Source organism: Streptomyces physcomitrii, assembly GCF_012273655.1.
GTDB classification, from domain to species: Bacteria; Actinomycetota; Actinomycetes; order Streptomycetales; family Streptomycetaceae; genus Streptomyces; species Streptomyces physcomitrii.
Genome location: NZ_JAAWWP010000007.1, coordinates 57215 through 282871 on the forward strand (window position 1 = coordinate 57215; position 225657 = coordinate 282871).

Annotated in this window: 206 protein-coding genes, 5 tRNA genes and 4 pseudogenes (2 of these 215 only partly in view); 120 read left to right on the forward strand and 95 right to left on the reverse strand. The window is 72.1% G+C overall.

Features of this window, described 5'->3' with window-relative positions; translation table 11 throughout:
- On the forward strand, positions 1 to 485 hold the final stretch of the coding sequence (gene ftsY / locus HFV08_RS13460; protein WP_168539206.1) for a signal recognition particle-docking protein FtsY. 721 nt of this gene lie to the left of the window's left edge; 485 of the gene's 1206 nt are visible here — the last part of the coding sequence; the start codon falls outside the window, past its left edge; the stop codon is at positions 483 to 485.
- Positions 486 to 595: 110 nt separating this feature from the next.
- Here the strand turns inward: ftsY and HFV08_RS13465 are convergent, their stop codons facing one another.
- On the reverse strand, positions 596 to 1264 hold the full coding sequence (locus tag HFV08_RS13465) for a bifunctional DNA primase/polymerase (RefSeq protein WP_168539208.1): 669 nt from the start codon (positions 1262 to 1264) through the stop codon (positions 596 to 598).
- A 516-nt stretch (positions 1265 to 1780) separates the two neighbouring features.
- Between HFV08_RS13465 and nsdA the strand changes: the two genes are divergently transcribed.
- The 5 genes from nsdA to ffh all read left to right on the forward strand — a co-directional run bounded on the left by nsdA (position 1781) and on the right by ffh (position 9844).
- Entirely contained in the window at positions 1781 to 3262 is a 1482-nt protein-coding gene (gene nsdA / locus HFV08_RS13470; RefSeq protein WP_168539210.1) for a transcriptional repressor NsdA, read from the forward strand.
- 360 nt (positions 3263 to 3622) lie between these two features.
- Positions 3623 to 4969: an ammonium transporter gene (locus tag HFV08_RS13475; RefSeq protein WP_168539212.1), complete on the forward strand. Its 1347-nt coding sequence runs from the start codon at positions 3623 to 3625 to the stop codon at positions 4967 to 4969.
- A complete protein-coding gene (locus HFV08_RS13480) occupies positions 4966 to 5304 on the forward strand; it encodes a P-II family nitrogen regulator (RefSeq protein ID WP_040247787.1) in 339 nt (112 codons plus the stop codon). The genes HFV08_RS13475 and HFV08_RS13480 overlap by 4 nt, the downstream gene beginning before the upstream one ends.
- Before the next feature lie 25 nt (positions 5305 to 5329).
- Positions 5330 to 7960 (forward strand): [protein-PII] uridylyltransferase, encoded by a 2631-nt coding sequence (locus HFV08_RS13485; protein WP_376770622.1) that lies wholly within the window; start codon positions 5330 to 5332, stop codon positions 7958 to 7960.
- 327 nt (positions 7961 to 8287) lie between these two features.
- Positions 8288 to 9844, forward strand: coding sequence for a signal recognition particle protein (ffh, locus tag HFV08_RS13490; RefSeq protein WP_168539214.1), 1557 nt, complete (start codon positions 8288 to 8290; stop codon positions 9842 to 9844).
- 314 nt (positions 9845 to 10158) lie between these two features.
- Here ffh and HFV08_RS13495 read toward each other — a convergent pair whose 3' ends face one another.
- Positions 10159 to 11091 carry a class I SAM-dependent methyltransferase gene (locus HFV08_RS13495; protein WP_168539216.1) on the reverse strand — a complete coding sequence of 311 codons (933 nt, stop codon included), beginning with the start codon at positions 11089 to 11091 and terminating at the stop codon, positions 10159 to 10161.
- 464 nt (positions 11092 to 11555) lie between these two features.
- Between HFV08_RS13495 and HFV08_RS13500 the strand changes: the two genes are divergently transcribed.
- The 15 genes and pseudogenes from HFV08_RS13500 to HFV08_RS13570 all read left to right on the forward strand — a co-directional run bounded on the left by HFV08_RS13500 (position 11556) and on the right by HFV08_RS13570 (position 21864).
- Entirely contained in the window at positions 11556 to 12200 is a 645-nt protein-coding gene (locus tag HFV08_RS13500; protein ID WP_052482164.1) for a hypothetical protein, read from the forward strand.
- Between the two features lie 250 nt (positions 12201 to 12450).
- A complete protein-coding gene (gene rpsP / locus HFV08_RS13505; RefSeq protein ID WP_168539218.1) occupies positions 12451 to 12879 on the forward strand; it encodes a 30S ribosomal protein S16 in 429 nt (142 codons plus the stop codon).
- A gap of 2 nt (positions 12880 to 12881) precedes the next feature.
- Positions 12882 to 13118, forward strand: coding sequence for an RNA-binding protein (locus HFV08_RS13510; protein WP_040247777.1), 237 nt, complete (start codon positions 12882 to 12884; stop codon positions 13116 to 13118).
- Between the two features lie 169 nt (positions 13119 to 13287).
- Positions 13288 to 13896 carry a ribosome maturation factor RimM gene (rimM, locus tag HFV08_RS13515; protein ID WP_168539220.1) on the forward strand — a complete coding sequence of 203 codons (609 nt, stop codon included), beginning with the start codon at positions 13288 to 13290 and terminating at the stop codon, positions 13894 to 13896.
- Positions 13896 to 14717, forward strand: coding sequence for a tRNA (guanosine(37)-N1)-methyltransferase TrmD (trmD, locus tag HFV08_RS13520; protein WP_168539222.1), 822 nt, complete (start codon positions 13896 to 13898; stop codon positions 14715 to 14717). Before rimM ends, trmD begins: the two co-directional genes overlap by 1 nt.
- A 132-nt stretch (positions 14718 to 14849) precedes the next feature.
- A complete protein-coding gene (rplS, locus tag HFV08_RS13525) occupies positions 14850 to 15200 on the forward strand; it encodes a 50S ribosomal protein L19 (protein WP_161326019.1) in 351 nt (116 codons plus the stop codon).
- Between the two features lie 46 nt (positions 15201 to 15246).
- Complete coding sequence (gene lepB / locus HFV08_RS13530) at positions 15247 to 16107, forward strand: signal peptidase I (RefSeq protein WP_168539224.1); 861 nt, start codon at positions 15247 to 15249, stop codon at positions 16105 to 16107.
- Complete coding sequence (gene lepB / locus HFV08_RS13535; RefSeq protein WP_168539226.1) at positions 16100 to 17173, forward strand: signal peptidase I; 1074 nt, start codon at positions 16100 to 16102, stop codon at positions 17171 to 17173. The genes lepB (HFV08_RS13530) and lepB (HFV08_RS13535) overlap by 8 nt, the downstream gene beginning before the upstream one ends.
- Positions 17058 to 18026 carry a signal peptidase I gene (gene lepB / locus HFV08_RS13540; protein WP_210430288.1) on the forward strand — a complete coding sequence of 323 codons (969 nt, stop codon included), beginning with the start codon at positions 17058 to 17060 and terminating at the stop codon, positions 18024 to 18026. Before lepB (HFV08_RS13535) ends, lepB (HFV08_RS13540) begins: the two co-directional genes overlap by 116 nt.
- Positions 18027 to 18097: 71 nt before the next feature.
- Positions 18098 to 18841 (forward strand): signal peptidase I, encoded by a 744-nt coding sequence (gene lepB, locus HFV08_RS13545; RefSeq protein ID WP_168539228.1) that lies wholly within the window; start codon positions 18098 to 18100, stop codon positions 18839 to 18841.
- On the forward strand, positions 18831 to 19373 hold the full coding sequence (locus tag HFV08_RS13550; protein WP_376770623.1) for an NUDIX hydrolase: 543 nt from the start codon (positions 18831 to 18833) through the stop codon (positions 19371 to 19373). Before lepB (HFV08_RS13545) ends, HFV08_RS13550 begins: the two co-directional genes overlap by 11 nt.
- 55 nt (positions 19374 to 19428) lie before the next feature.
- Positions 19429 to 19737, forward strand: coding sequence for a DUF2469 domain-containing protein (locus HFV08_RS13555; RefSeq protein WP_005311352.1), 309 nt, complete (start codon positions 19429 to 19431; stop codon positions 19735 to 19737).
- 423 nt (positions 19738 to 20160) lie between these two features.
- Positions 20161 to 20598, forward strand: coding sequence for a YraN family protein (locus HFV08_RS13560; protein ID WP_168539230.1), 438 nt, complete (start codon positions 20161 to 20163; stop codon positions 20596 to 20598).
- Positions 20598 to 20759, forward strand: a pseudogene (locus HFV08_RS13565) (magnesium chelatase domain-containing protein); the annotation flags it as partial. The gene HFV08_RS13560 and the pseudogene HFV08_RS13565, both read left to right, overlap by 1 nt.
- A 487-nt stretch (positions 20760 to 21246) precedes the next feature.
- On the forward strand, positions 21247 to 21864 hold the full coding sequence (locus tag HFV08_RS13570) for a hypothetical protein (protein ID WP_168539234.1): 618 nt from the start codon (positions 21247 to 21249) through the stop codon (positions 21862 to 21864).
- A gap of 54 nt (positions 21865 to 21918) precedes the next feature.
- Here the strand turns inward: HFV08_RS13570 and HFV08_RS13575 are convergent, their stop codons facing one another.
- Both HFV08_RS13575 and HFV08_RS13580 read right to left on the reverse strand, forming a co-directional pair.
- Complete coding sequence (locus HFV08_RS13575) at positions 21919 to 23070, reverse strand: hypothetical protein (protein WP_168539236.1); 1152 nt, start codon at positions 23068 to 23070, stop codon at positions 21919 to 21921.
- A 9-nt stretch (positions 23071 to 23079) separates the two neighbouring features.
- Complete coding sequence (locus HFV08_RS13580; RefSeq protein WP_246341720.1) at positions 23080 to 24189, reverse strand: ImmA/IrrE family metallo-endopeptidase; 1110 nt, start codon at positions 24187 to 24189, stop codon at positions 23080 to 23082.
- 207 nt (positions 24190 to 24396) lie between these two features.
- Here HFV08_RS13580 and HFV08_RS13585 point away from each other — a divergent pair, with 207 nt between their 5' ends.
- From HFV08_RS13585 to HFV08_RS13595, 3 genes are all read left to right on the forward strand, one after another.
- Positions 24397 to 24801: a helicase associated domain-containing protein gene (locus HFV08_RS13585; protein ID WP_210430257.1), complete on the forward strand. Its 405-nt coding sequence runs from the start codon at positions 24397 to 24399 to the stop codon at positions 24799 to 24801.
- Positions 24802 to 25171: 370 nt separating this feature from the next.
- A complete protein-coding gene (locus HFV08_RS13590; protein WP_168539238.1) occupies positions 25172 to 25684 on the forward strand; it encodes a hypothetical protein in 513 nt (170 codons plus the stop codon).
- Positions 25681 to 26226 (forward strand): RNA polymerase sigma factor, encoded by a 546-nt coding sequence (locus HFV08_RS13595; protein ID WP_168539240.1) that lies wholly within the window; start codon positions 25681 to 25683, stop codon positions 26224 to 26226. Before HFV08_RS13590 ends, HFV08_RS13595 begins: the two co-directional genes overlap by 4 nt.
- Before the next feature lie 144 nt (positions 26227 to 26370).
- Here the strand turns inward: HFV08_RS13595 and HFV08_RS13600 are convergent, their stop codons facing one another.
- Positions 26371 to 27054: an HNH endonuclease family protein gene (locus tag HFV08_RS13600; protein WP_168539242.1), complete on the reverse strand. Its 684-nt coding sequence runs from the start codon at positions 27052 to 27054 to the stop codon at positions 26371 to 26373.
- Positions 27055 to 27724: 670 nt separating this feature from the next.
- Here HFV08_RS13600 and HFV08_RS13605 point away from each other — a divergent pair.
- Together HFV08_RS13605 and HFV08_RS13610 are read left to right on the forward strand one after the other, a co-directional pair.
- Positions 27725 to 29653: an ATP-dependent nuclease gene (locus HFV08_RS13605; protein ID WP_168539244.1), complete on the forward strand. Its 1929-nt coding sequence runs from the start codon at positions 27725 to 27727 to the stop codon at positions 29651 to 29653.
- On the forward strand, positions 29650 to 31308 hold the full coding sequence (locus HFV08_RS13610; RefSeq protein WP_168539246.1) for an ATP-dependent helicase: 1659 nt from the start codon (positions 29650 to 29652) through the stop codon (positions 31306 to 31308). The genes HFV08_RS13605 and HFV08_RS13610 overlap by 4 nt, the downstream gene beginning before the upstream one ends.
- Positions 31309 to 31529: 221 nt before the next feature.
- On the opposite strand, the gene HFV08_RS13615 is transcribed toward HFV08_RS13610, so the two are convergent.
- The 3 genes from HFV08_RS13615 to HFV08_RS13625 all read right to left on the reverse strand — a co-directional run bounded on the left by HFV08_RS13615 (position 31530) and on the right by HFV08_RS13625 (position 33803).
- Positions 31530 to 32999, reverse strand: coding sequence for a UvrD-helicase domain-containing protein (locus tag HFV08_RS13615; protein WP_168539248.1), 1470 nt, complete (start codon positions 32997 to 32999; stop codon positions 31530 to 31532).
- Positions 33000 to 33229: 230 nt separating this feature from the next.
- Positions 33230 to 33460, reverse strand: coding sequence for a helix-turn-helix transcriptional regulator (locus tag HFV08_RS13620; RefSeq protein WP_210430290.1), 231 nt, complete (start codon positions 33458 to 33460; stop codon positions 33230 to 33232).
- 181 nt (positions 33461 to 33641) lie between these two features.
- Complete coding sequence (locus tag HFV08_RS13625; RefSeq protein WP_168539252.1) at positions 33642 to 33803, reverse strand: hypothetical protein; 162 nt, start codon at positions 33801 to 33803, stop codon at positions 33642 to 33644.
- Positions 33804 to 34700: 897 nt separating this feature from the next.
- Here HFV08_RS13625 and HFV08_RS13630 point away from each other — a divergent pair.
- Together HFV08_RS13630 and HFV08_RS13635 are read left to right on the forward strand one after the other, a co-directional pair.
- Positions 34701 to 35507, forward strand: a complete 807-nt coding sequence (locus tag HFV08_RS13630; RefSeq protein WP_168539254.1) for a DUF4145 domain-containing protein — start codon at positions 34701 to 34703, stop codon at positions 35505 to 35507.
- Positions 35508 to 35833: 326 nt separating this feature from the next.
- Positions 35834 to 35937 (forward strand): annotated as a pseudogene (locus HFV08_RS13635) (IS5/IS1182 family transposase); the annotation flags it as partial.
- A gap of 149 nt (positions 35938 to 36086) precedes the next feature.
- Here HFV08_RS13635 and HFV08_RS13640 read toward each other — a convergent pair.
- The 4 genes from HFV08_RS13640 to HFV08_RS13655 form a co-directional block, all read right to left on the reverse strand.
- Positions 36087 to 36503, reverse strand: a complete 417-nt coding sequence (locus HFV08_RS13640) for a hypothetical protein (RefSeq protein WP_168539256.1) — start codon at positions 36501 to 36503, stop codon at positions 36087 to 36089.
- Positions 36500 to 38638 carry an integrase gene (locus HFV08_RS13645; RefSeq protein ID WP_168539258.1) on the reverse strand — a complete coding sequence of 713 codons (2139 nt, stop codon included), beginning with the start codon at positions 38636 to 38638 and terminating at the stop codon, positions 36500 to 36502. The genes HFV08_RS13640 and HFV08_RS13645 overlap by 4 nt, the downstream gene beginning before the upstream one ends.
- Positions 38635 to 40287, reverse strand: coding sequence for a hypothetical protein (locus tag HFV08_RS13650; protein WP_312885594.1), 1653 nt, complete (start codon positions 40285 to 40287; stop codon positions 38635 to 38637). The genes HFV08_RS13645 and HFV08_RS13650 overlap by 4 nt, the downstream gene beginning before the upstream one ends.
- 77 nt (positions 40288 to 40364) lie before the next feature.
- Complete coding sequence (locus HFV08_RS13655) at positions 40365 to 41894, reverse strand: site-specific integrase (RefSeq protein ID WP_168539262.1); 1530 nt, start codon at positions 41892 to 41894, stop codon at positions 40365 to 40367.
- Between the two features lie 28 nt (positions 41895 to 41922).
- On the opposite strand from HFV08_RS13655, the pseudogene HFV08_RS13660 reads away from it, so the two are divergent.
- From HFV08_RS13660 to HFV08_RS13690, 7 genes and pseudogenes are all read left to right on the forward strand, one after another.
- Positions 41923 to 42780, forward strand: a pseudogene (locus HFV08_RS13660) (ATP-binding protein); the annotation flags it as partial.
- Between the two features lie 107 nt (positions 42781 to 42887).
- Complete coding sequence (locus HFV08_RS13665; RefSeq protein ID WP_107047648.1) at positions 42888 to 44081, forward strand: tyrosine-type recombinase/integrase; 1194 nt, start codon at positions 42888 to 42890, stop codon at positions 44079 to 44081.
- Positions 44078 to 46684, forward strand: coding sequence for a tyrosine-type recombinase/integrase (locus HFV08_RS13670; protein WP_168539264.1), 2607 nt, complete (start codon positions 44078 to 44080; stop codon positions 46682 to 46684). Before HFV08_RS13665 ends, HFV08_RS13670 begins: the two co-directional genes overlap by 4 nt.
- Positions 46681 to 47283 carry a DUF6262 family protein gene (locus tag HFV08_RS13675; protein ID WP_030298381.1) on the forward strand — a complete coding sequence of 201 codons (603 nt, stop codon included), beginning with the start codon at positions 46681 to 46683 and terminating at the stop codon, positions 47281 to 47283. Before HFV08_RS13670 ends, HFV08_RS13675 begins: the two co-directional genes overlap by 4 nt.
- Positions 47284 to 47520: 237 nt before the next feature.
- The gene (locus HFV08_RS13680) at positions 47521 to 48618 is read left to right on the forward strand and encodes an ABC-three component system protein (protein WP_312885595.1); all 1098 of its coding nucleotides are present in this window, start codon (positions 47521 to 47523) and stop codon (positions 48616 to 48618) included.
- Positions 48615 to 49076, forward strand: a complete 462-nt coding sequence (locus HFV08_RS13685; RefSeq protein ID WP_030298377.1) for an ABC-three component system middle component 2 — start codon at positions 48615 to 48617, stop codon at positions 49074 to 49076. The genes HFV08_RS13680 and HFV08_RS13685 overlap by 4 nt, the downstream gene beginning before the upstream one ends.
- Entirely contained in the window at positions 49069 to 50904 is a 1836-nt protein-coding gene (locus tag HFV08_RS13690; protein ID WP_168539266.1) for a hypothetical protein, read from the forward strand. The genes HFV08_RS13685 and HFV08_RS13690 overlap by 8 nt, the downstream gene beginning before the upstream one ends.
- A gap of 267 nt (positions 50905 to 51171) precedes the next feature.
- Here HFV08_RS13690 and HFV08_RS32345 read toward each other — a convergent pair whose 3' ends face one another.
- Positions 51172 to 51471, reverse strand: coding sequence for a UDP binding domain-containing protein (locus HFV08_RS32345; RefSeq protein WP_312885622.1), 300 nt, complete (start codon positions 51469 to 51471; stop codon positions 51172 to 51174).
- 29 nt (positions 51472 to 51500) lie between these two features.
- Here HFV08_RS32345 and HFV08_RS13700 point away from each other — a divergent pair, with 29 nt between their 5' ends.
- Positions 51501 to 51953 (forward strand): hypothetical protein, encoded by a 453-nt coding sequence (locus HFV08_RS13700; protein WP_168539268.1) that lies wholly within the window; start codon positions 51501 to 51503, stop codon positions 51951 to 51953.
- Positions 51954 to 52180: 227 nt separating this feature from the next.
- Here HFV08_RS13700 and HFV08_RS13705 read toward each other — a convergent pair whose 3' ends face one another.
- Together HFV08_RS13705 and HFV08_RS13710 are read right to left on the reverse strand one after the other, a co-directional pair.
- Entirely contained in the window at positions 52181 to 53146 is a 966-nt protein-coding gene (locus HFV08_RS13705; RefSeq protein WP_168539270.1) for a restriction endonuclease, read from the reverse strand.
- A 168-nt stretch (positions 53147 to 53314) separates the two neighbouring features.
- Positions 53315 to 53593 (reverse strand): hypothetical protein, encoded by a 279-nt coding sequence (locus tag HFV08_RS13710; protein ID WP_246341721.1) that lies wholly within the window; start codon positions 53591 to 53593, stop codon positions 53315 to 53317.
- Between the two features lie 1645 nt (positions 53594 to 55238).
- On the opposite strand from HFV08_RS13710, the gene HFV08_RS31150 reads away from it, so the two are divergent.
- The 5 genes and pseudogenes from HFV08_RS31150 to HFV08_RS13730 all read left to right on the forward strand — a co-directional run bounded on the left by HFV08_RS31150 (position 55239) and on the right by HFV08_RS13730 (position 59815).
- Positions 55239 to 55583 (forward strand): hypothetical protein, encoded by a 345-nt coding sequence (locus tag HFV08_RS31150; RefSeq protein ID WP_210430259.1) that lies wholly within the window; start codon positions 55239 to 55241, stop codon positions 55581 to 55583.
- Between the two features lie 148 nt (positions 55584 to 55731).
- Positions 55732 to 56376, forward strand: a pseudogene (locus HFV08_RS13715) (ATP-binding protein); the annotation flags it as partial.
- Positions 56373 to 57569, forward strand: a complete 1197-nt coding sequence (gene dprA / locus HFV08_RS13720; RefSeq protein WP_168539277.1) for a DNA-processing protein DprA — start codon at positions 56373 to 56375, stop codon at positions 57567 to 57569. The pseudogene HFV08_RS13715 and the gene dprA, both read left to right, overlap by 4 nt.
- Before the next feature lie 594 nt (positions 57570 to 58163).
- Positions 58164 to 59000 (forward strand): RNA polymerase sigma factor WhiG, encoded by an 837-nt coding sequence (gene whiG / locus HFV08_RS13725; protein WP_168539279.1) that lies wholly within the window; start codon positions 58164 to 58166, stop codon positions 58998 to 59000.
- 257 nt (positions 59001 to 59257) lie between these two features.
- Positions 59258 to 59815, forward strand: coding sequence for a TetR/AcrR family transcriptional regulator (locus HFV08_RS13730; RefSeq protein WP_168539281.1), 558 nt, complete (start codon positions 59258 to 59260; stop codon positions 59813 to 59815).
- 228 nt (positions 59816 to 60043) lie between these two features.
- Here HFV08_RS13730 and HFV08_RS13740 read toward each other — a convergent pair whose 3' ends face one another.
- Entirely contained in the window at positions 60044 to 61189 is a 1146-nt protein-coding gene (locus tag HFV08_RS13740) for a glycoside hydrolase family 113 protein (RefSeq protein ID WP_168539283.1), read from the reverse strand.
- 421 nt (positions 61190 to 61610) lie between these two features.
- Positions 61611 to 62117 (reverse strand): DinB family protein, encoded by a 507-nt coding sequence (locus HFV08_RS13745; RefSeq protein WP_168539285.1) that lies wholly within the window; start codon positions 62115 to 62117, stop codon positions 61611 to 61613.
- A 413-nt stretch (positions 62118 to 62530) separates the two neighbouring features.
- Between HFV08_RS13745 and HFV08_RS13750 the strand changes: the two genes are divergently transcribed.
- Positions 62531 to 63994 carry a serine hydrolase domain-containing protein gene (locus tag HFV08_RS13750; protein WP_168539287.1) on the forward strand — a complete coding sequence of 488 codons (1464 nt, stop codon included), beginning with the start codon at positions 62531 to 62533 and terminating at the stop codon, positions 63992 to 63994.
- Between the two features lie 197 nt (positions 63995 to 64191).
- Here the strand turns inward: HFV08_RS13750 and HFV08_RS13755 are convergent, their stop codons facing one another.
- Positions 64192 to 64641 carry a GNAT family N-acetyltransferase gene (locus HFV08_RS13755; RefSeq protein WP_168539289.1) on the reverse strand — a complete coding sequence of 150 codons (450 nt, stop codon included), beginning with the start codon at positions 64639 to 64641 and terminating at the stop codon, positions 64192 to 64194.
- A gap of 10 nt (positions 64642 to 64651) precedes the next feature.
- Entirely contained in the window at positions 64652 to 65146 is a 495-nt protein-coding gene (locus tag HFV08_RS13760) for a MarR family winged helix-turn-helix transcriptional regulator (RefSeq protein WP_168539291.1), read from the reverse strand.
- 187 nt (positions 65147 to 65333) lie between these two features.
- On the opposite strand from HFV08_RS13760, the gene HFV08_RS13765 reads away from it, so the two are divergent.
- Positions 65334 to 66542 carry an MFS transporter gene (locus tag HFV08_RS13765; RefSeq protein WP_168539293.1) on the forward strand — a complete coding sequence of 403 codons (1209 nt, stop codon included), beginning with the start codon at positions 65334 to 65336 and terminating at the stop codon, positions 66540 to 66542.
- Between the two features lie 26 nt (positions 66543 to 66568).
- Here HFV08_RS13765 and HFV08_RS13770 read toward each other — a convergent pair whose 3' ends face one another.
- From HFV08_RS13770 to HFV08_RS13795, 6 genes are all read right to left on the reverse strand, one after another.
- Positions 66569 to 67438, reverse strand: coding sequence for a GNAT family N-acetyltransferase (locus tag HFV08_RS13770; RefSeq protein WP_168539295.1), 870 nt, complete (start codon positions 67436 to 67438; stop codon positions 66569 to 66571).
- 5 nt (positions 67439 to 67443) lie between these two features.
- Positions 67444 to 67974 (reverse strand): DUF2269 domain-containing protein, encoded by a 531-nt coding sequence (locus tag HFV08_RS13775; RefSeq protein ID WP_168539297.1) that lies wholly within the window; start codon positions 67972 to 67974, stop codon positions 67444 to 67446.
- Positions 67975 to 68107: 133 nt separating this feature from the next.
- Entirely contained in the window at positions 68108 to 68590 is a 483-nt protein-coding gene (locus HFV08_RS13780; protein WP_168539299.1) for an NUDIX domain-containing protein, read from the reverse strand.
- 85 nt (positions 68591 to 68675) lie between these two features.
- Positions 68676 to 69824, reverse strand: a complete 1149-nt coding sequence (locus HFV08_RS13785) for a cystathionine gamma-lyase (protein WP_376770632.1) — start codon at positions 69822 to 69824, stop codon at positions 68676 to 68678.
- A 47-nt stretch (positions 69825 to 69871) separates the two neighbouring features.
- Entirely contained in the window at positions 69872 to 70360 is a 489-nt protein-coding gene (locus HFV08_RS13790; protein WP_168539301.1) for a low molecular weight protein-tyrosine-phosphatase, read from the reverse strand.
- Positions 70361 to 70366: 6 nt separating this feature from the next.
- Positions 70367 to 70744, reverse strand: coding sequence for a phage holin family protein (locus tag HFV08_RS13795; RefSeq protein ID WP_168539302.1), 378 nt, complete (start codon positions 70742 to 70744; stop codon positions 70367 to 70369).
- Between the two features lie 127 nt (positions 70745 to 70871).
- Here HFV08_RS13795 and HFV08_RS13800 point away from each other — a divergent pair, with 127 nt between their 5' ends.
- The 4 genes from HFV08_RS13800 to HFV08_RS13815 all read left to right on the forward strand — a co-directional run bounded on the left by HFV08_RS13800 (position 70872) and on the right by HFV08_RS13815 (position 73370).
- On the forward strand, positions 70872 to 71189 hold the full coding sequence (locus HFV08_RS13800) for a cupin domain-containing protein (RefSeq protein ID WP_040251363.1): 318 nt from the start codon (positions 70872 to 70874) through the stop codon (positions 71187 to 71189).
- Positions 71190 to 71442: 253 nt separating this feature from the next.
- Positions 71443 to 71661 carry a DUF5326 family protein gene (locus HFV08_RS13805; protein ID WP_040251365.1) on the forward strand — a complete coding sequence of 73 codons (219 nt, stop codon included), beginning with the start codon at positions 71443 to 71445 and terminating at the stop codon, positions 71659 to 71661.
- A gap of 300 nt (positions 71662 to 71961) precedes the next feature.
- On the forward strand, positions 71962 to 72795 hold the full coding sequence (locus HFV08_RS13810; RefSeq protein ID WP_246341722.1) for an IclR family transcriptional regulator: 834 nt from the start codon (positions 71962 to 71964) through the stop codon (positions 72793 to 72795).
- A gap of 137 nt (positions 72796 to 72932) precedes the next feature.
- The gene (locus tag HFV08_RS13815; protein WP_040251369.1) at positions 72933 to 73370 is read left to right on the forward strand and encodes an SsgA family sporulation/cell division regulator; all 438 of its coding nucleotides are present in this window, start codon (positions 72933 to 72935) and stop codon (positions 73368 to 73370) included.
- A gap of 77 nt (positions 73371 to 73447) precedes the next feature.
- Here the strand turns inward: HFV08_RS13815 and HFV08_RS13820 are convergent, their stop codons facing one another.
- Positions 73448 to 74890 (reverse strand): YibE/F family protein, encoded by a 1443-nt coding sequence (locus HFV08_RS13820; protein ID WP_168539303.1) that lies wholly within the window; start codon positions 74888 to 74890, stop codon positions 73448 to 73450.
- Between the two features lie 226 nt (positions 74891 to 75116).
- Here HFV08_RS13820 and thiC point away from each other — a divergent pair, with 226 nt between their 5' ends.
- The 10 genes from thiC to HFV08_RS13870 all read left to right on the forward strand — a co-directional run bounded on the left by thiC (position 75117) and on the right by HFV08_RS13870 (position 81702).
- Positions 75117 to 76883, forward strand: coding sequence for a phosphomethylpyrimidine synthase ThiC (gene thiC / locus HFV08_RS13825; protein WP_168539304.1), 1767 nt, complete (start codon positions 75117 to 75119; stop codon positions 76881 to 76883).
- 123 nt (positions 76884 to 77006) lie between these two features.
- Positions 77007 to 77435, forward strand: coding sequence for an Asp23/Gls24 family envelope stress response protein (locus tag HFV08_RS13830; protein ID WP_168539306.1), 429 nt, complete (start codon positions 77007 to 77009; stop codon positions 77433 to 77435).
- A gap of 240 nt (positions 77436 to 77675) precedes the next feature.
- A complete protein-coding gene (gvpO, locus tag HFV08_RS13835) occupies positions 77676 to 77999 on the forward strand; it encodes a gas vesicle protein GvpO (protein WP_168539308.1) in 324 nt (107 codons plus the stop codon).
- 118 nt (positions 78000 to 78117) lie between these two features.
- A complete protein-coding gene (gene gvpJ, locus HFV08_RS13840; RefSeq protein ID WP_168539310.1) occupies positions 78118 to 78648 on the forward strand; it encodes a gas vesicle protein GvpJ in 531 nt (176 codons plus the stop codon).
- Between the two features lie 2 nt (positions 78649 to 78650).
- Positions 78651 to 79415 carry a GvpL/GvpF family gas vesicle protein gene (locus HFV08_RS13845; RefSeq protein WP_168539312.1) on the forward strand — a complete coding sequence of 255 codons (765 nt, stop codon included), beginning with the start codon at positions 78651 to 78653 and terminating at the stop codon, positions 79413 to 79415.
- Positions 79406 to 79630: a gas vesicle protein GvpG gene (locus tag HFV08_RS13850; protein WP_168539314.1), complete on the forward strand. Its 225-nt coding sequence runs from the start codon at positions 79406 to 79408 to the stop codon at positions 79628 to 79630. The genes HFV08_RS13845 and HFV08_RS13850 overlap by 10 nt, the downstream gene beginning before the upstream one ends.
- Positions 79631 to 79733: 103 nt before the next feature.
- The gene (locus HFV08_RS13855) at positions 79734 to 80144 is read left to right on the forward strand and encodes a gas vesicle protein (protein WP_168539574.1); all 411 of its coding nucleotides are present in this window, start codon (positions 79734 to 79736) and stop codon (positions 80142 to 80144) included.
- Positions 80141 to 81190, forward strand: a complete 1050-nt coding sequence (locus HFV08_RS13860) for a GvpL/GvpF family gas vesicle protein (RefSeq protein ID WP_168539316.1) — start codon at positions 80141 to 80143, stop codon at positions 81188 to 81190. The genes HFV08_RS13855 and HFV08_RS13860 overlap by 4 nt, the downstream gene beginning before the upstream one ends.
- 6 nt (positions 81191 to 81196) lie before the next feature.
- Positions 81197 to 81427: a gas vesicle protein gene (locus HFV08_RS13865; RefSeq protein ID WP_040251390.1), complete on the forward strand. Its 231-nt coding sequence runs from the start codon at positions 81197 to 81199 to the stop codon at positions 81425 to 81427.
- A complete protein-coding gene (locus HFV08_RS13870; RefSeq protein WP_168539318.1) occupies positions 81424 to 81702 on the forward strand; it encodes a gas vesicle protein K in 279 nt (92 codons plus the stop codon). Before HFV08_RS13865 ends, HFV08_RS13870 begins: the two co-directional genes overlap by 4 nt.
- Positions 81703 to 81736: 34 nt before the next feature.
- On the opposite strand, the gene HFV08_RS13875 is transcribed toward HFV08_RS13870, so the two are convergent.
- The 5 genes from HFV08_RS13875 to HFV08_RS13895 all read right to left on the reverse strand — a co-directional run bounded on the left by HFV08_RS13875 (position 81737) and on the right by HFV08_RS13895 (position 87557).
- Entirely contained in the window at positions 81737 to 82723 is a 987-nt protein-coding gene (locus HFV08_RS13875) for an SRPBCC family protein (protein ID WP_168539320.1), read from the reverse strand.
- Between the two features lie 5 nt (positions 82724 to 82728).
- Positions 82729 to 83430, reverse strand: coding sequence for a hypothetical protein (locus tag HFV08_RS13880; protein ID WP_168539322.1), 702 nt, complete (start codon positions 83428 to 83430; stop codon positions 82729 to 82731).
- Positions 83431 to 83591: 161 nt separating this feature from the next.
- On the reverse strand, positions 83592 to 84482 hold the full coding sequence (locus HFV08_RS13885) for a hypothetical protein (RefSeq protein WP_168539324.1): 891 nt from the start codon (positions 84480 to 84482) through the stop codon (positions 83592 to 83594).
- Between the two features lie 231 nt (positions 84483 to 84713).
- Positions 84714 to 85760, reverse strand: coding sequence for a metallophosphoesterase (locus HFV08_RS13890; protein ID WP_168539576.1), 1047 nt, complete (start codon positions 85758 to 85760; stop codon positions 84714 to 84716).
- Positions 85761 to 86444: 684 nt separating this feature from the next.
- Positions 86445 to 87557 (reverse strand): LacI family DNA-binding transcriptional regulator, encoded by a 1113-nt coding sequence (locus HFV08_RS13895; protein ID WP_078845016.1) that lies wholly within the window; start codon positions 87555 to 87557, stop codon positions 86445 to 86447.
- Between the two features lie 463 nt (positions 87558 to 88020).
- Between HFV08_RS13895 and hisC the strand changes: the two genes are divergently transcribed.
- Positions 88021 to 89100, forward strand: coding sequence for a histidinol-phosphate transaminase (hisC, locus tag HFV08_RS13900; protein WP_168539326.1), 1080 nt, complete (start codon positions 88021 to 88023; stop codon positions 89098 to 89100).
- A 49-nt stretch (positions 89101 to 89149) separates the two neighbouring features.
- Here hisC and HFV08_RS13905 read toward each other — a convergent pair whose 3' ends face one another.
- A complete protein-coding gene (locus tag HFV08_RS13905) occupies positions 89150 to 90943 on the reverse strand; it encodes an acyl-CoA dehydrogenase (RefSeq protein ID WP_168539328.1) in 1794 nt (597 codons plus the stop codon).
- 305 nt (positions 90944 to 91248) lie between these two features.
- On the opposite strand from HFV08_RS13905, the gene HFV08_RS13910 reads away from it, so the two are divergent.
- The 5 genes from HFV08_RS13910 (at position 91249) to HFV08_RS13930 (ending at position 100840) form a co-directional block, all read left to right on the forward strand.
- Complete coding sequence (locus HFV08_RS13910) at positions 91249 to 92772, forward strand: cytochrome ubiquinol oxidase subunit I (protein WP_168539330.1); 1524 nt, start codon at positions 91249 to 91251, stop codon at positions 92770 to 92772.
- A gap of 54 nt (positions 92773 to 92826) precedes the next feature.
- Positions 92827 to 93831, forward strand: a complete 1005-nt coding sequence (gene cydB / locus HFV08_RS13915) for a cytochrome d ubiquinol oxidase subunit II (protein WP_168539332.1) — start codon at positions 92827 to 92829, stop codon at positions 93829 to 93831.
- Between the two features lie 37 nt (positions 93832 to 93868).
- Positions 93869 to 97816 carry a thiol reductant ABC exporter subunit CydD gene (gene cydD, locus HFV08_RS13920; RefSeq protein ID WP_312885596.1) on the forward strand — a complete coding sequence of 1316 codons (3948 nt, stop codon included), beginning with the start codon at positions 93869 to 93871 and terminating at the stop codon, positions 97814 to 97816.
- 191 nt (positions 97817 to 98007) lie between these two features.
- Positions 98008 to 99576 (forward strand): sensor histidine kinase, encoded by a 1569-nt coding sequence (locus HFV08_RS13925; protein WP_168539583.1) that lies wholly within the window; start codon positions 98008 to 98010, stop codon positions 99574 to 99576.
- Positions 99577 to 99706: 130 nt separating this feature from the next.
- Entirely contained in the window at positions 99707 to 100840 is a 1134-nt protein-coding gene (locus HFV08_RS13930) for a M23 family metallopeptidase (protein WP_168539334.1), read from the forward strand.
- An 89-nt stretch (positions 100841 to 100929) separates the two neighbouring features.
- Here HFV08_RS13930 and HFV08_RS13935 read toward each other — a convergent pair whose 3' ends face one another.
- Positions 100930 to 101799, reverse strand: coding sequence for an HAD family hydrolase (locus HFV08_RS13935; RefSeq protein ID WP_168539336.1), 870 nt, complete (start codon positions 101797 to 101799; stop codon positions 100930 to 100932).
- A gap of 130 nt (positions 101800 to 101929) precedes the next feature.
- On the opposite strand from HFV08_RS13935, the gene HFV08_RS13940 reads away from it, so the two are divergent.
- Entirely contained in the window at positions 101930 to 102826 is an 897-nt protein-coding gene (locus HFV08_RS13940) for an LLM class flavin-dependent oxidoreductase (RefSeq protein WP_168539338.1), read from the forward strand.
- A gap of 283 nt (positions 102827 to 103109) precedes the next feature.
- On the opposite strand, the gene HFV08_RS13945 is transcribed toward HFV08_RS13940, so the two are convergent.
- The gene (locus HFV08_RS13945; RefSeq protein ID WP_168539340.1) at positions 103110 to 103658 is read right to left on the reverse strand and encodes an RNA 2'-phosphotransferase; all 549 of its coding nucleotides are present in this window, start codon (positions 103656 to 103658) and stop codon (positions 103110 to 103112) included.
- Positions 103659 to 104174: 516 nt separating this feature from the next.
- Here HFV08_RS13945 and HFV08_RS13950 point away from each other — a divergent pair.
- The 4 genes from HFV08_RS13950 to HFV08_RS13965 all read left to right on the forward strand — a co-directional run bounded on the left by HFV08_RS13950 (position 104175) and on the right by HFV08_RS13965 (position 107998).
- Positions 104175 to 105191 carry an ABC transporter ATP-binding protein gene (locus tag HFV08_RS13950; RefSeq protein WP_052482391.1) on the forward strand — a complete coding sequence of 339 codons (1017 nt, stop codon included), beginning with the start codon at positions 104175 to 104177 and terminating at the stop codon, positions 105189 to 105191.
- Positions 105181 to 106137, forward strand: coding sequence for an ABC transporter permease subunit (locus HFV08_RS13955; RefSeq protein WP_246341723.1), 957 nt, complete (start codon positions 105181 to 105183; stop codon positions 106135 to 106137). Before HFV08_RS13950 ends, HFV08_RS13955 begins: the two co-directional genes overlap by 11 nt.
- Before the next feature lie 220 nt (positions 106138 to 106357).
- A complete protein-coding gene (locus HFV08_RS13960; protein ID WP_168539342.1) occupies positions 106358 to 107269 on the forward strand; it encodes an ABC transporter ATP-binding protein in 912 nt (303 codons plus the stop codon).
- A gap of 9 nt (positions 107270 to 107278) precedes the next feature.
- Positions 107279 to 107998 carry an ABC transporter permease subunit gene (locus HFV08_RS13965; RefSeq protein WP_168539344.1) on the forward strand — a complete coding sequence of 240 codons (720 nt, stop codon included), beginning with the start codon at positions 107279 to 107281 and terminating at the stop codon, positions 107996 to 107998.
- A 703-nt stretch (positions 107999 to 108701) separates the two neighbouring features.
- Here the strand turns inward: HFV08_RS13965 and HFV08_RS13970 are convergent.
- The 9 genes from HFV08_RS13970 to HFV08_RS14010 form a co-directional block, all read right to left on the reverse strand.
- Complete coding sequence (locus HFV08_RS13970; protein WP_168539346.1) at positions 108702 to 109544, reverse strand: HAD family hydrolase; 843 nt, start codon at positions 109542 to 109544, stop codon at positions 108702 to 108704.
- A 7-nt stretch (positions 109545 to 109551) separates the two neighbouring features.
- Positions 109552 to 110823 carry a serine--tRNA ligase gene (serS, locus tag HFV08_RS13975; protein WP_168539348.1) on the reverse strand — a complete coding sequence of 424 codons (1272 nt, stop codon included), beginning with the start codon at positions 110821 to 110823 and terminating at the stop codon, positions 109552 to 109554.
- Between the two features lie 693 nt (positions 110824 to 111516).
- Positions 111517 to 112452 (reverse strand): prephenate dehydratase, encoded by a 936-nt coding sequence (pheA, locus tag HFV08_RS13980; protein ID WP_168539350.1) that lies wholly within the window; start codon positions 112450 to 112452, stop codon positions 111517 to 111519.
- A 66-nt stretch (positions 112453 to 112518) separates the two neighbouring features.
- Positions 112519 to 113937 (reverse strand): iron uptake transporter deferrochelatase/peroxidase subunit, encoded by a 1419-nt coding sequence (gene efeB, locus HFV08_RS13985; protein WP_168539352.1) that lies wholly within the window; start codon positions 113935 to 113937, stop codon positions 112519 to 112521.
- Positions 113938 to 113940: 3 nt separating this feature from the next.
- The gene (locus HFV08_RS13990; protein WP_168539354.1) at positions 113941 to 115992 is read right to left on the reverse strand and encodes a copper resistance CopC/CopD family protein; all 2052 of its coding nucleotides are present in this window, start codon (positions 115990 to 115992) and stop codon (positions 113941 to 113943) included.
- Positions 115993 to 115996: 4 nt separating this feature from the next.
- Positions 115997 to 116485, reverse strand: coding sequence for a copper chaperone PCu(A)C (locus HFV08_RS13995; protein WP_168539356.1), 489 nt, complete (start codon positions 116483 to 116485; stop codon positions 115997 to 115999).
- Complete coding sequence (locus HFV08_RS14000) at positions 116482 to 117144, reverse strand: SCO family protein (RefSeq protein ID WP_168539358.1); 663 nt, start codon at positions 117142 to 117144, stop codon at positions 116482 to 116484. The genes HFV08_RS13995 and HFV08_RS14000 overlap by 4 nt, the downstream gene beginning before the upstream one ends.
- A 60-nt stretch (positions 117145 to 117204) precedes the next feature.
- Positions 117205 to 117948 carry a YcnI family copper-binding membrane protein gene (locus HFV08_RS14005; protein WP_168539587.1) on the reverse strand — a complete coding sequence of 248 codons (744 nt, stop codon included), beginning with the start codon at positions 117946 to 117948 and terminating at the stop codon, positions 117205 to 117207.
- A 289-nt stretch (positions 117949 to 118237) separates the two neighbouring features.
- Positions 118238 to 119107 carry a hypothetical protein gene (locus HFV08_RS14010; protein WP_168539360.1) on the reverse strand — a complete coding sequence of 290 codons (870 nt, stop codon included), beginning with the start codon at positions 119105 to 119107 and terminating at the stop codon, positions 118238 to 118240.
- A 433-nt stretch (positions 119108 to 119540) separates the two neighbouring features.
- Here HFV08_RS14010 and HFV08_RS14015 point away from each other — a divergent pair, with 433 nt between their 5' ends.
- Complete coding sequence (locus HFV08_RS14015) at positions 119541 to 119984, forward strand: ATP-binding protein (RefSeq protein WP_168539362.1); 444 nt, start codon at positions 119541 to 119543, stop codon at positions 119982 to 119984.
- A 34-nt stretch (positions 119985 to 120018) separates the two neighbouring features.
- Here the strand turns inward: HFV08_RS14015 and HFV08_RS14020 are convergent, their stop codons facing one another.
- Both HFV08_RS14020 and HFV08_RS14025 read right to left on the reverse strand, forming a co-directional pair.
- Positions 120019 to 120534 (reverse strand): SRPBCC family protein, encoded by a 516-nt coding sequence (locus HFV08_RS14020; protein ID WP_312885598.1) that lies wholly within the window; start codon positions 120532 to 120534, stop codon positions 120019 to 120021.
- A 153-nt stretch (positions 120535 to 120687) separates the two neighbouring features.
- Entirely contained in the window at positions 120688 to 121254 is a 567-nt protein-coding gene (locus HFV08_RS14025; protein ID WP_168539366.1) for a TetR/AcrR family transcriptional regulator, read from the reverse strand.
- Between the two features lie 122 nt (positions 121255 to 121376).
- On the opposite strand from HFV08_RS14025, the gene HFV08_RS14030 reads away from it, so the two are divergent.
- Together HFV08_RS14030 and HFV08_RS14035 are read left to right on the forward strand one after the other, a co-directional pair.
- A complete protein-coding gene (locus tag HFV08_RS14030) occupies positions 121377 to 122795 on the forward strand; it encodes an NADH:flavin oxidoreductase/NADH oxidase family protein (protein ID WP_210430261.1) in 1419 nt (472 codons plus the stop codon).
- A 145-nt stretch (positions 122796 to 122940) separates the two neighbouring features.
- A complete protein-coding gene (locus tag HFV08_RS14035) occupies positions 122941 to 123729 on the forward strand; it encodes a crotonase/enoyl-CoA hydratase family protein (RefSeq protein ID WP_210430262.1) in 789 nt (262 codons plus the stop codon).
- A gap of 223 nt (positions 123730 to 123952) precedes the next feature.
- Here the strand turns inward: HFV08_RS14035 and HFV08_RS14040 are convergent, their stop codons facing one another.
- On the reverse strand, positions 123953 to 125407 hold the full coding sequence (locus HFV08_RS14040; RefSeq protein WP_168539370.1) for an aminopeptidase P family protein: 1455 nt from the start codon (positions 125405 to 125407) through the stop codon (positions 123953 to 123955).
- Between the two features lie 111 nt (positions 125408 to 125518).
- Positions 125519 to 126913 (reverse strand): PP2C family protein-serine/threonine phosphatase, encoded by a 1395-nt coding sequence (locus HFV08_RS14045; protein ID WP_168539372.1) that lies wholly within the window; start codon positions 126911 to 126913, stop codon positions 125519 to 125521.
- A gap of 651 nt (positions 126914 to 127564) precedes the next feature.
- Between HFV08_RS14045 and HFV08_RS14050 the strand changes: the two genes are divergently transcribed.
- Positions 127565 to 128230: a bifunctional DNA primase/polymerase gene (locus tag HFV08_RS14050; protein WP_168539591.1), complete on the forward strand. Its 666-nt coding sequence runs from the start codon at positions 127565 to 127567 to the stop codon at positions 128228 to 128230.
- 713 nt (positions 128231 to 128943) lie between these two features.
- Here the strand turns inward: HFV08_RS14050 and HFV08_RS14055 are convergent.
- The 3 genes from HFV08_RS14055 to HFV08_RS14065 all read right to left on the reverse strand — a co-directional run bounded on the left by HFV08_RS14055 (position 128944) and on the right by HFV08_RS14065 (position 131625).
- Positions 128944 to 129912 (reverse strand): DUF5926 family protein, encoded by a 969-nt coding sequence (locus tag HFV08_RS14055; RefSeq protein ID WP_168539374.1) that lies wholly within the window; start codon positions 129910 to 129912, stop codon positions 128944 to 128946.
- A gap of 169 nt (positions 129913 to 130081) precedes the next feature.
- Positions 130082 to 130723 (reverse strand): ATP-binding protein, encoded by a 642-nt coding sequence (locus HFV08_RS14060; protein WP_312885600.1) that lies wholly within the window; start codon positions 130721 to 130723, stop codon positions 130082 to 130084.
- Between the two features lie 101 nt (positions 130724 to 130824).
- On the reverse strand, positions 130825 to 131625 hold the full coding sequence (locus HFV08_RS14065; protein WP_168539378.1) for a glycerophosphodiester phosphodiesterase: 801 nt from the start codon (positions 131623 to 131625) through the stop codon (positions 130825 to 130827).
- A gap of 248 nt (positions 131626 to 131873) precedes the next feature.
- Between HFV08_RS14065 and HFV08_RS14070 the strand changes: the two genes are divergently transcribed.
- The 3 genes from HFV08_RS14070 to HFV08_RS14080 all read left to right on the forward strand — a co-directional run bounded on the left by HFV08_RS14070 (position 131874) and on the right by HFV08_RS14080 (position 134340).
- Positions 131874 to 133523: a S1C family serine protease gene (locus tag HFV08_RS14070; RefSeq protein WP_312885601.1), complete on the forward strand. Its 1650-nt coding sequence runs from the start codon at positions 131874 to 131876 to the stop codon at positions 133521 to 133523.
- A 42-nt stretch (positions 133524 to 133565) separates the two neighbouring features.
- A tRNA-Ser gene (locus tag HFV08_RS14075) sits at positions 133566 to 133653 on the forward strand.
- 204 nt (positions 133654 to 133857) lie between these two features.
- Positions 133858 to 134340: a hypothetical protein gene (locus tag HFV08_RS14080; RefSeq protein ID WP_168539380.1), complete on the forward strand. Its 483-nt coding sequence runs from the start codon at positions 133858 to 133860 to the stop codon at positions 134338 to 134340.
- A gap of 192 nt (positions 134341 to 134532) precedes the next feature.
- On the opposite strand, the gene HFV08_RS14085 is transcribed toward HFV08_RS14080, so the two are convergent.
- From HFV08_RS14085 to HFV08_RS32100, 4 genes are all read right to left on the reverse strand, one after another.
- A complete protein-coding gene (locus HFV08_RS14085) occupies positions 134533 to 134934 on the reverse strand; it encodes a DNA-binding protein (RefSeq protein WP_168539382.1) in 402 nt (133 codons plus the stop codon).
- On the reverse strand, positions 134931 to 135179 hold the full coding sequence (locus HFV08_RS14090; RefSeq protein ID WP_168539384.1) for a type II toxin-antitoxin system CcdA family antitoxin: 249 nt from the start codon (positions 135177 to 135179) through the stop codon (positions 134931 to 134933). The genes HFV08_RS14085 and HFV08_RS14090 overlap by 4 nt, the downstream gene beginning before the upstream one ends.
- A gap of 194 nt (positions 135180 to 135373) precedes the next feature.
- A tRNA-Gly gene (locus HFV08_RS14095) sits at positions 135374 to 135491 on the reverse strand.
- Entirely contained in the window at positions 135470 to 135598 is a 129-nt protein-coding gene (locus HFV08_RS32100) for a hypothetical protein (protein WP_281373476.1), read from the reverse strand. Before HFV08_RS32100 ends, HFV08_RS14095 begins: the two co-directional genes overlap by 22 nt.
- Positions 135599 to 136152: 554 nt before the next feature.
- Here HFV08_RS32100 and HFV08_RS14100 point away from each other — a divergent pair.
- Entirely contained in the window at positions 136153 to 137268 is a 1116-nt protein-coding gene (locus HFV08_RS14100) for an FUSC family protein (protein WP_168539386.1), read from the forward strand.
- A 142-nt stretch (positions 137269 to 137410) separates the two neighbouring features.
- Here the strand turns inward: HFV08_RS14100 and HFV08_RS14105 are convergent, their stop codons facing one another.
- Positions 137411 to 138289, reverse strand: a complete 879-nt coding sequence (locus tag HFV08_RS14105; RefSeq protein WP_168539388.1) for a bifunctional DNA primase/polymerase — start codon at positions 138287 to 138289, stop codon at positions 137411 to 137413.
- 382 nt (positions 138290 to 138671) lie between these two features.
- Here HFV08_RS14105 and HFV08_RS14110 point away from each other — a divergent pair, with 382 nt between their 5' ends.
- From HFV08_RS14110 to HFV08_RS14125, 4 genes are all read left to right on the forward strand, one after another.
- Positions 138672 to 138974 carry a hypothetical protein gene (locus HFV08_RS14110; protein WP_168539390.1) on the forward strand — a complete coding sequence of 101 codons (303 nt, stop codon included), beginning with the start codon at positions 138672 to 138674 and terminating at the stop codon, positions 138972 to 138974.
- An 854-nt stretch (positions 138975 to 139828) separates the two neighbouring features.
- Positions 139829 to 140365, forward strand: a complete 537-nt coding sequence (locus HFV08_RS14115; protein ID WP_168539595.1) for a SigE family RNA polymerase sigma factor — start codon at positions 139829 to 139831, stop codon at positions 140363 to 140365.
- A gap of 168 nt (positions 140366 to 140533) precedes the next feature.
- Positions 140534 to 140689, forward strand: a complete 156-nt coding sequence (locus HFV08_RS14120) for a hypothetical protein (RefSeq protein ID WP_168539392.1) — start codon at positions 140534 to 140536, stop codon at positions 140687 to 140689.
- 165 nt (positions 140690 to 140854) lie between these two features.
- A complete protein-coding gene (locus HFV08_RS14125) occupies positions 140855 to 142504 on the forward strand; it encodes a long-chain fatty acid--CoA ligase (protein ID WP_168539394.1) in 1650 nt (549 codons plus the stop codon).
- Positions 142505 to 142741: 237 nt separating this feature from the next.
- Here the strand turns inward: HFV08_RS14125 and HFV08_RS14130 are convergent, their stop codons facing one another.
- The 3 genes from HFV08_RS14130 to HFV08_RS14140 all read right to left on the reverse strand — a co-directional run bounded on the left by HFV08_RS14130 (position 142742) and on the right by HFV08_RS14140 (position 149340).
- On the reverse strand, positions 142742 to 143827 hold the full coding sequence (locus tag HFV08_RS14130) for a pentapeptide repeat-containing protein (protein WP_312885603.1): 1086 nt from the start codon (positions 143825 to 143827) through the stop codon (positions 142742 to 142744).
- 269 nt (positions 143828 to 144096) lie between these two features.
- The gene (locus HFV08_RS14135; protein WP_168539402.1) at positions 144097 to 148635 is read right to left on the reverse strand and encodes a PAS domain-containing protein; all 4539 of its coding nucleotides are present in this window, start codon (positions 148633 to 148635) and stop codon (positions 144097 to 144099) included.
- Between the two features lie 231 nt (positions 148636 to 148866).
- Entirely contained in the window at positions 148867 to 149340 is a 474-nt protein-coding gene (locus tag HFV08_RS14140) for an SSI family serine proteinase inhibitor (RefSeq protein WP_168539404.1), read from the reverse strand.
- A 500-nt stretch (positions 149341 to 149840) separates the two neighbouring features.
- On the opposite strand from HFV08_RS14140, the gene HFV08_RS14145 reads away from it, so the two are divergent.
- The 5 genes from HFV08_RS14145 to HFV08_RS31590 all read left to right on the forward strand — a co-directional run bounded on the left by HFV08_RS14145 (position 149841) and on the right by HFV08_RS31590 (position 152803).
- Positions 149841 to 149931 (forward strand) — tRNA-Ser (locus HFV08_RS14145).
- Positions 149932 to 150218: 287 nt separating this feature from the next.
- Positions 150219 to 150291 (forward strand) — tRNA-Arg (locus tag HFV08_RS14150).
- 169 nt (positions 150292 to 150460) lie between these two features.
- Complete coding sequence (locus HFV08_RS14155; protein ID WP_168539406.1) at positions 150461 to 150931, forward strand: NUDIX domain-containing protein; 471 nt, start codon at positions 150461 to 150463, stop codon at positions 150929 to 150931.
- A 480-nt stretch (positions 150932 to 151411) separates the two neighbouring features.
- On the forward strand, positions 151412 to 151594 hold the full coding sequence (locus tag HFV08_RS14160) for a hypothetical protein (RefSeq protein ID WP_168539408.1): 183 nt from the start codon (positions 151412 to 151414) through the stop codon (positions 151592 to 151594).
- Between the two features lie 135 nt (positions 151595 to 151729).
- The gene (locus HFV08_RS31590) at positions 151730 to 152803 is read left to right on the forward strand and encodes a class I SAM-dependent methyltransferase (protein WP_246341724.1); all 1074 of its coding nucleotides are present in this window, start codon (positions 151730 to 151732) and stop codon (positions 152801 to 152803) included.
- Positions 152804 to 152925: 122 nt separating this feature from the next.
- Here HFV08_RS31590 and HFV08_RS14175 read toward each other — a convergent pair whose 3' ends face one another.
- Positions 152926 to 153393 (reverse strand): VOC family protein, encoded by a 468-nt coding sequence (locus HFV08_RS14175; protein ID WP_246341725.1) that lies wholly within the window; start codon positions 153391 to 153393, stop codon positions 152926 to 152928.
- A gap of 553 nt (positions 153394 to 153946) precedes the next feature.
- Between HFV08_RS14175 and HFV08_RS14180 the strand changes: the two genes are divergently transcribed.
- The 5 genes from HFV08_RS14180 (at position 153947) to HFV08_RS14200 (ending at position 161642) form a co-directional block, all read left to right on the forward strand.
- Positions 153947 to 154849, forward strand: coding sequence for a DUF2797 domain-containing protein (locus HFV08_RS14180; RefSeq protein ID WP_312885604.1), 903 nt, complete (start codon positions 153947 to 153949; stop codon positions 154847 to 154849).
- Positions 154850 to 154934: 85 nt separating this feature from the next.
- Positions 154935 to 155678 (forward strand): response regulator transcription factor, encoded by a 744-nt coding sequence (locus tag HFV08_RS14185; protein ID WP_040251576.1) that lies wholly within the window; start codon positions 154935 to 154937, stop codon positions 155676 to 155678.
- Positions 155679 to 155761: 83 nt separating this feature from the next.
- Positions 155762 to 157747: a sensor histidine kinase gene (locus HFV08_RS14190; protein WP_246341754.1), complete on the forward strand. Its 1986-nt coding sequence runs from the start codon at positions 155762 to 155764 to the stop codon at positions 157745 to 157747.
- Positions 157748 to 157773: 26 nt separating this feature from the next.
- Positions 157774 to 159315: a bifunctional glycosyltransferase family 2/GtrA family protein gene (locus HFV08_RS14195; RefSeq protein WP_246341726.1), complete on the forward strand. Its 1542-nt coding sequence runs from the start codon at positions 157774 to 157776 to the stop codon at positions 159313 to 159315.
- Positions 159312 to 161642 carry an ArnT family glycosyltransferase gene (locus HFV08_RS14200; RefSeq protein ID WP_168539410.1) on the forward strand — a complete coding sequence of 777 codons (2331 nt, stop codon included), beginning with the start codon at positions 159312 to 159314 and terminating at the stop codon, positions 161640 to 161642. The genes HFV08_RS14195 and HFV08_RS14200 overlap by 4 nt, the downstream gene beginning before the upstream one ends.
- A 106-nt stretch (positions 161643 to 161748) precedes the next feature.
- On the opposite strand, the gene HFV08_RS14205 is transcribed toward HFV08_RS14200, so the two are convergent.
- The 4 genes from HFV08_RS14205 to HFV08_RS14220 all read right to left on the reverse strand — a co-directional run bounded on the left by HFV08_RS14205 (position 161749) and on the right by HFV08_RS14220 (position 167069).
- Positions 161749 to 162612, reverse strand: coding sequence for an endonuclease/exonuclease/phosphatase family protein (locus tag HFV08_RS14205; RefSeq protein ID WP_210430265.1), 864 nt, complete (start codon positions 162610 to 162612; stop codon positions 161749 to 161751).
- A 314-nt stretch (positions 162613 to 162926) separates the two neighbouring features.
- Complete coding sequence (locus HFV08_RS14210) at positions 162927 to 163754, reverse strand: YceI family protein (RefSeq protein ID WP_168539412.1); 828 nt, start codon at positions 163752 to 163754, stop codon at positions 162927 to 162929.
- A gap of 219 nt (positions 163755 to 163973) precedes the next feature.
- Positions 163974 to 166388, reverse strand: coding sequence for an MFS transporter (locus HFV08_RS14215; protein WP_512700957.1), 2415 nt, complete (start codon positions 166386 to 166388; stop codon positions 163974 to 163976).
- Positions 166389 to 166508: 120 nt separating this feature from the next.
- Positions 166509 to 167069 carry a MarR family winged helix-turn-helix transcriptional regulator gene (locus HFV08_RS14220; protein WP_168539416.1) on the reverse strand — a complete coding sequence of 187 codons (561 nt, stop codon included), beginning with the start codon at positions 167067 to 167069 and terminating at the stop codon, positions 166509 to 166511.
- Positions 167070 to 167361: 292 nt separating this feature from the next.
- Here HFV08_RS14220 and HFV08_RS14225 point away from each other — a divergent pair, with 292 nt between their 5' ends.
- Positions 167362 to 167574, forward strand: a complete 213-nt coding sequence (locus HFV08_RS14225; RefSeq protein WP_168539418.1) for a hypothetical protein — start codon at positions 167362 to 167364, stop codon at positions 167572 to 167574.
- Positions 167575 to 167698: 124 nt separating this feature from the next.
- Here HFV08_RS14225 and HFV08_RS14230 read toward each other — a convergent pair whose 3' ends face one another.
- The 8 genes from HFV08_RS14230 to HFV08_RS14265 all read right to left on the reverse strand — a co-directional run bounded on the left by HFV08_RS14230 (position 167699) and on the right by HFV08_RS14265 (position 172840).
- Positions 167699 to 168541 (reverse strand): RNA polymerase sigma factor SigF, encoded by an 843-nt coding sequence (locus tag HFV08_RS14230; protein WP_040251589.1) that lies wholly within the window; start codon positions 168539 to 168541, stop codon positions 167699 to 167701.
- A 247-nt stretch (positions 168542 to 168788) separates the two neighbouring features.
- Entirely contained in the window at positions 168789 to 169733 is a 945-nt protein-coding gene (locus HFV08_RS14235) for an RNA polymerase sigma factor SigF (protein WP_376770626.1), read from the reverse strand.
- Positions 169734 to 170127: 394 nt separating this feature from the next.
- Entirely contained in the window at positions 170128 to 170421 is a 294-nt protein-coding gene (locus tag HFV08_RS14240) for a Dabb family protein (RefSeq protein ID WP_168539422.1), read from the reverse strand.
- Positions 170422 to 170519: 98 nt separating this feature from the next.
- Positions 170520 to 170702, reverse strand: coding sequence for a hypothetical protein (locus tag HFV08_RS31595; RefSeq protein WP_168539424.1), 183 nt, complete (start codon positions 170700 to 170702; stop codon positions 170520 to 170522).
- 304 nt (positions 170703 to 171006) lie between these two features.
- Positions 171007 to 171091 (reverse strand) — tRNA-Ser (locus HFV08_RS14250).
- A gap of 78 nt (positions 171092 to 171169) precedes the next feature.
- Positions 171170 to 171703 (reverse strand): tRNA adenosine(34) deaminase TadA, encoded by a 534-nt coding sequence (tadA, locus tag HFV08_RS14255; RefSeq protein WP_168539426.1) that lies wholly within the window; start codon positions 171701 to 171703, stop codon positions 171170 to 171172.
- Between the two features lie 128 nt (positions 171704 to 171831).
- Entirely contained in the window at positions 171832 to 172386 is a 555-nt protein-coding gene (locus HFV08_RS14260; RefSeq protein ID WP_168539428.1) for a tRNA adenosine deaminase-associated protein, read from the reverse strand.
- 217 nt (positions 172387 to 172603) lie between these two features.
- Positions 172604 to 172840, reverse strand: a complete 237-nt coding sequence (locus tag HFV08_RS14265) for a hypothetical protein (protein WP_063778659.1) — start codon at positions 172838 to 172840, stop codon at positions 172604 to 172606.
- 97 nt (positions 172841 to 172937) lie between these two features.
- On the opposite strand from HFV08_RS14265, the gene upp reads away from it, so the two are divergent.
- Positions 172938 to 173573 (forward strand): uracil phosphoribosyltransferase, encoded by a 636-nt coding sequence (upp, locus tag HFV08_RS14270; RefSeq protein WP_040251603.1) that lies wholly within the window; start codon positions 172938 to 172940, stop codon positions 173571 to 173573.
- Between the two features lie 422 nt (positions 173574 to 173995).
- On the opposite strand, the gene HFV08_RS14275 is transcribed toward upp, so the two are convergent.
- From HFV08_RS14275 to HFV08_RS32530, 10 genes are all read right to left on the reverse strand, one after another.
- Positions 173996 to 174661, reverse strand: coding sequence for a LytR C-terminal domain-containing protein (locus HFV08_RS14275; RefSeq protein ID WP_246341727.1), 666 nt, complete (start codon positions 174659 to 174661; stop codon positions 173996 to 173998).
- A 298-nt stretch (positions 174662 to 174959) separates the two neighbouring features.
- A complete protein-coding gene (locus tag HFV08_RS14280; RefSeq protein ID WP_040251609.1) occupies positions 174960 to 175256 on the reverse strand; it encodes a type II toxin-antitoxin system VapB family antitoxin in 297 nt (98 codons plus the stop codon).
- Positions 175257 to 175617: 361 nt separating this feature from the next.
- Complete coding sequence (locus HFV08_RS14285; protein ID WP_168539430.1) at positions 175618 to 176226, reverse strand: HhH-GPD-type base excision DNA repair protein; 609 nt, start codon at positions 176224 to 176226, stop codon at positions 175618 to 175620.
- 123 nt (positions 176227 to 176349) lie between these two features.
- Complete coding sequence (locus HFV08_RS14290; protein WP_168539607.1) at positions 176350 to 177198, reverse strand: isocitrate lyase/PEP mutase family protein; 849 nt, start codon at positions 177196 to 177198, stop codon at positions 176350 to 176352.
- Positions 177199 to 177356: 158 nt separating this feature from the next.
- Positions 177357 to 177752, reverse strand: a complete 396-nt coding sequence (locus tag HFV08_RS14295; protein WP_168539432.1) for a TOBE domain-containing protein — start codon at positions 177750 to 177752, stop codon at positions 177357 to 177359.
- A 155-nt stretch (positions 177753 to 177907) separates the two neighbouring features.
- A complete protein-coding gene (locus HFV08_RS14300) occupies positions 177908 to 179053 on the reverse strand; it encodes an LLM class flavin-dependent oxidoreductase (protein ID WP_168539434.1) in 1146 nt (381 codons plus the stop codon).
- Positions 179054 to 179138: 85 nt separating this feature from the next.
- Entirely contained in the window at positions 179139 to 180407 is a 1269-nt protein-coding gene (locus tag HFV08_RS14305) for an SfnB family sulfur acquisition oxidoreductase (protein WP_168539436.1), read from the reverse strand.
- Between the two features lie 15 nt (positions 180408 to 180422).
- Positions 180423 to 180983, reverse strand: coding sequence for an NADPH-dependent FMN reductase (gene ssuE / locus HFV08_RS14310; protein WP_168539438.1), 561 nt, complete (start codon positions 180981 to 180983; stop codon positions 180423 to 180425).
- 167 nt (positions 180984 to 181150) lie between these two features.
- Complete coding sequence (gene sfnG / locus HFV08_RS14315; RefSeq protein ID WP_168539440.1) at positions 181151 to 182293, reverse strand: dimethylsulfone monooxygenase SfnG; 1143 nt, start codon at positions 182291 to 182293, stop codon at positions 181151 to 181153.
- Between the two features lie 332 nt (positions 182294 to 182625).
- Entirely contained in the window at positions 182626 to 182757 is a 132-nt protein-coding gene (locus HFV08_RS32530) for a putative leader peptide (protein WP_376770628.1), read from the reverse strand.
- Between the two features lie 90 nt (positions 182758 to 182847).
- Here HFV08_RS32530 and HFV08_RS14320 point away from each other — a divergent pair, with 90 nt between their 5' ends.
- From HFV08_RS14320 to HFV08_RS14330, 3 genes are all read left to right on the forward strand, one after another.
- Complete coding sequence (locus HFV08_RS14320) at positions 182848 to 183792, forward strand: LysR family transcriptional regulator (protein ID WP_168539442.1); 945 nt, start codon at positions 182848 to 182850, stop codon at positions 183790 to 183792.
- Positions 183793 to 183880: 88 nt separating this feature from the next.
- Positions 183881 to 184339, forward strand: a complete 459-nt coding sequence (locus HFV08_RS14325) for a MarR family winged helix-turn-helix transcriptional regulator (RefSeq protein ID WP_312885610.1) — start codon at positions 183881 to 183883, stop codon at positions 184337 to 184339.
- Positions 184340 to 184401: 62 nt separating this feature from the next.
- Entirely contained in the window at positions 184402 to 184695 is a 294-nt protein-coding gene (locus HFV08_RS14330; protein WP_168539444.1) for a DUF1330 domain-containing protein, read from the forward strand.
- A 287-nt stretch (positions 184696 to 184982) separates the two neighbouring features.
- On the opposite strand, the gene HFV08_RS14335 is transcribed toward HFV08_RS14330, so the two are convergent.
- Positions 184983 to 186551, reverse strand: a complete 1569-nt coding sequence (locus HFV08_RS14335; protein WP_312885612.1) for an alpha/beta fold hydrolase — start codon at positions 186549 to 186551, stop codon at positions 184983 to 184985.
- 387 nt (positions 186552 to 186938) lie between these two features.
- Here HFV08_RS14335 and HFV08_RS14340 point away from each other — a divergent pair, with 387 nt between their 5' ends.
- The 11 genes from HFV08_RS14340 to HFV08_RS14390 all read left to right on the forward strand — a co-directional run bounded on the left by HFV08_RS14340 (position 186939) and on the right by HFV08_RS14390 (position 199317).
- Positions 186939 to 188234: an ATP-grasp domain-containing protein gene (locus HFV08_RS14340; protein WP_168539609.1), complete on the forward strand. Its 1296-nt coding sequence runs from the start codon at positions 186939 to 186941 to the stop codon at positions 188232 to 188234.
- A 98-nt stretch (positions 188235 to 188332) separates the two neighbouring features.
- Positions 188333 to 189226, forward strand: coding sequence for a Rossmann-like domain-containing protein (locus HFV08_RS14345; RefSeq protein WP_168539611.1), 894 nt, complete (start codon positions 188333 to 188335; stop codon positions 189224 to 189226).
- Positions 189223 to 190416 carry a PLP-dependent cysteine synthase family protein gene (locus HFV08_RS14350; protein ID WP_168539448.1) on the forward strand — a complete coding sequence of 398 codons (1194 nt, stop codon included), beginning with the start codon at positions 189223 to 189225 and terminating at the stop codon, positions 190414 to 190416. Before HFV08_RS14345 ends, HFV08_RS14350 begins: the two co-directional genes overlap by 4 nt.
- The gene (locus HFV08_RS14355) at positions 190413 to 191564 is read left to right on the forward strand and encodes an enolase C-terminal domain-like protein (protein ID WP_168539449.1); all 1152 of its coding nucleotides are present in this window, start codon (positions 190413 to 190415) and stop codon (positions 191562 to 191564) included. Before HFV08_RS14350 ends, HFV08_RS14355 begins: the two co-directional genes overlap by 4 nt.
- Complete coding sequence (locus HFV08_RS14360; protein ID WP_168539450.1) at positions 191561 to 191731, forward strand: hypothetical protein; 171 nt, start codon at positions 191561 to 191563, stop codon at positions 191729 to 191731. Before HFV08_RS14355 ends, HFV08_RS14360 begins: the two co-directional genes overlap by 4 nt.
- Positions 191728 to 192990 carry an MFS transporter gene (locus HFV08_RS14365; protein WP_168539451.1) on the forward strand — a complete coding sequence of 421 codons (1263 nt, stop codon included), beginning with the start codon at positions 191728 to 191730 and terminating at the stop codon, positions 192988 to 192990. The genes HFV08_RS14360 and HFV08_RS14365 overlap by 4 nt, the downstream gene beginning before the upstream one ends.
- A gap of 11 nt (positions 192991 to 193001) precedes the next feature.
- Positions 193002 to 193907 carry a class I SAM-dependent DNA methyltransferase gene (locus HFV08_RS14370; protein ID WP_168539452.1) on the forward strand — a complete coding sequence of 302 codons (906 nt, stop codon included), beginning with the start codon at positions 193002 to 193004 and terminating at the stop codon, positions 193905 to 193907.
- A gap of 103 nt (positions 193908 to 194010) precedes the next feature.
- The gene (locus HFV08_RS14375) at positions 194011 to 195606 is read left to right on the forward strand and encodes an ABC transporter substrate-binding protein (RefSeq protein WP_168539453.1); all 1596 of its coding nucleotides are present in this window, start codon (positions 194011 to 194013) and stop codon (positions 195604 to 195606) included.
- Complete coding sequence (locus HFV08_RS14380) at positions 195603 to 196556, forward strand: ABC transporter permease (RefSeq protein ID WP_168539455.1); 954 nt, start codon at positions 195603 to 195605, stop codon at positions 196554 to 196556. Before HFV08_RS14375 ends, HFV08_RS14380 begins: the two co-directional genes overlap by 4 nt.
- A complete protein-coding gene (locus tag HFV08_RS14385; RefSeq protein WP_376770630.1) occupies positions 196553 to 197722 on the forward strand; it encodes an ABC transporter permease in 1170 nt (389 codons plus the stop codon). The genes HFV08_RS14380 and HFV08_RS14385 overlap by 4 nt, the downstream gene beginning before the upstream one ends.
- On the forward strand, positions 197701 to 199317 hold the full coding sequence (locus HFV08_RS14390; RefSeq protein ID WP_168539457.1) for an ABC transporter ATP-binding protein: 1617 nt from the start codon (positions 197701 to 197703) through the stop codon (positions 199315 to 199317). Before HFV08_RS14385 ends, HFV08_RS14390 begins: the two co-directional genes overlap by 22 nt.
- 247 nt (positions 199318 to 199564) lie before the next feature.
- Here HFV08_RS14390 and HFV08_RS14395 read toward each other — a convergent pair whose 3' ends face one another.
- Positions 199565 to 200311: an ankyrin repeat domain-containing protein gene (locus HFV08_RS14395; RefSeq protein ID WP_168539459.1), complete on the reverse strand. Its 747-nt coding sequence runs from the start codon at positions 200309 to 200311 to the stop codon at positions 199565 to 199567.
- 344 nt (positions 200312 to 200655) lie between these two features.
- On the opposite strand from HFV08_RS14395, the gene HFV08_RS14400 reads away from it, so the two are divergent.
- From HFV08_RS14400 to HFV08_RS14415, 4 genes are all read left to right on the forward strand, one after another.
- On the forward strand, positions 200656 to 200994 hold the full coding sequence (locus HFV08_RS14400; RefSeq protein WP_168539461.1) for a hypothetical protein: 339 nt from the start codon (positions 200656 to 200658) through the stop codon (positions 200992 to 200994).
- A 94-nt stretch (positions 200995 to 201088) separates the two neighbouring features.
- Positions 201089 to 202369, forward strand: coding sequence for a hypothetical protein (locus HFV08_RS14405; RefSeq protein WP_168539463.1), 1281 nt, complete (start codon positions 201089 to 201091; stop codon positions 202367 to 202369).
- The gene (locus HFV08_RS14410) at positions 202366 to 202992 is read left to right on the forward strand and encodes a hypothetical protein (protein WP_168539465.1); all 627 of its coding nucleotides are present in this window, start codon (positions 202366 to 202368) and stop codon (positions 202990 to 202992) included. The genes HFV08_RS14405 and HFV08_RS14410 overlap by 4 nt, the downstream gene beginning before the upstream one ends.
- Complete coding sequence (locus HFV08_RS14415) at positions 202989 to 203579, forward strand: hypothetical protein (protein ID WP_168539467.1); 591 nt, start codon at positions 202989 to 202991, stop codon at positions 203577 to 203579. Before HFV08_RS14410 ends, HFV08_RS14415 begins: the two co-directional genes overlap by 4 nt.
- A gap of 101 nt (positions 203580 to 203680) precedes the next feature.
- Here HFV08_RS14415 and HFV08_RS14420 read toward each other — a convergent pair whose 3' ends face one another.
- Both HFV08_RS14420 and HFV08_RS14425 read right to left on the reverse strand, forming a co-directional pair.
- Complete coding sequence (locus tag HFV08_RS14420; RefSeq protein WP_168539469.1) at positions 203681 to 205018, reverse strand: ABC transporter permease; 1338 nt, start codon at positions 205016 to 205018, stop codon at positions 203681 to 203683.
- 5 nt (positions 205019 to 205023) lie between these two features.
- Positions 205024 to 205905, reverse strand: a complete 882-nt coding sequence (locus tag HFV08_RS14425; RefSeq protein WP_052482403.1) for an ABC transporter ATP-binding protein — start codon at positions 205903 to 205905, stop codon at positions 205024 to 205026.
- 327 nt (positions 205906 to 206232) lie between these two features.
- On the opposite strand from HFV08_RS14425, the gene HFV08_RS14430 reads away from it, so the two are divergent.
- Positions 206233 to 206880 carry a hypothetical protein gene (locus HFV08_RS14430; RefSeq protein ID WP_168539471.1) on the forward strand — a complete coding sequence of 216 codons (648 nt, stop codon included), beginning with the start codon at positions 206233 to 206235 and terminating at the stop codon, positions 206878 to 206880.
- Positions 206868 to 207863 carry a hypothetical protein gene (locus HFV08_RS14435; protein ID WP_168539473.1) on the forward strand — a complete coding sequence of 332 codons (996 nt, stop codon included), beginning with the start codon at positions 206868 to 206870 and terminating at the stop codon, positions 207861 to 207863. The genes HFV08_RS14430 and HFV08_RS14435 overlap by 13 nt, the downstream gene beginning before the upstream one ends.
- Positions 207864 to 208015: 152 nt before the next feature.
- Here the strand turns inward: HFV08_RS14435 and HFV08_RS14440 are convergent, their stop codons facing one another.
- The 5 genes from HFV08_RS14440 to HFV08_RS14460 all read right to left on the reverse strand — a co-directional run bounded on the left by HFV08_RS14440 (position 208016) and on the right by HFV08_RS14460 (position 215170).
- The gene (locus HFV08_RS14440; protein WP_168539475.1) at positions 208016 to 208573 is read right to left on the reverse strand and encodes a DinB family protein; all 558 of its coding nucleotides are present in this window, start codon (positions 208571 to 208573) and stop codon (positions 208016 to 208018) included.
- Between the two features lie 337 nt (positions 208574 to 208910).
- Entirely contained in the window at positions 208911 to 210362 is a 1452-nt protein-coding gene (locus tag HFV08_RS14445; RefSeq protein ID WP_168539477.1) for a M28 family peptidase, read from the reverse strand.
- A gap of 217 nt (positions 210363 to 210579) precedes the next feature.
- Complete coding sequence (locus tag HFV08_RS14450; RefSeq protein ID WP_168539479.1) at positions 210580 to 212262, reverse strand: helix-turn-helix domain-containing protein; 1683 nt, start codon at positions 212260 to 212262, stop codon at positions 210580 to 210582.
- Between the two features lie 343 nt (positions 212263 to 212605).
- On the reverse strand, positions 212606 to 213358 hold the full coding sequence (locus tag HFV08_RS14455; protein ID WP_168539481.1) for a type 1 glutamine amidotransferase: 753 nt from the start codon (positions 213356 to 213358) through the stop codon (positions 212606 to 212608).
- A 237-nt stretch (positions 213359 to 213595) separates the two neighbouring features.
- Positions 213596 to 215170, reverse strand: a complete 1575-nt coding sequence (locus HFV08_RS14460) for an outer membrane protein assembly factor BamB family protein (RefSeq protein WP_168539483.1) — start codon at positions 215168 to 215170, stop codon at positions 213596 to 213598.
- A gap of 184 nt (positions 215171 to 215354) precedes the next feature.
- Here HFV08_RS14460 and HFV08_RS14465 point away from each other — a divergent pair, with 184 nt between their 5' ends.
- Together HFV08_RS14465 and HFV08_RS14470 are read left to right on the forward strand one after the other, a co-directional pair.
- A complete protein-coding gene (locus HFV08_RS14465; protein WP_168539485.1) occupies positions 215355 to 215951 on the forward strand; it encodes a TetR/AcrR family transcriptional regulator in 597 nt (198 codons plus the stop codon).
- Between the two features lie 72 nt (positions 215952 to 216023).
- Positions 216024 to 216647 (forward strand): helix-turn-helix domain-containing protein, encoded by a 624-nt coding sequence (locus tag HFV08_RS14470; protein ID WP_168539487.1) that lies wholly within the window; start codon positions 216024 to 216026, stop codon positions 216645 to 216647.
- Between the two features lie 40 nt (positions 216648 to 216687).
- Here the strand turns inward: HFV08_RS14470 and HFV08_RS14475 are convergent, their stop codons facing one another.
- The 3 genes from HFV08_RS14475 to HFV08_RS14485 all read right to left on the reverse strand — a co-directional run bounded on the left by HFV08_RS14475 (position 216688) and on the right by HFV08_RS14485 (position 218557).
- Positions 216688 to 216990, reverse strand: coding sequence for a DoxX-related protein (locus tag HFV08_RS14475; RefSeq protein WP_168539489.1), 303 nt, complete (start codon positions 216988 to 216990; stop codon positions 216688 to 216690).
- A 142-nt stretch (positions 216991 to 217132) separates the two neighbouring features.
- Positions 217133 to 218164 carry a M56 family metallopeptidase gene (locus HFV08_RS14480; protein WP_168539492.1) on the reverse strand — a complete coding sequence of 344 codons (1032 nt, stop codon included), beginning with the start codon at positions 218162 to 218164 and terminating at the stop codon, positions 217133 to 217135.
- A gap of 6 nt (positions 218165 to 218170) precedes the next feature.
- On the reverse strand, positions 218171 to 218557 hold the full coding sequence (locus HFV08_RS14485; protein ID WP_168539494.1) for a BlaI/MecI/CopY family transcriptional regulator: 387 nt from the start codon (positions 218555 to 218557) through the stop codon (positions 218171 to 218173).
- A 359-nt stretch (positions 218558 to 218916) separates the two neighbouring features.
- Between HFV08_RS14485 and HFV08_RS14490 the strand changes: the two genes are divergently transcribed.
- From HFV08_RS14490 to HFV08_RS14515, 6 genes are all read left to right on the forward strand, one after another.
- A complete protein-coding gene (locus tag HFV08_RS14490; RefSeq protein ID WP_168539496.1) occupies positions 218917 to 220551 on the forward strand; it encodes a PP2C family protein-serine/threonine phosphatase in 1635 nt (544 codons plus the stop codon).
- Entirely contained in the window at positions 220548 to 221717 is a 1170-nt protein-coding gene (locus tag HFV08_RS14495; RefSeq protein ID WP_168539498.1) for a cobalamin B12-binding domain-containing protein, read from the forward strand. Before HFV08_RS14490 ends, HFV08_RS14495 begins: the two co-directional genes overlap by 4 nt.
- Positions 221714 to 222070: an STAS domain-containing protein gene (locus tag HFV08_RS14500; protein ID WP_168539500.1), complete on the forward strand. Its 357-nt coding sequence runs from the start codon at positions 221714 to 221716 to the stop codon at positions 222068 to 222070. The genes HFV08_RS14495 and HFV08_RS14500 overlap by 4 nt, the downstream gene beginning before the upstream one ends.
- 198 nt (positions 222071 to 222268) lie before the next feature.
- Positions 222269 to 223150, forward strand: a complete 882-nt coding sequence (locus tag HFV08_RS14505; RefSeq protein WP_168539502.1) for a SigB/SigF/SigG family RNA polymerase sigma factor — start codon at positions 222269 to 222271, stop codon at positions 223148 to 223150.
- A gap of 99 nt (positions 223151 to 223249) precedes the next feature.
- Positions 223250 to 223621 (forward strand): STAS domain-containing protein, encoded by a 372-nt coding sequence (locus HFV08_RS14510; protein WP_168539504.1) that lies wholly within the window; start codon positions 223250 to 223252, stop codon positions 223619 to 223621.
- Positions 223622 to 223803: 182 nt separating this feature from the next.
- Positions 223804 to 224190, forward strand: a complete 387-nt coding sequence (locus HFV08_RS14515; protein WP_168539506.1) for an ATP-binding protein — start codon at positions 223804 to 223806, stop codon at positions 224188 to 224190.
- Positions 224191 to 224325: 135 nt separating this feature from the next.
- Here the strand turns inward: HFV08_RS14515 and HFV08_RS14520 are convergent, their stop codons facing one another.
- Positions 224326 to 225024, reverse strand: a complete 699-nt coding sequence (locus HFV08_RS14520) for a hypothetical protein (protein ID WP_168539508.1) — start codon at positions 225022 to 225024, stop codon at positions 224326 to 224328.
- 161 nt (positions 225025 to 225185) lie between these two features.
- On the reverse strand, positions 225186 to 225657 hold the 3' portion of the coding sequence (locus tag HFV08_RS14525; RefSeq protein ID WP_168539510.1) for a phospholipase D-like domain-containing protein. Its footprint extends 698 nt past the window's final position; the window shows 472 of its 1170 coding nt (coding positions 699–1170); its start codon lies off the right edge, out of view — the gene reads right to left on this strand; it ends in the stop codon at positions 225186 to 225188.

Sequence of the window (225657 nt, forward strand, 5' to 3'; positions counted from 1 at the left end):
GGGCCGCCGCCGCCGACCAGTTGGAGACCTGGGGCGAGCGGGTCGGCGCCCTGACCGTCCGCGGCCCGGAGGCGGGCGACCCGGCCTCGGTCGCCTTCGACGCGGTCAAGGAAGGCGCCGAGACCGGTGCGGACGTCGTCCTCATCGACACCGCGGGGCGCCTGCACACCAAGACCGGCCTCATGGACGAGCTGGGCAAGGTCAAGCGCGTCGTCGAGAAGCACGCCCCGCTCGACGAGGTGCTGCTCGTCCTGGACGCCACCACCGGCCAGAACGGCCTGGTGCAGGCACGGGTCTTCGCGGAGGTCGTGGACATCACCGGCATCGTGCTGACGAAGCTGGACGGTACGGCCAAGGGCGGCATCGTCGTCGCCGTCCAGCGCGAACTGGGCGTCCCCGTCAAGCTCGTCGGCCTCGGCGAGGGCGCCGACGACCTCGCCCCCTTCGAGCCGGAGGCCTTCGTCGACGCCCTGATCGGCGACTGACACCCCGGCCGGACTGACACCCCGTCCGGCCCGCCCGGTGCTTTCCGGCCACCCCACGGCCCGGCCCCCGCGATCCTCCGCGGGGGCCGGGCCGTTTCGTACGACGAGCCTCAGCCCGCCGCCTCCTGGGCGGCGAGGCGGTGGGCGACGTAGGCGAGGGTGCCGAGCAGGAGGCGGGCCTCGGGCGGGCGGCGGGCGGCGTCGGCGAGGGCGGGGGAGCGCAGCCAGCGCACCGGGCCCGCACCGCCGCGGTCCGAGGGCGGGGCGGTGATGTGGCTGCCGGGCCCGAGGCCGCGCAGGTCGAGGGCGGCGTCGTCCCAGCCCGTGCGGTAGAGCAGGGTGGGGAGCTGGGCCGCGGCGCCGGGGGCGACGAGGAACTGCGCCCGGCCCTGCGGGGTGAGCGCGACCGGGCCGAGCGGCAGCCCCATGCGCTCCAGGCGGGCCAGCGCGCGGCGGCCCGCGGTCTCGGCGACCTCGATCACGTCGAAGCTCCGGCCGACCGGCAGCATCACCGCGGCGCCCGGGAAGGCGCCCCAGACCTCGGTGACCTCACCGAGGCCGGCGCCCGCGGGCACCAGCGGCGCGAAGTCGAGGGGATGCGCGCCGGGGGAGGGGCAGTCGGGGGTGCCGCAGGAGCACCGGCCCTCGGCCGCGCGCGCCCCGGGGACCGTGTCCCAGCCCCACAGGCCGGTCAGTTCGGCCACGCCGGTGACGTCCGGAGTGCGGCCGCGGCGGCGGGAGTTGGCGCGCCGCTCCCGGATGCCGATCGTGAAGCCCATGCCTCCTCCAACGTGCCCGCCGCGCCGGGGGTTACGCGGCAGGGCGGCTCGTGACCGGCTGCGGCGGCGCGTGTCCCGTGCGCGGGTGGACCGTCCCGTGTGCCGTCGCGACGACGGCGCGTTGTCGCACAAGGGGTGGTGCGTGGCGCGGTGCGCGCCCCGGTGTGCACCGCTCCGCAGCCTTTCGTCTGTCCTATGTCAAGTGAATCGCGCGTGGACACAGGGGAGTTCTTCTGCGGGGGTGGCGAATGGTGGCGTTTGCCGGATCGACCTCACGGGAGGGGTGATCGTAGGATTACTTTGAGTACACGGGCCCGGGGATTGCGCGTGTTCGCGGGTATGCCAACGGCAAGTCGGTCCCCTGTTCGACGGGTGGCGTCCCCTCGGACCGGGAGCCGCGGCGCTGCGCACTCTGGTAGGGCTTGGCACTGACAACGGACCGCGGTGGCATCGCGCCGGGCATAAGTGCGCGAGTGGCGGGCGGCCTTGAGGAACCCGAGGGATGGGGGCATCGCAGTGAGCGGCAACGGCGCGGGCGGTACGGCTGCGGACAAGCGTCCCAACGAACTGCTCGGCTCATGGTTCCTGCGCAGCGGCTGGTCGAAGGGCGAGCTGGCCCGCCAGGTGAACCGCAGGGCACGGCAGTTGGGCGCCAACCACATCTCCACCGACACCTCCCGGGTGCGCCGCTGGCTGGACGGGGAGAACCCGCGCGAGCCCATCCCGAAGATCCTCGCCGAGCTGTTCTCCGAGCGCTTCGGCTGCGTGGTCGCCGTGGAGGACCTCGGGCTGCGCCCCACCCACCAGGCGCCCTCGGTCGCCGGGGTGGACCTGCCGTGGACCGGGCCGCAGACCGTCGCCCTGCTGAGCGAGTTCTCCCGCAGCGATCTGATGCTCGCCCGCCGCGGCTTCCTCGGCAGCTCGCTCGCGCTGGCCGCGGGACCCGCCCTGATCGAGCCGATGCAGCGCTGGCTGGTGCCCGCCCCCGGCAGCTCGCTCGCCCCGGCCGCCGAGCAGCCCCCCGGCGGCTCCCGGCGCGGCGGCCGGCTCTCCGCGCCCGAGCTGGAGTTGCTGGAGTCCACCACCGTGATGTTCCGGCAGTGGGACGCCCAGTGCGGTGGCGGACTGCGCCGCAAGGCCGTCGTCGGCCAGCTCCACGAGGTCACCGACCTGCTCCAGGAGTCGCAGCCCGCCGCCACCGCGCGCCGCCTGTTCAAGGTGGCGGCCGAACTCGCCGAGCTCGCCGGGTGGATGAGCTACGACGTGGGCCTGCAGCCCACCGCGCAGAAGTACTTCGTGCTCGCCCTGCACGCCGCGAAGGAGGCCGGCGACAGACCGCTCGGCTCGTACGTCCTGTCCAGCATGAGCCGGCAGATGATCCACCTCGGCCGGCCCGAGGACGCCCTGGAGCTGGTCCACCTCGCCCAGTACGGCAGCCGCGACTGCGCGAGCCCGCGCACCCAGGCCATGCTCTACGCGATGGAGGCCCGCGCCTACGCCGGGATGGGGCAGCCCGGCAAGTGCAAGCGGGCGGTGCGGATGTCCGAGGACACCTTCGAGGACGTACTCGACCTCAGCGAGCCGGAGCCGGACTGGATCCGCTTCTTCTCCCGCGCCGAACTGCACGGCGAGAACGCCCACTCCTACCGCGACCTCGCCTATGTCGCGGGCCGCAGCCCCACCTACGCCTCGCTCGCCGAACCGGTCATGGCCACCGCCGTGGAACTCTTCGGGCAGGACCCGGAGCACCAGCGCTCGTACGCGCTGAACCTCGTCGGCATGGCCACCGTGCACCTGCTGCGGCGCGAGCCCGAGCAGGGGGCGCGGCTCGCGGGCGAGGCCCTCACGCTCGCGGGCAAGATCCGCTCCGAGCGGGTCAACACCCGGATCCGCAGGACCGTCGACACCGCGCTCCGGGACTTCGGCGAGGTCGCCGAGGTCGCCGAGCTCACCGAGCGCCTCGCGCTCCACCTGCCCGAGACCGCCGCGGCGCTCTGAGGGCCGCACCCCCCTCCACCCGCTCCCGCCCGGCCGCACTCCGCGTGCGCGCCGGGCGCGGGTATGCGAGGTTTCGTCACATGGCGGCCGCGGGCGGCGTTCGTATGCGGTCCGCCCGGGGCGCGGTGGCGCGGGCACCCGCTGCGGTCCGGGCGGCGAAGGTTGCGCCGCGATAACGATCGCCGCGGCCCCCGGCGTGAGTTCATCCACGTGTAACACCCGTGGCGCCTTCGTGACCGCGGGGAAACATCGAGCGGCATCGGCGGAAACGGCGCCGCGCGACTCTCTGACGTCATAACCGGCCCGCTCCCATCCGCTCCGGCATCCCCGCACGGGCCGTACGACGACGAGGAGACGCCGATGCCCCCAGGCATCACGCTTGCCGCAGACACTCCGCAACTGTCTGCCGCCAACACCGGATTCATGCTGCTCTGCTCCGCCCTGGTGATGCTCATGACACCGGGTCTCGCCTTCTTCTACGGAGGCATGGTCCGCGTCAAGAGCACCCTCAACATGCTGATGATGAGCTTCATCAGCCTGGGCATCATCACCATCCTCTGGGTGCTCTACGGCTTCTCGGTGGCCTTCGGCACCGACAAGGCCAGCCTCTTCGGCTGGGACTCCGACTACGTGGGCCTCAGCGGCATCGGCCTCACCCAGCTCTGGGACGGCTACACCATCCCGGTGTACGTCTTCGCGGTCTTCCAGCTGATGTTCGCGATCATCACCCCCGCCCTGATCAGCGGCGCCCTCGCGGACCGGGTGAAGTTCACCGCCTGGGCCCTGTTCATCGCCCTGTGGGCCACGGTCGTCTACTTCCCGGTCGCGCACTGGGTCTGGGGCACCGGCGGCTGGGCCTTCGACCTCGGCGTCATCGACTTCGCGGGCGGCACCGCGGTGCACATCAACGCCGGTGCCGCGGCCCTCGGCGTGATCCTCGTCATCGGCAAGCGCGTCGGCTTCAAGAAGGACCCGATGCGCCCGCACAGCCTGCCGCTGGTGATGCTCGGCGCCGGTCTGCTGTGGTTCGGCTGGTTCGGCTTCAACGCGGGCTCCTGGCTCGGCAACGACGACGGCGTCGGCGCGCTGATGTTCCTCAACACCCAGGTCGCCACCGCCGCCGCCATGCTCGCCTGGCTGCTCTACGAGAAGGTCCGCCACGGCGCCTGCACCACCCTCGGCGCCGCCTCCGGCGCGGTCGCCGGACTGGTCGCGGTCACCCCCTCCGGCGGCTCGGTCTCCCCGCTCGGCGCGATCGCCGTCGGCGCCATCGCCGGTCTGCTGTGCGCCATGGCCGTCGGCCTGAAGTACAGGTTCGGCTACGACGACTCCCTCGACGTGGTCGGCGTCCACCTGGTCGGCGGCATCGTCGGCTCCGTCCTCATCGGCTTCTTCGCCACCGGCGGCGGCCAGTCCGACGCGGCCGGCGTCTTCTACGGCGACCACACCTTCGACCAGCTGTGGAAGCAGCTCGCCGGAGTCGGCGGCGTCCTCGCCTACTCGCTGATCGCCTCCGCGATCCTCGCCTTCCTCGTCGACAGGACGATCGGCATGCGGGTCAGCGAGGACGACGAGGTCCTCGGCATCGACCAGGTCGAGCACGCCGAGACCGCCTACGACTTCAGCGGCGCGGGCGGCGGCAGCTCCGCCCGCAACACCGCGGCGCCCGCGGCCCCGGCCGCACCGAACAGGAAGGTGGACGCATGAAGCTCATCACCGCCGTCGTCAAGCCGCACCGGCTCGACGAGATCAAGGAAGCCCTCCAGGCCTTCGGCGTCCACGGGCTCACCGTCACCGAGGCCAGCGGCTACGGACGCCAGCGCGGCCACACCGAGGTCTACCGCGGTGCCGAGTACACCGTCGACCTCGTACCCAAGATCCGTATCGAGGTCCTCGCCGAGGACGACGACGCCGAGCAGCTGATCGAGGTCGTCGTCAAGGCCGCCCGCACCGGCAAGATCGGCGACGGCAAGGTCTGGTCCGTCCCCGTCGAGGAAGCCGTACGGGTACGCACCGGCGAGCGCGGCCCCGACGCGCTCTGAGAACACAACCGACAGGAGTCGCCGGGTGACGAGTGTGCACGAAGGTACGGAAGACACCGGCAGGACGGCGGACGACGTGACCGGCGACGACACCCCACCCGGCGGCTACGCGGCGGCCCGGCTGCACCTCCTCAACGCGGAGGGACAGCAGGGGCCGCCGCGCCGCGCCGCCCTCGCGAAGCTCACCGACGCCTGGCTGGAGCAGCTCTTCACCTCCGCCGCCGGGCCGCTGCGCGGGGTCAGCCTGCTCGCCGTCGGCGGCTACGGCCGCGGCGAACTCTCCCCGCGCAGCGACCTCGACCTGGTCCTGCTGCACGACGGCAAGGCCGACCAGGGCGCCCTCGCCGCCCTCGCCGACCGCATCTGGTACCCGGTCTGGGACCTCGGCCTCGACCTCGACCACTCGGTGCGCACCCCCGCCGAGGCCCGCAGGACCGCCGGCGAGGACCTCAAGGTCCAGCTCGGCCTGCTCGACGCCCGCCACCTCGCGGGCGACCTCGGACTCACCGCCTCGCTGCGCACCACCGTCCTCGCGGACTGGCGCAACCAGGCCCCCAAACGCCTGCCCGAACTCCAGGAGCTGTGCGCCGAACGCGCCGCCCGCCAGGGCGAGTTGCAGTACCTCCTCGAAGGCGACCTCAAGGAGGCCCGCGGCGGACTGCGCGACGCCACCGCGCTGCGCGCCGTCGCCGCCTCCTGGCTCGCCGACGCCCCCCGCGAAGGACTCGACAACGCCCGGCGCCGCCTGCTCGACGTACGCGACGCCCTCCACCTGGCCACCGGCCGCGCCACCGACCGGCTCGCCCTCCAGGAACAGGACCAGGTCGCCGAGGCCCTCGGCCTGCTCGACGCCGACGCCCTGCTCCGCCAGGTCTACGAGGCCGCCCGCACCATCTCCTACGCCAGCGACGTCACCTGGCGCGAGGTCGGCCGGGTGCTGCGGGCCCGCTCGGTGCGGCCCCGGCTGCGCGCCCTGATCGGCGGCGGCAAGGCGGTGCCCGAGCGCACCCCGCTCGCCGAGGGCGTCGTCGAACAGGACGGCGAGGTCGTCCTCGCCCGCGCCGCCCGCCCCGAACGCGACCCGGTGCTGCCGCTGCGCGCCGCGGCCGCCGCCGCCCAGGCCGGTCTTCCGCTCTCCCTGCACGCGGTACGCCGCCTGGCCGCCGCCACCAAGGCGCTGCCCGCGCCCTGGCCCGCCGAGGCCCGCGAACAGCTGGTGACCCTGCTCGGCGCGGGCCGCCCCACCGTCGAGGTCTGGGAGGCCCTGGAGGCGGAGGGTCTGATCACCCGGCTGCTGCCCGACTGGGAGCGGGTGCGCTGCCGCCCGCAGCGCAACGCCGTCCACACCTGGACCGTCGACCGCCACCTGGTGGAGACCGCCGTCCAGGCCGCCGAGCTGACCCGCCGGGTGCACCGGCCCGACCTGCTCCTGGTCGCCGCCCTGCTGCACGACATCGGCAAGGGCTGGCCCGGCGACCACAGCGAGGCCGGCGAGATCATCGCCCGCGACACCGCCGCCCGGATCGGCTTCGACCGCGCCGACGCCGCCGTCCTCGCCACCCTGGTCCGCCACCACCTCCTCCTCGTCGAGACGGCCACCCGCCGCGACCTCGACGACCCGGCCACCGTGGCGGCCGTCGCCGAGGCCGTCGGGAGCACCTCCACCCTGGAACTGCTGCACGCCCTCACCGAGGCCGACGCCCTCGCCACCGGGCCCGCCGCCTGGTCCGCCTGGCGCTCCTCCCTCGTCACCGACCTGGCCGGCCGGGTCGCCGCCGTCCTCAGCGGCCGGGCCCCCGCCGCGAGTGCCGACCCCGAGCCCACCGCCGAGGAGGAGCGCCTCGCCGTCGAGGCCCACCGCACCCGGGCCCCCGTACTGGCCCTGCACGCCCGGCCCGAGACCGAGGAGGAGGAACTCGGCGGCGCCGAGGCCGCCGAGTCCGCGGAGCCGGCCGACCCCGAGCCCCTCGGCGTGGAACTGCTCATCGCCCTGCCCGAACAGCCCGGCGTACTCCCCGCGGTCGCCGGGGTCCTCGCCCTGCACCGCCTGACCGTGCGCACCGCGGAACTGCGCGCGCTGGATCTGGCGGGGGAGCTGGACGGCGGGCGGGCCGGGGCGGCGGCGGGTGCTGATGTCGCCGGCGCCGAGGGGATTTCCGGGGCGGAGACGAGCACCGCGGCCGACGCGAGCGCCGAGGCCGCTGCGGCGCCGGACGCCGAGGCGGGCCCGGTGCTCCTGCTGAACTGGCGGGTCGCCGCCGAGTACGGCTCGCTGCCGCAGGCGGCCCGGCTCCGCGCCGACCTGGTCCGCGCCCTGGACGGCTCCCTCAACATCGCCGGACGGCTCGCCGAACGCGACGCCGCCTACCCGCGCCGCCGGGGGACCGTGGCCCCGCCGCCCCGGGTCAGCGTCGCCTCGGACAGCTCGCACCGGGCCACCGTCCTGGAGGTCCGCGCCCAGGACGCCCCCGGCCTGCTGCACCGCATCGGCCGCGCCCTGGAGGACTCCGCGGTACGGGTTCGCAGCGCCCATGTCTCCACCCTCGGCGCCAACGCCGTGGACGCCTTCTACGTCACCGGGCTCGACGAGCGTCCCCTGGCCGACGACCAGGCCGAGTCCCTGGCCAGGGACCTGGAGAAGACCTTGCGCGCCTGAGGCCGGACGGGGGCGGGCGGGGCGGCCGCGCGGTACCGGGCCGGGGCCGGGGCACCCGCACGGCCGGGGCCGGGGCACCCGCACGCGGCCTCGGCCCGGACACCCGCACGCGGCGCCGTCCTCGCGCACGGCCCGCGCCCCCGGGGCCCGGACCGCCCCGCGCCGGATCCGGTGCCGGATCCGCCGGTGCCCGGGGTGCAGACCGCTTGCCGGGCGGCCGGATACCCTGGAGGACGACCTGTACGACCCGTACGCCCTGTCCGCCTGCCCGGGGCCCTGCCAAGGGGCCGGGGCGGCACGCCACCGACCCGAGGATTCGCGACCGCCGTGTTCGACACTCTTTCCGACCGCCTCGCAGCGACATTCAAGAGCCTCCGCGGCAAGGGGCGCCTCAGCGAGGCGGACATCGACGCCACGGCGCGCGAGATCCGTATCGCCCTGCTCGAAGCGGACGTCGCCCTGCCCGTGGTGCGGGCCTTCATCAAGCAGGTCAAGGAGCGCGCGCTCGGCGCCGAGGTCTCCCAGGCGCTGAACCCGGCCCAGCAGGTCATCAAGATCGTCAACGAGGAGCTCATCGGCATCCTCGGCGGCGAGACCCGGCGGCTGCGCTTCGCCAAGCAGCCGCCCACGGTGATCATGCTCGCCGGTCTCCAGGGCGCCGGTAAGACCACCCTCGCCGGAAAGCTCGGCCGCTGGCTCAAGGGCCAGGGCCACACCCCGCTGCTCGTCGCCTGCGACCTCCAGCGCCCCAACGCCGTCAACCAGCTCGCCGTCGTCGCCGAGCGCGCGGGCGTCGGCGTCTACGCCCCCGAGCCGGGCAACGGCGTCGGTGACCCGGTGCAGGTGGCCCGCGACTCCCTCGAGTACGCCCGCTCCAAGCAGCACGACATCGTCATCGTCGACACCGCGGGCCGCCTCGGCATCGACCAGGAGCTGATGCGGCAGGCCGCGGACATCCGCGACGCGGTCAGCCCCGACGAGGTCCTCTTCGTCGTCGACGCGATGATCGGCCAGGACGCGGTCAACACCGCCGAGGCCTTCCGGGACGGCGTCGGCTTCGACGGAGTGGTGCTCTCCAAGCTCGACGGCGACGCCCGCGGCGGTGCGGCCCTGTCCGTCGCGCATGTCACCGGCCGCCAGATCATGTTCGCCTCCAACGGCGAGAAGCTGGACGACTTCGACGCCTTCCACCCGGACCGGATGGCCTCCCGCATCCTCGGCATGGGCGACATGCTCACGCTGATCGAGAAGGCGGAGCAGACCTTCAGCCAGCAAGAGGCCGAGAAGATGGCCTCCAAGCTGGCGAGCAGCAAGGGCAAGGACTTCACCCTCGACGACTTCCTGGCCCAGATGGAACAGGTCCGCAAGATGGGCAGCATCAGCAAGCTGCTCGGCATGCTCCCCGGCATGGCCCAGGTCAAGGACCAGATCAACAACCTCGACGAGCGCGATGTCGACCGCACCGCCGCCATCATCAAGTCGATGACCCCGGCCGAGCGCCAGGAACCGACGATCATCAACGGCTCCCGCCGCGCCCGTATCGCCCGCGGTTCGGGCGTCGAGGTCAGCGCGGTCAAGAGCCTCGTCGAGCGCTTCTTCGAGGCCCGCAAGATGATGTCGCGGATGGCGCAGGGCGGCGGTATGCCGGGCATGCCCGGGATGCCCGGCATGGGCGGCGGCCCCGGCCGCCAGAAGAAGAAGCAGAAGCAGGCCAAGGGCAAGCAGCGCTCCGGCAACCCGATGAAGCGCAAGCAGCAGGAGCAGGAGGCGGCCCTGCGCCGCCAGCAGGCCGAGGAGAACGGCGGCGGCGCCTTCGGCCTGCCCGCCGGCGAGCCCGGCAAGGACTTCGAACTCCCCGACGAGTTCAAGAAGTTCATGGGCTGAGGCCCGTCGCGGGCACACAGGCCCCGCGTACGCGCAAGGGGGCGCCCTCCCGTCCAGGAAGGCGCCCCCTTCGCGCGTATGCGCCCTCGGGGCCTGCGGCTCTGCGCTCTCGCGGCCCGGTGCTCCTGCGGCCCGGGGCCCCGCGGCTCGGGGCCCCGCGGCTCGGGTCTGCGAGCGGAGGGGACCCGGGGCTCAGCGCCGGGACCCGGGCTCAGGTCGGGACCCGGACGCCGGACGCAGACAGCGACCCGGACCCAGGCCCGGGTGTACCGGCTCGGGGTCGGGGATGCCGGGCTCGATCAGGCAAGCCGGGCTCAGGGGATACGGGCCAGCAGGTACCGGAAGACGTTCGGCAGCCAGACCGTGCCGTCGGGGCGGCGGTAGGAGTGCAGGGCCTCCTGGAGCTCCTTGTCGGTCTGCGCGGGGTCGGTGCCCGCGGGCGCGTCGGACGCGTCGAAGAGGCCCGTCGCGCGCAGCCCGCGCAGCGCGCTCTCCGGGTCCGGATAGCCGAAGGGGCAGGACACCCGGCCCGAGCCGTCCGGCCGCAGCCCGGCCCGCTCGGCCGCGTACTCCAGGTCGTCACGGCCCGCGGCCCGCAACCCGGCGCCCTCCGCGGCGACGCCGCCCGGGCCGCCCCCGGGACCGCCGCCCGGGGAACCGTCCCGACCACCGCCCGGGGCACCCTCCGGACCGCCGGGCCCGCCGAGGACCGCGTCCCGCAGCGCCGTCACCGCGCAGCGCTCCGGCGGGCCCCAGCCGGTGAGCACCACCCGCGCCCCGCGCCGCGCGTACGGCGCCGCCTCGCGCAGCCGCCGGACCAGCCGCGCGGTGTCGCCCCGCGCGCAGCCGACCGGCTCCAGGGCCGTCACCACGGTGAACGGCTCGGCGGGGGCGGGGAGTCGACCGGGCTCGCCCTCGTACAGGACCGCGGGCGGCCCGGACCGCCCCGGCTCCGGCTCCCGCGGCGTCAGGCGCTCGCGGGCCAGCGCGAGGCGCTCGGGGTGCGCGGACTCCACGCCGGTGACCGCGGCCCCGCGCACCGAGGCGAGGAGCAGGGCGAGCCCGGCCCCGCAGTCCAGGCCGAGCAGGCGGGTGCCCTCGCCGACGCCGAGCCGCTCGTGCACCGTCACATGGAGCGGGACGAGCATCCGCTCCTGGATCTCCGCCCAGTCGCGTGCGCGTACCGCCGGATCGTGGGCGGGCGGTGCCGCCGCGTCCGGGTGCTGCCGCACGGGCATAGGTGTCATGGATTCGCGCCCCAATCAGCCGAGAGATCTCCTCCGCCGCGCTGTGCCGTGCGCCCCCGTGCCGTACCCGCACGAACCCGCGTGCTCCTCTCAGCCAGGGAACTGCGCAACCGGCGCCGCGTCCAGGGGGAGTGGGCCAATGGACGTGCGCCCCCTGCACGCCCCGACGCGCGGGCGCCGCCGACCCCGGTTGGCCACGCGGCGGGTACGCCCGGTAACGTCACCGCGGACATCCCATGAGGTCCCGGGCACTTCTCCCGGCTCCCGGGCGGGCATCGGATGCCGCGCGGCCGCCTCGAACGAAGGTCCCGAGGCCCTGATCGTTGACGGCCGCGGCGGGTCGAAGGGTACGTACGCATACGTACGGCAATGCCCTGACCTGCGCTGATATCGGACCGATCGAGGCAGGAACGGCCTCTCGGTGCTTAGGCGGCCAACTGACTGGTAGGGGCAAAATATTTGGGATGCCCCGGAATAGGAACACCGTGGCCCTCCCGCTCGTTGTGCACGACGTGAGCACGACACCACCTGTACTGGCAGCGGAGCTGGCGGAGGCGTGGGCCGAGATTCAGCGGCACCACCCCGAGCTTCCGGACCTCGCCGCCCCCGAGTCCTTGATCGGAGAGTCCTCGTCCGCCTGCGGCGCCGAGCTTTCCTTCGAAAGGCTGCTCCACGAAGCAGTCCACGGCATCGCCGCCGCCCGAGGAGTACGCGACACCTCGCGGGCCGGCCGGTATCACAACCGCAGATTCCTGGCCATCGCCGAGGAGCTCGGCCTCGACCACCCCGAGGAGCCCCACCCCAGCAGCGGGTTCTCCCTGGTCACCCTCAACCCGGAGGCGCGCAGGCGCTACCGCTCCACCACCGAGCGGCTCCAGCGCGCCCTGCGGGCACACAGCGCGGCCACCGCCGCCGACAGTGCCGGGGGCTTCCGCGGTCCGGCCGCCCGGCACGGCTCCTCCGGCGGGGGAGTGCGCGTCAAGGCGGTCTGCGACTGCGGGCGCAATGTGCGCGTCGTCCCCTCCGTCCTCGCCCAGGCGCCGATCGTCTGCGGCGGCTGCGGCAAACCCTTCCGGATCCCGGAGGTGGTGGGCGCCGGCGCCCGCTGACCGCGCGACGCCGCGGGCGGTCCCGGTCCACCGGTCACGAACCGGCAGGCTGGGGCCCGCGGCGATGCGTGCCGTCATCGGCCGGTGACGGCCGGGCCCCGGGGGTGTGGCACAATGGGCAGCTGTACTCGACAGTCGCACAGGACCCCTCTCTCCTCCGGCTGACGCGTCCATCGGGCCATCGGGTACCGCAACCCCACGCGGCACCTCCCTGTGTCCCACCACGTCAAATCCAGGAGAATCCACTCCCGTGGCAGTCAAGATCAAGCTGAAGCGTCTGGGCAAGATCCGTTCGCCTCACTACCGCATCGTCGTCGCCGACTCCCGTACCCGCCGTGACGGCCGGGCCATCGAGGAGATCGGCCTGTACCACCCGGTGCAGAACCCCTCGCGCATCGAGGTCGACGCCGAGCGCGTCGCGTACTGGCTCTCCGTCGGCGCGCAGCCGACCGAGCCCGTGCTCGCCATCCTCAAGAAGACCGGCGACTGGCAGAAGTACAAGGGCGAGGCCGCCCCGCCCCCGCTGCTCCAGCCCGAGGAGAAGACCGCGCGTCCGGTCTTCGAGTCCCTCAGCAGCGAGGACGAGCCCAAGGGTGAGGCCATCACCCAGAAGGCGAAGAAGGCCGACAAGAAGGCGGACGAGGCTCCGGCCGAGGCCGCCGCGTCCACCGAGGCCTGAGCATGCTCGAGGAGGCTCTTGAGCACCTCGTGAAGGGCATCGTCGACAACCCCGACGACGTGCAGGTCGCCTCCCGCAACCTGCGCCGTGGCCGCGTGCTGGAGGTCCGGGTCCACCCCGACGACCTCGGCAAGGTGATCGGCCGCAACGGCCGCACCGCGCGCGCCTTGCGTACCGTCGTCGGCGCCATCGGTGGCCGGGGTATCCGCGTCGACCTCGTGGACGTCGACCAGGTCTGAGGCGCCCGCGCGGCCTGGTCCGCGCGGTTCCCACCTCGTACAAGGGCTGATGTTCGGGGCCGGAGGCAGTCCAGACTGCCTCCGGCCCCTTTCCCGTTCTTTGGATTCCTTCGGTTTCTTTCGGATTCCTCCGGATTCTTCGGATCTCTGTGGACCAGGAGCAACACAGGTGCAGCTTGTAGTCGCGCGGATCGGGCGCGCCCACGGCATCAAGGGTGAGGTCACCGTCGAGGTGCGCACCGACGAGCCCGAACTGCGGCTCGCGCCCGGCGCCGTCCTCGCCACCGACCCCGCCTCGGTGGGGCCGCTGACCATCGAGACGGGCCGGGTGCACAGCGGACGGCTGCTGCTGCGCTTCGCCGGATCCGGGGACCGCACCGCCGCCGAGGCCCTGCGCGGCACCCTCCTCATCGCCGAGGTCGACCCGGAGCAGCAGCCTGAGGACCCCGAGGAGTTCTACGACCACCAGCTCCTCGACCTCGACGTGGTCACCGCCGACGGCACCGAGGTCGGCCGGATCACCGAGATCTCGCACCTGCCCTCCCAGGACCTGTTCATCGTCGAGCGGCCCGACGGCAGCGAGGTGATGATCCCCTTCGTCGAGGAGATCGTCACCGCGATCGACCTCGACGCCCAGCGCGCCGTCGTCGACCCGCCGCCCGGCCTCATCGACGACCGCGCCGAGATCGCCTCCGCCCGCGAGGACGGCGAGCAGGACGCCGATCAGGGCAGCGCCCGGCAGGGCGGCCAGGACGCCGCGGACGAGGACGGGAACTGATGCGGCTCGATGTCGTCACGCTCTTCCCCGAGTACCTCGAACCGCTCCACCTCTCTCTCGTCGGCAAGGCCCGCGCCCGCGGACAGCTCGGCGTGCACGTCCACGACCTGCGGCAGTGGGCGTACGACAAGCACCACACCGTCGACGACACCCCCTACGGCGGCGGCCCCGGCATGGTCATGAAGACCGAACCCTGGGGCGAGGCCCTCGACGAGGTGATCGCCACGGGCTACGAACACGGCGCCGCCGAGCCCGTCCTCGTCGTCCCCACCCCCAGCGGGCGGCCCTTCACCCAGGAACTCGCCGTCGCCCTGTCCGCGCGGCCCTGGCTGATCTTCACCCCGGCCCGCTACGAGGGCATCGACCGCCGCGTCACCGAGGAGTACGCCGCGCGCCTGCCGGTCTGCGAGGTGTCCATCGGCGACTACGTCCTCGCCGGGGGAGAGGCCGCCGTCCTCGTCATCACCGAGGCCGTGGCCCGGCTCCTCCCCGGTGTCCTCGGCAACGCCGAATCGCACCGCGACGACTCCTTCGCCCCCGGCGCCATGGCCAACCTCCTCGAAGGCCCCGTCTACACCAAGCCGCCCGAGTGGCGCGGCCGCGGCATCCCCGAGGTGCTGCTCAGCGGCCACCACGGCAGGATCGCCCGCTGGCGCCGCGACGAGGCCCTGCGCCGGACCGCCGTGCACCGACCCGAGCTGATCGAGCGCTGCGAGGCCACCGCCTTCGACAAGAAGGACCGCGAGACCCTCAGCATCCTCGGCTGGGCCCCCGGCCCCGACGGCCGATTTTGGCTCCGGCCACCCGCCGTGGAAGAATGACCAGCTGCTGTACGTCGTCCGGCGTGCGCCCCTGCCACAGGGGGACACGACGCCCGCCCCGACGCCGGCAGCTCCACACCCACCACTTCGCCCGTTGATGACCTGTGGCATCAGCGAAGAAAGCAGACACACATGTCCCACCTGCTCGACTCCGTCGACGCCGCCTCGCTGCGCACCGACGTCCCGGCCTTCCGCCCGGGTGACACCGTCAACGTCCACGTGCGCGTCATCGAGGGCAACCGCTCCCGTGTGCAGCAGTTCAAGGGTGTCGTCATCCGCCGCCAGGGCGCCGGTGTCCGCGAGACCTTCACGGTCCGCAAGGTCTCCTTCTCCGTCGGCGTCGAGCGCACCTTCCCGGTGCACACCCCGATCGTGGAGAAGATCGAGCTCGTCACCCGCGGTGACGTCCGCCGTGCCAAGCTCTACTACCTGCGCGAGCTGCGCGGCAAGGCCGCGAAGATCAAGGAGAAGCGCGAGAGCTGATCTCGCGCACCGGTGTCACAGGGAGGCCGGATAGCATCTCGCCCCGATGGACACCGATGCACAGCACACGGAGCGCGACCGCTCGTGCCGAGCCTCCGCCCCCGGCGGCAGCGGGGACACCACCCCGCCGCCCCCGGTGACGGAGCAGGCAGCCGAACGGTCGCGCTCCGCGCGTGTACCCGGGGCCGACAGGGCCCCTGAACCCCCGGACACCGCTGCGGGCGCCCCGGACACGGAGTCTTCCGGCCCCGACCGCGCCGCCGGGGCCGAGGACACCACCGCCGGAGCCGAGCCCCGGCGGACCCGCGGCGGGCTGCTCGGCAGGATCCCCGGCGGGCGGCTGACCGTGGCCTTCCTCGGCGGACTCGTCCTGCTGCTGCTCGCCGCCCTGTTCGTGGTGCAGCCCTTCCTCATCCCCAGCGACTCGATGGAACCGGCCTACCGGGACGGAGATCGCGTACTCGTCAACAAGTTGGCGTACCGTTTCGGAGCGAAGCCCGCGCGTGGCGAGGTCGTCGTCTTCGACGGCACCGGCTACTTCGGGGACGGGGACTACATCAAGCGCGTCGTGGGCGTGGGCGGCGATCGCGTCACATGCGACGGACGGGGGAGGATCGCGGTGAACGGCCGACCGCTCGACGAGCCCTATCTCCACCCGGGAGACACCCCCTCCACGGTGGCCTTCGACGTGGTGGTGCCCGAGGACACCCTCTTCGTGCTCGGCGATCACCGCAGCGCCTCCCGCGACAGCCGGGACCATCTCGGCTCACCCGGCGGCGGCATGATCCCGCTGGACGCGGTCGTCGGCCGCGCCGACTGGACGGTGTGGCCGCCCTCGCGCTGGACCTCCCACGAGCGTCCCGGCGGCTACGACGGCATACCCGCACCCGGCGCCCACCATGGGTAAGCGCGGCATCCCCCGCGGCGAGCACCGCGCGGGCGACGACCAGGAGGAGCGTCCCGCCACCGGCGGCCGCGCCGAACGCCGCAAACTCGCGCGCAAGGTCAGAAGACGCCGCCGGCGCTCGGCGATCAAGGAGATCCCGCTCCTCGTCGGCGTCGCCCTGATCATCGCGCTCGTCCTCAAGACCTTCCTCGTCCAGGCCTTCGTCATCCCCTCCGGCTCGATGGAGCAGACGATCAAGGTCGGCGACCGGGTACTCGTCGACAAACTCACCCCCTGGTTCGGATCCAAGCCCGAACGCGGCGACGTCGTCGTCTTCAAGGACCCCGGCGACTGGCTGGAAGCCGAACGCAAGAAGAAGAAGGACCCGCCGGTCGGCGTCAAGCAGATCAAATGGGCCCTCACCAACATCGGCCTGCTGCCCTCCGATGACGAACGCGACCTGATCAAGCGGGTCGTCGGCGTCGGCGGGGACACCGTGAAGTGCTGCGACAAGCAGGGCCGCGTCACGGTCAACGGCACCCCACTGAACGAGCCCTACCTGCACCCCGGCAACAAGCCCTCCGACTTCTCCTTCACGGTCAAGGTCCCCGAGGGCCGCCTCTTCGTCCTCGGCGACCACCGCGCCGATTCGGCCGATTCCCGCTATCACCGCACCGAGGCGTTCAACGGTACGGTCTCCGAGGACAGCGTCGTCGGCCGTGCCCTCGTCATCGCCTGGCCCTTCGGCCACTGGCGCGGGCTGACGGAGACGAAGACCTACGCCTCCGTGCCCGATGCGGCCGCCGTCGCGGCAGGCGCCCCCGCGGTGTCGCATAGGGTGGATGCAGCGGAACGAAACGGAATGATCCCGCTCCCGATCCCTGCGGAACTCCCGCTCGTTATGGGAGTGGTGGGCCTTCGTCTCACCTGGAACAGACATCGGCACGGACTGAGGAGTGGATGTGGGGGATTTGGCGGTCGGCGCACGATCCGGACACGAGGGCCCCGAGGAGCGGCCCGAGAACCGGCAGGACCCATCCGTCACACCCCCTCCGACCGAGCCGGACGAGCAGAACCGGACCGCTGAGGACGGCGAGCCCGCCGCGGAGACCGGCGGCCGGGCCCAGGCCCGCCAGGACCGGAAGAAACCGCGTTCCTTCTGGAAGGAGCTCCCGCTCCTCATCGTCATCGCGCTGGTGCTCGCCCTGGTCATCAAGACCTTCCTGGTCCAGGCCTTCTCCATCCCCTCCGACTCCATGCAGAACACCCTGCAGCAGGGCGACCGGGTCCTTGTCGACAAGCTCACTCCCTGGTTCGGCTCGGAGCCCGAGCGCGGCGAGGTCGTCGTCTTCCACGACCCGGACAACTGGCTGGCGGGCGAGCCCACCACCACCCCCAACGCCCTGCAGACCGGCCTCAGCAAGATCGGCCTGATGCCGTCCGCGGACGAGAAGGACCTCATCAAGCGGGTCGTCGGCGTCGCCGGGGACACCGTGGAGTGCAAGGGCACCGGCCCGCTCAAGGTCAACGGCAAGCCGCTCGACGAGCCGCACATCTACGCCGGCAACACCCCCTGCACGGTCGACGACCTCGGTGGGCAGTTCAAGGTCATCGTTCCCAACGGCAAAATCTGGGTCATGGGCGATCACCGCCAGAACTCCCTCGACTCCCGCTACCACCAGCAGGACAAGGACCGCGGCATGGTCCCCGTCGACGAGGTCGTGGGCCGCGCCGTCGTCGTCGCCTGGCCGCCCACCCGCTGGAACACCCTGCCGGTGCCCGACACCTTCGACCAGCCCGGCCTGAACGCCGCCCTCGGTGCCGCGCCCTCCGCCCTCGGCCTCGCCGGAGCGCTGCCGCTGGTCCTGTGGCGCCGGCGCCGCCTGCTCGCCCAGGACAGCCGCGACAGCAGGGTTACTGGTACGAGTACCGCCGGGTAGGGTGCGATCCCAGATCGCCGATCTCCCGCGCCGGGCCGCGGGTCGTATCCCCGACCTGGGAGCGCACCACCATGAGCAGTGCCCCACCCATCGCACAGGAACGCGGGCGGCTCGGCAGCAAGCTGTCCGGAGCCGCCGTGGCCCTCGGCTGCGTGCTCTTCCTCGGCGGCTTCGTCTGGGGCGCCATCGTCTACCAGCCCTACACCGTGCCCACCGAGTCCATGTCCCCGACCATCGGCGCCGGTGACCGGGTACTCGCCGAACGCATCGACGGCTCCGAGGTACGCCGCGGCGACGTCGTCGTCTTCAAGGACAAGGCCTGGGGTGACCTGCCCATGGTCAAGCGGGTCGTCGCCGTCGGCGGCGACAAGGTCGCCTGCTGCACCGACGGCAAGCTCACCGTCAACGGCAAGCAGATCGACGAGCCCTACCTCAAGCCCGGCACCTCCGCCTCACCCAGCGGCATACCCGCCACCACCGTCCCCGAAGGCCGCCTCTTCCTGCTCGGCGATGAACGCAGCGGCTCCCTGGACTCCAGCGTCCACCTGGAGGACGTCGGCCACGGCTCCGTCGCCCGGGGCAACGTCGACGCCCGGGTGGACGCGGTGGCCTGGCCCATGGACGGCATGCTCGCCGGCCCCGAGGGCTTCGAACAGCTGCCCGGCGGCATCTCCCAGCCCGGCCCCCTTCCCCTGGTGCTCGGCGCCATCGTCGTCGGCGCGGTGCTCGTGCTCGGCGGCGCCGCCTACGGCCCCCTCGCCCGCCGCCTGCACCAGCGCCGCGACGGCAGCCGGGAGCTCGCCGGTGTCGGCTGAGGCCGAAGGCCACCCGCCGACCGGGACCGCCCCACTCGGCAGCCCCGGACGGCCCCTGCGCAAGGTGTCACGGCTCATCCTCCTCGACCCCGGGGAACGCATCCTCCTGCTCCACGGGCACGAGGTGGACGATCCCTCCCACGACTGGTGGTTCACCCCCGGCGGCGGCCTCGAAGGCACCGAGACCAGAGAGCAGGCCGCCCTGCGCGAGCTGGCCGAGGAGACCGGCATCACAGACGTACAGCTCGGCCCCGTCCTCTGGCGCCGCCAGTGCTCCTTCCCCTTCGCCGGACAGCGCTGGGACCAGGACGAGTGGTACTTCCTGGCCCGCACCACAGAGACCGAGGTCACCGCCCGCGCCCTCACCGACCTGGAACGACGCAGTATGGCCGGGGCCCGCTGGTGGAGCTGCGAGGAACTGTCAGGGACACATGAGACGGTGTATCCGACCAGACTCGCCGGGCTGCTGCGCAGGCTGCTCGACGAAGGCCCCCCGGCGGAGCCCGAGGACCTCGACACGGAAATCGTCTAGAGGTGTCCCCGGCTGACGCACAATGGGGGGACGCACGGCTGAAGGGGAACATGCCATGAGCGCCGAGGACCTCGAGAAGTACGAGACCGAGATGGAGCTGAAGCTCTACCGGGAGTACCGCGATGTCGTCGGGCTGTTCAAGTACGTGATCGAGACCGAACGGCGCTTCTACCTCACCAACGACTACGAGATGCAGGTGCACTCCGTCCAGGGCGAGGTCTTCTTCGAGGTCTCCATGGCCGACGCCTGGGTCTGGGACATGTACCGCCCCGCCCGGTTCGTCAAGCAGGTACGCGTCCTCACGTTCAAGGACGTGAACATCGAGGAGCTCAACAAGAGCGACCTGGAACTGCCCGGCAGCTGACCCCCGGCGACCGGACGGTCGCGAGAACGAGAAGACGACCGAGCACCTCCCGCCGCCCCTTCGGCGCTCCACCCGCTGGGCGCTCCCCTCCCCGCAGCGCTCCCGCTCCCTCCCGCGGTGCCTTCCGGCGCCGCTTGTTTCACGCTGGTGTCCCCGCGTACCGCCGCTTGTGCGACTGCTCCCCGTCTGCGACATCCTCAGCCCCCGTGTGATCCCCGTGCTGCCGAAGCGCCGGTGACATCGACGTCCCGGTGCTCGCCGGCAGACCCGACTCCGGTCTGCCGAGAACCGTTATAGGCCGTGACGGGCAGTGAGCGACAGCACTCGCAAGGGTGAGAGAGTTATCCACAATCCAGGGGTTATCCACCAAGATCCACAAAGTTTCCGGGACGGGCCCAAGGTGCTCCCCGGAGGTGGTTCGACATGACCACGCACTACAGCACCCCGCACGCCCCCGGCGCGGCCCGCCGGGCATCCGCCGCGAACCGGTGGCCCACCGGCACGGCCCGCCGGCACCTCGGCTCCTACGGCGAGGACCTGGCTGCCGAGTATCTGAAGGAATCGGGGATGACCATCCTCGAACGCAACTGGCGCAGCGGCCGCACCGGCGAGATCGACATCATCGCCCGCGACAAGGACGCCCTCGTCATCTGCGAGGTCAAGACCCGCAGCGCTCACGGATTCCAGCACCCCATGGCCGCCGTCACCCCCGCCAAGGCCCAGCGGCTGCGGCAACTCACCGAACTCTGGCTGCACGGGAACGGCGGCCCACCACCCGGCGGCGTCCGGATCGACCTGATCGGGGTGTGCGTGGGCCGCAACCTCGCCCCCGTCATCGAGCACGCCAAGGGAGCAGCCTGATGGGATTCGCCCGCGCCTGCTCCGTCGCACTCGTCGGCGTCGAAGGCGTCGTCATCGAAGTACAGGCCGACCTCGAACCAGGAGTCGCCGCCTTCACCCTCGTCGGCCTGCCCGACAAGAGCCTCAGCGAAAGCCGGGACCGGGTACGCGCCGCCGTCGTGTTCCCTGTCAAGTTCATCTGTTCAGGCGTGCCCGCCTTCTGAGGGCTGGTGCGCCAGCGTGGCGCGAGGCTTCTGGAGGGTGGGTCGGGATAGCGACCGGCGGAAGGGTGAGTGGAGGTTCCTTCGGCCCAATCGAACATGTGCGTGAATCTCGACGAGATGCCATACGATCGGATGCGACGCCACCGGGTCGGCAACCCCATCGAGCCCGAGCATTGCGGTGCTGCTCCCGGCCGCACTAGGGTCGTTGCGGCGATCTTGGTCTGGTGGGAGTCACTCGGTGCTAGCCCAATCGTGAGGGCTGCTGCGTGATTTTCCGTGTCCTCGCACAGGGTGGCTCGGTTAGGACCTATGTTGCCGAACGGCCTAGATGGGCCTCTGGGGGGACGGGGAGGGCGCAGTCGGGCCTGAGGATGGTGACGTGCCTCTGGCGCGAGTTAGGGCCCCTCGCGGGGGGCAGGTCTACGGGTGAGGACGGGATTGAGTCATGACGGTTGCGGCGCGAGGACCAGTCGATGTGCTCTCGAAGTCGGTCCCGTCGGGCACGCTGATTCCGCAAGAGTCAAAGTTGCAGGCTGTGAACGCCTTCGGCGTGCAGGCCGTCGTTGCCTATCGATGCGATGCGGTCGAGTGCAAGAGGCGGGCAGCTGCAGGTATGGCGCCGTTGACCCGGCCGGACGTGCTGGATCTACTTATGGGCCTGCCTGAGGGTGAAGCGGTGCCCGTCAGCGCCTTGAGCGGGCCCGAACGGCGAGCACTCAAAGCGACGCCAAAGGGTGCGGTTATCCAAAGCAACCGAACCGTAACCAGGCAGGCTGTCCAGCCCTTGCGTGTTGATCTTGCCATCGTGCCTGGTAGGGGGTGGGAGTCGGCAATGGAGAAGGCTGAGCTCTTCACCCCGTTCTGCGCGCGAGCGATACTTGTCGAGCGCCCCTTGCGCCGCAAGGATGACGCATTGCTGCAGGCTGACTTCTATGGCATCGGCCTCTTGGCTCTGGTTGGCAATGAGCTGGACGTGCTGGTTCCACCGCGGCCCTTCGTGAAGCGCCGCCACACTGTTGCTGGCTGGAAGTTCCTCGAAGACATGTACACCCAGCTGGCGTAGTGAAGCGTGGCGGTCGCGTGAACAGCCTCTGGTAGGTGGGCCGGAGCGGCCACGCTAGGAAGCAGGCAGCGTCGCCCATGCTGACAGGGGTGGCGGAGGCTGGAAGCCCCTCTTTGCTGACAGCCCGATGCGCTGGTTCTCGAGCGGGTAGCGGTTGATGGCAGCTGCACACTTTTCCTGCCACCAGATCTTCCGTTTTGGACCGACTTCGTAGCCGGCCATTTCGCCGACCCACGTGCTCCAGATGAGGATGTTGTGGTCCTCGGCGTCGACACGTGTCTCGCTATCAGTCTTGTAGAAGCGGTCGAGCCCACGTCCGTTGCAGACCTCGCAGGGGCACGTCGCAGGCTCCGCGTTTGCGTAGCGGTTGGCGAGCGACTCGGCACCCTTGAAGCACATGAGCTCCGGCATCAAGATACTCGGGTACACGGGGCCGTTTGGCTTGCTGACCTTGGCTCGCTCGCCGGGTGCCACGCTGTGTCGCACGGAGCTGGTGACGCCGATGCCGGCGCAGAGGGCACCGTGGACCATCGCATCGAGGGCTGCCAGGTCTGTCCGCAGCAGCATCATGCCCTCGACCTCGGAGATCACGCGGCGGAGGTTTGCGGGGATGACCTTGGCGTGCTGCAGCGGATCGAACTGGCCGACTAGTACGAGGGCCTTTGGCTGGTTGATGCGCTCGCACGCGGCGATGAGCTGGCCGACGCGCTCATTGCTGAGCCACGTGACGTCGACAGGTACGGTCACGACCGTGTCGACCCGCTCGATGCGCTGTGCGGCGCGGATCACCGCTTTCAGCGGCTTGGAGGCTCCGGGTGCGATGTAGCCAGTGGGGGTCAGGGCTGCGCTTGCCCCTGCTGCCTTCTGGAAGCCGAGCGTGTCATCGAGGGTCGCGAACATCTGGTCTTGCGGCAGAAGGAACGGCTCGTTCTCCGTCGCCGTGTGGGTCGTGTACGGGGCGCTGTCGATCAGCATGGTGCCGGTGAAGCCCGCTTCGGTCCGAAGCTTGAAGGCGCGGGTCTCGGCGTTGTCTCCAGTCATCACTACGCCACCGAGGTCGCTGTCGATTGAGTTGCGCTGGCGCGGGATGAAGCGTGAGTGCTCGTGCAGCAACACGCGCCCCGCCAGGATCGGAGTTGCAGGGACGCTGGCATCGAGTACCCGCAGAGCAGGCGGGCGCTGTCCGAAGGGTGCGGGGTTGCTCAAGAGTTCACCTCACAGGTGGGCCGGAGTCGCAACGGCCCCGGACGAAGAGGAAGCGCACAAGTAGATCTCGTGGAACTCCTCGTGACCCAGGCCTGCCAGTTGGGCTGCATGGGTCGGATCGAGGTGGTGCTGTTGCTCAAGACGGGTTACGACCTGAGCGATGTGGTGCGGGGTCTCTCGCTGAACAGTGACTGGTTCGACGGTGCGGTAGCCGAGCGCCGACATTTCGACCATAAGGTTGCGGTACTGCCACTCGCTGACGACTCCGAGAGAGAGTGCCCGCCTGATGAGCGCGGCCATGGAAACGCCCCACCTGGCCTTGAGCTCCATCAGTCTCTGCAAGTCAATGCCTGGCTTCAGCTCGGGGAGGATCGCGTCATGCGGCATGAGGAACTCGGCCGCAAAGCGGTCGGCCTGCTGTTCCTGGAGGCGCCCCTCTCCGGGTTCCCTGTGCATCGCGACGTGCCCAAGCTCGTGCGCCAGGCTGAAGCGGAAACGGTCACCGGGTGCTGTCGAGTTGAGCAGGAAAAGCGGTGGGCTGTCGTCCGGCCACTGGCTGACGGCGTCCAATTCTGCTGTTCCTAGGTCCCGGACGACCACTGAGGCGCCGGCGCCCTCTATGACTGAGACCAGGTCGTCGATCGGTCCGTGGTTGACGCCCCACTCTTCCCGCAACGTGGCAGCCGCATCCTCGGGTGTGTCGAGGTCGTCAACCTCGATGTGGCGGAAGCCGTGGTCCTGGAGGTCGGTCAACGGTGCGGTGAGTGCCTCAACTTGTAGCCGAGTCAAGGTCAGAGTGGCATGGATGCGGCGGAGGCTCGTGGCCCCCATCGAGGCCCGCTTCCGGTGGTGGACCAGGCCAACGCCGACACCGTGAGTGTCAGTGGTGCGGCATAGCATCTCAGGTGTGTATCCGAGAGCTTCCGCGTACAGCTCAAGGCGATCGTCCCTCACCTGCAAACGGCCGGCTTCGGCACGGCTCACGTACCCCTGGGAGACCCGGTTGGCGCCGTCGAGTTGCGACATCGTGACTGCCAGGTCCGCTTGCGTCATCCCGCGGGACTCTCTAGCCAGCGCGAGCATGGCGGGCACCGCGATCTGGCCCTCGCCAGTCTTCATCGTCCACCCCTCCCATCCTCAGGCTCGGCACCAAGTATACACAGGATCATCCCTCGGTCTAGCGCTCTAAAATATTCCGCGCTGGTTCGTGATGGTGGATGTGGTGCGTGGAGGAGCGTGTCCTGCGGACGCGTATCGCCCCAGTTCTCCGTGGGTCGGCCTCCGGCGGGCCGTTGCGTCCCTGGTGAGAGGGATTCGCAAGCCTCGGTGTGCGAGCCGGGCGAGGTGCTTTGTTGGGCGCGAGGCATCGACGTCGGCACCTGGAACACCCGGCAGACCAGCCCGGCCGTCTGGGACACCCTGAGCCCCGAGCAGCGCGAGCGCCTGGAGGCCCTCGGACTCACGCGCCGGACCGACACCGCTCCCGCCACGACGGCGGCCGGGAAGAGCGGGAAGGGCACGGCGTTCGAGCGGGGCATCGCCGCGCTCGCTCAGTTTGTCCAGCGCGAGGGGCACCTGAAGGTCTCCCGCCAGCACATCGAAACCGTCGTCATCGACGGCCAGGAGCACGCGGTGAAGGCGGGGGTGTTTCTCTCCAACCACAAGAGCAGGCGTGCCCGACTGAGCGCCGAGCAGCGCGCCGCGCTCTGCATCGACTGGGCCACCACCTGACACCCCGACCAGGAACCCATCGTTCCGCGCCCCTGGGCCACCGGCGGCCGGGCGGCCGGGCGGCCGGGCGGCCGGGTAAGTAGATCGGGAACCCGCCGCTTTCTCTTGCCGGAGGACGGCGGGCTCCCGGGACAGACGTAGGCGATACGTCTGACCGTTCTGCCGAAGCCATCGGCGATTTCGTGCAACGAGGGTTCCTGTGAGTACTCCCACACTCCCCGCAACTACATGAAGTGGACAGAGCGATACAGGAGGAGAACTATGTGTGACCAGATCGTGCCGTGATGCTTAAGCCACTTTTCTTGCCGGAGGGGTGGCCAACCCGCCGAGCGGCACCTGGACAGATAGGCGATCCATGCGTAAGAAGCGCATGGGAGACGACGCGACGGTCTCCGTCGCGTCTCCTCCCGCATCACCGTTCGGCAAGATCCGGACGACGCTGTTCACCGCCGAGTTCGGCGTACTCGCGACCCCCTACGTGAGCGGTGACGCTATCCCGTACGTCGAGCCCGCAGCCCCGTACGCCTTGGGCGCCATGGCGGTGACGGTCGCTTGGCCACACATCACGTGGCTGGCCAGGCTCACCGCCCGTGGTTGCGGGGTCCTCTGCGGCAAGGCCGTCGACACCGTGCTCAAGGGGGTACAGAACCGGTGGGACAAGGTCCGCGACGAAAAGCGGCCGGAGGAGAAGGACGACAAGACCCCGGCCGACGGACCGGATGCCCAGGCGAGCGGACCGCAGGATCGCGGGCACCTTCCGGTGTCCGCGCCCGAGACGCCTGCAGCCGCCCCGCCCCGCCCGTTGTACGGAATTCCCCAGCAGACGGCCCCCACGGAGACCCCCGTCGGCAGTCTGCCCACGGGAGGGGCGGATGAAGAATGATCGAGGCGAGCCAGAAGCAGCACGACTTCACCACCTTCATCCGCGAGGAGAAGGTCGAGAAGCAGCTACGCCTGTACCTCGTCAAGAGGGGTGTCAGCGAGCACGAGGAAGGTGACATCTCCCAGTACGCCCTGATGAAGCTGTGGGAGAAGTGGTCCGACACCAAGGAGCCGTTGGCGTTCGCCTTCACCGTCGCCAAGGGGCGCTGGATCGACCTCCTTCGGTACAAGCAGCGCCACGCGACCGCTGTCGACTTCCTGGCCGACTGGATGACCGAGGTCGCGGATCCAGAGTGTGATCCAGCCCAGTTCGCCATGGAGAAGCAACTCGTCAGCGGCTTGGTCAAGAAACTGCCCACGATGCAGCGGCACGTATTCGTCTGTGCGATGCACGGCATGCCGCCGCGGCATATCGCCAAGGAGCTGCACCTCGGCGAGGCAACCGTCCGCTCGCACCTGCGTCACAGCCGCCAGCGGCTGCGGAACCTCCTTGAGGAAGACCCAGAACTCTGCCAGCAGTACCGATCGCGCTGCAAAACATAGGACGCGGGGCGGAGTATGAGTGAGGCCGGGCAGGATCATCCTGCCCGGCCTCACTGGCGTCCTGCCAGCCGGAAGTCGGAGTCAAGCGCCGTGCGCGAAGCCGGCCGGGGCCAGCCTGCGCTACCGGACCGTCGCCGAGCAGCGTCAGACAGCCGGTGTGTAGCGGACGACGGTGTCCTCGCACGGACCCTCGGCATACACCTTCAGCGCTGCGAGTTCACGGTCGTCCGCGGTGAGGTCCCAGCGGAGCTTGGTGGCCACCCACTCTCCCACGTACCGGCACTGCGCCTCCAGGGAGGGCGGCATCCAGTCCGCCGGATCCTGGTCGGACTTCTGCCGGTTGGAGCGTGCCGTCACCGCGACCAGGGAGACGTCCGCACCCTGGTCGTTCGCGTACGCCTCCCGCCGCGCCGCCGGCCAGGACGAGGCCCCGCTGTCCCAGGCTTCGGCGAGCGGGACCATGTGGTCGATGTCCAGGGAGCCGGCGGAGGTAACCTCCTGGCCGTCGTAATACGACCTCCAGGTACCGCCGGTCAGCTTGCACCCGGCCGCCACCGTCGGCGCCACCACCGCCTCGGCCAGGAGCACCTCGGCGCGCGTGTTGCACCCGTCGCCCGCGTCGTCGCCGGAGTTCCAGTGCTTGAACTTGCTGCGGGTGTAGCCGGTGCGGTCCTCCTCGGTCACCTTCACCAGACCGACCGCGTCGGCCAGCTTCGTCACCTCCGCCACCGGAGCAGCCGGGGCAGCCGCGTGCGCGGCCGGGGAGGAGAGAAGGGGGACAAGGGCGAGGGAGAGCGCGCCGAAGGTGCGCGCAAGGTTCTTGATCACCAAGGTGTTCTACCGGCCCCACCCCACCCCCGGTGAGGCCCTGCGCCTGCTGCTCACCCGCCCGGGGGAAAGGGTTCACCGGAGAAACGCTCCGCCAGGAGTCGCCGCCCCACAAGACCCGTGGCGCGGGGCCCGGCACCGGCGGCAGGGCCGCCACCGGCACCAAGAGCCCGAGCCGCTCCAGAAGACCCGGGCCTGTCCCACACCCAAACGGCGCTCTCGGGCCAGTCGGCCACCGGTTGTTGTAGCCGTCGTCGTCCGAGCCGATCCACGACCTCGCCACGGACCGCGACGTCCCCCCGCCTGTGAAAAGCTGCCGGAGTCCGGGGGCGGGTGGCGTGTGGTGTCGGTGACGGAACGTCCGCCCTGAACAGCATCGCGAGCGGAGGGGCCTGTCATGGGGCGCAACAAGTGCACGGGTATGTGGCACGCGAAGGGTGCCCGGTACGCGGTTACCGTCCGACGGCTGCCTTAAGGCGGGTTCGGCGAGTAGTCGCAGCTGACGCGACAACGACACAGTGTGACCCAAGCTGCTCTGTGTCGCCGATCGTTTCGTCCGGGTGCCGGGGTGCGTGTGCTGAAGTACGCATGGATTTCCCTCTTTGCGTGGTGCAGGTGGTCACCCCTGCGTAAAGTGATACGCAGGAGTCGACGGGGGAGGGCGGAACCGGTGAAGATTACGACGTTGCGGCTGAGTAACTTCCAGTCATTTGGCCCGGCGCCGACGGAAATCGATCTGGATGACCTGATGTACGTCCTCGGTCCCAACGGCTCAGGTAAAACCACCGTCCTCGAGGCATTGTCGCGGCTATTCAGCCCGTTGGAGGCGCAGCGTAAGATTCGCCACGAGGATTTTCATGTGCCCGCAGGTCAATCCACAGGAGATCTGCAAGCCGGGGAGCTGTGGCTGGAGGTGGATGTTGAATTCCCGGAAGCAGGAGTCGACGGGGATCACGCATCGGTTCCACCGAATTTCTCGCATATGGCAATCGCTTCCGCCGACGGGCTTCCGAGAACCCGTGTCCGATTGACGGCGTCGCTGGCGGCAGACGGTGTCATCGATGAGAAGATCGAGTACGTGCTGGAGTCGGATGATTCGGGTGATCCGACTCGCCGATCAGACATGTCTCGGTATGACCGTGGGCATATTGAGGTGCACTACCTTCCGGCCCGTCGGGACCCCGCCGATCATGTCTCGTACACGACGGCATCGCTTATCGGACGTGTCCTGCGAGCCACTGACTGGACTGCCGAGCGCGAGACGCTGAGCGGCCTTACTGCTCAGATCACCTCATCGCTGGGCGAGAACGCCACAGTAGCGAGCATTGGTGCTCGACTAGCCGACGAGTGGCACGGACTGCACCGCGGCGCGTACTTCAGGGAGCCGTCGATTGCTTTCGGGCGAGGCGAACTAGAGAGTGTATTGCGCCTACTCACCGTGACCTTCTCGCCAACGCCCAACGGGTCACCACTGCCTTACGAGCGGCTAAGCGACGGACAGAAGTCCTTGCTGTATATCTCGCTCGTGCTTGCGTGGCAGTCCCTTGCCCGGCGCGTTCTCAACGGCGAGGAGCCCTCCATTGACGCTGACCGTCTGCGCCCGCCCGTGCACACCGTCATTGCGCTGGAGGAGCCCGAGAACAGCCTCGCGCCGCAGTACCTCGGTCGAATCATCCGTCAACTACGGGGCGCCTGCACGCACGGAGACATGCAGGCCCTCATTGCCACGCATGCGCCCACGCTCCTCCGTCGCGTCGATCCCCGCACGATCTGCTTTCTCAGGTTGAACGCTGCCCGGGAGACGACGATCCACCGCATCGTCCTGCCTGAGGGGCAGGAGGCAGCCGCTAAGTACGTACGGGAGGCAGTGGAGGCCTACCCCGAGCTGTACTTCTCTCGATTGGTCGTGCTCGGTGAAGGCGACAGCGAGCAGGTCGTTTTGCCTCGCGTCCTAGCGGCCTTCGGGCTCATGGAGGACGACGCATCCGTTTCGGTGGTCCCCCTGGGCGGTCGGCACGTGAATCACTTTTGGCGCCTTCTCAACGAACTGCAGATTCCGCACGTGACGCTACTCGACCTAGACGCTGGCCGCTATCAGGCCGGCTGGGGGCGGGTGCGCTACGCGCTGAAACAAATCAACGCAGTTCGCCCTAAGACCTACACAGAAGACCAGATCGACAAGCTCCCAAAGTGGAATGATAACTGCGATTTCCCAACCCTGGTCGACTCTCGCTTCAATGGGCGCAGCCCTGTTGAGGCATTGGAGGAGCAAGGGGTCTTCTTCTCTCACCCAGTCGACCTCGACCTGATGTTGATGGCGGCCTACCCCGACGCCTACGGCGTCAGTCCTACCGAGCCGGACGGGACCACCATCGTGGCTGTACTCGGTAAGAGCCACGCGAATGAAGGCCGCCTACCCTCGGACATCAGCGCGCTCTTCGCTGATTACCACCGAATCTTCGATCTCGGAAGCAAGCCCGCTGCCCACCTGTCCGCTCTCGCCGACCTGAATGACCAGCAGTTGCTGAGGAACCTCCCCGACGTGCTCGTTCGGCTGGTCGAGCAGGTGCGCACGAAACTAGCGGAGCTACCGGAATGATCCGCCCCGATCAGTGGCGTCCCGTCGACGGTCTGGTCCTCGAACCCAACGCATTGTCGGCCGTCACCACGTCGGATAGGAACGTGGTTGTTTCCGCGGGGCCGGGCGCCGGGAAGACCGAGCTGCTTGCCCAACGGGCCGACTTTCTCCTGGGCACCGGAAGGTGCCCATACCCGCGTAGGATCCTGGCGGTTTCGTTCAAGGTCGACGCCGCCCGCAATTTGCGAGAGCGTGTTCGCCGTCGCTCTGGAGCGCGGCTCGCAGCCAGGTTTGACAGCTTCACCTTCCATGCCTTCGCCAAGCGCCTGATCGACAATTACCGTCCCGCATTGACCGGATACAACGAGCTCAACCCGGACTACCGGATTGATCGTTCCACCCGGATCATGGGCGAGCAGATCACCTTCAGCGACCTCGTCCCCCTTGCGCTGGAGATTATCGAGACCAACACGTACGCCCGAGGAGGCATCCGCCAGACGTACAGCCACGTCTTCCTCGACGAGTTTCAAGACTGCACCGACCAACAGTATCGACTGATCAAGGCGGCATTCGGTCCGACCACGGCCGTCCTGACCGCAGTTGGTGACACCAAGCAGCGAATCATGGCCTGGGCTGGCGCACTGGACGGAGTGCTGCAAACCTTCGCCGACGACTTTTCGGCTCGACCACTGCCGCTGTACCAGAACTTCCGCTCAGACCCCCGGCTGCGGCGGATGCAGAACCGAATGATCGCTCAGATGGACCCGGGAGCGGTCAGCCCCGACGAGGAGCTGACCGGAGACGAGGGCGCCATCGAAGTGCTGCCCTTCAGAACCGGGCAGGACGAGGCGCAAGCCGTCGCGCAGCTCGTTGACAGCTGGCTCCACGGAGGGACGCCACCAAGCGAGATCGCCATCCTCGTGCGCCAGCAGCCGCACCTGGTCGCTGCAGTCCTCGGCCTTGAACTTGCGGCCCGCGGCATCCCTTTCCGTAACGAACAAGACAGCCAGGACCTCACCGCGGAACCAGCAGCTGCGCTCGTTTTCAACTTTATTCGAGTGATCGCCGGCGGCAAGCAACCCGAGGCGTACGCCGAACTTATGTGGATCACTAACCGATCGAGCAGGTCCGACGACGAGGCATCTCGCTTCGACGGCCAGTTGAAGCGGATGCTCAGCGAGGCCCGAGCGGCCGTACGTGACCCTGCGTTTAAGGGGGCAGAGCCCGCGGCGTGGAGGACCCTTGTCTACGAGTTCCTGCGCCTGGTGTCGCGGTCGACGCTGACCGCGTTGTCAACCGGGTACCAGCAGGGCACCTGGCTCGACGATGTGATCGAGCAGGCGCTTGACGCGTTCGACCGGGAGCTTGCCGTTGACGGGGATGCTATCCAAGCACTCCGGCGCCTTTCGGAGATGGACGCCATCCGGTTCTTGACCATCCACAAGTGCAAGGGCCTTGAGTTCGAGAAGGTCGTTGTGCTCGGGGTCGAGGAGCAGCTCTTTTGGGGTGATGCCACTGCAGCTATATCTGCATTCTTCGTTGCAATCTCTCGCGCTAAGCAACATCTGGTGTTGACCCATGTCAGGCATCGCGATAGGCCAGAAGAGCCTGTCAAATTTTGGAGCGAGTCGCGTACGCCTCATCAGGAGTTCTTGGACTTCGCCTACGAAGGCTAAGGTTAGACCTTGTGCTTGTTGAGGTAGTGCGGCCAAGGCTGCCCGACTCGGCGAGCTGCAAGCAGGTGCTTCATTCCTTCAATCCTCGGGCCCGGCTGGAAAGGCTCGATCGTGTAGCGACCCAGTTCGGAGCGGCCTGTCTGGAACGTCAGGCCCGGAGTCAAGTGCCATGGTCCAGGAGCAAGTGGGTGAGGCTGCGGCGAGTATCGGGGCGTTCGGGTTCAGGCAGGGTTGTCGGGGTGCTGGCTGATCCAGGCCAGACCGGTGGTGTCCAGGTGGTGGCGCGCCCGGGTGACGGCGACGTAGGCCAGGCGGGCCTCTGCCTCATCGACGGGCTGGGGAACGGGGTGGCCCTGGGCGCTGACCCCATCCGTGTAGACAGGCGGCGTGAAATCAGGTGCGATGCGCACCCGGGCCCATTCCCGGCCCTTGGCCTTGTGAGCGGTGGAGACGGTGACCGCGGCCGCGTCTTCGGGAACGAGTTGGTCGACGGCCTGAAGGATGATCTCGGGGCCGTGCTCGTCGACGAGGTTGGCGAATGGCTGCAGATCGCTTCCGGCGGGGTCGTGCTCGGCAAAGTCGCGCAGTGCCGGCCAGGTGGTGAACAGCACGAGTTCGGGGTGATGGGTGCGGCGTCCCTGGATGAGGTCGCGGGCGGCTCGTGCCAGGACGCGCAGAGAGTCACCGCCGCCGACTAGCGCCGTTGCGGTCCCAGCGGCGACGAGTGCGAGAACCTCAGTCATCGCGCCGATGTTGGTCCGGCACAGGATCGCATCCGGGTGCCCGGCACGAGATCCGATCGTGGTGGGAATTTCAGGTGTCCCGGTTAGCCGGATGGGAGCGTTGCTGAGGGTGAGCCAGCGGTTGGCCTCGGTGGCGAGCGCGGGGCCGAAGCGGAAGGAGCGCGTGAGCGTGAGGTGGCGGCCGGTGAACCGTGCCATCACATCCCGAGCGCCGCGCCAGCCATAGATGGCCTGTGCCGAGTCACCGACCATGACGATCTGAGTGCGCTCCTGCTGGGCCAGAATGATTTGCTCAAGGACGGGGTTAGTGTCCTGGGCCTCGTCCAGCAAGAGGAAGTCGCCGTGCAGCACCGGCTCGGTCAAAGCCCACATCTTCAGGTAATGGTCGTGCTCGAAACGGATCGCGCCGCCGTAGGGGTCCTGCAGATCGGCCCACGCCTTCGCCGCGTACGGCAGGATCAGGTCTGCCAGTTCCGCATGATCTTCGTCCGCCAGGCCCCGCAGTCGCGGAACGTGATGGTGGGCCAGTTGCATGTCGGCCGACTGGCAAAATCGAGTCACCGTCCGCAGCGTGGCGTTGGACAGCGTGGCCGGCATCAACCCCGCCGGGCCGATGTCGGCTGGAGTGCTAAGGCCTAGGTCCTGCCCAATCTGCCAGCCGGGCCGCCTAGGAGCATTCAGGCGGCCGCGGAAGCGGTGGCCGAGCGCGGCGTAGGCCAGTGAGTGGGCCGTCTTGCACTGGACCGCCGAGGGAAAGCGGGCGGCGGCGTCCAGGGCGATGGCCCGGTTGAAGGCGAGGTATCGCCCACGCCGCAGCGGCATTTGTTCCGTGAGGAAGACGAGCGTGGACGTCTTTCCTGTGCCTGCACCTGCCTGGATGGCGAGATGGCCACCGCTGCGGAACGCCTCCAGGGCGGCAGCCTGTTCGTCGGTCGGGGAAAAGGGCATGGAACAGATCTCTCCGAAAGCTCGAAGCCCGCGCCACAGACACGTGGGCGCAGGGAAATGGCCGCACCCTGGCAGGTGCCGGAGTCAAAAGGTGCCAACGCATCCGCCCGTGTCTTGTGTACGCGCCGCCCGGTCCGCCCGATGTGGTGACAAGGTGGCGACAAGAATCCGAATCCAGCACGCGCGTACGAGAGCGTCACCACGTTCGGGTGGCCGACGGGTGGCTGTGCTCAGGCGCCGGACATCGGAGGTTCGTGCCCCGCGCACAGTGGATCCAGGAGCTCGCCCAGCGGGATGGAAAAGGCGTGGGCGAGAGCGTGCCAAGTGGCTAGCGTGCCGATCGTGCGGCCCTGCTCGATCTCGATCAGTGTCCGGCGAGAGAGACCGCTGCGCGCGGCCAGCTCGTCATAGCTCCACCCGCGCTGCGCACGCAGGCGAGCGAGCGAGTGCCTGAGGGCCATCGGGTCGGGCTCCGGCGGCGGGATGATCGTCACGAATCCATCCGACGGTGCAGACCCCTGCCCTGACAGTGCAGACCTCTGCCCTATTTATGTCGGTACGGGCCGGCTCCGATAGGGCAGAGGTCTGCACTACGGTGTCCACGTCCGGAGCCGCCCGGACGCAGGGTCGGCGGCTGATTGCTCACGGCTTGGAGGGACCGATGTCCATGGCCATGTCCGCACGTGCCTGGACCGTCACGATCAGCAGTTCGACGGGGCGGCCCGTGCTGACGTGCAGTGCCTGCCCGCAGCCGATCGTGGCCGTGGGTGCTGAGAGGGTCGTGCAGGTCCGCCGGCATCTCATGAGGCACCTCGTCGAGTCCCGGCTGCCGGCGTACCTGCGTATCTGCCAGTGCCGAGAAAGGGCTTGTGGGTGGCACAGGCGCCAGGGTCCCTGTTCTGGTTCACTGAGGCTCCTGCTGATCCGAGCGGACCGCGGCCTCACCTGGCACCTTGCGGATACCTGCGCCTCATGCGCCGTCGCCATCCCCTGCGCCGCCGCCGTTCCCGAACCTCTGCAGGAGGCGGCCGTGCACCATGTGGGGGCGCCCGTGGGTGAGGCGGTTGCGGACCTCACGTGTGAGCCCGTCGAGTGGGTAGAGGCGCTGTGAGGCCGCCCTCGAAGCCGAGCTGCTGGAAGCTTCGGTCTTTCCTTGACCGTCAGAGTTGCTCAGGAGGATCCCTCTACGGCAACCAGAACCGACCTGGCGCTTGTTAGTGCGGACGAGCAGGTTCTGGCTCGAGCCGGGTGGCCCTGTGTCCGGCGGGGTTAACCCTGTTCTCGCACAACTAAGGCAAGGCGGCGCCAATGGGTGAATGCCCTGTTCAGAAGCCAGGGCTGCCATGTACGTGGACGTCCGGCGACGTTCCGTTGTGCGCGATAGTGCAAGCCGAGCAGGCGCAAGGACTCCCCTCTACTCCTCGCTAACCGCTACGGCCGCAAGGCGCCCTGACGCTCGCAGTTGGCGAAGTTGAAGCACTGGTACAGCTGGTTACAACGAGGCGTCCGACGTGTCGGCGGTGCGGTGCCGAGCGCGTGGCGCTGATGGTTGGACTGCTCGTGGTCAAGCGCACGGCCACGGTCTCGGCACTGCCGCTGCTTGGTTACTGCCACGGCCTCGGGGGCAAAGCGGAGCCGCCATCTGCTGATGGCTTGGGGAAAGTCTGGGTGAGGTGAACCCCGCGGTGAGACACTACGCGGATGGCGATGAAGCACCTGGCAGATCTGCGGCAGTTGGAAGACGGGTTCACCGAGACAGATGGTTGGCCGAATCTTCCCTGCCCCGCTTGCCTGGCAGGCACGCTTGCCCCCAAGGACAGCGATGCCATGATCACAGAGCAGTCACGACTTAGCCGCGAGATGCGCGAGATTCCTGATGCAGAGCCCGACTGGATCAGTGGCTATTTCCATGGCTCACTGCAGTGTCGTCTGCCATCGTGCGGCGAGATCGTTGCAGTCGCGGGAGAGTACCAGGTAAAGGTGGGGGCTGGACCTCATGAGTACCAGGGCGAATTCTACGGGAATTCCTATAAGGTGCAGTGTTTCGTTCCAGCCCTCTCGCTCATCCGCGAGGACCAGGCTTTTCCGCAACGTGTAAATGATCTGATCGTCGCAGCTTCGGCGGTGCTCTGGATGGATCCCAGCTCTGCCGCGAACCGCGTCCGAGCAGCGATCGAGGAGCTCCTGACTCTGCAAGGCGTACCTAAATCACACATATCAAAGAGCCGCAAGCGCATCAGATACACAGCGCACAAGCGCATTGAACTGTTGAAAGAGAGGAAGCCGAGGTTCACTGAGGCCGCGGGCCTGCTAATGGCTGTCAAGTGGATCGGGAACGACGGCAGCCACGGTGGTGAACTCACTGTCGGTGAGGTGCTGGACGGTGTGGAGTTGCTGAACCACGCGCTGGAGCTGATGTACGACACGAGTGCGGCTGACCTTAAGCGTAGGGCGGCTGAGATCAACAAACGCAGGGGCATCCCACGCAAGCGGGCGGCGAAAATCTAGGGCCTGGAGTTGCGGTCACTTGGCCGGAAAAAGGAATTACCCGGCATGATGCCGGGGCTTGTAGGTTTCAGGCTGCTGTGACGGCGTCGAGGAGGTGAGGCCCATGAACGTTGTATCGACGTGCGGGCTCCTCCCTTTCTGTTGTGGTCGGCGATTGTCATAGATGTCGCCGCTGCCCTCGAAAACAAGGCACGCCTGTAATTCGCCGCCGATTCATCTTCGAACGGCATGGTCGAGCGCGACTTCACTGAACCTCTTTCATCCTGGGCTGCCGGGTGAACCGTGCTGGTCAGGGGTGGTGACATGGCGAAGCCCCTCGTCGCGGTGTGGTGATCTCGCTCAACACGCCGACGGGCGGGGGGCTTCGTTGGTTCCGTATCCTTCCACGCTCGATGTCCCGCATGAGCTGGTCGAGCATGTCTCGTGGCTCACCTACGCTCGAAAGGGCGCCGAGCTGGGCGAGCGTGTCGTTCTTCCGCAGGTGGGCGAGCGCGAGCTAGGGCCTGCCGAAGCAATTCAACTTCCGTCAACGGGTGCCTTGCACGCGCAACGCATTCGTACGCCGCGGCGGATGGAGCGTCAGGAGTCGAGCGGGCGAAACGGGATGACGTTGTCCGCAGCCAGGAGGCCCGGCGACGGCTGTGGTGCGTGCTGCTGATGGGTGAGGACGGCATTGGCCAGCGTCAGATTGGTCACCAGCTGACGCAGTTCCTTGAGTTCCTTCTCCTTGTTGTCGAGGGTTTTCCGGAGCTTGGCGACCGTCTCCCGAAGCCGCTGCTCCGGCTCCGGCACCTGCTGGGTCTCGGCGCGGACCCGCTGGTAGAACTCGTTCTTCAGGTCGACATGGCGCTTGAGCAGTGCCATGCGGTGGACGCCGGCCTCTACCGCGAGCGCGGTGGCGGTGAGGCCGCCATTGGAAACGGTGGCCTGTCCAGCAAGGAGTCGGTTCATTGCCTCGCGAATGCGGGTGCGTTCGTCGTGGTGCTGTGGGTTCATACGAGGTCCTCGGCGCTCTGGGCGGCGGCGTCGTGCGCGTCGGCGGCGACGCGGAGGTTGTTGGCGTTGCGCCGAAGACGCCTGGCGATCTTCTCGGGTGAAGCGGACGCCAACTGGTCAATCTCATCGGCCCGTTCCCGCATGCCACGGGCGTGGCCATCGGTGCGGGCGGTGTTCCCGCAGCCTGTCTGACAGGCGTACTGCCTCGGTGCAGTGGCGTCCGGTTCGGGCTCGCAGAGCGCATTGTCATGCTTAAATGCGCAGATCAGGAACGCGTCCGGGTTGTCGTAGAGCACGACACCGTCACGGGCCAGGAACTTGGCCGCTTTCTTCACGAACGTGCGAGGGACGATCCGCCCTTCGAACCGGGGGGTCGACGCAGCAGCGGTGATCGCCCGGCGGGCGGCAGGGCCAGAGATCTTCTCTCCGTCGGCGAGACGGTCGCGTAGGCGAGCGGCGGTGTCTGCGGCAGCCAGCGCAGTTTCGACGTCGAGGACGCTGTGGACGCCGCCCCGGCTACGGGAACCGTAGGCACTGGACGTGCGGGCGTCCAGGACGGTGCGCATGTGCCCGTACTGAATCGCCAGCGCGATCAACCCGCCCGGGCGGCGTGCGATGTGCCAGGCCAGAGTCCTTCTGAACCGCGCCATCCCGATGGCTCCGTGCGGATCTTCGGGGATGACCTGGTCGGGCAGGTGATGGACGTGCGCCTCGTGGTTCGCCCACGCCACGAAGTCTTCAGTCCGGTCCCTCAGGGACGAGCCTTTCAGCGCTCCGTGAAGGCGGCGCCGGTAGAGGTAGTCGTGGTGGGAGGCGCTCAGCAGCAGTTCCCCCGGGGGCACCATGCGTTCGAGGACACGGATGGAGTGCACGACGGGTGTGATGGCAACCCACGGAACCTCACGTTCCTCACCGGCTGATATGTGGTTGCCGTCAGTGTCGGTGACGTTCTTGTAGTGATGGCTGCGGATCAGGTGACGACCAGGTGTGCCGTCGTCGGCAGGCTCCGGGTCAGGACAGCAGCCGGACCGCAGACCCTGCACTTCCTGCGGACGCATACCTGTCAGGTAGAGGCAGATGATCACTGCTGCGGTGCCGAGGTGCCGCATGAGCTCGCCGGCCTCGTCGAAGTCCATGTGCTCGCGCCAGGGATTCCCGTTGATCCGCCCGGTGACCGGCACCGCCAAAGGACAGGGGCCCGGCCGTGCGTTGGCCACGTCCGAGAGGCGATGCCGCTCGTTGAACCGGTCGACCTGGGAGAGGCTCGCCCCGGTGAGGGCGGCCACGTATGTGCGCGCCAAAGTTCGCCGGCCGTGCATCTGCACGGAGGGAAGCGGGTCGCCTGACCGGGCCGCAGGAAGCAGGAGACTGGCGAGGGCTGCCAAGCCCTCTGGGCCGGCCTCGTTGTTCGCAGCCGTGGCGAGCAGGCGCTCACGCGCCTGCCAGGACGCGAGGATGTCGTCGGCGAAGTCGTCAACAAACCGGATCGCCCAAACCAGCAGGGGACCGAGGACCCGCGGGTCGAGCGGTTCCATGCTGTTCTCTCCGCGCGAGCCATCGGCCGAGGGAAGGTAGTCGTCAACCCCCTCCTCCTCCCAGGGAGGCCGGGTGATGCCCGCAGGGCGGGCACTGAGCTGATCGAATGCCCACAGATCCGTCAAGCGCGAGCAGATCTTCTCCCCGCTGCCACGATTCACACCGTCGGCCAGGCGCTCGGATATATAGGCGCGCCACACATCCTGGGTGCAGGCATCGAGGCTCGTGATGCGGCGTACGTGCAGCCAGCGCGCCAGCCTCAGCCACTCGTAGCAGGTGTCCCGCATATCCGCAGCGGATGTCCTGGCTCGGGCACGCGCCCCTCGGTCCTGGAGATAGGTCGGCCGGAGCCTGCCGTTGATCATCGTCCAAGTAGCGAGTTTGACTTGATCGAGGAAGGGGGCCGGGCAGCCCCTCCAGTAGATCGTGAACAGCCCGGTGCCGGGATTGTCGATGAGCGGGGCCAGGGGCCAGATGGCTGCGCTGTAGCGGGCATTGGCGTGCACATTGCCGGGCTTGATCCACTGCGGCAGGATCGCTGGGCTTTCCGGTCCGGGAAGGGACAGGATGTAGGGGTCGGCTTCGGCAAGGCTGGTCATGGCGCGAGGTCTTCCTTCAGCAGAAGCCGAACAATCGTGCGGTCGTTGTCGCTGACCCGGCCAGGGTCCGCCGTCCAGGCGGTCAGACCGATCGTGTCGCGCAGGCTCTCAAGCCTCAGCACGTGATCGCCCCAGCGCTCACGGAACCTGCGATCGTCCGTAACGGACCGCAGACTCAGGATCTGCTGGTATAGGTACGCGAGCCGCGGGTGATGGCCGGGGTGGACATGGGCGTTGGGACAGGCGAGACAGAGCAGGAAATCTGCCCCGCAACCCCCCTCGGGAGCTGGCCAAGGACTGGAGCTTTCGTCCTCGCAGTCCGCTGTTACCGTCTCTTGATGGCTCGGGTCCGGCGAATGCGCGATCTTCCCGCCGAAGACGGTGGAGCGGGCGTGATCCCAAGCCTCCAGAGCACCAGCTTCGAAGACACCACGAGAGGCCTTTTGAACCTGCGGGTCGGGCAGAACGTAGATGCTCTCGTGGGTGCCCTGCGTGTGCTGCAAAGGACGGCCCAGATGAGTCACCGTGGTCCGGCGAGCCCGCTGGAACGGCGAACCGCCCAGTCCCTGGCCGCGCGCCCACCACGACGCCAGATCGTCCGGGATTCCGAAATCGAGAGGGCCAATCGAGGCGGGCCGGTCCAAGTCCCCATGCTTCTTCTCGGGTCGGTGGCTGCGAGCGACCATCAGCAGGTCAGTCCCCGGCACCAGCGCGTTGGCGAGTACACGGCCGTGAGCCGTGGCTGCCAGAGCCTGGGTAACCAGCCTCCCGGGGGAGTCGGCCCCTGAATCGGTTACATTTTCGGTGGAGAACCACCGCCCCTTACCTGCGCGGTGCTTTTCGACCTGAATCTGGTAGGTCACCGAGGTCGTCTCGCCGGCCGACGGCGCCGCGGTCGGCACCGGCATGAAGTCGTACTGGGACAGATTCCATCCGAACTGGTCGGTCAGCAGTACTGCTAGCGCCGTGAGCTCCGAGCGGTCCAGGAACAACCGGCCCCAGGTCTCCTCCGAACGGCTGCCCCCCAGCAGCCCGCGATGTGTCACGTGGACCTGCCCGCCCGGATAGGTCGTGCGCGACACGTCCCCCGTGCGGGCGGTGTGATCGAGAATTTTCCCGATCTTCCACTCTCGGCTGCCCGCAACAAGATGGCCCGCCCGCCACTCCTCCAGCAGTCGAGTGTTCTCGCTGATCCGGAGAAGGGCCGCGCGGAACTGGCGCCGAGCGGTTAGCACCACCCGATCCCGCTCGGCCTGCTTATAGGACTGCTTACTGGGTGCCGGCGATGGAATCCGGCGGGCCAGTTCTTCCGCCACAGGCCCGGCACTGAGCCGCGGATCCTGCCGCAGCAGGGTACGCACCATGCCGAGCTTGCCTCTGCCGCTGTTCGTGTCAATGTGCTTATCCCGCCAGCTCTGCAGCGCGGCGACCGTCAGACCGTCAAGGTCATCGGGCGGGCACTCCAACGAGGCGACAAACTGAGCGAACAGCCCGATCTTGCTCCAGCAGGTGTTTGCCGTCCGGTGACTGGTCCAGTTGCGCGACTGGGCGGCGAACGCTGCGGCCAGCGAGCGCTGCATCGGTGCAGCCACCTCAAGGTCGCCGAAGTCGTACTCCGCCTTGCGGCCGGCCTTGTTGGTGACCGTCACGACGACAGACCCTGGGACCAGCGCCGGCTCGACACGATGGTCGGGAGGCGGTGGGCTGGCCCTGTGCCCCCGCCGGCTCACGACACTGTCCCGAGGAGCAGGTCGATGTCCTGGATGCCCGCCGTCTCCCGGGCCAGCCGGGCGAACACGCCGTCCAGATCCTCGACATCCTCGCCCTCATCAGTTGTCTCTGCAGCGGCGAGGATCGACTCAAGTTGCAGATGCGCGACCGGCGCGAGGTAGTGCCGCTTCGTCGTCTCCACGTCCGCATGCCCCAGCAACGTCTTCACCAGCCACCATGGGTCGCCGAACAGCAGGGCGAAGTCCCGTCGGTCCTTCTTAGTCAACCCGTAGCGCTCCTCGAACAGCTCGTTCAGCAAGATCAGCATGTAGAGCGCCATCGAGTGCCGGCAAGAATGCGGCGTCATGTACGGGGTCTTGCCCTGCACCTCCGCCAGCCTGAACTGCCGCCGGATCGTTCGTTCTTCCTCTGCCAGGAGGGCCGTCTCGCAGCGCAGATTGGCCATCCGGAACACGCCGTTCCATCGGTCCGGGGCCATCGGCAGACCCTGTTCCGTCAGCCACAACCACGCTGGCTCCGGCCCCTCTGGTCCATCAACGAACAACCACTGCCGCTCACGCCAGCCCAGACGGCTGAGCTCCTGGCCACCGACAACGCCGTCCGAATCCACCCACTCGACCTTCGGTTTCAGGCCATGCGTCACCCCGGTGACCAGCCGTATCATCGGCAGACGCTTGTAGCGGCCTGCCTCTTGGGCCCGTTGCACCACCCACGCCCGCTCCGATTCGACGTACGCCTCGACCTGGCCGACGGAATCCACTGACGCGTAATACGTCCGGCTGTTCTTCGACCTGGTCACCGCGCCAGCGATGCGGGCATGCATATAGCGGCCATGGCGCAGGCGCTGAGTCGGTAGCTCGAAGACGAGCAACGATCCGCCTTCTTGCCGCCGCAGGCCCGAGCTCAACAGCAGCTGCACGAAGCTCGTGTTCCGCAGCTCAGTCCGTGATTCCCACGTCGGCGCCGCAAGACCGGCGAGGGTGTGACCACGCAACCCGATGTCTGACCACAAGCCCCAGGTCCGCGGGGTCCCCCATGACACTCGTGAGCTGACCGAGTCCGTCGCCCGGTCCTCGCTTCGCGAGACATCCACCGGCAAGGGATAGACCTTGCCCCACTTGAACAGTTTCGTGAACGCCGCAGCCTCGCGGTTCCACTTTGTACCGCTGATCCGGACTGGATTCTCAGGGGCATCGCAACGCCAGTCCCGGTAGTCCTCCAAATCCCGCGGTGTCGCTTCCCTCCACGTCAGCCCACGCGAGGACAGATAATTCAGCAGCAGGCGGTAGTCCGTCCCATAATTCCTCTTCGTCTCCCGTTCCAGGTTTCGGAAGACCGTGGACATTACGAGATCCAAGAAATCCCGGTCCACCGTGCCGTCCGGCCTGACATACACAGGATCGCCCGGCCTCAGGCCTATACGGGCCACCGCCTCCGGCAGATCATGCACCCCGAAGCTACCGTCCGAGGGCGGCGTCCCCCACTGCCCCGGACCTGGAACCCACACCACGTGCCACTCGCTCAACTCAGTTTCCTCCCTGCGCGCTTGAACAGATCGCATCATCAGGGAAGTAACGAACTCCGGCGCCGAATGGCCGCAGAAGAAACTCACCATCGGCCTCAGCCCCGCCTCGGTACCCAAGAGCGGCAGTGGCTTCGACCTCGCCGTGGCCAGCGCAATCCTCGCCGCCGCGGGCCGCCTCGACCCGCGCGCCCTCGCCGACATCGTCATGATCGGCGAACTCGGACTCGACGGACGGGTACGCCCCGTGCGCGGCATCCTGCCCGCCGTCCTCGCCGCCGCCGACGCGGGCTGCCGCCAGGTCGTCGTCCCCGAGAGCGCCGCCGCCGAGGCCGCACTCGTCCCCGGCGTCTCCGTACTCGGCGTACGCAGCCTGCGCCAGCTCATCGCCGTGCTCAACGACGAACCCGTACCGGAGGAAACCCAGGCCCCCGAAGCCCTGCCCGCCACCACGCTCACCGGCGGCACAGGACTCGCCGCCCTCGGCACCGGACTCGGCAACACCGCCCACGGACGCCGCGGCCACGACCTCGCCGACATCGTCGGACAGCACACCGCCCGGCTCGCCATGGAAGTCGCCGCGGCGGGCGGCCACCACGTCCTGTGGACCGGACCACCGGGCGCCGGCAAGACCATGCTCGCCGAACGCATGCCGACCCTCATGCCCCCGCTCACCCGCGAGGAGTCCCTGGAAGTCACCGCCGTCCACTCCATCGCCGGCATCCTGCCGCCCGGCAAACCCCTCATCGACACCGCGCCCTACTGCGCACCCCACCACTCCGCGACCATGCAGTCCCTGGTCGGCGGCGGCCACGGAGTCGCCCGCCCCGGCGCGGTCTCCCTCGCCCACCGCGGCCTGCTCTTCCTCGACTTTAGCGACCACCGGCTGCGCGTCCGTGTCACCCGTTTTGGTGAAGGGCGACTGCTTCGCGTCAATCTTTAGCTACGGGTCTGCTTCTCTTCGTGCTGTACGGGACGACTCGGAGGGAAGCCCTGGTGAGAAGCAATCTGGTGCTGGAGGACCTGCGTGTTCAGAGGATCAGACGGGCTGGCGGCAGCTGGTCGTTCTCGATCCTCTGGCCGGACTACACGCCTGACGAGGAAGCCGAGAGCTACCTGCGTCTCTACGAGGGCTCGGGGTCCCAGGAGCCGTACGCGTACTACCTCGTCGATCACTTGAGGTGGCGCCTCCGCGAGAGTCTGACCACGGAGACGATCACGTTCCAGGATCTCCAGCGGTACCAGGGGGCTGTGGGTGCACTGGTGTCGATGCCGTACGGGCAGCCGTGGCGGTTGCCCCCGAAGCGTCCGTACGGCACTTCTGCCCTGTCGATCTCGGCGACGGTCCTGAAGAACTTTTACCTGCATCAGTGCGTGAAGCGAGACGTCAATCAGACCCTGCGCGAGGCTCTGGACGTTACTCGGCTGGCCACCAGGGCGGACCGCCGGAGGGCCTTCCTGGGGCATACGACGGCCTCTATGCCAGCGAATCCGCTGGCACCGGGGAAGGGCCCGGGGCGTCGGCATCCGAAGATGTTGCCTGACGGGGCCCGGTCGGACCTGCTGGCCTCGGTGAACACGGCTCGCGATGCGATGGTCGTGACCTGGCTCTCCGACTCGACCTTGAGGATCGGGGGTCTGACCGGCTTTCACTTGGTCGATTTGCACCTGCGTGAGGATGCGGCTTGCGGCGAGTGTAAGGGCCCGCACGTCCACGTCTGCCACCGCCACAACAACCCCAACCGGGCCAGGGCAAAGCGGAAGGAAGACTGGCGCCTGACCGAGGGGGTGATCTGCGGCGGTGAGATCTACCGGGCGAGCCCGGCCATGGTCAGCTCCTACTTCAAGTACATGACCACCGAGTACACAAAGCACGCTACGGGGCATGGCATGCTCCTCATCCAGCTGGCCGGCCCGGCCATCGGCGAGCCGTGGACCGCTGACGCTGCCCGCGGCATGCTGCGGAGGGCGGGACGGCGGGCCGAACTGCCGGGCCGCATCAAGCCGCACGCGTTCCGGCACACGACCACGTCGAAGGTCCTGGAAGCGGCGAAAGGCGACCCGCTCGTGGCCAAGGCCGTCGGCAACTGGTCATCCGCCGCCATGGTCGATGAGGTCTACGGCCACCCGGACCTGCACTCCCCGGAGTTCTCCGCGGCCCTGGCCGAGGTCTGGGGGGACACCGAATGAGGACCACGACGCACTCAGTCCTCTCGCTGCTGGTCACCCAACACGCGGCCACCCGCACGGTGACCGACCGCCTGGAGATCCTCCACGCGCTCATTGCCGGCCCCACCGTCGATCCCGTCTTTCGCGGAGACGTGCTTCAGATCCCCGCGGACCACCCCGCCTATGGATGGCGATGCAAGGTCGAGGACTGCCAGCGGAGCAAGGAAGGCAACTGGGACCTCTGCCACAGCCACCAGGACCAGTGGGCGGCCCACCGCGCGGACGGCTCCACCTACACCTCGTTTCTCGACATTGCAGAACCGCTCCAGACCCGGAGCTGGTCCGACCCCCGCCCCTGCCTGGTATGCCCGGACCTGCCAGCCGTCGGCCACATGGGTTTCTGCACCGTCCACGCGAAACGGTGGACCGGCTGGGAACGCTATGAACGCAAGAAAGGACGGCAACCGCACCTCGAGGACTGGCTACCCCGCCAGAGAGCGCTGCCCGGCATGGGCAAGTGCAGGGTGCTGGCCTGCAGCGAACTCGCCGACCCACACCCGCTCCGACTGTGTTTCCGGCACAGCACCTTCTACAACCGCCAGGGTCGGCCGGGTGACGCCAGGGTCCCTGACCGCAGGCATGGCGCCCAGCATGCTGGGCCGCACGGCCACGGATCGATCACCTACGGCAACGAGGCCGCGTTCAACCAGTGGTGCAGAACCGCTCCGGTCATCGTTCGCATGACGGGCACACTCTCCCTGCTCGGCTTGAGGCCGCTGGTGAAGGCCGAGCTCCAGTGGATCTTGTCTCACCATTCCCAGACCGTGATCGAAGGCGCCTACTGGCCGCTGCGGTTCATCCAGAGCATCGCGCAGTACTGCCGGGACCACGATGCGAGTTCCCTCACCGATCTCGACCTCGACGGCCTCGCGGACCACCACCAGAAGATTGTCAAGGCGATGCTCGGTGAACTGCGACTCGTCTACTTCAGCCGCCAGGACACCAAGCAGTCCGGGTTCTTCGAGACCGCCCACTACGGTGTGATCTTCCCCAACTGCAGCAGTCACTTCGACCTGACCGGCATCTCCCAGGCCTGGCTACGGGACATCCTCTGGGACTTCTACGACAACCTGATGCGGAACAAGCCGCCTAAGTCCCAGACCACGTTCAAGGCTATCCGGCGAGCCTGCACCGAACTCAGTGCCTACCTGAATGCGCAGGCACCGGCGGGGGGCAACGACCCCCGGCGGCTGACCGAGCAGCACATGCTGGACTTCGTCGCGGACCAGCGCCATCGGGCCCGCAACGGCCTGAAGCCCCTTGGTCTGCACACGGACCCCGGAGGTCGCGGCCGCACGCAGCCCCGTGTGACCCCGGATGCGGTCGGTCGGATCTTCACAGGGGTCCGTCGACTGCTCAGGTTCGGCATGGACGAGGGCCTCACCACCACAGTCAGCCTCGACCGCCGCTTCGTCACCGCCGTCCCGAACGGCGGAACCTCGCGCGGTGGCCGGCGCCAGCCGTTCTCCGACGAGGTCGCCCGCGCACTCGCCACCGACGACAACCTCAAACTCCTCGACCAGCACGATGTCGAAGACCGCGGCCTGCGAGACATCTGGGAGGCCTTGGTCTTCACCGGCCGCCGTGCGAACGAAATCATCAAACTCCGGCACGAGTGCCTCGGGCGGATCAACGGCCTGCCCGTGCTCTGGCACGACCAGACCAAAGTCGGGAATCTCGACGAGGGAATCCGCATCCCCGAACGGCTCGTCGAACGACTCCAAGTCCGCCAGGCCAAAACCGTCGAACGGTTCGTCGAACGGTTCGGCCGCAAGCCCACCCCGGAAGAGCGGACCCAAATCGCGCTCTTTCCCCGCCGCTCGACCAACCGCGCTGCCCTGCGCAGCGTCAGTTACGGCTTCTTCCAGACCGGCTTCTCCACCTGGGTCACCGAACTCGACATCCAAGGCGTCCCCCACCAAGCCCGCCACACCCTGGCCACCAAACTCCTCAAGGCTGGCGCGAACCTCTCCCACGTCAAGCGCTACCTCGGGCAGGTCTCCGAGGCCATGGCCGAGCATTACGCCCACATCGCCAACACCGACCCCAGATTGAACGAAGCCCTCAACACGCTCTGGGTCGCCGGACCCGGAGCCGCCGAGCCAGGCCTCCTCCTGTCGTCCGGCGAACCCATGACCCGTGAGCAGGCCGAAGCCCTGGCCGTCGACCTCACCCGCCGCTCCACCCCGGCCGAGGGCGGCTTCTGCACCTTCCAGCCCGTCGTCGACGGCAACGCCTGCCCCTGGAACATGGACTGCCACAACTGCGACAAGTTCGTCCTCTCTGGCGCCGACCTCGTCTACTGGCACCGCAAGCGAGAGCAATGGCGCATGATCGCCGAGGGGGCGCCTGACACGAAGACCGCGGACTACCTCCACGACCTCTTCGAGCCCACAGCCCTCGCGATCAGCGGCCTGGAGAAGGCTCTAGCAGCCGTCGGTCTCCTCGACGAGGCCCTCGAGCTGGACCTCCGCCGGCCGCAGGACTACTTCGGTCGGGTCTGGGCCACAGCGTTCCGAGCACAGGAACTCGCCCTTCACCAAGACGAAGGAGAGCCCGCATGAGGCCCTCGAACACGGCGGCGGCCATCGCCGCCCGCCGCACACAGACCAAAGAGAAGCTGGACCGCGTTGCCACCGCCATTGGCCAGCTTCGACGCGACTGCGGCCGGCTGACCGTCCGCGCCATCGCTGAGCGCGCCGGCGTGTCCTCCACGTTCCTGTACGAGAACCCGGACGCTCGCGCACTCGTCCAAAACGCCGTCACCGACAGCCGCAGCCGACGTGCCGCCGCTGGCCACGCCGAACACGAACGCATCGAAGCAACCTGGCGCGAGCGGGCCCTGAACGCCGAAGCCGAACTCACCCGCACCCAGAAAGAGGTCCTGGCCCAGCGGCAACGGATCGGCGAGCTCATGGGGCAGATCCGCGACTTCGACCAGATGGTCCCCGGTGAGTCGGTTCAGCACCTGATCAGCGAGAACACCACCTTCAAGCACCGAGTTCAGCAACTGACCCAGGAACATCGCAAGCTCCAGGAACGACTCGAAGGCGCACGTTCCAACCTTCGATTCTCGGACAAGCGCATCGCCGCCCTCGAAGCAGAGCTGTTGGAAGTGCGCCCTCCCTCACCTGGGGGAGCGGAGGTTCAGCAGTTGCGCTGATGTGGACTGTCGGTTGCGGGGGCCAGAATGCTCCGTATGGGTGAAGAGGTTGGACCGTCGGTTCGCTGCGGCGGTGCCGCCTCTCTCGACTTGCTCAGCACCTGGGCCTGCGGGTTGGGCGCTCTGCATCGTCACCTTCGGTATCTCGAAGGTCGCTCTTCTGTGAGCGATCAATCGGTGATATTTCTAGTCGCAGCCGCTGTGACGGACACCGACCGGGCTGCACGAGGGGGGAACGTGTCGGATCAGACACTGACGCCACAAAACGGTCCCGCTGAACCGTCGCTGGTGCTCAAGGGCCCGGGTATGCAGTTTCCGTACATGCCGAGCCCCAAGGCGCTCGTTTTCGGGTACGACCCGAACGAGTTTGAGGAGTTCGTCAAGGAGTGGGTGCCGGCTCTTCGAGCGGAGTATGTGCGGGTTGAGCGGCAAGGCGGCAGCGGAGACCACGGCATCGACGTGGCCGCGTTCCGCAGCACGCAGGGTCTGGAGGGGCCGTGGGACAACTACCAGTGCAAGCGCTACAAGAACGCCTTGAACTGGAGCACAGCCGCGGGTGAGATCCGCAAGATGTTCGCCGGTGTGGTGCTTGGGCATTTCGTCCTGCCCACCCAGTACGTCTTCGTCGCGCCGGCGTTCGCCCGCGGTCTGCGCGATGCCCTGGCGAAGCCCGCTCAGACTCGTGCGAAATTCCTTACGGAACTGACCAACACGAACGATGAGATCATCACCCGGCTCACGGCCGATCAGCAGGGTGAAGTGGCCCGGATGGCCGAGCAGACAGACTTCGCGATGTTCGTGCCTGTCGACATGGATCAGATGCTTGAGCAGCACAAGACCACCCCGCATTGGGTTACGCGGTTCCCTGACGTACAGCGCGAGCGCCCCGCCGTCATGCTGCCTCCGGACGACCATGGTCCCGAGGAGGCCCGCTACGTTCAGCAGCTTGTGCGGGTCTACGCCGAGCGGTGGAAGGCCGACGCCGACTCTCTGGAACTGATCGCACAGCACCCCACGGCCGGCGATCACATGCGTCGACAGCGCGAGGCGTTCTACAGCGCCGAGTCGTTGCGCCGCTTCGCCCGGGATGCATACCCCGACGGACACTTCAATGCGGTCATGGACGACGTCCACACGATTGCGGTAGAGGTGGGCGACAAGCGCTTCGAACTCGGCTGGGACCGCCTGCAGGCGGTCCTGGAGGCCGCCGGTGTCATGGCGCTGACGGAGACAGTTCTTGCCCGGTACGTGAGGCCCCTGGACCGCAAGGGGGTATGCCATCACCTGGCGAACGAAGGCCGACTGAACTGGTGTGAGGAAGGAGGGGCCGCATGAACCCGCTCAATAGCCCGCTGGAGATCAGCGTGCGAGCCCTGGTGCTCCTGGCAGAGATCCACCCCGAGCCCCTCGACCTGGCACAGCTGGCCCTCCTTGACCACGCCGTCCTCCACAGCGGCGACCTCGACGGCCCTCCCTCCCTGCACCCTTCCTTGCCCGGGCACTCCGGTGAGCTGGGCATGAAGCGCACCGTGCTGGAACAAGCGCTGCTGGTCCTCATTCGTGCCGGGCTCGCCGGCGTCGAGGCCGACGAGACGGGATTGGTGTACCGAGCCACCGAACGCGGGCCCGCTTTCGTCGACATCCTTGAGGCCCCCTACGTGGGGCGGCTGCGCGAGCGCGCCGAGTGGGTCGTGCACCACTGGGCTCCCGACACCGACGTAAGACAGGCCACTGCAGAACTCATCAGTGGCTCCCTGTCCGCATCCGCGACATTCGAGGGCCGCCGTGAGTGAACTGCAGCTGACCCATCTCACCTACTGCGGACCCAACCTCCCCCCGGCGCAGATCGTCTTCGGCCCGGAGCTGACCGTCATCTATGGCACCTCCGACACCGGCAAGTCGTTCATCGTGAAATCGATCGAATACATGCTGGGTGGCACCGACCTGGCGATGGTCCCCGAAGGCGACGGCTACACACAGATCCTTTTGGGTCTGCTCATGCCGGATGGCAGCCCGCTGACGCTACTGCGAGCCCCTGACAGCAACAGCATCTTCCTCTACCGCGCGGATCTACGTGATCTTGTGATGGCCACGCCGGATGCGTCGGTTACAGCGGTCCACAACGCTCGCAGCCGCAACAGCCTCTCCATCCATCTTCTGCGCGCGCTCGGCTTGGACGAGGTCCTGATCCGCAAGAATGAAGCTGGCGGTACCCGCCCCCTCGCGCTGTCCGACTTGCTGCACCTGTCGCTAGTCACCGAGAAGCGCATGATCGGTGACGTCCCGCCGGTGCTACGTACCGGGACCGCCAGCACTCGGACCGCGGAGCTGTCCGTCATGCGATTCCTGATCACCGGAGAAGGCGACCCGGCCGTGGACACCGGCCTGAATGCCGGGCAACGCCGTGTCCACAAGGGCCAGGTACAACTGTTGGATCAGCTTGTCCTCGACCTGTCGGCCAAGCTCGTTACGCAGGAGAACGAGCGCCAGCTCCGCGACCGGCTCATCCGGATCCGCACCGCGCTGGACCAGCAGTCCGCACCACTGCGCCAGGTCAACGAATCCCACCGCGAAGCGGTCGACTCCCGCATGGAAACCGCCCGGGAACTGGCTGCCCTAGATGAGCGGCTGACCGAGGTCAGTGACCTGCTGGGCCGCTTCAAGCTGTTGGAGGCCCAGTACCGCTCAGACCTGGAACGGCTGGCCATGGTCAACGAAGCCGGCAGCATCCTCGGATACTTCAAGGTCGGCACTTGCCCGTTCTGCGGCGCCGAACGCGAGCACCAGCAGGCCAACCACCGGGTGGAGGAAACCACCCAGCTTCACATTGCCGTCCAGGCAGAGGCAGCTAAGACGACCGCGCTACTTGCCGACCTACTGCCCACCATCGCCGACCTTGACGGCGAGCAGACAGCTCTGATCAGCCGCCGGGTGGAGGCGCAGTCCGACATCGGCGTGTGGGACCAGATCATCGCCGACCTGGAAGGCGGCATCGCCGCGCTGCGCTCCAATGTCGAAGAGCTGGTCGAGGAGCGCTCCGTCGTCGAGCGGGAACTGGAGCTGCAGACTCGCATCGCGGAGCTCGACGACAAGAAATCCCGCCTGGTCGGTGAGGGGGCCGTTGCCACCACACGCCCGACCCAGCACATCCCGACCGCGACAGTGGGAGCCTTCGACTCCATCCTCCAGCAGACCCTCAACGCCTGGCAGGTACCGGCGGCTGACCACGCCGAATACGACCAGTACTACGCAGAGATCCGTGCGGGCGGCCGCAAGCGGATAGAACGCGGCAAGGGGATGCGCTCGGTCCTGCACTCGGCGTTCACCACCGCGCTGGCTCGCTTCTGCATGGACCGGGACTTGCACCATCTCGGCTTCGTCGTCTTGGACTCACCTGTGGTCACCTTCCGCGACCCGGAACCCGACGACATCGACGATGTGGAGCTGACCTCCACCGTCGTGGACCGGTTCTACAAGGACATGCTGTCCTTCCCCGGCCAGGCCATCATCATGGAAAACGGCGACCCTCCCACCAAGGTGCTCTCCGAAGCCGTCACCTACCACTTCACTGGAACGGCGAGCGGCGGCAGAGCGGGCTTCTTCCCCGCGTCCATGCGTTAGCAGCGAGCCAGAGGGGGTCTAACCAGGACATGGTCAGGTTCAGGGGCGGCCGAGAATTTGGGGCGCCCGGCCAGTCGGTAGGGGACGTCTTGTCTGCGAGTTGCCTGAGATGGCCGTAGGCGGGCACCTTCTCGGTCCTTGCCGCGCCGGTTTCTCGGCTTTACCTGGAATTCAGCCCCTTCCGCCCCTGTCGGCCTGCGGCGAATGACGAACACTGGGCCGTGACCAGCGCGAATGCCTGGTCACGGCCCCGTGGTGGTGAGGGGCTCAGGGGCGGCCGAGCGTTCGGGACATCCAGCCGGCTTCGCGCCACTGGTCGGTGTCGAGGGTGCCGCGGGCATCGATGATCTTGGGAGTGGTGGTGCGGGTGGCGAGTCGCTCCGGGTCGATGGTGGCGAAGTGGTGCCACTCGGTGAGGTGGAGGAGGAGGTCCGCGTCATCGACGGCGGCGATGGGGTCTTCGACGTAGTCGAGTTCGGGGTGGAGCTTGCGGGCGTTGTCGAGGGCCTTGGGGTCGGCAGGTCGCCTTCCTCGGCGAGGTGCGATATCGGGTAATCGCCTGACAATCGAGGGTCAGGTCCGGTAGGTCTAGGCGGGTGAGCACCTCCGCCGATCCCCCTGGGGACAACGACCAGGCCACCCCCGAGGACGGCGGGCCCGCCTCCTTCGCCGAAACCACGAGGAACTGGTACGAAAAGCACAAGCCGAAGATCCGCGCCGTCGGCGCCGTGGGCCTTGCCGTCGTCATAGGGGTCGCGGTCGTGATTGCTAATCTCCCCGACGGGGAGGACAACGAGGTCATTGAGGATTCCGAGCCAGCATCCGCCCTTGAAACCATAGACGAGCCTCGTCGATCCCCCAGCGCCTATGACGTTGACGGCTTTCTTCGGAAGCTCCCCGAGGGTCAGCGTGCTAGCGAGGCCAAGCAGGCCAGGTACCAGGAGGAGATGGGGGAAGAGCTTCCTCCTGGCTACACCTTCGTCGATCCGTGGTCCTTCTCGGGCGACTCCGCCGAGCAAGATGGAGAACCCGATCAATCCGCGGCCTGACTTCCCGGGCAGGTGCTGTCGCGCGGTGATCATCCTGTGCAGCGCCGACGGATGCCTTGCCGGTCGTTCGGGTCGCCACTGATCTGCGCGTGTTGTGAGCGCAAACCGTAGCGCCCCGCACCTCCGGGAGCGGGGAACACGGGCCCGATAATCGCAGCAGCCAGCTTTGGCTAACGGACGTGTCTCACGCGACGGCAGCGAGCGTGACGGTCTCCGTGACTTCCGGTTCAGAAGTCAGTTCCCAAAAGCGCCAAAGGGAGCCGCTCGATGGTTGCTTGCCGGGCCTTCTCCCGAACCCAGTTGGCGATTTCCTCTTCCCGCTCGAGCAGGAGGGCGACTTCCCGGAGTTCACCCAGCATCACGACGCGATGGGTCAAGAAGTCCCTACAGGCCGCTACTGCTGGCTTCGTGAAACCTGAAGCTGAGATGAACAGGCCACGTGCCTCAGCTCGACTCATGATGCGAACAAGCTGGCGGCTCATCGGTTCGATGTCTACGGGCTTGCCCCACCACTTCACTTCCACGATGTATTGCTTGCCGTCGATCTCGATCACGCCGTCGATCTGCTCATGGGTCACGCCCTCCTCGTCCCTGATCGCGAACGCGTCTCGGATCGAAACCCCGTCGGTCTTGAACAGGTCGTTCAGGAGTACTTCGAGTCCGGCACCTCGGGCGTACGGGTCTTCCTCCTTGAAGAGGGCAGCGAGCCGATTCCTTAGGTCGCTGAACCGTTCGCGCCGGGCCGCGGCCTTATTTCGTGCGGCTTGCTGTGTCGCCAACCGGTCCTGGCGCTCTGTGTCGCGCTCGTGCTGCATCCTCGTGAAGGAGTCTTTGGTGTTCACCACCCTGCGGATTTGCGCTACCAGGCCTTCCGCCTTCAGCTGGTCTTCGGGCCAACAGGATGAGAAGTTCTCGAACTCCGTCACGCGCTTCAGGAGAGCCCGGCGAACCCCAAGTGCGGTGTCACCCTGCTCGTTGAGATGCCCGAGCACCGATCGAACAATCTTGAACTTATTGACCTTGGCTGGCTCGCTCGCCAGCAGTGCCTGGTGCGGTGCCAGCAACTGCTCGCTGACGCCTGCTCCTCGGAGGAAGGTGATCACGCCTTCCTTGCTCCGAATGAGGCGAGGCACGGTTTCGATCATGAGTTCCAGCAGCTCCGGCGGCCAGTGGTAGGCGTCGTCATGCCTCATTCAGCACCCCCTGCAGTGTCTACGTCTGCTCGTCGCCCCGAACGCCGGCACCCAGAGTCCACGGCTGAGGGCAATTCTCTGCGTTCACATAGCCTGAGGCGGCGTTTTCCCTCAACTGATCGTCCTGTGCAGTACGCGGAACGCTGCCTGCCTGTAAGGACAGGGTGATCAGGAGGGCATGGCGGCCAGATGGCGATAGATCCCGTTCCGGATGAACGGCGGGATCGTGAGGATGTGGAGGTAGTCGGGGGCGAAGAACTGGAGCTTGACGCCCTCCGCGAGAAGGAGGTCGCTCTCGTCTCCATCCCATGAGGCCGCGAAGAAGGTCACGATCTGCCCGGAGCCGCGATGGTCGGTGATCTCAAACAGCTCGGTCAGGTTCTCGAGGATCAGCCCCACTACACCCACCTTGCCAAGACTGACCCGGGCTTCGAAGACGCCCTGCAAGCGGTGTGGGTAGGCGGACCCGGGACAACCGAACCCGGCATCCTTCTCTCCGGCCGCGAGCCGACGACCCGCGAGCAAGCCCTGGCCCTAGCCATCGACACATCCCGCAGGTCCACCCCCGCTGAGGGCGGATTCTGCACTTGCCAGCCCGTCGTCGATGGAGATGCCTGCCCCTGGAACCTCAACTGCCACGACTGCGGCAAGTTCGTTCTGTCAGGCGTCGAACTTGTCTATTGGCACCGCAAGCGGGAACAGTGGCGAAGGTTCGCTGAGCGAGCCCCCGACAGCAATACTGCCGGCTACCTCCACGAAGGCTGCGAACCCACCGCTCGCGCCATCGATGGACTGGAGAAGCCATGGAAGCACTGGGCTTGCCTGACCAGGCTCTGGCCCTCGACCTAAGCCGGCCACAGGACTACTTCGGACTGGTCTGGAGCACGGCGTTCCGGGCCCGGGAACTTGCCTTGCATGAGACTGGAGGGGGGCCGTCATGAGACCCGACTCCACCGCGGCAGCGATCGCCGCTCGGCAACGTCAGACCACGCAGAAGCTTACGCAGGTCGAGACAACCATTGGGCAGCTGTGACGCGAGCGTGGACGTCTGGCAGTCAGGGCGATCGCCGAGCGGGCTGCAGTCTCCGCAACGTTTCTCTGCGACAACGCCGATGCTCGCGCACTCGTGAAGCCCGCTGTTGCCGACAGCCAGAGCCGACACAACCGCGAAAGCAGGCAGAAGCACGATCAAGTCGAAGCGAGCTGGCGCGAGCGCGCATTGAATGCTGAGGAAGAGCTGGGTCGAATGCAGAAGGAGGTCTACAGCCAACGTCAGCGGGTTGGCGAGCTGATGGGCCGGCTCCGGATCTCAACCAGATGGTGCCTGGCGAGGCTGTCCAGGCTCCGACCAGCGAGGACACCACTTTCAAGCATCGGCTTCATCAGCTCACCCAGGAGCATCACAAGCTCTAGGAGCGGCTCGAGGGGCCCGTTCAAACAGCCGGTTCGCTGATCGCAGGCTTGCCGACTTAGAGACCCAACTGCTGGCTCACTCTGCCTCACGCAATCAGAACTCAAGAGAAGCTGCGGCCGAGCCAAGCTCACCGGCCAGAGGACAGTGAGGGAAACGTGCAGGTCAGAGGCTTGGCGGTCAGGCGGTGAGTGCGTATCACGCGTACTTCTGGCTGCGCCTCGGATGGGCACTGAAGAACGCGCATACTGGGCGCTCAGCCCGCAGGCGTCGTGCCTGGTCAGATGGCTGCCAGAGCGGACATTCGAGACATTGCTTGCGTGCAATATCTCGTTGGTCTTAGACTCTTGGCCAACGCGTAAAGAGGGTCTCTCTGCGTTGGAGTCAAAGAGATTCGCGATGCCTGTCTCAAAGCCTGAACGCTGGTCACCCGGGGCAAGGGAAAGTCCCAGCGGTCAGGCTGAAAACTGAAGATGCAGAACCCTGCAGCGCCCTACCGGAGATTCATGGAGGGCGCTACAGTCTTTGCCCAATCTTGACCAGCGTTCACGTGTGGCGGACGCGCTTGATTTCCGCCCCGCGAGCCCCTCTAAATTTCCTGTGACCGCCCGGTGACTGCATGTGCCCCGGGTGACCGTGCGGTCGTGCAATACGCAACAGGTGAACGCGAAAGGCTTCAACGTGAAACTCTTCGATGCGGGTGGAACCACCCGGATCCCTCCCGCCTACATCGCCGGGAGCGTGCTCGTCACCACCGCCGGTGTCGTGTCGCTCATGGAGGCCGGGACCAGCTCGGCCGTCGCGGCGGGCGCGACGATCGTGACCGTGGGCGCCATCGGCGTGACCCACGCGGCGATCCGTGGTGCCAAGACCGCGGCCCGCACGATCAAGGCCCGGATCACCTCTTGGATCCGGGCCGTGGCGAACTCGAAGGACCGCTCCGCCCCGTCCGGTCTCGGGGGTGAGGTCGTCGAGCTGCTTCGGCAGGGCCCGGAGATCGCCCCCGAGCCTGGGCACGAGGGCTGACTCAGACGTGTCGGTGGGGCGGGGTGTGGTCCCCGTCCCACCGGCGCGCCGGTATGCGTGGACGCGGCCACAGCCCCGTCACGGACATGTCCGTGACGCAAACCCGCAGGCCAACTACCTGAATGAAGCTGGAGTGGTCGGAAAAGACGATGAGGCACCCGAATTCAGCGGACACGCCCTCGACGCCCTGCGCCAGCCCCTCGAATCCGGCCATGTGGTCATCGCCCGGGCCGCCGGAGTCGTCCGCCTCCCCGCCAAATTCCTGATGATGCTCGCCGCCAACCCCTGCCCCTGCGGCCGCCGCAGCAGCGGACCCCACTCCGCCTGCGAATGCCCGGCCGCCGCGGTACGCCGCTACCAGGCACGCCTGTCCGGGCCCCTCCTCGACCGCGTCGACCTCAGAGTCGAGGTACGGCCCGTCACCCGCGCCGAACTCGTGGGCACCGGCACCCGCGGCGAGACCAGCGCCACCGTCGCCGCCCGCGTCCTGGCCGCCCGCGAACGCGCCGCCGCCCGGCTCGCCCACACTCCCTGGCGCACCAACAGCGACGTACCGGGCCATGAGATGCGCACCCACTGGCCACCCGCCACCGGCGCCATGCACCGAGCCGAGGCCCAACTGGAGAGCGGCACTCTCACCGCCCGCGGACTCGACCGCGTCCTGCGCGTCGCCTGGACCGTGGCCGACCTCGCCGGACACGACCGGCCGACCGAGCAGGACGTGGCCCTCGCCCTCCACCTGCGCACCGGCATTCCGCAGGGCGTCCCCATGGCGATCGGAGCGGACGCATGACCACCCCCGAGCCGGAGCGCGAGGCCCGCGCCCTGCTCACCCGCGTCATCGAACCGGGCGACGAGACCGGCGGCCGGTGGATCCGCCGCTTCGGCCCCTGCGAGGTCGCCGAACGCCTCAGCAGACGCGCCCACCCCCTCCCCGGAGTCACCGGGACCCGCTGGGAAGGGCTCTGCAGACGCGCCGTCCACGCGAACCCGCGCCAGGACCTCGCCGCCGCCCACCGGGCCGGGGCCCGGCTGGTCTGCCCCGGCGACAGCGAATGGCCCGCCCAGCTCGACGATCTCGGCGACACCCGCCCCCTCGCGCTCTGGGTCCGCGGCAGCCCCTTCCTACGGCTGTGGGCCCTGAAATCCGTCGCCCTCGTCGGTGCCCGGGCCTGCACCGAATACGGCGCCCACCTCGCCGCCGGACTGGCGAGCGGGCTCACCGAACGCGGCTGGGTCGTCGTCTCCGGCGGCGCCTACGGCATCGACGGCGCCGCCCACCGCGGAGCCCTCGCCGCACGGGGCGCCACCGCCGCCGTCCTCGCCGGCGGCGTCGACCAGGCCTACCCCCGCGGCCACGCCGAACTCCTCAGCCGCATCGCCGAGCAAGGACTCCTCCTCAGCGAACTCCCACCCGGTGACCATCCCACCGCCAGCCGCTTCATCCTGCGCAACAGAGTCATCGCCGCCCTCACCCGGGGCACCGTCGTCGTCGAAGCGGCCCACCGCAGCGGCGCTCTGGCGACCGCCCGCAGCGCACAGCGCCTGGGCCGCGCGACCATAGGAGTGCCCGGCCCGGTCACCAGTGCCCTCAGCGCCGGAGTGCACGAACTCCTGCGCGGCGAGGCCACCCTGGTCACCGACGCCGCGGAGATCATCGAACTCGTCGGCGGCATCGGCGAACTGGCACCGGAGCGCCGGGGGCCCGTCGTCCCCCGCGATCTGCTCGCCCCGCAGACAGCCCGGGTACTCGCGGCCCTGCCCGGCCGCGGAACCGCCACCGTCGAGCACATCGCCCACGGCGCGGCCACCACCAACGACGAGGCCACCACCCGGCTTTACGAACTCCGCTCGCTCGGCTTCGCCGAACGGACCGCCGACGGATGGCAGTTGACCGGTCCGACGCGCACCGGCCATCTCGCCCCCACTCTGCCGGGGAGCGAGACGGTGACTTCGGGCACCGGCATAGCCGATCCGGCCGGGTAGACGTACGAGTTGGGCCCGATTGGGCGCCGGGGTCGACGTATTGGTGGGGGCAGGGCGAAGAGGGCAACCACCGAGTGGATCAAGGCCTCGTACGTGCGCACCTCCACGAGTGGGAGGCGCCGTCAGCGGACGTCATCGGTGCCGCCCGAACAGTGCCGACGTCGCGGGCAGTTGACACGCCGAGCGGAGTCGGAGCCCTCCGGGGCGGCGAACTGCCCATGACGGAGTGTGATCCGCCATCCGGATGAACACCGACTCCCTTGGAAATCCGGGCAGTTGATCCACCCTGATGATCACCCATGGTGACCGGCGTCGCTCCGGAGGGCCCACAGAGGAACGTATCTGCGTACCCCGAGCTGCTCCCACCTCGCACAAAGCAACCTCCCAGTCACGCTACGCTCACGACCATTCGGCACGACAATCAGGCAAGACGCCATCCGACCGGCGGCACCTAGGGGGTGTCTGCACAGTCCCGCACGGCGCCCATGGCGCCCGGCGCGCACGCACCGAATACCGCGGACACCACGCAGGACTGTGCAGACACCCCCAGCACCCACATCAGCGAGTTCACGGCAGAACGGCACAAGGCGAGGAATGCCCCAGCACACCTCCGGCTCCGAACGGGCGGCAGCCCCACCCGCTGCCCGCTCCGGCGTGCAGCCCCCGGGCCCCGCCACGCTCGACGAACTGTGGCGGACATACAAGGCTACGGGTGACGGACGGCTGCGCGAACAGCTGATCCTGCACTACTCGCCGCTGGTCAAGTACGTCGCCGGACGGGTCAGTGTGGGGCTGCCGTCCAATGTCGAACAGGCCGACTTCGTCTCCTCCGGGGTCTTCGGTCTCATCGACGCCATCGAGAAGTTCGACCTGGACCGGTCCATCAAGTTCGAGACGTACGCGATCACCCGGATCCGCGGAGCCATGATCGACGAACTCCGCGCTCTCGACTGGATCCCCCGATCCGTACGGCAGAAGGCGCGCAACGTCGAACGCGCCTACGCCACCCTCGAAGCCCAGCTCCGGCGCACCCCCTCCGAGAGCGAAGTCGCCGAGGAGATGGACGTCACCCTCGACGAACTCCACTCCGTGTTCAGCCAGCTCTCGCTCGCGAACGTCGTCGCACTCGAGGAACTCCTCAATGTCGGCGCCGAAGGCGGTGGGCGGCTCAGCCTGATGGACACCTTGGAGGACACGACCGCCGACAACCCCGTCGAAGTCGCCGAGGACCGCGAACTGCGCCAACTGCTCGCGCGCGCCATCAACACGCTCCCCGAACGCGAGAAGACCGTGGTCACCCTCTACTACTACGAGGGCCTCACCCTCGCCGACATCGGCACCGTCCTCGGCGTCACGGAGAGCCGGGTGAGCCAGATCCACAGCAAGTCGGTACTCCAGTTGCGCGCCAAGTTGGCGAGCTTCGGGCGCTGATCGGGTCCAGGTGTCGGTTGCCGGTCTGCCAGGCTGCGGGTGCCGGGCCGTTGGATGCTGAAGTGCCGGATTCATTAGGGTTCTGGTCAGTCGGACAGGCGGTCCGTGAGTGGGGGAAGGCAGTCGACTGCTTCCGGATTCGCTCTGTTCGGATGCTCTGCCGAGGCACGGGGATGTGCTGTTTGCCCGGTCGTGGTCTCCCGAAGAGCAGCCCCGATCCGTAAGGTGGACGGGTGCCAAGGATTCGAGCGGCCTCCGTGGCCGAGCACCGGACCATGCAGCGCGACGCCCTGCTGGACGCCGCCCGCTCCCTGCTGTCCGAGGGCGGTACCGACGCGCTGACGTTCCCCGCCCTTGCCGAGCGCACCGGACTGGCCCGTTCCTCCGTCTACGAATACTTCCGGTCCCGGGCGGCCGTGGTCGAAGAGCTGTGCGCGGTCGATTTTCCCGTGTGGGCCGCCGAGGTCGAGAGCGCCATGCAGCAGGCGACCACCCCCGAGGGCAAGGTCGAGGCCTATGTGCGACGTCAGCTGGCCCTGGTCGGCGACCGGCGGCACCGGGCCGTCGTCGCCATCTCCGCCAGTGAACTCGACGAAGGCGCCAGGGAGAAGATCCGAGCGGCCCACGGCGGACTCGTGACCATGATCGGCGAGGCCCTGGGCGCGATGGGGCACAGCCAGCCGCGGCTGGCGGCCATGCTGTTGCAGGGGGTCGTGGACGCGGCCGTACGCCGCATCGAGCTCGGGGTCGCCGAGGATCCGGCGGCGATCACGGAGGCGGCTGTGGGGATGGCGCTGCGGGGGGTACGGGGCTGAATCGCGCGGCTTGGGGGGCGGGGGGGGGGGGGGGGGGGGGGGGGGGGGGGGGGGGGGGGGGGGGGGGGGGGGGGGGGGGGGGGGGGGGGGGGGGGGGGGGGGGGGGGGGGGGGGGGGGCGGGGGCCGGGGCCCCTCCCCCAGTGGTCCACCCTCACTGCCTCACCCCACCTCCAGCCTTACCCCCACCGCCCCACCCCACCTCCAGCCTCACCCCCACCGCCCCACCCTCAAGCCCTCCCGAAGTGCCCCGCCACAGCCCGGAACGACTCCTTGGGTTCCCAGTGCCACTCCCGCCCCGGCTCGTCCTTGCTCTGCCACAGGGGCTTGACCAGGCTGTAGCTGGCCATGTCCAGGTCGTAGCGCCGCTCGGTGCGGTGTGGGGCGTCCGGGGTGACGAACTGGTAGGCGAGGGCGGCGTACAGGTTCATCGACTCGAAGATGTCGAGCAGGTCGGCGAGGTAGGCGGCCTGGGTGCGTTCGCTGCGGACCAGGCCGCTGATGATCTCCGGTGGCTCCTTCTCGTAGTCGACGGCGTCCCAGCCCATGCCGCCCTTCTCCGGCGCACCGCGGTAGGTGCAGGTGCCGAACTCGGAGACCACGACCGGCTTGCCCCACCGCTGGTATGTGCGCAGTTCGCGGACGTGGTCGGCGCGATGCGGGAAGTAGGCGTAGTAGTTGACGCTGACCAGGTCGAAGAGGCTCCAATCGACCTCGTCGCCCTCGGCCGCACCGTAGGTGATCCTGCCGCCGAAGACGGAACGGGCCGTTTTCGCGGACTTGGCTATGAAGGCGCGTAGCCGCTTCCGCATCATGACGGGGTCGAAGTTGCCCTGGGTGAGGTTCTCGATGCGTTCGAGGGCGTTGGCGCCGGGCACGATGCCGGGGACGAAGAGGACGAACTCGCAGCCCACGCTGAGGTGTACGGCAGCGCCCTGCTTACGCAGTCGTTCGGCGTGCCTTCCGGTCTCCGCCAGGTGTTCCAGGATCTCCTTGTGCGGGCGGTCCGCGAGCCGGGGCTGCAGCCAGACGTGGAGGCCTTCCTCGGCCGCCTGTGTGGAGGTGGCTTTCAGCCGGTCGACCCCGTCGCCGAAGACCGAGACGGAGTTGGCGCCCAGATCCCTCCGGATCACCCGCAGGTCCTTGCGCATCCGGGCCGCGTTCCAGCCGGTGTGCGGGGTCTCGCCGTCCGCGACCTCGTAGCCGACGCCTCGGTAGGTGAGGCCGCGGTGGCCGCGTCGCGCCGCCTGGCCCGGCTCCGTGGCCTCGGCGCGGTGGGTGCCGCGGCCCGTCAGGATTCCTCCTGCCGTGCCCGCGATCCCGACCGCCGCCGCCCCCGTCAGGAACTGCCCTCGGCTGATCTTCCTGCCTCGCATCGTGCGCCTCCGTCCGCCCGTGGATCCTGCCGCCGCGCCTCGGCAACCGCGCGACCGGTTCCTCAGTCTCGGGAGGCTGGTTGGCCGTGGTCGTCAGCCGATGGTCTACGGCGCATCGACCTTGGTCGGCGGCGGCGAGCGGAGCAGTCGGCCATGAGCAGCGAGCAGCAGACCCCTCGGCGACGAGAAACGGCGGGTCACCGACGCATGCCCGACGCCGTGCCATCATCCAGCGGCACACGGCACACGGCACACGGCACACGGCACACGGCACACGGCACACGGCACACGGCACACGGCACACGGCCCCGGTGCCCACCGCCCCCGCATCTCCCGGCAGCCAACGTCATCCGTGAGACGGCGAGTTCGCGCCGATCGCCTCCGATCGCTTCCGACCGCGCCCCTCCAGGCCCGGGATGGTTCAGGCGCCCACGCTGCCGTCGATGGCCTCGCGTAGGAAGTCGGCGTGGCCGTTGTGCCGCGCGTACTCGTGGATGAGGTGCAGCATGACGAGGCGGAGGGAGACATGCTCGCCCCAGCGCTTCTGGTAGCCCGTGACGTCGAGGGAGGCGGCGGACTCCTCGATGCGCCGGGCGTGGGCGACCTCGGTCTCCCAGGCTTCGAAGGCCTCGGCGGCACTGGCCTCGCGGGCGTCGTAGGCGACCTGGTAGTCGCCGGTGGGGGACCAGACGAGCTCGATGTCCTCGGCGTCGATGACCCGGCGGAACCAGGTGCGTTCGACCTCGGCCATATGCCGTACGAGGCCGAGGAGGGACAGCGTGGACGGCGGCATCGACTGGCGGCGCAGCTGTTCCTCGGTGAGGCCCTCGCACTTCATGGCGAGGGTGGCGCGGTGGAAGTCGAGATAGGCGCGCAGGGTCTCGCGTTCGCCGCCCTGGAGTGGTGGACCGGTGCGCTCGATGGTCATGTCCCTGTTCTCCCTTGCCTTCGTCAACTCGCCTTGCGCTCCCGGGGGCGAGAGCGGACGGGCTCTGCCGGACGGACCCCGAATTCCGTTCCGCCCAGCCATCTCCGCATGAGGTGCGACCGCCCGACGCTATCCGAGGCACCGCGAGGCCTCACCCCGCCCCCGGTGGACCCCGCTTCCGCAGCCCCCGCCCCGGCACCCACACCCAGACCCCACCGCTCGGCACCACCCCCCCCGCCTACTGCCGGCAACTCCACCACAGCGCTAGCGAAGTGCACCGGACCCGACCCAACTGGCCACCTCGCAGGCACAGTGGAGTCGACCCGACCCAAGTGCACACCACGCAAGCGAAGCGGACGCGGCACGGCGGAAATCAGCTCGACCTGTGGGGCATACGAGAGTGAACTGACCCCATGACGACGACATCGCAGCCAGAGCCGCCCGCGCACCAGGAGCAGCCCTCCCGGCAAGAGACCGCCCCTCACCAAGAGCCGCCCGCGCAGGACGAGTTGCTCCCCGCCACCCGCCGGGCCCTGCTCCACCGCGTGGCCGTGGCGCAGGTCGAGGGGAGGGCGCCGTCGCTGGTCGCCGCAGTGGTGCGCGGGGGCGAACTGGTGTGGAGCGGGGCCCGTTCCGGTCCCGGGGGCCGGCAGCCGGGCACCGACGTCCAGTACCGCATCGGGTCGATCACCAAGACCTTCACCGCGGTGCTGGTGATGCGGTTGCGGGACGAGGGATTGCTCGACCTCACCGACCCCCTGGAGAAGCATCTGCCCGGCACCGGAGTGGGCGAGGCGACCGTCGCCGAACTGCTCGCGCACACCGGCGGGCTCGCGGCCGAGTCCCCGGCACCGTGGTGGGAGCGCACCCCCGGCTCGCTGCGCCCGGAGCTGGCCGACGTCCTGGGGGAGGAACCGCTGCGTCACCCCGTGGGCCGCCGTCACCACTACTCGAACCCCGGGTTCACCCTCCTCGGCGCGCTCGTGGAGGAGGTCCGCGGTGCGCCCTGGGAGGAGGTGCTGCGGCGGGAGGTGCTCGTACCGCTGGGGCTGGAGCGCACCTCGGGGTCTCCGCAGGCGCCGTACATGGAGGGCTGGGCGGTGCATCCCTGGGCGGATGTGCTGCTCCCGGAGCCGAGCGAGGACCTGGGAAGGATGGCGCCCGCGGGTCAGCTCTGGTCGACGGCGGAGGATCTGGCGCGGTTCGCCTCCTTCCTCGCGCGCGGGGACGAGCGGGTGCTCAGCGCCGAGTCGGTGCGCGAGATGCGGACGCCCGCCGCGCCCCCGGAGGCGGCGGAGGTGAGGACCGGGACCTCGTACGGGCTCGGGATGCAGCTGCAGTCGCACTCCGGGCGGCTGCTCGCGGGGCACTCGGGTTCGCTGCCGGGGTTTCTCGCCTCTCTGATGTTCAGTGCCGAGGACGATCTCGGCGCGATCGTGCTCAGCAACTGCACCTCGGGGCCGCTCTGTTCGACGGTCGCCGCCGACCTGGTACGGATCGTCGCCGAGGCGGAGCCGCGGATTCCCGAGCCCTGGCGTCCCCTGGCGCAGGCGGCGGACTCCGTGCTGGCGCTCGCCGGGCCCTGGTACTGGGGCACGCAGGTGATGGCGCTCCGGATCACCCGCGAGGGCGGGCTGTCGCTGGGCCCTCTGGCCGGTGGCGGTCGGCGCTCGCATTTCCGGAGCAACGGCGACGGCACCTGGACGGGGCTGGAGGGGTACTACGCGGGCGAGTTGCTCCAGGCGGTGCGCCGCGCGGACGGTTCGGTGAGCCATCTCGACCTCGGCTCCTTCGTCTTCACACGCGAGCCCTACGAGCAGGGGGCGCCGGTCCCGGGAGGCGTCGACCCGCAGGGCTGGAGGCCCGTGCCGGAGTGAGCGGTCCGCCACATCCGAGTCGCCAACTGCCGTGCGTGACCGACTGTTTCACGTGAAACCATGAGGATCCGCGTGAAACGGAACGAACTCGCCTGAGGGCAACCGGACTTCCCGCTCCCCAGGCCCTCAACACCCAGGCCCGGGCGCCGTTTCACGTGAAACAGCGCCCGGGCCTGACGCGCCCCGCCTGAGCCTGCTCAGAGCTGCTTCTTGAACCCCACATGCGAGGCCGTGAAGCCGAGTCGTTCGTAGAAGCGGTGGGCCTCGGTGCGGGTGGCGTCCGAGGTGAGCTGGACCAACTGGCAGCCCTCGTCGCGGGAGGTGTCCACCGCCCAGGCGATGAGCCGGCCGCCGAGGCCGCTGCCACGGACATCGGCGTGGATACGGACCCCTTCGATGAGCGAGCGGGCCGCTCCCTTGCGGGAGAGCCCCGGGATGATCGTGAGCTGAAGGGTGCCGACGACCTGCTCGCCCTGGACGGCGACCACCAGATGCTGGTGCGGATCGGCGGCGCAGCGCGCGAAGGCGGTCCGGTACGGGGTGAGGTCGTCCGGCGACTCGCGCTGGGCGCCCAGGGCGTCATCGGCGAGCATGTTCACGATCGCCTGAAGGTCGTTCTCGGTTGCCGGTCTGATCTCGATGTCCATGAACCGCAGCCTAGGCGGGGGAGGACGCGCCCCCGACGGGGGTGGAGGCCAGCGGCACCCCGGCGGTCTCGACGGCCCGGACCAGCGGGGCGAGCTGCGGGTCCCTGGCCGCCTCGTCGAGGGCTTCGCGCAGTGCGCCGTCATTGGTGGGCCGGGCCTCGGTGAGCAGCCGGTTGCCCTCCTCGGTGACGTCCGTATAGATGCCGCGGCGGTCGGTCGGACACAGATAGCGGCTGAGCAGCCCGCGGTCTTCGAGCCGGGTGACCAGGCGGGTGGTGGCGCTCTGGCTGAGCACCACGGCGTCGGCGACCTGCTTCATCTGCAGATGGCCGCCCTCGCCGTTGTGCTGCCTGCTGAGCGAGTTGAGCAGGGAGTATTCGCGGACGCTGAGCCCGTGCCGGGACTGGAGGGCCTTCTCGATGTGGGCCTCGATCCTGCCGTGCAGCAGCGACAGGGCGCACCAGCCCTGGGCGAGTGCGGTCAGCGCGGGGTCGGTGGCGGCCATCTTCGGGGGACCTCCTCTGCTGGCTCCGGTCTGCCGGCGCCGGACGGCTGTGACCCAGGATACGGCAGCGCTGCAATAGCCCGCGCTTGCAATTAAACCGCGTATGCAACTACCGTCGTACGCGTCATACAAGCTTGCGCGGATTATTTTTGGGTCTGCCGCGCGCCCGCTCTCTGGAAGGTGGCTCATGCCCCTCGCGCTCCTCGCCCTGGCGGTCGGGGCTTTCGGTATCGGCACCACGGAGTTCGTGATCATGGGCCTGCTGCCCGAGGTCGCGGAGGACTTCGGCGTCTCCATCCCCTCGGCCGGGCTCCTGGTCACCGGCTACGCCCTCGGGGTGGTGATCGGCGCCCCGCTGATGACCGCCCTGGGCACCAAGATCTCCCGTAAGCGGATGCTGATGCTCCTGATGGGGCTGTTCATCGCCGGGAACACCCTCTCCGCGCTCGCCCCGAGCTTCGAGCTGATGCTCGCGGGCCGCATCGTCGCCTCGCTCGCCCACGGCGCCTTCTTCGGCATCGGTGCCGTGGTGGCCGCCGAACTCGTCGCACCCGAGAAGCGGGCCGGAGCCATCGCGCTGATGTTCACCGGGCTGACCGTCGCCAATGTGCTCGGCGTCCCGCTCGGCACCCTGGTCGGGCAGCACGCGGGCTGGCGGGTCACCTTCGGCCTGGTCGCCGGACTCGGCGTGCTCGGTCTCGCCGGGGTGGCCGCCCTGGTCCCCGAGACCGCCCGGCCCGAAGGGGTGCGGCTGCGCCATGAGATCGCCGTCTTCCGCAATGTGCAGGTCCTGCTCGCCCTGGCGATGACCGTGCTCGGCTTCGGCGGTGTCTTCGCGGCGATCACCTATATCGCCCCGATGATGCGCGAGACCGCGGGCTACGCCGACTCCTCGGTGACCTGGCTGCTGATCCTGCTCGGCCTCGGCATGGTCGCGGGCAACCTCCTCGGCGGCCGGTTCGCCGACCGGGCCCTGATGCGGATGCTCTACGTCTCGCTCGGCGGCCTCACCGTGGTCCTCGCCCTGTTCACGGTCACCGCGCACCACAAGGTCACCGCGGCCGTCAGCCTCGCGCTGATCGGCGCCCTCGGCTTCGCCACCGTGCCCCCGCTGCAGAAGCGGGTGCTCGACCAGGCGGCCGGTGCCCCCACCCTCGCCTCGGCCATGAACATCGGCGCCTTCAACCTGGGCAACGCCCTTGCCGCCTGGCTCGGCGGACTCGTCATCGCCGGAGGCCTCGGCTACACCGCGCCGAACTGGGTGGGCGCCCTCCTCGCCGGATCCGCCCTGCTGCTCGCCGTCCTCGCGGCCGCCCTGGAGCGCCGCTCACCCGCAGCGGGCCGTACCGTCGCCCGCTCCGCGCCGGACCGGCCGACGGAGTCCGTCCGCGCCTGAGCCCACGCCTGCCTGCCGCCGACCCGTCAGGCCGCGGCGACGGTCAGCGGAGCGAAGCGGCGCCGCCAGTCGCCGGGCAGCTGCGGGGCGCCGCACACCATCACGGTCTGGTGGAAGGCCCCGGCCAGGCCCTGGGTCTTCGCCCAGTCGAGGAGTTCCTCGTGGCGTACGTCGATGTCGGTACGGAGTTCGCGCGCGGTCCCGGCGGCGAGCGCGGCGATCAGTGCCTGGGCGGTGGCGGTGTCCTCGGCGACCAGCGGGCCGATGACGTCATGGTGCGTATTGGGCCAGGCCGCGGCGAAGCCGGTCAGCCGGCCGCCCGATTCGGCCACCCGGAACTGGTCGGCGAAGGCCGGAAGGCGGGTCAGCAGATGGGTCCGGTCCAGGCCGAAGACCTCGGCGTCCAGCCGCAGGATCGCCGGCAGATCCTCGGCGGTGGCCGGGCGGGTGGCGCGCTCGGGGACCGGGGCGGCCTCCCGGTAGCGGCCCTTCACCGTCTCCACCTCGCCGGTGGCGGTGAAGCCCAGCCGTTCGTACAGGGGCCGGCCGAGCGGGGTGGCGTGCAGGGTGAGGGCGGGCGTGCCCGCCGCGGCGAGGGCGTGCTCCATCAGCCGCCGTCCGAGCCCGCGGCGCTCGTGCCGCTCGGCGACCAGGACCATGCCGATCGCGGCCAGTTCCGGCTTCTCGCCGGGGCCGAACCAGGTGAGGGTGCAGGCGCCGATCAGCCCCTCGCCCTCCGGGTCGTCGATCCCGTAACCGGCCCCCGCGGTGAGCAGGAGCCCCCATTTGTGCTCCTCGCGCGCCCACCCCCGGGACTCCGAGAGATCGGCACAGGCGTAGAGATCGCGCCGGGTGAGCCGGCGAATGGGCAGAAGGGAGAGCTGAGGTGTCGACACGCAGGTCAGGCTGTCTGACGTACCGCCCCGGCGTCCACCTTTTTGCTCGCCCGCGACCTCTGCTTTCGGCCACGGCGGGTCAGGCCCCAGGGCTTGAGCAGAGACAGCGCTGTCATGAACAGATACGTGGCGAGAGAGACCGAGGGCGGCACGAGCATAGTGCCCGCATCCGAGAGGGTTTCGCCCGCAATCGCCTCTGCCGCGGCTGTGTTGATGCCCGGCCGCAAAGAGAAGATCGTCAGACCTGTGGTGATCAGTGTCAGCCAGAACTTGACCGAGACCCACCGGTGCCGCAGCAGCCCCCAGGACGTACCGAGGGAGAGCACCAGCCCGCTCGCCAGTGTGAGGAAGGCCACCGGGATCAGCAGCCAGTCCGCGAACATCTTCATCGAGCGGTACGAGGCCTCGGCCGCCTCCGGGGTGGTCGTCGCGGTGATCGCCAGCGCGAGCAGCCCCAGCGACAGGCCCAGCCAGCTGACCGAGGCGGAGACATGCAGGACGAGGAAGGCCCGGCGTGCGGGACGGCGAAGTTTCACGTGAAACACCGTGCCGCCGCCGAGCGGTCCGAGTCGTCTGACAGCGGGAGTAACCGCGCCTACTAGCCTCGGCGTATCCGAGCGGCCCCCCGCGAGTCCGGCGCGAGCCCGGCCTGATCCGAAGGAAAGGCCTCTAGCCCAAGTCCCCGGCGTGCAGCGCGTGGACGCCCTCCACATTGCCGTCCAGGTAGTGCCGCAGCGAGAGCGGCACCAGGTGCACCGTGGCGATGCCGACGCGGGTGAAGGGCACCCGCACGATCTCGTACTCCCCGCAGGGCTCCTCGACCTCGGGTCCGTGCCGCTGCGAGAGGTCCATGGACTCCAGGCGGCAGACGAAGAAGTGCTGGACCTTCACCCCGGTCGTGGCGGCGTCCGGGCCGATGTGCTCCACCGTGTCCACGAAACAGGGCACCACATGGGAGATCTTGGCGCCGAGTTCCTCGTGCACCTCGCGGTGGAGGGCATCGACGACGGTGGCGTCCTCGGGCTCGACTCCCCCGCCCGGGGTGACCCAGTACGGATCGACCCCGGGTTTGGTGCGCTTGATCAGGACGAGGTCGGCGCCGTCGAGCAGGACGGCACGGGCGGTGCGCTTGACCACGGGTCGGACGGTCATGGGAGAAATGTGGCCCCGGTACCCGCCGGTGAAACCTCTCGGTTCCGCCCGGACAGGAGTGCCCCGGCGCGGTCTCCGGTGCCGCTCACGCCGCCGTCTCCCGCGCGGTGTCCAGGGCGCGCAGCACGTCGCCGACAAGGTCATCGGTGTTCTCCGCGCCCGCCGAGAAGCGCACGAAGCCCTCGGGTACGGCGTCCCCGCCCCACCGGCCGCGCCGCTCGGCGGTGGAGCGGACCCCGCCGAAGCTGGTCGCCTCCTCCACCAGGTGCAGCGAGGTGAGGAAGCGCTCGGCGTACGCCTTCGAGGGCAGCGTGAAGGAGACCACACAGCCGAAGCGCCGCATCTGCCGGGCGGCGACGGGATACGAGGGGTCCCCGGGCAGCCCGGGGTAGCGCAGCGCGCTGATCTCGGGCCGGTCCCGCAGCGCCTCGGCGAGGGCGAGCGCGTTGGCGTTCTGCCGCTCTGCGCGCAGCTCGACCGTGGCCAGCGAACGGTGTGCGAGCCAGGACTCCATCGGTCCCTGCACCGCCCCGACGATCTTGCGCCAGCGCCGCACCGAGGCGGCCAGCGCGGCGTCCCGGCAGACGACATAGCCGAGCAGTACGTCACCGTGCCCGGTGAGCTGCTTGGTCCCGCTGGCCACCGCGAAGTCGGCGCCGAGCGCGAGGGGGCGCTGCCCGAGCGGGGTGGCCAGGGTGTTGTCCACGGCGACCAGGGCGCCGCCCGCGTGGGCGGCTTCCGTCAGCCGCCGGATGTCGCAGACGTCGAGGCCGGGGTTGGACGGCGACTCGATCCACAGCAGCCGGGCCCCGTCGAGCACCTCCAGCTGGCCGTCGCCGCCGGTGGGCGCGGTCCGTACCTCGATGCCGAAGGAGGTGAGCTGCTCCCGTACCAGCGGCAGCGCCTGGTAGCCGTCGTCGGGCAGGACGACCGCGTCGCCCGCGCGCAGCTGGGAGAAGAGCACGGCGGAGATCGCGGCCATGCCGGAGGCGAAGACCAGGGCCTCGATCCCGTCCTCGCCGGGGGCCTCCAACTCGCCGAGGGCCCGCTCCAGATGGGTCCAGGTCGGGTTCTCGTCGCGGCCGTAGGTGTACGCGCCGGTGGGCTCGCCCGGCAGGTGGTAGTGGGCGGCGAAGACGGGACCCGGCAGGGTCGGCTCGTGCTTCACGGGGGCGGGCAGCCCGGCCCGCACCGCCCGGGTGCCCTCGCCCCGGGTCTCCCCCGCCTGCTCCACCGGAACCGCCTGCTCCACCGGCCCCGCCGACTCCGTCCGCTCCTCGCTCACGACCGCTCCTTCACCTCTGTGCGTACCGCTTCCAGCAGCCCGTCGACCGCCCGCTCCACCGAGTCGAGGCACTCCTCGAAGTCCTCGATGCCGCCGTAATAAGGGTCCGCCACGTCCAGGTCGGCGCCCGCGGCGGGGTCGTAGGAGCGCAGCAGGCGGACCTTCGCGGCGTCCGACGGGTCCGGGGCGAGGGCGCGCAGCTCCCGCAGGTGGCCGCGGTCGAGGGCGAGCACCAGGTCGAGCCGGGAGAACCACTCGGCCCGGAACTGCCGGGCGAGGTGAGCGCCCGGATATCCGGCGGCCCGGAGGACCTCGACCGTGCGCGGGTCGGCGCCGTCGCCCTCGTGCCAGCCGCCGGTGCCGGCGCTGTCGGTCTCGACGAGGGTGTCCAGCCCCTCGTCGGCCAGGCGGGCGCGGAAGACGATCTCGGCCATCGGGGAGCGGCAGATGTTGCCGGTGCAGACGAAGCAGACGCGGTAGGGCACGGGCGTTCAGTCCTCGTCGGGCAGTACGACGTGCAGGGCCCAGGAGACGACCGAGATGATCAGGCCGCCGAGGACCGCGGTCCAGAAGCCCTCCACATGGAAGCTGACGTCGAGCTTCCCGGCGATCCAGGAGGTCAGCAGCAGCATCAGGGCGTTGACGACGAGGGTGATCAGCCCGAGCGTGAGGATGAACAGCGGGAAGGTCAGGACCTGCACCACCGGCTTGACGAGGAAGTTCACCAGGCCGAAGAGGAGCGCGACCACGATCAGCGTGAGCACCTTGCTGCCGGTGCTGTGCCCGGTGAGGGTGATGTCGCCGAGGACCGCGACCGCGACGAGCAGGGCTGCCGCGTTGGCCAGCGTCTTGACTACGAAATTCTTCATGTGTCTGATCGTGGCAGACACGGCCGGAAGACGATCGGGCCGACCGCCATCCGAGCAGGCCGGCCCCGCGCCACCGGTTCGGCGCGGGCAGCAGCGGACACCACAGGGCAAGGGGCACAGGGCGGCGATGAAGGCTTTCCGGCTGGAAGAGCTAGAGGTGGAGCGGGCCGCGAACGACGGCGCCTATCTGCAGTTCCTGCGCGAGCGGAACATGTCGGTCGGCCTCTACGCCCTCGACGCGGGGCAGAGCGACCCGCAGCGCCCGCACCGGCAGGACGAGGTCTACTTCGTGGTCAGCGGCCGGGCCGCGCTCACCGTCGGCACCGAGACCACCCAGGTCGCCCGCGGCAGCGTCGTCTACGTACCGGCCGGGGTGCCGCACAAGTTCCACCACATCAGCGAGGACCTGCGGGTGATGGTGGTCTTCTCGCCACCGGAGGCCTGAGCCCTCCGGGCTGGAACGACGAGGAGGGCCTGCCCTGCGAGGCGGGGTGGCCCGGCCGAGGAGGGGCGGGCCCGGCGCCGGAGCGGAACGCGCCTCAGGGCTGCCCGGCGATCGGGCCCCGGCACCCCTAGGGGGCGGTTCAGGGAGAGGCAAGGGGCCGGGGAGCCCCGCGGCCGTCCGGCGCGTCCTAGCATCGGAGACACGAAAATGATCCGAGGTGCGCGCGGGAGCGGCCTCGAGAAGGGCGAGGGCCATGGCTGAGCGAGGATTCTTCACGGGACTGCCGTGGTGGGTGAAGTGGGTCGCGGTGCCGCTCATCGCGCTCCTCGTCTTCGGCGGCCTGATCGGCGGGGTGCTGTCCTTCCTGTTCGGACTGCTGTTCAAGGTGCTGCTGTTCGTGGCCCTGGTCAGCGCGCTGATCTACGTGGTGCGCAAGGTCTCCCGCTCGGGTTCGCGCGGCGGCGGCTGGTAGCGGCTTCCGGCCAGTCGGGCCTGGCGGAAGGGGAGTTGGGGAACCCGCGGGCGCCGGGCGCGGGCAGGGGATCGAGGCAGCCCCGGGGCGGAGCGCGCCCGTGGGCGGTCCGGGGGCCCGGCGGTGACCCATATCAGGCATTCCCTCGGCAGGGGGAAGTTTCGCCGCAGGGGATCGCGGGCCGCCGGCTGGACGTTAAAGTCCAAGACCCCATGAGGGCGGAGCCCCTGGTCGGCCGAGCCCCTCCCGTGTTCCCCTCTCCGGCACGGCCGGAGCCCCCACGCGCTTCGGGAGTGACCTTTGACGAGGACCGACTCCAGCCCCGCCGGGACCCCGCTCGCCCAGCCCACCGCCCGTACCCTTCCGGCGCCCGCGGCCCAGCCCGGCGCCCCCACCCTCATCGGCTCCGTCCAGCGGGCCATGCGGCTGCTCGAAACCGCCGCCCGGCACACCGGCGGGGCCCCGGCCAAGCAGCTCGCCCGGGAGGCGGGCCTCGCCCTGCCCACCGCGTACCACCTGCTGCGGACCCTGGTGCACGAGGGCTATCTCCGGCGCGAGCAGGGCGTGTTCGTGCTCGGCTCGGCCGCCGAGCGGCTCGGCAGCGGGGCCGCGGCGCAGAGTCGTCGCGCCAGGATCGGCAAGACACTCGACGACTGCTGCGAACTCCTCGGCGTACCGCTGTACTTCGCGGTCTACCGGCAGGGCGAGATCGAGGTGGTCTCGGTCGCGGAGCGGCCCGGGTATCGGGCGGTCGAGGAGTGGGCCGACTTCCGGGCGACCGCGCACGCCCACGCGCTCGGGCAGTGCCTGCTCTCGCAGCTGGATCCGGACGCCCGCCGGGACCACCTGGACCGCTACCCCGTCCAGGCCCTCACCCCGTACACGGTCCGTGACGAGCGGACGCTGCTCGCGCGACTCGAAAGAGTGCCGCGCATGCAACCGGTGACGGAACGTCAAGAATATGCGGTGGGGACGGTTTGCGCCGCGATCCCCATCACGGCCGGGGCGACGGCGGCCGCTGTCGCCCTCTCCCTCCCCGCTCACCAGGCACGACGCCTGGCCGCGGTCTCCTTCCGGCTGGGTACCGAGATCGGCCGCGTGGTGGGCTCGCTCTCGTTCTCTATCAGCATCTGAAAACTCACTCCTTGTGATTCGTTGGATACGTAGAGCAAGATTCTCTTCAGTCGGACAGAGTGGGGACATCGGCCGAGCCGGAGTTCCGCGCCGGTCCGGCGATCGCACACGACGGCACACGAGGCGACGGGGTAGGCATGCGCGAGTCGGTACAGGCAGAGGTCATGATGAGCTTCCTCGTCTCGGAGGAGCTCTCCTTCCGCATCCCGGTGGAGCTCCGGTACGAGACCGCCGACCCCTATGCCGTACGGCTGACCTTCCACTTGCCCGGTGACGCCCCCGTCACCTGGGCCTTCGGCAGGGAACTGCTGATCGACGGAGTGGGCGGCCCGTGCGGCGACGGGGACGTGCGGATCGCACCCGCGGATCCCGAGCTGCTCAACGAGGTCCTGATCAAGCTTCAGGTCGGCAGCGACCAGGCGGTGTTCCGGGCGGGCGTCGCCCCCCTGGTCGCCTTCCTGGACCGTACGGACAAGCTGGTGCCGCTCGGTCAGGAGCGGGCGCTCGCCGACTTCGAGTCCCACCTCGACGAGGCGCTGGACCGCATCCTCACCGAGGAGCAGAGCGCGGGCTGAGCCGGACCCCCGCCCCGCTCACCGCCTTGCCGTAACGCTTTTGCCCCTGTGCCGCCCGGGCTCCCCGGGCGGCCGCCTCAGCGCTTGCGGCGCCGCCCGCGCCCCCCGAGTACCGCCGCGCGCCCCGGGGCGCTGCTGCCGCCGGGTGCCGCGCCGCCCGCCGCGGGGGAGCCCGGACCGCCGGGACGGTCGGCCGAGACCACCAGGGCGGCCAGCGCCGTGGTCACCGGCACCGAGGCGACCAGCCCGATCGAGCCGATGAGGGTGCGCACGATCTCCTCGGCGACCAGCTCGCTGGTGGCCACCGTGCCCACGCTCGACTGCGCGATCGAGAAGAGCAGCAGCAGCGGCAGCGCGGCACCGGCGTAGGCGAGGACGAGGGTGTTGACCACGGAGGCGATGTGGTCGCGGCCGATCCGGATGCCGGCGCGGTACAGCTTCCGGCGGCCCATCTCCGGGTCCGCCTGGTGCAGTTCCCAGACCGCCGAGGTCTGGGTGACGGTGACGTCGTCGAGGACGCCGAGCGAGCCGATGATGACCCCCGCGAGCAGCAGGCCGCTCATGTCGAGGTCCGGGTAGAGGCCGTGGATCAGGCCGGTGTTGTCGTCGGTGTTGCCGGTCAGCGCGGCCCAGCCGATGAACAGCGAGCCGAGCAGCCCGATCAGCAGCAGCGAGACCAGGGTGCCGAGCACCGCCACCGAGGTCCGCGCGGTCAGCCCGTGGCACAGATAGAGCGCCACCAGCATGATCGCGCTCGCCCCGACCACCGCCACCAGCAGGGGATTCGAGCCCTGCAGGATCGCCGGGAGGATGAACAGGGTGAGCACCGCGAAGCTGACCGCGAGCGCGATCAGCGCCATCACCCCGCGCAGCCGCCCCACCACGACCACCGCGAGCGCGAAGAGCGCCGCGAGCACCCACATCGGCGGCTCGCGGTCGACATCCGTGACGGAGTACTGGAGTTCACGGGGCGCGTCCGGGGCGTAGGCGACGACGACCTTCTGCCCTTCGTGCAACTGCCGCGGCGAGTCCGGCTGCACGATCTCGGTGAAGGTGCGCCCGCTGTCCTTGCCGCTGGTGACCTTGACGGTCGCCTTGCCGCAACGGCCCTTCGCCTGCTGCTGGGCCGAGGCGCCCTCGGCGGTGGAGGTGTCGCCGTTCGGGGTGTCCGCGGAGGGGTTCACCGAGGAGCAGTCGACCTTCTCCAGGCGGGTGACCTCGGCGGACTGCGTCTGCCGGTCGAAGCCGACGCCGGTGCGCTTGTGGTCGGGGGTACTCCCCGGCCACAGCACGAGCAGGCCGACGGCGACCGCGGCGGTGAAGGGGATCAGCACCGCGGCGATCACCCGGCGCAGATGGCGCGAGACCGGGGCGGCGGGCCCGTGGCCGTGGCTGTGGCCGTGCGCGTGCGGGGGGCCGCCGTGGCCGCCCGGGCCGTCCGCGTCGTCGCCGGGCCCGCCCGGACCCCGCCCGGGCGGCGGTCCGGAGGGCGGATTCGGGGGCTGCTGCGTCGTCGTCACCCGCCGATCATCGCAAGAAGCCGGGGGCGCACTGTTCAGCACGCCCGCGGGGGCGTTAGCGTGGAGGCACTTTGCACAACGCGGGAGCTCGGAGCACCGGGCTGAGAGGGCGCTGAACCTCCGTACCCGGCAGGCACGTCGGACACGTGCCGGAAGCCGGAGGGGACTTGGCTGCGTCGACCGCCGAACCTGTTACCGGGTAATGCCGGCGTAGGGAGTAGGTCTGATGACCGTTCAGGATGCACACACGCCTGCCCAGAACACCGGGGGCGGCACCACCACCGCGGGCTGGCACAAGGCGTACGTCGAGGGCTCCCGCCCCGATCTGCGCGTACCGGTCCGTCAGGTGCACCTCACCAACGGATCCGCCGTCACGCTGTACGACACCTCCGGCCCGTACACCGACCCCGCCGCGGAGACCGACGTGCGGCGCGGGCTGCCGCCGCTGCGGGCGGCCTGGATCGCCGAGCGCGGGGACACCGAGGAGTACCGGGGCCGCCCGGTGCGCCCCGAGGACGACGGGCTCAAGCCGCACGCCGCGGGCCTGCGCAACCTCGACGCCCTCTTCCCGGGCGGCAGCCGGAACCCGCGCCGCAGCCGCACCGGCGCCCCGGTGACCCAGCTCGCGTACGCGCGGCGCGGGGAGATCACCCCGGAGATGGAGTACATCGCGCTGCGGGAGAACGTGGCCCCGGAGGTGGTGCGGGCCGAACTCGCCGCCGGGCGGGCGGTGTTGCCCGCCAACATCAACCATCCCGAGATCGAGCCGATGATCATCGGCAAGCGGTTCCTGGTGAAGGTCAACGCCAACATCGGCAATTCGGCGGTCACTTCCTCCATCGAGGAGGAGGTCGAGAAGATGACCTGGGCGACCCGCTGGGGCGCCGACACGGTCATGGACCTGTCCACCGGCCGCAATATCCACACCACCCGCGAGTGGGTGCTGCGCAACTCCCCCGTGCCCATCGGCACGGTGCCGCTCTACCAGGCGCTGGAGAAGGTGGACGGCCGCGCCGAGGAGCTGACCTGGGAGATCTACAAGGACACCGTCCTCGAACAGGCCGAGCAGGGCGTGGACTACATGACGGTCCACGCGGGCGTACGCCTGGCCCACGTCCCGCTGACCGCGAACCGCAAGACCGGCATCGTCTCCCGCGGCGGCTCGATCATGGCCGCCTGGTGCCTGGCGCACCACCAGGAGAGCTTCCTCTACACGCACTTCGAGGAGCTCTGCGAGATCCTCGCCGCCTACGACGTCACGTACTCCCTCGGCGACGGGCTGCGCCCCGGCTCCATCGCGGACGCCAACGACGAGGCGCAGTTCGCCGAGCTGCACACCCTCGGCGAGCTGAACCGCATCGCCCGGCGGCACGAGGTGCAGACCATGATCGAGGGCCCGGGCCATGTCCCGATGCACAAGATCAAGGAGAACATCGACCTCCAGCAGGAGATCTGCGAGGAGGCCCCCTTCTACACCCTCGGCCCGCTGACCACCGATGTCGCCCCGGCCTACGACCACATCACCTCCGGCATCGGCGCCGCGATGATCGGCTGGTGGGGCACGGCCATGCTCTGCTACGTCACCCCCAAGGAACACCTGGGCCTGCCCAACCGGGACGATGTGAAGACCGGCGTCATCACCTACAAGATCGCCGCCCACGCCGCGGACCTCGCCAAGGGCCACCCCGGCGCCCAGGAATGGGACGACGCCCTGTCCGACGCGCGGTTCGAGTTCCGCTGGGAGGACCAGTTCAACCTGGCACTCGACCCGGACACGGCCCGCGAGTTCCACGACGAGACGCTGCCCGCCGAGCCCGCGAAGACGGCGCACTTCTGCTCGATGTGCGGGCCGAAGTTCTGCTCGATGAAGATCTCCCACGACATCCGGCGCGAGCACGGCAGCAGCGCGAGCGAGATCCAGGCCGGGATGGAGCAGAAGGCGAGGGAGTTCGCCGAGACGGGGAACCGGGTGTATCTGCCGCTCGCCGACTGAGCGCCGCTGCGGGCCGGTGCCGCCCGCCCCGGTCCTCCCGACAGGCGTTCCTCACCCGGAAGGCCTAGCGTGAGGGGTGTGGGCGGGCGGTGTCCCCCACAGACGACAGAGGTGATCTGGCGCATGGCTGACACACAGAACATTCGTGAAGAGGCCGCCCGGCGGGGTCGTACCACCGTCGCGGACGGCGCCGTCCGGAAGATCGCGTACCTGGCGGCCCGGGACGTCGACGGCGTCCACGCGCTGGGCAGCGGGCCCTCACGTTCGGTCGGGGCCCTGCGCGAGCGCGCACCCGGCGGCTCGAAGACCGTGACCCGCGGAGTCGGCGTGGAGGTGGGCGAGAAGCAGGCGGCGATCGACCTGAACCTGGTGGTCGACTACGGAGTGTCGATCACGGAGGTGGCGGGAGACGTACGCGAGAGCGTGATCTCCGCCGTCGAGCGGATGGCGGGCCTCGACGTGGTCGAGGTCAACATCGACGTCAGCGACGTCAAGCTGCCCGACGAGGAGGACGACGAGGACGAGGACAAGCCCAAGGGGCGGGTCCAGTAAGTAGTCGTCCGGGGCCGGTAGTCCAGGTCCGGTAGGCCGATAGGCCGATAGGTCGGTAGGTCGGCGGACCCAGCAGGCCGCCAGGCAAACCGGCAGGCAAGCAAGCCGGTCGGCGAGTACGTACATACGGCGGCGCGGGTGCGTCGGGCGCAGGGGAGCTGTGTCCGGTGCACCCGCGCCGCCGTACCCGTTTGCCCCGTTGAGGATGCCGTCGCCGGGGGCCGGTGGTCGGCTGGGCCCATGGCACAGAAGAGCAGGACGCGGGAGGAGTCCGCGCGCCCGCCCGCGCGGAAGCGCCCCGGCACGGCGGCGCCCGGGCCCGGCGAGGTCGCGCGGGAGGCGGCCGCCGCGCTGGAGGAGCTGATCAGCCACAGCACCGAGGGGGTCTCCGCCGTCCGGCGCACCGAGGAGGGCTGGGACGTCGCGGTCGACGTCCTCGAAGTGGCGCGCATCCCGGACACCACCAGCCTGCTCGCCACCTACGAGGTGAAGGCGGGCCCGCGAGGCGAACTCCTGGAGTACCGCAGGGTCCGCCGCTACCGCAGAGGCGCGGCCGACGAGTAGCGGCCGAGGAGCAGGAGTCGACGCGCGGGAGTCGATGCGCAGTGGTCGACGCGATGTGCCCGACGCGAAGTGGCCGAGGACCGGAAGCGGCCGCCCCACCACCGGAAAGGCCCGACTGATGACGACGACCCGCTATGCCGACGAGGTCCTGCCCTGCCCGCCCCGCGCCGGAACGCTCTACGACGTACTGGAACTCATCCTGGACCGCGGGATGGTCATCGACGTCTTCATCCGGGTCTCCCTGGTCGGGATCGAGATCCTCAAGATCGACGCCCGGATCGTCGTCGCCAGCGTCGACACCTATCTGCGCTTCGCGGAGGCCTGCAACCGGCTCGACCTGGAGCGGGACTCCGGGAGCGTCACCGTCCCCGAGCTCTTCGGCGGCCAGGCCGCCCGCAAGATCGGCAAGAGCAAGGCGAAGAAGAAGGCGAAGTCCGTGGGGGACTCGCTGCGCGAGGCGGTGGGCGGCTCGGGCGACTCCGGTGACGAGGACGAGGACGAGAACGAGAACGATCACGCGTACGAGGACGACGACGAGAACGACGACGCGTACGAGGAAGAGGAGCGGGAGAAGGTTCCGGCCGGTCGGCGCCGGCGCGCTCCGGTGCGGTCCGGGTCCGCCTCCCGCCGCCGCTCGGGAAGGGACTGACCGTGGCCGGGACCGGGCTCTACGTGTACGGGATCCTCCGGGCCGGGCACCCGCTGCCCGCGGGCCTGCGCGGGGTGGGCAAGGAACCGGGCCCGCCGCGGAGCCTCACCGAGGGCCCGCTCGCCGCGGTGGCCGGAGCCGCGCCCGCGGATCTGCGGGCCCGGCGCCGCGATCTGCTGGCCCACCAGGAGCTGCTGCTCACCCTCGCCGGGTCCGGGCCCGTGCTGCCGATGCGGTTCGGCATGGTGGCCGCCGACGAGGCCGCGCTCCGGCGCCATCTGCGCGAGGCGCGGGAGAGCCACCTGCGGACCCTGGAACTGCTCGACGGGCGGGTCGAGGTCAACGTCAAGGTGCTGCCCGCCGAGGACGAGGAGGCCCTCGCCCGGCTGCTCGGCGAGGACACCGGGCTGCGGCGGCTGAGCGCCGAGGCGCGGACCCGCCCGAGCTACCAGGCCAAGGTCCGCCTCGGCGAGGCGGTCACCACCGCGCTGACCCGGCGGGCGACCGAGGCGGCCGGGCTCGTCCGGCGGGAACTGGAGCCCGCGGCGCACGCGGTGGCCCCCGGACCCGCCGTCACCGGCTGCGTACTGAACGCCTCCTTCCTGGTGGCGCGCGAGGACAGCGAGGCCTTCCTCGCCGCGGCCCGGGGCCTCGGCGAGCGGCACCACGACCGCCTGCGCCTGCGGGCGGCCGGACCCCTGCCCTGCTACAGCTTCAGCGACGGCGGCTCGCCCGTCCCGCCGGACCGGGTGGCGGCATGGGCCTGATCACCGGACTGCTCACGCTGCCCCTGGCCCCCGTACGCGGGGTGACCTGGGTCGCCGACCAGCTCGCGCGGGCGGCCGACCGCGAACTGCACGACCCCGCGGTGGTACGGGCCAAGCTCGCCGCACTGAACGAGGACTACGACAACGGCCTGCTCAGCGAGGAGGAGTTCGAGCGGGAGGAAGAGCAGCTGCTCGACCTCCTGCGGGGGTACTGACGAGCCGCCGGGCCGCGGGACCGGGCCGGGGCGGCGGGGCGGGGAGCCGGGCGCACCACACCGTAGGGAAGAGGGCGGAACAGCCGTGAGGGATGTCGACTACATGCCGGAGGCCATCGCCTCCCAGGGACCCACCACCAGCAACCTCGCCGACATCCTGGAGCGCGTCCTCGACAAGGGCATCGTGATCGCCGGGGACATCAAGATCGACCTCCTGGACATCGAACTCCTCACCATCAGGCTGCGGCTCTTCGTCGCCTCGGTGGAGACCGCCAGGAAGGCCGGTATCGACTGGTGGGAGACGGACCCGGCGCTCAGCACCCGCGCCGCCCGCGACGAGATGGAGCAGGAGAACCGGATGCTGCGGGAGCGCCTGGAGGCACTGGAGTCCGGCGACCGGGACCGGGAGCGGGAGTCCGCCGGGGAGCGGAACCGGGACCGGGAACCCGCCGGCGAGCGGAACCGGGGCCGGAAGACCGCCGGGCAGCGCGGCACGAGCGGGGCGGGAGCATGACGCGCCCCGCCGCCGCATCGGACGGGCGCCTTGCGGCTGTCCCGCCGGAGGAGCGTCTCGCCGTCGTCTCGCCGGAGCAGCACCTGGCGAACGTCTCGCCGGAGGAGCATCTCGCCACCGCCCCGCCGGGCGAGGAGCTCGCCACGTATGTGTTCGCGGTGTGCCGCCGCCGGGTGCGGGAGGCCGCGTTCGCGGGGCTGCCGGGGCTGGCCGAGGGCGCCCCCGACCGTCCGGAGCACCCCGTGCGCACCCTGCGCTTCGGCGCGCTGACCGCGGTCGTCCAGCACGTCCCGGCGGCCCGCTTCACCGAGGAGGCCTGGCAGCAGCGCCTCGCCGACATCCGGGAGCTCGAACGCTGCGCCCGGGCCCACCACGCCGTGGTCACCGTGGCCGCCGCCGGGGGCCCGGCCGCCCCGCTGGCCCTGGGCACCCTCTACCACGGCGACGACCGCGCCCGCGCGGCCCTGGAATCCGACGCGGAGCGCTTCCACGCCGCGCTGGACCGCATCGACGGCCATGTGGAGTGGGGCGTGAAGGCCTACGTCGCGGCGGGGTCCTCCTCCGCCACCGCGACGGCGGGGACGAGTACGGGCGGGGAAGCGGGCGCGGGCGCCAGTCCGCGTACGGGCACGGGTACGGATGTCAGTCCGCGTACGGGTACGGGTGCGGGTACGGGTGCGGACGCCCGTGGCGGATCCCGGACCGGGACCCGGACCGGGACCGGCGGCGGAGCGGGCCGTGCCTATCTGGAGCGGAAGCGGGGGGCGCACCGGGACCGCGCCCAACGCCATGAGCGGGCGCTGCGCCTGGGTGAGGAGGTGGACGCCGAGTTGACCGGCCTGGCCAGGGCGGGCCGCCGACTGCGGGCGCACAGCCAGGAGTTCACCGGCCGGGAGCGGCTCCAGGTCCTCAACGCCACCTATCTGGTCGCCGCGGAACGGGAGGCCGAACTGCGTGCCCGGGTCGAGTCCCTGCGCCATCGGACCGGGGCGCGGATCGAGGTCTCCGGGCCCTGGGTGCCGTACTCCTTCGCCGGGGAGGTGTGACCGGCGGTGCACGGACGCGAACCCGTCCCCTGGGAGACACCGGAACCCCTGTCCGGCCCGCTCGGCGTGCCCCTGGTGGACCTGCTCGACCGGGTCCTCGCCACCGGGGTCGTGGTCAGCGGTGACCTGGTGATCGCCATCGCCGATGTGCCGCTGGTACGGCTCTCGCTGCACGCCCTGCTGTCCTCGGTCAGCGAGCGGGTACCGGCGCCGTGGGCGGACGGGGGCCCGCTGTGAGCGAGCGCAGACTGGATGTCGACCGGGAGCAGATGGGCCGTGACCTGGTCTCCCTGGTGCTGACCGTCGTCGAACTGCTGCGGCAGCTGATGGAGCGGCAGGCGCTGCGCCGGGTCGAGCAGGGGGACCTCAGCGAGGAGCAGGTGGAGCAGATCGGGGAGACCCTCATGCACCTCGACGCGCGGATGACCGAACTCTGCGAACAGCACGGCCTCCGGCTGGAGGACCTCAACCTGGACCTCGGCCCCCTGGGCTCCCTGCTCCCGCGCGACTGAACCCCGGCACCGGCCCTGCCCCCACCGGCCACCGTCACTCCTCCTCTTCCTCTTCGTCCTCCTCCCCTTCCTCCTCGTACTCGTCCTCGCCGCCGTCCCCTTCTTCTTCCTCTTCTTCTTCCTCTTCGCCCTCGTAGCCCTCTTCGTCTTCGTTCTCGTACTCGTCCTCTTCGTCCGGGGCTTCCGCCTCGTCCCGTTCCTCGTCGTCCTTCAGGCCTTCCTCGTGGCTGCGGACGACCTCGCCTTCGCGGATCTCGCCCCGCCATCCTTCGAGGTCCTCGTCGTCGGTGAAGGTGACGTAGCGCTGGAAGTGCTTGAGGTCCAGGCGGAGGCGGCGGCCCTGGGCCCGCCAGATGTTGCCGGTCTTCTCGAAGAAGCCCGCGGGGGTGTACTCGACCACGGCGACGATGCGGGTGAGATTGGGTCCCAGTTCGTGGAAGCTGAGGGCTCCGCGGGTCGTGCCCTTGGCGCCTTCCGAGGTCCAGACGATGCGGTCGTCGGGGATCTGCTCCTGGACGGTCGCCTTCCAACTCCGGTTGGAGAAGGCGATCTTGAGTTTCCAGTCGCTCTCGATCTCGTCCGACTTCGTGACGCTGGTGACACCCTTGGTGAAGTCGCTGAATTCCTCGAACTCGGTCCAGCGGTCGTACACCGTACGCAGGGGCATGCCGATGTCGATGTGCTCGATGATGTTCGTGACCTTGACGGTGCCCGCTTTCCCGCCGCCGCCCCCGAAGGCGCTCTTGACGGAGTCCACGGCCTTGTCTTTCAGCTCGCCGCCCTTTTCACCGGCGAAGGCCTTCAGCGGATTCTCGCCGCCCATCACGCGCTTTCCGGCGTTGAGGAGGGTGCTGCCGCCCTCGGAGGAGCCGCCGACGCCCTCCGCCAGGTCGCTGATCCTGCTGCCGACGGAATCCACCAGCTTCTGGCCGCGCGCCTGCGCGTAGGAGGTGAGCTGCTCCTTGAGCTGGTCGAGGCCCGAGGACTTCTCCGGTGCCGCGGCTTCCTTCTTCTCGGTCATGGCGGTCACCGCCTCCGGGTGCTGGTGCTCTTCTTCGCAGCGGATTTCTTCGCGGCGGACTTCTTGGCAGGCGCCTTCTTGGCAGCGGTCTTCTTGGCTGCGGTCTTCTTCGCGGGCGCCTTCTTCGCGGCGGATTTCTTCGCCGGAGCCTTCTTCGCGGCGGTCTTCCTGGGCGGGGCCTTCTTCGGCGGGGCCTTCTTCGCCCTGGGCCGAGGCGCCGGTTCTTCTTCCTCCGCCTCTTCTTCCTCGTCCTCGTCCTCTTCCTCCTCGTCCTCGCCCTCTTCTTCGCCTTCCTCGTCTTCTTCGTCTTCCTCGGGTTCCTCGTCCTCGTACTCGTCCTCCGCTTCCTCGTCCGCTTCCTCGTCCGGCTCCTCGTCCTCGGAGCCTTCGAGGGGCTCCTGCAGGGCGGCCGTGCGCTCCTTGAGGGCGTCGGCGAGGGAGAGGAGGCGGCGGTCGGCGGTGGACGAGAGCGCGGCGCGTCCCGAGGTCAGCAGTTCGCCTCTGACCTGCTCGATCAGCGGCTCGAACTGGGGGTTCTTGGCGAGCTCGCGCAGCGCGAGGCTCAGCAGCTCCCGGGGGTTGGAGGGCACCGCGGCGCCTCCCACCAGGGAAGCGACGGCGAGGGCGAACTTGGCCTTGCGGGTACGACCGAGGAAGTAGCCTGCGGCCAGCGCGCTGACCAGAGAGATTTTCGCCTTGTCATCCATGAGCGGGTCCTCACGGCGGTCGACGTGGCGGCCGGCCCGGCGGACCCGGGCGGCCCTGGCTGCCGCGCCGAGGGCTCGGTCGGCAGCACCCCCCACCACTACCCACCCTCCTCCCCGTACCGCCGTCGCGCATCTCCCGGCGGTACGGGACCTCCTCGGGCCTACTCGGGCTGCCGGTCCGCCCCGCTGAAGTCCGGGCTGCTGTAGTCGGGGCTGGAGTAGCTGGGCCCCGTCCCGGTGCGGTGCTCGCCCTCGCCGGGGCTGGAGAACCCGGGCCGGTGGTAGCCGAGTTGGGGCATCCGGTGGCCGCTCGCGGGGTCCGGCGCCGGGGCGGGACCCGCGGCGGCGGGCCGGGCGGCGGCCTCGGCGAGGAAGGGCAGGATCCCGCGGTGGGTGAGGGCGTCGAGCCAGTCCTGGCGGGCGCGTTCGACCTCCGCCAGCTTCAGGCGCTCGGCCTGGGCCGCGGGCCGCCCGTCGGCGGAGTTGCGCAGCGCGGCGAAGAGCAGTCCGGCCCCGGCGACCAGGATGGCCAGGGCGGTGAGCCCGGCGAAGGTCCACCCGGTGGTGAGCATCGACTTCGCGAAGCCGTCCTGCGGGCTGACGGCCTTGAGGAGGTAGCCGACGAGCAGGAAGATCACCGCGGCGGCGCCCGCGAGCATCGGCGTGAGCACGGCGACCACGGCGAGCACTCCCGCGCTCGCGCTCTCCACCACCTCGGCGGCACCGGCGGCGAGACCGGTGGCCCCGCCCTCGCCCGCGGCGCCGCCCGGACCCTCCCGGGCCGCCGCGGAGCCGGCCGGAGCCTCCTCGGCCGGGGCGGGACGGCGCAGGTCCTCACGTGCCTGAACGTATCTTCGGTACTCGTCCGAGGCGGCGGCGGTGATCAGGGCGGTGGCGCTCAGCGCCATGGTGCGCAGTTGTTCCGGGTTGAGTCCGCGGGCGGCGGCCGGTCCGGCGTCGTACGAAGCGGAGTGCAGCGCCTCGTCGAGGGCCCGCTCGTAGGCGAGCCGGTCCTCGTTCATCAGGTGCTGCGGAACGCTGTTCATGTGCATCCCCCGATGCTCCGTAGGGCATGTGGCCCGCACGGATTGCGGGCCGTAGGGCAGGAAACGGAGGGGAGCCTGCTACGGATAGGGCGATGGTAGAGGGGTCACCGCGCAAGGTGACAGGGGATGAGCGGAATTCGGTGCGTCGGAATCCCGGTGTGATAAGAGTCCGGGCGGGGCCGCCAGGGGTGGTGAGGGGTGCCGCGGGGCGGGTCCCGTCCCGCGGCGGAAGGCGGTTCAGCCTCGCAGCGGAAGCCTGCGGACCAGGAGTTTTCCGGCCATGGTGACGCCGCCGTCCATGGCGATGGCCAGGCCCTCCGCGTAGACGTGCGGCCCTTCGACGGTGGGGCCCGCGCTGTCCTCGCCGTCCTCCGAGCCGACCTCGCCGAGCAGGTACGGGATGGGGCTGTGGCCGTGCACGACCCGCACGCCGCCGTAGGTGCCGAGGAGTTCGCGTACCGCGCCGGCGCCGGAGTCGTCGCGGAAGGCGAAGCGCTTGGTGAACTTGCGGAACAGGTCCCAGCACTCGTCGGCGTCGTTGCGGGTCAGCGCCTCGCGGACGGTGTCGTTGACCTCCTCGATCGAGCTGCCGAAGTCGAGGTAGGCGGTGGTGTCGGAGTGCAGCAGCAGATGGCCGTCCTCCTCCTCCATCGCGTCGAGGCGGGACATCCACTGCAGATGGTGGTCCTGGAGGCGGTCCATGTCGGTCTTCTGGCCGCCGTTGAGCAGCCAGGCCGCCTGGAAAGTGGCCGTGCCCGCACCGGAGTTGACGGGGGTGTCGCCGAAGCGCTTGGCGCCGATGAGCAGCAGTTCGTGGTTGCCCATCAGGGCCTTGCAGTAGCCGCCCGCGGCGGCGGCCTGCGCGGACAGGCGCATCACCAGGTCGATGACGCCGATGCCGTCCGGGCCGCGGTCGGTGAAGTCGCCGAGGAACCACAGCCGGGTGTTGCCCGCGGCCCAGTCGCCCTCGGTGTCGATCAGGCCCTGTTCGCCGAGCGCGGCGAGGAGTTCGTCGAGGTAGCCGTGGACGTCGCCGACCACGTACAGCGGGCCGAGCCCCTCGGGGTCGTCCGCCGCGGGCGCGGGCGCGGGTTCGGCGGCCACCGGGACCTGGAGCGTGTCCCCGCGGTTGATGACCGGCAGGTCGCGCTGGGTCGGGGTGTACCCCTCGGGCTCCTCCTCGTCCGCGAAGGCGGCGGCGAAGGCACCGCCCCGCGAAGGCGCGGGGATCCGGCCGCCCTCGGCGGGCGCCCCGTCCGGATCGGGCACGCCCCTCGGCGGCAGCGGTACGGCCGGTGGCGCGACCGGCGGCGCGGGCGGGGCGGGGGGCGCGGGCTGCTGCGGCTCCCGCCGTCCCTGGACGGGGACTTGGGGCTGACCGGGATACGGCGCGGCGGGACCCTGGGCGTACGGCTCCGGTGCCGGGGCGGCGGCCGGGGGCGTGCGCGGGGGTACGGCGGGCCTTCCCGGTTCCGGTACGGGCGGCGGGCTCCCCGGCTGGTGCGCGGGCGGCTGCTGCGGCTGGAGCCCGGCCTGTTCCTGCGCCTGGCGGACATCGCCCGGCGGGCGGACGGGCTCCGGCGGGGGCACCTGCCCGGGGGCGGTGCCGGGCGGCTGCGGGGCGCCCTCGCGGACGTAGGCAGGCACCCGGAAGTCGCGCAGCGTCGCTGTCCGGACCACGGGTTCCTGACCGGCCCCCTGAGTCATCGACCCCTCCACCATTGCGCCGCAACTGCACCGGAGGGGACTGCCTGGTCGCAGCTTGCCCGCGGTGTCGTGGGCCCATCATAGGAATGCGGCTCGCGCTGTGTGATGACCCAGGGGTGCTGAATCCTGGCCCGTCCCTGGTTCCTTGTGCTTTTCGCCCGAATTGGGACCCCAGTTTTTTTCCGGGCCCCGCCGCGCGAGCCCCTTTGACGGCGGGCCCGGCCCCGCTCCGCACGGACGGACCGCCGTGCGGAAGGGGCCTCAGTCCGGTGCCGGGGCGCGCGGCGGGCTCACCGTGGTCCGCGGCGGCCTGCGCTGCGAGGAGGCGCGCACGATCAGCTCCGTCGGTATCACCTGCTCGACCGGCTGCTCCGATTCCACGCCCTCGATGGCGTCGATGAGCAGCTGCACCACGGCGGTGCCGATCCGGCGCGGCATCAACGACAGCGTGGTGACCGGCGGTTCGGTGTTGGAGTACACCGCGGACTCGCTGCAGCAGACGAGCAGCAGGTCGTCGGGGACCCGCAGTCCGTAGCGGCGGGCGGCGGCGAGCAGGTCGGTGCCGTTGGGGTCGAAGAGCCCGTAGACCGCGTCCGGCCGGTCGGGGCGCGCGAGCAGCCGGTCGGCCGCCCCGGCGCCCGCGCAGGGGTCGTGCGCCGGGTAGGCCTCGTACACCGGGTCCTGGCCGACGCGTTCGCACCAGCGCAGATAGGCGGTGGTGGACAGATGGGTGTACGTGTCCGTGGTGGTGCCGGTGAGCAGGCCGATGCGGCGGGCCCCGGCGGCGGAGAGGTGGTCCAGGATCCCGGCCACCGCCGCCTCGTGGTCGTTGTCCACCCAGGCGGTGACCGGCAGCGAGCCCGCCGGGCGCCCGTCGGAGACCACCGGCAGCCCCTGCCGGACGAGTTCGCTGACCACGGGGTCCTGGTCGGAGGGGTCGATGACGACGGTGCCGTCCAGGGCGACGTTCGACCAGACGTCGTGCCGCGAGGTGGCGGGCAGGATCACCAGGGCGTAGCCGCGGGCGAGCGCGGCCGAGGTGGCGGCCCGCGCCATCTCCGCGAAGTAGGCGAACTCGGTGAAGGTGAAAGGTTCATCCCCGTAGGTCGTCACCGTGAGGCCGATGAGACCCGATTTGCCGGTACGCAGGGTGCGGGCCGCCGCGGAGGGGCGGTAGCCAAGCCGGTCCGCGACCTCGCGGACGTGGCGGCGGGTGGCATCAGGGAGCCTGCCCTTGCCGTTGAGGGCGTCGGAGACCGTGGTGATGGAGACGCCGGCGGCGGCGGCCACGTCTCTGATGCCCGCTCTGCCCGGCCGGTTGCCCCGGCGTGTTGTGTCCGTGCGGCCCACCTGATGCTTACCTGCTGCTGTCATGGCGAGCCGATAGTAGGGCTCTTGGGGTGGGGTGGTGCGTACGCATATTCACCCATTGACAGTCACGTTTCTGCATGGCCCTGAAGGGTCAATTGCCTTGGAATATAAGGTAGTTGACGGTACGACAGATGATTACGGTTGTGCAAAGCGTGCTGTGCCTGCCAATGCCGTGATGTTGCGAAGAGGTCTCAACTCACCTTCACGGGGGATGCGCGCCACGGCGCGAGCCACCGGCGCGCGAAAACCGGCCACGCGCCCCTTGCGGCCGGTTCCGGAAGGGCGGGCCCGGGAGCCTTAGCGGACCCCCGCCGGCAGATGCGTTGTCCCCAGCCCATTCGCAGCGGCGCGCAATCCTCATAGGGTGAGCAGTATTGGGCTCGGCGGGTGTCGAGCGCCCGGCCGTCCGCGGAGGCGGAGGAGCCGGGAGTCGCTGATCACGAGTGGTGTGACGAGGAGGACTGCGGTGAGTGAGACGAGCCCCAGGCTGCGTGCCGAGCTGGACGGCGTCCCGGCCTACAAGCCGGGCAAGCCCGCTGCTGCCGGTGGACCCAAGGCGTACAAGCTGTCCTCCAACGAGAACCCCTACCCGCCGCTGCCCGGGGTCCTGGAGACCGCGCTCGCGGCGGCCGGTTCCTTCAACCGCTACCCGGACCTGGCCTGCACCGCGCTGGTGGCCGAGATCGCCTCCCGCTTCGGGGTGCCCGCGAGCCATGTGGCCACCGGCACCGGCTCGGTCGGCGTCGCCCAGCAGCTGCTGCAGTCCACCGCGGGCCCCGGCGACGAGGTGATCTACGCCTGGCGGTCCTTCGAGGCGTACCCGATCATCACCCGGATCAGCGGCGCCCGGCCGGTCGAGGTCCCGCTGACCGCGGACGAGGGCCACGACCTGGACGCGATGGCCGAGGCGATCACCGAGCGCACCCGGCTGATCTTCGTCTGCAACCCCAACAACCCCACCGGCACCGTGATCCGCCGCGCCGAGCTGGAGCGCTTCCTCGACCGGGTGCCGCCCGAGGTCCTGGTGGTGCTCGACGAGGCCTACCGCGAGTTCATCCGGGACACCGAGGTGCCCGACGGCGTGGAGCTCTACCGCGAGCGCCCCAACGTCTGCGTGCTGCGCACCTTCTCCAAGGCCTACGGACTCGCGGGCCTGAGGGTCGGCTTCGCGATCGCGCACGAGCCGGTCGCCGCGGCGCTGCGCAAGACCGCCGTGCCCTTCGGGGTCAGCCAGCTCGCCCAGGACGCCGCGGTGGCCTCGCTGCGCGCCGAGGACGAACTGCTCGGCCGGGTCGGCTCCCTGGTCGCCGAGCGCGAGCGCGTCCTCGCCACCCTGACCGGGCAGGGCTGGACGGTGGCCGAGACGCACGCCAACTTCGTCTGGCTGCGGCTCGGCGAGCGCACCCTCGACTTCGCCGCGGCCTGCGAGGCGGCGGGCGTGGTGATCCGGCCCTTCGCGGGCGAGGGCGTGCGCGTCACCATCGGCGAGAGCGAGGGCAACGACCTCTTCCTCCAGACCGCGGCCGCCTTCCGCAAGGAGCTGTAGAACCCCCGGTTGGGGGCCGGGCGCCGGGCGCCCGGCCCCCGCTGCTGCCTCAGAAGGCCTCGTCCGGCACGTCGAGCGCGGTCCGGTCCAGGCTCTCCAGGAGGGCGAACTGCGCGTCGGTACGGGGGAGTTCGTGCCGGTAGAAGAAGCGGCAGGCGGCCCGCTTGCCCTCGTAGAAGGCGCCCTCCCGGTCGCCGGTCGCGAGCAGCTGCTCCAGCCAGATCCAGGCGAGCACCACATGGCCGACCGCCTCCAGATAGGCGGTGGCGTTGGCCAGCGCGGTCGCCGGGTCGCCGGTGCCCCACAGCCGCGCGGTCACCTCGCCGATCCGCGCCAGCCGCCCGCCCAGCGCCTCCGCGTACCCGGCGGCCTCCCCGCCCGCCTTCGCGGCCCGCGCCACGCTCGCGCCGATCTGCTCGCCGAGCAGGGCGAGCCCGGCGCCGCCCTCCTGCACCGCCTTGCGGCCGAGCAGGTCGAGACCGTGGATGCCGTGGGTGCCCTCGTGGATGGGGTTGAGCCGGTTGTCGCGGTAGAACTGCTCGACGTTGTACTCCCGGGTGTAGCCGTAGCCGCCGTGCACCTGGATCGCCAGGTCGTTGGCCTCCAGGCACCACTGCGAGGGCCAGCTCTTGGCGATCGGGGTGAGCACGTCGAGCAGCAGCCGCGCCCGGTCCCGGGCCTCCTCGGTGGCGGCGGTGCGCTGCTCGTCGACCAGCCGCCCGCAGTACAGATTGAGCGCCAGCGCCCCCTCCACGTACGACTTCTGGGCGAGCAGCATCCGGCGTACGTCCGCGTGCGCGAGGATCGGGACCTGCGGTGAGGCGGGGTCCTTGGCGCCGAGCGGGCGGCCCTGCGGGCGGTTGCGGGCGTAGTCCAGGGCGTGCAGATAGCCGGTGTAGCCGAGCGCGGTGGCGCCGAGGCCGACCCCGATCCGCGCCTCGTTCATCATGTGGAACATGTACGCGAGGCCGCGGTGCTCCTCGCCGACGAGATGGCCGACGGCGCCCGGCGCGCCCTCCGGCCGGTGCGCGCCCTCGCCGAAGTTGAGCAGGGTGTTGGTGGTGCCGCGGTAGCCCATCTTGTGGTTGAGCCCGGCGAGGACCACGTCGTTGCGGGCGCCGAGCGAACCGTCCGGCGCCACCAGGTACTTGGGCACCACGAAGAGCGAGAGGCCCTTGACCCCGGGCGGGCCGCCGGGGATCCGGGCGAGCACCAGGTGGACGATGTTCTCGGACAGCTCGTGCTCGCCGCCGGAGATCCACATCTTGCTGCCGAACAGCCGGTGGCCGCCGCCCGGCTGGGGCTCGGCCCGGGTGCGCACATCGGCGAGCGAGGAGCCGGCCCCGGGCTCGGACAGGCACATGGTGCCGAAGAAGCGCCCCTCGACCATCGGCCGCACATAGGTGTCGATCTGCTCCCGGCTGCCGTGCGCGAGCAGCAGGTTGGCGTTGCCGGTGGTGAGGAAGGGGTAGGCGCTGGTGCCGACATTGGCCGCCTGGAACCAGGCGAAGCAGGCGTTCGCGACCACGGCCGGGAGCTGGCTGCCGCCGATCTCGTAGTCCATGGTGGCGCCGGTCAGGCCGGACTCGGCGAAGACGGCCAGCGCCTCCTTCACCTCGGGGATGAGGTGGACCCGCTCGCCGTCGAAGCGGGGCTCCTCGGCGTCCGCCTTCTTGTTGTGCGGGGCGAAGTGCCGGGTGGCGATCTGCTCGCTGAGGTCGAGCGCGGCGTCGAAGGTCTCCCGGGAGTGGTCGGCGAACCGGGGCCGCTCGGTGAGCGCGGACACCTCCAGCCACTCGTGCAGCAGGAAGTCGAGGTCGCGGCGGGACAGGAGCAGGGACATACGGGGTCTCCCCGGGGGCTCGGTTGCCCGGGCAGCGGCTGCCCGGCTCCGCCGTCGGCGGAGGCGTTCCGTACCCAGACTAAGCGGTTGCTTACGTTTTCCGCGAGGGGCCCCCGGGCCCGGATTCCGGGGGAGCGAGGCCCTCGGTGCGCCGAGGGGGACCCCCCCTTCGGAGATCGACATTCCGGTAGGACATAATGCTTGTGAATGTGAACGCGTTCACAAGCGCGTCCCGTTACTCCCGATATCTGGGTGAGCAAAGCGGCGAATCGCCGCGGCGGCCCCCGCGCAAAGGAGATGACGACGTGGACCTGGCACTGGCACCGGAGACCCTGTCGCGCTGGCAGTTCGGCATCACCACCGTCTACCACTTCCTGTTCGTCCCGCTGACCATCTCGCTGGCCTCCCTCACCGCGGGCCTGGAGACGGCCTGGGTGCGGACCGGCAAGGAGAAGTACCTCAGGGCGACCATGTTCTGGGGCAAGCTCTTCCTGATCAACATCGCCATGGGTGTGGTCACCGGCATCGTGCAGGAGTTCCAGTTCGGCATGAACTGGTCGGACTACTCCCGCTTCGTCGGCGACGTCTTCGGCGCCCCGCTCGCCTTCGAGGCGCTGATCGCCTTCTTCTTCGAGTCCACCTTCATCGGCCTGTGGATCTTCGGCTGGGACAAGCTGCCGAAGCGGATCCATGTGGCCTGCATGTGGATGGTCGCGCTCGGCACCATCCTCTCCGCGTACTTCATCCTGGCCGCCAACTCCTGGATGCAGCACCCGGTCGGCTACCGGCTCGACAAGGGCTCGGGCCGCGCCGAGCTGACCGACTTCTGGCTGGTGCTCACCCAGAACACCGCCCTCGCCCAGGCCTTCCACACCCTCGCGGCCGCCTTCCTCACCGGCGGCGCCTTCATGGTCGGCATCGCCGCCTTCCACCTGCGGCGCGGCAAGCACGTACCCGTGATGCGGACCTCGCTGCGCCTCGGCCTGATCACCGTGGTGATCGCCGGACTGCTCACCGCGGTCAGCGGCGACCTGCTCGGCAAGGTCATGTTCAAGCAGCAGCCGATGAAGATGGCCGCGGCCGAGGCGCTCTGGGACGGCGAGAAGCCCGCACCCTTCTCCGTCTTCGCCTACGGGGACGTCGACAAGGGCCACAACTCGGTCGCCGTGCAGATCCCCGGCGTGCTCTCCTTCCTCGCCCACGACGACTTCAGCTCGTACGTCCCCGGCATCAACGACGTCAACAAGGCCGAGCAGGAACGGTTCGGCCCCGGCGACTACCGGCCCACCATCCCGGTCGCCTACTGGGGCTTCCGCTGGATGATCGGCTTCGGGATGACCTCCTTCGCCCTGGGCGCCCTCGGCCTCTGGCTCACCCGCAAGAAGTTCCTGCTGCCCCGGCGGCTGCGCACCGGCGAGGAGGAGGTGCCGCGGCTGGTCCTGCTGCGCGCGCCCCTCGGCGCCCGGCTCAGCCGCTGGTACTGGCGGCTCGCGGTGTGGACCCTCGCCTTCCCGCTGATCGCCGGCTCCTGGGGCTGGATCTTCACCGAGATGGGCCGCCAGCCCTGGGTGGTCTACGGACTCTTCCAGACCCGCGACGCCGTCTCCCCCGGCGTCTCCCAGGGCGAGGTGATCCTCTCCATGACCGTCTTCACCCTGCTCTACGCGGTACTCGCCGTCATCGAGGTCCGCCTCCTCATCAAGTACGTCAAGGCCGGACCGCCCGAGCTGACCGAGGACGACCTCCACCCGCCCACCCGGATCGGCGGCGGCCACGGAGACGGCGACGGGGACGCGCAGCAGGACCGGCCCATGGCCTTCTCCTACTGACCGCCCCGCCCGCCCCCACGGCCCGACCCACCCCGCGAAAGGACCGGAACCGCGATGGAACTCCACGACCTCTGGTTCGTCGTCATCGCCGTCCTGTGGACCGGCTACTTCTTCCTGGAGGGCTTCGACTTCGGGATCGGCGTCCTGACCAAGCTCCTCGCCCGCGACCGCCCGGAGCGCCGGGTGCTGATCAACACCATCGGCCCGGTCTGGGACGGCAACGAGGTCTGGCTGCTCTCCGCGGCCGGCGCGACCTTCGCCGCCTTCCCCGAGTGGTACGCCACCCTCTTCTCCGGCTTCTATCTGCCGCTGCTCGCGATCCTGATCTGCCTGATCGTGCGCGGCGTCGCCTTCGAGTACCGGGTCAAGCGCTCCGGGGAACGCTGGCAGCGCAACTGGGAGCACGCCCTGTTCTGGTGCTCGCTGCTGCCCGCGATCCTGTGGGGGGTGGCCTTCGGCAACATCGTCCACGGGGTCGAGATCGACGCCGACAAGGAGTACGTGGGCGGCCTCCTCGACCTGCTGAACCCGTACGCCCTGCTCGGCGGGGCGGTGACGCTGAGCCTCTTCACCTTCCACGGGGCGGTCTTCGCCGCGCTCAAGACGACGGGGGAGATCCGCTACCGGGCCCGCTCCTGCGCGACCTGGCTCGGGCTGCTCGCCACCGGGCTCGCCGCGGCCTTCCTGCTCTGGACCCAGGCGGACCAGGGCAAGGGGTCGAGCCTGGCGGTGCTGATCGTCGCCCTCCTCGCGCTGGCGGTGGCGGTCGGGGCGATCAGGGCGGGCCGGGAGGGCTGGTCCTTCGCCTTCTCCGGGCTCGCCATCGTGGCCACCGTCGCGGTGTTCTTCCTGGTCCTCTTCCCCGCGGTGATGCCCTCCTCGCTGGACGAGAAGTGGAGCCTGACGGTGAGCAACGCCTCCTCCAGCCCGTACACGCTGCGGCTGATGAGCTGGTGTGCGCTGATCGCCACCCCGCTCGTCCTGCTCTACCAGTCCTGGACGTACTGGGTCTTCCGCAAGCGGATCGGCACCCAGCACCTCGCCGACAGCGCGCACTGACGGTCCCCGGCCCCGCTGCCCCCAGGTGGTGTTTCACGTGAAACCAATCGACCCCCGGCTCCTGCGCCACGCCCGTGCCACCCGGCTCTTCCTGATCCTGCTCGTCCTGCTCGGGGCGGCCGGGGCCGGACTGCTCATCGCCCAGGCCACGCTGCTCGCCGAGATCGTGGTCGGCGCCTTCCAGGACGGGCTCTCGGCGCGAGCGCTGCGCACCCCGCTGCTCCTGCTGCTCGCCGTCGCGCTCGGCCGGGGCGCGGTCGGCTGGCTGACCGAACTGGCCGCGCACCGGGCGAGCGCCGCCGCCAAGTCCGAACTGCGCGGGCGGCTCCTCGGCCACGCCGGGCAACTCGGCCCGGACCGCATCCCCGGCCAGGACACCGGCTCCCTGGTGGTCCTCGCCACCCGCGGAGTGGACGCCCTGGACGACTACTTCGCCCGCTACCTGCCCCAACTCGCCCTGGCCGTGGTGGTGCCGGTGGCCGTCCTCGCCCGGATCGTCACCGAGGACTGGATCTCGGCGGCGGTCATCGCGGGCACCCTGCCGCTGATCCCCGTGTTCATGGTGCTGATCGGCTGGGCCACCCAGTCCCGGACGGACCGGCAGTGGCAGTTGCTCGCGCGGCTCTCCGGCCACTTCCTCGATGTGGTGGCCGGGCTGCCGACGCTCAAGGTCTTCGGCCGGGCCAAGGCCCAGGCCGAGTCGATCCGCCGGATCACCGGCGACTACCGCCGCGCGACGATGCGCACCCTGCGCATCGCCTTCCTCTCCTCCTTCGCCCTCGAACTCCTCGCCACCCTCTCCGTCGCCCTGGTCGCGGTGGGCATCGGCATGCGCCTGGTCCACGGCGAACTCGGCCTCTTCGCGGGCCTGGTGATCCTCATCCTCGCCCCCGAGGCCTATCTCCCCCTGCGCCAGGTCGGCGCCCAGTTCCACGCCGCCGCCGAGGGCCTCTCCGCCGCCGAGAACCTCTTCGCCGTACTGGAGACACCGCTTCCGGCGGCGGGGGCGGGGGCGCTTCCCGTGGGGGGTGCGGGTTCGCCTTCGGCGGCGGGTCCGGCTTCGCTCTCGGGCGCGGTGCCGCCTTCCGTGGCGGGTGCGACTCCGCTTCCCGTGACGGGTACGGCTTCGCTTTCGGCGGTCGGCACGGAGTCGCTGCCCGCCTCCGGTACGACGGAGTCGCTGCCCTCCTCCACCCGTACGGTCGCCTTCCCGCCCGGGGAGCTGCGGTGCGAGCGGGTGACGGTGCGCTATCCGGGCCGCTCCGCCCCGGCCGTCGAGGACGTCTCGCTCACCGTGCGGCCCGGCGAGGTCGTGGCGCTGACCGGCCCGAGCGGCTGCGGAAAGTCCACGCTGCTGCGCGTGCTGCTCGGACTCGTACGCCCGGCGGAGGGCCGGGTGAGCCTCGCCGGGACGGACCTGGCCGGGATCGCCCCCGCCCGCTGGCACGAGCAGATCGCCTGGGTGCCGCAGCACCCGCAGCTCTACGCGGGCACCCTCGCCGAGAACATCCGCCTGGCCCGCCCCGAAGCCACCGAGGCGGAGGTCCGCCGCGCGCTCGCCGACGCGGGCGCCCTCGACTTCACCGAGGCGCTCCCCGAGGGCCTCGGCACCCGCCTCGGCGAGGACGGCGCCGGACTCTCCGCGGGCCAGCGCCAGCGCCTCGCCCTGGCCCGCGCCTTCCTCGCCGACCGCCCGGTCCTGCTGCTCGACGAGCCCACCGCCGCCCTCGACGGCGCCACCGAGGAGGAGATCGTCGCCGCGATCCGCCGCCTCGCGACCGGCCGCACGGTCCTGCTCGTCGTCCACCGGCCCGCCCTCCTCGCCCTCGCGGACCGGGTGGTGCGCCTCGGTGGGGCGGGGGAGGCGGACCAGGCCCACGAGGCGGGCGGTACGAGCGGGGCGGGCCCGGGCATCGGGACCGGCCAGGCCACCGCAATCGGCCAGATCGGCGAGATCGCCCCCTCGGCCCAGGTCGCCGACGTCGCCCACTCGGCCCAGGTCACCGACGCCGGAGAGATCGGCGAAGCAGCCCACACGGGCCAGGTCGCCGAAGTCGGCGAGATCAGCGAGGCAGCCCACACGGGCCAGGTCGCCGAAGTCGGCGAGATCAGCGAGGCAGCTCATCGGAGCCGGCTCACCGAACGCCGCGGCGCTGCCCGCCGCGCTGGTGCCCAGCGCCGTCCTCCTCCCCTCCGCCCCCTCGCCCGCCTGCGTGCCCTGGCCCGGGTGCGGCGGGCGCGGCTCGGGCTGGCGCTGCTGCTCGGCGCGCTGGCGCTCGGCAGTGCGGTCGGGCTGATGGCCACCTCCGGCTGGCTGATCTCCCGGGCCTCGGAGCAGCCGCCGGTGCTGTACCTGATGGTCGCCGTGACGGCCACCCGCGCCTTCGGGATCGGCCGGGCGGTCTTCCGGTACGCGGAGCGTCTGGTCGCGCACGAGGCCGTACTGCGGATGCTGGCCGACACCCGGGTCGCCGTCTTCCGCCGCCTGGAGGCGCTGGCCCCCTCCGGACTGCGCCGCACCCGGCGCGGCGACCTGCTCTCCCGGCTGGTCGCCGATGTCGACGCGCTCCAGGACTACTGGCTGCGCTGGCTGCTCCCGGCCGGTGCCGCCGTACTCGTCGGGGGCCTCTCGGCGGGGTTCTCGGCCTGGCTGCTGCCCGAAGCCGGTGCGGTGCTCGCCGCCGGCCTGCTGCTCGCCGGGGCCGGGGTCCCGCTGCTCGCCGCGGCCCTGGCCCGCCGTACCGAACGCCGGCTGGCCCCGGCGCGCGGGGCGCTGGCCACCCGGGTCACCGACCTGCTCACCGGCACCGCGGAGCTGACGGTCGCGGGCGCCCTCGGCTCCCGTACCGCCGCCGCGCGGGGGGCCGACGCGGAGCTGACCCGGATCGCCTCCCGGGCGGCGGCCGTCAGCGCCCTCGGCAACGGCCTCACCGCGCTGCTCTGCGGGCTGACCCTCGCGGCGACGGCGCCGCTCGGTGTGGCCGCGGTGGGCGCGGGACGCCTCGACGGGGTGCAGCTCGCCGTGGTCCTCCTGCTGCCGCTCGCCGCCTTCGAGTGCGTCCTCGGGATGCCGGTGGCGGTGCAGTACCGGCAGCGGGTGCGGGCGAGCGCACGGCGCGTGTACGAGGTCCTGGACGCCCCGGAGCCGGTGCCCGATCCCGTACCGGAGGCGCCCGCGCCCGCCTCGCCCTTCCCGCTGCGGCTCCGCGGCCTCACCGCCCGCCACGAGGGCGCCGGCCGGGACGCGCTCGGCGCCCTCGACCTCACCCTGCGCGAGGGCAGGCGGATCGCCGTGGTGGGCCCCTCAGGGTCCGGCAAGACCACCCTCGCCCAGGTGCTGCTGCGTTTCGTGGACGTACGGGACGGGAGCTACACCCTCGGCGGGACGGACGTACGGGAACTGTCCGGGGACACCGTGCGCGAGACCGTGGGCCTGTGCGCCCAGGACGCGCATCTCTTCGACTCCTCGCTGCGCGAGAACCTGCTGCTCGCCCGGAAGGGAGCCACCGAGGAGGAGGTGCGCGGGGCGCTCGCCGCGGCCCGGCTGCTCGACTGGGTGGACTCGCTGCCGCGGGGGATCGACACCCTGGTCGGCGAGCACGGCCGGGAGCTCTCGGGCGGTCAGCGCCAGCGCCTCGCCCTGGCGCGGGCCCTGCTCGCCGCCTTCCCCGTCCTCGTCCTCGACGAACCGGCCGAGCACCTGGACCTGGAGACGGCGGACGCCCTCACCCGCGACCTGCTCACGGCGACCGAGGGCCGCACCACGGTGCTGATCACCCACCGGCTCGCCGGGCTCGAAGCCGTCGACGAGGTCCTGGTCCTCGACGAGGGCCGCGTGGTGCAGCGCGGCCGGTACGCGGACCTCCTCGCCCGGCCGGGCCCGCTGCGCCGCATGCGCGAGCGCGAGAGCGCCGCGGACCTGCTGACCCCGCGTCCCCGGCCCCGGCCGCCGAGCACCACCGCGGCCCCTCTGGTCACCACCTGAACCGAGGCGCCCCGACCGGAACCGCGTCACCGCCGACCGACTTTCCTCCGTAAACCGGACTAATTATCCTCGGAGGCATGCCGGAACCAGTGGGTACCGCGGCCGCACCGGGCGGAGCCGCGCCCCGGTCCGCGGACCAGGACGGCTCCGCGCGCGGACCCGGCGGACTGCCGCCCGAGCTGGCGGACGGGATGCCCCGCCTCCTGGAGGCGATGCGCTTCGTCGGGGCCGGGCTCGGCCTGCACACCACGCTGGACCGGATCGCGGCCATCGCCGCCGGGCTCGCGGACGCGCACTGCGCGGTCGTCGCGGTGCTGCCCGAGGACGGCGAGGGCAAGGTCGAGTACGTCTTCCACGGCGTCGAAGAGGAGACCCGGGACCGGATCCGCGCGCTTCCCGGGGGCCACCGGCGGATGCGGCAGGTGCTCGCCCGCAGCCACCCCGCGGCCGGGGCGGACCGGCACTGCATGGACGTGGCCATCCGGGTGCACGGCGCCCTCTTCGGCATGCTCTGCCTGGCCAAGAAGGAGGGCGGCGGGGAGTTCACCGCCAAGGACGTCACGCTGGTCCGCGCGATCGCCACCGAGGCGGGCATCGCCATCGGCAACTCCCGGCTCTACGAGGAGGCCAGCCAGCGGGAGCGCTGGATCGACGGATCGGTCGCGGTGACCACCGCCCTGCTCACCGCGAGCGACGCCGACGAGGCGCTCGAAGTCGTCGCCCAGCAGGCCCGCAGGCTCTCCGACTCGGCGGCCAGCGCCGTGCTGCTGCCCGCCGGGGAGGGCGGCCTGGAGGTGGTCGCCGTCGCCTCGGACCGCGCCCGGGAGGTCCTCGGCCGGATCGTCCCGCCCAGCAGCCGGGTGGTGCGGGAGGTGCTCGCCGGGCGGGCCGTGTTCCTCGAGGACGCGGCCACCCACGCCTGGATGACGGACTCCGTCGCCCGCAGCTACGGCCCCACCATGGTGCTGCCGCTGCAGAGCGACGGCCGGGTGCTCGGCGCCCTGATCACCCAGCGCCTGCGCGGCCGGAAGCCGTTCACCCGCGCCGACCGGACGCTGGCCACCCGCTTCGCCTCACAGGCGGCGCTGGCGCTGATGCTCGCCGACGCCCAGCGCGACCGGGAGCGCCTCGCGGTCTACGAGGACCGCGACCGTATCGCCCGCGACCTGCACGATCTGGTGATCCAGCGGCTGTTCGCGACCGGCATGATGCTGGAGAGCGCGCACCGCTCCTCGGCACAGCCGGAGGTGCGCACCGGCGTCGAGAAGGCCGTGGACGAACTCGACGTCACCATCCAGGAGATCCGCGGCGCCATCTTCGCCCTCCAGCAGGGCCCCGCCGAACGCCAGCCCGGGCTGCGGGCCCGGGTCCTGCGCGAGATCAGCATGGCCGCGGTGCCGCTGGGCTTCCGGCCCTCGTACCGCTTCCTCGGCCCGGTGGACACGGTGGGGCCCGACGCCGGGAAGAACCTGATCGCGGCGCTGCGCGAGATGCTCTCCAACGCCTACCGGCACGCGGAGGCCACCCGGATCGACGTCCGGGTGGACGCCACGGTCACCCTGGAGGACGGGCGGCGGGGCGTACGGCTGAGCGTCGCGGACGACGGTGTCGGCATCCCCCTTGAGGGCCGCCGCAGCGGCCTGGCCAACCTCGAACGGCGGGCCGAGTCCCTCGGCGGCACCAGCTGGCGCACCAGCGGCACCGGCCCCGGCGGGCGCGGCACCACGGTGCTGTGGCAGGTTCCCGTCGAGGCGGAGTGAGGTCCCTCCACCCGGTCCCGGCCGCCGTGTGCTGTTCGGCGGTACGCGGGTCGTCCGTACGGGGCAGGGCGTCGCCCGGGCGCAGGAGCAGCGGAGGCCGCGCCGGGCGGTCCGCGACACGATCCCTGACATGTCCTCATGTCCCGCCCGCCACCGCCGCCTCCGGTCCCGTCCGCTGCTCGTACCGGTCCTGCCGGCGCTGCTCTGCGCACTCCTCGGCCTCGGCGCGCCCACCGCGGCGGCGGACCCCGCGGGCGGCGCGGACGCGGCGGGGGGTACGGCCGGTGCCCGGGTGGCGCGGCTGTACCAGGAGGCGGCCCGGGCGAGCGAGGCCTACGAGCGGGGGCGTCTGGCCGCCGCCGAGCAGCAGGCGAAGGCGGCCCGGATCCAGCGGCTGCTCGCCCTGGAACGGCAGCGCACCCACGCGCTCCACCGCGACCTCGGACGGCTGGCCCGCGAGCAGTACCGGGGCAGCGGCGGCCTCCCGTACGCGGCGGGCATGCTGCTCGCGGCCGACCCGGAGGAGATGCTGCGCGGCTCGCGGATCGCCGCGCACGCGAACCTCGCCGTCGACAACGCGGTCACCCGCAGCCGCACCGCCGCCCGGCGGCTCGCCGCGAGCGAGCGGGAGGCTGCGGTGGCCCGGCGCGCGCTCGACCGGCAGACCGCCGCACTGGACCGCCTGAAGAAGAGCGTCAAGGAGCGCCTCGGCCAGGCGCAGTGGACCCTGCAGGGCGAGGCCGACCAGGCGGTGGCGGCGGGCAGCTGCCCCGGCGCCACCCGCCCGGAAGGACCGGAGGAACCGGCCCCCGGTCCCTGGGTGGCACCGGTGGCCGGGTACCAGCTCTCGGCCGGTTTCGACAGCGCGGGCGCCCACTGGTCCCACCGGCACACCGGTCAGGACTTCGCGGTACCGATCGGCACACCGGTACGGGCGGCCGGGGCGGGCCGGGTGGTGCGGGTCTCCTGCGGCGGCGGCTTCGGCATGGAGATCGTGCTTGCCCATCCGAACGGCTACTTCACCCAGTACGCGCACCTCGCCTCCCCCGCCGTCGACCAGGGCGAGCGGGTACGGGCCGGTCAGCGCATCGGCCAGTCCGGCACCAGCGGCAACTCCACCGGCCCCCACCTGCACTTCGAGGTCCGGCTCACCGAGGAGATGGGCTCGGCGGTCGACCCGGTGCCATGGCTCGCCGAGCACGGGGTCGTGGTGGGGGACGAGAGCGGAGGGGGCGACGGGAGCGGGGCCGGGGGCGGGGGGTGAGCGGATCCGGGGGAGTCGGGGCGGGGTGCCGGGCTGCACCGGGCCGGGTCGCTCGGCCGCCCACCGCCCGACTCAGCGTGCCGCCCAACTCAGCGCGCCGCAAGGATCCGTTCGATGACGGCGGCGACCCCGTCCTCCTCGTTGGTCAGGGTGCGGTGCCCGGCGGCGGCGAGCACCGTCGGGTGGGCGTTGCCCATCGCGTAACCGGCGCCCGACCAGCTGAGCATCTCGATGTCGTTGGGCATGTCCCCGAAGGCGACCACCTCGCTCGGGGAGATGCCGCGCTCGGCGCAGCACTCCTCCAGGGTGCTCGCCTTGGAGACCCCGGGACCGCTGATCTCCAGGAGCGCACCGGCGCTGGACCGGGTGAGCACGGCGCGGTCCCCGACGGCCTCGCGCCCCCGGGTCAGGAAGGCGTCCGGGTCCATCGAGGGGTGCCGGGCGAGCACCTTCAGGATGGGCTCGGTGCCGCCCGCCCCGCCCTCGGCGAGCAGCTTCTCGGCGGGGGCGACAAGGTCCTCGGCCTCGACGTACAGGCGCGGGTAAGTGGGTTCGTGCTGGAGCCCGTGGCCGGTGCGCTCGATGGCGAAGCTGGTGCCCGGGGCGAGCGCGCGCAGCAACTCGACGACCTCCAGGGCCGCCGCCCGGGCCAGCGGACGCAGCTTGACGAAGCGGTTCTCGCCGGGGGCGGAGGCCATGTCGACGACGGCGGCCCCGTTGTTGCAGATCGCCAGGCCGTGGCCGTGCACATAGTCCTTGACGGGCTCCATCCAGCGCAGCGGCCGCCCGGTCACGAAGAACACGTCGATCCCCGCCGCCTCGGCCGCGGCCAGCGCCGAGACCGTACGCGGGGAGACCGTCTTGTCCTCCCGCAGCAACGTTCCGTCAAGATCGGTGGCGATCAGTCGCGGCGGGGCGGGCCAGGGCCGGCCGGGGCGTGGTGTGGTCACGGTCCGCATTCTGGCGCATATGCCTGCGGAGCCGGGAGGGGAGTGCCGAACCCGGTACCGCGCGGGCCCGGATGTCCGCCTTCGCCCCCGGATCCGGGCGCGAACCCGCGATCCGGCGGCAGGCCGTAGGGTCGGCGGCATGCGCTTGAGCACGGTGATCCTCCCCATCCACCGATGGAGCGAGGGACAGCAGACCTGGCGGCGGGCCGAGGACCTCGGTTTCCATGCCGCGTACACCTACGACCACCTGTCCTGGCGGTACCCCTTCCGCGACGGCCCCTGGTTCGGTGCCCTGCCGACCCTGACCGCCGCCGCGGGGGTCACCCGGCGCCTGCGGCTCGGCACGCTGGTCACCTCGCCGAACTTCCGGCACCCGGTGACGCTGGCCAAGGAGCTGATCTCGCTCGACGACATCTCCGGCGGGCGGGTCACCCTCGGTATCGGCGCCGGGGGGACCGGGTTCGACGCCACCGCGCTCGGCCAGGAGCTGTGGACCCCGCGCGAACGCGCCGACCGCCTGGGGGAGTTCATGCCGCTGCTCGACCGGCTGCTCACCGAGGCCGAGGTCTCTCACGAGGGGGCGTACTACTCCGCGCACGAGGCGCGCAACATCCCCGGCTGCCTCCAGCGCCCCCGGCTGCCCTTCGCGGTGGCCGCGACCGGACCGCGCGGGCTGCGGCTCGCCGCGCGCCACGGGCAGGCCTGGGTGACGACCGGCGACCCGAAGCTGTACGAGTCGGGCACCCCGGAGCAGTCGGTCGAGGCGCTGCGGCGGCAGGCCGCCGGGCTCGACGCGGCCTGCGCGGAGGTCGGCCGGGACCCGCGGGAACTCGACCGGATCCTGCTCACCGGGTTCACCCCGGACCGGGCCCGGCCGCTGGACTCCGTCGGCGCCTTCGTCGACTTCGCCGGGCGGCACCGGGAGTTGGGCTTCACCGAGATCGTGGTGCACTGGCCGATCCCCGACTCGGACTTCGCCGCGGACCAGGACGTCTTCGAGAAGATCGCCGTCGAGGCGGCCGCCCAACTGGGCTGAGGCGGCGTGCAGTTGGGCTGAGGCACCCGCGCGACCGGGCTGAGGCGGCCTTGCGACCCGGGCTGGGGCAGCCGTCAACTGGGCTGTCGTAGTCGCGTGGCTGGGTGGAAGCTGCCGGCCGCTGCGCCCGTAACGAACGGGCCGCCCAACCCCCTTGCACAGCAACGCCCCTGACGTCGCATCAGCCGTCAGCCCGCCCTGTGGACAACTACTCCGCGCCTGTGCACATCCAACAGGCAGCGCCGTCGAGTTTCAGCCGAGTCGGCGGCTGGGGGTCCGAGGCTCAGGGGGAGGCCGGGAACCGCAGGTAGGAAGGGGGTACGGCGGCTGTGAGCCAGACGCCGTTGGCGCTGCGGCGGAACTCGTGGCCGGCCGCGTGCATGGCCGGGGCGTCGACCGTGAGGATCACGGGCCGTCCTCTGCGGGCGCCGACCCGGGTGGCCGTCTCCCGGTCGGGCGAGAGGTGGACATCGTGCCGGTCCATCGGCCGCAGGCCCTCGGCGCGGATCGCGGGCAGATGGCGGTCCACCGTGCCGTGGTAGAGCGGGCCGGGCGGGACGCTCGGGGAAAGGCCCAGGTCAACAGGGATGGAGTGGCCCTGGCTTGCCCGGATCCGGGTGCCGTCGACGGCGAAGCGCTGCTTGTCGTTGGCCGCGACCACCTGGTCGAGTTCCGCCCGGCTGAGGCGGAAGCCGTGTGCGGCCGCGGCCGCGAGCAGGGCGTCGATCTCGACCCAGCCCGCCTCGTCCGGCACCAGGCCGATGCGCTCGGGCTGATGGCGCAGGTGGAGCGAGAGGTACTTGGACACCGTGACGGTGCGTCGTTCGTTCATGTCCGTTGAGAGTGCAGGCTTGTCCGGATCCTGTCCACGCGATTTTGCGTGCGGATGTTTGATCCACAGTGCACATGAGTTATCCACAGGCTGAGGGCCATTTCTGTGGACAACTCCCTTGCGGGGCACGGTCTTTGGCCATGGCTCGGCCCGGGGCCCGAAGGCAAGTCGAGGAAGGCAGAAGGCAAGTCGAGGAAGGCAGAAGGAAGTCAGCTGAAGGAAAGTCAGCCGAAGAAGGGCCGAAGGAGGGTTGACGCTACCCCCGCCCCGGAAACGGGTCCAGCCGTACGACAGAACCCGCCCCCCCCCGGGCCGCCGGGAACCCGTCCCCCCACCCGCTCGTTGTCCCCGACAGCGCCCCACCCCCGAACCACCACCCCGGAAGCTTCTCCCCCTCTTCCCCCTCCCTCCTTCCCCCTCTTCCCCTACGGGCCCGTAGTCCCGCAGACGTACGAGCCAACGCTCCTCTGGTCTGACGCCGTGGTGCCCCGGCACCCCTACGGTCGAGGGGTGACTGTGATCCTGACCGAAAGCCTGAGCAAGCGGTTCCCGCGGGTGACCGCCCTCGACCGGCTCAGCATGGAGATCGGGCCCGGTGTGACCGGGCTCGTCGGGGCGAACGGCGCGGGCAAGTCGACGCTGATCAAGATCCTGCTCGGCCTGTCCCCCGCCACCGAGGGCCGCGCCGCCGTGCTCGGCCTCGACGTCGCCACCGAGGGCGGCGCCATCCGCGAGCGCGTCGGCTACATGCCCGAGCACGACTGCCTGCCGCCCGATGTCTCCGCCACCGAGTTCGTCGTGCACATGGCGCGGATGTCGGGCCTGCCGCCCGCCGCCGCCCGCGAGCGCACCGCCGACACGCTGCGCCATGTCGGCCTGTACGAGGAGCGCTACCGTCCGATGGGCGGCTACTCGACGGGCATGAAGCAGCGGGTCAAACTGGCGCAGGCGCTGGTGCACGACCCGGAGCTGGTCTTCCTCGACGAGCCGACCAACGGCCTCGACCCGGTCGGCCGGGACGACATGCTCGGCCTGATCCGCCGGGTGCACACCGACTTCGGCATCTCGGTCCTGGTCACCTCCCACCTCCTCGGCGAGCTGGAGCGCACCTGCGACCACGTCGTCGTCATCGACGGCGGCGCCCTGCTGCGGTCCAGCTCCACCACCGACTTCACGCAGACCACCACCACCCTCGCGGTCGAGGTGACCGACACCGACGCCCACCCGGACGGCACCGGCGCGCTCCGCGAGGCGCTGGCCGCCAGGGGCATCACCGCCGAGACCGGCGACGGACTGCCCGGCGCCGGACATGTGCTGCTCTTCACCGCCGAGGGCGAGGAGACCTACGACCTGGTCCGCGACCTGGTCACCGACCTCGGCCTCGGCCTGGTCCGGATGGAACAGCGCAGGCACCACATCGCCGAGGTGTTCCGCGCGGAGGGCACCGCCGAGACCGCGGCCCCGGCCGCCGCCGACGCCGTACGACCCGGGCCCGGAACCGGACCCAAGGAGGTGGCCGGCCATGGCGGCTGAGCAGACCGGACAGAGCGGACCGGGCGGACCGGGCGGCGCCCTGCGCACCGCGCCCGCCCAGGGACCCCGCGGCGAGCAGTCCCGTATCCACAACATCGGCTACCGGCACTACGACGGCCCGCGCCTGGGCCGCGCCTACGCCCGCCGTTCGCTGTTCGTGCAGTCGCTGCGCGGCGCCTACGGACTCGGCCGCTCGGCGCGCTCCAAGGTGCTGCCGATGCTGCTCTTCGGCGTGATGGTGCTGCCCGCCGCGATCATCGTCGCGGTGGCGGTGACCACCGACATGAACAAGCTCCCGGTGGACTACCGGCGTTACGCGATCGTCCTGCAGGCGGTGATCGCCCTCTTCCTCGCCTCCCAGGCGCCGCAGGCGGTCTCCCTCGACCTGCGCTTCAAGACGGTGCCGCTCTACTTCTCGCGGCCCATCGAGCACCGCGACTACGTCGGCGCCAAGTACGCCGCGCTCGCCTCGGCCCTCTTCCTGCTCACCGCGCTGCCGGTGACGGTGCTCTATGTGGGCGCGCTCCTCGGCAAGCTCGACTTCGCCGACCAGACCAAGGGGTTTCTGCTGGGACTCGTCTCCGTCGCCCTGCTCTCGCTGCTCTTCGCCGGGATCGGGCTCGTCGTCTCGGCCGCCACCCCGCGCCGCGGCTTCGGTGTCGCCGCCGTGATCGCGCTGCTGACCATCCCCTTCGGCGCGGTCAGCACGGTGCAGGCCATCGCCCACGAGTCCGGCAACGCGGACGCGGTGCCCTGGCTCGGCCTGTTCTCGCCGATCACCCTCATCGACGGACTGCAGAGCGCCTTCCTCGGCGCCCCGTCCGCCTTCCCGGGGGCCGCGGAGCCCTCGGCCGCGGGCGGCGCGGTCTACCTGCTCGTCGTCCTCGGCGTGATCGCGGGCTGCTACGGCATCCTGGTCCGCCGCTACCGAAAGGCGGGGCTGTGAACCCTCTGCCCGTCTCCCGCAGCCGCGCCGCCGGCACCTCCAGGGGGTGTCTTCAGAGTCCCGCACGGCGCCCACGGCGCCCGGCACGCACTCTCGCCGCACCGGACGAAGGCCCAAGTAGCTCCGCTACGAGAACCTTCGCCCGGCACACCGAGCGCACGCACCGAACACCGCGGACACCACACAGGACTCTGAAGACACCCCCTAGGAGGCCGCGTCCATGACGACGCTCACCATCGACCACGTCTCCCGCTGGTTCGGCAACGTCGTCGCCGTCAACGACATCACCATGACCGTCGGCCCCGGGGTGACCGGGCTGCTCGGTCCCAACGGCGCGGGCAAGTCCACCCTGATCAACATGATGGGCGGCTTCCTCGCCCCCTCCACCGGCTCGGTCACCCTCGACGGCGACCGGATCTGGCGCAACGAGCAGGTCTACCGCCGGCTCGGCATCGTCCCCGAGCGCGAGGGCATGTACGACTTCCTCACCGGCCGCGAGTTCGTGGTCGCCAACGCCGAACTCCACGGTCTCGGCGAGCGGGAGGCCCGGCACGCCCTGGCCACGGTCCAGATGGAGTACGCGCAGGACCGCAAGATCTCCACGTACTCCAAGGGCATGCGGCAGCGCGTGAAAATGGCCTCCGCACTGGTGCACGAGCCCTCGGTGCTGCTGCTCGACGAGCCCTTCAACGGCATGGACCCGCGCCAGCGGATGCAACTCATGGACCTGCTGCGGACGATGGGCGACGAGGGCCGCACGGTGCTCTTCTCCTCGCACATCCTCGAAGAGGTCGAGCAGCTCGCCTCGCACATCGAGGTCATCGTGGCCGGACGGCACGCCGCCAGCGGCGACTTCCGCCGGATCCGGCGCCTGATGACCGACCGCCCGCACCGCTATCTGGTCCGCTCCAGCGACGACCGGGCGCTCGCCGCCGCGCTGATCGCCGACCCGTCCACGGCCGGGATCGAGGTCGACCTCACCGAGGGCGCGCTGCGCATCCAGGCCGTCGACTTCGGCCGGTTCACCGAACTGCTGCCCAAGGTGGCCCGGGAGCGGAACATCCGCCTGCTCACCGTCTCGCCCTCGGACGAGTCCCTAGAGTCCGTGTTCTCGTACCTGGTCGCGGCGTAGGAGGCCCTGATGTACGACCCCACTGTCGCCCGGCTCACCTACCGGGCCCTGCTCGGCCGCCGCCGCGCGCTGATCCTCTTCGCGCTGCCCGCCCTGCTGCTGCTGATCGCGGCCGCCGTCCGCGGCTTCAACGGACCGGACGACGCGGTGGCCTCCGACGTCCTCGGCGGCTTCGCGCTCGCCACGATGGTGCCGCTGATCGGTGTCTTCGCCGGGACCGGCGCGATCGGTCCGGAGATCGACGACGGCTCGGTGGTCTATCTGCTCGCCAAGCCGGTCAAGCGGCCCACGATCATCTTCACCAAGCTGATCGTCGCCATCGCGGTGACCATGGTCTTCTCCGCGGTCCCGACGCTGCTCGCCGGGCTCATCCTGAACGGCAACGGCCAGCAGGTCGCCGTCGCCTACACGGTCGCCGCGCTGGTCGCCTCCATCGCCTACGCCGCGATCTTCCTGCTGCTCGGCACCGTCACCCGGCACGCGGTCGTCTTCGGCCTGGTCTACGCCCTGGTCTGGGAGGCGGTCTTCGGCTCGCTGGTCTCCGGGGCGCGCACCCTCAGTGTCCAGCAGTGGGCGCTCGCGGTCGGCGGCCGCACCGCCGAGGGCGATCTGGTCACCTCCGAGGTCGGCCTGCCGCTGGCCACGGTGCTGCTCCTCGCGGTCACCGTCCTCGCCACCTGGTACGCGGGCCGGCGGCTGCGCTCGCTCACGCTCGCCGGGGAGGAGTGAGGCGCCCACCTCCGGGAAATTCGGTGGCACGCCGGGTGGTGTCCGCGGCACAGTGAGTGCTGACAGCGGCGCCACCCGGCGCCCTCATGTTCCGGGAGAGGAGCGCGACGATGCGAAACGGCAAGGCGTCGGCTCCCCGCGGGGCAGCCGACGACGGCAGGTAGCCGAGCGGCCCTCAACCGCTCGCGGCCGCGCTCGTCCCGCGGCCCCTTCCGTCCCTACGGGGAGCTGCCCGGGGCGGCCGCTTCGAGCGCGCGTTCACGCGCGAGGCCGCCCACCCGGAGGATTGGCCGAGTGGCAAGGCAACCGGCCCGTACGTCTGCCGCGCACCCGCGGCGGTACGGGACGGGATCGGACGCGGGCGGTCTCCGCACCGCCCGCCCCGCGCGCGTTCGACCCGCGCATCCTCCACCGACGACCGGACCACCGACACGATCACCGACCGGACCATCGACAACGACCGGATCACCGACAACCACCGGACCATCGACAACGACCGGACCATCGACAACGACCGGATCGCCGACAACGACCGGGCCACGGACAGCGACCGGACCGCCGCCGATGCCTGAGCCGTACGGGACGCCCTCCGCCTCCGCCGAGCCCGGACCCGCCGGCCCGCCGGATCCGCTCAGCCCGCCGGATCCGCTCAGCCCGCCGGATCCGCTCAGCTCGCCGGATCCGCTCAGCCCGCCGGACCCGCTCAGCCCACCGGGTCCGGTTCCCCGGCCGCCGCGAGCAGGCGCTCCAGGACCACGGCGACCCCGTCCTCCTCGTTGGAGGCGGTCACCTCGTCGGCGGCGGCGCGTACCTCGGGGTGCGCGTCCGCCATCGCCACCGCGTGCCCGGCCCAGCGGAACATCGGCAGATCGTTGGGCATGTCCCCGAAGGCGATCGCCTCCGCGCCGCCGAGGCCGAGGCGGCGGGCGGCCAGCCGCAGACCGGTGGCCTTGTTCAGGCCGAGCGGCAGCAGCGAGACGATGTGCGCTCCTGCCATGGTCACGTCGACCAGGTCACCGGCCACCTTCCGCGCCACGGCGGTGAGTTCGTCGTCGCCGAGCTCCGGATGCTGGAGGTAGACCTTGCCGAGCGGGGCGGTGAAGAGGTCCTCGGGGCGGTCCACCCAGGTGGCGCGCAGCCCTTCCAGGGTGCGGTAGCCGGGGCCGATCAGCACCTCGCCGTCCACGCCGTCCCGGCAGACCGCGAGGGCCAGCGGTCCGGTCTCCGCCTCGATCCGGGTGAGCGCGAGCGCGGCGAGCTGCCGGTCCAGGGTGACCGAACTCAGCAGCCGGTCGGCGCCCGCGTCGTAGAGCTGCCCGCCCTGGAGGCAGACCGCGAGGCCCTGGTAGCCGAGGCTCTGCAGGACGGGCTTGGTCCAGGTGATCGCCCGCCCGGTGACGACGAGATGGGCGGCCCCGGCCGCGGTGACCCGGCTCAGCGCCTCGCGGGTGCGCGCGGAGACGGTGCCGTCGCCGCGCAGCAGGGTGCCGTCGAGGTCGGTGGCGACCAGGCGGTACGGGAATCCGGGCGCGCCGGCGGTGGTCACGGGGCGCTCAGCTCGGGCTGAGGACGCTGCGTCCGCCGAGGTAGGGGCGCAGCACCTCGGGTACGTGCACCGAACCGTCGGCCTGCTGGTGGTTCTCCAGGAGCGCGACGATGGTGCGCGGCACCGCGCACAGGGTGCCGTTGAGCGTGGCGAGCGGGCGGACCTTGCCGCTCTCCCGCATCCGGATCGACAGGCGGCGGGCCTGGAACTCCAGGCAGTTGGAGGCCGAGGTCAGCTCGCGGTACTTGCCCTGGGTCGGGATCCACGCCTCGCAGTCGAACTTGCGCGAGGCCGAGGCGCCGAGGTCGCCGGTGGCCACGTCGATCACCTGGAAGGGCAGCTCCAGGGAGGACAGCCACTGCTTCTCCCAGGCGAGCAGCCGGTCCAGCTCGGCCTCCGCCTCCGCCGGGTCGACGTAGGAGAACATCTCCACCTTGTCGAACTGGTGCACCCGGAAGATGCCCCGGGTGTCCTTGCCGTAGGTGCCGGCCTCGCGCCGGAAGCAGGGCGAGAAACCGGCGTACCGCAGCGGCAGCTTCCCGGCGTCGATGATCTCGTCCATGTGGTACGCGGCGAGCGGGACCTCGGAGGTGCCGACCAGGTAGTAGTCGTCCTTCTCCAGGTGGTAGACGTTCTCGGCGGCCTGGCCGAGGAAGCCGGTGCCCTCCATGGCGTGCGGGCGCACCAGGGCCGGGGTGAGCATCGGGATGAGGCCGGCCTCGGTGGCCTGGGCGATCGCGGCGTTGACCAGGGCGAGTTCGAGCAGGGCGCCGATGCCGGTGAGGTAGTAGAAGCGCGAGCCGGAGACCTTGGCGGCGCGCTCCACGTCGATGGCGCCGAGCGACTGGCCGAGCTCCAGGTGGTCCTTGGGCGCGAAGCCCTCGGCGCCGAAGTCGCGCGGGGTGCCGACGGTCTCCAGGACGAGGAAGTCCTCCTCGCCGCCCACCGGGACGTCCGGGTGGACGATGTTGCCCAGCTGGAGGAGGAGGGACTTGGCCTCCTGGTCGGCCTCGTCCTGCTCGGCGCCCGCGGCCTTGACCGCGGCGGCCAGCTCGCCCGCCTTCTTCAGGAGCTCCTGCTTCTCCTCGCCGGAGGCCTTGGGGATGAGCTTGCCGAGCGACTTCTGCTCGGAGCGCAGTTCGTCGAAGCGGACGCCGGACGCCCTGCGCCGCTCGTCGGCACTGAGGAGGGAGTCGACGAGGGCGACGTCCTCTCCACGGGCGCGCTGGGAGGCGCGCACACGGTCGGGGTCCTCACGAAGCAGGCGAAGGTCAATCACGCGGTCAGGCTACCGGTGCGGGGGCGGGCTCTTCGACCTGAAATACGATCACGGGCGGTAGGTCGGAAATGCCGGAATTAGGAGTTTGTCCGGCTCCGGCCCGGCGCCCCCTCGCCGTTCCTTGATCGATGGGTGAAATGCCGGAATTCGCGCTCGTCAAGGAGAAGCCCGCAATTCCCCGGGAGGGGAGGGTCGCCGTATTCGCCTTGACTTCGGCCGGGCGTCCGGCCGGGTGGCGGGGGATTCGGGGCCGTTGCGGGCCCCGGTTGTCCTTCGGTTGTCCACAGGAATCAGCGAGTCCGGTTGGTTATCCACAGGGTGTGGGGAAGATCTGTGGACAGTCGTTCGTGATCTTTTGCAAACCGGCATGCCGGGGCGAGGATTGCCGATCCGTGCCAGAACGACCACTGCTTTCGAGGGAAATTCCCGTGCTCCGCGGAGTCGGGCGAGGGGAATGCGTGGACGAGGGGTGAGGTGGGCGCCTCTGGGCGTTCTGCGGGCTTTCCGGAGCGATTTGTCGACCGCCCCGCTCGTTCTTGTCGACTTGTCCCCAGGTCGAGCCGGAAGCCTGTGGATAACTCTGTGGATGATGTAGATCTGCAGGTAGGACTAGCCGAAAGGCCGCCCGGTCCGGTGGCTGCCATGTACCCGGGGCGTCCTGTTCCCCGGCTGCCCGGTTCCGCGGCGCCTCTTCTACGGTCGCCCGTCCCGGCACTGCCGCAGCCAGTCGGAGGCGGCCACGAACTCCGCGTCCGAGGTGCCCTGCCGCAGCGGGCGCACATCGGCCCGGCTGACCCCCGCCCGCGGATACGAACCGAGGAAGCGCACCTGCGGACAGATCCGCTTGAGCCCCATCAGCGCCTCGCCCACCCGGCGGTCGTCGATATGCCCCTCGGCGTCCACCGCGAAGCAGTAGTTGCCGATGCCCGCCCCGGTCGGCCGGGACTGGATGAGCATCAGGTTGACGCCCCGTACCGCGAATTCCTGGAGCAGTTCGAGCAGGGCGCCCGGGTGGTCCTCGCCGAGCCAGATCACCACGGAGGTCTTGTCGGCGCCGGTCGGCGCCGCGGGCCGGGCCGGACGCCCGGCCAGCACGAAGCGGGTCTGCGCGTTCTCGGCGTCGTGGATGTCGGTGACCAGCGGCTCAAGGCCGTACGTCGCCGCGGCGAACTCGCCCGCGAAGGCGGCGTCGAAGCGGCCCTCCTGCACCAGGCGGGCACCGTCCGCGTTGGAGGCGGAGGACTCCCAGACCGCCTCCGGCAGATGGGCCGCGAGCCAGTTGCGGACCTGGGGCTGGGCCGCCGGGTGCGCGGTGACCGTCTTGATGTCCGCGAGCGTGGTCCCCGGGCGCACCAGCAGGGCGAAGCTGATCTCCAGGAGCACCTCCCGGTAGATCTGCAGCGGCTCGCCCGAGATCAGCTCGTCCAGGGTGGTGGTGATGCCGCCCTCGACCGAGTTCTCGATCGGGACCAGCGCGGCCTCGGCCTCCCCGGCCCGTACGGCGTCCAGCGCGGCCGGCACCGAGACCATCGGGATCAGCTCGCGGGTCGCGGACTCCGGCAGCTTGCGCAGCGCTGCCTCGGTGAAGGTGCCCTCGGGACCGAGATACGTGTAACGCGTGGCGGACATACCGTCAGCCTAGTCGTGCGGAGCACCGCGTCCGTCCCCCGAGGCGCCGAGGTGGATCATGCTCCGTCAGCCTTCGAGGAGCTGCTGCCCCACGTACTCGCCCTTCGCCGCCCCGCCCGGCACCGCGAACAGCCCGCTCGCCTCGTGCCGCAGGAACTTCGAGAGGGCGTCCCCGCGGTCGAGCTTGCGCTGCACCGGGACGAAGCCGCGGAGCGGGTCGGCCTGCCAGCAGATGAAGAGGAGCCCGGCGTCCGGCTCGCCGTCGGCGTCGATGCCGTCGTGGAAGGAGAACGGTCGGCGGAGCATGGCGGCGCCGCCGTTCTGGTCGGGCCGGGTGATCCGGGCGTGCGCGTCGAGCGGGACGAGGAGTTCGCCGTCCGGGCCGGTCTTCTCCAGCCGCGGGTCGGTGGTCTCGGTGCCGCCGCTGAGCGGGGCGCCGTCGGACTTCCGGCGCCCGATGACCCGTTCCTGCTCGCCGCCGGAGAGCTGCTCCCAGTCGTCGAGGAGCATCCGGATCCGGCGGACCACGGCGTAGGAGCCACCGGCCATCCAGGCGGGCGCACCGTCCTCGGGCACGAAGACGCGCCGGGCGAAGTCCTTCTCCGAGGGCTTGGGGTTGTTGGTGCCGTCGATCTGCCCCATCAGATTGCGGGTGGTCATCGGGCGGGCGGTGGCCCCCGGCGAACGGTTGAAGCCGTTCATCTGCCAGCGCACCCGCGCCGCCCCCGCGGCCTCCTTCTGCAGGGCGCGCAGCGCGTGGAAGGCGACCAGGGCGTCCTGCGCCCCGATCTGCACCCAGAGATCGCCGTTGCTGCGGCCCTTGTCCAGCCGGTCGGCGGAGAAGCCGGGCAGCGGATCGAGGGCGTCGGGGCGGCTGCGCTCCAGCCCGGTGCGGGCGAAGAAGCTGTGCCCGAAACCGAAGGTGACGGTGAGCAGCGAGGGCCCGGCGTCCCGGGCGACATCCGTGTCCCGCCCGCCCGCGGTGGCGGCCGGTTCCCCCGCCATCAGCCGCGCGGCCGTCCCCGACCAGCGCCGCAGCAGGGCCGCCGCCTCCTTGCGGCCCGCTCCCGGCGCCAGGTCGAAGGCGAGCAGATGCCCATGGGCCTGCATCGGGGTGGTGATCCCGGGCTGATGTTTCCCGTGAAACATCACCATGTCCGTGCCAAGCGTGCTCAACGGCCGCCCCTCGGCGCCCGGTTCCCCGGAACCGCCCGCCTCCCCGACCGCGTACCCGGTCCCGGCCCCCGCCGCCCCGAGCACCAGCCCCGTCGCCCCGGCCGTCCCCAGCAGCCTGCGCCGCGAGAACCCGGCGGCGGCGGAGGTGCCGGGGCCGGGGCCGGGGCCGGCCGCGCCGGGTCCGGAATCCGCCGCGCCGGGTCCGGTGTCCGCCGTGCCCGCCGGGTGCCCCGGATCGGAACGGTCCCGGGGCCCCTTCTGGACGGCGGCGTCCCCTGCCCCGCGCTCGGTCGGGGGTTTCTGTGCCATGGCTCAGCCGATCTTCATGGTCTTGTACACGGTGATCTGGTCGATGTCCGAGGTCCGTACGGTGACCGCGACCCGCCAGTCACCCGCCACCGGCAGCTGTACGCCCTCGGCGGTCCAGTGTCCGGCAACGACCCGCTCGGGGGTGACGGCCAGCGGTCCGAGGTCCTTGGCCTTGAGCGTGAAGGCGAGCTTCAGCTCCGGCAGGTCCGCGGGGCCGCCGTCGGATGTCCGGGCGTAGGCGTGGAGTTCGTTGCCGCCGGTGCGGCCCGGGTCGAGTTCGAGCTGCACCTGCCCGCGGCCGTCCTTGCCCCCGGTGTCGTAGGGCAGGGTGACCGACAGCGGCTGGCCGTCGGTCGGCCCGCCCCCGGTCTCGCCCGCGGCGGCCGACTGCTCGGCGGTACGGGCCGGTTCGGTCGCGCTCAAGGCGGTGGCGACGGCGAGCAGGACCACCGCGACCCCCGCCTCCACCAGCACCGAGCGGCGCAGCCGCGCCCGGTGCGGATCGGCGTCCCGGACCCGCTTGCTCCGCGCCACCGCGACCGCCCGCCGCTGCCGCGCGAGCTGCGCGGCCCGCTCGGGGGCGACGGCTTCCGCGGGGTCGGCCGCTTCGGCCGCTTCGGCTGCTTCGGCCGGGTCCGCCGGGTCCGCCGGGTCCGCCGGGTCCGCCGGGTCCGTCGAGTCCGTACGGTCGGCGCCCTCCTCCGTACCCGGTTCCGAACCGTCCGCCCCGTCTGTTCCTGCGGTCGCCGAGGTTGCCGAGGTTGCCGTCGTTGCCGCAGTAGCCGTGCTCGCCGCTGCCCCCGCCGTCGTCTCCGCCGCGGGTGCGGACGTCAGGCGGCCGGTCCACCGGCGGGAGAACCAGGCGGCGCCGAGGAGGAGGGCGACCAGGGCGAGCTTGACCAGGAGGAGGCGGCCGTAGTCGGTGCCGGTGAGGGCGGACCAGGTGCCGACCTGGCGCCAGGACTGGTAGGTGCCGGTGGCCACCAGGACCACCACGCTGCCGAAGGCGACCGGGGAGAACCGGCGTACCGCCGAGGCGGGCAGCTCCGGCGCGGTGTACAGGGCGGTCAGCAGGGCGGCGAGACCGCCCAGCCAGGTGGCGACGGCGAGCAGGTGCAGGACGTCGACGGGCATCGCGATCCCCGTCTGGATGCCGGTCGAGGCGTGTTCGGCCATCGCCCAGGTGCTCGCGATCCCGGCGGCCACGATGGCGCCGCCGCCGGTGAGCCCGAAGGCGAGGTCCTTGCGCGCGTCGGCCTGCCCCTCCTCGCCGCGGCGGACGAAGGCGCCGAAGAGGACGGCGATGAAGAGCGCGGCGGTGGCGAGCAGCAGCAGCCGCGAGACCAGGGCCGCGCCGCTCTTGGTCTGGAGCACCTCGCCCATCAGCGAGAGGTCGAGGACATCGCCGAAGGCGCCGGTGGTGGTGTACGAGCCGCGCAGCAGCAGTTGCAGCAGGGTGCCCGCGGTCAGCGTCAGCCAGCCGCCCACCACCAGGCGCTGCAGCGGCCGGACCCCCGCGCCGCCCTGCCAGCAGGCGAGCAGGAAGGCACCCGCCCCGGCCAGCAGGACGAAACCGGCGTACGAGATGTAGCGGGCGATCCCGTAGAGGGTGCCGACGGGGCCGCCGCCCGCGGTCGTCCCGGCGAGCGCCACCTTGGTCTTCGAGGGCGCGCCGATGGAGAAGGTGAAGGCGCCGGCGACGGGGTGGCTGTCGGCCGAGACCACCTGGTAGGTCACCGTGTAGGTGCCGTCGCCGAGTCCGGCGTGCAGGCCGACGGCGTACCGGTCCTGGCCGAGGCCGCGCTCCTCGCCGTTGTCGGCGCGCCTGCCGTCCGGGTCGAGGACCTTCAGCGAGCCCTTCGAGAGGCCGACGTCCTCGGAGAAGGTCAGGGTGACCCGCTCGGGCGCGCTGTCGACGACGGAGTCCTTCTTCGGGTCGCTGCCGAGCAGCGCGGCGTGCGCCGAGGCGGGCACCGCGCCGAGGAGGAGCGCCGCCGCGAGCAGCGGTATGACGCACAGCAGCGGACGCACCAGGCGTGCGGCGGAACTCCTCACCGGATCACCGCTCCCGGGGCTGGTAGGTGGCGGACTTCACCGGCAGCCGCACGGTGAGCGTCCCGGACTTCTCGAAGGTCAGCTCCACCGGCACCTTCTCGCCCTGCTCCGGCTTGCGGCGGACGCCCTCGAACATGAGGTGGCTGCCGCCGCTCGCCAGCCGGAGCCGGCCGCCCGCGGGCACCGGGAACTCCCGTACCTCCCGCATGGACCGGTCGACGGTCTCGTGCAGGGTGACCTTCTCGGCGAGCGCGCTGCTGACTCCGGTGAGCGTGTCGTCGGTGCCGCCCTTGTTGGTGACGGTCAGGAAACCGGCCGCCATGTCCGCGGCGAGCGGCTGCGGCATATAGGCCCCGCCGACCGACAGCTTCGGTCCGGACCCGCCGCCGGAGCCAGGGTCCGAGTCCGAGCCCGAGTCCGAGCAGCCCGCGAGCGCCAGGGCGAGCAGCAGGGCGCCGCCCGCGAGCGGCGCGCGCCGGGCCCCGGGCCTCACGGGGTCGCCCCCTTCAGGAGTTTGGGCAGGTCGGCGGTGTAGTCGTCGACGGTCGCCTGCTCCCCGTAGAGCACGTACCCGGCGTCGGTCTTCGGCGAGAAGGCCACCACCTGGGTGCCGTGCATGGAGACGACCTTGCCCTTCTTGTCCTTGTACGAGGGCTCGATGCTGATGCCGAGCTGCCGGGCCCCGGCCTGGATGGTGGCGAAGTCGCCGGTCAGGCCGGTGAAGCCGGCGTCGACCTGGTCGAGCCAGCTGCCGAGCTCCTTCGGGGTGTCCCGGCCGGGGTCGGTGGTCACGAAGACGACCTGGAGCCGGTCCCGTTCGGCCTTGGGCAGCTTCTTCTTCAGCGCCTGCTTGGCGACGGCGATGTTGTTCATGGTCAGCGGGCAGACGTCCGGGCAGTGCGTGTAGCCGAAGTAGAGCAGCGTGGGCTTGCCCTTGGTCCGCTCCCGCAGGTCGTACTTCTCGCCCTCGGTGTCGGTGAGCACCAGATCGGGCTTGGTGAACGGCTTGTCGAGTACGGTCGCGGCCTTCTCGGGGCCGCTCTCGGCGGAGACCTCGGCGACGGGTTCGTCCCCGTCGCCGCCACCGCCGCAGGCGGTCAGGGTCAGTGCCGCCGCGCTGAGTGCGGCGGCGAGGAGAGTGTGCTTGCGCATGCGGGGGATCCCTGGGTGTCAGGGGCGCCGGACCGCGCGGCCCGGCGCCCCGGTGGCGGTTCAGCTGGTGCGGCGGCGGCCCGCGAGGACGCCGAAGGCCACGCCCGCGACGCCGACGACGATGCCCGCGATGCCGAGCACCCGGGCGGTGGTGTCGCTGCCGCCGTCGTCGCCGGAGGCGCTCTCGGCGGACTTCTCACCGGACTTGCCGGACTCTTCGGCGGCCTCGTCGGCGTCCGTGCCGCCGCCGTGGCCGTGGCCCTCCTCCTCGGCCGCGGTCAGCTCCAGTACCGGGGCGGGGTTCTCCGGCTCGGGCTGCCCCTCCTGCTGCGGCTCGATCCAGCGGACGACCTCCTTATTGGAGTACGTCTGGACGGCCTTGAAGACGAGCTCGTCGCTGTCCTCGGGCAGCTGGCCGAGGGAGAGCGGGAACTTCTGGAAGAAGCCCGGCTCGACACCCTTGCCGTCGGCGGTCCAGGTGACCTTGCTGACCACCTCGGTGATCTTCTTGCCGTGCGACTCCAGCGGCTTGTCGAGGGTGGACTTGGTGACCTTCGCCTTCCAGCCCGGCACCGGCTGCGGCATCACCGAGGACAGCGGGTGCTCCTCGGGGAAGCTGACCTCCAGCTTGGTGGTCGAGGCCTCGTCGCGCTCATTGGGCACCTTGAAGCTGACCGTGGCGTAGCCGCCCTTCGCGGCCGGGCCCTCGGGCTGCACGCTGACGTGCGCGAAGGCGGGGGCGCAGAACAGGGCGAGGCCGGTGGCCGCGGTGGCCCCGACGACGCCGAGGCGGGCGAGCCGCACGTTCCGGCGGCGCCGGTCCGCGGACCCGGTCGTCCCGGTCTCCGGCAGGGTGTCGTTCGGTACGGCGTCGTTGCGTACGGCGCTCTTCGGCGCGGTGGACTTCAGCACAGCGGACACATCACTTTCAGCGGTGTTCACGGGGACGGACGGGCCGCGCTGGCCCGCCGAACGAGGAGGTGGATACGGGGCCCGGCCGACGGCACGGGGCGCGCCCGCCGCACGGCACCTCTCCCCGGGGCCGCGGCCGGTCAGCGGGACCGGGCAGCGCGGCAGGCGAAAGTGCGCCGTGTCAGGCGGCGAGCGCCAGGGCGGCGGGCGGTCCGCGCCGGATCACCGAGTGCTGGAGGCGGGCGCCCTGGGGCTTCGGCGCGTGGACGGGGCGCCGGTGGCGTCGGCGCGCGGGCGCGGGCAGCTCGCGGGCGCCCGCGCCGAGGGCGCGCACCAGCGCGAGGGCGGCGCGCAGTCCGCGCATCAGCGCGGCCTCGACGGCGCCGCGCGCGGAGAGCGCGACCAGCCGGAACAGGGCGCGTTCGCCGTGCCGCAGCAGCCAGCCCGCCACCACGGCGGCGAGCAGATGGGCGAGCAGCATCGGCAGCGAGGGCAGCAGCGCGGGGTGCCCGGCGGCCAGGGCCTGGTCGGCGGCGTGCCCCGTGCCGTGCCCCGCGCCGTGGTGGTGTCCCGCCATGCCGGGGCCGGCGACCGGGTCGATGCCCGCGTCGGTGAGCACCCGGCGGGCCCGCGCGGGACCGATCGCCGCGGCCGGTACCCCGCACAGCAGTTGGGCCGCCTGCTCGGCGACCGACCGCCCGGCCGCACCGGCACTCCCGGCGGCCCCGGCACTCCCGGCACCCGCGGTGGCCCCGGTGGCGCCGCCCGCGGCGACCGCGTGCTGCCCGAGCCCGAAGAGCGTGTGCAGGCCGAGCTGTCCGCAGGCGAGCAGCGCGGCGATCCCCGGCAGCGAACGGCTCCGCCCGGCGAGCAGCACGGCCACCACCAGGACGGCGGTGAAGCCCGCGGCCAGCGAGGCGAGCGGCACCCGGGTGCAGGAGGCCAGGGAGTGCCCCGCGGCGGCAAGCGCGACACAGGCCGCGGCGAACACCGCGGCCCTCAGCAGCCGGAGTCCCACTCCGGCGCGCGCCTGGTCTCGGGGGGCAGTCATGGCCCAGGCATCATCCCACCAGAGCCCCGCGGCTCCGGCGGCAGGTCCACGGAATGCACGCTCGCGCCCGGTACGCCCGATTCCACGACGCGGTTTCCGGCCGCGGCCCGCGCCGGTCCCGTACCGCCGCCGGGGCCGGTTCCGTACGGCCGCCGGGGCCGGTCCCGTACCGGCGCGCCCGCGCCCGCGCTCGCGCCGATCCCCCGTACCCGCCGCCCGCGCTGCTCCCATACCGCCCCCGGGGGCGGTCACGTACTACCTCCGGGGCCGGTCCCGTACCGCCGCCGGGGCCGTGCGGTGCCTCGATCCCTACACCGGTCGCCGGAACACGCGCGTCCGCCGTATGGGCGGTATCACGTCAACTCCGTGCTTACCGGCCCGCGCGTGCGGCAATACGTATCGGTATGTCGAGCCGCGGCCTGGAGGCTGGAGCATGAGCATCTGGTGGTCCCTCCACTTGAGGCGCGACGCCGCGAGCGTTCCGCTCGCCCGTCGCCTGCTCGTCGGAGCCATGGAGACGGCAGGCGTCGACCCCGACATCTCCTACGACCTCTCCGTCGCCCTCACCGAGGCCTGCGCCAACGCCGTCGAGCACGGCGGCCGCACCGCCACCGGCGGCGGCTACCGCGTCACCGCCTACCTGGACGGCGAACGCTGCCGCATCGAGGTCGCCGACGCGGGCCCCGGCTTTCCCGGCGACCGCGCCCGCTCCGTACCGCGTGCCCTCCCCGCCGACTGCGAGAGCGGCCGCGGTCTCTATCTGATCCAGGAACTCGCCGACCATGTGGAGTTCGACAACGCCCCGGGCGAGGGCGCCGTGGTCAGCTTCGACAAGATCCTGAAGTGGAAGCGGGAGCCGACGCTGCTGACGGCGTAGGCCCGCCCCCGCCTCCGGTCTCCGGCCGCCCCCGTCAGGACCCGGAACCCGAGCCCACCAGCCCCGCCAGATGGCGCAGCGAGCCGGGAAGGTGTTCGGGGCCGAAGGGCGGAAAGCTGAGGTACTCGCGGATGGACGGCGGCACCGCCGACCAGTCGTAGGTGAGCGTGACCTCGGTCGCGGAGGGGCCGAGCGGCCGGAGGTCGTAGCGCCAGGACCAGCCGCCGAACTCCAGGCGGCCGTCCTCCTTCTCCTGTCCGGTCCGCCAGCCGATGGCGCGCGGCGGGTCCAGCACCTGGACCTGGTTGGCCACCCGGTAGTCGCCGTCCGGATGGTCCGGGTGGTACATGTCCATCCGGAAGACCTGCCCCACCTCGGCCAGCGGCGCCCGGTCGGCGGCCTCCCGTACCCAGCCGGTGCCGTCGATCGCCGCGTGGGTCCCCGGATCCGCGAGCACCGCGAACACCCGCGCGACGGGCGCGGCGACGGTCGACACGGCGCTCACCTTCTCCTCGGTCCGTGTCCCCTTCTCCTCGGTCACCGCGTCCACGCTTCCTCTCCTCTCGCCCCGGTCCCCCGCGGACGCGGAAGCCGGAGGGGGAACCTCCCCACCTGGCAGACGGGACGGCGAGGCGGAACTCATCGGTCACCGGACCGTCGATGACCCGCGCGTGTCGATCTTTGTCCTTAGGGGCGTCACCAACTACGAGACCGAGCCGACCAGTTGGCGCAGCTCGACCGCCACCTCGTCCAGGGGCTCGGTGGAGCGGACGGCGATGCTCAGCACCATCGCGCCCTCGATCGCCGAGACGAGCAGGAAGGCGAGCGAGCGGGCGCGGGCCGCCGGGTGACCCCGCTCGGTCAGCCCCTCGGCGATCGCCTCGCACCAGGAGGCGAAGGTCGCCCCCGCGTGCTCGCGTGCCTCGGGCACGGTCCGGCCCGAGAGCGCGCCCGCGGCCACCGGGCACCCGGCGTCGAAGTCGCTCGCGAGCAGCCCGGCGCGGACGGTGGCGGCCAGGTCCTCGACGGCCTCGCCCAGGTCGGGGGCGTGGGCGACCGCCGCCCTGAGCGCGGCCGACATCGCGGCCCCGGCCCTGCGGGCGGACTCGGCCAGCAACTCCTCGCGCCCGCCGGGGAAGTTGACGTAGAGGGAGCGCCGCGCGACACCGCTCTCCTCCAGGAGGTCGGAGACCGTCGTCCCGGCCACCCCCTTCGTCCTGATCAGCTCGATCGCGCACGCGATCAGCCGCTCGCGGACCGAATCCGCCACTGTCGCCTCCCTCACACTCCCTGGTAGACCAAACAGTCTCCTGATATACCTGCCAGTATACCTGGTGATCAGGACCTGCCGGGCCGAAAAGCGCCATGGCCGACCTGTGGAGGGGTTTCACGGTGCGTGAGAAGGCGGAACAGCAGAGGAAGTACGCGACCGAATCGGCCGGTGCGGAGAATTCCGTCGAGGCGGCGGACGGGACGGGTACGGAGGGAATTGCTTCCGGGCCGGGTGAGGGAGGGAAGGGGAATTCTGATGGACCCGGGCGAGGGCATATCGAGAACCCCGGCCGGGAATCCGCCGCGATTCCGGACCTGCTCCGCGAGCCCTTCACCCTGCCCAATGGATTCGTCCTCCCCAACCGCCTGGCGAAGGCCGCCCTGAGCGAGGGCCTCGCAGACCGCGACCACGCGCCGGGGGACCGGATCAAGAGCCTCTACCGGCGGTGGGCCGGCAGCGGCATGGGGCTGTCGATCACCGGCAATGTCATGGTCGACTCCCGGGCCATCGGTGAGCCCGGCAATGTGGTCGTCGAGGACGAGCGGCACCTCGGCCACCTCACCGAGTGGGCCCGCCTCGCCAAGTCCGGCGGGAGCAAGGTCTTCGTGCAGATCAACCACCCCGGCCGCCAGGCACCCCGCACCCTGACCGCCCGTCCGGTAGCCCCCTCCGCGGTCGCCTCGCCCGGCACCGCGGGCATGTTCGCCGAGCCCCGAGCCCTGACCCACGACGAGGTCGGCGAGATCATCCGCCGCTTCGCCCGCACCGCGCGCACCGTGCTGCGGGCGGGCTTCGACGGCGTGCAGATCCACGGCGCGCACGGCTATCTGGTGAGCCAGTTCCTCTCGCCGCTGGCCAATCTGCGCACCGACGACTGGGGCGGCACCCCCGAGAAGCGGCGCCGCTTCCTCCTCGAACTCGTCCGGGCCGTCCGCGCCGAGACCGGCGCCGGCACCCCGCTCGCCGTCAAGCTCAACTCGGCGGACTTCCAGCGCGGCGGCTTCGGCGAGGAGGAGTCGGTGGAGGTCGTGCACGCCCTCGCCGCCGAGGGCATCGACCTCCTGGAGATCTCGGGCGGCACCTACGGATCCGCCGCCATGCTGGGCGTGGACCCCAGCCTCAAGGAGAGCACCCGCAGGCGCGAGGCGTACTTCCTCTCCTACGCCGAACGCGTCCGCGCCGAACTGCCTGGCCTGCCGCTCATGCTCACCGGGGGCTTCCGCACCCTGGACGCCATGGCGGACGCCGTCCGCGGCGGGGCCGTCGACCTGGTCGGACTCGGCCGCCCGCTCACCGTCGAGCCGGACATCCCGCGGGAACTCCTCGCCGGGAATTCCGACCGCAGCATCGTCAACCCCAAACGCAGCGGAATCCGGCTGCTCGACAACCTGACCGAACTCGTCTACTACTCCGTGCAGATGCGGCGTATGGGGCAGGGAAAGGAACCGGCGCCCCGGCGCCATCCCGCGCTCAATGTCGCGCAATTCCTCGTGCACAACGGAGTCGACAGCGTCCGGCTGCCCAAGCGTGGCCGGTAGCGGAGATCTCCGACCACCGGACGGCTGAATTCCCGTAGCGCCGAATTGTTCCCGAACCGTCTCCCAAAAGGTGCCGAACAGCCCGCGAAGCCGTACGGAACGGAAGAGGCCGGCACCCCCGCACGACCGCCCCCTGGAGGAGCCCATGACCGACGCCACACCCCCCGAGACCCTCACCCTCGAACGCGACGGGCACGTCCTGCTGATCGGGCTGAACCGGCCCGCCAAGCGCAACGCCTTCAACCGCCTCATGCTCGCCGAACTCTCCCGCGCCTACGCCCTGTTGGAGTCCGACGAGGAGCTGCGCTGCGGGGTGCTCTTCGCCCACGGCGAGCACTTCACCAGCGGTCTCGACCTCGTCGACGTCGCCCCCCTGCTCTCGGCCGGGGAGAGCCCCTTCCCGCCCGAGGGGCGCGACCCCTGGCGGCTGGACGGCGAGTGGACCACGCCGGTGGTCGCCGCCGCGCAGGGCCGGATCCTGACCCTGGGCATCGAGCTGCTGCTCGCCGCCGACATCCGGGTCGCCGCGCCCGGCAGCCTCTTCGGCCAGCTGGAGGTGCGGCGCGGCATCTACCCCTTCGGCGGCGCGACCCTGCGCTTCCCGCGCGAGGCCGGCTGGGGCAACGCCATGCGGTGGCTGCTCACCGGGGACGAGTTCGACGCGGCGGAGGCGCTGCGGATCGGCCTGGTCCAGGAGATCGACGCGGACCCCCTCGACCGGGCCCGCCGGATCGCGCGGACCATCGCGGACAAGGCCGCCCCGCTCGGCGTACGGGCCACCCTCGCCAGCGCACACCGGGCCCGGCGCCTGGGCGACGAGGCGGCGGCCGAGCGGCTCGCCCCCGATGTGGTCGCCCTCTTCGGCTCCGCTGACGGAGCCGAGGGCGTGCGCTCCTTCGTCGAGCGCCGCGAGGCGGTCTTCACCGGCCGCTGACCGGAACCTCGCAAGGACGCCGACAGCGAACCTCGCAAGGACGCCGACAGTGAAGGACCGGGCACCCCCGAGGGCGCCCGGTCCTTCACCGGTTCCGCGGCCGACGGCCCCTGCCGGGACCGGGCCGTCCGGCGGCCGCGCTCGCTCAGCCGCCGAACCGGCCGTACCCGCTCAGCCGCCGAACCGGCCGTGCCCGCTCAGCGGCCGAACCGACCGCGCTCGCTCAGCCCTTGAGCTTCGCCATCCACAGCTCGACCTCGTCCGAGCGGCGCGGGAGTCCGGCGGAGAGGTTCCGGTTGCCGTCCTCGGTGACCAGGATGTCGTCCTCGATCCGGACGCCGATGCCGCGGTACTCCTCCGGCACCGTCAGGTCGTCGGCCTGGAAGTACAGGCCGGGCTCGACGGTCAGGCACATGCCCGGCTCCAGGGTGCCGTCCACATAGGTCTCGGTGCGGGCGACGGCGCAGTCGTGCACGTCGAGGCCGAGCATGTGGCCGGTGCCGTGCAGGGTCCAGCGGCGCTGGAGGCCCAGCTCCAGGACGCGTGCGACCGGGCCCTCGACCAGGCCCCACTCGACCAGCTTCTCGGCGAGCACCCGCTGCGAGGCGTCGTGGAAGTCGCGGTACTTGCCGCCCGGCTGCACCGCCGCGATCCCGGCCTCCTGCGCCTCGTAGACCGCGTCGTAGACCTTCCTCTGGATCTCGTCGAAGCGGCCGCTGATCGGCAGGGTCCGGGTGACGTCGGCGGTGTAGAGGCTGTGGGTCTCCACCCCAGCGTCCAGGAGCAGGAGGTCGCCGGAGCGGACCGGGCCGTCGTTGCGCACCCAGTGCAGGGTGCAGGCGTGGGCGCCGGCCGCGCAGATGGAGCCATAGCCGATGTCGTTGCCCTCGACGCGGGCGCGCAGGAAGAAGGTGCCCTCGATATAGCGCTCGCTGGTGGCCTCGGCCTTGTCGAGGACCTTCACCACGTCCTCGAAGCCGCGCACCGTGGAGTCGACGGCCTTCTGCAGCTCGCCGACCTCGAACTCGTCCTTGACCAGGCGGGCCTCGGAGAGGAAGACCCGCAGCTCCTCGTCGCGCTCGGCGGTCACCTTGTCGGTGAGGGCCGCCTCGATCCCGGCGTCGTGGCCGCGCACCACGCGGACCGGGCCGGTGGCCTCCGCCAGCCGCCCGGTCAGTTCGCGGACGTCGTCGGCGGGGATGCCGTACCGCTTCCCGGCCTCGGTGAGGGAGTGGCGGCGGCCCACCCACAGCTCGCCCTGGCCGTCCAGCCAGAACTCGCCGTTCTCCCGGTCGGAGCGGGGCAGCAGATAGAGCGTGGCCCGGTGGCCGTCCCGCTCCGGCTCCAGGACCAGGACGCCGTCCTCGGTCTGGTTGCCGGTGAGGTAGGCGTACTCGACCGAGGCGCGGAAGGGGTACTCGGTGTCGTTGGAGCGGGTCTTCAGGTTGCCCGCCGGGACGACCAGGCGCTCGCCGGGGAAGCGCGCCGAGAGCGCGGCGCGGCGCCGGGCGGTGTGGCCGGCCTGGGCGATCGGCTCCAGGGCGTACTGCTCGGTGTCGGCCCAGCCGGACCGCATGTTCTCCGCAAGCTCGTCGGAGACACCCGGGTACAGGCCGTTCTTGCGCTGCTTGATCGGCTCTTCTTCCTCCGGGGTCTCCGGGGTGAGCTCGTCCGCCACGGTCGTCCTCCTCTGTACGGCATATGACCACCTCCATCGTACGGGCGTACGGAAGGGCCTCGATCCGTATATATGCGGAGGTGCGGGGCGGCTGCCGGGACAGGGGAGCGGTCAGGCGAAGCGGGCCGCGAGGAGCACCACGTCCTCCTCGCTCTCCGCCCGGTCGAGACCGTCCGGCAGCATCGTGCGCAGCACATGGTCCGCCAGCGCCTCCGGGTCCTCGCGCACCGCGCGCGCCGCCCCCGAGGCGGCGGCGTGGAGCTTGGCGAAGGCGCGGTCCATGGGCTCGCCGGTGCGGTGCAGCAGCCCGTCGGTGTAGAGCAGCAGGGTCTCGCCCGGCTCGGTGGAGACCTCCACGCTCGGCGCCTCCCAGCAGGCCAGCATGCCGAGCGGCGCGGAGACCGAGGTCTCCACGAACTCGGTGCGCTCGGCCCCGACCAGGAGCGGCGGGCTGTGCCCGGCCCCGGCCAGGGTGATCCGGCGCAGGGCGGGCTCGCAGAAGGCGAAGAGGGCGGTCGCGCTGCGCGCGGGCTCGGTCAGCCGCAGCAGCAGTTCGAGGTCGGACAGGACCGCGACCGGGTCCTCGCCCTCCAGGACGGCGTACGCCCGCAGCGAGGCGCGCAGCCGCCCCATCGCGGCCACCGCGCTCGGCCCGGAGCCGGTCACCGAGCCGACCGCGAGTCCGAGGGCGCCCTCCGGCAGCGGCAGCGCGTCGTACCAGTCCCCGCCGCCGCGCTCGCAGGTGCGGTGCCGCGCGGCGAGCTGCACCGAGGCGACCCGGGGCAGCCGGGGCGGCAGCAGCTCCTCGGCGAGGGTGGCGGCGGTGGCGCGGGCATGGTCGAGTTCGCGCAGCCGGGCGAGGTGCTCGGTGGCCTGGCGTACGTAGAGGCCGATGAGGTGGCGCTGCCGCTCGGAGGGTTCGGCGGGCTCGTCGTAGAGCCAGACCGCGGCGCCCACCCGGCCGGCCTCGGCGCTCTCCAGCGGGAGCGCGTAGCTGGCGGCGTAGCCGAGGCGGGCGGCGACCTCCCGGTGGCGGGGGTCGAGGTCGTCCTCGGAGAGCAGGTCGGGGTGGGTGATCTCGCGGGCGGTGCCGCTCTGGTCGGCGGGCGCGTCCAGGAGGCGCCCGTAGGAGGTCGCGCTGCGCGGCACGGTCTCGATGTGCCCGAGGTCGGCGCGGCCGAGTCCGAGTCCGACCGTGGTCTCGGTGCCGTCGCCCGGCTCGACCACGATCAGCGCGCGCCGGGCGCCGACCAGCAGCGCGCCCGCCCGCAGCACCTCGTGCAGGGCGGTGTCGAGGGTGCCGGTGCGGGCGAGGTCCTCGGTGAGGTCGTGCAGCGTGGTCAGGTCGGAGACCCAGCCGGCCAGCTGGTCCTGGAGCGCCTCGGCGGGGGCGGCGGGGGACTCCCCGCCCGGGGAGTTCGCGGGCCCCGGAGGCTCCGGAGTGTGAGACGGGGCGGGAACGGTGGGGTCGATTCCGGCCACTTTCGGCGGGCGAGGGGTGTTCATGGCATCGGGCCTTCCGGCCAGTGCGTTCTGCGCGAAAACATCGCAAACCCCCTGACTTTCTGCGCCGGCGGCAGTGCCTCCAGATGTACACGCACCGAAGAGCGGATGTCCAGCATCGTCCTGCGAGGATTCCCGGTGTCCACGGGGGCGCTGGCGGCGACTTCAACTTGACTGAAAAATGCCGGAGGTAACGGCATATTGGGGTCGACTGGGACCGCTCGACGGAGCGTCACAGCGGTCGGGATGGGTACGTAATCGATGTGAGTCAGGGGCAGTTGGCCTACCCCGGAACCTGATGGCCCCGCCGGGCGTCCTAGTCGGCGAAGGCCGGGTCCCCATCCTCCGTGGCTCAGACTCCAGGCACTACGCGGGACGGCAATTCGCCAGGCATCGCCACCCCCGCGCCAGGCCCGTGCTCGATCGGTAGCGGTGCCAGAGGGCAAGCGGCGCCCGATCGGAACCAGCAGGGACGTGGCCGAGATGCCGCCCCAGGGGCCCCCGCCAGGCGGGCCCGGGGCGTGACGCGCCAGTACGTACGCACAGTGCACGGTCCGGCTCCTTTGTGTGAAGTGGTCCGCAGCGTTCTCCAGCGGTCGATGTTCTTGGTTCTTGCCAGCGGTCAACGGAAGGGAACGAGCGCTCATGCGTGAGATCCGCGAGATCCTCCAGAGGCGATGCAGGCACCTGTTCCGCCGGCTCTCCCGGCGCCCCGACGCGCGCGGCGCGGCCGTCTTCTACGCGAGCGCCTGGCAGTGGCCGGTACTCCCGGGCGCTGGCTGCCGGGAGCGCGACTCCCGCTGCTGCTCCTGTCCCGACCCGGACTGCGCGGTACCCGGCGCGCACCCCTTCGAGCCGGGACTCCTCGCGGCCACCACCGACGAGCGCATGGTGCGCTGGTGGTGGACGCGGCGCCCCTCGGCCCCGGTGCTGCTCGCCACCGGCGGCCGCGCGCCCTGCGCGGTCAGCCTCCCGGCGCCGGAGGGGGCGCGTGCCCTCGCCGCCCTCGACGCGAGGCAGATGCGCCTCGGCCCCGTGCTCGCCACCCCGGAGCGGGTGACCTTCCTGGTGGCCCCGTACACCCTGCCCCGCCTCGGCGAGCTGCTCTACGCCAAGGACCATGTGCCGGGCTCGCTGCGCTTCCACGGCGAGGGCGGCTATGTCGCGCTGCCGCCCTCGGAGACCGGCGCGGGCCCGGTCCGCTGGGAGCGCGCCCCGCTGCCCGGGTCCAGCACGCCCTGGCTGCCCGATGTCGAGGCCCTCGCGGACGTCCTGGTGGACACCCTGACCCGTACCGGTCTCAACCCCTCGGAGTTCTGAAGCGGCCCGTCCCGGCCCGGGGCGGTCCCTCTTTCCGCGGTCGCCCGCCGTTCTGAAGCGGCCCGCGCGGGCCCGGGCGGCGCGTCGATGTGCGGCGGCGCCTGGCGCCGAGCCCACGCGCCGGAGCGTGCGCCAGGGGCGTGCGCGGGGCGGGGGAAACGTACCTCGCGTACGCCTCTGGGGGTGCTGCGGCGGACTGGCCGCTGCGGAGGTGAATTCAGGTAAGCCACCGCTTATGCGGCTTCTTCTGCGTACTCAGGTGCGCGTACGCGTACGCAAGTTCCCGCACCGCACCGTGTATACGGCCACGAAAGCGTTTTCCGGCCAGGGGGCCCTATGCGCCGCTCGGGTGTTCGGCGGGGCGGTGCGGCCCCGGCTGCCAACTCGGCGCAGGCCGGGGGGCTTTGGGCGGGGCGGGAGGCGGCGGAACGGGTCCGTCCGCGGGCGCCAATGGAAAGACCCGGTTGCTGGCGACGGGGGATGCACCAGCAACCGGGCTCCTTGAACGGTAACAAGGAATCGGGGTTCTGCAAATTCGAAGACGGTTATTTGTCTGCTGATTTACCTGCGGAGACAGGCAGTTGTGACGCGAGTCACCCGGGGAGCGTGTCCGAATGCCGGGCAGTCCTTTCCGGCGACCGTACCGGCACCCTTTTCCGGCGCCCCTCCTCGCGCACTCCCCGGCTCGGCCCGCCCTCTCCCGTCCCCCCGGCTCAGCTCAGCGTCACCTGGCGGTTGGTGAGCCCGCCGCGCGCCCGGCGCTCCTCGCCGGTGAGCGGCTCGGTGCGCGCGAGGGCGTCCGCGAGCCGCTCGGCGAACGCGGCCGCGGGCTTCTCGGTGTCCGCCGCCGACATCCCGCGCGGCAGGTCCCAGACCGGCACCGTCAGCCCGTGCGCGCGGAAGGAGCCGACCAGCCGGGTGCCCTCGCCGAGACCGGAGGTGCCCGCCGCGTGCAACCGGGCGAGCGCGTCGAGGAGTTCCTCCTCCGCGTGCGGCATGACCCAGCGCAGATGGTTCTTCTCCGGGGTCTCGCACCAGTAGGCCGCGTCCACCTGGGTCAGCCGCTCGGTGGGGATGGCCGCCTCGTTCGCGCGCTCCAGGGAGGCCGCGACCTCCGGCGACGCCGACTCGCTGTCCGGCACCCAGAACTCGAAGCCGGTGTGCACCTCGGCGGTGAACTCCGCCTCCGGGTCGAGCAGATCCTGCAGTCGCGGCCCCTCGGCCGGTGCCCGGCGGGCCTCCACCGGGGTGCCCGGGGCGACGGTGAGCGCCCGCTGCAGGGTGTCCGCGAGGTCGCGGCTCAGGTCGCCGGAGGCGGTGTCGTTCTGCAGACCGAGCAGCACCGAGCCGTCCTCGCGCCGCAGCGCGGGCCAGGCCATCGGCAGCACGGTGGCCAGCGTCACCGAGGGGACGTCCGCGGGCTTCTCCTTGAGATGCAGCACGGCCGTGGCGGCGGGCACCAGCTCGCGCAGCGCCACCAGGTCGCGCTCACCGGCCAGGCCCTCGAAGGGGCGCTGCACCAGCTCGGTCACCGCCTGCGCGGCGGCCCGGCCGTGGCAGGCCTTGTAGCGGCGGCCCGAACCGCAGGGGCAGGGCTCCCGGGCGCCGACGACGGGGACCTCACCCTCGACGGCGCTCTTCGACTGCGGCTTGCCCTTCGCCTGGGGGCGCTTCTTGGCCATCGTGGCTGTCTCCCGGTAGCGGCTCGTCTCGTACGGGCGCGAGCCTAACCCCTCACCCCCGCCGTGGCGGCGGCCGCCGCCACGGCGCGAACGGGTGCGCGCGGGGCGGGAGTCGGGGCGGTTCCCGGAGAGAAGGGGGACAGGCCCCCTCAGTCCTCCGCGGTCCTCCTCAGTCCTCGAAGTCCTCGAAGGCCTCGGCGAGGTCGAGGCCCGCGAGCGAGGAGACGGCGGGGCTCGTGACCCGGGCGGTGAGGTCCTCGCGGCGTCGGCGCGCGGCCAGTTGGAGGGGGCAGTCGCGTACCGCCACCCAGACCGTGACCTCGCCGGTGACCCCGTCGCGTACGCCCCACTCCTCGGCCAGCGCCGAGATGATGTTCAGCCCGCGGCCGCCGTGCGCCGTCACCGAGGGGGTGGACGGCATCGGGCGGGTCGGCCCGCCGCCGTCGGTGACCTCCAGGGTCAGCAGCCCGTCGTCCTCGACCCGCCAGGCGGCGAGGACCTCTCCGTCCCCGGACTGCTCCTCGCCCAGCGGCCTGCCGTGCCGGCAGGCGTTGCTGAGCAGTTCGGAAAGAATCAGTACGGCGTCGTCGAGGACCGTCTCGGCCACCCCGCGCCGCCGCAGTTCCGCGCGCATCCGGCGCCTCGCCTGCCCCACGCCCGCAGGGCCATGGGGAACGGCCATGCTCGACGACGTGGGCACCTCCTGTGCGACCACCAACGCCACCCCCGAGACCTCCTTCGCCCCACGCCACGGACTGAATGCCCTCCGGCAACACGGCGGAAACCGAACAGACGGAGTGCGGTGACGCACATGTGACGATCGCGTACGTCCCGAACGCGCCGGTGCACTCCCCGTGACCGCCCCCCTCGGAGGCCCCCGGAACGCGGCGCGGACCGGACCGGCCGCGGCCGCTATCGGCCCAGCTGGGCGAGGACTTGGGCGGGCCGGTTGGTGATGATCGCGTCGACGCCGAGTTCGGCGCAGAGCTCCACGTCCGCGGGTTCGTCGACGGTCCACACATGCACCTGGTGCCCGGCCTCCTTCAGCCGCGCCACGTACCCCGGCTGATTGCGCACGATCCGCATCGAGGGCCCCGCGATGCGCACCCCCGCGGGCAGCCGCCCCTCGCGCTGGCGCGGCGAGAGGAACTGGAGCAGATAGACGGTGGGCAGCCCCGGCGCGGCCTCCTGCACCCGGTACAGCGAACGGGCCGAGAAGCTCATCACCCGCACCGGGCCCGGACCGGCGACCGAGGGCGGCGAGTCCAGGCCGTGGCGGCGCAGCAGCTCCAGGAGCTTCTCCTCCACCCGGCCCGCCCAGCGCGTGGGGTGCTTGGTCTCGATGGCCAGCTCGACCGGGCGGCCCGCCTCGGCGACCAGCGCGAGCAGCCGCTCCAGGGTCAGCACGGAGGTGTCCGCCCAGTCGGGGGCCTCGGCCCGCTCCTGGGCGCCGTGCTGCTTCCAGGAGCCGAAGTCGAGGGCGGCGAGATCGGCGAGCTCCAGCGCGGAGACCGCCCCGCGGCCGTTGGACGTACGGTTGACGCGGCGGTCGTGCACGCAGACCAGGTGCCCGTCCGCGGTCAGCCGGACATCGCACTCCAGGGCGTCGGCGCCGTCCTCGATCGCCTTGCGGTAGGCGGCGAGGGTGTGCTCCGGTACGTCCTCGGAGGCACCGCGGTGGGCGACGACCTGGATCTGGCGAGCGTGGTTCACCGCGTCATCGTGCCATCGGCGCCGGTACGCGGCCCGGCCGGGCCCGCAGCGGATGCGGGGCCCCCGCCGACCGCCGAGGATGGCCCCGACGCGTGCGAACGGTGGCTCCGAACGCACAGGATCGCCTTATGGTGCCCTGACGCCGCTTGGGAAAGGGTGGGAACGGTCAGAAGTACACAGCTGGAGCGCGCCGGGCGCACCCCGCGACCCGTGCCGGACAGGACAGCCGTGGAGCGAGGAGTAGAGCTGTGAACCCCGAGAGCGCCAGGAACGGCGAGAACACCGGGAAGGGCGACATCACCGGGCAGGGCGACAACACCGGGAGCGCCGGGACCGGGAACGGCGAGCAGAACACCGGCGGCGGTCCCGCCACCCCCGGTGGGCCCCCCGCGTACCCCGGCAGCACCGGCGAGGCGGCCCCCGAGACCCCGGCGGCGCCCGCCGGCCCCGCGGACACCGCCGCCCACAGCACCCCGCCCGCCCCGCAGAACCCCCCGCACCACCAGCCCCCCGCCCCCGCGCAGCCCCCGGCCGCCCACGCCCAGGGCGCACCGGACCCGCACCAGGGCGGCCACCCGGCTCCCGGCCAGGGCGGCCACCCGGCACCCGATCAGGGCGGTCACCCGGCGTCCGGCCAGGGCGGCGCCGCCGGAAGCTGGCCGCCGCCTCCGCCGCCCCCCGCGGTGCCCTCGTACGCGGGAGGTGCGGGCGGCGGCGGCCACCACTGGGGCTCCGACTACCACCCGCACCAGCCGCAGCCCAGGCGCCGTCGCGGCGGGCTCATCGCGGGCGTGCTCGCCGGAGCGCTGCTGATGGGCGCGGTCGGCGGCGGCGTCGGCTACCTGATCGCCGACAACAAGGACGACGACGGCGGTACGAACAGCTCCACCACGGTCTCCGCGGACAGCCAGGCCGGGCTGAAGCGCTCCCCCACCTCGGTGGCCGGGATCGCCAATCGCGCGCTGCCCAGCGTCGTCACCATCGAGGCCTCGGGCGGCGGCGGCCAGGGCGACACCGGCGGCACCGGCTTCGTGTACGACCAGGAAGGCCACATCCTCACCAACAACCACGTGGTGGCGACCGCCGCCGAGGGCGGCAAGCTCTCGGCCACCTTCTCCAACGGCAAGAAGTACGCCGCCGAGGTCATCGGCCGGGCCCAGGGCTACGACGTCGCCGTCATCAAGCTGAAGAACGCCCCCGGGGACCTCAAGCCGCTCGCCCTCGGCAACTCGGACAAGGTCGCGGTCGGCGACTCCACCATCGCCATCGGCGCGCCCTTCGGCCTCAACAACACGGTCACCACGGGCATCGTCAGCGCCAAGGACCGCCCGGTGGCCTCCAGCGACGGGGGCAGCAGCAACCCCTCGTACATGAGCGCCCTGCAGACCGACGCCTCCATCAACCCCGGCAACTCCGGCGGCCCGCTGCTCGATGCGCGCGGCGCGGTGATCGGCATCAACTCCGCGATCCAGTCCGGCGACCAGGGCGGCGGCGGCATCGGCGGCGGCCAGCCCGGCTCGGTCGGCCTCGGCTTCGCCATCCCGATCAACCAGGCGCGCACCGTCGCCTCCCAGCTGATGAAGACCGGCGAACCGGTCTACCCCGTCATCGGCGCCTCGGTCAGCCTCCAGGAACAGGGCGCCGGCGCCAAGATCACCGAGAAGGGCGAGGGCGGCGCCGAGCCCGTCACCCCCGGCGGCCCCGCCGACAAGGCCGGCCTCAAGCCCGGTGACGTCATCACCAAGCTCGACGACACCGTCATCGACAGCGGCCCCACCCTCATCGGCGAGATCTGGACCCACAAGCCCGGCGACACCGTCAAGCTCACCTACGAACGCGGCGGCCAGGAGCACACCGTGGACGTCACCCTGGGCCAGCGCAAGGGCGACGACGACTGAGCCGCTACTCTTGTCCCCGCGCCGCGGCCCAGCCCGGCGCGGGGAGGCGTGCCCGAGCGGCCTAAGGGAACGGTCTTGAAAACCGTCGTGAGGCAACCCCTCACCGTGGGTTCAAATCCCACCGCCTCCGCGGACGATCAGTGAGGACGGCCCCTGACCAGCAAGCTGGTTGGGGGCCGTCGTCTTGCGCTGGCGCCTGTGACGGACCACTGTTCCCCGTGGTTTTCGCGGTGGAAGGAGCATGGGAGAGGCACGGCTCCCTCTTCCCTGCCAGTTGTCTTCCAGGAGACCGGGCCAACCCCGAGCAGGCCCAGGTGACGTTAACTTGAACTCCATGGCGAGTCAGATCATCACCCTCGTTGGTGTCCTTCTCGGTGCTGTTACGTCGTTCTTCGCCACGAGTTGGGCGGAGCGGGCCAAGTTTCGGCAGACCCTGGCAACACGGTGGGATGAGCGCAAGTTCAACACCTACATCGAGTACATCTCCTGCGTGAAGGAAGCGACCCGGGCTGCGAAGCGCGCGATCCGGGCCCACGAGCAGGGCGGCGACGCAACCGAACCGCTGTCGGAGATGGAGGCAGCGGAGGACCGGCGATCCGTCCTCTTCGAAGGCCTCGTGCTGCTCGGGGACGACGCGGCTTCCCGGGCGGCTGTGTCCGTGAACGAACGGCTCTGGGACCTGCTGAACTGTGCTCGTGAGCCGGACGGGGTGTCCGTGAACGACCGTGACGGCTTGGGGCCTTCGATCATCGATGCGCTGAACTCCCTTCACAAGGCAGCTCGAACGGATCTCGCGATAGGCGATCCAGAGTCATGAGACCGGGAATCAGCGGTGCTTGAGCCGTTGAGGGGGCTATGACCTGCGTTCTCCCGTGAGGAAGCTTGGATTGCCACGGTCCCTGGAGGCTGTACCTGACCGCTGGTGTCCGCTCTTCCGGGCCCGGATGAGGCACGAGAGCGGCGATGCAGTGGACCTTGCCAGGGGGTGTCTTCGGGGTGGGCCGGCGGGTCAGAGAGGGATGACGCGGACCTGGTTGCCGCAGAGCTTGGTCATGTCGTCGCTGTCGGAGGTCAGGAGGGCGACGGGTTTCGGTTGACGCAGGGCGACCTCGGCGACCGTGGCGTCGATGGCATATTTGTGCCCGTGCAGTCCGGCGCCTTTGAGGAGTTCCGCTGCTGCTTTCGCCGCCTGTTCGGTGACGGGCTCCACCTTGACGCGGGACAGGGCCCAGTTCAGGCGAGGCATGTTGGTGCGGGAGTGGGTGACTTCCACGATGGTGTTGGCCCCGATCGCCAGGTCGGCTCCCATGTCGTGGAAGACCTGAAGCATCGCGAGAAGCTTGCGGTCCTGCGCGATCCAGGCAGAGAGCCCCTCCGAGTCCAGGACGACAGTCTCGACGCGCTCGTTCACGCTGCGTCCGCCCTCTTGGAGGAGCCGGCGGAGCCAAAGATCTTCCCGCGCGCCTCGGCAAGCTCCTCGTCGCTGAAGGCTCCGTGCTCCTCCTCATGGCGGCGGAGGTCCTCGCCCAGGAGTTGGTGCCGGATCTGGCGGGCTACGGCTTCCGCCACGTAGCCGGAGACGTTGTCCGTGAGCTTGCGGAGCTCCGCCACCTGGTCGCTGGGGAGCGTGACGGTGATGCGAGTCGTTGAGGACATGAGCTCAAGCATACTGGAGTATGCAGATATCGACTCGGCCATTGACCCTCGGCCCGGACGACCGCGAACACATGCTCCGGGTGCAGACAGGGGGACGCTCGCTCCCCGGCTGTCCACAGCGAGGTGAGGCTGGGGGCGGTGCTGCTGGAGGGCAGGCGAAAGGCCCCGGTCGTCGACGAGGGGCTTCACTGAAGCGCGGGTGCCGAGAATCGAACTCGCGCTCTGAGCTTGGGAAGCTCGGGTGAAGGGGCGCCCCGGAGTCGAGGCGCCCCTTCCGTGTGCCAGCGAGGTCAATGGATCAGGAACTCCCGCAGTAACCGCAGGATGTTCGCGGCGGCCGAGACCGCGGCCAGGAGCACGCTCAGCCGGGGCTTCGGGTTGGGCCGCCCGCGCGGGCGGGAGGTACGGTCGGGGGACACGAGGCATCACCTTTTCCTGTGGTGATCTTCGGTGCCCGTCGGGGCGAGTCGAAGCTGTCCAGGCCGCTCGCACCGACGGGCTTCTTGATGAGTACAGGAAAACAAGAGATATCCCGTTCGCAAATTCGATCTCGGATATCCGGACGCCGATTTCCCATTGCGCGGTGGGACTTGTGAGCAGCGCCACATGCCGCTTGAACCCGTGAACCACACCGGTATCAGCCAGTAACTCGGGCTCAGCCCCCACTCACTCACGCACGCCCATCAGGCGCGCGGAGCTTCTGCTCAGGCGGGTGTGGGATCGGGGAGTACCTGTCCGGCCTCTGCTGCTGCGAAAATTGACGCATGAACGTACGCCCCACCAGCACCGCCCCGTCGATGCCGCGCCCCGCAGCCCCCCGGGCATGCCGCCCGGCGGCCCCGGTCGTGCCGCCTCGTGGAGGGCACCGGTGAGCGGCGGTGGGCGGTTCGCCGGTGTCAGTGGGGCGAGTGTGCAGCGGAGTCGGGAGTTGGGGCGGGAGATGGTGCTGTCGCGGGTGCGGCGGCTGCGGAGCATGGCGTTGCCGATCGTGCAGAGTGCGGTGGCGGCGGGGCTCGCCTGGGTGATCGCGACCGATGTCTTCGACCACAAGCAGGCGTTCTTCGCGCCGATCGCGGTGGTGCTGTGCATCGGGGTCGGTCTCGGGCGGCGGTTGCGGCGGGTCGCCGAGCTGGTGGTGGGGGTGAGCGTCGGGATCGGGGTCGGGGATCTGCTCGTCTCGGCCATCGGCACCGGCGCCTGGCAGATCGCCCTGGTCGTGGCGCTGGCGATGACCGTCTCCGTCTTCCTCGACGGCGGGGCGCTGATCACCCTCCAGGCCGGTTCCTCCGCCGTGCTGGTGGCCACCCTGCTGCCGCCCGGCGGCCACGGCGGCGTCAACCGGATGCTGGACGCCTTCATCGGCGGGCTCGTCGGCCTCGCCACGGTCGTGCTGCTGCCCGGTGATCCGCCCGGCATCACCCGCTCCCACGGCCAGCGGATCTTCGCCGAGCTGGCCGCGGCGCTCTCCGGCGCGGCCGAGGCGCACACCCGCCGGGACGCGGAGCTGGCCGAGCGGTCGCTGTCCCGGGCCCGCAGTACCCAGCAGACGATCGACGACTTCCGCGCGGCGCTGGCCGCCGCCACCGAGATCGCCGCCTTCTCGCCTCTGCGCCGCCGCCGCAGGCGCCGCCTCGGCCGCTACTCCACCGCCGCGGTCCCCCTCGACCACGCGCTGCGCAACGCCCGCGTACTGCTGCGCCGTACGGTCGCCGCCATCCACGCGGGCGAGCCGGTACCGGAACCGATCCTCACCGCGCTCGACGAACTCGCCGGTGCCGCCGTCCTGTTGGGCCGGGAACTCGCGGACGGACAGGAGCCCGTACGGTCCGCCGGGAAGCTGCGGGAGACCGCCGTGCTCCTCGACCTGAGCCAGTCCGCCGCGCCGAGCGGTCACTCCGCCCATGTCGTCTTCGCGCAGACCCGCTCGCTCACCGTCGACCTCCTGGAGGCCACCGGCCTCGACCACGAGTCGGCCCTGGCGGTCCTGCCACCACCCCCGGCCGCCGAACCGGGTCTCGGCGCCCGACCAGGCTCAGACGGCGCCGAGTCCACCGATTCGGGGACCACTGATCCCAGGAACGATCACTGATTCAGGGACCACTGATCCCAGGGACGATCACTGATTCCGAGGACGATCACTGATCCCTGGGACCGCCGATCCCCCTCACCTGAGCCGTCCCCATCCCCCACATCCCCACATCCCCACATCCCCCAGCCCCATCCCTCGCCCCTCACCGAGGCCCCCGCACCAACCGTGAAGCGGACGTCAGGGTCGCGCGGGCCTCGCGTTCGGTGAGGCCGGTGGTGAGGGCGGCCTTGATGAGGGCGTGGCTGAGGGTTTCGCCGAGGCCGTTCTCGTAGGCGCGGCAGGCGGCCCAGAAGAGGCGGGTGTTGCGCTGGCCCTCGTGCGCGGCGAGGACGAACTGCACGAGCCCCTGTCCGGCGCCGGGCGGGGTGGTGCCGCCCGCCGGGTGTTCCGGGCGGGCCGGGGGCAGCAGCAGGCGCAGCAGCGCGGGCGGGCAGGGCGCGGGCGGCAGCAGGGCGGTGCCGGGGATGGTGCGGTACTCGCCGTGGTCGGTACGGGAGCCGGGGCCGACCAGGTAGCCGCCGGCGCCGCGGACGTCGATACCGGGGGCGAGCCGTCCCGCCGAGTTGGGCACCACGACGTCCGCGGGGCCGCTCAGCCAGACATGGCGGCCCTCGCTCGGCGTCACCACCACGACCGTGTCCGGGATGGTGAACAGGTGCCGCAGGGCGAGTTCGCGCAGCGCGGCCGAGGAGTCCGTACCGGACTTGGTGTCGAGGTCGATGCCGATCAGGTGGTGCGGGGGCAGTCCGCAGGCGATGCCGTAGCCGGTGGCCCAGGGGGCGGCGGCGAAGAGTTCGCGGACGCGTGCGGGATCCGTGGTGGCGTCGTGCACGCCGTGGCCGGGGCGGCCGCACTCGCCGTGGCACGGGGCGGGCCCGGCCTCGTCCCGGTGGGGGGAGGGCAGCGCGGGGAGTTTGGTGCGGGACAGGGGGATGACGGCCAGCCCGCGTTCGGCGGCGGACAGGGCGTGGGCGAGGGCCAGGGCGACGGGGGGCACGGCATGCCGGGCGGTGGTGGCCATGACTCCATGTTCGTACGTACGTTCGAAAAAGGGAAGTGGGTTCCGGGCGGGGGACGGGGGAGGGTGCCGTCCCGGCGGTCGGGGGAGTTCGGGTGGGATGCAGGGGCCTTGTGGGGCTGGGGAGTTGAGGGTGCGGTGTCCCTCTCCAGGGGATTTACGCCGCCTTGCGGGTTTATCGACAAGTCCTCACGCCTGGGGGCGAATCGCGGCGGCGGGAGTCGTCAGGGCGGTTCCGGCTGGGCAACTCTGCTCTCGCGACGTCGTGACCACTCCGGGGCGGCGGGCCAACCGCCCCGGAAACAGCGGTAGTTCAGGTCGCCGGGCGTGACCACCTGCACGGCAGCCCACGCGATCGGACCCGTCCCTACCTGGAGGAACAGACATGGCAAGCATCCGTACCGCCCGTGTTCTCGCCGCTGCGGCGGCCCTGCCGCTCGGGGTGGCGCTCTTCGCGGGTGCCGCGGCGGCCGACACCGGGGCGCTCTCGGGCGACCGGGCCAACGCGGGCGTGGCCACCGTCGGCGCCGGTGCCCGGGGTGCGGGGCCGGGGATCTCCGCGACCGGTCAGCAGCAGGCCGTGGGGGACAGCGCCCGCAACGAGAACAACGCGGTGAACATCAACGGCTCCGCGCCCACCTTCGTCGACCAGCGCCACCTGGGCATCGTCTTCACCCCGCTCTGGTGAGCCGCGGCCCTCCGGGGGCTGGGCCTCCTCCCGCGCGGGCTGCCGGGAGGGGTCCGGGGGGCCCGGGGGTCGCGGCCCGAGGGGTGACGACCTGTGCGGCGGTGCTTCGGCGCCGCCGCACAGGTGTGTGCGGGGAGGGCGGTCGCACAGGTGTGTCCGGGGTCAGGTGCACAGGGGTGTGCGGGTTCAACTGCCTCCGGGTTCAGGTCTGTCCGGGTGCTCGTGGCCGTCGTCCCGCCCGGTACACCCGGTACCGGGGTGTGCGGAGGCAGGTGGCGTACGGGTGGCCGGGTACCGGTAGATGGGTCCGGGGGCAAGTCGCGCTGCCCGTGCGGGAAGGCCGTCGGGGAAGACGGGGAGGGAGGCGGCGGAGGGGATCCGGGCCCGTGCGGTGAGGTGCCCCGAGTCCGTCTCGGGGCCAACCCCCAAGGGGGTGCGGGGGTCCCTCCACCCACAGGAGGTGAGGCGTTCGCCGCCCGTACAACCTGAGGGGGACACCGCTTCGGCACCTCCGGCCGATCCCCGTGCGTAGGGGGCACTTCTAGCGTGGAGCCATGACCGTTCCTGGGCATTGCACCCGCCTACCCGAGGCCCCGGCGACCGCGCCCTCGGCCAGCGCAGCGCGCCCGGCGCCCCTGGGGACCGGGCCCCGGCCGGCCGCGGCGAAGGCCGGTATCCGACCCAAGGCCGCCGCGCACCGCGTGCCCGCCCAGCGGGTCCCGCGCCCGGCCCGCCCGGCGGCGGCCACCCGCGGTGACTCCGCGGTCGGCGGCGGCCCCGCGGACGGCACGGCGCCCCGCGCCCGCCTCGCCACGGCCGCCCCGGCACCGGGCCCGCAGCGCACGGCGCCCGAGCTGAAGAGCCGATCCCGCGGCGCCTCGCACGGGCAGCACCTCACCTACGCCTCCTTCGCCTCCTACGTGAAGGAGCGCGGGCCGGTGCTGCTGCGCACGGCGCGCTCGCTGACCTCCAATGTCAACGACGCGGAGGACCTGCTGCAGACCGCGCTGACCAAGACGTACGTCGCCTGGGAGCGCATCGAGGACCACCGGGCGCTGGACGGGTACGTACGCCGCGCCCTGGTCAACACCCGTACCTCGCAGTGGCGCAAGCGCAAGGTCGACGAGTTCGTCTGCGAGGAACTGCCGGAGCCCGAGAACGCCCCGCTCGAGGACCCGGCCGAGCAGCAGGTGCTCCGGGACGCCATGTGGAACGCGATCATGAAACTCCCGGACCGCCAGCGCGCGATGGTCGTCCTGCGCTACTACGAGGACCTGAGCGAGGTGCAGACAGCCGAGGTGCTCGGCGTCTCGGTGGGCACCGTCAAGTCGGCGGTCTCCCGCGCCCTCGGCAAGCTCCGCGAGGACCCGCAGCTCCGCGAGGACGTATAGGACCACCCCCCTTCCCGTCCCCTGCCTCGGCGGGATCTCCCCGTCCCGCCGAACGCGCCGGCGTCCGAGCGGGTCGACGCGCTGGTCCGGGAGCAGAACGGCAAGCTGGCCGCCCTCGTCCAGGAGTGCGTCGACGCCGGACTCGCCCGCCCGGACCTCGATCCCCCGGTGGTGGCCACCGTGCTCTGGCGGATGTGGGACGGGGTGCTCGGCCTGATGTTCCGCGGCGACGGTTCGCGCCCCGGCGAGGAGGAGATGGCGAGGATCCTCGGCACCATGGAGTCCCTGGCGGGACTCGGCCTCCGGGCCCGCGCCGAGAAGTGACGCAGCGTGGGTGGGCGCGCGTGGCCCGGCGTGGGACGATCGCCGCACGCGCGAGGCGGTGTGACCCAGGGTGACGAGAGCAGGAACATACCCAGGGGTAGTGACACATCGTCTAGCAGCGCACGAGAATCCTCGCGATACCCCTTCGCCCTCGGGAGGCAACCGGTGTACAGCACGATGCAGGACGTTCCGCTGACGGTAAGCCGCATCCTCGCGCACGGTTCGACGGTGCACGGCAAGGCCGAGGTGCTCACCTGGACCGGCGAGGGCGATCCGCATCGGCGTACGTACGCCGAGGTCGGCACCCGGGCCGCGCAGCTGGCGCACGCGCTGCGGGACGAGCTGGGCGTGGTGGGCGACGAGCGGGTCGCCACCCTGATGTGGAACAACGCCGAGCACCTGGAGGCCTACCTCGCGGTCCCCTCCATGGGCGCCGTGCTGCACACCCTCAACCTGCGGCTGCCCGCCGAGCAGTTGACCTGGATCGTGGCGCACGCCGCCGACCGGGTCGTCCTGGTCAACGGCACCCTGCTCCCGCTGCTCGCCCCGCTCCTGCCCCAACTCCCCACCGTGGAGCACCTCGTGGTGGCCGGGCCCGGTGACCGCTCCGTCCTGGAGGGCGCCGCCGTCCGCGTCCACGACTACGAGGAGCTGCTCGCCGGACGCGCCGGGAGCTACGACTGGCCGGAGGTCGACGAACGCCAGGCCGCCGCCCTCTGTTACACCTCCGGCACCACCGGGGACCCCAAGGGCGTGGTGTACAGCCACCGTTCGCTCTATCTGCACTCCATGCAGGTCAACAACGCCGAGTCCTTCGCGCTGACCTCCCGGGACATCGCGCTGCCGGTGGTGCCGATGTTCCACGTCAACGCCTGGGGTCTGGCGCACGCCGCCTTCATGGCGGGCACCTCGCTGCTGATGCCCGACCGCTTCCTGCAGCCCGCCCCGCTCGCCGAGATGATCGCCCGGATCCGGCCGACCATCGGCGCCGCGGTGCCCACCATCTGGCAGGGGCTGCTCGGCGAACTCGACGCGAACAAGCGCGATGTGAGCTCGCTGTCCACCGTCATCATCGGCGGCTCGGCCTGCCCGCCCGCCCTGATGCGCGGCTTCGAGGAGCGCCACGGCGTCCGGGTGGTGCACGCCTGGGGCATGACCGAGACCTCGCCGCTCGGCTGCGTCGCCCACCCGCCGGGCGGGCTCAGCGCCGAGGAGGAGTGGGAGTATCGGATCAGCCAGGGCCGCTTCCCCGCCTCGGTCGAGGCGCGGCTGAGCGGGCCCGCCGGGGAGCGGCTGCCCTGGGACGGCGAGTCCGCGGGCGAGCTGGAGGTGCGCGGACCGTGGATCGCGGGCTCCTACTACGGCGGCGCGGCCGGTGAACCCTTCAAGCCCGACGACAAGTTCAGCGCCGACGGCTGGCTCAAGACCGGCGATGTCGGCACCATCACCCCCGACGGCTTCCTCCACCTCACCGACCGCGCCAAGGACGTCATCAAGTCCGGCGGCGAGTGGATCTCCTCGGTGGAGCTGGAGAACGCCCTGATGGCGCACCCGGAGGTCGCCGAGGCCGCGGTCGTCGCGGTCCCGGACGAGAAGTGGGGCGAGCGCCCGCTGGCCACCGTGGTCCTCAAGGAGGGCTCGACGGCCGACTTCACCGTGCTGCGCGAGTTCCTCGCCACCAAGATCGCCAAGTGGCAGCTCCCGGAGCGCTGGACCGTCGTCCCGGCGGTCCCGAAGACCAGCGTCGGCAAGTTCGACAAGAAGGTCCTCCGCAAGCAGTATGCGGAGGGAGAGCTGGACATCACCCAGCTCTGAGCGCGGGCGAACGGCGGGGCGGGACCGGTGCGGTCCCGCCCCTGAGCCACTCACGGGGGTGCCGGACACCGCTTTCGCGGAGGGCGTTCCCGAGCGGGACCGCAACCACGTCCGGCCGCTCGCTCTTCGACGACCCCGTGCCGAAGCGCCGAAGCGCCCGTCACGAGGACCGGTCCGCCGGTGCCCGCGGCCGCGTGGCCCGTCCGCGGCTGCACACCGGACACCGTCCGTGAGGGATCAGGCCGATCGCAGAGGCGGGACATTCCGCGCGATGGCGGCGGCGTGCAGCAGGATGCTCGGCTCGTCGCCGGGGTCCTCGTCCAGGACGACGCCGGCCTCCTGAGGGTCGAAGCCCGTCGGCCAGACCGTGGCGTCGCTCGCCAGTGCCCCCTCCAGCTCCGCCCCGGTCAGGTCGGCGCCGGTGAGGTCCGTCCCCCGGAGGTCGGCCAGTCGCAGATCCGCGCCGGTGAACGTGGTTCCACGGCTCCGCGCCTTGCGCAGATTCGCCTCCCGCAGGTCGGCCCCGGTGAAGTCGGCCTCGCGCAGGTCGGCCCTGACCAGGCGGGCACCGCGCAGGTCGGCGTCGATGCAGCGGCTCTGGTGGAGAACCGACGTCCCGAGCTCGGCATGCCGCATAGTGGCCCCGATCAGCGACGCCTTGGTCAGGTCGGCCTGGTAGATGCTCGCCGCTTCCAGGCAGGCGCCGTCGAAGTTGAGGTGGTGCAGCCACAGTCCGTCGCAGTCGGCCCGACGCAGGTCGGTGTAGCTGACGTTGAGCCAGCCGGACCGGCGTTCCTGGCACAGGACTCCGAGTCCGGTGAGCGCCACCTGGGCATCCGGGGCACGGGTCTCCAGCGGAGGCAGGGAGTTGATGCGCAGCTCCGCCGACGGGGAGTCCTGCTCCCGCACGGGCCATGGCAGGTGCGTCCGGAGGAACGCGGCCTTGATCGAGATGACCGACTCCCGGTCGTGAGCCGAATGGTCCGCGATCCGCCACAGCGCGTACAGCCCGCCGATCCGCACATCCGTCTTCTCGCTGCCGAGCTGGTCGACCGCCCGGCTGAAGCGGTCGGTGAGGTGCCCCTCCCGGGTGGCGTTCAGCCCCTCCTGGCCGACCCTCAACTGCCGCCAGGTGGCATACGCGCCGAAGAGGACCACCGCCCCGCCGACCGCCTGGATGAGCGTCGTGCGTACGTTGTTCACCGCCCCGAGGCGATCCGCGGCCGAGATCCGGTCCCCGCCCAGATCACGCTCGACCACGAGGACCGGCAGCACCACGACCACCACGGCGAGCACGGCGAGGACGGCGAGGACGGCTGCCACCCCGCGCAGCGCAGTACCGAATCGACGCCGCGGCGAGGCGTCCGACACGCGGCGGCTCTGAGCAGATTCCCCCGTATCCATGCACCCATGATCGCAGCGCGGCACACAGGCCGGTGTGCCTGTCCGGGCAGAGCACCGGGCGTGCTGTCCGGGGGGTCGGTGACGGCCTGGCACACCGGCTTCCGCCGCACCGGGCGAAGACCCGCGTTCCTCCGTACGAGGACTCCCGCTCGCTCACCGGAAGCCGGTCCACCGGCTTCCGGCCCCGCTCACTGGCTGCCGATCCGCGCGAGCAGATCCACGATCCGGCTCTGGACCTCGGGGCTGGTGGAGCGTTCGGCGAGGAAGAGGACCGTCTCACCGGCGGCGAGGCGGGGCAGGTCCTGGTGTTCCACGGCGGCGGTGTAGACGACGAGCGGGGTGCGGTTCAACTGGCCGTTGGCGCGCAGCCAGTCCACGATGCCGCTCTGCTCGCGCCGTACCCGCATCAGGTCCATGACCACCAGATTGGGCCGGGTCCCGGCGGCCAGCCGCACCGCGTCCTGGTCGCTGGCGGCCCGCGCGACCTGCATGCCCCGGCGCTCCAGGGTGGCGGTGAGGGCGAGCGCGATCTCCTCGTGCTGCTCGATGAGGAGCACCCGCGGCGGGTGCTGCTCGCTGTCCCGCGGGGCGAGCGCCTTCAGGAGTACGGCGGGATCGGCACCGTAGGCCGCCTCGCGGGTGGCCTGGCCGAGTCCCGCGGTCACCAGGACCGGCACCTCCGCGGCGACGGCGGCCTGGCGCAGCGACTGCAGGGCGGTCCGGGTGATCGGGCCGGTGAGCGGGTCGACGAAGAGCGCGGCCGGGAACGCCGCGATCTGCGCGTCGACCTCCTCGCGGGAGTGCACGGTGACGGGACGGTAGCCGCAGTCGCTGAGCGCCTGCTGGGTGCCCATGTCGGGGGCGGGCCACACCAGCAGCCGCCGCGGGTTGTCCAGCGGCTCCGGGGGCAGCTCGTCGTCGAGGTGCTGGCGGCGCGGGCGTTCGGCGATCTCCACGGCACCGCCGGGTCCGTCCAGCGGCTCGGGCCCCTCGTCGGCGTTCACATCGGGCGCCCCGATCGCGTACGAACGGCCGCCGCCCTCCGAGGAGGCCCCGCGCGGCTGCGGCGCGGCGAGCGGATGGCGGCGCCCGCCCCCGGTGTCACCGGAGTCGGTGCGTTCGGCGGGCGTACCGAGCTTGCGGCGCCGCCCGCCGGGACCCTGCCCGGCGCTCTCGCCCGGCTGCTGCGGGGCGCCGCCCGGTCCCGGCGCGGTCGGCGGCAGCGCCTGCGCCGAGCGGCCGCCGCCGCGCGGCTGGGGCAGATTCCCGGACCGCTGCTGCTCGGCGATCCGGCGCCCGAAGGGCACCCCCTGGCCGAGGGTGCGCACGCTGATCGCCCGCCCCTGCGTCGAGTCGGGATCCGGCGCCCCGGCCTCCGCGGGCAGCGGCTGGGCGGGCGGACGCGCGCCCCCCGAGGTGTGCGAGGTGGCCCCGCTGGGCGTGCCGTGCGGCGGCGTACCGGGCGCCCCTTGCGCGGGCACGCCGCGACCGCGGGTGCCCGCGGGGGGGACCGGTCCGGCACCGGGCTGCCCGGCGGCACCCTGCCCGGCGCCCTCGGCCGGTCCGGCGCCGGGAGCCTGCGCGGCGGCCTGACCCTGGTGCGGTCCGGGGGCGCCGGGGGCGCCGGGGGCTCCCTGTCCGGCGGCTCCTTGTCCGTGCGTGCCGCCCTGGGGCCCGCGTCCGTACGAACCGTCCTGCGTCCCGCGCCCGTTCGTACCGCGTCCGTCGTTCGGACCCCGTCCGTGCGTCCCGCGGCCGTCGGTTCCCCGTCGGTCTGTGCCGCGTCCGTCCGTTACCCGTCCGTCCGTTCCGCGTCCGTGCGTCCCGTGGTCGTGCGTCGGCTGCGGGTCCGCCGGGGGCGCGGGGGTGTGCGGGGCCGGGTTTCCGTGGGGGTGCTCGGTGCCGGGAGCCGGGTGGCCGCCCGGGCCGGGGGCGGTGAGGCGGGGGTCCCGGGCGCCGGAGCCGGGTCGGCGCGGCCGGCCCGCGCCCTGGGGGCCCGGACCGCCCGGGTCCTGGACGCCACCGGGGGTTCCGTCGCCGCCGGGTGACTCGGTGCCCTGCGGTGCTCCTCCCGCGGTGTCGGCCGCCGGGCGGGCGCGGCGCCTGCCGGTGGGGGCGGGGACGGGGTGGGCCTGCGCCGGGGTGTGCTCGTCGGGTCCGTCGGTGAAGAGCATGGTGTGCTGACCGGCGTCGCCGTGGGCGGGTACTGGACCGCGGGCGGGCCCGGGGCCGTACTCCTCGTCCGGTGCCCGGTCGGCCTCCGCGGGCGGCAGGGCGAACACCCGTCCCCCGGCGGCCTCCTGGGCGGCGGCGCGCTCCTGGGCGGCGGCGAGCGCCCGGCGGCGCCGGCCGGTGGGCTGCTGCCCGCCCGCGGCGCCCTGCCCCTGCTGCGGGTACCCGGGCGCGGTGGTGCCGGGCCGGGCGAAGGTAGCCTGCGGTGAACTCCCGTGCAGTGCGGGGGAGTTGCCGGGCACCGGTCCGGGGCCCTGCGGCAGCGCGGGAGCGCCCGGAAGCTGCGGCGGACCGGAGGACTCGGGCTGGCCCAGGGCCCCCTCGGACCCCTGGGGGAGCGCGGCCGGAAGCGCGCGCGCCCCGCCTTCGCGCCGCGCACGGCGCCCGGTCGGCCCCGGGATGCCCCCCGGCTGCACCGGCCTGCCCTGCGCGGGCACCGGCACACCCCCGGGCGGCACGGTCTCCCCGCGCTGCTGCCCGGGCGCGGACTCCCCGGCGGCCATCACGGCGCCCTCGGCGGCGCTCGGCCTGCCGCGCCTGCGCCCGGTGCCGCCCGCGGGCGTCTCCTGCGCGGGCGCCTGCTCCGGCGGCTGCCCGGCCTCGGCCGCCCGGCGCCGCCGCCGTCCGGTGCCCCCGGCGCCGTCGGTACCCGGAGCCGGGGCGCCCGAGCCGTCCGTACCGGAACTCTCCGTACCGGCGCCGTCCGTGCCGGTGTCGAGGAAGGCGTCCACCGAGGAGCGGCGGGCGCGCCTGCGGCCGCCGCCGGTGGTGGCGGGGTCCTCGACGGGCACCGGCCGGGCGCCGGACTCCGCCGCGGGCACGGCGACCGCGCCCGCGCCGCCGCCGATCGGCACTTCGAGTACGTAGGCGTTGCCGCTGGTGCCCGGCACCTCGTGGGTCTGCAGGACGCCGCCGTGCGCCCGCACCACGCCGCGCACGATCGGCTCGTGCACCGGGTCGCCGCCCGCGTAGGGGCCGCGCACCTCGATCCGTACGACCTCGCCGCGCTGGGCGGCGGCGACGACGATCGTGGAGTCCATGTAACCGCCCGCGGTGACCGGGGCGTTGCCGGTGGCGTCGACGCCCGCGACATTGGCGACCAGGTGGGCGAGGGCGGTGGCGAGCCGCTCCGGGTCCACCTCCGCCTCGATCGGGGGCGCGTGCACCGCGAACTGCGCCCGGCCGGGCCCGATCAGCTCGACGGCGCCCTCGACCCCGGCGCTCACCACGGCGTCCAGCATCACGTGCCGCCGGTCGAGGGTGTCCTCGCCGGTCTCCAGGCGCTGGTAGCCGAGGACGTTGTCGACCAGGGTGGTGATCCGGGCGTACCCGGCGGCCAGATGGTGCAGCACCTGGTTGGCCTCGGGCCACAACTGCCCCGCGTCGTCGGCGGCGAGCGTCGACAGCTCCCGGCGCAGCTCGTCCAGCGGGCCGCGCAGCGAGCCGCCGAGCATCGACAGCAGCTGCTCGTGCCGCCCGTCGAGCGCCTCGTAGCGGTCCTGTTCGCGCTCGGCGAGCGCCGCGTACCGGTCCTTCTCGCCGGCCAGCTCCTCGCCGTGCAGCTCGGTCAGGCGGGCCAGCTCCGCGGTCTGCTCCTCGCGCAGCGCGGCGAGCTGCGCCGCGTGCTCCTCGCGCAGCGCCGCCACGGCGGCCTCGTGCTCCGCGGACTCGGCGGCCCGGCTCTCGGCCAGCTTGTCGTACGGCCGCCGGTCGGTGAACGTCAGTACCGCGCCGACCAGTTGGTCCCCGTCGCGCACCGGTGCGGTGGTCAGGTCGACCGGCACCCGCTCGCCGCTCTTGGACCACATCACCTGCCCGCGCACCCGGTGCTTGCGCCCCGAGCGCAGCGTGTCCGCGAGCGGGGACTCCTCGTACGGGAAGGGCTCGCCCTCGGGCCGGGAGTGCAGCACCAGCGGGTGCAGCAGCCGGCCGCCGAGGTCGCTGGCCCGGTAGCCGAGGATCTGCGCCACGGCCGGGTTGACCAGGACCACCCGGCCGTCGGTGTCGGTGCCGACCACGCCCTCGGCGGCGGCCCGCAGGATCATCTCCGTCTGCCGTTGCGAACGCGCCAGTTCGGCCTCGGTGTCCACGGTGCCGGTGAGGTCGCGCACCACGACCATCAGCAGTTCGTCACCGGAGTAGGCGTAACCGTCGTAGGCCTGCTGGCCGTTCTCCAGATTCGCGCTCGTGACCTCGACCGGGAACTCGCTGCCGTCGGTCCTGCGCGCGGTCATCCGGTTCGGCTTGGTGCGCCCCGCGGGGTCCACGCTGTCCGCCCTGCGCATGGAGCCGGGGATCAGCCGGGAGTCGAAGGAGGGCAGCAGATCGAGCAGTCCGCGGCCGACGAGGGCGGTGCCGGGGGTCTCGAAGGTCTCCAGGGCGACGCTGTTGGCGTTGACGACGGTGCCGTTGGCGTTGACCAGCACCAGCGCGTCCGGCAGCGCGTCAAGTATCGCAGCGAGGCGAGCAGCGCCTCGGGATGGCCTGCTGCTCACGACGAAGCTTCCTCCCTGTTACCGCACCTTGCCGACCCGCAGAGGCCATCTTGCCCGCAGACCCCTCGCGTGTCACGGGAGGGAGTCTACGGGCATGCGTTGCGCTCGCGACGGGGGTGAGAGGCAGGTCGCATGCAGAAGACTTGCAGAAGGCACGGAGAAGCTGTGACCTCAGGCGGAGCCCCTGTGACGGCGGCACGCCCCCGCGCACCGCCGTCCGGGCCGGCCGGGTCAGCTCCGCCCGATGGCCGGAATCACCGGCACCATCTCGTTCCAGCGGGAGATGGAGCAGCCGTTGCCGCGGTCGTAGGTGACGTCCACCCGCTTGCTGTGCCAGACCCCCTTGATGTGCGCCTTCGCCGGACCGCCGTACTGCATCGTGCACATCGGCGCCTTACCGGCCCGCTGCTGAGCCCTCTCCTTGCGGGTGTCCTCGAAGGGGCTCACCCCGCGCTCCAGCTCCATCGCCGCCAGCTTGTCGCAGGCCCCCTCGGCGTTGGGATGCGTACCGCCGGCCGGATTGCAGTTCAGCGTGTAGTCGCCGTCGAGTCCGCCGTCCGCCCCCGTGACGGTGACGTGCAGGCGGTCCGGGGCGGCGATCAGCCGCGGCAGCGGAAGCAGCGGATCGGCCTGCGCGGTGGCCGCGGGCGCGGCGGCCAGGGCGAGCAGCGAGACGGAGGCGGAGAGGGCGAGACGGCGCAGCATGACGGCTCCACGGGTGCGAGGGACGTACGGGTGCGGGTACGTACCGGTGCGGTACCTACCTGTACGCGGCCTGCCGGACCCCGCGGCGCGGTCACGGGACACCGCCGGGCACGGCACAGGCCGCTCGGGAGGCGCGTCCCACGGGACACCGGAGGCGCACCGCCGCACGCTTCCCTGCCGCGTCTAACGCCCAGGCGCCCCGGACGTTGCGCCCACCCGCCCGCTTTGCCCTGATCGGCGCTTCCGGGTTGCGGGGTGGGGGTGGGTGGGGCAGGGGCTCGGGTACGGGGTGGCGGGCGCGGGGGGCGGGGGAGTCCGGGCAATGGTTGCCGGGGTGGCCGGGCGGCGGTTGCCGGGGTGGCGGTCGCGGTCACGGCGCCGGTCACGGTCGGATAAACGGGAGACCGTGCCCCCGGTGATCCAGTACCGTGGGATGCGATTGGTGGCAGCACCGGGTGCTGTGTCATCATCTGCACGCACCCGCTTCACGCGGGTGTGCTGGAGGCGTCGCCTAGTCCGGTCTATGGCGCCGCACTGCTAATGCGGTTTGGGGCTTAAACCCCATCGAGGGTTCAAATCCCTCCGCCTCCGCAGCAAGATCCGAAGCCCTGGTCGCGTCCGACCGGGGCTTCGATCGTTTCCTGCTGCTGCTTCTCCCGTCTCCTGTCGCTCGCTGCTTCGGGTGCCGCCGCGTGGAGGGGCGCCGGGTGGCCCTCGGCGGGGTGGGGTGAAGAGGGGCTCGGAAGGGCGTTCGCCCAGCTCAGCAGGGGTGCGGGAAACGGATTTCGCCTGACGGCCCAGGTCATGTAATGTTGTTCCCGCAACGCCGACCGGGCCGAAAAGCCCACCGGAAGAGCAAGCGAAGCACAACAGAACAAGCACTCGTAGCTTAACGGATAGAGCATCTGACTACGGATCAGAAGGTTGCAGGTTCGAATCCTGCCGAGTGCACAGTAGGCCAGAGGCCCCGGAGAGATCCGGGGCCTCTGGTGTTTTGTCGGCGCGCTTGTGCGGGACGGTGTCTGCCGCTTGCCACGGCATCTCGCTACGCGGCCTTCGTGGGGATACTCGCCTTCGATATCTACGGGGACACTGCGACACCAGTAGGGGAAGAGCGAACGTGGCCCGAACCGAGTACTACGACGACCCTTCAGCGCCCGAGCCGAACAGCTTGGTGGTCGCGGCGTCCGCTGTGGTCACCGATGGGGAGGGGCGCGTGCTTCTTCAGCGTCGCCGGGACAACGATCTATGGGCGCTGCCTGGCGGCGGTATGGAGATGACCGATTCGCTACCGGGGGCGGCCGTCCGGGAGGTGAAGGAGGAAACCGGGCTGGAGGTGGAGATCACCGGGCTCGTGGGCACGTACACCGATCCTCGCCACGTCATCGCCTACTCGGACGGTGAGGTGCGCCGGCAGTTCAACGTCTGCTTCACCGCCCGGGCTGTCGGTGGCCGACTCGCGATCTCGGACGAGTCCACGGAGCTGCGGTTCGTCCCGCCGGGGGAGATCGACCGGCTGCCGATGCATCACACGCAGCGGCTCCGGATCCGTCATTTTCTGGAGCGTCGTGAGCGGCCGTATCTCGGCTGAGTTCAGGGAGTTGCGGGTTCGCATCCTGCCGAGGGTGCGGAGAGCGAGAGGTCCGGAAAGGTCTGGCGCCCCTTGCGGTCTTCGACGGCGGTCGCGCTCGACCTCTCCTGCCCCAGTCTGTCAAATGTCCTGATTGCGGCATTTCTTGAAGTGTATTTAGCCTGTGTGGAGACCGGGTGGCAGGCCTGGGTTGGGCCGCGGTTCGGGAGGCTCTTTGGCCCGACCCTTCCCTGCTCGCCATTCGGCTTAAGGCGAGGTGCGTGGGTTTGTCGGGAAGGTGTTCTCGGTATCTCATGGGGCCAGTTCACCCGGATGGTCCGGCGGGCTCGCCACGGGTCTCGGCGACCGGAGGACCGTCCGGTGGTGAAGTCCCATTCTGGGAAAGGGGGTTGACCCGTGGCTGACGGCGGGGCGAACGGTGAGGTGAGCGTGTCCGAGGCGGGCTTGGGGCGGCGAACCCGGCGGCTCCGTAGGGCATTTGTGGCCGTCGTCGTGTTCGGCGCCGCGGTGCTCTGCGTGCTGGTGCTCGTTGGCGGGGTGAGCGCGGAGCGGGCCTCGGCGGTTGCGGTGGTCGCCGGGGCCGGGGTGGCCACGGTCAGGGTGACCCTGGCCGGGCAGTACGGGCGGGACGATTCCTCGATGGGTGATTCCCTCGGAGGGTGAGGCGACCCGAGGGCGCATGTTGTGGCGGGTGCCTCAGGAGGAGTCGGGGTACGCCGGGTGGGTGCGGAACGAGGCGGGGTATCGGAGTCGGCGCCGGGGCTTCGGAAGTCGAAGAGAGGCGGGTGCGGCGCGGGCATGGTGGTCGGTTGGGAGTGGGACGAGAGCTTGTTCGCGGGGGCGGCTGCCTACTACCGGCGGGGGCGGTTGCCGTACGCGCCCGGGTGGGTGGAGGTGCTTGCCGAGGAGTTGGGGCTGGACGGGCGTGGGCGGTTGCTCGATGTGGGGTGTGGGCCGGGGACGCTCGCGTTGCCGCTGGCGCACTGGTTCGGGGAGGTCGTCGGGGTGGATCCGGACCGGGGGATGATCGCCGAGGCGGAGCGGGCGGCCGGGGAGTTGGGGGTGGCCTCGCGGGCGCGGTGGGTGAGGGCCCGGGCTGAGGAACTGCCCGCCGGTCTTGGCACGTTCGGTGTCGTGGCCTTCGGGCAGTCCTTCCACTGGGTGGAGCGCGAGCGGGTGGCCGCCACCGTCATGGGGATGCTGCGGCCCGGCGGGACCCTGGTGCACGTCTCCGATCTGAAAGAGAACGAGAACGAGAAGGCCGAGGGGTTGGGGGAGTACGGTGCCGGGACCCCCGCGCACTCGGCGCCGGAGGTGTCAGCCGCCCGGTACCGCGCGGACCCCGTACCGGAGGCGATGTCGACCCGGTGCCGCGCGGATTCCGCGCCCGAGGTGACATCGACCCGGCGCCTCACGCCCCCCGCACCGACGGACTCACCTCCTGACGAACTCCCGTATCTTGCCGACGAGTTGCCGTACCCCGCCGTGCCGTATGAGGCGATCGGCGAAGTGGTCCGGCGGTATCTGGGGCCGGTGCGGAGGGCGGGGCGGGGTGTGTTGCCGCGGGGAACGCCGGGCGGGGAGGCAGAGGTGTTCGCGCGGGCGGGGTTCGCGGGGCCCCGGCGCTGTGTGGTGCCCGGTGGGCAGGTGTTGGTGCGGAGCGTAGACGAGGTGGTGGCGTGGACGTTCTCGATGTCCTTCTCGGCGCCTCATCTGTTCGGCGCGGAACTCCCCGCCTTCGAGGAGGAGTTGCGCCGCCTGCTGTACGAGGCTTCCCCGGTGGGCCGGTTCTCCGCACGGCAGCCGGGGACCGAGGTGTTCCTCTGGCGGAAGGACCGGTCGGCGGTGGATCCGGGCGGGCCGACCGGCTGAGGTGACGTGCCCTTCCCGGCCCCGGGCGACCAGCTTCAGGCGACCCGGCTGACCAACCGCTGCCGACCGGCGGCAGATGCCCTGCCGACCAGCCCCCGCGCCCGCCGTACCTCCTCCCTCCCTCAAGCCACCGGCTCCCCCACCCCCAGCAGATTCCCCTCGCTGTCGCGGAACCAGGCGGCGCGTTCGCCGTGGGAGTGCTTGCTGGGGTAGTTGCCGCGGACCTCGGCGATGCCGTCGACGGTGCGCAGGCCGGGGACGTCGACCTCCTCGAACTCCACGCCGCGGGAGCGGAGTTCGCGTACCAGGGCGTCCAGGTCCGGGACCTCCCAGCCGCACTGGGTGAAGGTGCCGGGGGAGGAGCCGGTGGACTGGAAGAGGGCGAAGTCGCCGCCGGGGGTGCGGTAGAGGAGGCCGCCGGGGCGTTCGTCGACCGGTTCGAGGCCGAGTTTCTCCGAGTAGAAGCGGCGGGCGCGGTCGAGGTCCACGGCGGGCAGGCGGGTCGCCACCCGGCCGCCGGCGAAGGGGCTGCCGGGGCCGGCGGAGTAGGGGCCGGAGGGGTGGGGGTCCGAGGGGCGCGGCTGGATCATGGGGGCTCCCTGGTGAAGGTTCACGGGTGACAGGTGGTGACTCCCCTTGTTACCGCCACCCGGCGCCCGTCCGCCGCTCCCGCCGCTCCCGCCGAGCCGTGTCGCCCGGCGGCGAGCCTCTGCTGCCTGCCGTTGCCGCCACTGCCGCTTGCGTTCGCTGCCGCCCCCACCCCCGCCGCCGTTGCCGCCGCCCCGCTGCCGCTGTTGCTTGCCGGTGCCGGTGCCGGTGCCGGTGCCGGTGCCGGTGCCGGTGCCGCCACTGCCGCTACCGCCCCCGGTCCCGCCTCCGCTGCGGCTTTCGCTTGCCGCCGCCGTCCCCGCCCGCCCGGCCATTGTCAGACCCTCCGGCTAGCGTCGGGTCATGGCGTGGTGGTGCACGGGGATGCGGTGGCGCGAGGAAGGCGGGGGCCGGGAAGGGGAGGACGGGGAGAACCGGAGACGGCTGGGGGAGGGCGAGGACGGCCGTAGAGAGCGGGACGGGGGAGGACGAGGACAGGAGCAGGGCGAAGAAGAGCGGGGACAAGGGGCCGCGTCCGGCCCGGCTGCCCGGCCCGTGCTCCGCTGGTACGGGCAGGAGCGCGGGGAGCGCGGGAGCGTGCTCACGCTCGGGGACCGGCTGGCCTTCCGGGCGGTCGGGGAGCGCCGGTGCACCGGGGTGTGGCGCGGCGGCCGGGTCACGCCCTGCCCCGGGGCGCGGGAGGTGCCGGGTACGGCCACCCGGGCGCAGTGCCCCGAGTGCGCGGCCCTTGACCGGGCGCACTCGGTGGCCGCCGACACCTTCGCCGAGGATCCGCGGCCGTACCGGGTCTATCTGGCCTGGTTCGGCCCCGGGATGCTGAAGACCGGGATCACCGGGGCGGCCCGGGGCGCGGCGCGGCTGCTCGAACAGGGCGCCGTCGCCTTCAGCTGGCTCGGCACCGGCCCGCTGATGGCGGCCCGCAGGACCGAGGAGCTGCTGCGCACCGCCCTCGGCGTACCCGACCGCATCCCGTACGCCGCCAAGCGCACCGTACGTACCGCGCTGCCGCCGCCCGCGGACCGCGCCGCCGGGATCGCCGCTCTGCACGCCCGGGCCCGCGCCCTGCCCGGCTGGCCGGAGTCCCTGGCGCCGCTGCCCTGCGAAGTGGTGGACCACGGCGGGGTGTTCGGGCTGGACGGACCCGGGCCGCCCGGCCGGGTGACCGGACCGTCCCGCGCGGCCACCGGACCCTCCTGGGTGGTGACCTCGCTCGCGCCGGAGGCCACCGTGGCCGGGCGGCTGCTCGCCGCCGCCGGTCCCGATCTGCACCTCGCCGAACCCGGCACGGCGGCGGGCGGCGGCGGGCGGCTCCTCGTGGTGGACGGCAGGCTGCTCGCGGGCTGGCGGCTGCTCGCGGCCGAGGGGGCGGAGCGGGCGACGGCGCCGGTACGGCCGCTGCCCGGTTCCCCGGCGGCGGTGCAGGGCGGGCTGTTCTGAGCGGGGGCCGGCCGCCGCGGCTTTCTCAGGCAATTCACAGAATTCCCTGAGAGGCCTCTCACCGCGGCGGCAGAGGGTATGCGGTATGACCGTGACCTCGCCCCAGGGGCGTACCGAACTGCTGAGGCCGGACGGGAGTCCGGTACGGGTGCTCGTGGTCGACGACGAGCAGTCGATCACCGAGCTGCTCTCGATGGCGCTGCGCTACGAGGGCTGGAAGATCCGCCACGCCGCCGACGGGGCCGAGGCGGTGCGCACCGCCCGCGCCTTCCGCCCCGACGCGGTGGTGCTCGACATGATGCTGCCCGACATGGACGGGCTGTCCATCCTCGGCCGCCTGCGCCGCGAACTGCCGGACATCCCGGTGCTGTTCCTCACGGCCAAGGACGCCGTGGAGGACCGTATCGCGGGGCTGACCGCGGGCGGCGACGACTATGTCACCAAGCCCTTCAGCCTGGAGGAGGTGGTGGCCCGGCTGCGCGGACTGATCCGCCGCTCGGGCGCCGCCGACACCCGCAACGACTCGGTACTCGTCGTCGGCGACCTCAGCCTCGACGAGGACAGCCACGAGGTGACCCGGGCGGGCACGTCCATCCATCTGACGGCCACCGAATTCGAGCTGCTCCGCTTCCTGATGCGCAATCCGCGCCGGGTGCTGAGCAAGCCGCAGATCCTCGACCGCGTCTGGTCGTACGACTTCGGCGGCCAGGCCAACGTCGTGGAGCTGTACATCTCCTACCTTCGGCGGAAGATCGACGCGGGCCGCGAGCCGATGATCCACACCCGGCGCGGCGCCGGTTACCTGATCAAGGCGGCCACCGGGCAGTGAGCGCCACCCGGCTCCGCGCCCCGCGCACCAGGACCCGCGCCCCGCGCACCTGGTTCCGCGCCCCGCGCACCGGGCCGCGTTCGCTGCGCACCCGGCTCGTCGTCTCGGCCGTGGTGCTCATCGCGGTGGTGTGCACGGTGATCGGTTCGGTCACCGCGATAGCGCTGCGTTCGCACCTCTACGAGCAGTTGGACGGCTCGCTCGGCGAGGTCGCGATGCGCGCGGCCGGACCGCCGAAGGAACTCCCGGACCGCCACCGCCCCGACGACCGGCTTGCCTTCGTCACCCTCGGCCCCCAGGAACTCGGCACCATAGGCGCCCAGTTGGACGGCAACGGCACCATCCAGCGCGCCCTGGTCAGCACGGAGACCGACTCCGGAACCGACTCCGGAACCGACTCCGGAACCGACTCCGGAACCGACTCCGGAACCGGGGCCGGAACCGACTCCGGGACCGGCAGCCCGGCGGACCAGGAACAGTCTCGGGACCAGAACCAGGACCGCTGGCGCGGCCCCCGGTCCGAGGCCGCCGTGCTCACCGCCGCGCAGCGGTCCGCGCTCGGCTCGGTGGCCAGGGACGGCCGGCCGCACAGCGTGGAGCTGCCGGGCCTCGGCGGCTACCGGGTGGAGTTCCGCAGCGGCGCCAACGGCTCCTTCCTGGTCGGGGTGCCGACCGAGAAGGTCAGCAACACACTGCGCACCCTGCTCGTGGTCGAGGTGAGCGTCACCGCCGCCGGTCTGGTCGCGGCCACCCTCGCCGGGACCGCCCTCGCCTCGGTGGCGCTGCGCCCGCTGCGCCGGGTGGCCGCCACCGCGACCCGGGTCTCCGAACTCCCCCTGCACCGCGGCGAGGTGAGGCTGTACGAGCGGGTGCCGGACGCCGACGACCGGACCGAGGTGGGCCAGGTCGGCGCCGCCCTCAACCGGATGCTGGACCATGTGCACGAGGCGCTCGACGCCCGCCAGCGCAGCGAGACCCGGGTACGCCAGTTCGTCGCGGACGCCGGGCACGAGCTGCGCACCCCGCTCGCCTCCATCCTCGGCTACGCCGAACTCACCCGCCGCAGCGGCGAGTCGACCGGACCGGACACCCGGCACGCCCTGCACCGCATCGAGTCCGAGGCCGAGCGGATGACCGGACTGGTGGCGGATCTGCTGCTGCTCGCCCGCCTCGACTCCGGCCGCCCGCTGCTCCACGAGCCCGTCGACCTCGCCCCGTTGGCGGTGGACGCGCTCAGCGACGCCCGGGCGGCGGGCCAGGAGCACCACTGGCGGCTGGAGTTGACCGAGCGGCGCGGCCAAGTCCGGGGCGACGCGGGCAGGTTGCAGCAGGTCCTGGTCAACCTCCTCGCCAACGCCCGCACCCACACCCCACCGGGCACCACGGTCACCCTGCGGCTCCGGCGCGAGGATCCCGTACCCGTCCCGCGTCTCGTACCCGGCGAGAAGGCGGCCCGCCACGGGGCACGCCACCAGGACCGCGGACCCGTGGCGGCCCCCGCGGACGCCGAGGTCGAACCCGGGGTGCCGGACAACTCCACTGACCCAGCCGCCAGTTCGGGCACCGACCCCGCGGCCGGTCCGGTCGGCCCTCCGGTCGGCGGCCCCCACCTCCTCCTGGACGTCGAGGACAACGGCCCCGGCATCCCCGCCCCGCTGCTCGGCCAGGTCTTCGAGCGCTTCGTGCGCGGGGACACCTCCCGCTCCCGGGCCGCCGGTTCCACCGGCCTCGGTCTCGCCCTCGTCCGCGCGGTGGCCCGCGCCCACGGCGGCGAGGTCACGGTGACCTCCCGACCGGGCCGCACCGTCTTCACCCTGCGCCTCCCGGCGACGGCGTACGAGGATCCGGCGGCGTACGGGGAGACGGACACGTACGAGGCGTACGGGGACATGGACGCGTACGGAGCGTACGGAGACACGGACGCGTACGCGGACGACGAAGACGCCCCCGCACCCCCGGCTGACGAAGACGCACCCCCGGACGCGCCCCCGGCCGAAGAAGACACGCCCCCGAAGTCACCCCCGCCCCCCACCTCACAGCCCGGCCACAGGCTCAGCACACAGCCGTGACAGCGGCCCCGGCGAGTGTCGGGGTCATGCGCACAGACATCCCGCCGGGCCCGCCCCGGCACTCGGCCCGGCCGGGCGCCCTGCCCGCCCGGCAGCACCTACCGGCCGTCCCCGCGGCGCCCGCGACCAGCCGGAAAGCCGACCCGATGGCGGCTCCCGGCAGCGCCCCGGGCACCGACCCGGAGACCGCCCCGGTGCTCGACGTGACGATCCCCGTCCACAACGAGGAGCGCGACCTCGAACCCTGTGTCCGGCGCCTCCACGCCCATCTGCTGCGGACCTTCCCGTACCCCTTCCGGATCACCGTCGCGGACAACGCCTCCACCGACGCCACCCCGGAGATCGCCGAGCGGCTCGCGCTGAGCCTGCCGCAGGTGGCGGCGGTCCGGCTGGACGAGAAGGGCCGGGGGCGGGCGCTGCGCACCGTCTGGTCGGCCTCGACGGCGCCGGTGCTCGCGTACATGGACGTCGATCTGTCCACCGACCTCAACGCCCTGCTGCCGCTGGTCGCCCCGCTGATCTCCGGCCACTCCGACCTGGCGATCGGAACCCGGCTCTCCCGCGGCTCCCGGGTGGTGCGCGGCCCCCGCCGCGAACTGATCAGCCGCGCCTACAACCTGGTGCTCCGCGGCTCGCTCGCCGCCCGCTTCTCCGACGCCCAGTGCGGATTCAAGGCGATCCGCTACGAGGTGGCGCAGGCGCTGCTGCCGCTGGTCGAGGACACCAACTGGTTCTTCGACACCGAGCTGCTGATCCTCGCCGAGCGCGCCGGGCTGCGGATCCACGAGGTGCCGGTGGACTGGGTCGACGACCCGGACTCGACCGTGCACCTGGTGCGTACCGCGGTCGAGGACCTGCGCGGCGTCTGGCGGGTGGGGCGCGCGCTCGCCGCCGGTTCGCTGCCGCTGGACCGGCTGGCCCGCCCCTTCGGCGACGATCCGCGCGACCGCGCGCTGCCCGGGGTGCCGCGCGGGCTCGCCCGCCAGCTCCTCGGCTTCTGCACGGTCGGCGTCCTGTCGACGCTGCTCTATCTGCTCCTGTACTCCGGTTTCCGTACGGTGTGCGGACCCCAGGCCGCCAACGCGCTCGCCCTGCTGCTCTCCGCCCTCGCCAACACGGCGGCCAACCGGCGGCTGACCTTCGGGGTGCGCGGCCGGCCCGGCGCCGTACGGCACCAGGCGCAGGGGCTCGTCGTCTTCGGCATCGGGCTCGCGCTCACCAGCGGCTCGCTCGCCGCCCTCGACGCGGCGGGCAGCCACGCCTCGCACTCCGCCGAACTCGCGGTCCTCATCGCGGCGAACCTGGCCGCCACCGTGCTGCGCTTCCTGCTGCTGCGCGCCTGGGTGTTCACCGAGGCCCGCACCCCACCGCCCGCCGGCGGCCAGGTCCCCGGCCGCGACCCGGACGAGACCCTCGTCCGCGACGATCTCCGCACCCCGGTCCGCGACGACCTGCGCACCCCCGTCCGCGACGGCGTCCTCGCCTCCCGGCACGACACCGTCCCCGCCCCGCCGCGCGACAGCGCCCCCGCCACCACCCCCGACCACGACCCGGAGAGCTCCCGATGAGCAGCCATACCGAGACCCTTCGCCCCGCCGCCGGGCCCCCGGACCGGCTGTCCGCCGTCTCGGCCCGCGCCACCGAGGGCGCCGCGCGGCTGTGGCGCGGCCGCCCGGAGGACGCCCGCTGGGTGCGGCCCGCCTTCCTCGGGCTGCTGCTCCTGGTCGCGGTCGGCTACCTCTGGGACCTCAGCGCCTCCGGCTGGTCCAACTCCTTCTACTCGGCGGCGGTCCAGGCGGGCAGCGCGGACTGGAAGGCCTTCTTCTTCGGCTCGCTGGACGCGGGCAACGCGATCACCGTGGACAAGCCCCCGGCCGCGCTCTGGCCGATGGCGCTCTCGGTCCGCCTCTTCGGCCTCAACTCCTGGGCGATCCTGGTGCCCGAGGCGCTGATGGGCGTGGGCACCGCGGCCGTGCTGTACGCGGCGGTGCGGCGCCGGTTCAGCGCCGCGGCCGGACTCCTCGCGGTCGCCGTCTTCGCCACCACCCCGGTCGCGGCGCTGATGTTCCGCTTCAACAACCCGGACGCGCTGCTCACCCTCCTGATGACGGTGACGGTGTACGCGGTGCTGCGCGCCCTGGAGGCCGGACGCACCGCCTGGCTGCTCCTCGCGGGCGCCGCCGTCGGCCTCGCCTTCCTCACCAAGACCCTCCAGGCCTTCCTGATCCTGCCGCCGCTCGCCCTGGTGTACGCGGTCTGCGCACCGGTGCCGCTGCGCCGCAGGCTGGGTCAACTCCTGCTCTCCGGGGTCGTGTTGGTGCTCGCGGGCGGCTGGTGGGTGGCGCTCGTCGAGCTGTGGCCGGCCGGTTCACGGCCCTATATCGGCGGCTCCCAGCACAACTCCTTCCTGGAGCTGACCTTCGGCTACAACGGCCTCGGCCGCATCAACGGCGACGAGACCGGCAGCGTCGGCGGCGGAGGCGGCCCCGGCGGAGGCGGCGGCCGCTGGGGCGACACCGGGCTGCTGCGCATGTTCGACGAGTCCACCGGCGCCCAGGTGGCCTGGCTGCTGCCCGCCGCGCTGCTCCTGCTGATCGCCGGACTCGTCCTCACCCGCCGGGCGCCGCGCACCGACACGGCGCGCGCGGCGCATCTCGCCTGGGGCGGCTCCCTGCTCGCCACCGGCCTGGTCTTCAGCCTCATGGCGGGGATCTTCCACCAGTACTACACGGTGGCCCTCGCCCCGTACCTCGCCGCCGTCGTGGCGATGGGCGCGACCGGCCTCTGGGAGCGCCGCGCCGAGGCCTGGCCCGCGCTGCTGCTCGGCGCCGCCGTCGCGGGCACCGCCGTCTGGGCTCATGTCCTGCTGAACCGCACCCCCGACTACCTGCCCTGGCTGCGCTGGGCCGTCCTCCTCGGCGGCCTCGCGGCGGCGGTCCTGCTGGCCCTCGCGCCGCGGCTGCACCGCGCGCCGGTCCGCGGCGCCCTCGCGCTGGCCCTCGCGGCCTGCCTGGCGGGCCCGGTCGCGTACACCCTGTCGACCCTCAACTCCCCGCACACCGGCTCGATTCCGACGGCCGGACCGGCGGGCGCGGGCATGCCCGGCTTCGGCGGCGGCCGCGGCCCCGGGGGAGGGGCCGGGGGTCCGGGCGGCCCCGGCGGCAACTTCCCCGGCGGCGGCCAGGGCGGCAACGGCCAAGGCGGCAACGCTCCCGGCGGCAACGGCCAGACCGGCAACGGCCCTGGCGGCGGCGCCGGGCAGGGCCCCGGTGGCGCCTTCCCCGGCGGCGGACAAGGCCCCGGCGGTCAGGCACCCGGCGGCCAGGGCAACGGCCGAGGCGGCTTCCCCGGTGGCTTCCCCGGCGGAGGTACGGGCGGCGGCGCCGAACGCCCCGGCGGACGTGGCGGCGGTGGCGGAATGGGCGGCCTGCTCGGCGGTCAGCAGGTGAGCGCGAAGGCCTCCGCACTGCTGAAGAAGGACGCCGACCGGTACACCTGGGCAGCGGCGGCGATCGGCTCCCAGAACGCGGCGAGCTACCAACTCTCCACCGGCAGGCCCGTGATGGCGATCGGCGGCTTCAACGGCACCGACCCCTCCCCGACCCTCGCCCAGTTCCAGCAGTACGTGGCGGACGGCCGTATCCACTACTTCCTCGCCGGAGGCGGCATGGGCGGCGGCGCGGAGATGCCCGGCGGCCGGATGGGCGGCGGCGAACGCGGCACCTCCTCGGCCATCTCCACCTGGGTCGAGTCCCACTTCACCAAGGTGACGGTCGGCGAATCCACCTTCTACGACCTGACGAAGGAGAAGTCCACGACGAAGGAGAAGTCGACGGCGAAGGGTCAGCAGGGGACGGCCAAGGAGACGAACTCCCGCACGAAGGCGGGCAGTTAGCCGCTACGAGGCGGAACCGGAGGAAGAGGAAGGGGAGGGGTGGGACCAAGGCCGCGAGCGATCCTGGTCCCACCCCTCTCGCCGCATCCCCTGTCCCTCCCCGGCCTCAACGCCCCCTGCGCAGCCGGAGATCGGCGACGACCGGCAGGTGGTCCGAGGCGAGGCCCGCGACCACCCGGGCATCCCGGACGCGCACCCCCTCGCCGACCGCCACATAGTCGATCCGCTTGACCGGGTCCTGGGCCGGATAGCTCGGCGCAGCGGGGTCGGCGTCCGTCAACTCGCGCCACAGCGGCGCGAGTTCGGGTGCGGTCGGTTCGGCGTTGAAGTCGCCGAGGAGGATCTGGCGGGGGCAGCGGCCGTGCCGGTCGCAGTCCTCGGCCATGAGGCGGCGGGTGTCGGCGACCTGGGCGGTACGCACCGCGGGGTCGCCCCGGTAGTCCAGGTGCGTGGCGTAGACGTGCACCGGTACCCCGTGGACCCGTACGACGACCTCGGGGAAGCCGGGGGCCGGGGCGGGCACCGGGTCCGGGTCCTGGGTGGAGAGCCGGGTGATCGCGTGGTTGTGCGCCTCGGTGATCGGGTACCGGGAGAGCACCGCGAGCCCGAACTCGCGCCGGGGATCGCCCTCGGCGGCCGGGTCGAGGCTGTATATCGGCGCGAAGTAGACGTGCATCCCCAGGCGCCGGGCGAGTTCGCCGGCCAGATCGCGCCACTGGCTGCGCGCGTCCCAGTGGACGTCGACCTCCTCCAGGCCGATCACCTCGGCCCCGAGCGCGCGCAGCGCCGCCTCCTGCCGGTCGAGGTCGAAGACGTTGTCCATGCCCGCCCCGGCGTGGATGTTGTACGTGGCCACCCGCAGCGGCACCGTGCCGTGCCCCCGCCCGGCCGGGGACGAGGCCGCCGCGGGCGGGGCGGCGAGCGCGGCGAGCAGCCCGGCACCGAGCAGCGCGGCCACCGGGGCGCGCAACCGCCGTGCACCCGGCCCCCGCCGGTCAGCTGACCCGGACCGCAAGGACGACCCGGACCGGATGGATGACCCGGACCGGACAGGTAATCCGGAACCTACAGGTGGCCCGGACCGGACAGGCGACCCCGACCGGACAGGCAATCCGAAACCGACAGGTGAGCCGCGACGGGTACGGAACGCGCGGCGGGTGCGGAAAAGGAGGGACAAGGGCAAGGGCACCGGCATCCGACACTCCCCTTTTTTCAGTTCTCCGCCCCATACCGTACCGCCGGGCAGGGCGCTTGGCCCGGCCCCGGACACGGCGGATTCCCGCGCTACACCTCGGGCAGCGACTCCCCCTGGACCGCCTGGATGTCCAGCTCCACGCGGAGGGTGGTGCCGATCGCGGCCATGCCGGTCTGGAGCACCTGGTTGTAGTTCATCGCGAAGTCCTCGCGGCGCAGTTCGGCGGTGGCGCGGAAGGCGGCCCGCAGTCCGCCCCAGGGGTCGGGCCCGGTGCCGAGGTAGCTCAGGTCGAGCTCCACCGACCGCTGGACGCCGTGCAGGCCGAGTTCGCCGTGCACGGTCCAGCGGTCGGTGCCCGCCGGGGTGAGGCCGTGGGAGCGGTAGGTGATCTCCGGGTAGCGCTCGACGTCCAGGAAGTCGGGGGACTTCAGGTGCCCGTCCCGCGTCGCGTTGCCGGTGTCGATGGAGGCCGAGCGGATCACGGCCTCCACCCGGGACTTGGCGATGTCCGCCTGGTCGGCCGCGATCTCGATCCGCGCCCCGAAGTCCAGGAACCGCCCCCGCACACTGGAGATCCCCAGGTGCTGGGCGATCGCGGCCACCGAGGAGTGCACCGGGTCGACGGTCCAGGGCCCGGGCGGCGGGAGCTCGTCGCCGCCCTGCCGGGCGAGCGCGATCCGGCCGAGGTCGACCCGGCCGGAGGCGGTCACCAGGGCGCTCTGCGCCAGCGGCTGGTAGCCGACCGCGGTCACGATCACCGTGTAGGCGCCGGGGGCGAGTTCGGTGGGCTCCTGGACGGCGCCGTCCTCGTCGACCTCGGCACGCAGCACCTGCGTACCCGTCATATCGGTCAGCGTGACGACCGCGTGCGGCACCGCCCAGCCGTCCCGCGTACCGATGCGTGCGCTCAGTGCCATCGCGTTCTCTCCTTGCGTGCCGGGCGCGCTGCGGGCGTGCCCGGGGTGGTCTCGCTGTGGGTCCGGTCCGCCCGGGGAAGGGCAGGGTGGCCCCCGGCGGCGGCAGCGGCCGTCCCCTGCCGCCGCCCGCCTGCCGGGGGCCTTCGCCCGCGGGCCGGGGGGTGCCTCCGCTCAAGGACACCCTGCACGGCCCGCGGGGATCTGGGGAACGCCCTTCGACTACTCGGCCGGGTGGGCGAGTTCGATGTCGTGGCCGACGGCGTCGCTGCCGGTCACGGTGAGGGCGGTCGCGGCGGGCGGGTAGCCGGTGGCGATCACCGTGTACTCGCCCGCGTCCAGGTCGGTGAAGGCGTACGCGCCGTCCGCGCCGGTGGTCGCGAGGGCGACCACGTTGCCGGCCGCGTCGACCAGGGTGATCCTGGCGTCCGTGAGCGGCCGCCCGCCGGCGTGCACGGTGCCCTGCACCTCGGCGCCCGGGCTCAGTTCGACCTCGATCCGGGTCACCCCGGTGGTGCCGACCTCGACGGGCCGGGCGTGCGGACGGTGTCCGGCCGCGTTCACCGCGAGGGTGACCGGGCCCGGCACCAGGTCCCCGAAGAGGAACCCGCCCAGCTCACTGGTGGTCGCCGTGGCGAGCACATCGCCGCGCACATCGGTGACCACCACCATCGCCGCCTTCACCGGCGTCCCGGTCCCCGCGTCCCGCACCAGACCGGCGAGCCCGCTGGTCCCGCTGAGCAGCAGGTCGTACGTGACCGGCTCCCCGGCGACCACGACGGTGGCCGCCTGCGGCTGATACCGCCCGGCCGCGGCGATCAGCACATAGGTGCCCGGGCCCGGCGCCGTCAGCTTGTAGCTGCCGTCCGGGCCGGTGAAGGCGCGGCCCGCCTGGCGTCCGGCCAGCGAGGTCAGGGTGACCGCGCCGCCCGCCACCGGGGCGTGCTCGGCGCCGCGGACATGACCGGTGATCAGGACGCCGTCCGGCTGCCCGGCGGCCTCCCCGGTGACCAGGAGCGGCGTGGTGGCCTCCTCGGAGACCGCGTCGGTCTCGGCGGGGAGCCGGGCGCCGCCGAGCGGGTCGGCCGCGGGGGCGTTGGCCGGTTCCGAGGCGGCGGCGGCCTGCTGGAGACCGGCGGCGGTGCGCAGCGGGACCTCCTTGATGAACACCACGGCGATCAGGGCGAGCAGGCCCATCGGCGCCGCGTAGAGGAAGACGTCCGCGATGCCGTGCCCGTAGGCGCTCTCCATGATCTGGCGCAGCGGCGCGGGCATCGCGTCCAGGTCGGGGATGGCGCCGTGGCCGCGGTCGGCCTGGGCGGCGAGCTTGGCGCCCTCGGGGCCGAGGTCGGTCAGCCCGTCCTTGACGTAGTCGGGGATGCGGTGGGCCATCAGCGCGCCGAGCGCGGAGACGCCCATCGCGCCGCCGAGGGAGCGGAAGAAGGTGACCACCGAGGAGGCGGCGCCGAGGTCGGAGGGCGCGACCTGGTTCTGCGTACAGAGCACCAGGTTCTGCATCATCATGCCGACGCCGAGGCCGAGCAGGCCCATGTAGAGCGAGAGCCGCCAGTACTCGGTGTCGTAGCGCATGGTGCCGAGCAGGCCGAGGCCCGCGGTCACCAGGACACCGCCCGCGAGCAGCCAGGCCTTCCAGCGGCCGGTCTTGGTGATGACCTGTCCGGCGACGGTGGAGGAGAGGAAGAGCCCGCCGATCATCGGGATGGTCATGACGCCGGACATGGTCGGCGACTTGCCGCGCGCCAGCTGGAAGTACTGGCTGAAGTAGACGGTGCCCGCGAACATCGCCACGCCCACGAAGAGCGAGGACAGCGAGGCCAGCGTGATGGTGGGGTTGCGGAACAGGCGCAGCGGGATGATCGGCTCGCGGGCCTTGGACTCGACGAGCAGGAAGAGCAGCGCGAGCAGCACCGCGCCGCCGACCATCGCGTACGTCTGCACCGAGAGCCAGTCGTACTTGTCCCCGGCGAAGGTGACCCAGACCAGGAGCAGGCAGACCGCGGCGGTGATGAAGAAGGCGCCGCCCCAGTCGACCTTGACGTCGCGCTTGACGACCGGCAGGTGCAGGGTGCGCTGGAGCACGATCAGCGCGATCACCGCGAAGGGCACGCCGACGTAGAAGCACCAGCGCCAGCCCAGCCAGGAGGTGTCGGTGATGACGCCGCCGAGCAGCGGGCCGCCGACGGTGGCGACCGCGAAGGTCGCGCCGAGGTAGCCGCTGTAGCGCCCGCGTTCGCGCGGGGAGATCATCGCGGCCATCACGATCTGGGCGAGCGCGGAGAGGCCGCCGACGCCGATGCCCTGCACGACCCGGCAGGCGATCAGCATCTCCGGGTTCTGCGAGAGCCCCGCGACGACCGAACCGGCGACGTACACGACCAGGGATATCTGGACGAGCGCCTTCTTGGAGAACAGGTCGGAGAGCTTGCCCCACAGCGGGGTGCTCGCCGTCATCGAGAGCAGGGCCGCGGTGACGACCCAGGTGTAGGCGCTCTGCCCGCCGCCGAGATCGCCGATGATCTCCGGCAGGGCGTTGGAGACGATGGTGGAGGACAGGATGGCGACGAACATGCCGAGCAGCAGCCCGGACAGCGCCTCCATGATCTGGCGGTGCGTCATCGGAGCGTCGTCCTGCGGGTGGTGCTGACGCGCCCCGCCATGCTTGGCATGGCTGCCCCGCACACCGGCCGGTGTGGTCGTGGCCATGGACTTCCTTTGCTTACGGGGGTGTACGGGTGGTTACGCGGGTGAGCCGGCGGCCCGGTCCCCGGCCGGCGACGGCGGGTCGAGCGTAGGCGGCTCGGGGTCGGAGTGCCGCGGGCGCCCGGCCTCGCGCGGCCCGGGGGTGAGCGGGCGGGCGCGGGCGGGAGTGCGGCAGTCGCCGAAGCTGGCCCGCAGTTTGGTCATCAGCCGGATCAGCTCGCCGACCTCGGCGTCCGACCAGTCGCCCAGCTGCTCGGCGAGGCGCTCGGCGGTCCGCTCGGACAGCTCGTCCAGCTTGCCCGCGCCGGCCGCGGTCAGGCGCAGTAGCCGCGAGCGCTTGTCGGCGGGGTCGGGCAGCCGCTCGATCCAGCCCCGGTCCGCGACATGGGCGACATGGCGGCTGGTCACCGACATGTCGACGGCGAGCAGCTCGGCGAGGCGGCTCATCCGCATCTCGCCGCCGCGGGCCAGTGCGAGCAGCACCGCCGCCGCGGCGGGCGGGCAGTCCGCGGGCAGCGCCCGGGCGAGGTCGCGCTTGACCGCGTTGACCGTGTTGAGCTGGCGGGCCAGCTCCTCGTACTGCTCCTGCGCCGCCATGCCGCCTCTCCGGCTCCGGGGGATTTCGTTGCTTGCGGCAACCATAGAATCGGTTGGTTGCCACAGGCAAACGAAAGGGGCCCGAGACGGCTAAAGAAGGGGCAAAGCTATCGGCGGGTCCGGATAAAAGCCCTGGTGAGGCGGGATTCCGGGGATCACCGCCGGTACCGGGGCAGGCGGGAGCCGCCCGGCCGCCCGCGGCGGCCCGGCGGCACGGAAACCCGTGCGCGAGAGCCCCGAACCGCCCGTCCGGGCTTGGGCGGAGCACCCGACTTCGCTAGGGTCCTGGCCCATGGCACACAACCCCCAAGCCCCTCAGGGCCCCGAGGGTCACGACCCGTCGGGCAGCACCCAGATGTTCCGCGCCTTCGTCGACGAGGGCGGCAGTCCGCAGGCCCGCCCGCAGGCGGCGGCCTCCTCCTCCGGCTCGCGCCTCGGCGTGATCGTCGGCGTGGTGGTCGTCCTCGCCGTGGTCGCGGCGGTGGCCTGGCTCGCCCTGGGCTGAGCCCGGTCACGGGTCGGGCGCGTACCGGCAAGGGGGCGCGCCCGGGCCCACGGCTCGGTTCGGTTCGGCTCGCTTCGGCCGGCTCTGGCGACGATCGCGGCCGCTGGTGCGGCGGTGGCCGCGGTCAGTCCGAGATCAGGCCCTCGCGCAGCTGGGCGAGGGTGCGGGTGAGCAGCCGGGAGACGTGCATCTGCGAGATGCCGACCTCCTCGCCGATCTGCGACTGCGTCATATTGGCGAAGAAGCGCAGCATGATGATCTGCCGTTCGCGCGGCGGGAGTTTGGCGAGCAGCGGCTTCAGCGACTCGCGGTACTCCACACCCTCGAGCGCGCTGTCCTCGTACCCCAGGCGGTCGGCGAGCGAGCCCTCGCCGCCGTCGTCCTCGGGGGCCGGGGAGTCCAGCGAGGAGGCGGTGTAGGCGTTGCCCACCGCGAGACCGTCGACCACGTCCTCCTCGGACACGCCCAGTACGGCGGCGAGTTCGGCGACGGTGGGCGAGCGGTCGAGCTTCTGCGAGAGCTCGTCGCTGGCCTTGGTGAGCGCGAGCCGCAGCTCCTGGAGGCGGCGCGGGACGCGCACCGACCAGGAGGTGTCCCGGAAGAAGCGCTTGATCTCGCCGACCACGGTCGGCATCGCGAACGTCGGGAACTCCACGCCGCGTTCGCAGTCGAAACGGTCGATCGCCTTGATGAGGCCGATGGTGCCGACCTGGACGATGTCCTCCATCGGTTCGTTGCGGCTGCGGAAGCGCGCCGCGGCGTACCGGACCAGGGGGAGGTTGAGTTCGATCAGGGTGTCGCGCACATAGGCGCGTTCCGGGCTGTCCTGGTCGAGCGCGGAGAGCCGCAGGAACAGGGAGCGGGACAGGGTCCGGGTGTCGATGCCTTCCGAGCTGTGGAGCACGTCGGGTGCGGACTCGCTCTTGCTGAGTGTCAGCACCTTCGAGCTGCCCTGTTCTGCGGACATGCCACCCCCTTGAGGTCGCGTAACGGTCGCGGTGGGCGCTCCCGTCGGAAGGAACGCAGCCTCCACCTGAATACCGGCTGCGGAGGCCCCCCAAACGCACTTCCCGCAGAATGTCACAAGTCGGCAACACGCTGTAGTGACTTGTCGACATCTGCTCCCGGCATCCGCCCAGGAAGCGCGGGGTGCGCGCCAACTGCCGTGGCGCAGCTCACATGTGACGCCCCGGCAGCCGCTCCACCCCTGAGGGCTACGCCTCGATCCTGTTTGCGGAGCGAAGCCGTGCGAAGCTCCGGGCGAGGAGCCTTGACACATGCATCTGCGAGACGCCCAGCTCCGCGCTGATCTGCGACTGCGTCAGGTTGTTGTAGTACCGCAGGAGCAGGATCCGCTGCTCCCGCTCGGGCAGCTGGACGAGCAGATGCCTTACCAGATCGCGGTGTTCGACGCCGTCCAGTGCCGGGTCCTCGTAGCCGAGCCGGTCCACCAGGCCGGGCAGTCCGTCGCCCTCCTGCGCCGCCTCCAGCGAGGTCGCGTGGTAGGAGCGGCCCGCCTCGATGCAGGCCAGCACCTCCTCCTCGGTGATGCGCAGCCGCTCCGCGATCTCCGCGGTGGTCGGCGAGCGCCCGAAGGCGGTGGTGAGGTCCTCGGTCGCCCCGGTCACCTGCACCCACAGCTCGTGCAGCCGCCGGGGTACGTGCACGGTACGGACGTTGTCCCGGAAGTAACGTTTGATCTCGCCGATCACCGTGGGCATCGCGAAGGTCGGGAACTGCACCCCGCGCTCCGGGTCGAAGCGGTCGATGGCGTTGATGAGCCCGATGGTGCCGACCTGGACGACGTCCTCCATCGGCTCGTTGCGGCTGCGGAAGCGTGCCGCCGCGTACCGGACGAGCGGCAGGTTCGCCTCGATCAGCGCGGCCCGCACCCGGGTGTGCCGGGTGCTCCCCGGCTGCAGCGTGCCGAGTTCCGCGAAGAGGAGCTGGGTCAGCGCGCGGGTGTCCGCACCGCGCCGCTTCGCGGGCTCCTCACCGGGGTCCTGCCGCTCCGTCTCCGGCTCCGCTTGCGCTACCTGCTCCGCGCGTTCGTCCCGCTTCTCGCGGTCGCCCCGGTCATCCCGGTCATCCCGATCATCCCGGTCGTCCCGGCCGCTCCGGTCGCCCCCGCCGTCCCGTACTTCTCGCTCGTCCCGCACCTCCGTGTCCCGCTCGTCCGATTCCCGCTGGGGTGGAGCCTGAGGCGCAGTCCTGGCCGGCACGGTCGACGCCACCCCTCTTCGGAACATCGGAACAATCGGGACCTCGGAAGATGTATGTATGGGTAACTCTTCCGTCAAAAGCGGTCATAGCATCACAAGACATGCGCACCCTAAGCAAGCACCGCTTGACTCCGTGTTGACCGGCGGCTCGGGGGCGGATCGCCGGGGCCGGGCGGGCGGCTCATCGGGCGGCGCAACGGGGGCTCGGCGGGGCCCGGCGGGGGCCCGGCGGGCGGATCGACCGCTGCCGGGCGCGTGCGTCGGCAGGCGGCGCACGGGGGCGCCGCCCGCGGAACTCCCCTCTCAGGGCACCGGCCCCGGAACTCCGGCCTCAGAACTCGTAGTCGGCGATCACCCAGGTGGCGAACTCGCGCCAGAGCGCGGCGGCGGCCTGGTGCGCCGGGTGTTCGAGATAGCGGCGCAGCGCCTCGGCGTCCTCGACGGCCGAGTTGATGGCGAAGTCGTAGGCGATCGGCCGCTCGGTGATGTTCCAGGCGCACTCCCAGAACCGCAGCTCCTCGATCTCCCCGCCCAGCGCCCGGAAGGCCTCCGCCCCGGCCCGCACGCGCGGCTCCTCGCGCCGCACACCGTCGTTGAGCCTGAACAGGACGAGGTGGCGGATCACGTGCGCTCCCTGGGTGCCGGTGCGGTGGTGCGGCGGTGCGGCGATATGGCGTTACGGGGTACGGGCGGTCCGGGTGGGAGGGACCGCGGCTGCGCGGCCTAGTTGTCCTTGCCGCCGTTGGCCGCCCAGGTCATGAACTCACCGATGGACTTGGCGGCGCTGGATATCCCCTCGAAGCCCATCTGCACATAGTCGGCGGCCTTGGCCGGGTCGGTGATGATCACGTAGAGGACGAAGACCGCGGCGACGTAGACGGCGATCTTCTTCGACTGCACACCCACGCTGTGGCTCCCCTTGCCCGATGTCCCTCGTACTCCCCGCCTGACGGCGGCGAGTGTATCCCGCCCGGCTTCCGCGACCAGGGGGCAGAGTCCCCGCGCATCCGGCATTCCCTGATCAATGGGGCCGCGCGGAAGCGGGAGTTGGGCCGCCGTCCGCCCTTCCGTGGCCCGATCTCGCGGGTGGCGGGGGCGGGCGGCCGGGGCTCGGGCGGGGGAGGGGGCCGGGTGCTCGGTGGCCCGCCACGCGCCGGCAGAGGGAAGCACGAGGGGCCCGGTCCACCGGACCGGGCCCCTCGTCTTTCGGCGGTAGCGGAGGGATTTGAACCCTCGGTGACTTGCGCCACACTCGCTTTCGAGGCGAGCTCCTTCGGCCGCTCGGACACGCTACCGAGAGAGATCCTAGCCCACAGTCGGCGTGCGCCGAAATCCGTATCCGGGGGTCCGCACCGGCCCGGAAGCGGCGGCCCTCAGCGGGTGCGGAAGAACTCCGTGAGGAGGCGGGCGCACTCCTCGGCGAGGACGCCGGGGACCACCTCGGGGCGGTGGTTGAGGCGCCGGTCGCGGACCACGTCCCAGAGGGAGCCCACCGCCCCGGCCTTCTCGTCGCGGGCGCCGTAGACCACGCGGCCGAGGCGGGAGAGGACGATCGCCCCCGCGCACATCGTGCAGGGCTCCAGGGTGACCACCAGGGTGCAGTCCGCCAGGCGCCACTCGCCGCGGCGGTCGGCGGCCCGGCGGATGGCGAGGACCTCGGCGTGCGCGGTGGGGTCGCCGGTCGCCTCCCGCTCGTTGTGCGCCGTGGCGAGCGGGCTCCCGTCGGGCGCGAGCAGCACCGCGCCCACGGGGACGTCGCCGCCCGGCACCGCGAGCCGGGCCTGCTCCAGGGCGAGCCCCATCGCCGTACGCCAGGGATCGCGCAGCGGGTCCGCATCCGGCCCGGGATCCGGCACCCGGTACGGCCGCGGGTCCGGATCCGGGGTGCCGTCCTGCGCAGTGCTCATGCAGCGGAACCTATCGCCGGGGGCCGGCAGGTGGACGGGAGGGGGGAGGGGCGGGCGGCGGGATAGCGGCGGCTGCCCGAAGCCTCGAACCGAGCCCCGACCCCGGCCTCGACGCCGACCCCGACCCCCTAACGCACAGTCTCCAGAACCTCCGCCGCGCCCAGGGTCTCCGCGATCTCGCCGAGGGCGTCGTTGCTCGCGAGGGCGAGCAGGTCGGCCTCCGCGACGCCGAGGTCGGCGAGGACGGTGCGGTCGCCGAGGGGGCCCGCGGGGAGCGGGTCGAGGGCGTCGATGCCGTCGTCGTCCCCGGCCCCGGTGTCCTGGTCCGCCCCGGGTTCGCCGTCCTCGGTGCCGTCGAGGTCGAGCGAGTCCAGGTCGGCGCCGTCGTCGTCGGCTCCCGGTTCCCGGCCGAGGAGTTCGTCGGTGAGCAGGATCTCCCCGTACGAACTCCGCGCGGCGGCGGAGGCGTCGGAGACGTAGATACGCGGATCGTCCTCGCCCTCGACCCGGACGACGCCGAACCAGGCGTCCTCCTGTTCCACGAGGACGAGCACCGTGTCGTCGTCGACCGAGGCCTCGCGGGCGAGGTCGGTCAGGTCCGACAGGGTCTCCACATCGTCGAGCTCTGTGTCGCTCGCTTCCCACCCGTCTTCGGTGCGCGCGAGCAGTGCGGCGAAATACACCGTGACTCTCCCACTGTCTAGGGCCTGTTGGGGTTTCCCCGGCGGAGGCTGCGGACGGGAACGCAGGCGCGACCCGCTGTCGGAATCGTGGCAGATACAGCGCCGTCAGGAGAGGTCTTCCGCCCGCTGTGTTTCGCGCGCCTCGTCACAGTGGTGGCGTCCGGAGTCCGCGCCCGCCCCGGCTCCGCCCGGCGTCGGGGGCCCGTTCACCACCCGTTCACCAGCGGAAGGTCCGCATGCGCATCTGCTGGCGCATCCGCGCGGCCCGGGCGCGCCGCGGCTGGACCCGGTCGCGCAGTTCCCGTGCCTCGTTCAGGTCGCGCAGGAACTGGGCCCGGCGCTTGCGGCGCTCGGCCTCGGTCAGCTCCGGGCCACCCAGGGGGCCGTCCGCCCCCGGCAGCGGTTCCGCGCTCCCGGCGCCCGCTTCGGCGCTGCTCTGTTCCTGCTCCGGCATCGGCTACACCACCCCGGTCGATCCCTCTCACTTTCCCCCGGGTGGCCCGTTTGATGCCAGCGCGGGGCCGCCGGTGCCCTTGGCTACGCTGGTCGGTATGCGTCTCCACGTCGTCGACCATCCGCTGGTCGCCCACAAGCTCACCACCCTGCGCGACCGCCGCACCGACTCCGCCACCTTCCGGCGCCTCGCCGACGAGCTGGTCACCCTGCTCGCCTACGAGGCCACCCGGGACGTGCGCACGGAGCAGGTCGACCTCGAGACGCCCGTCTCGCGGACCACCGGCGTCAAGCTGGCCCGTCCCCGGCCGCTGGTCGTGCCGATCCTGCGCGCCGGTCTCGGCATGCTCGACGGCATGGTGCGGCTGCTGCCCACCGCCGAGGTCGGCTTCCTCGGCATGATCCGCAACGAGGAGACCCTCCAGGCCTCCACCTACGCCACCCGGATGCCGGAGGACCTCTCCGGCCGGCAGGTCTACGTCCTCGACCCGATGCTCGCCACCGGCGGCACCCTGGTCGCCGCGATACGCGAGCTGATCCGCCGCGGCGCCGACGACGTCACCGCGGTGGTCCTCCTCGCGGCCCCCGAGGGCGTCGAGGTCATGGAACGGGAGCTGGCCGGGACCCCGGTCACCGTCGTCACCGCCTCCGTCGACGAGCGCCTCAACGAGAACGGCTACATCGTCCCGGGCCTCGGCGACGCCGGGGACCGGATGTACGGGGCGGCCGAGTAGCGCCCGGAGCCGCTCGGACCGCGCATATCGGCCGGTAAGCGAAAACCGGCCACGAACACGGCCACGAATATGGCCGCATCAAGGGACCAAGGTCAGGAACGTGGCCGAAAAGAAGGGGTCGCCCGCACGCCGGGGCGGCCCCTTCGGCGTACGCCACCTGGCATCCGGCACCCGGGCGGGGCGCCCCGGAACCGGCATCCGGACGGGTGCCCCGGCCGAGCGCACGGCGTCCACGCAGTCGCGTACGGGATACCGAACCGTGTACGGGATCCCGGACCGCATACGGGACGCCGGACGGCGTAGGGGATGCCGGACCGCGTAGGGGATGCAGGTTCGCGTACCGGATGCGGGCTCGTGTACGGCATGCCGCCTCTGGCATACGGGACCGTCGCGCGCGAGGACGCGGAAAGCGGCCGGGCCCCTCAGCGGCAGTTGCTGCCCGAGGGCTTCGGTGCGGGGGAGGGGTGGCTCAGCCGGTCCAGGGCGCGGGTGGCGGTGGCCTTCGGGGCGAGCTTCTTGAAGGCGGTGCCGAGGATCAGGTCGACCTTGGCGTCCTTGCGGGCGTCGGCGCGCTTCTCGGCGCCCCCGAGCTGGGTGGCGAGCACCGGCAGCGAGGTGTCCAGGGCGGTCGTACGGCCGAGGAGGAGGCCGGTGCCGCGGACCTTCTTGTCGTACTCCTTGGTGGCGTTGCCGACCTCGCCGATCTTGAAGCCGCGCTTCTTCAGCTCGTCGGCGGTGTCCTTGGCGAGACCGCTGCGGGGCGTGGCGTTGAAGACGTTGACGGTGATCTTGCCGGGCGCGGGCGGCTTCGCGCCGGAGCCTCCGGAGCCGGTCTTGCCGCCCCCTGCCGAGGCACTGGCCGAGGCGCTCGGCGAGCAGGCGGGCGAGGTGGCCGCGGCGGTGTCGCCGCCACCGGAGAAGACGTCGATGAGCTGCAGGGTTCCCCAGCCGACCATGCCGAGGGCGGCGGCGGAGGCGATCGCGGCGAGCGTCCACCGGCCACGGCGGCGGGGCCTGCGCATGCGCGGATACTTCGATCCGGTGATGCGGTAGCGGCGACCCATGCCGGGGGGAGTGAGCATGCTCATGGGCGCAGCGTAGTGCGACGAGCGGACAATGCCTACCAGATGATCAACGCCTTGTTGCCGGTCCAACCCGAAAGGGCCAATTCCCTGTCGGTGGGTCGACGGAGGTTTCCCGGCGGGCCTGGGGGGAACCCCCGCGGCCGTCCACGGAATGGCGGGTTCCGGGCGCCTCGCTCCAGTCCCGGCGGCGGTCCCGGTGGGTGATCCGGGCGCGACTGGGCTGTTCGGGCCCCGGCCGGGAGCTTCGGGCGCGAAGGCCCTGCGGTGCGGGCCGGGGGTCAGGTGCGGTGCGGGCCGGGGGTCAGTCCAGTTCGAGGACGCGGGCGTGCAGCACCTGGCGCTGCTGGAGCGCGGCGCGGACGGCGCGGTGCAGTCCGTCCTCCAGGTAGAGGTCGCCCTGCCACTTGACGACGTGCGCGAACAGGTCGCCGTAGAAGGTCGAGTCCTCGGCGAGCAGGGTTTCCAGGTCGAGCTGGCCCTTGGTCGTCACGAGCTGATCGAGGCGAACCGGGCGCGGCGCGACGTCCGCCCACTGCCGGGTGCTTTCCCGGCCGTGGTCGGGGTACGGCCGGGAGTTTCCGATGCGCTTGAAGATCACACGGAAAGCCTACCGGTCCGGGCTCTTCGGGCGCAGCCATGGCGACGCTGCGTAATCCCGTCGTGCGGGCCGGACAGAGCGGATTCCCGGCGTCAAAAGGCGGCAAAGGGGCGGCCCGAAGTGTCCGGAGAAAGCGCTCGCCCTCACCGGGCCCGGCAACCAGGGGGCCCGTATTCGCCCGAAAGGGGCAGCGGAGCGCCCGGACGCCGGTCCGCTCCCGTACGCGTGAATTTTCCGTGCGCGGGCGGCGCGACTACGTTGCGTTCCGGCTGTCCGGCTGTCCGGCTGTCCGGCTGTCCGGCTGTCCGGCTGTCCGGCTGTCCGGCCGTCCGGGTCCCGGCGCCCGGCCATCCGGCCTCGCCTACTCGGCGGGCCCGGCCGTCTTCGCTGCCTTCGCCGCCTTGGCCGCCGCCTTCATCTCCTGCTTGTGGGCGCGGACCTTCGCCAGCGACTCGGGCCCGGTGATGTCGGCGGCGGAGCGGTGCGCCCCCTCCTCGCCGTACGGGCCCGCGGCCTCCCGCCAGCCCTCGGGCCGTACCCCGAGCTGCTTGCCGAGCAGGGCGAGGAAGATCTGCGCCTTCTGCTTGCCGTAGCCGGGCAGCTCCTCCAGGCGCCGGCGCAGCTCCCGGCCGGAGGCGGCGTCCTCCCAGACCGCGCTCGCCGAGCCGCCGTAGTGCGCGACGAGGTACTGGCACAGCTGCTGCACCCGCCCCGCCATCGAGCCCGGGTAGCGGTGCACCGCGGGCTTCTCGGCGAGCAGGGCGGCGAAGGCCTCCGGGTCGTACGAGGCGATCTCGTCCGCGTCGAGGTCCTCGGCGCCCATCCGCCGCGCGATGGTGTACGGCCCCGCGAAGGCCTTCTCCATGGTGACCTGCTGGTCCAGCAGCATGCCGACCATCGCCGCGAGCGGGCTGCGGCCGAGCAGCGCGTCGGCCTCGGGCTGCTGGGAGAGGTGAAGGGTGGCGTCCATGCCCCGATGATCCCGCCTCGGGGCGCGCCCCGCAGCCTCCCGGCCCCGCCCACGGGGCGCCCGACGCGGCCTCCCGGCCCCGCCGCGCGCCCCCGCACCCCGCCGCGCGCCCGCCCAACCGGTCTACCGGTCGAAGAGCGCGTTGAACTCCCCGTACGTCACCGGCTCGGACAGCGTCGAGTAGGTGCCCTCGGCGTGCAGTTCGGCCGCCGCCCGGCGGGCCACCGCGTACGCGGCGGAGGCGACCGAGGAGCCGAGGCTGACCCGCGCCGCGCCCGCCTTGCCCAGTTCGGCGACCGAGGGCGCGCCCGGCCCGACCAGGATGTTCAGCGGCACCGCGATGCCCTCCGCGAGCTGGGCCACGGTGTCCAGGTCGGTGACCCCGGGGACGAAGACGCCGTCGGCGCCCGCCGCGACATAGGCCGCAGCGCGCTCCAGCGTCGCGGTGAGGCGGCCCTCGGGCGCGCCGATGCCGCGCAGATAGGTGTCGGTACGGGCATTGAGGAACAGCGGTACGCCCGCGGTGTCGGCGGCGGCCCGGGCGGCGGCGATCCGCGCCGCCTGCTCGGCGACCGGGAGCAGGGCCGCGCCCTCGTACCGGGCGTCCTCCAGGTTGACGCCGACGGCCCCTGCGGCGAGCACGCCCTCCACGGTGCGGGCGACCCCGGCCGGGTCCTCCGCGTACCCGCCCTCGATGTCCGCGGTCACCGGCACCCGCACCGCCCGTACCACCCGCGCCACCAGGGCGAGGGCCTCCTCGGGTGTCAGCCGGTCGCCGTCGCCGAAGCCGAGGGCCCAGGCGGCGCCCGCGCTGCTGGTGGCGATCGCGGGGGCGCCGGCCTCCTCGGTCAGCCGGGCGCTGGCCGCGTCCCAGGCGTTGGCGAGGGCGAGGGGGGCGCCGCCTCGGCGCACATGGAGGGAGCGGAAGGCCTGGGCTCGGTCGCGCAGCGCATCGCGCAAGGTGGTGTCCATGCCCTGATCCAACTCGGTGGCGACCCCCGGCGTCCGGCGGATTTCCGACATCGCGGTCCGGACCCCTCCGCCGCCTCCGTACGGGCCCCTCCGCCGCCTCCGCGCGGGCCCTCCTCCGCCCCCTCCGTACGGGGCGGAGCCGGTGGCACGGTGCGGGCTCAGACCAGGTCGATGTGGACGTTGGTCGACTTCACCCGGGCGGTGGCCTGCATGCCGACCTCCAGGCCGAGTTCCTCGACGGCCTCCCGGGTGAGCAGCGAGACGAGCCGGTGCGGGCCCGCCTGGATCTCGACCTGGGCGGCGACGTCGCCGAGCTTCACCGCGGTGACGATCCCGGGGAAGGCGTTGCGCGCGGAGGTGTACGGCTCCTCTTCCTCGCCGGTACCGCCCTGGGCCAGTTCGACGGAGAAGGCGGCCAGCGCCCCGCCGTCGACGAGGCGCCGCCCGTTCTCGTCGCGGTGCGTGCTGAGGCGGCCGCCGTCGGCCCAGCGGCGCGCGGTGTCGGGACTCACGCCGAGGAGGCGTGCCGCCTGGCCGATGGAGTAGGAAGGCATGTGCGGGAATCTAGCGGATCGGCGACCGGCGTCCGCGGGCCGTGGTGTGAGGGCTCCGGGCATCCGCGGGCCGTTTGGCGCGGAGCCCGGGCAGCCGTGGGCGGGGGACGGGGGCGGAAACCGCGCGCCGCCCCCGTCCCCCGCCCCGCCTCCGCCTACGAGGCGAACGGCACCTGCACCCGCGCCCTGCTCGCCCCCTCCGCCACCGGCGACCGCCACAGCCCCTTGGCGGCGAGCAGCGGCAGTACGCCCTCCCCGAACCAGTAGGCCTCCTCCACGTGCGGGTGCCCGGAGAGGACGAACTCCTCGATGCCGAGCGCCGCGTACTCCTCGATGCGTGCGGCGACCTCGCGGTGGCTGCCGACCAGGGCGGTGCCCGCGCCGCCCCGGACCAGGCCGATGCCCGCCCACAGGTTCGGCGAGACCTCCAGGCGCTCGGGGCTGCCGCCGTGCAGGGCCAGCATCCGGCGCTGCCCCTCCGACTCGGAGCGCCCGAGGCCCTCCTGCACGGCGGCGATCGCCTCCGGGGTGAAGCCGTCGAGCAGGCGCCGCGCCTCCGCCCAGGCGGCCTCGGAGCTGTCCCGGCTGATCACGTGCAGCCGGATCCCGAAGCGGGGTGTCCGGCCTTCCCGCGCGGCGAGTTCCCGTATCCACTCGATCTTCTGCCGTACCTGCGCGGGCGGTTCGCCCCAGGTGAGGTACACATCGCTGTGCCGGGCGGCGACTTCACCGGCGGCCGGTGAGGAGCCGCCGAAGTACACCTCGGGCACCGGGTCGGGCAGCCGCTCCAGGCGGGCGTTCTCCACGGCGAGGTGCCTGCCGTGCCGGGTCACCTCGGTGCCGCGCCACAACTCCCGCACGATGTCGAGGAATTCACCGGTACGGGCATAGCGCTCGGCCTTGCCGAGGAAGTCGCCGTAGGCGCGCTGCTCGTGGCTCTCGCCGCCGGTGACGACATTGAGCAGGAGCCGCCCGCCGCTGTGCCGCTGGTAGGTCGCCGCCATCTGGGCCGCGTAGGTCGGCGAGACGAAGCCGGGGCGGAAGGCGACCAGGAATTTGAGGCGCTCGGTCTGCTGGCTGAGCATCGCGGTGGTCAGCCAGGCGTCCTCGCACCAGGCACCGGTGGGGGTCAACGCGCCCTCGAAGCCCAGCTGTTCGGCGGCGCGGGCGATCTGCGCGAGATAGCCGAGGGTGGCCGGGCGCTGGCCGCCCGCGGATCCGGCGGGCAGCCCGTGGCCACCGCCGACGACATGGCGGCTGTCGCCGTAGGTGGGCAGGAACCAGTGGAAGGTCAGGCTCACGGTGTCTCCAGGTGGTGCGGGGGTGCGGCCCGCGGATCCGGGCCGCACGGCGAGTGGGGTGGGGCCCCGAGGGCCGGGGCGGCGGCTACAGGAGCCCGTGGCGTGGTGGGCGGATGCCGGACAGGGCGTGGCGGCCGAGGTGCTGGAGCTTCCAGCGGGCCGGGTCGTGCAGGGTGTGGGTGCGGGCGTCGCGCCAGTGCCGGTCCAGGCCGAGCGAGGCGAGGGCCGCGCGGGTGCCCGCGACCTCGAAGAGCGCGCTCGCCACCTCGACGGCCGCCTTGCCGGACTGGACCTTCGCCGCGGCCACCGCGAGCGAGGCGGCGGCCGCGCTCTCCTCGTCGAGCGCGGCGCGCGCGGTGTCGACCTCCTCGGCGGCCTGCACGAGCAGCGCCTTCGCCGACCGTACGAGCAGGTCGAGTTCGCCGAAGCGCTGGACGAGCAGCGGGTCCTCGGCCGCCGTCCCGCCCCAGCCGCGGTCCACGCTCTCGAACCAGGGCCGGGACTTCGTGGTGACGAACTCCGCCGCGGTGGCGAGCGCGTCCCCGGCGATACCGGTGTCGATCGCCGCGTGCAGCAACTGGGCCAGAGCGCGGTGGAGTTGGGGCCCGCGGAAGGTGAGGTGGTGCGGCAGTACGCGGTCGGCGGGGACCGGCACCGCGTCCAGGTGGACGGTGCCGCTCGCGGTGGTGCGCTGGCCGAGCCCGTCCCAGTCGTCCTCGACCCGCAGGCCGGGAGCGGTGCGCGGCACACAGGCGACGTACAGCTCCTCGTCCCGTACGTCCCGGGCGAGGACCGGGATCCAGTCGGCGAACAGCGCGCCGGTGGAGTAGTTCTTCACCCCGGTGAGCAGCAAGTGGCCGCCGTCCGGGGCGGGTTCGAGGCGGGTGCGGAGGTCCTGGACGTGCCGGGTGCCCGCCTCGGACTGGGCGTTGCCGAGTCTGCGTCCGGCCAGGATCTCGCGGAAGAAGAACTCCTGCTGGGCCGGGGTGCCTTGGCGCCGCAGCACGGCCACGTACACGAAGTGGCTCTGCGGGATCTGCGCGAGGCTCGCGTCGGCGCCCGCGAGCAGCCGGAAGACCTCCGCGAGGGTGCGCGCGCCCACCTCGGCGCCGCCGTACGCCGCGGGCACCGTGACCGCGAGCAGCCCGGAGGCCGAGAGCCGGTCCAACTCCGCCCTGGGCAGGCGCCGTTCGCGGTCCCGCTCGGCGGCACCTGCGCGGAAGGCGTCCGCCAGCTCGCGCGCGGTCCGCAGCACCTCGGCGTCGGTCTTGAGGACGGTCGCGTGAGGCTCGACGTCCGTCGGGGGCACGGCAGTTGTCGGCTCGTACGGCGAACCGGCCGATGACTGGGGCATGGTGGTCGCTCCCGGTCAGGCGGTGGCGGCGAGACGGGCGGGGGCCGCGCGGTGCACCGCCGCCGAGAACTGGTCCAGCAGCGGGAGCAGCGCCTGCTCCGCCGCCGGGGCCAGTACGGTGCGGCCGTCCGGGCGGGCCTCGATGTCGCGGTCGATCACGAACCAGCCCGGCACGATGTGCAGCGCGCCCATCGAGGAGAGCACCGGGCGCAGCGCGTAGTCCACCGCGAGGACATGCGCCGGGGAGCCGCCGGTGGCCAGCGGCAGCACCGTCTTGCCGGTGAGCGCGTACTGCGGCAGCAGGTCGAGCAGGCACTTCAGGAGTCCGGAGTACGCCGCCTTGTAGACCGGGGTGCCGACCACGATCCCGTCGGCCGCCTCGATCAGCTCCCGCACCCGGACCAGCGCCGGGTGCGCGAAGTCGGCGCCGAGCAGCGCCTCGGCGGGCAGCTCCCGTACGTCGAGCGGGACGACCCGGTGGCCCTGGGAGGCGAGCCGCGCGTCGAGGAGGCGGAGCAGCCGGGCCGTACGGGAGGTGGCGGAGGGGCTGCCGGAGAGGGACAGGACGGTGGGCATGGGGTCTCCCCTGGTGAGTGGTGGGCGGGGCGGCACGGGCGGCCGGGCGGGTGCGTAAGGGTGCGGGAGGCGGCGTACGCGTTCGGGTGCGGGGGCGTACGGGGTTCGGATGCGGGCGGGGGCGTCCGGGGCGGGCCGGTGGGGTGGTGGACCGGTCGGGCGGCGGGTCAGGCCGGGGCGCCGGCGGTGCGGTCCGCCTTCTCCCGCTCGGCCGCCTCCAACTCCCTGACCAGGGGCAGCACCCGCTTGCCGAAGTACTCGACCTCCTCCAGGTAGTGCAGGAAGCCGAGGAGGAAGAGGTCCACGCCGAGCCGCCGGTAGGCGACGATGCGCTCGGCGATCTGCTCGGGGGTGCCGATGAGTCCGGTACGGAAGCCGTCGTTGTACTGGACCAGGTCCTCGAAGGAGGAGTCCTGCCACATCCCCTTGCCGTCCCCGGCCGACTGCCCGGCCTGGCGCACCGCGTCCCGGAAGCCGTGCACCGCCTCGGTGTCCGCCTTGGCGACGATCTCGCGCAGCGTCTCGCGTGCCTCGGCCTCGGTGTCGCGGGCGATGAGGAAGCCGTTCAGCCCGAACTTCGGTGCCGGGCGGCCGGCTCGGTCGGCGGCCCGGGCCACGTCCTGGAGCTGCTCGGTGACCCCGGCGAAGTCCTTGCCGTTGCTGAAGTACCAGTCCGAGACCCGTCCGGCCATCGCGCGGGCGGCGGTGGAGTTGCCGCCCTGGAAGATCTCCGGATGGGGGCGCAGCTCGTCCCGTACCGGCTTCGGCTTCAGCGAGAAGTCGCGGATACGGTAGAAGTCGCCCGCGAGTTCGGCGTGGTCCTCGGTCCACAGGGAGCGCAGGGCGCGGATGAACTCCTCGGCCCTGCGGTACCGCTCGTCGTGCTCCAGCCAGGGCTCGCCCAGGGCCGTGAACTCCCCCTTGAACCAGCCGCTGACCACGTTCACCGCGAACCGCCCACCCGACAACTGGTCGGCGGTGGCCCCGAGTTTGGCAAGGACCCCCGGGTGCCACAGCCCCGGGTGGACGGCCGCGATCACCTTCAGCCGCTCGGTCGCGAGCAGCAGCGCCAGGCTGAAACTCGTCGACTCGTGCTGGAACTCGGCGCCGTAGCTGGCCATGTAGCGGACCTGGCTGAGCGCGTACTCGAAACCGTTGTTCTCGGCGAGTACGGCCAGCTCGCGGTTGTAGTCGTAGCCCCAGTCGGTGCGCTGCTCGATCCTGCTGGTCACCAGGCCCCCGCTGACATTGGGCACCCAATAGGCGAACCGCGCGGGGGAGTTGGGGGAGTCGGGAGGGCTGGGGGACATGAGGTGCTCCTGGGGAGGAAGGGAAAGGCGATCACGGGACGGGGACAGCCGTCAGCCGGTCTCCTGCTCGGCGGCGGAGACCGGCGCGCGGCGGCGGGACACCGCGTACCGGGTGCGGAGGCGGGGACGGGCACGGAGGCGCGGGCGCCCCGGGGTGTCGGGCGGCGCGGCAGCACGGAGTGCGGGAGGCGGACTCGCGGGTGGCCCGGCGCGGTGGCCGGTGCGGCACTCGGGGTGGTCACGGCCGCGAGGCCGCACACTCAGGGGCGCAACCGGCACGGCTCGGGCACGGGTGGCGGGGGCCTCAGGCCGGCCCGCCCGGCGGCCGGGCCTCAGGCGGCGCGGTCGCGACAGACGGCGCTGGAGACACGGGCGAGGTCGACATGGAGCCGCCGCGTGAGGTCCGATCGCTTCGTCATGCGCACGATTGAACCAAGCCGCAGGGGGTTTGGTCGAATAGGCATTCGCGACACCCTGCTAGGGTTTCCCTTTCACTAGGGCCCCTGGGGGTGCCGGACAGCGGGCCGGAGGACAGTACGGAGGCAGGCCCCCCGATGCGTATCGAGCAGCTCGAATACATCACCGCGGTCACCCGGCTCGGCTCGCTGCGCAGGGCCGCCGACGCCCTCCACCTCTCGCAGCCGGCGCTCAGCGAGACGGTCCGCAACCTCGAACGCGAACTGGGCGTGGACCTGCTCGACCGCCGCCGCTCCGGGGCCACCCTGAGCGCGGAGGGCAGCGAACTCCTCCCGCACATCACCACCGTCCTGGAAGCCGTGGACGAACTGCGCCGGGCCGCCCGCAACCAGCACCTGACCAGCCGGATGGTGCGCCTCGGGACGGTGAACTCGGCGACCGTTCCGCTGCTCGTGCCGACCCTCCAGGACTTCCGCCGGGCGCATCCGGACACCCAGGTCGAGGTGGTCGGCTCCCAGCAGGCGGACATCCACCGGGCGCTGCTCGAAGGCGGCCTCGACCTCGGCCTGGTCAACTACCTCAGCGGTGACGACATCACCCCGGGCCTGGACACCACCGAACTGCTGCGCGGCCGCCCGGTGGTGTGCCTGCGCCCGGACAGCCCGCTGGCCGCCCTGCCCGCCGTCGGCGTGGCGGACCTGCTCGGCCAGCCGCTCATCGTGATGCGCGCGGGCTATGTGATGCACCGCTATGTGCACCGGCTCCTCGCGGGCCGGGCGCCGACCTTCTCGTACTCCACCGACGGCGCCGAGATGGGCAAGCTGATGGTCGCCGAGGGCCTCGGTGCCACCGTGCTGCCGGACTTCAGCGTGCTCGGCGACCCGCTCGAACGGCTGGGCGCGCTCACCTGCCGCCCGCTCGCCGACGACACCACGACCGAGGTCGTCCTGGTCCTCCAGCGCCGCCAGTCGACCACGGGCACCGCCCCGCACGCGGCCCGCAGCCTGCACGCCATGTTCCGCGACCGGGCCCGCCGCCACCGCCGGGAGGAACAGGACCGGCGGCAGCCCCCGCCGAGTTGAGGGCCGCGCGCCGGGCGCGGCCCTGGAGCCGCCGCCGGCTCCACCCGCCTTGCATAGGCTGTGAATATAAAAAGGCTATGCTTCGCGGGTGAGCCGTCAAGACACCGCCCCCGGGGCCTCCGCCGCCGTCGGAGCAGCCCTCTACGGCCTGGCCACCAGGGCCGCGAGGCGCCTGCCCCGGGACCTCAGCCTGACCTCCGCCGCGACCCTGGCCACCCTGGACCGGACGGGCCCGCGCCGCATCACCGATCTGGCCGCGGTCGAGGGCGTCACCCAGCCCGCGATGACCGCCCTGGTCCGGGTGATGGAGCAGTCCGGCCTGGTCGAGCGCCGGGGCGACGCGTCCGACAAGCGGGTCACCCTGGTGTACCTGACCGAGGACGGCGCCTCCTATGTCCGGACGCGGCGCCAAGCGGGCGTCCACGCCTTCGAGCGGCTGCTCGGCGAACTCACCGGCGACGAGGTCGAGGCGCTGGTGGCGGCACTCCCCGCGCTGGAGCGGCTGGCGGAACTCGAAAGCCAGGACCGCGAAGGGCCGCGGCCGTGAGCGAGCGGTCGGTGATGCGCTCATCCCCGTACTGATGCACGCACTTTCGTACTGGAGGTTCCATGCCCAAGGGCTACTGGGTCAGCGTCTACCGCACCATCTCGGACCCGGAGAAGCTGGCCGCCTACGACAAGCCGGCCGCTGCGGCCGTCGCCGCCGGAGGCGGTCGGGTCCTCATCCGCGGCGGCCGGGCCGTGGCCTATGACGCCGGGCTCGCCGAACGCACCGTCCTGGTCGAGTTCGACAGCTTCGAGCAGGCCGTCGCGGTGCGCGAGAGCGCGGCCTACCAGGAGGCGCTGGCCGCCCTCTCCGACGGCGTCGAACGCGACTTCCGCATCGTCGAAGGCACCGACTGACCGAGCGCCGGCCGACTGCGGCGAGCCGGTCCCCGAAGCCGGGCGGTCCTGGAGCGACTGGCTCCATGAACTGGCTTACTCGTACGGGGACTTGCGACCGGAGCCGCGAACTCTGCTTCCTCCGAGAGGACTTGCGACCGGCTTGGCGAACTCGGCTTGTCCTGAGTGGACTTGCATTCGGGCTCGGGAACTCGCCCTTTCCTACGGGAACTTGCGACAGGATCCGCGAACTGGGCGTCCGTTACGAGGACTTGCCCGGGCCTCACGCCCGCCGCCCCCCCCCGGCATCACTCCCTACCCGGTGCCGCCCCCGGCTCCGGCAGCCCTGTCCCCCGGCAGTCCACATCCCCCGCCGGGACCGTTCCGTCCACGAGGAAGGCGGCCGTGGTGCCGTCCACGCAGCTGTTGCCGCGGCTGGCGAAGACGCCGTGCGAGTAGTCCTCGTGGAGGGTCACCAGGCGGGAGCCGGGCAGCCGCTTCCGCAGCGCGCGGGCGCCCTCGATCGGGGTGACCGGATCGTGCGCGGCGGCCACGAGCAGCACCGGTGGCGCCTGGCGGCTGCCGAGCGGCGTGCCCCGGGCGGGCCGGTGGTGCCAGTAGGCGCAGACCGAGGCCTCCATCCCGGTCAGTACCGGCAGCGGGTCGCGCTCGCGCAGGGCGCGCAGATCGGCGAGGAGGCGCCCGGTGCCGGGGGCGGGCCCGTCGGCGCACTTCACGGCGCGGTTGGCCGCCTCGTACGTACGTGACTCCGGGCTGTCGAAGGGCTCTTCGGGGCGCAGACCGGCCGTGCTGCCCGCGCGGAGGTAGGCGCGCAGTCCGTCGGCGAGCGGGGTCCAGCGTTCGGTGCGGCCGAGGGCGCGGTAGACGGCGCGGTCGAACTCGGCTGCTCCGAAGGCGTTTTCGGGCCGGGCGGCGAGCGCGGCGCGGACCTTCGCGTAGGAGCGGCGTACGGCGGCGGCATCGGTGCCGAGGCCGAAGCGCTCCGCGTGCCGGGCGGCCCAGTCGAAGAAGTCCGCGCGCTGGCGCAGGAGTTCGCGGCTCTGGCGGAGGTCGAATCCGTACCAGGACCAGGGGCCGACGACGCTGTCGAGCACCATCTGCCCCACCCGGTGCGGGAAGTGAGCGGCGTAGGCGGCGCCGAGGTAGCTGCCGTAGGAGACGCCGAGGAAGCCGATGCGCCGCTCGCCGAGGGCGGCCCGCAGGGCGTCCATGTCGCGCGCGGTCTCGGCGGTGGACAGGTGCGGCAGCCGGGCGCCGAGGCCGGTGGCGCAGTCCGCGGCGGTGGCGCGCAGGCCGCGCAGATAGCCGCGTTCGGCGGCGGGGCCCACCGGGACGGGATCGGCGCCCGGGCTCGCGAAGAGGCCGCCCATGGCTCCGCAGTCGGCGGGTGCGCTGCGGCCGGTGCCGCGCGGGTCGAAGCCGATGACGTCGTACGCGCGCCGGACGCTCTCGGGGAGTTTGGCCCGCTTCGTCACGGCATAGGGCAGTCCGGAGCCGCCGGGCCCGCCCGGGTTGACCAAGAGCACGCCGCGCCGCTCGGCGGGGATGCCGGTGGCGCGCACCCGGGAGACCGCCATCTCCAGCGAGGGTCCGGCGGGCCGGGTGTGGTCCAGGGGGACCCGGAGGCCGGCGCACTCCACGCGGTCCGGGCCCTCGGGGTCGGGGACGGAGTCCGGGCAGGGGCCGAAGTGCACGGCGGGAGTGGGGAGTTGGGGCTCGGCCCCGGCGGTCGCGCGGACGGTCGGGGGAGTGGTCGGGGGTATGGCCGCCGCCGGGCCCGCGGGCAGCAGGGCGCCCGTGGTGGCGGCGAGCGCGCAGAGCAGCGCGGTGCGGCGGAGGGCGGGTGAGGCAGGCACGGGGTCTCGCATTCGCGGGGGTGGGGCGTTCGGTTCGGGCGGAGGGTTTGTCGGCTCTCGTCGGTATTCGGTCCGGTGTCGGGGGTGGAGTGCGGGGTGAAGTGACAATGAAAATGATTATCGTTAGTGTGTGTCTCGGTCAAGACGGCTTCCGGCTGTCCGTGGGGCTGTCGGCTGTCCGTGGGGCTGTCGGCCGACGGCCGAACCGCCCTGCGGGCCCGGCGCCCCGGCCGCACCGGACCGACCGCCCCCTCGCTGAGCCGCGACGGGCGGCGCCCTGGCGTACCGGCGGCGAGAAGCAGCGACAGCAAGCACTACGAGCACCACCACAAGCACTACGAGCACCACAAGCACGGCAAACGACGGGACGAGAGAGGGAGGCGCAGCGTGGCTCATCTGCTGATGGTCGAGAGCTGGGTGGGGTCGATGAGCAGGCTCCTGCCCCGGGCGATCCGCGAGGGCGGGCACGAGTTCACGTTCCTCACCCGGGACCTGCACCACTACCTGCGCGCCGCGCCGGAGGGCACCGCCCACCCGCTGCTCGGCGCCCGCAACATCCTCACCGCCGACACCAACGACCTCGGCGAGGCGCCCGCCACCGGCCCCGGAATCCCGGACGGCGGCCTCCTCCCGTACGTGGAGCGGCTGCACCGGAGCCTGGGCTTCGACGGGGTGCTGACCTCCTGCGACTACTACCTGCCCGCGGTCGCCCGGATCGCGGAGCACCTCGGCCTGCCAGGGCCCTCCTACGCGGCGGTCTCGGCGGCCTGCCGCAAGGACCGTACGCGGGAGGTGCTGGCCGCGGCCGGTCTGCCGGGGCCGGGGTACGCGCGCTGCGCCGACCTGGCCGAGGCGACCGCCGCCGCGGCGGAGCTGGGCTATCCGCTGGTGCTGAAGCCGGTGGACCTGTGTGCCGGGATGTTCGTACGCCGGGTGGACGACGAGCGCCAACTCACCGAAGCCCACCGGGCCTTGGCGGGCTTCCCGGTCAACGCGCGCGGCCAGCGGCGCGAACCGGTCGTCCTGCTGGAGGAGTTGCTCGACGGACCCGAGGTCAGCGTGGAGACCGTCTCGTACGGTGGCCGTACCCGGGTGGTCGGGGTGACCGACAAGAGCATCGGCGGGGCGCCCGCCTTCATCGAGACCGGGCACATGTTCCCGGCCGCGCTGGACGCCGAACAGGCCGCCGGGGCACGGGAGACGGCCCTGCGCGCGGTGGCGGCGCTGGGGCTCGACGAGGTGGTGGCGCACACCGAGATCAAGCTCACCCGGCGCGGTCCCCGGGTGGTCGAGGTCAATCCGCGCCCGGCCGGGAACCGGATCACCGAGCTCGTCCGCCATGTCACCGGCATCGATCTCGCCGCCGCCTGTGTGGAGGTCGCCCTCGGCCGGGAGCCCGAACTCACGCCCCGGGACACGGGCTTGCGCAGCGCGGCCGTGGGCTTCCTGGTCCCGGAGCGTGCAGGGGTCCTCGAAGCCATCGACGGCCGGGACCGGCTGGACGCCGAGCAGGCCGAGCTGATCGAGGTCCAACTCGCCGAGCCGGGACGGGCGGTGAAGGCGGCGGGCAGCAACAACGAGTACCTCGGGCATCTGATGGCCGGGGACCCGGAGGGGCCGGGCGCCCGCGCCCGTGTCGAGGACCTGCTCGCCCAGCTCTGTCCCCGGATGGTGTCCCTGTGACCGCCCGCCACCTCACCAACGCACCAACCAACGCACCAACCAACACACCCACCAACGCATCCGCATCCGCGCCCCGCCCCGCGGACCCCGCCCTCCCCCTGGCCTCCTCCTACGAGGACCTGCTCACCCGGGTCCGCGCCGGTGAGCTGGGCCCCGACCCGCGCGAGGAGCGTGTGGCGGTGGCCTTCGGCACCCGGCAGGCGGTGCGGCACGACGGGCGCGGCGGCGGCTACCGCAACGAGGTGCTGAGCCTGCGGCTCGGTGCCGCGGTGGGTTCCTGCGCCGTGGAGCCGGGGCAGCTGCCCGCCGAGGCGCTGGACGACTGCGTGGGCGCCGATGTGGCGAGCCTGCTCGGGCATCCGCTGCCCGCGGTGCGGGTTGCCGCCCTGGACGCCTATCTGCTGCGGCACTTCCCGCACCTGCCGGAGAACGGCGCCTCGCCCTGGTCGCTACCGCCGGGCAGTTCGCTGGAGAAGTCCCGGGCGCGGGCCCGCGGTGTCGTCGGCCTGCTCGACCTGCCGCCCGGCGCCCGGGTCCTGGTGGTGGGCGTCGTCAACTCCCTCCTGGAAGCCCTGCGCGAGCGCGAACTCGCCTACGTACCCTGCGATTTGAAGGGCGGCACCACCGAGTGGGGCGAGCCGGTGCGCACCGGTGCCGCCGAGGCCCTGGACGAGTGCGCGGCGGTGCTCGCCTCCGGGATGACGCTCGGCAACGGCAGCTTCGAACCGCTGCGGCGGCACGCGAAGCACCACGGCAAGCAGCTGGTGATGTTCGCGCAGACCGGCAGCGCGGTGCTGCCGCGGCTGCTCGGCGCCGGGGTGAGCGCGGTCTGCGCGGAGCCCTACCCCTTCTTCTGGCTGGACGGCGGCCCCGGTCTCGTGCACCGCTACCGGGCCGCGCCCGGCCGCTCCGGGGCCACCGCCGCGTCCCGCCGCTCCGGGGCCGCCGCGGACCGGTCCGCCCGTACCGCCGGGAACGGGGCCGCCCGATGAGCCCCGCCCCCGCCCTGCTCGCCGCCCCGCGCGGCAACCGAGAGCTGCTCGCCCTCCTCGGACGTACCCCGATGGCCCGGATCACCGCCGAACTGCCCTGCCCGCAGCCCGGGTTCTGGGCCAAGCTCGAAGGGCTCGGCGCGGGCGGCATGAAGGCACGGCCCGCCGTCGCGATGCTGCTCGGCGCCCGCGAGCGCGGCGAACTGCGCCCGGGCGCACCGGTGGTGGAGTCCACCTCGGGCACCCTCGGCATCGGCCTCGCCTTCGCCGGACAGGCCCTCGGCCACCCGGTCGTCCTGGTCGGCGACAGCGAACTGGAGCCTTCCGTACGGCAGTTGCTGCGCACCTACGGGGTGCGCCTGGAGCTGGTGGAGCGGCCCGCCGTGCAGGGCGGCTGGCAGGCGGCGCGGCTGGCCCGGCTGCGGGAGCTGCTCGCCGAACTGCCCGGCGCCTACTGGCCCGACCAGTACAACAACCCGGATAACACCGCGGGTTACGCGTCTCTCGCCGCCGAGATGGCCGCCGGACTCGACCATCTGGACGTCCTGGTGTGCAGCGTCGGCACCGGCGGGCACAGCGCCGGGGTGGCCGCGACCCTGCGCCGCCACTGGCCCGCGCTGCGCCTGATCGGCGTGGACGCCACCGGCTCCACGATCTTCGGCCAGCCCGCGCGGCCCCGTCTGATGCGCGGCCTCGGCAGCAGCATCCACCCCCGCAATGTCGCCTACGAGGCCTTCGACGAGGTGCACTGGGTGGGGCCCGCCGAGTCGGCCGACGCCTGCCGCAGGCTCGCCACCGGCAACTTCGTCAGCGGCGGCTGGAGCACCGGCGCGGTCGCCCTGGTCGCCGCCTGGGCCGCCCGCGTCCACCCGGGCGCGGTCGTCGCCACCGTCTTCCCGGACGGCCCGCACCGCTATCTCGGCACCGTCTTCGACGACGGCTTCGCCGCCGCGCACGGACTCGACCTCGCCCGTGCGGCCCGGCGGCCGGTCGAGATCCCGCACCCGGCCGCCGCCGAGGCCACCGGCTGGGCCCGCTGCCGCACCGTGACCGACCCGCTGCGGCGCCCCGCCCGCGTCCCCGGCCGCCCCGCCCGCGTCCCCGGCCGCCCCGCCCGCGTACCCGACCGCCTCGCCCCCGCGGCCGAGCCCGCCGCCCTCGCCCCTCTCGCACCCCCGGAGGCACCGTGAAGGCCGCTCAGCAGACCGTGCGGCTGCGCCTCGCCGAACCGCTGCGGATATCCCGGTCCACGATGGCCGCCAGGGACGCCGTCTGGCTGGCGGTCGAGCACGAGGCCCGTATCGGCCACGGCGAGGCGGTGACCAGCACGTACTACGGGCTGGACGCCGGGACGCTCGGGCGGCTGTGCGCCGAGGCGGGCCGCGAGCTGGCCCGGTTCGCCGAGCCGGAGAGCGCCCTGGACGCGCTGCGCTCCGGTGGACTCCGCTGCGCCCAGGGCCCGCCCGCGGTGACCGCGGCCGTCGACTCGGCCCTGCTCGACCTGGTCGGCAAGCGCGCGCTGCGCCCGGTGCACCAGCTGCTCGGCGCCACCGAGCCGCCCCGGGCGGCGACCGCGCGCACCCTCGGCATCAGCGCCCCCGCCGAGGCCGCGCGGACCGCCGCCCGGCTCGCCGCGGCGGGCTTCACCACACTCAAGATCAAGGCCGGATCCGCCGACCCCGCGGACGACCTCGACCGGGTCGCCGCCGTCCAAGCCGCCGCCCCCGGGGCCGAGTTGCTGCTCGACCCGAACGGCGCCTGGAGTCTCGCGCAGGCCCGCGCCCTGCTCCCGCGCTTCGCCGCGCTCGGCGTCACCGCGGTCGAGCAGCCCCTCGCGCCCGGCGACCCGGAGGCCCTGGCCCGGCTGGCCGCGACCTCCCCGCTGCCGGTGATCGCCGACGAGGACGCGGTGGGCCTCGCGGACGTGCGGCGCCTCGCCGGGCGGGTGCACGGCATCAACGTCAAGCTCGCCAAGTGCGGCGGACCCAGCGCCGCGCTGCGCCTGGCCGAGGCGGTCGAGGGCAGCGGCACCGCGCTCATGCTCGGCTGCCTCACCGCCAGCAGCCTCGGCCTCGCCCCCGCCGTCCACCTCGCGGGGCGCGCCCGCTGGACCGACCTCGACGGGCACCTGCTGCTCGCCCACGACCCGTGGACCGGCATCGGCGGCGAGCACGGCGTGGTGGCCGCGAGCCGCCTGCCCGGCCTCGGCATCCGCCGCCGGACCTCCGGAGAGCGAGCGGCCGGAGACCAGACCCCTGGAGACCGGACCCCCGGAGACCCGATCCCGGGGAACCCGCCACCCGGACCCCCGACCCCCGAGAACCGGGCGACCGCATGAGCCGCGCCCGGGTGACCTGCCACCGGATGCGGCGCCTGCTGCTGCGCGCCACCGCGCCGCGTACCGCCGCCGGGCACGGCACCACCTCCCACACACCGGACCACCCACCGCACGAGGGCCACGGCGCCGCCGACGGCCCGCACACCGAGGGGCACAGCACGGCATGAACGCACTGCGCGAAATGCGGAGGTTCCCGCTCGCCGTCCAGTTGCTCCTGGTCAACCAACTCGGCGTCAACACCGGCTTCTACCTGCTCGTCCCCTATCTCGCGGTGCACCTCGGGGAGGACCTCGGGATGTCCGCGGCGCTCGTCGGCATCGTCCTCGGGGTGCGCAACCTCAGCCAGCAGGGCCTGTTCCTGATCGGCGGCTCGGCCGCGGACCGGCTCGGCGCCCGCGGTGTGATCATCGCGGGCTGCGCGCTGCGCACCCTCGGCTTCGCGCTGTTCGCGCTCGGCGACTCGCTCGCCGTGCTGCTCGCCGCCTCCGTGCTCAGCGGGCTCGCCGGGGCGCTCTTCAACCCGGCCGTACGCGCCTATCTGGCGACCGAGGCCGGGGCGGACAAGGCCGGGGCCTTCGCGCTGTTCAACGTCTTCGCCACCACCGGCGCGCTGATCGGGCCGCTGCTCGGCAGCGCCCTGCTCCTGGTCGACTTCCGGGCCTCCGCGCTGACCGCCGCCGCGATCTTCGCCGTGCTCACCCTCGCCCAGGCCCTCGTGCTGCCCGCCCGCGAGGTGGCGCCGACCGGCTCCAGCCTGCTCGGCGACTGGCGGGAGGTCGTCTCCAACAAGCGGTTCGTGGCCTTCGCGCTCGCCATGGTCGGCATGTTCACCATGGAGAACCAGCTCTATCTGCTGATCCCGGACGGCGCCCGCCGCGCCACCGGCTGGGACGGCGCCGCGGGCCTGGTCTTCCTGGTCGGCACCGTCACCAACCTCAGCCTCCAGCTGCGGATCACCCGCGCCCTCAAGTCCCGTGGCAGCAGGGCGCGATGGATCAGCGGCGGGCTCGCCCTGATGGGCCTCGCCTTCCTGCCGCCGATGACGGTCGCCGCGCTCGCCACCCCGGACGGACTGCTGCCCGCGATCCTGCTCGCCCTGCCGGTGCTCGCCGGCGCCCTGCTGCTCTACCTCGGCGTGATGATCGCCCAGCCCTTCGTCATGGAACTCGTCCCCGACTTCGGCCGCGGCGAACTCACCGGCACCTACTTCGGCCTGTTCTACGTGGTCTCCGGCATCGCCGCCGCCGGGGGCAACGCGGTCGTCGGCTGGGCCATGGACGCGGGCGCCCGCACCGGATCCGCCTGGCTGCCCTGGGCCTGCTGCCTCGCCTTCGGCCTGCTCTCCGCCGCCGCCGTGGCCTGGCTGCACCGCCTGCGCTCACTGCCCGCGAGGCCCGCCCCCGTACCGGCGCCCGTCCAGGCCTGAAGGAGACCGGCATGCCCAGCACCGACCACCCCGAACCCGCCCACCAGGACGGCTCCCAGGGCGCCCGCGAGGGCAACTTCCTCACCGACAACCCCGAGTTGTACGAGGCGCGCTTCCCCGACCCCACCCGGCTCGCGGGCCGCTGGGCCGAGGACGTGCTGCGCCGCCACCACGCCGGGCGGCGCGTCCTGGACCTCGGCTGCGGCACCGGCCGCGACGCCGCCCGACTGCACCGCGCGGGCCGCGAGGTGACGGCCGCCGACCTCTCCGAGACGATGCTCCGGTACGCGGCGGCCCACCACCCAGGACCCCGGTACGTACGGGCCGACCTGCGCCGCTTCCACCTCGGCGAGGACGCCTTCGACGCCGTGGTCTGCCTGGACAGCGCCCTGCTCTACTGCCACACCAACGAGGAGCTCGACGGCTTCCTGCACTCCTGCCGCACCGCCCTGCGTCCGGGCGGGCTGCTCCTCGCCGAGATGCGCAACGGCGCCTTCTTCCTGGGCAGTTCGGAACTCCTCGGCGCCCCGGCCCGCGGCGGCTTCGACTGGCAGGGCACGCACTACACCTCCACCACCCATCTGCACCTGGACCACGCCGCCCAACTCCTGCGCAGGCTCCGGGTGTTCGTCTCCGACGACGGGGCGCCCCCGGTGGTCCAGCGCTCGGCCTGGCGGCTGCTCTTCCCGCAGGAGCTGCGGCACTTCCTCGCCGTGCACGGCTTCGAGGTCCTCGCCCTGTACGACCGCCCGGGCCCGCGCACCGAACCGCCCTGGCAGCAGGGCGAGGAGCCCGGCACCAGCGCCTCCGCCGACCGCCTCCACCTGGTCGCCCGCCTGCGCCGCGGCGCCCCCGGATCCGTACCGGGAGCCGTCCCCACCCCGCGTCCGGCCCCAACAGGCCCTCAGACGCCCTGACGTCACGACCGACCGACTCCGTAAGCACCCCGACGCCACGCCCCCGAGCCCAGCACAGCAGAGCCCAGCCCAGCACGGCAGAGCACAGAACGGCAGGACCGCCATGAACGACGCCACCCCCCGACCGCCCGACCCCGCACCCCGCTTTCCCGGCCTGCACCGCCGCGGCTTCCTCGCCGCCGGCACGGCCGCCGGGCTCGGCGCCCTCGCCCTCACCGGCTGCGGCTCCTCCGGCGGCGAGGACGGCTCCGGCGACGGCAGGCCCCGCCGCGGCGGCAGGCTCCGGGCCGCCTTCGCGGGCGGCGGCGCGAGCGAGACCCTCGACCCGCACCTGGGCAACCTCTTCGCCGACGCCGCCCGCGCCAAGGCCCTCTTCGACAAACTCGCCGACTACGGGCCGGACTTGGCAGCCGTACCGCGGCTCGCCGCCCGCTGGGAACCCAACGCCCGGCTGGACCGCTGGCGCATCACCCTGCGCGAGGCCGTCTTCCACGACGGCACCCCGGTCACCGCGAAGGACGTCCTGTACAGCTACCGCCGCATCGCCGACCCGAAGAAGGCCTACCGCGCCAAGGCCTCCCTGGAGCCCATCGACCTGGCCGCCAGCCGGGCCGTCGGCACCCGTACCGTCGAGTTCGTCCTCAAGCGCCCGACCGCCGAACTCCCCAATGTGCTGGCCGCGTTCGGCGCGTACATCGTCCCGGCCCGCACCCAGGACTTCGACCGCGCGCCGGTCGGCAGCGGCCCCTTCCGCTTCGTCTCCTTCCGGCCGGGACGCTCCACCGTGCTTTCCCGCAACGAGGACTACTGGGACGGCGCCCCGCACCTCGAAGAGCTCGAATTCCTCGTCGCCAACGAGGAGTCGGCGCGCGTCAACTCCCTGATCGGCGGCCAGATCGAGTACGCCCACGAGCTGAACCCGACCAGCGCCCGCGCCCACGAGAAGGGCGGCCGGATCGGCATCGTGCGCCTGTCCGGCAGCGTCATGCAGGCCTTCGCCATGAAGACCGACCGCCCGCCCTTCGACGACCCCCGGGTCCGCGAGGCCTTCTTCCTCATCGCCGACCGGAGGGAACTCGTCGACGGCGCCCTCTCCGGCGCGGGCGAGATCGGCAACGACCTCTTCGGCAAGGGCTACGAGTTCTATGCCGACACCCTGCCGCAGCGCGAACAGGACCTCGGCCGCGCCCGGAAGCTCCTCAAGGCGGCGGGCGCCGAGAACCTGCACGTCACCCTCGACACCTCCGCGGTGGCCGCCGGATTCACCGAGGCCGCCACCATCTTCCGCGACCAGGCCGCGCGGGCCGGGGTGAAGGTCAAGGTCCGCCTCGGCAGCAAGGACAGCTACTGGCAGGACATCCTCGACTCCGGCACCCTGTGCTGCTACCGCTCCGGCGCCATGCCCATCGAAGCGCACTTCTCCCAGCGCCTGTTGACCGATTCGACCACCAACGCCACCCACTGGCGGCACCAGGACTTCGACGCCCTCTACCAGCAGGCCCAGTCCACCCGGGAGAAGAAGGCCCGCGGCGCCGTCTACGGGCGGATGCAGCGCCGCCTGCACACCGAGGGCGGCTTCCTCGTCTGGGGCTTCGGCGACATGGTCCTCGGCACCGCGGAGAAGCTGCGCGGAGTCGAGGCGAAGGCCCCCGCCAACACCCTCGACTGGGCGCGCTTCGACAAGGTCTGGCTCCGGTGAACGCACTCGGCGCCTTCGCGCTGCGGCGGCTGCTGCTCGGCCTCGGGCAGACGGCCGCCGTGGTGCTCCTGGTGTTCGCCCTCACCGAGGCGCTCCCCGGCGACGCCGCCGTAGCCCTCGCCGGGGACCAGCCCGACCCCGCCCGGATCGCCGCCATCCGGGAGGCCATGCACCTGGACCGCCCCGCCCACGAACGCCTCCTGGACTGGGCGGGCGGCCTCCTCCACGGCGACCTCGGCACCTCCCTGGTCTCCGGCCGCCCCGTCACCTCCTACCTGTCCGGCGGCTTCGGCCCCACCCTCCAACTGGCCGCGCTCACCCTCGCGTTGCTCCTGCCGCTCGCGCTCGGGCTCGGCGTGCTCGCCGCGGCCCGCGCGGGCGGCTGGGTGGACCGGCTGGTCAGCGCGCTCACCCTCGGCGTCTACGCGGTACCGGAGTTCGCCCTCGGGGTCCTGCTGATCAGCCTCTTCGCGCTGCACTGGGACCTCCTGCCGCCCACCGCCGTCGGCACCTCCGGCTCCCTGCTCGACGACCCGGCCGCCCTCGTGCTGCCCGTCGTCGTACTGCTCTCCCGCCCGGTCTGCTCGCTCGCCCGGCTGATCCGCGCGGGCATGATCGAGGCCCTGGACTCCCCCTACGCCGCCCAGGCCGCCCGCTACGGAGTCTCCGGCACCCGCATCCGCTGGGCCCACGCGCTGCCGCACGCCGTCGCCCCCGCGGTGCAGCAACTCGCCCGTACCGTCGACTGGTTGCTCTGCGGCGTCATCGTCGTGGAGGCGCTGTTCGTCATCCCCGGTCTCGGCACCGTCCTGGTCGCCGCCGTCGCCGAACGCGACCTGCCCGTCCTCCAGGGTCTCGCGGTCGTCTTCGGGGTCCTGACCGTCCTCGTCAACCTCGCCGCCGATGTGGTGGCCCACCGCTTCACCCCACGGACGGAGGCGGCGGCATGACCCCGGCCGATACCTCAGCCGCCAAGACCCCAGCCGAGACCTCAGCCATCACCCCGGCCAAGACACCGGCCATGACCAGGGGCGCGGTCAAGTCCGCCTCTCCACACACCCGTTGGCGGTTCCTGCCCGGTCTGCTGCTCACCGTGCCGCCGCTGCTGCTCGCCCTGTGCGGGCCCTGGTTCGCGGGGGAGGCGGGGCGGCGCGGGGCCTCCTTCACCGCGGGCGGCGGCCATCCGCTCGGCACCGACTTCGTGGGCCGGGACGTCTGGCGCGAGATCCTGCTCGGCGGGCGCTCGGTCGTCCTCGTCGCCCTCCTGGCCACCGCCCTGATGTATCTGCTCGCCCTCCCGATCGGCCTGGCCTGCGCGCTCACCTCCCGCCGCTGGCTGGACGACCTGCTGATGCGTCCCCTCGACGTGCTGCTCGCGGTGCCCTCGCTGCTCGCCATCCTGCTGGCCTCCGCCGTACTCGAACCGGGCCCGGTCGGACTCGCGCTCCTGGTCGCCGCGGTCAACGTCCCCGACGCCGCCCGTATCGTGCGCACCGTTGCCGCCGAGGCCGCCGCCCGCCCGGCCGTCGAGGCGCTGCGGATGCAGGGCGAGAGCCGCCTCCGCCTCGCCTTCGCCCAGGTGGCACGGCAGTCGCTGCCCACCCTCGCCGCCGACGCCGGGGTCCGCCTCACCGGCGTCCTCTACCTCGTCGCCACCGCCGCCTTCCTCGGCGTCGGCGTCGCCCCGGACGCCTCCGACTGGGCCGTCATGGTCGACCGCAACCGCACCGGCCTCTTCCTCCAGCCCTGGGCGGTGGTCGTCCCCGCCTTCCTCATCGTCGCCCTGACCATGGGCGGCAACCTCCTCGCGGACGCGGCCCTGACCAAGAAGGACGACCGGGCCGGGTACGGCGACCGGGCCGATTACGGCGAGGGGGCCGGGTACGGCGAGCGGGCCGAGAACGGCGAGGGGGCCGGGTACGGCGAGGGGGCCGGGTACGGCGAGCGGGTTGAGCGTGGCGATGGGGCCGAGCGCGGCGAGCGGGCCGAGCGGAACGACGACGACCCGGCCGAGTCGGACGACCGGGCCGAGTCGGACGACCCGGCCGAGCCCGGCACCGAAGCAGGTCTCGCTCACCGAAAGGAGCCCCGCCGATGGAAGCGGTCGCCGAAATAAGCGAGTTGAGGGTCGAGGCCGGGGGCCGTCTGCTCGTCGACGGGGTGAGCCTGCGGGCGCTCCCGGGCCGGGTGACCGCGCTCGTCGGCCCCTCGGGCAGCGGCAAGACCACCACCGGGCGCGCGCTGCTCGGCGAGTTCCCGCCGGGTGCGCGGGTGACCGGGCGGCTGCGTACCGCCCCCGGCGGCGTCGGCTACGTCCCCCAGGACCCGGCCTCGGTCCTCAACCCGGCCCGCCGGGCGGGAGCCCTGCTGCACGACATCGCCCGCCTCCGGGTACGCCACCTGCCGCGCCCCGCCCGCGCCGAGGCACTCCGCCGGCACCTCGAAGAGGCCCTGGAACAGGCCCAGTTGCCCGACGGCACCGCCCTGCTGCGCCGCTATCCGCACCAGCTCTCCGGCGGCCAGCAGCAGCGCCTCGTCCTGGCCCAGGCACTGCTCGCCGGGGCGGGCGCGGTGGTGGCGGACGAGCCGACCACCGGCCTCGACGTCCTCACCCGGCGCGCCGTCGCCGACCGCCTGGCCGCCGTCGCCGCACAGGGCATCGCCCTCGTCCTGCTCAGCCACGACCTGGAGCTCGTCCGCGCCCTCGCCGACGAGGTGCTCATCCTCCACCAGGGCAGGGTGGTGGAGAGCGGCCCCGCCCCTCGCCTGTGGACCGCCCCGCGCTCCCCGGTCACCCGCCAACTCCTGGGCACGGCAGGGGAGAAGGGCGGCGACACGTCGTACGAACCCGAACCCGAGCCCGGTACGGCGGCCGTACGCCCCGCACCACCGGCCACCGGCGATCGACCAACTCCCCGTGGACGCTTGGATGTTGAGGGCCCTGGCCCGGCAGTCCTCTCTATCCGCGAACTGGTGGCCCGGCACGGCCGCACCACTTCCCTCCGGATGCCCGAACTCGACGTCCGGGCGGGGGAGTGCCTCGCCGTGGTGGGCCCCTCGGGCAGCGGCAAGACGACCCTGGGGCGCTGCCTGGCCGGTCTGCACCGCGACCACACGGGACGGCTGCTCCTCGGCGGGACCCCGCTGCCCCGCAGCCTGCGCCGCCGCTCGACCGCCCAACTGGCGCAGGTCCAGTACGTGTTCCAGGACGCCCGCGCCGCCTTCGTGGCCACGTGGCCGGTCCTCGACCAGGTGGCCCGTACGGCGGTACGGCTGCGCGGCGCGGACCGGGCGGCGGCCACCCGCGAGGCGCTCACCGTGCTCGCCGCGCTGGGTCTGCCACCGGAGACGGTACGCAGGCTGCCCGCCGCGCTCTCCGGGGGCGAACTCCAACGGGCCGCGCTCGCCCGGGGCTTGCTGGCCCACCCCCGGGTACTGGTCTGCGACGAGATCACCTCCGGCCTGGACCGCGCCTCCCGCGACACCCTCCTCGCCTTCCTGCGCGCCCGCCTCGACCAGGACCCCGGCCTCGCCCTCCTCCTGATCACCCACGACCGCGACACGGCCGCCCTCGCCGACCGCCTGGCCGTACTGGACGACGGCGAGATCCTGCAACAGGGCCCGGCAGCAGAGGTGTTGGACCGCCCCGCGCACGCCTTCACGCGGGCGCTCGCTGGGCGGGCCGCCAGCAGGGCGGCGCCTGCGGGGTAGCACGCCCTTCACCCGGGTGCTCTCGGGCCGGGGCTGCTCGGCCCCCGGGTGAGCCGGGGCTGCTCGGCTGCTGGGTGAGTCGGGGCTGCTCAGCCGCCAGGTGCGCCGGGCCTGCCTTGCTGTTGGGTGATCCAGGCCTGCTCAGCGCTGTTGGGTGAGCCAGGCCTGCTCAGCCCCCGGGTGAGTCGAGGGCATCGGCCCCTCTCATTCCCCTGGGCTCATTGCCCCGGGCTCACTTCCCCTGGGCTTATCCCCCCGGCGCCCCCGCGGTTAGCCACTCCACCACCGCCTGCGTCCGGGCCGGATCCTCGGCCCCCTCCGCGAGCTGGGCGCGGGCGGCGTCCAGCGGGGTCAGCCCGTCCCAGCCCACCCAGCCGGGATTGGCGCCGAGTCCGCGGAGGTACTGGGCCGTGGTCAGCCGGCCGCCGTGGCAGGCGCCCCAGAAGGCCCGGGTGAGGTCCTCGGCATCCGACCGCCCGGAGCGTACGTACTCCTCGACCACCTCCCGCAGACCGAGGGTCGCCGCGTCCTGGAGGGTCGTCCTGGCGCCGTGCGCGAGGAGCCTTCTGGCCGCACGCCACTGGCCGAAGGCGCGGGCGTCGGCGAGCGGGGTGCCGCCCGCGATGACCGCGCCGTCCGCCTCGATGTCCGCCCCGGCGTCGAGAAGCGCGTCGAGGGCCTCGACATCGTCGCAGCTGGCCGCCCAGTGCAGCGGCGTCTCCCGGTGGGCGCCGCCGAACCGGGCGTTCGGATCGGCACCGGCCGCCACGAGGAGGGCCACCGTCGCACCGACGCCCGGGCAGTGGCCCGGCCAGTCGGTGGCCAGGTGCAGCAGACTCCGCGTACCGCCGCCGCAGCCCTCGGCCGCATGCGTCACGCGGGCGGTCGCGAGCCCGGGGTGCGCGCCGAGCAGCCGCCGCAGTTCCGCCAGGTCACCGGAGCGGATCGCCCCGGTGACCGCGACGGCGAGCGGGTCCTGCGAGGTGAGCTTCACTTCCCGGTCTCCTTTCCTTCTTCTCCTTGTTCCTGCTTCCTTCTTCCGCAGGTGCGCGCGCCGTCTCGCGCTGCCCTCTCCGAGCGGTTTCCCGCACCGTGTCGTCGTCCTGCCCCGCACGGTAGCGATCGCCACTGACAAGTGCGCAGAGCGCGGCGGCCGTGGTCCGGGATGAGCCGCCGCATGCCTCGCGGAGGGTTCTCCGCAGGGCTCTGACCGGGCGCCGAAGTGAGCCGGCCGCCCGCCGCCGAATGGGCGGTCCTCGGCGAGGACGGCGATCCGGTCCCCGGAAACCCCGAGGAGGTCGCGCGCCTCGGCCGCAGCCTCCGCAAGGCGTCGGCGAGATGGTGGACAGCGTGAAGGATCTCAAGGCGTTCAAGGACATCGGGGATCTGCGAAGTGCCCGCCTGTGGCGGGAAGCCGATTTGCGGGGCGGTGACCTCGGCCTGCACAAGCTGAAGGAAAGCCTCGATGAAGTCGATTCGTCACTGCGCTTCGATGTTGTGGTCAAGGGTCATCTGGACACGTTCCAGACGCAGACGAATATCTGGAAAGGCACGACCATCTTCGCCACCGCGGCAGACGCAGCCGACAAGGGTGAGCTCTTCGGTCTTGTCGGTGCCCCGGACGGCCTGTACGAGCTGACCGGCGTCAAGGACGCCACCACCACGGGCAATGGCTGACGGGCTCCCTGTACTGTCCGGCGTCGTGCCTGGCGGCGTGAACAGAGGTGACGAGAAAATGATCATGCTTCCCGTGGGGCAGCATGCTCCGGGCTTGGACATCGTGCGTCGCGTACGCCTGCGTGCCGAGCCGGGTGTGCTGTTCAGGACCGACCGGCGCGGCCGTGAACGCCGCTATGAGACCGCCGGGGGCGGCCTGGCAGCCGTCAGATATTTTCCGCCTGTCGAGGACGAAAAGGGAAAGGAGCCTCTTTTCCCGGAACGCTGGGGTACGGCTGTTTTCGAGGACGCCGAAGGGCGACCGGTGCTGCAGATCCCGCTCGCCCAGTGGTTTCCCGAGGCCGATCGGCTCGGCACCCTGTTCCTGGACGAGGCCGAACACCTCGACCGGTCAGGACTTTCCGGCCTTGTGCGGGAGCTGGGGATCCCTCTGCACACCGAGGCGAAGAGTTTGCGGGACATGCCCTCGGCTTACCAGCGGCATCGAGGGGTCTACTTTTCGCTCAGGGCTGTTCCCCTGTTCTGCGAGTTGCTGCGCGGGGTGTCCATGCTCTTCTTCATCGCGGCATTCATCACGGTCATGGTCTCCGATGGGCCTAGCGAGACGGCGTACGCCGTCGCCTCCGGAAGCTTGTTCGTCGTTCCCGCAACTCTCGTCCTGAGCAGTGTCGTTCTGCGTCGTCGTGCGCCGGATCGGGTGCCGCCAGGGCCCGGTCTCCTGGTGCGGCCCATTCCGGAGCCGAGCCCTGCTGTCACCCATCGCTTCCTCACTGTCCCGTTCGTCAAGGTGCTTCCCGAATACGTCGTCCTCACGGATTCCACCGGGCGGGAGAGCTGGTTCGCCCGCGAGGGCAGTGCTGCAGTGAGTCAGGTGACAGTGGTCTCCGACACGGAAGGCGAGAAGCTCGCCGTCGAGTTGCAGGGTCCCGGCGAGCAGGTCCGCGCGATGCTTCCCTGGCGCTGGTGGTTCGGGGGTACGGGCGGCGAACGCTCCTGGAAGAGCCTGGTCGACGCACTCGGCCTGCCGGTGAAGCACCGGGTCGAGGAGCACGAGACGGACATGGCGCATTCCCTGGGCGTACCGCTGGGTGCGGATATGCGGGGCCGAGCGCCGCTGGCACCGAAGGACGCCCGCTCCGCGACGCGTTCGAGCGAAGGCGCAGCCGCCAGAGGCGAGTGGGTCCTCCTGCTCTTCGCCGCCATTTTCCTCCCCGGACTCGGCCTTGGCCCCGATGACCTCGTGCTCTTCCTCGCAGGAGTGTTCTCCGCCCTCACCTTTCTCCTGATCCTCATCCCCTACGCCACCCACCAACTCCGCAGCCGGCTCCGCCTGGACCGGCCCGCCGCGGCGCACGAACCGGAGTCCACCGCGTGACCGAGCCACACGAGGCCAGTGCCACCCCCGCGGACTACCGTCTGCTGCTCCCCGAGGGCTGGTTCCGGCTCGCCCTGGAGGAGGAGCGACGCGCGGCGTCCGTCGAGGCCCTGGTGGACCGGCAGTTGAGAGGCGCCGACCATCTCGCCTATCTGCGGCCCCAGTTGCGCGCCGAGCTGATGGCACGGGCCGAGGAGTCCTACCGCGGCGGTGGCATCGAGCTGTATCTGAGCCTGCAGCAGGCGGGGGCGTTGACGATCCCGGCCTCGCTGCTCGTGACGCTGCTGCGGCCGGAGCCCGGCAGGGCACTGCCCCGCCTCGACGACCTGGCCCAAGAGCTCGCGGCGGAGGCGCAGCCGGGCCGGGAGGTGTCCATGGAGAAGACCGCGGCGGGCCGGGCCCTGCGGGTGCGCCGCGAGATCCGTACTGAGGAGGAGACCCAGCAGGGGGAGAAGCAGGAGCAGTACGCCTTCGACTCCGTCACCGTCGACTACCAGCTCGACATCCCGGGCGGCCAGGGGCAGTTGCTGCTGACCTTCTCTACCCCTCTGGTGCAGCTCGCCGAGGCGATGACCGAACTCTTCGACGCCATCGGGGGTTCCCTGACCTGGAGTTCCGCATGAGCGACCTCAATCTGCTGAGTGTTCTGGTGCCGGAGGACTGGGTCACGCTGCCCGGGGCGGGGACCTCGCTCTCCCGCTGGTCGCGTGCGACCGCGGAGGAACTGGCGGCACGGGGACGTGCGGCCGGGCATCCGATGGACACGAAGCCGCTGCGGGCGGACCTCAAGGCCTGGGCGAAGGACAGCCGGAGCCGTGCCCCGCTCAGCGCCTCGCTCTACTACCCGGACGGCTTCGAAGAGGCCCTGGCGCTCGTCGAGGTGCAGGTCTTCGTCCCCGACGAGACCCTGCCCGTGATCACCCTGGACTGGCTCGCGGAGACCTTCGGCGCCTCCGATTTCGGCCCGCCCGAGGTGACCCGGGTCGAGGTCCCCACCGGCCCCGCCGTACGGATCCGGCAGAACCTGGCGATGGAGTCCGCGGGCCGGAGGACCCCCGGGGTGCTGCGCGAGACCCTGACGTACGGCATGCTCCCGCACGGTTCGACGAGTGCGGTGATGCTCATGGCCTCCTGGTCGGCCCCCGGTGTCGCCGGGGAACTCGAAGCCGTGGTGGACGAGATCGCCCGCCGCCTGGAGGCCTCTGTCTGACCAGGGTGTGCGGACACCGGCAGGGCCGCCGGGGATCCCCCGCACCCCAGCGGCCCTGCCCGTCTTCCCCCCACGTACTGGAAGCCCCGTACCGAAGCCCCTCAGCCCGCCACCGCGACCGCGGCCACCGCCGGGGTGCGCAGGGTGCGGCGGGTGGTGCCGAGGCAGGTCAGGAGGGTGGCGGCGGCGCCTACCGCGAGGACGCCGAGCCAGAGGGCGTAGACCTGGTCCGGCAGAGCGGTGTCGGTGCGGACGCTGGTGAAGGCGAGGGTGCCGGCGAGGCCCGCGAGGGTGCCGAAGAACGTGCCGGTCAGGGTGAGGAAGAGGCCCTCGAAGCCCACCGTCGCGAGCACTTGGCGCGGGGTGGAGCCCGCGAGGCGCTGGCGGCCGAACTCCTGGGTGCGGTACGAGGTCGCCGCGTACAGGGAGTTGATCAGCATCAGGCAGGCGAAGGCGGCGATGATGCCGACGACCGTGAGGTTCAGGGTCTCCAGGTTCTTGTCGTCGACCGACTTGGTCAGGCCCGATGCCGCGAGCGCGTCGTTCTCGACGGTCTGCATGGACAGCGTCGCCGCGGCCACACCGGTGAAGAGGATCAACGGCATGAGGACACCGGCCAGTTGGGCGGCCCGCTGGCGCATGTTGTGCACCGCGAGGTACGCGCCCGCCCCGCCGAGCCGGGCCAGCGGCCGGGCGAACCAGCCGAGCAGCAGCCGCAGCAGATGCGGCGAGAAGACGGCGAAGCCGACCGCGAGCAGGATCGCGCCGTAGGCGGGCGCCGCCATCAGCGCCGGTTCGGTGGCGTCCATCGAGAAGGTGGCGGCGACGCTCCCGGCACCGAGGACCAGGGCCGCGGCCCCGCCGAGGACCCGCAGCCGGCCGCGCGGCGCACGGCCGCCCGCAAGTGCCCGGGTGGCGCGGCGCACCGCGAGGAAGGCGGCGCCGACCGCGGCGAGCAGGGTGATGGCGAAGCCGGAGGAGAGGGCGATCGGACCGAAGGCGAAGTCGACGTCCTGCCCGACCTGGCCGCTGTCCTGGAACATGCCGAACAGGGCCCGCCCGCCGAGCATCGCCGGGCCGACGGCGAGCAGCATCCCGGCCGTGGCCACCACCACCGATTCGCCGACCACCATCCGCTTGATCTGCGCGGGCGTCGCCCCGGTGCTGCGCAGCAGGGCGATCTCCTCGCCGCGCTGGCGCACATTGACCGTGAGGGTGGAGGCGATCGCGAAGAAGACGAGCAGGGTGCCGTAGCCGCCGACGACGCTCGCCGCGGTGGTGAGGGTCTCCGCGCTGGTGTCGTCGACGCCCGCGCCGGCGGCGGTGTCGTGCAGCGAGTTGAAGGTCATGGTGACGCCCGCGCCGAGGAGGGCGGCGAGCAGCGTGGCCAGGAAGCGCGCGGGGCGCTGCCGTACGGACTTCCATGCGAGGGAGAACATGCGGGTCAGGCCCCCAGTCGGATCGTGTGGTCGGTGGCGGTGCCCGGGGCGGGGTGGCCGGGCGCGGCGGGGTACGGGCTCCGGGCGCCGCCCTGCGCGAGGTCGCCGAGGTGGGCGAGGCGCTCCGCGACGGCGTCCACGCTGGGCGACTGCAACTGTCCGGCGAGGCGCCCGTCGGCGAGGAAGACCACCGAGTCCGCGTAGGAGGCGGCGACCGGGTCGTGGGTCACCATCACCACGGTGCGCCCGTGCACCCGTACCGCCTGCTGGAGCAGCCGCAGCACCTCGCGGGCGCTGCGCATGTCCAGGGCGCCGGTGGGCTCGTCCGCGAAGACCACCCGCGGCTCGGTGACCAGCGCCCGGGCGATCGCGACCCGCTGGCGCTGGCCGCCGGAGAGCTGGTCGGGCCGGTGGCCGAGCCGGTCGCCGAGGCCGACCTGGGCGAGCACCTGCTCGGTACGCGCCCGGTCGATGCGGCGGCCCGCGAGGCGCAGCGGCAGGGTGGTGTTCTGCGCGACGGTGAGCGTCGGCAGCAGGTTGTACTGCTGGAAGACGAAACCGATCCGGCTCCGGCGGAACTTCGTCAGCTCCGCCTCGCTGCCGCCGGTCATCTCCTCGCCGTCCACCATGACCAGGCCGCTGTCCGGCCGGTCGAGCCCCGCCGCGCACTGCAGCAGCGTCGACTTGCCCGAGCCCGAGGGCCCCATGATCGCCGTGAAGCTCCCGGCGGGCAGGCTCAGCGTCACCTCGTCCAGCGCGGTCACGGAGTTGTCCTGCGGACCGCCGCCCGCCCCGCTCCCGTACCGCTTGCTGACCTTCACCAGCCGCAGGGCCTCCGGGTGCCCCGCCCGCCCGGCCCTCGCACCGCGGTTCCGCTTCCCGAACATGCTGTCCCCTTCCGTCCTCCGGCGCCCGGTGCGCCTCGTCTTCGACGTTACGGACGGTGAACGCCGGCCACATTGGGCCCACGACCCGGATCGGGGGTGGTGCTGAGTACACCGGGAGAAGGGGGGAAGTTCCCGGCGTCCGGGGCCGCCCGGGCTCACGCCGGGTCACAGCTCGGTCGCCGTGGGGCGGGTCGGGTCTGTCGCCCTCTGCGTTGCATCGGTAAAGTCGGGCGGGTTCAGGCCTACGGGGGGCGCACCACTATCGGCACGGCCCGGCCAGCCACGCTCCCGCGAAGACCCTTATGAGCTACGGGAGTTGGTTGCACGATGAAGAAGCGCACGACCGGCGGAGCCCTCGCCGCCGCCCTCGCCGCCCTGCTCCTCACCGCGTGCGGAGGCTCCGACGACAAGGACTCCGACGAGATCGAGGGCGCGGGCAAGGAGTCCCCTTCGACGTCGGCGGAGGCCAGTCCTTCGGGGTCGGCAGAGGCGGGGGCGCCGGAGTTCGACTTTCCGAGTGATGTGACGGTGACGATCGCCGCCAAGCCCACCGGGGACAAGGTCAAGGACGCCGTGGTGCGGGATGCCGGCTACGCGAACCAGGCGATCAAGCTGGCGCTGGCCAAGGGCGATCCGGAGCTGCCCGTCTTCCAGGACTACGTGATCGGCCAAGCCTCCTCGGACTGGCGGCAGAGCGTGGCGGACTTCAAGAAGAAGGGCCACACCGTCACCGGGAAGGTCGAGTTCTACGACTTCAAGGTCACCGGGGTGAAGGGCGAGAGGGCGACGGTCACCTACTGCGAGGACCAGAGCCACGCCTACCGGAAGGAGATCGCGACCAAGAAGGTGCTCAAGACCGAGGTCACCAAGAACAGTTACACGGGCCACGCGGACACGCTGCAGAAGGGCCCCGAAGGGAACTGGCGCCTGATCGACCAGTTCTACGAGGAGGGCGCGGCGACATGCCAGCGTTGATCGGCGCACGCGGTGCGGCCGCCCTTCTGCTGAGCGGCGCCTGCGTTCTGGCGGTCGCGGTCCCGGCCGCCGCGGACCTCAACGACCGTCCGCCCCAGACGAAGCCCTCGGGCCCCTCCGACGAGATCGGCTCCCAGGTCAGCTTCACCTACCGCTCGTCCGCGAAGTCCGGCAAGCCGATGGCTCCGGCCGGGGGCAACTGGTCGCCTCCCGCCTGCTGGTTCGAGCCGAAGTACAACCCGAAGGATTTCGAGAAGGAACTCGCCTCGCACAACTACGGGGGCGGGAGCGCCGGTACGGACATCCACAACGAATACTTCGAGGAGACGGACGGCAAATATCACCAGGGGGACAAAGGCTCCTGGTACAAGCTGGTGAAGAACCCCAACACCAGCTATGAGGAGTACGGCAGCCGATGCCGCACCCTACGGCTCTACGAATGGGTGGGCCCCGCCGACCCGCCGCCGCCGGGAAGCCCGGTGATCACCCCGGAAATCCTCGCGGGCCTCGCCTACAACCACACGAAACTCCCCACCCCGCCCGTGAAACTCTCCCCCGACCCGGGCCGCCTGAAGGTCAACCTCCCCACCAAGGTGGCCTTCGAGGGCGGACTCGACCGGGTCTCGGTGACCGCGAGCATCGACGCCATGGGCGTGGACCTGGCCGCCACCACGGTCGCCACCCCCAAGCAGTTGCGCCTGGAGGCCGGTACGGAGTTCGCCGACCCGCAGACGTGCACCTACGACCTGGTGAAGAGCGGCGGCACGTACACCGTCGACTCGGGTGACTCGGGGTGCCTGCTGACCTACCGCAAGTCCTCCGGGAACGGCACCTACGACCTGAACGCCTCGATCACCTGGGACGTCACCTGGAACCCGACCGCGGGGCCGGACGGGGCGCCCGTCCACGACGACCTCCCGGACGGCGAGACGGAGAACGACATCCCGGTGACGGTCAAGGAGATCCAGTCGGTCAACCGGTAGGCGACCGGCGAACAACTATCAGGTACGGAGCTTGAGTTGGGCGGGGGCGGTGTGACCGCCCCCGCCCCCTCCGGAGCTCCGCCCCCTCCGGAGCTCCGCCCCCTCCGGAGCCCCGTCCCCGTCGCGGGCTCTGCCCCACCCGACCGCGCGGGCTACTGCCCCACCCGCCCGTCCACGCACTCGCGCAGCAGGTCGGCGTGGCCGCAGTGGCGGGCGTACTCCTCGATGCGGTGCACCTGGAGTTCGCGTACCGAGGTGCCGTCCTTGCCGAGGCGTTCGCCGAGGTCCGGGTGGGCGGCCAGGGCGGCGTCGGTCGCCTCCTGCTCGCGGGCCAGGTCGGCATAGGCGGCCTCGACCACGGACTGCTCGCCGAGGGCCTCGTCGAAGTCCGCGTCCCGCGCGCCGTACAGCTTCGGCAGCGGCTCGCCCTCGGTGATCCAGTTGCGCCAGTCCCGCTCCGCCTCGGCGAGGTGCCGGAGCAGGCCGAGCAGCGACATGGTCGACGGCGGGACCGACCGGCGGGCCAGCTGCTCGGGGCTCAGCCCCTCGCACTTCATCCGCAGGGTCATCCGGTAGCCGCTCAGGAAGTCGAGGAGGGTGGCCAGTTCACCGTCCGGACTGGCCTCGTTGTTGCGCGGATCGTCGTCCGGGTCCGCCCACATATCGGGGTATACGGTCGCCTGGCTCCATCGTGCGGGGAGGTCACTCATGCGGTCCCTGTCCGTCCGTGCGGGCCCGGACACACTGCTGCCCGGGAGTGCGGTGAGGTGGGCCTCGCGCCCGGCGAGCGGAAGGGCGGGCGCGGCCGGGGACCCCGTCGGTACGGGATCCGGTCCGGCAGTCTAGGACGGGACGAACGGGTGCGCGCGGGATTATTTCGCGCCCTGGGGCGGTCGGCGGGACGGCGGCAGCCGGAGGGCCGGTGACGGGGGTTGCCCGTCACCGGCCCGGTGCGTGAACGTGCCGAGGTGTCCGGCGAGGTCCGGTCCTCCTCGTCTCCTCGTCCTCCTCCTCGTCCTGCTTGTCGTCTTCTCGTCCGCCTCGTCGTCAGCTGGTCCGCAGGGTGACGTCGTCCAGGACGAAGCTGGTCTGGAGGCTGGCGTCCTCGGTCGCGCTGAAGGTGAGGGTGAGCTGCTGGCCCGCGTAGCCGCTCAGGTCGAGGGTGCGTTCGGTGTAGCCGCTCGCGGCGTCGGTGTTGGACCAGGTGGCCAGCGTCGAACTCCCCGCCCTCACGGTCAACTTGTCGTACACCCGGCGCTCCGTCTCGGCGGTGTCGATGTGCAGCCAGTACGACAGGGTGGCCTTGGTGCAGCCCGCCGGGACGGTGACCTGCTGGGTGAGGGTGTCGGTGGCGCCGCGGCCGTGGCCGCCCAGCCAGGCGCTGCGGCTGCCGCCGTGCGCGGGCTGACCGCTGTGCGCGCCGATGGTGCCGGTCGAGCCGGTCCAGGGTGAAGTCCCGCTCTCGAAACCGCTGTTGCCGAGGAGCTGAGCGGCCTGGCAGGTGGTCGGGGCGCCGCCGGAGACGGCGACCTTCCACAGGGTGTGGGCGATGCCGTCGACGCTGCGGTCCAGGCCGGTGGCGTTGATGTTGCTGGTGGTGTCGCAGGAGGAGTGGTAGCAGCCGTCGTAGGCCGCGTTGGCGGTGCCGCCCCACTTGGCCTGCTGCGCGGAGGTCTTGCGGGCGCTGGCGCCCATCGCGTAGCCCGAGGTGGGGATGGAGTACTGCTCGAAGGAGTAGTCGTCGCTGCGGCCCGCGCCCTCGCGGTTCTCCTCCGGCTGGAGGTTCAGCGAGTCCCAGTACTCCTTCATCGGCGCGGCGGCCGAGGAGGTGATGTGGTTGATGAAGTAGCCGCCGTTGGTCGAGGCGATCATGTCGAAGTTGTAGTACGCCTTGATCGCCGAGCGCTGCGCCGAGGACAGTGAACGGACGTAGAAGTCACTGCCGTTGAGGCCCTGCTCCTCGTCGGTCCACCAGCCGAAGCGGACCTTGTTGGTCATCGTCGGGTTCTGCGCGGCGAGGGTGAGCGCGGTCTCCAGGAGGGCGGCGCTGCCGGAGCCGTTGTCGTTGATGCCGGGTCCGGCCGAGACGCCGTCCAGGTGGGCGCCGAACATGTAGACGTTGGAGGCGTTGCCGCCGGGCCACTCGGCAATCAGGTTCGGCCCCGCGCCGCTGGAGCAGCCGGAGGTGCAGGGCTGCTCGGTGACCGTGTAGCCGGCCGCCTGGAGCTTGCCCTTCACATAGGCGACCGAGTCGCGGTAGCCCTGTCCGGTGGAGCGGCGGTTGCCGCCGTTGTTGGTGGCGATGGTCTGGAACTGGCTGAGGTGGGCGCGGACCTTGGCCACGTCGATGTCCGGTGCGGCCAGGGCGAGTTGGTCCGCTGCGGAGGCCGAGGGGGCCCGGTCGGCGGGCGCGGCCCCGGCGGTGGCGGCGGGCAGGGCGGCGAGCCCCAGGGTCACCGCGAGCGAGAGTCCGGCGAGGCCCAGTCTTCGTAGCACCATGGCTCCTTGGGGGGTGAGTGCGGCGGGGGTGGTGGCCGGTGGCGATGGCATGTCCCTGCCTGAATGTCGGGACGGTCGCACCGGGCGCGCGGCCCGGTCAACGGAATCGGGCCCCTCCCGCCCAGCGGTCAAAAAGCGGCAAGTTCCGCCCGGTATCCGGGCAGGGGGCTGGGCGCGACAACTGCGCGGGTACGCACCGAAGCAGTCGGCCGTACCGCTACCCGCGCACCGGAGCCGTCGGCGACTCCTCCGCGCGGAGGCGGTCGCGGAGGTCCCGTACCTCGGGCAGCTGGGGCCAGCGGGAGGCCAACCTGCGGTGCAGGCCTGTGAGTTCGGCGGTGACCAGGAGGCGGCCGGAGCGGGCGGCGGCGCCGAGGACCGGTGTCAGGGTGGCCAGTGCGCCGTGGGCGTCGCCCGCGCAGGCCCGGGAGTCGGCGAGGCGCAGGCTGAGCAGCAGGTGCACGGGCTGCGTCCGGTCGGGCGCGAGCCGCAGGGCGTGCTCGGCGGCGCGTACCGCCTGCCGGGCCGCGGGGCCCCGGCCGCCCGCCGCGGCGAGATCGCGGTGCGCCCCCGCGAAGGCGCTCTGCACGAACAACTCGCCCTGGGAACCACCCAGCCAGGGCACCTCGGCGAGATCGTCCGCGTCGAGCCGCGCGAACCAGCGCCGTGCCAGGGCGAGTTGGGCCGCGGTGCCCGAGGCGGCGCCTAGCTGGGCGAGGGCCCGGGCCTGGTAGAGGTGCGAGAGCAGGATCCGCCAGTGGCGACCGCCATCGGCCAACTGACCTGTCCCGACAAGGGCGTTCAGCGCCTCGGCATGAGCCAGCGAGGTGGCCGGGTCGCCCTCGAGGCGGCTGAGGGTGCAGACATCGGTGAGCAGCACGGCGTGCGCCGCGGCGTCGCCGCTCGCCTCGGCCCAGCGCAGCCCGTGCGAGAACCAGAGCATCGCGAGCCCCGTCTGCCCCCGGTGCAGCCGCAGCCGCCCCGCCGTCTGCGCGTAGTGGGTGGCCAGCCGCAACTGCGCGTACGGGGTCCGGCCCGCCTCCCCGATGCCCGCGCCCCAGGCCACGAGCGCGCGCAACAGCTGTTCCACGAAGCCGAGTTGAGCGCTCGGCAGGGGAGCGGAGTCCGCCTTCGCGCAGTGGTTGAGCAGCGCGGTGAGGGCGTGCAGGAGGTCCGGGTCCTCGGGCAGCGGGGGCGTTCGGGCGGCCCGCAGCACGCTGTCCACAAGCTGGGGAAGAGCGGCCGCCTCGGGTACCGCGCAGTCGGCGGGTCCGTGCAGCGGGCAGGGGGTCCCGCCCACCGGCAGCCGCGAGGGCCAGTCGTCCGCGAGCCCGGCCGGCAGCGGCAGGCCCCCGCCGCCACTCCGGCCCCCGCTGCCGCCCCGGCTGCCGGGCCCGCCCGGGAGGGTCCCGCCGAGCAGGGCGCCGCCGAGGCCCGCCCCGCCGAAGACGCCGGGTGCCGGGAGCGGCCCGGGGGCGGAACGGGCGGCCGGCGGCCCATCCCGGCCCACCCACAACTGGCCTTCCGCAGAGTCCAGTTGCCCCTCCGCCCGCTGTTGCCCCTCCCCGGCCCGCAGCCCCTCCTCGGGCCCTCGCAGCCGTTCCCCGGCCGTCCGCAGCCGTTCCTCAGCCGCGCGCAGCCGTTCCTCGGCCGCCCGCAGGGCACCCCCGGCGCCGAGTGCCGCGTCGAGGCGGTCGACCAGGGGCGCGGCCAACTCCCTTTGCCCCGACTCCCATTTGCTGATCAGACTGTGGTGGTAGCCCACCCGCGCCCCGAGCTGCGACTGGGTGAGCCCGGCCCGGCGCCGGTGGTGCCGCAGCAGCTCCCCGAACTCGGCCCAGCCCGCCGGTACGGGTCGCCGTCCGGTCGTTCTGCGGGGCGTGGCATCGCTGACGGGCATGTCCGCTCCTCGGTCCCGGCGCGCACGGCACCGGCGTACTCGCAAGCCACCGGACGGCGCCCGGCGCAGCCGGCCCCAGTCAGCTCGGTTCACAAGGTAGAGGACTCGCCCTCAGTCGTACATATGGCGTGGTCTCGGTGAACGGAGGGAGAAAGCGGGGGAGTTCGGGACGGCGCCCGGCTGAGCGGCAGCGGACCCCGCACTGCGGAACCCGCCGCAGGCCTGGGGCATCCTGGACGAGGCGGTGTTGCACCAGGGGGTCGGCGGCCGGGACGGCATGGGGGATCAGCTCGCGTATCCATGGAGCTTCCGCTCTATGGAGCTTCCGCGTTCACGGCCGCTGTCAGGCGCGGGGCCTTCGAGGTGCCGGGGGTTTGATCCCTCTCCGTACCAAGGTCCCGAAGTTCGCCACGAGTTGGCGGGCCGCGCGGGCGGAGTCGGGTTCCGACTCCTCGGCGTGGGAGCGGAGTCGGGTCAGGTCGAGGCCGTCCGCGCCGAGGGCGGCCTCGGACCAGTGGGCGAGGCGGTCGGCGCCCACCTCGGGGTGGAACTGCACGCCCCAGGCGCTCTCGCCGAGCCGGAAGGCCTGGACGGGGCAGGGCTCGCTCTGGGCCAAGTGGACTGCGCCGGGCGGGAGTTCGGTGATCTGGTCGCGGTGGTTCTGGATCGCGGGGAAGACCGGGGGCAGGCCGTTCAGGAGCGGGTCGGCGGCGGCCTCGGGGCGCAGGGTGATCCGGCAGGAGCCGCGTTCGGGTGTGCCGTGGGCGCCGAGGACGGTGCCGCCGTGGGCCGCGGCGAGGACCTGGGCGCCGAGGCAGATGCCGAGGAGCGGGACGCCCTGCTCCACCGCGCGCCGGGCGAGGAGCCGCTCGGCGGGCAGCCAGGGGTGGCGGGCGTCGTCGTCGGGGAGGAAGCCGCCGCCGAGCAGGACGACGGCCGCGTACCCCGCCGGGTCGTCCACCCCCGCGCCGCCCTCGGCCTCGACCGCGGTCAGCCCCTCCTCGCGCAGCCAGGGAAGCAGTCGGCCGGGTCCGCTGCGGGGGCTGTTGCGGACGACGAGGACACGGGGCGCGGCGGCGGGGTGGTGCGCGGACATCCGGACACCCTACGGGGCGGGGCGGGGCAAGGGCACGGGTGGGGAGAGCGAGGGCGACGGGGGTGGAGAGCGAGAACGACGGGGTGGAGCGCGGGGGCGGTGTTGGCGCACCTGCTGCTGCCGTTCCGCGCCGCCCCCCCCGCCGTTCCGCGCTGCCCCCTCGGCCGTTCCGTGCCGCCCCCGCCGCCCGCCCGCCGCCCCCCCCCGCCCCCGCGCCGCCGGGAATCCGGTGAGTGGCTAGGCCTCCGGCCCGAATCCGTACGCCAGATGCTGCTTGACGCTGCCGCCCGCGGGGTCGCCGAGCAGCGGGCTGCCGACGTACAGCCTGCCGTGGGTGAAGCGGAGGTCGGCGTACTCGGGGGTCAGGCCGATCGGGCCGTCGGGGGAGGTCAGGAGGGTCTCCTGGGTGCCCTTGCGGGGGTCGACCGAGACCACGGAGACGTCGGTGCCGCTCTTGTAGGCGAGCAGGCGGGGGCCGTCCATCCGCAGCGGCAGCAGGGTGTTGCCGTCGCCCGCCTCGAAGCGGTCGCGGGTGGGCTTTCCGTCGGCGAGGGAGAAGGAGACGATCTCGTTCCAGTAGCCCTTGCCGTGGGCGCGGCTCCTGGTGGGGACGTAGAGGCGGTCGTTGCCGACGGCGAGGGAGCGGCAGCTCTGCGCGATCTCGGCGCCCCGGCAGGAGTGCTGGAACCTGTCGTCCTCGAGCGTGATCCGGTAGCGGAGCCTGCCGCGCGCGTCCAGGGAGAAGACGTCGTCGATGCCGGTGAGCGAGGTGGTCCCGGTGTCCACCCCGAGGACCACGGGGTCGGTGGAGAGGACCTTGGGCGCGGTGGCGCCCGCGGGGAGCCGGTACCGCCACGCGTTCCTGCCGGTGTCCGGGTCGATCAGATGCGCCTCGAACTTCCGCTTGCCGAACGGCCCGCAGACCCGTACGGCGACCAGTCGCGGCCCGCCGCCGTAGCCGCGGTCGCCGCATTCGCCGGCCTCCGGCTCCCAGCGCAGGCTCCCGTCGGCGAGGTCGAAGCCCGCGCCGCCGTGGATGCCGCCGGCGGCGACGGTGTCCTTGCTGATGACGACCTGGTCGAAGGGTGTCTTGCGGGACTGGTACTCGGCGGTGAAGGACTTCGACCAGACCCTCTTGCCGGTGTCCAGGTCGAAGGCGAGGACCTCGGTGCAGGGCGCGGGGTAGCCGCGGTCGTCGAGCGGCTCGTCCTGGACGACCACCGCCGCGACACCGCCCTTGCCGACCTGCGGAGAGCCCCCGCAGGAGGCGCCCTTGAGCGGCAGCGACCAGAGCTTCTCGCCGGTGGCCGCCGCGTACCCGGTGATCTCCCGTACCGAGGTCTTCGCGTAGACCCGCTCGGTCAGCCAGGAGCCCTCGGCCTTCCAGGTCGTCTGCTTCGTCACGCCGCCCGGGATCCTCGGGAACTCCGGCACCAGGGCGTGCACGAGGGTGGCCGCGGTGGGGTCGGCGGGTGCCTTCTCCTGCGGCTTCTGCTGTGCGGCGCCCGGGAGTTGACCTTCTCCGGAGGGCTCGGCCCGGGGGCTGTCACCGTCCTGGCCGCGGTCCGCGAGCAGATACCAGGTGCCGCCCGCGATCAGCACGGCCAGCGCGAGTACGGCCGCGAGGAGGACCGCCGGGCGTCCACCGCGGCGCGGGCCGCCTTCGGCGGGGGCCTGCCCGGGCCGCGGCGGCGGGGTCGGCGGAGTCGCCGGGCTCGGCGGGCCGAAGTCCTGCGGGGGCGGGCCGAAGGAGCCGCCCGGCGGGGGTCCGGCGGGCGGGGGTGGGACGGGTGCGGAATCGTGCGCGTTCATGGCGGCGAAAATAGGCCCGTTGACGATTGATCGGAGGCATTTTCTAGAAAAGTTCTCCAAACTGTTTCTGTGTGTTTCTGTTCTAGGCTGTGCGGCATGAGTGAGGAAAGCGGAACCCGGAAGTCAGAACAGGGGGCCGCGGCGGCGCGCGGTGGTCCACGGGCGCGGGGGTGGGCGGTAGGCGATGTCGCCTAAACAGCAGCGCGGTGAGGCCACCGTCGACCGGATCCTGGACACCGCCCTGCGGGTCTACGCCGAATCGGGCCAGCAGGGCTTCACCGTCAACGCCGTCACCAAGGCGGGCGGCGTCAGCTTCGGCAGCCTCTACCACCACTTCGGCAGCTTCGACGGCCTCGCGGCGGCCCTCTACACCCGATGTATGGAGGAGCTCTTCGACGCGATGACCGCCGCCGTCCTCCGCTCCCGCACCGCGCGCACCGGCGTACGGGCCCTGGTCCGGGCCTACTTGGACTTCACCGTCGAGCACCGGGAGGCCGCCCTCTTCCTGCACGCCTCCTCCTACTCCGGCTACCTCTCCGCCCACGCCCGGCAGATCCGCGAGGCCCGGGACGCCAAACTCGCCCCGATCAGCGCCTGGTTGGAGCCCCGCGTCCGCCGCGGCGAACTCGCGCCGCTGCCCCCGCAGCTCATCGAGATCATGGTCATGGGCCCCGTCGCCGAGGCCGCCCGCCGCTCCCTGTCCAGCACCTACGACGTGGACCTGAACCAGGTCGCACGCCTGCTGCCGGATGCGATCTGGCAGTCGTTGCGGCCGGGGTGAGGGAGGACTCCCGTCGGGGGGCGCGTGCTGCCGATGCCGCAAAGAGCCTTGCCGCTCTGGCAAACTTCCGGCATGGCGCCCGACCCGACGGAAGACAGCGATCTCGACCGGACCCTCACCGCGGTCGGCCCCCGGCTGCGTGCGCTGCGCAGGCAGCGGGAGGTCACGCTGGCCGATCTCTCCCGGAGCACCGGGATCTCGGTGAGCACCCTCTCCCGGCTGGAGTCCGGCGACCGCCGCCCCAACCTGGAACTCCTGCTGCCGCTCGCCCGCGCCCACGGCGTCACCCTCGACGAACTCGTCGGCGCCCCGCCCACCGGCGACCCGCGCATCCATCTGCGCCCGCTGACCCGGCACGGCATGACGATGGTGCCCCTGACCCGCCGGGCCGGCGGCATCCAGGCGTACAAACTGGTGATCCCGGCGGGCAGCAACCGCAGGGAGCCCGACCCGAAGACCCACGAGGGCTACGAGTGGCTCTACGTGCTCAACGGCCGCCTCCGAGTCCTCCTGGGCGAACGGGACTTGACGCTCACCCCCGGCGAGGCCGCCGAGTTCGACACCCGCGTCCCGCACTGGTTCGGCGGCGCCGATGCCCAACCGGTGGAATTCCTCAGCCTGTTCGGCAGCCAGGGGGAACGGGCGCATCTGCGGGCGCGGCCCAAGTCAGGTCGGGCGGAGGGGAGTTCAGCCTGAGAGCGGGTCGTGCCGAGGCCCGCCGCCCGGACCGGGGGCCTCAGCGGTTGGCCAGCGCCCGTGAGGCCAGCCAGGCCCCGTACGCCGCGAGGCCGAGGGTGCCGAGGCGGCGGGTGCGGGGGCTGGCGAGGGCGAGGCCCAGGGCGAGTTCGGTGGCGCCGTTGCGGTAGATCCACTGGCGGGTGTCCTCGGGGAACACCTTGGCGGACAGCGGCTCGAAGGCCGCGGGGACGGCGAAGTGGGCCGCGCCGGTTCCGGCGAGGGCGAGGCCGAGGAGGCGGTTCCTGGAGCCCTTGGAGCCCTTGGAGCCCTTGGTGTTCGGGGAGTTCTCGGAGCCGGACATGCGGGGCCTTCCCTGGAGGGGCCGGGGGCGGGGCGGGCGGTCGCGGGACCGCTCGGCTGCGGGGAGTCTATCCAGGTGTGCCAATGGTTGGGAGTGCGAAGAATCTCACTCCCGGGCCCGCGGTCCGTACGCGCGCCGTGCCTCACATCGGCGTAGCCGCCTTCAGGAGGAGGAGCATGGTCATCGTCGAACTCGCCGAGGACATCGCGGAGACGGCCGTGCCGACCGCCGCGCCGTAGGCGGCGAGGCCGACGGCGCTGAAGACGGACGGGCGCCGGGAGACGGGCGCCGGTGCGAGCAGTGCGGCCACCCGGCGCGGCACCGGCCCGGGGGCGGCGAAGCCGGGGAAGACCGGAACAGTCGACATCCCCGAGCCCGACCCCGAGCCCGACCCCGAGCCCGACCCCGAGCCCGACCCCGAGCCCGATCCCGAGCCCGATCCCGAGCCCGGCCCCACCCCTTCCCGCCCCGCCAGCGCCGCCTTGCCGATCGCCCGGGCGAGGGTGCGGCGGTTGCCGATGGTCTGGGCGGCGGCTTCGTCGGCCCAGCGTTCGGTGGCGTACTCGACGGCGGCGCGCAGGGGGCGCAGGAAGGGGTTGGCGCGGGCGGCGAGCTGGACCGCGAGGAGGTAGCGGTGGTGGTGGGCGGCGAGGTGGGCGCGTTCGTGGGCGAAGAGGGCGCGGCGCTCGGGGGCGTCCAGGGAGCGCAGCATCCCGGTGGTCGCGAGGACCCGGCCGGGGGCGTCGGCGGTGCCGGGCAGGGCGTAGGCGTAGGGGGCGGGGTCCGGGAGGACGGCGACGGTGCGGCCGGGGAGTCCGTGCAGGGCGCGGTGGGCGCGCAGGCGCAGTTCGCGGCGGCCGCTCAGCAGGCGGGCGCAGGAGAGGGCGAGGACGAGCAGGGCCGGGATGGCGACCTTGCCCGCGATCTCGTCGCAGGGGACGGCCGCGCGTACCTCGGGGTCCGACCAGCCGTCCGGCAGGGGGTTGCCGGGGAGCTGGGCGGTGCCGACGACCACCAGGAGGCCCAGGCACAGGGTGCTGCAGGCCGCCATGACCGCGGCCACCACGGTCAGCAGGCGGGTGGCGGTCCGCGGGTGGAGGCGCTGCTCGGCGAGGCGCGCGACCGGCCAGGCGGTCAGCGGGAGGACGAGCGGGAGGAAGACGAAGACCCCCATCGGACCTCAGCCCTCCCGCTGGTCCTCGGCCTGCCGCAGCAGTTCGCGCAGCAGCCGCTCGTCCTCGGCGGGGAGCGCGGTGACGAAGCTGGCGAGGACCGCGCCGCGGTCGGCCTCGTTGTTGAGCACCTTGTGCATGCGGTGCGCGGCGAGGCCGGCGATGTCGGCGGCCGGGGTCCACAGGAAGGAGCGCCCCGAGCGCTCCCGGGTGACCACGCCCTTGGCGAGCAGCCGCGTCAGGATGGTGACCACGGTGGTGTACGCGAGCCCGCCGCCCAGCTGCTCCTTGAGCCAGCCCGCCGTACGGGGGCCGTCCGCGGAGCGCAGGGCCGACAGGACCAGCACTTCGAGTTCGCCCTGCCTCCTGCGGGAACGCTGCCCCTCGCCGGTCATCCCCCGGTCTCCTTCCCGCCTGTGGCCGGTCCGCCGGTGCGCCCGGCGGCCGCCGTGCCGGTGCCCCGCTCGCGGGGCCTCGCACCCGGTGTGCGACCTCACACCCTATAGAGGGGAGGCCGGCCCGCCAGGTGCCCGGCGGCCGGGCACCCGCCCGCGGAGCGGCCCTGACCCCCGCCGTGACCTGGGCCGACCTGCGATTCTTGCCGCTCGGCAAGTGTTCCGCGATAGTGGCCTGATCAGGACTTCCTCGTCGCGGGGAGGTCCCGGGACGCAGGAGTTCCGCTCCCACGGAAGTCCTGCCACGCTGGAGTTCCCCACTTACGGAAGGCGGCAGCCCCGGCCACGGGGCGACCCCATTGCAGGCATCAAGCAGCGGTTCCCAGGATGTCGACCGGGCCCCCTCCGGTCCGGCACAGGCCTGGCGGAACGCGCCGTGCCCCGTCGTCGTCACCACCGGCGGCGGCGCCCTCGCGGACCTCAACGGCGCCGCGGAACTCCTCCTCGCCGGGGCCCGCCCCGGCACCCCGCTCGCCGGCACCCCGCTGTCCTGGCTCGCCGGGGCGCACCCCGCACCCGGGCCGGACGCGGGGTCCGGACCGGTCGGCGGCCGGGTCGGGGAGCGCAGCTTCGCCGCGTACCCGACCGGCGGCGACGGCGGGGACACCGTCTGGTGGCTGCTCGACGACACCGAGGAGCAGGCCGCGCGGACCGCGCTGCGGGAAGAGCGGGAGCGCTCCGCCTTCCTCGCGAGCGCCTCGGACGAACTGCTCGCCTCCCTCAACGTCGACCGCTCCATGGAGACCGTCGCGCGGCTCAGCGCCCGCCACCTCGCCGACGCCGCCGTGGTCGTCGCCCCGCCGAGCGGCCGGTGGCTGCCGGTGACCTACGCGGACTCCTCCGGCGAGGTGACCTTCCGGCGGCTCGGCGCGCAGGCGGAGGACGTGCCGGGGCTGCGCGAGGCACTGCAGGGCTTCCCGCCGGTGCCCTCGCGCTGGATCGACCCGGCCGCCCTGCCCGACTGGGCGGTGCCCGAGGGCTTCGCGGGGCCGGTCGGCTCGGTGGTGATCACCCCGCTGCCCGGGCACGGGGTGCCCGCGGGCGCGCTGATCCTGCTGCGCCGCAGCGGGACCGCCGCCTTCAGCGACGGCGAGGAGACCTTCGCCCGGCTCTTCGCGACCCGGGCCGGGGCCGCGCTCTCCGCCGCCTCCCTCTACTCCGAGCAGGCTCGCGTCACCCGCACCCTGATGCGGGACCTGCTGCCGCCGCGGCTGCGCCAGGTGCACGGGGTGGAGTTCGCGGGCGGCTACCGCGCGGCCGAGCACCGCGAGCGGGTCGGCGGCGACTTCTACGACGTGCACCCGGGCGGCGCCGCGGACCAGGAGTCCTTCGTGGTGCTCGGCGACGTCTGCGGCAAGGGACTCGACGCCGCGGTGCTCACCGGCAAGATCCGCAACACCCTGCACGCCCTGCTGCCGCTCGCGGGCGACCACGACCGGGTGCTCAACCTGCTCAACGACGCCCTGCTCAGCCTCCAGGACACCCGCTTCGCCACCCTGGTGCTCGCCTCCGCGGTACGGGACGGCGAGCGGGTGCGGCTGCGGCTGACCAGCGCCGGGCACCCGGCGCCGCTCCTGGTGCGCGCGGACGGCCGGGTGGAGCCCGCGGAGACCCACGGCAGCCTGGTCGGCGTGCTGCCCGCGGTGCGCAGCGTCACCGCCGAGGTCAGCCTCGCGCCCGGCGAGACCTGCCTGCTGTACACGGACGGGATCACCGAGGCGCGCGGCGGCCCCTTCGGGGACGAGCTCTTCGGCGAGGAGCGCCTCCAGGAGGCCCTCACCGAGTGCGCGGGCATGCCCGCCGAGGCGGTGGTCGAGCGGGTCCAGATGCTCGCCGCCCAGTGGACCGGCGGCGGGCGCAAGGACGACATGGCGGTCGTCGCCGTCACCGCCCCCTACCCGGGCGGCGGCCCCGGTGAGCGGGCCGGGCGATGAGCACCGGTCCGGGCACGGCGGATCCGGTCGGCCCCCCGCACCCCCCGCCCGCCGGGGCCGACGGCCTCGAAGCGGCCCGTACCCGGCTCTGGGAGGCCGTCCGCGTCCGGGACGCCGAGGGCGCCACGGCGGCCGTGCACGCGCCCCTGGACCAGGGGTACGACATGGAGTCCGTCCTCCTGGACGTGATCGCCCCGGTGCAGGCGCGGGTCGGCCGCGAGTGGGCCGGGAACCGGATGACGGTGGCCGAGGAGCACGCCGCGACCGCCCTCAACGACCGGGTGGTCGGGGCGCTCTCGGCGCATCCGGCGTCCCGGCCCGGGGCCCCGCGCGGCCGGGTGGCGGTGGCCTGTGTGGACGGCGAGTGGCACGCGCTGCCCGCCCGGCTGCTCGCGGAGGTGCTGCGGGTGCGCGGTTGGGAGGTCGACTTCCTCGGCGCGCACGTGCCCTCCGCCCACCTGGTGGACCATCTGCACACCACCGGCCCCGACGCGGTCGCCCTCTCCTCCTCGCTGGCCACCCGGCTGCCCACCGCGCACGCCGCCGTCACCGCCTGCCAGGCGATCGGCGTCCCGGTCCTGGTCGGCGGGGCCGCCTTCGGCGCCGAGGGGCAGTACGCCCGGCTGATCGGCGCGGACGCCTGGGCGCCGGACGCCCGGGGCGCGGCCGGGCTGCTCGCCGCCGGGCTGCCGCGGCCGGTGCCCAAGGGCGGGGGCCAGCCGGTGGACGCGCTGCCGTATCTGGCGGACCAGGAGTACACCATGGTCGGCAGGACGCGGCCCCGGCTCGTCCGGCAGGTCATGGGCGGTCTGGAGACGCGCTTCCCGGCGATGGCGGAGTACGGCGCGGCGCAGCGGCAGCGCACCGCCGAGGACCTGGCGCATGTGGTCGACTTCCTGGCCGCGGCCCTCTACACCGACGACGACCGCCTCTTCGGGGACTTCCTGGTCTGGACCGCCGGGGTGCTCAACTCCCGTGGCGTGCCCGACCGTTCACTGGATCCGGCGCTGGAGCTGCTCGCCGGGATCCTCCAGGACTTCCCGCGCAGCAACCGCATCCTCGCCGCCGGGCTGGCCTCCCTGGCCGCCGCCCGCGGCGCCGTGGACGAAGGCCGCCCGCCCGGCCGTACCACCGAGAACCCCCCGGAGACCGAAGAGTTCGCATGACCTCTCTGCCGACCCCCGCCTTCGCGCTGCGGTCCCACACCGAGGGCCCCCGGCACGTCCGCCTGACCGTCACGGGCGAACTCGACTGGGAGACCGCCGACGAACTGCTCACCGAGGTGCGCGCGGTGCTCGCCGGGCACCCCGAACTCGCCACGCTGCGGCTGGACTTCGCCGCTCTGGACAGCTGCGACTCGATGGGCCTGTCCGCGCTGTTGATGGTGCAGCGCGAGTGCGCCGCCGCCCGGGTCCGGCTGCACCTGGACGAGCGCCCGCCCGCCTTCGAGCGCCTGCTGCGGGTCACCGGCACCCTGGCCCATCTGACGGGCGAGGAGCCGGAACCGCCGCCCGGCTGAGGCCCGCGCCCCCGGCGCCCGCCCGAGCGGCCCCGTACCGGAGGCCGTACGGAATCCACGTCCCGAATGCCCGGAACGCGTACGCCTGTTGGTGTCTGGAACCCCAGAAGATGAGACGTGGCTCACACGCATCATTACGGGACCCGGGGGCACAACGGATGCAGAGATCGATTGGACGGTCGCGAACGGAGCAGCACCATGGTGATCAGCGAGACACGTGCCGGGCAGGTCCTCAGTGGCGGCGAGGCGGGAGTGCGGGACGCGCTGCCGGTCGTCGACGACCCGCGCAGCACGGCACCCGCGGATGCCCGGGAGCTGAGCCGCCTCTTCTTCGCCCGGCTCCGTGAACTGGAGGAGGGCACGCCCGAGTACCAGTACGCGCGGAACACTCTGATCGAACTCAACATGGGACTCGTGCACTTCGGGGTCCGGCGCTTCCGCAGCGGCGCCGTGGAGACCGAGGACATGGTCCAGGTCGGCATGATCGGGATGATCAAGGCCATCGACCGCTTCGACCTGAGCCGCGAGGTGGAGTTCGTCACCTTCGCGATGCCCTACATCACCGGTGAGATCAAGCGGTTCTTCCGGGACGCCACCTGGGCGCTGCACGTGCCGCGCAGGCTCCAGGAGCGGCGCCAGGAACTCGCCCGCGCCCAGGACGACTTGATCTCCCTGCTCGGCCGCGCCCCGCGCACCGCGGAGCTGGCCGAGGTCATGCAGATCCCGGAGAAGGAGGTCGCCGAGGCGCAGCGCGCGGCCAACGGCTACCACACCCAGTCCCTGGACGCCCCGATCGGCTCCGAGGGCATGCACCGCGCGGACCGCCCGCTGAGCGAGATGGTCGGCGGCGAGGACCCCACGTACGAGCTGATCGAGAACTGCCACGCGCTCGGCCCGCTCCTGGCCGAACTGGCCCCGCGGGAGCAGGAGATCCTGCGGATGCGGTTCGCCGAGGAGCTGACCCAGGCGCAGATCGGCGAGCGGATCGGCGTCTCGCAGATGCAGGTCTCGCGGCTGCTGACCCGCACCCTGGGCCGGCTGCGCAGGCAGCTCCTGATCGACGAGTCGCCGCGTGTCTGAGCGGTGGTGGGCCGGTCCGGCGGGCCGGGGTGACATGCGAATATTTCGGTGCCTGGGCCGTACCGTGCCCACGGTGAGCGGTCGGGGCTTGGGGAGAGCATGTACGGCGATCCGGAGATCGTGACGTCCGATGTCACCGGGCCCACCGGGGAACGCGTCCTGCTCGTGTCGGTCCGCGGCGATGTGGACTACGACAACGGGGACGCCCTGGAGAAGGCGCTGCGGGAGCGCCCCGAGGGCGCCGCGCACCTGGTGCTCGACCTCTCGGGCACGGGCTTCGCGGACTCGACGATCCTGCACCTGCTCCTGGACGCCCAGCGCGCGCACCGTGCGGCGGGCGGCTCCCTGGTGGTCGCCGGGCCCTTCTCGGACATCGTGCAGCGGCTCTTCCAGGTCACCGGGACGCTGACCTTCTTCACCGTCGCGGAGAGCGTGGACGAGGCCATGGATCTCTTCGGCGCGGAGCAGTGAGTCCGGTGGGTCCGGTGCGCCGAGTCGGAGCGGCGGGCGCGGTCGGTGCCGCCGGAGCAACGGGGGACGCGGACGGTCCGCGGACCGGGGAGACAGCCGGACCCGGCCTGGGGCCGCGGAGACGAGCAGCAGGGGAGAGCGGCATGACGGGGGAGCGGATGTGTACGGGTGAGGTGACGGTGGTGCCGCAGCGAGGCCGGGCGGTGCCCGCGAGCGCCGCGGAGGCCCGGCAGGAGGTCGAATTCCTGCTCTACGACAGGTATCTGACCGGTTCGGCCGCCGCCCGGCAGTCCTCCACCGACGCCCTCCTGGTCACCTCGGAGCTGGTGACCAACGCGCTCGTCCACGGCGGCGGACTGACCGGCTTCCGGGCCGAACTGGTCCCCGGCGGGCTGCGGCTCACCGCCCAGGACCGCAGCGCCGAGCTGCCCCGGCTGCGCAGCGAGCCCCGTGACCTGCTGCCCGGCGGCTACGGCTGGCCGCTGATCCACCGCCTCGCCCAGGAGATCACCCTGCGCCTGCTGCCCGGCGGCGGCAAGCAGATCAGCCTCTTCCTGCCGCTGGACTGAGCCCGCGCATCCGGTCCCGCGTATCCGGCGGTGCTCCCGCGCACCCGGCGCCGGGTGCGCGGGCCGCCCGCTCCTGCGCTGACAGACCTGATCCTGGCCTGCTCCTGCTCCTGGCCTGCTCCTGGCGGACCTGCCCTAACAGGCCTGCTGGGGCCCGGAGTTCTCGGTGCCCACCCGGCCGACGGCCGTCTCGTCGCCGAGGCCGGTGCCCGCGGCGTGGCCGATGTAGCAGGAGTACTTGGTCTTGTTGATCACTTCCAGGTGGATGTGGGCGCCGGTGTCGCCGTTGACCTGGTAGCAGGAGGAGTAGCGGAAGCGGCCGGTCTGCCCGAGGCGGGTCCAGGGGCCCACGGTCGCGCCCACCGCGATCTCCGCGGGCTTCTGGTCGACGTGCATGACGTCCGCCCGGCCCACCACCGTGCCGGTGGCGTCGTCGACCGCCTCCAGGCCGATGCGCCAGCCGCCGTCGGCGAGGTCGCCGGTGGCGCAGCCGGGGGTGACGGTGACCACGTGCACGGAGACCGGGTTGCCGGCCGCGGTCTTGCTGCCGAAGGGGGAGACCACGGTGGCGCCCGGGTTCTGGTAGATGTCCACCGCCCAGTCGTTCAGATAGCCCCAGTTGGAGAAGACCCGGTGGTGCGAGGAGGCCGGTGCCTCGCCGAACCGGTCCCAGGTGGAGGCGCCCTGGATCGGCGGGTACACGTTGATCGTGTCGGCGGCGGCGAGCCGCGGCTGCGCGCCGGAGGCGGCCGGGGAGGGCGGCGCGCTCAGCAGGACCGCGCAGGTGCCGAGGGCGGCGGCGAGGGTGACACGGGCGGTGGTCAGGAGTCTCACGAGTTCTCCGGGTGTGGGGGACGGGAGAGCCGTCGGGCGGCGGCGCGGGGCGGGCCCGCGGCCGCCGGTGCCCGTCGGCCGTGCGGTGACGCGTGAGTAAAGCACCGTCGTCGTGTCCATGCCAGACCGCGGGCGCCGGGTCCGCCGCCTCGCCCGCCGCCTCAGAGGTAGCGGCGAATCGGGCGTACCGCGAGTTCTCGGGCGCGCTGCGCGAGCGGGCGCGTGCGCCAGCGCGCGGGGTCGATCCGGGCGCTGTTGCCGAGGTCCTCCGCGAAGTGCGCGTCGAGGGTGGCGGTCAGCCCGGAGTCGATGACGGCGAGCATGACCTCCTCGTCGTGGTCCAGGGAGCGGCGGTTGAAGTTGGTCGAGCCGACCAGCGAGACCTCTCCGTCCACGGTGATCACCTTGGTGTGCAGCATGGTCGGCTGGTACTGCCAGATGCGCACCCCGCAGTCGAGCAGCGCCCCGTAGTGGTGCTGTCCGGCGAGCTGGCAGACCCGCTTGTCGGTGTACGGGCCCGGCAGCAGGATCTCCACCTCGACCCCGCGCCGGGCGGTGGCGCACAGCAGCTCGATGAAGTAGTGGTCCGGCGCGAAATAGGCGGTGGCCAGCCGGAACCGGTGCTGGGCGGAC

Excerpts from the sequence above, each read along its gene's own strand:
- HFV08_RS14200 (WP_168539410.1), top strand. The coding sequence starts at position 159,312 with ATGAGCAGCCATACCGAGACCCTTCGCCCCGCCGCCGGGCCCCCGGAC.
- HFV08_RS14470 (WP_168539487.1), top strand. The coding sequence starts at position 216,024 with ATGGCGCCCGACCCGACGGAAGACAGCGATCTCGACCGGACCCTCACC.
- HFV08_RS14450 (WP_168539479.1), bottom strand. The coding sequence starts at position 212,262 with ATGCCCGTCAGCGATGCCACGCCCCGCAGAACGACCGGACGGCGACCC.
- HFV08_RS13630 (WP_168539254.1), top strand. The coding sequence starts at position 34,701 with ATGGCGATGAAGCACCTGGCAGATCTGCGGCAGTTGGAAGACGGGTTC.
- HFV08_RS14215 (WP_512700957.1), bottom strand. The coding sequence starts at position 166,388 with ATGACGCACCGCCAGATCATGGAGGCGCTGTCCGGGCTGCTGCTCGGC.
- HFV08_RS13815 (WP_040251369.1), top strand. The coding sequence starts at position 72,933 with ATGCGCGAGTCGGTACAGGCAGAGGTCATGATGAGCTTCCTCGTCTCG.
- gvpJ (WP_168539310.1), top strand. The coding sequence starts at position 78,118 with ATGACGACGACCCGCTATGCCGACGAGGTCCTGCCCTGCCCGCCCCGC.
- HFV08_RS14435 (WP_168539473.1), top strand. The coding sequence starts at position 206,868 with ATGCCAGCGTTGATCGGCGCACGCGGTGCGGCCGCCCTTCTGCTGAGC.
- lepB (WP_168539224.1), top strand. The coding sequence starts at position 15,247 with ATGGACACCGATGCACAGCACACGGAGCGCGACCGCTCGTGCCGAGCC.
- HFV08_RS13675 (WP_030298381.1), top strand. The coding sequence starts at position 46,681 with ATGAGGCCCTCGAACACGGCGGCGGCCATCGCCGCCCGCCGCACACAG.
- HFV08_RS13795 (WP_168539302.1), bottom strand. The coding sequence starts at position 70,744 with ATGAAGAATTTCGTAGTCAAGACGCTGGCCAACGCGGCAGCCCTGCTC.
- HFV08_RS32530 (WP_376770628.1), bottom strand. The coding sequence starts at position 182,757 with ATGCCTATTCGACCAAACCCCCTGCGGCTTGGTTCAATCGTGCGCATG.
- HFV08_RS14455 (WP_168539481.1), bottom strand. The coding sequence starts at position 213,358 with ATGTCCGCGCACCACCCCGCCGCCGCGCCCCGTGTCCTCGTCGTCCGC.
- HFV08_RS13895 (WP_078845016.1), bottom strand. The coding sequence starts at position 87,557 with ATGACAGCAGCAGGTAAGCATCAGGTGGGCCGCACGGACACAACACGC.
- HFV08_RS14185 (WP_040251576.1), top strand. The coding sequence starts at position 154,935 with ATGACCGTGACCTCGCCCCAGGGGCGTACCGAACTGCTGAGGCCGGAC.
- HFV08_RS13855 (WP_168539574.1), top strand. The coding sequence starts at position 79,734 with ATGCCGGAGGCCATCGCCTCCCAGGGACCCACCACCAGCAACCTCGCC.
- HFV08_RS13475 (WP_168539212.1), top strand. The coding sequence starts at position 3,623 with ATGCCCCCAGGCATCACGCTTGCCGCAGACACTCCGCAACTGTCTGCC.
- HFV08_RS13830 (WP_168539306.1), top strand. The coding sequence starts at position 77,007 with ATGGCTGACACACAGAACATTCGTGAAGAGGCCGCCCGGCGGGGTCGT.
- HFV08_RS14375 (WP_168539453.1), top strand. The coding sequence starts at position 194,011 with ATGAACGACGCCACCCCCCGACCGCCCGACCCCGCACCCCGCTTTCCC.
- HFV08_RS14140 (WP_168539404.1), bottom strand. The coding sequence starts at position 149,340 with ATGCTGCGCCGTCTCGCCCTCTCCGCCTCCGTCTCGCTGCTCGCCCTG.
- ssuE (WP_168539438.1), bottom strand. The coding sequence starts at position 180,983 with ATGCCCACCGTCCTGTCCCTCTCCGGCAGCCCCTCCGCCACCTCCCGT.
- HFV08_RS14400 (WP_168539461.1), top strand. The coding sequence starts at position 200,656 with ATGGTGGACAGCGTGAAGGATCTCAAGGCGTTCAAGGACATCGGGGAT.
- HFV08_RS13755 (WP_168539289.1), bottom strand. The coding sequence starts at position 64,641 with ATGGACATCGAGATCAGACCGGCAACCGAGAACGACCTTCAGGCGATC.
- HFV08_RS13465 (WP_168539208.1), bottom strand. The coding sequence starts at position 1,264 with ATGGGCTTCACGATCGGCATCCGGGAGCGGCGCGCCAACTCCCGCCGC.
- HFV08_RS14415 (WP_168539467.1), top strand. The coding sequence starts at position 202,989 with ATGAGCGACCTCAATCTGCTGAGTGTTCTGGTGCCGGAGGACTGGGTC.
- HFV08_RS13745 (WP_168539285.1), bottom strand. The coding sequence starts at position 62,117 with ATGACCATCGAGCGCACCGGTCCACCACTCCAGGGCGGCGAACGCGAG.
- HFV08_RS14495 (WP_168539498.1), top strand. The coding sequence starts at position 220,548 with ATGAGCACCGGTCCGGGCACGGCGGATCCGGTCGGCCCCCCGCACCCC.
- HFV08_RS13765 (WP_168539293.1), top strand. The coding sequence starts at position 65,334 with ATGCCCCTCGCGCTCCTCGCCCTGGCGGTCGGGGCTTTCGGTATCGGC.
- HFV08_RS14500 (WP_168539500.1), top strand. The coding sequence starts at position 221,714 with ATGACCTCTCTGCCGACCCCCGCCTTCGCGCTGCGGTCCCACACCGAG.
- HFV08_RS14225 (WP_168539418.1), top strand. The coding sequence starts at position 167,362 with ATGGCACACAACCCCCAAGCCCCTCAGGGCCCCGAGGGTCACGACCCG.
- HFV08_RS13480 (WP_040247787.1), top strand. The coding sequence starts at position 4,966 with ATGAAGCTCATCACCGCCGTCGTCAAGCCGCACCGGCTCGACGAGATC.
- upp (WP_040251603.1), top strand. The coding sequence starts at position 172,938 with ATGCGTCTCCACGTCGTCGACCATCCGCTGGTCGCCCACAAGCTCACC.
- HFV08_RS14015 (WP_168539362.1), top strand. The coding sequence starts at position 119,541 with ATGAGCATCTGGTGGTCCCTCCACTTGAGGCGCGACGCCGCGAGCGTT.
- HFV08_RS13645 (WP_168539258.1), bottom strand. The coding sequence starts at position 38,638 with ATGACCAGCCTTGCCGAAGCCGACCCCTACATCCTGTCCCTTCCCGGA.
- HFV08_RS13560 (WP_168539230.1), top strand. The coding sequence starts at position 20,161 with ATGACCACGCACTACAGCACCCCGCACGCCCCCGGCGCGGCCCGCCGG.
- HFV08_RS14460 (WP_168539483.1), bottom strand. The coding sequence starts at position 215,170 with ATGAACGCGCACGATTCCGCACCCGTCCCACCCCCGCCCGCCGGACCC.
- lepB (WP_168539226.1), top strand. The coding sequence starts at position 16,100 with ATGGGTAAGCGCGGCATCCCCCGCGGCGAGCACCGCGCGGGCGACGAC.
- HFV08_RS13880 (WP_168539322.1), bottom strand. The coding sequence starts at position 83,430 with ATGGATGACAAGGCGAAAATCTCTCTGGTCAGCGCGCTGGCCGCAGGC.
- whiG (WP_168539279.1), top strand. The coding sequence starts at position 58,164 with ATGCCCCAGCACACCTCCGGCTCCGAACGGGCGGCAGCCCCACCCGCT.
- HFV08_RS13615 (WP_168539248.1), bottom strand. The coding sequence starts at position 32,999 with ATGCCCTTTTCCCCGACCGACGAACAGGCTGCCGCCCTGGAGGCGTTC.
- HFV08_RS13805 (WP_040251365.1), top strand. The coding sequence starts at position 71,443 with ATGGCTGAGCGAGGATTCTTCACGGGACTGCCGTGGTGGGTGAAGTGG.
- HFV08_RS14055 (WP_168539374.1), bottom strand. The coding sequence starts at position 129,912 with ATGGCCAAGAAGCGCCCCCAGGCGAAGGGCAAGCCGCAGTCGAAGAGC.
- HFV08_RS14365 (WP_168539451.1), top strand. The coding sequence starts at position 191,728 with ATGAACGCACTGCGCGAAATGCGGAGGTTCCCGCTCGCCGTCCAGTTG.
- sfnG (WP_168539440.1), bottom strand. The coding sequence starts at position 182,293 with ATGTCCCCCAGCCCTCCCGACTCCCCCAACTCCCCCGCGCGGTTCGCC.
- HFV08_RS13705 (WP_168539270.1), bottom strand. The coding sequence starts at position 53,146 with ATGAGGCATGACGACGCCTACCACTGGCCGCCGGAGCTGCTGGAACTC.
- HFV08_RS13580 (WP_246341720.1), bottom strand. The coding sequence starts at position 24,189 with ATGAAGACTGGCGAGGGCCAGATCGCGGTGCCCGCCATGCTCGCGCTG.
- HFV08_RS14100 (WP_168539386.1), top strand. The coding sequence starts at position 136,153 with ATGGCGTTGCCGATCGTGCAGAGTGCGGTGGCGGCGGGGCTCGCCTGG.
- HFV08_RS13965 (WP_168539344.1), top strand. The coding sequence starts at position 107,279 with ATGTACGACCCCACTGTCGCCCGGCTCACCTACCGGGCCCTGCTCGGC.
- HFV08_RS14035 (WP_210430262.1), top strand. The coding sequence starts at position 122,941 with ATGACCGACGCCACACCCCCCGAGACCCTCACCCTCGAACGCGACGGG.
- HFV08_RS13620 (WP_210430290.1), bottom strand. The coding sequence starts at position 33,460 with ATGGCCCTCAGGCACTCGCTCGCTCGCCTGCGTGCGCAGCGCGGGTGG.
- thiC (WP_168539304.1), top strand. The coding sequence starts at position 75,117 with ATGACCGTTCAGGATGCACACACGCCTGCCCAGAACACCGGGGGCGGC.
- trmD (WP_168539222.1), top strand. The coding sequence starts at position 13,896 with ATGCGGCTCGATGTCGTCACGCTCTTCCCCGAGTACCTCGAACCGCTC.
- HFV08_RS13570 (WP_168539234.1), top strand. The coding sequence starts at position 21,247 with ATGACGGTTGCGGCGCGAGGACCAGTCGATGTGCTCTCGAAGTCGGTC.
- HFV08_RS14425 (WP_052482403.1), bottom strand. The coding sequence starts at position 205,905 with ATGTTCGGGAAGCGGAACCGCGGTGCGAGGGCCGGGCGGGCGGGGCAC.
- gvpO (WP_168539308.1), top strand. The coding sequence starts at position 77,676 with ATGGCACAGAAGAGCAGGACGCGGGAGGAGTCCGCGCGCCCGCCCGCG.
- lepB (WP_168539228.1), top strand. The coding sequence starts at position 18,098 with ATGAGCAGTGCCCCACCCATCGCACAGGAACGCGGGCGGCTCGGCAGC.
- HFV08_RS14505 (WP_168539502.1), top strand. The coding sequence starts at position 222,269 with ATGGTGATCAGCGAGACACGTGCCGGGCAGGTCCTCAGTGGCGGCGAG.
- HFV08_RS14210 (WP_168539412.1), bottom strand. The coding sequence starts at position 163,754 with ATGGCACTGAGCGCACGCATCGGTACGCGGGACGGCTGGGCGGTGCCG.
- HFV08_RS13935 (WP_168539336.1), bottom strand. The coding sequence starts at position 101,799 with ATGCGGACCGTGACCACACCACGCCCCGGCCGGCCCTGGCCCGCCCCG.
- HFV08_RS13945 (WP_168539340.1), bottom strand. The coding sequence starts at position 103,658 with ATGAACGAACGACGCACCGTCACGGTGTCCAAGTACCTCTCGCTCCAC.
- HFV08_RS14275 (WP_246341727.1), bottom strand. The coding sequence starts at position 174,661 with ATGAGCATGCTCACTCCCCCCGGCATGGGTCGCCGCTACCGCATCACC.
- HFV08_RS14330 (WP_168539444.1), top strand. The coding sequence starts at position 184,402 with ATGCCCAAGGGCTACTGGGTCAGCGTCTACCGCACCATCTCGGACCCG.
- efeB (WP_168539352.1), bottom strand. The coding sequence starts at position 113,937 with ATGGCACAGAAACCCCCGACCGAGCGCGGGGCAGGGGACGCCGCCGTC.
- cydB (WP_168539332.1), top strand. The coding sequence starts at position 92,827 with ATGGAACTCCACGACCTCTGGTTCGTCGTCATCGCCGTCCTGTGGACC.
- HFV08_RS13750 (WP_168539287.1), top strand. The coding sequence starts at position 62,531 with ATGACGACGACATCGCAGCCAGAGCCGCCCGCGCACCAGGAGCAGCCC.
- HFV08_RS14175 (WP_246341725.1), bottom strand. The coding sequence starts at position 153,393 with ATGATCCAGCCGCGCCCCTCGGACCCCCACCCCTCCGGCCCCTACTCC.
- HFV08_RS13905 (WP_168539328.1), bottom strand. The coding sequence starts at position 90,943 with ATGTCCCTGCTCCTGTCCCGCCGCGACCTCGACTTCCTGCTGCACGAG.
- HFV08_RS13555 (WP_005311352.1), top strand. The coding sequence starts at position 19,429 with ATGAGCGCCGAGGACCTCGAGAAGTACGAGACCGAGATGGAGCTGAAG.
- HFV08_RS14320 (WP_168539442.1), top strand. The coding sequence starts at position 182,848 with ATGCGTATCGAGCAGCTCGAATACATCACCGCGGTCACCCGGCTCGGC.
- HFV08_RS13670 (WP_168539264.1), top strand. The coding sequence starts at position 44,078 with ATGAGGACCACGACGCACTCAGTCCTCTCGCTGCTGGTCACCCAACAC.
- HFV08_RS13875 (WP_168539320.1), bottom strand. The coding sequence starts at position 82,723 with ATGACCGAGAAGAAGGAAGCCGCGGCACCGGAGAAGTCCTCGGGCCTC.
- HFV08_RS14465 (WP_168539485.1), top strand. The coding sequence starts at position 215,355 with ATGTCGCCTAAACAGCAGCGCGGTGAGGCCACCGTCGACCGGATCCTG.
- HFV08_RS14445 (WP_168539477.1), bottom strand. The coding sequence starts at position 210,362 with ATGGTGCTACGAAGACTGGGCCTCGCCGGACTCTCGCTCGCGGTGACC.
- HFV08_RS14000 (WP_168539358.1), bottom strand. The coding sequence starts at position 117,144 with ATGCGCAAGCACACTCTCCTCGCCGCCGCACTCAGCGCGGCGGCACTG.
- HFV08_RS13640 (WP_168539256.1), bottom strand. The coding sequence starts at position 36,503 with ATGAACCCACAGCACCACGACGAACGCACCCGCATTCGCGAGGCAATG.
- HFV08_RS14510 (WP_168539504.1), top strand. The coding sequence starts at position 223,250 with ATGTACGGCGATCCGGAGATCGTGACGTCCGATGTCACCGGGCCCACC.
- HFV08_RS13800 (WP_040251363.1), top strand. The coding sequence starts at position 70,872 with ATGAAGGCTTTCCGGCTGGAAGAGCTAGAGGTGGAGCGGGCCGCGAAC.
- HFV08_RS14480 (WP_168539492.1), bottom strand. The coding sequence starts at position 218,164 with ATGGGGGTCTTCGTCTTCCTCCCGCTCGTCCTCCCGCTGACCGCCTGG.
- pheA (WP_168539350.1), bottom strand. The coding sequence starts at position 112,452 with ATGTCCGCCACGCGTTACACGTATCTCGGTCCCGAGGGCACCTTCACC.
- HFV08_RS13740 (WP_168539283.1), bottom strand. The coding sequence starts at position 61,189 with ATGCGAGGCAGGAAGATCAGCCGAGGGCAGTTCCTGACGGGGGCGGCG.
- HFV08_RS13780 (WP_168539299.1), bottom strand. The coding sequence starts at position 68,590 with ATGACCGTCCGACCCGTGGTCAAGCGCACCGCCCGTGCCGTCCTGCTC.
- tadA (WP_168539426.1), bottom strand. The coding sequence starts at position 171,703 with ATGAGCACTGCGCAGGACGGCACCCCGGATCCGGACCCGCGGCCGTAC.
- HFV08_RS13625 (WP_168539252.1), bottom strand. The coding sequence starts at position 33,803 with ATGAGATGCCGGCGGACCTGCACGACCCTCTCAGCACCCACGGCCACG.
- HFV08_RS13955 (WP_246341723.1), top strand. The coding sequence starts at position 105,181 with ATGGCGGCTGAGCAGACCGGACAGAGCGGACCGGGCGGACCGGGCGGC.
- HFV08_RS13760 (WP_168539291.1), bottom strand. The coding sequence starts at position 65,146 with ATGGCCGCCACCGACCCCGCGCTGACCGCACTCGCCCAGGGCTGGTGC.
- HFV08_RS14265 (WP_063778659.1), bottom strand. The coding sequence starts at position 172,840 with ATGCCGGAGCAGGAACAGAGCAGCGCCGAAGCGGGCGCCGGGAGCGCG.
- HFV08_RS13860 (WP_168539316.1), top strand. The coding sequence starts at position 80,141 with ATGACGCGCCCCGCCGCCGCATCGGACGGGCGCCTTGCGGCTGTCCCG.
- HFV08_RS14475 (WP_168539489.1), bottom strand. The coding sequence starts at position 216,990 with ATGTCCGGCTCCGAGAACTCCCCGAACACCAAGGGCTCCAAGGGCTCC.
- HFV08_RS14295 (WP_168539432.1), bottom strand. The coding sequence starts at position 177,752 with ATGCCTTCCTACTCCATCGGCCAGGCGGCACGCCTCCTCGGCGTGAGT.
- HFV08_RS13590 (WP_168539238.1), top strand. The coding sequence starts at position 25,172 with ATGGGAGACGACGCGACGGTCTCCGTCGCGTCTCCTCCCGCATCACCG.
- HFV08_RS13850 (WP_168539314.1), top strand. The coding sequence starts at position 79,406 with ATGGGCCTGATCACCGGACTGCTCACGCTGCCCCTGGCCCCCGTACGC.
- HFV08_RS14010 (WP_168539360.1), bottom strand. The coding sequence starts at position 119,107 with ATGACTGCCCCCCGAGACCAGGCGCGCGCCGGAGTGGGACTCCGGCTG.
- HFV08_RS13885 (WP_168539324.1), bottom strand. The coding sequence starts at position 84,482 with ATGCACATGAACAGCGTTCCGCAGCACCTGATGAACGAGGACCGGCTC.
- HFV08_RS14360 (WP_168539450.1), top strand. The coding sequence starts at position 191,561 with ATGAGCCGCGCCCGGGTGACCTGCCACCGGATGCGGCGCCTGCTGCTG.
- HFV08_RS14045 (WP_168539372.1), bottom strand. The coding sequence starts at position 126,913 with ATGAACACCCCTCGCCCGCCGAAAGTGGCCGGAATCGACCCCACCGTT.
- HFV08_RS14220 (WP_168539416.1), bottom strand. The coding sequence starts at position 167,069 with ATGGCGGCGCAGGAGCAGTACGAGGAGCTGGCCCGCCAGCTCAACACG.
- HFV08_RS14385 (WP_376770630.1), top strand. The coding sequence starts at position 196,553 with ATGACCCCGGCCGATACCTCAGCCGCCAAGACCCCAGCCGAGACCTCA.
- HFV08_RS14390 (WP_168539457.1), top strand. The coding sequence starts at position 197,701 with ATGGAAGCGGTCGCCGAAATAAGCGAGTTGAGGGTCGAGGCCGGGGGC.
- dprA (WP_168539277.1), top strand. The coding sequence starts at position 56,373 with ATGACCACCCCCGAGCCGGAGCGCGAGGCCCGCGCCCTGCTCACCCGC.
- HFV08_RS13925 (WP_168539583.1), top strand. The coding sequence starts at position 98,008 with ATGCCCCGCCTCCTGGAGGCGATGCGCTTCGTCGGGGCCGGGCTCGGC.
- HFV08_RS14090 (WP_168539384.1), bottom strand. The coding sequence starts at position 135,179 with ATGTCCTCAACGACTCGCATCACCGTCACGCTCCCCAGCGACCAGGTG.
- HFV08_RS13610 (WP_168539246.1), top strand. The coding sequence starts at position 29,650 with ATGATCCGCCCCGATCAGTGGCGTCCCGTCGACGGTCTGGTCCTCGAA.
- HFV08_RS13510 (WP_040247777.1), top strand. The coding sequence starts at position 12,882 with ATGCTCGAGGAGGCTCTTGAGCACCTCGTGAAGGGCATCGTCGACAAC.
- HFV08_RS14105 (WP_168539388.1), bottom strand. The coding sequence starts at position 138,289 with ATGGCCACCACCGCCCGGCATGCCGTGCCCCCCGTCGCCCTGGCCCTC.
- HFV08_RS14285 (WP_168539430.1), bottom strand. The coding sequence starts at position 176,226 with ATGGACGCCACCCTTCACCTCTCCCAGCAGCCCGAGGCCGACGCGCTG.
- HFV08_RS14370 (WP_168539452.1), top strand. The coding sequence starts at position 193,002 with ATGCCCAGCACCGACCACCCCGAACCCGCCCACCAGGACGGCTCCCAG.
- HFV08_RS14080 (WP_168539380.1), top strand. The coding sequence starts at position 133,858 with ATGGCGAGTCAGATCATCACCCTCGTTGGTGTCCTTCTCGGTGCTGTT.
- HFV08_RS13595 (WP_168539240.1), top strand. The coding sequence starts at position 25,681 with ATGATCGAGGCGAGCCAGAAGCAGCACGACTTCACCACCTTCATCCGC.
- HFV08_RS13500 (WP_052482164.1), top strand. The coding sequence starts at position 11,556 with ATGCCCCGGAATAGGAACACCGTGGCCCTCCCGCTCGTTGTGCACGAC.
- HFV08_RS31590 (WP_246341724.1), top strand. The coding sequence starts at position 151,730 with ATGGTGGTCGGTTGGGAGTGGGACGAGAGCTTGTTCGCGGGGGCGGCT.
- HFV08_RS14350 (WP_168539448.1), top strand. The coding sequence starts at position 189,223 with ATGAGCCCCGCCCCCGCCCTGCTCGCCGCCCCGCGCGGCAACCGAGAG.
- HFV08_RS14420 (WP_168539469.1), bottom strand. The coding sequence starts at position 205,018 with ATGTTCTCCCTCGCATGGAAGTCCGTACGGCAGCGCCCCGCGCGCTTC.
- HFV08_RS13495 (WP_168539216.1), bottom strand. The coding sequence starts at position 11,091 with ATGACACCTATGCCCGTGCGGCAGCACCCGGACGCGGCGGCACCGCCC.
- HFV08_RS14440 (WP_168539475.1), bottom strand. The coding sequence starts at position 208,573 with ATGAGTGACCTCCCCGCACGATGGAGCCAGGCGACCGTATACCCCGAT.
- HFV08_RS13960 (WP_168539342.1), top strand. The coding sequence starts at position 106,358 with ATGACGACGCTCACCATCGACCACGTCTCCCGCTGGTTCGGCAACGTC.
- HFV08_RS13940 (WP_168539338.1), top strand. The coding sequence starts at position 101,930 with ATGCGCTTGAGCACGGTGATCCTCCCCATCCACCGATGGAGCGAGGGA.
- HFV08_RS14290 (WP_168539607.1), bottom strand. The coding sequence starts at position 177,198 with ATGGACACCACCTTGCGCGATGCGCTGCGCGACCGAGCCCAGGCCTTC.
- HFV08_RS14195 (WP_246341726.1), top strand. The coding sequence starts at position 157,774 with ATGCGCACAGACATCCCGCCGGGCCCGCCCCGGCACTCGGCCCGGCCG.
- HFV08_RS13930 (WP_168539334.1), top strand. The coding sequence starts at position 99,707 with ATGTCCTCATGTCCCGCCCGCCACCGCCGCCTCCGGTCCCGTCCGCTG.
- HFV08_RS14485 (WP_168539494.1), bottom strand. The coding sequence starts at position 218,557 with ATGACCGGCGAGGGGCAGCGTTCCCGCAGGAGGCAGGGCGAACTCGAA.
- HFV08_RS14110 (WP_168539390.1), top strand. The coding sequence starts at position 138,672 with ATGGCAAGCATCCGTACCGCCCGTGTTCTCGCCGCTGCGGCGGCCCTG.
- HFV08_RS14230 (WP_040251589.1), bottom strand. The coding sequence starts at position 168,541 with ATGTCCGCAGAACAGGGCAGCTCGAAGGTGCTGACACTCAGCAAGAGC.
- rplS (WP_161326019.1), top strand. The coding sequence starts at position 14,850 with ATGTCCCACCTGCTCGACTCCGTCGACGCCGCCTCGCTGCGCACCGAC.
- HFV08_RS14430 (WP_168539471.1), top strand. The coding sequence starts at position 206,233 with ATGAAGAAGCGCACGACCGGCGGAGCCCTCGCCGCCGCCCTCGCCGCC.
- HFV08_RS13685 (WP_030298377.1), top strand. The coding sequence starts at position 48,615 with ATGAACCCGCTCAATAGCCCGCTGGAGATCAGCGTGCGAGCCCTGGTG.
- HFV08_RS14305 (WP_168539436.1), bottom strand. The coding sequence starts at position 180,407 with ATGCCCCAGTCATCGGCCGGTTCGCCGTACGAGCCGACAACTGCCGTG.